The sequence below is a fragment of the Bacillus sp. TH19 genome (genome assembly GCF_016651075.1).
Taxonomy (GTDB): Bacteria; Bacillota; Bacilli; order Bacillales; family Bacillaceae_G; genus Bacillus_A; species Bacillus_A mycoides.
Window position 1 is genome coordinate 526,200 of sequence record NZ_JAEKEO010000007.1, and the last position, 229,749, is coordinate 755,948.

Consider the following 229,749-nt stretch of genomic DNA (forward strand, 5'->3'; position numbering starts at 1 on the left):
CGCGATTGTTCGTATTTTAGAGCGTGGAACGAAGGAACTAGTTGGTACATATACAGAGTCAAAGAACTTTGGATTTGTTATACCTGATAATAAACGCTGGACAAGTGACATTTTTATCTTGAAAAGTGCATCTATGGGCGCTGTAGAAGGCCATAAAGTAGTTGTGAAAATTACGGGCTACCCAGAGAACCGTTTAAGCGCAGAAGGTGAAGTTATTCAAATTCTAGGTCATAAAAATGACCCAGGAGTAGATATTTTATCTGTCATTCATAAACATCATTTACCTTTAGCATTCCCTGAAGAAGTGATGGAGCATGCAAACAGTGTACCAGAAACGATTTCAGAAGAAGATATAAAAGATCGTCGTGATTTACGTGATCAAATGATTGTTACAATTGATGGTGCGGATGCGAAAGACTTAGATGACGCTGTTACAGTAACGAAGCTTGAGAACGGTAACTATAAGCTTGGCGTTCATATTGCGGATGTAAGTCATTACGTTCAAGAAGGTTCTCCAATTGATGTTGAAGCAGCAGAGAGAGCAACGAGTGTATATCTTGTAGACCGTGTAATTCCGATGATTCCGCATCGTTTATCAAACGGTATTTGTTCATTAAATCCGAAAGTAGACCGTCTGACACTATCTTGTGAAATGGAAATCAACAATCTAGGTGATGTTGTAAAACACGAGATTTTCCAAAGTGTAATTAAAACGACAGAGCGTATGACGTATGCTGACGTAAGAAGCATTTTAGAAGATGAAGACGAAGCGCTAATTGAACGCTACGAGCCGCTAGTGCCAATGTTTAAAGAAATGGGGCAGTTAGCACAAATTTTACGTGAAAAACGTATGCGCCGTGGTGCGATTGACTTTGACTTTAAAGAAGCGAAAGTACTAGTAGATGAAGAAGGAAAACCGACTGATGTTGTAATGCGTGATCGTTCTGTATCAGAGAAGTTAATTGAAGAGTTTATGCTTGTTGCGAACGAAACAGTAGCGGAGCATTTCCACTGGATGAACGTACCGTTTATGTACCGTGTCCATGAAGATCCGAAAGAAGATAAGCTTGAGCGTTTCTTCGAGTTTGTAACAAACTTCGGATATGCAGTAAAGGGACGTGCGAATGAAATACACCCTCGTGCATTGCAGCAAATTCTTGAAATGGTTCAAGGTCAGCCGGAAGAAATAGTTATTTCAACAGTTATGCTTCGTTCTATGAAGCAAGCACGTTACGATTCGAACAGCTTAGGACATTTTGGTTTATCAACTGAGTTCTACACGCATTTCACATCGCCAATTCGTCGTTACCCAGATACGATTGTTCATAGATTGATTCGTGAATACATCATTAATGGTAAAGTAGACAACGAAACGCAAGCGAAATGGCGTGAAAACTTACCTGAGATTGCAGAGCACTCTTCTAATATGGAACGCCGCGCTGTTGAAGCAGAGCGTGAAACAGACGAAATGAAAAAAGCAGAGTATATGGTTGATAAGATCGGTGAAGAGTATGACGGTATGATTAGCTCTGTAACAAACTTCGGTTTATTCGTAGAGCTTCCAAATACAATTGAAGGTCTTGTACACGTTAGCTATTTAACAGATGATTACTACCGTTATGACGAAAAACATTTTGCGATGATTGGAGAACGTACAGGTAACGTATTCCGCATCGGTGACGAAATTACAATTCGTGTTATTAACGTAAATAAAGACGAGCGCGCAATCGACTTTGAAATCGTTGGCATGAAAGGCACACCTCGTCGTAAGTTCAAAGATCGTCCGGTTGTGATTGAACAGCCAAGAACAGGCAGAAAGAAACGCGGTGGACGTAGCGAACGTAGTAATGAGCGCGGTGGTGAACGCGGCACAGGAAGAAAGTTTGATCGTGGTGGACAAGGAAAAGGAAAAGCATCTGCATCCACATCCGCTAGTCAGCCAGGGAAAAAAGATGGTAATAGTAATAGTAATAGTAATAGTAATGGTAATGGTAAGAAGAAAAAAGGATTCTTTGAAAATGTACCAGGATTCAAGAAGAAAAAGAAAAAGCGCAAGTAAGAAAAGAGTGGCTTCGCCTTACATTCTGAGCGAGCCACTTTCGCTTTTTGTTGGAATCCAGCTACAGTGGCTAGAATCTATTGGCCATTTCGCGCCCTCGGACGAAGCAAAAAGCGCTTCTTTGTCGGGAGCTCCAATGTCCAAAGATTCTGAGCGAGCCACTTTCGCTTTTGGTTTACATTTGTTACAATGGTAAAAATAGAGGAGGGACGTTATATGCCAAAGGGTACAGGTAAGGTTATTGCGCAAAATAAAAAAGCATTTCATGATTATTTCATCGAAGAAACATACGAAGCAGGGCTTGTCCTTCAAGGAACGGAAATTAAGTCGATTCGCGCTGGACGCGTGAACTTGAAAGACGCGTTTGCACGTATACATAACGGTGAAGTATGGGTTCATAATATGCATATTAATACATATGAACAAGGGAATCGTTTTAATCACGATCCGCTTCGTACAAGAAAGTTACTTCTTCATAAGAAAGAAATTGATAAGCTAGCAGGTTATGCAAAAGAAACAGGTTATGCATTAATTCCAGTTAGAATCTATTTGAAAAATGGATTTGCGAAAATGGCACTTGGTTTAGCAAAAGGTAAGAAGCAATATGATAAGCGTCACGATTTAAAAGAGAAAGAAGCTAAACGTGAAATTGCACGCGTGTTCCGTGATCGTCAAAAGATGTAATACAGATATTTACATTTGTAAAACGGCGCGCGTATGATATAATAACTTATGTAAGATTGTTGCACATTGAAAAACAGCTCTTAGTAGCTATCACGATATTTCTTCGTATGCTCCATTTTTATCATGGGGACGTTACGGATTCGACAGGGATAGTTCGAGCTTAGGTTGCGAGTCGAGGGGATCGGCCTCGTTAAAACGTCAAAGCCTATAATTGGCAAACAAAACAATCTTTCTTTAGCTGCTTAATTGCACTAAAGGTTCCTCCCTCCATCGTCCATGTGGTAGGGTAAGGGACTCAAACTAAGTGGACTACGCCGGAGTTCGCCGTCTGAGGGCGAAGGAAGAGAACAATCAGACTAGCAACTTGGAAGCCTGTCGATAGGCCGAAGAGTTCGCGAAATGCTAATATATCGACTACACTCGTAGAAGCTTAAGTGCCGATATTTTTGGACGTGGGTTCGACTCCCACCGTCTCCACCAATACATAACTGTTTGGTGGTTTTTTATTTTGTATGATATGAACCATAACTTTGCCAGAGTGGCGGGGGGATGGTTCTTTTTGTTTATGGAAAAGTTACGGTTCTAAAAATAGAATGTATCCAATTCTTCGTTTTCTTCAATTCCATTCTCAATGCATTTTGTGTGTGTCATCCCCTAACGATTACAATTTTCTCTAAATAAACAACAACAAAATGAATTCTACACAAGTATTTATAAGTAGAAAAATAGAAAGAATACAGTTTTTTTGTTTTGTGGTTTTATAAAATGCTTAAGGTGATGGGGATGGAGCGATCCCTCTGAAACAAAAAATGAAGAAATGGTTATTGATGATAAGCAGGTAGATACTATAGCTGCCCCTTAATGATTAAAAAATATTTATTTAAATCTTCATATATTTTGTGTTTTTCTCCATATCTATTGTAAGATTATATAGAGTTCTCCTAATAAGCTGTTATAATGACTTTTTTTAGGAATTTAATACTTATAAATCTTAAATTATTTTTTGGGGATAATTTTTTATCCAACTAAGTTATATTGAAGTAGAGGTGAACCATCGGTGAAGCAGGTGTTAGTAATTAAGAATGAACGGTCTTTTGCAAAGAAAATCGTAAGCGGTCTAACGCAAGAGGGCTATTTCATTTTAAAACTTCACAATGAAAACCAAGGTTTAAATATAGTATATGAACAAGATTGGGATATTATCATATTGGATTGGGATTCATTAAGTATATCGGGGCCAGAAATTTGTAGACAAATACGACTTGTTAAAACGACACCGATAATTATTGTGACCGACAATATTTCTAGCAAGGATTGCATAGCAGGGCTACAAGCAGGAGCAGATGATTATATTAGAAAACCATTTGTGAAAGAAGAATTAGTAGCAAGGGTTCAAGCTATTTTAAGGAGAACTGACTGTATCCAGCAAAATGAGATAAATTTTTTTCAGTTTAAAGATCTCTTTGTTGATGCATCTAGCCATATTGTGAAAAAAGGTGGTAAAAATCTCTCGCTTACGAAGCGCGAGTACGATTTACTTGTATTTTTAATCAAGAATAAAAATACAATATTGAGCCGTGAAATGCTTTTGAATCAGGTTTGGGGATATAACGTAGTAGTAAATCCAAATGTAGTAGACTTATATATTGGGTATGTAAGAAAAAAGTTAAAGTGCGAGAAGAAAGACAGATATATTCAAACGATACATGGCAGAGGCTATTCAATGGTTGAATGATAAAAATAAGATAATAGGTAAAGTACAGTTTGTCATAATAGAAAAAACGAGTAAAACTATTTCATACAGTTTTACTCGTTTTTTCTATTAAACCTGATAATCAAATAGTTTCTGTGAAATATTAAAAGACGGAAACTATAAAAAGAAGATTGCTATCAGGCAATGGATTATGAAAAAACAAGCTATTAATGGGCATTTTTTTGCAGTAGAAATCATGGTTTATAAGGTGCCCAATCTATTGATTAGTACGTGTGGGGGATGACTCTGGTGCGCATTAGATGAGACTGTATCTAATTTATGTTTAATTTTATTAACTCACACCATTCACAAGATTTTCACATAATTAATGACTATACTTATTAACAGGATGTTCAAATGAAAATGATTATCAATAGCGATTTAAATGCAGAAAAGTTACTATCTAATTTAATCTATGGACGTTATCATTTTCGAACTAAATTACATTATAAGGAGTATACGTATGAAAAAAACTATGCTTTTAAAATTAGTAAGTATTCTAGCAATTTTCACTTTAATGTTAGTAGCTTGCTCAGATTCAAGTAAGGAAACTTCGAAAGCTAATAAAGGTGATAGTAGTGATAAGCCAAAAACGGTTGAAATCACTGATGCTCATGGAACTGTTAAAGTCCCTGTAAACCCAAAGAATGTAGTTGCTTTGGATAACAGAACTTTTGAAACTTTATCTGATTGGGGAATTAAATTAGCGGCTGCTCCAAAGGATATAATGCCTGCAGATTCAGCATATAAAAAGGATGATTCAGTTAAAAATATTGGGAATCACCGCGAACCAAATCTTGAAATTATTGCAGCGGCAAACCCTGAACTTGTAATCGTTGGTCAAAGATTTGCTGATCATTACGAAGAAATCAAAAAGTTAGTGCCAAAAGCAGCTGTTATTGATCTTAATTTTGATGTTTCTGAGAAATCTACTACGCCTGGAAAAAATTTAGTAGATGGACTTAAAAATTCTACAACTACTCTAGGAAAAATCTTTGATAAAGATAAAGAAGCTAAACAATTAGTAGCTGATTTTGATAAATCTATTGAAAAAGCAAAATCTGCTTATAACGGAAAAGATAAAGTTATGAGTGTTATCGTTACTGGTGGGAATATTGGTTTTGCTGCTCCACATTCTGGTCGTGTTTGGGGACCAATGTATGAAATTTTCGGTTGGACTCCAGCATTAGAAGTGTCTAATTCTACTGCAGGTCATAAAGGTGATGACGTTTCTGTTGAAGCTATTGCACAAACAAATCCTGATTGGCTTTTCGTATTAGATCGTGATGCTGCAACATCTGATGCAGCTAAGTCAACACCTGCTAAGGATGTTATTTCTAAATCACCAGCTCTTCAAAACACAACTGCTGTTTCTAAAAAACAAGTTGTTTATGCACCAGAAGATACTTACACAAATGAATCAATTCAGACTTATGTAGAGTTATTTGGAAATCTTGCAAAAACTTTAGCTAAGTAGTGTAAAGGGGTACGAAACAGTGTCAAAAAATATGATTTCTAGGGTTGAGAATATTTCTCAACCCCAGTTTTATAATCACAATAAAATATGGACAAAACCTTTTATAATAGCGGTTATAGTTGTTATGATTTTAGGGATTATATCACTGTTTACTGGAGTTTATGATATACGTGGACAAGAGGATGGAATGGAAATGTTTTTCATCACTCGTGTTCCGAGAACAGTTGCATTAATGCTTACTGGAGCTGCAATGGCGATGGCAGGACTCGTAATGCAACTCATTACACAGAATCGCTTTGTTGAACCTACTACAACGGGTACTATTGAATGGTCAGGCTTAGGCCTGCTTTTTGTGTATTTATTATTTCCTGCCCCGACTTTAGTTCAAAGAATGACTGGTGCAATCATTTTTTCTTTTATAGGAACTATGATTTTCTTTTTATTTTTAAGAAGAGTTAAGCTTCGTTCGTCTTTAATTGTCCCGATTATTGGATTGATGCTTGGAGCAGTTATTTCTGCAGTTTCTACTTTTATGGGACTTCTTTTTCAAATGACGCAAAGTATTGAAACTTGGTTCGTAGGTTCATTTGCTAACATTCAGGTGGGAAGATATGAATATTTATGGCTGATTGTTATCATTACTTTGCTTATTTTTATGTATGCTAATAGATTGACTTTAGCTGGACTAGGAGAAGATGTCGCAACAAGCCTTGGCGTTAATTACAATAGAATTGTTCTTTTTGGGACTGGCCTTATCTCTGTTGCAGTTGGAATTGTTGCAGCTGTTATTGGACACTTACCTTTCTTGGGATTAATTGTGCCAAATATTGTTTCCATGTTTAGAGGTGATGATCTTAGAAGTAATTTACCTTGGGTTTGTGTGATTGGAATGGGGACAATAACTGCCTGTGACATCATTTCTCGAACAATTATAAAGCCTTTTGAAGTCCCTGTTTCTTTAATACTTGCAACAGTGGGAGCGGTCGTGTTTATTACTATTCTATTGAGACAAAGAAAACCAAGGAGGCTGCGATGATCACATTAGAATATAAAAATAAAGAAAATGTCGAAATCGATTCTAGCCTTCATAATGAAAGTAGATCAGCTAGTGCTTTTCGTTCTAAGAAGGAAGCAAGACGTTATTGGATTTTACTCATAACATTGATTGCTTTAGGTCTCCTTTCTTCATATGGACTTTTAGTTTATAATAACCCAGTTCCGATAGATTCACCTTCTTTTATCCCAGTTGTTAAGAGAAGGATAGTGGCTATTGTTGCAATGATTATTGCTGCAGTTTGCCATAGCTTATCGACAGTTGCTTTCCAATCTATTACGAATAATAAGATTATTACTCCTTCACTTTTAGGTTTCGAATCACTTTATTCAGCAATTCAAACGAGTACAATATTCTTCTTTGGTGCTAGTGCATTAATAAACTTTAATGGAATTGGATCATTTTTATTTCAAGTTGTTGTGATGGTCTTCATGAGTTTGATACTTTATGGATGGTTACTTTCCGGTAAATACGGGAATTTACAACTTATGCTTTTAGTTGGAATTATTATTGGTACCGGGCTAAATTCTGTGTCAACTTTCATGAGAAAACTACTTGCGCCTTCAGAATTTGATATTTTACAAGCGAGATTATTTGGTTCTGTTAATCATGCAGACCCTGCATATTTTCCTATTGTAATTCCTATGATCATAATTGTAGCAGTATTAATTTTTGCTCATTCTAAGAAGTTGAATGTTTTGTCATTAGGAAAGGATGTTGCTACTTCTTTTGGGGTTAAATATCAACCTAGTGTAATTTATACGCTTGTGTTAGTTGCTATTTTGATGTCTATCTCAACAGCTCTAATTGGACCACTTACGTTCTACGGCTTTTTAGTAGCAACTTTGAGTTATCAGGCGGCGTCAACTTATGATCATAGATATATTTTTCCAATGGCTTTTGCAATAGGATTTTTGATAATGACGAGTGCATACTTTTTAATGTATCATGTATTCCATGCTCAAGGTGTAGTTTCAGTTATTATTGAATTATTTGGTGGAATCATATTCTTAACTATAGTTTTAAGGAAGAGGGCTTTATGATAAAAATTGATAATGTTAAAAAGTTCTATACTGATAAGGTGAAAATAGGACCTTTGGATATTGAAATACCAAAAGCGGGCTTTACTTCTTTAATTGGACCAAATGGCGCTGGAAAGTCAACGACACTATTGATGATTGGAAGACTTTTAGATATGGATGAAGGCCAAATTCAGGTAGCAAATATGGATGTTTCTGAATCCAAATCAAAAGACTTAGCAAAAGTTTTGACCATATTGCGACAAGAGAATCATTTTGTAACTAGGCTTACTGTTAGACAATTAGTTGGATTTGGGCGCTTTCCTTATTCAAAGGGAAGATTAACTAAAGAGGATGAAGCTATTATTTCTAAATATATCGATTTCCTAGATTTAACTAATTTAGAGAATAGATATTTAGATGAGCTTTCTGGTGGCCAAAGACAAAGGGCATATGTAGCGATGGTATTGTGCCAAGAGACTGAATATGTACTTTTGGACGAGCCTCTGAACAACCTTGATGTTGCTCGTTCTGTTCAAATGATGGAGCATTTGAGACGTGCAGCTAATGAATTTGGAAGAACAATTTTGACTGTTATGCATGACATAAATTTTGCAGCCAAATATTCGGATAAAATTTGTGCTATGAAGGATGGACAAATTGCTGCTTTTGGAACAGTAGAAGAGGTTATGGACCCAACAATTTTAACAGATATTTTTGAAACGAAAATTGAAATTATCAAAGGTCCTTATGGGCCAATCGCTGTTTATTAGTTACAAAATGTGAAAAATGAGTATGTCAAAAAAATACTGTAGCTTGTGTAAATCATGCCAGCTACTCTAGTTGAAGTTGCTGTCTGTATTTTATAGGCAGCAGCTTTTTTTATGCGGTTGCCCATGATAACTCTTAATATTTCTGGCTGCTCGTAACAGTCCTGCATGTATTTCATTACTTCCGGTCCTGCGATGCTTCCAACAATAAACTTGTAAATTACTTATGAAATGCAAAGGAATGCTTTGTGTTTTCAAGTATTTACCAAACGAAAAATTTATCTCTGTATAACTTTTTATAAGAATTCAGCTTGTTTTTTTGTATGTAATATTGCATATAAGAGTGTATTGATAAAAGTGTAAGGGGTCACTATAATGAGGGCATAAAGATAAATCACATTTTCGTAGCAATAAAAAAGGAGGAAATAATATGGAAATCGCAATGGCAGTTTTGAAATTTGTAGGTGGCGTAATCCCGTTAATTCAAGAACTTTTGAAAGCATTTATGTAGGTTTATTAGTTAGCTATCATTTATCAATCATTTATCAATCATTATCATATCTTACTAAAAAAAGAATGGGGTGATTTTTCTGAATATTAAGAAAAACACTAAAAGAAGAAAGTTCCTTGCGTGTTTATTAGTTAGTCTATGCACTATTAATTATTCATCTATTTCCTTCGCAGAAACACAAGTAGGTAATGCAACTGATGTAACCAAAAATGCTAGTGGCATTGATACTGGTATAGCAAATCTTAAATATAATAATCAAGAGGTTTTAGCTGTAAATGGTGATAAAGTAGAGAGCTTTGTTCCAAAAGAAAGTATCAATTCAAATGGTAAATTTGTAGTAGTGGAACGCGAGAAAAAATCACTTACAACTTCACCAGTCGATATTTCGATTATTGATTCTGTGGTGAATCGTACGTATCCAGGAGCGGTACAACTTGCAAATAAAGCTTTTGCAGACAATCAACCGAGTTTATTAGTGGCTAAGAGAAAGCCTTTGAATATTAGTATAGACTTACCTGGCATGAGAAAAGAAAATACAATTACTGTCCAAAATCCGACATATGGTAATGTGGCTGGAGCAGTAGATGATTTAGTATCTACTTGGAATGAAAAGTATTCTAAAACACATACGTTACCCGCAAGAATGCAGTATACAGAATCTATGGTTTATAGTAAATCACAAATCGCAAGTGCCCTTAACGTTAACGCCAAATATCTTGATAACAGTCTAAACATTGATTTTAATGCGGTTGCAAATGGAGAGAAAAAAGTGATGGTAGCGGCATATAAGCAAATATTTTATACCGTAAGTGCTGAACTACCTAACAATCCATCCGATCTTTTTGATAATAGTGTTACTTTTGGTGAGTTAACTCGTAAAGGTGTAAGTAATTCGGCTCCACCTGTTATGGTCTCAAATGTAGCTTATGGTAGAACTGTTTATGTAAAATTAGAAACAACATCTAAGAGCAAAGATGTACAAGCTGCTTTTAAAGCCTTACTTAAGAATAACAGCGTCGAAACGAGTGGACAGTACAAAGATATTTTTGAAGAAAGTACTTTTACTGCTGTAGTATTAGGCGGAGATGCGAAAGAGCATAACAAGGTTGTTACTAAAGATTTCAATGAAATCCGAAATATCATTAAAGATAATGCTGAATTAAGTCTTAAAAATCCAGCATACCCAATTTCATATACAAGTACTTTTTTAAAAGATAATGCAACTGCTGCTGTTCATAACAATACAGATTATATCGAGACGACAACTACAGAATATTCAAGTGCTAAAATGACACTGGATCATTACGGTGCTTACGTTGCTCAATTTGATGTATCTTGGGATGAATTCACATTTGATCAAAATGGGAAAGAAGTACTAACACATAAAACATGGGATGGTAGCGGCAGAGACAAAACAGCTCATTACTCTACAGTTATCCCTCTTCCACCAAATTCAAAAAATATAAAAATCGTAGCTAGAGAATGTACTGGTCTTGCATGGGAATGGTGGAGAACAATTATTAATGAACAAAATGTTCCATTAACAAATGAAATAAAAGTTTCAATTGGAGGAACAACATTATACCCAACTGCTAGTATTAGTCATTAGGTATAAAAAGGCGCCCTGTAAGCAGGGCGCTTTTTTACTTAGTCACAAATTTTACTCTTTCCAAAACTGTTCCAATAGAATGACAAGCATGGTACCCACAAGTAATCCATTACTTAAAACATATTGTAAGGAAGAAGGAATTCCGCTAAATGCACTTTCTGGAAGAAACATTATTCCCAAACTGATTAATAATGAAATTCCTAATATAGTTAATCGGCGTTGATTTAATTCTTCACGTAAAATGGATTGGAATGAAATGCCTATTACTTGGACAAATGTTGCTAAAAGTGCGGCATTAGCAATAGGACCTGGTAGCAAGGATATAAAGTTTACAATTGAAGGAATAAAAGAAATTCCTGCTAATATAAGACTTGCTATAAGGAACGACTTCACTTTTCTTTGTCCTGTTAGTTGAATAAATCCTGCTGATGCAGGTAATGGTACAATTCCAATTGTAGAAAACACCGACGAGATAATATGCGATATACCTCCGGCCCACACGCCGCGGTTCAGTATTTGCTTTTCATTTTCTTTAGATAACGGAGCCACTTGTTTTACAGCCGAAATAGCAGCGATTGTATTTGCAACTAAAAGAAATGTAAATAAAGTTGCAGTTAGAGCCATTCCGATATCTAATCTAGGTGTGCCCCAAGAAAATAGCTCTGGTAACTTAACTAACGGTGTGTGTGAAGGTATATGAGATGATTTTCCTAATACAGCATACAAAAGCCAACCACATGAAATTCCAAGTAACACAGCGTAACTTTTCATCCATCCGTTCCCTTTAATTGATAAGAAAGTAATAAGGGCAAAAACAAAGAGCGCAATAGCAGCCGTTGTATAATCAGGATGAGTTACAGCTCCTTGTAATCCCATCATTCCTTTTAGTAACACACCACTAAGCTGAAGAGATAATATTAAAAGAAAAGTTCCTGTAACCAAGGGTGTAAATAAACGTAGAATTCGATGAACAAGCCCTGTTATACCAAGGACGAAGAGTAATATACCTGCAATAATTAATCCACCTTCTAAAAGTTGTAATACATCCTTTGCACTTTGTCCCTGATGCATAGCGACTTGTCCCAATATGACAAATATACTTACCCATGAGCCGGCTGGCCCATCCGCTATGGGATAGCGATGCCCAAACCATGCTTGTATAAATGAACTTACTCCTACAACTAAAAAAGTTCGTTGCATTAATGTTGAGATATCTTCTATTGATAAATGGAATATGCCACCAATAATGATAGGCAATGCAATTGCATTTGCTAATAAAAACACAAACCACTGTAGAATACTAAAGCTCGTATCGACGTATTTTTTATTCATATTATTCTCCCTCGTATAAAAAGAATCTCATAGTAAAAATCCATCCTTTCTACACAGCTAGATTAAAAAGGATGGATTTTGTAAATCTATAAAATCACTTTAATTATATAAATAGATTTTTAATTAATTACCATGTACGGAACGGTAAGAATTTCCCGTTAAGTGTAATCACGATACGAGGATCGCCACCTTTTGGATCTTCTTGTGTGTCCACACCTAGATTGAAGTTAATTGCACTCATTACACCTTCGCCAGCTTTTTCTAGGATTAATTCTCTAAGAGTTGGTGCGTATTGTAACATCATTTCATATAATCGATATAAGATTGGGTCAGTAGGAGGCATTTGCATTACTTGACCTCTAAGTGGAACTACTGTTAATGCTTGAACTACTTCTTCATCTAATTCTAATAGTTTACCGATTTTTTCTGCTTCTGGACGTGTCATTGTAGCTTGTCCTAATAACGCTGTTACAACCCAAGTCTCAGAGTTTTCACTTACTTTTGAAATTTCTTCCCATGTTAAACCTTTTGCAATTTTTGCTTCCATAATTTTTTGCGTAGCTTCTTGTCTATTCATATCTAATAACTTCCCTTCATTTAAGTAATAATTAATTTTTCATACCATTTAATGCTTTATATCCATCAACTATTAAATCTAATTTACCTGTGTGAGGATCAATAACTAAACCATGTACAGGAACATCTTTTGGAATAAGTGGATGATTTCTTACTAAATCAACATTAGCTTGAGTTGAACCGTTGACATCATCGAATCCAAATAACCATTTTTCAAGGTCAACACCAGCATATTCAATCGCTGATAAAATTTCTGGTGAAGCTACTCCACGATCTAATATTTTTTGAAGTGTTCCTTTTGGATTAGTTTGGCTCGCACCACATCTTTGGTGTCCGATAAGGAAGATTTCATCTGCATTTAAATCATATACTGATGCGACAACACTTTGCATAACACTATCGAAAGCAGAAGCAATTTTACCACCTGCATTTCTGATAACTTTTGCATCACCATCGTGTATATCTAAAGCTTTTGGAAGTAGCTCAATTAAACGAGCGTCCATGCAAGAAACAACAACCATACGTTTTTTAGGCATTTTTGTCGCTTCATGAGGAGCGTATTCTTTATTTTCTACAAATTGTTCATTGAACGATAAAATCTCTTGTAATAACATATTTGTAACCTCCTTTAAATCTAGATGTATTCTTTTGTTGCGTCCTCTGTGTTATAAGTAAATATAACTGATAAACAATGTGATGTAAGAGGATAAACTAAGTATAGTGAATTGTATCGACAAGCAGAATAAGTTGGCGAAACACTTTCTGGCTTTCTACTTTCACGATGAAAGGATTGGTTTATATCATTGATCAAACAGATTTTGAGATACTGAAATTATTAGGAGAAAACTCAAGAATACAATGGAAAGAACTTGGTCAAAAAATACATATGACGGGGCAGGCTGTAGGAAATCGAATTCGAAGATTAGAGGATTTAGGGATTATTGAACAATATACAATTGCAATAAACCGAATCAAATTAGGACAAGTAGTGACTGCATTTGTTACTTTGTTCGTAACAACAGCTAATCACCAAGAGTTTATGAATTTCTTTCAAGGAGAAGAAGGGATTTCTGAAGTACACCGTATAAGCGGTGAGGGATGTTATTTATTAAAAACACATTTTGCTTCTAATGAAGAATTGGATAACTTTCTGGGGCGACTATTAAAGTATGGGAATTATCGTGTTAATCTATCAATAGGGAAGTTAAAATAAACTTTCTGCAAGTTTATGGTTCTTTTTGCTGGTGGGAAAGATATGGTTCCAAAAATAAAAGGATTATCTCTTATTAAATAAGAGATAATCCTTTTATTTGTTTTTAATAATTATTGATTATTTTACATCTGATTTTTCTTTTTTCATTATTTGCTTTTGACTAGTGAAGGGAACTTTTTTAACATCAAAACCCCTGCGCTGTATGCAACAGGGATTCTATTATTACTTATCTGACGGTATGATCCTATTTCATTTTATAGCTTATTTAGAAGAATCATGTACAGGTTTTGATTTAGTGTCCTCAGGCATTTCAAAGGTTTGATTATGGTTAGATTTCACATCTTCGTTAGGAATTGCTGGCACTGCGTCTTCAGGTGAATTATGGATTGGCGAAGAGGTTGTTGTTCCATCTAAACTTGTTGTAACTGACATTGGTTGATTTTGATCAATTTTTGTACCTTTGTCCATCTTTTTTGCGGATTCTTTTTCACTTTTATTTGTTTGTCTCCATTCTATTTTTTTATTCGATTCTAGTTTGTTCGTTTTCATATCTTCTGTATCTACTGCACCACCCGCTAATAATCCTGTACTTAAAAGTGTTCCTGCTAATAATGTTTTAAACATTTTCCATTACCTCCTTGTTTAAGATTCCATTTAGCATAAAACAGGTATCTGGAGTTTATTTGGAGTTCATCTAGATTTTATGTAAGTTTTGCATGTAGGGGCACCATACGAAAAAAGAAAATTGTGCGTTTGGACGAAAAGTAGCCGATTCCCTGTATGTTAAGGAACCGGCTACTTTCTATACTACCTTTTTATGTTTATGAAATTAAAAATGATAGAGTAGAAATCATGTATGAAATAAATGTAAGTAACACAAGGAAGAATATAAGCATGGTATTGGATATACATCGTTCTATTCTTTTTTTCATTTAAATTCACTTTATTTTTTCAATTTGGTAGGATCAATTTGAAGTTGACCTTTCCAAGAACCAGATAATTTTCCAATCCTGCTTATATTTACATCTAATGTAAGTGGTTGTTTGAAAGAATCTTTCCCTTCAGGACCTTCGATAAATGTAATGACACCTTCTGGTCTATCCTTAAAACGAATACCTATATGCTTTAATTCTTCACCGGAGGCTTTTAGTTCTAATGGTCCACCATTTGCTCCTTGAATAAATGCTAATTGTCCGAAGTACCCATTTTTCTTATACTCTGGGTTTTTTTCTTGTTGACCATTTACTTTGCCATCATCTTTAAGTTGTAACCCCGTTGTATCAAATTCAAACGGTACTACATTTCCATTTTCTTTTTCAATTTTATAATGAACGGATATACGTGCATCCGCTACATATAATTCTTTCAGATGTACTGTAACCCCTTGATCTGTAATCTTTTCATCAAGAGGAATAAATTGCCCTTTTGTAACGTCTCTTCCTTCATCAATAATCGTATCATTTGAAATTGCATTGGAAAAATAAGAGGCAACATCTGTAGCCGCCACTCGAACTTGTGGAATCATGGCTGTTGAAAAAAGCCCTGCTACCGCTACTGCTATATACATGAAACGTTTTGATTTTTTATTCATATTTGTAAATAATCCCTTCTTCTGTTCAGGTTTTTTATTGATATAAGAAACATCTTCTAATTTTGCGCGACTTTCAAATGCCTTCCACGCTTGGTCTACATCAATTTTGATTTCCTTTGATGAATGTACTATTTCTTCCTCTAACATGACATTTTCCCATTGATTTAATTTACTAATTTCTAGTAATAGGTCTTGGCATGCGTTACACGTATCTAAATGTTTTGTGAATTCTTTTCTTGTCTCATAAGGTAATTCCCCATCCATATATGCTTGAATAAATCCCACATCATAACAATTCATTTATTACGCCTCCTCTAACTGTTTATAAATCTTACGAAACTTTTGTTTGGCTCGGACTAATAATGTTCCAATAGAAGATATGTCAATTTGAAGCACTTCTGCAATTTCCTTATATTGAAAGTCAGAAAACCTCATTAATAAAATGGTTCGATCCCGTTCATCCATGTTACTGAGTACCATTTGTACCTTTGTAATTTCTTCTTGTCTAATCCAGTCATCATCTAATGATGAAATATGTTGTACTTCATGATATTGTATGGTTTTATCTACTCTCGCCTGATGTCGTTTTTCAGATCGTAGACATTTATACGCTACATAAGTAGAAGATTTTATTAGCCATCCAGGTAAGTGTTCAATTCTCTTCCAATCGTTGCGATATAGCTGTAAAAAGACTTCTTGGGCTAATTCTTCAGCGATAGTCTGATTTTTGACAATCCATACGATCTGTTTCACAACGTAAACATAGTTTTGTTTAAACAAATCTTCAAATGTCACATCCGAAAAAGGCCTGTCTTCCTTTTTTATTTTTAACATGTCAGTTAAAACCTCACTCTCATTTGATGCCTGTATTATAGAGAACCCGGAATAACGGGTTTTGTGACAAAATTTTTTATTTTTTTATTATGTACGAAAAAAATATTCATCTGTTAAGGTGAAAAAAGGATGGCAGTGTTCGAATTGTAATAGTGTTTCTAACTATGCACATAAGTGTATTTTACAAGATTAAACACGTCTTATTGAAAAGGCGATTAATAATAGTGAGTTGGAAGAGCTTCTGAATGTGCAATCAAGCTCAATCGTGAAAAGGTTACTTCAAGTATTGGAAGTTCTATATACCGGTGAGAGTAAAGGGAGGAAGTATGATTTAACTTCTTTCCAATGATAATTTTGCTATAATAAATACGTACGTATACGAAGGGGAGCTAAAAGAGAAAATGAAGTCATTTAATATCGATCATTATATAGCTAGCGTTTTACAGTGGATATTAAATATAGCGTTAATCATATTATCCATTGTTTTATCAATCTTTTTAATTAACGAGACGATTACTTTTGTTCAATACATATTTTCAGCGAAGAAGTATACATCTTATAAATTAGTTGAGAGTATCATCGTCTATTTCCTATACTTCGAGTTCATCGCATTAATTATTAAGTATTTTAAGTCGAATTATCATTTTCCGTTACGTTATTTTATTTATATCGGAATTACGGCGTTAATTCGTTTAATTATCGTGTCTCATGAGGAACCAATGGAGACGTTATTATACGCGGGAGCAATTCTTGTTTTAGTTATTTCTTTATACATATCAAATAAGAGAGATTTGAGAAAAGAGTAGTGCAGACATAAGTTTGCACTACTTTTTGTACCTTGACCTTCAAGTTACTTGAAGGTTTACAATGTAATTAGGGCGTTTGAAATCGAAAAAAATTGAGAAATTAAGTGAAGAGGTTATTTTACTTGGAGGTTATAGAAATGAGTCAGGAATTAAAGTTACGTCCTTTAGAACGGGAAGATTTAAAGTTCGTGCACGAACTTAATAATAACGCACATATTATGTCTTATTGGTTTGAAGAGCCGTATGAGGCTTTTGTAGAACTACAGGATTTATATGATAAACATATCCACGATCAAAGTGAACGCCGTTTTATCCTGGAGAAAGATAATGAGATGGTTGGATTAGTTGAGTTAGTGGAAATTGATTATATTCATCGAAGAACTGAATTCCAGATTATTATTGATCCGAATTATCAAGGACATGGTTATGCAGCGGAAGCGACGCGTTTAGCGATGGATTACGCTTTTTCTGTATTAAATATGCATAAACTCTATTTAGTTGTTGATAAAGAGAATGAAAAGGCTGTACATGTTTATAAAAAGGTTGGATTTATGGTGGAAGGTGAGTTACAAGACGAATTTTTCGTTGATGGTAACTACCATAATGCGATAAGAATGTGTATGTTTCAGAAGCAATATTTTGAAAATAAGTAGTTGAATGATTTGGAAGTGATGTTGACGCTTCATAAAAACGTATGCTAAAATCTCTTTTAAGTATTAAGGAAGGTGCAGAACATGCTTTATATAAAATTTGTAAAACTCATTAGAAAACTTTGCTCCGCACAAATGTATACGATGAAGCGTTGTACGGAGCTTAATCATGGGGCATAAAGTCCCTATATTCATCGGCTGAATAACTTTTCTGAAAAGTATAGTGTATCTATGCTTATTTGGTTATGGTTTTTAGCTGATGTATAAAATAGATTAAGGGGCCATAGACAATGCTTTGTCTATGGCCCTTTGTGTATGCTATTCCAATGAGATTTACAAAAATTGGAGTAGTATAGGAAAAAACCACGAAGCAGAGGGCTAGTGTCGAATGACGCTATCTCTCTGCTTTTTTTAATTTCAGGAAAAGAGGAATACGGATGAGTTTACTTAAAGTTGAAAGTTTATCACATAGTTTTATAGATAAAGCCTTATATGAAAATGCTTCTTTTGATTTGCATAAAGGAGAACATATGGGGATTGTTGGACAGAATGGTGCGGGGAAAAGTACGTTAATGAAAATATTGATTGAAGAAATAATTCCTGATAAGGGAGACATAAAGTGGCAGCCTAATATTCAAATTGGGCATCTTGATCAATATGCAGAAATTGATGGAATTTATACCATTTCACAATATTTAAAGAGAGCTTTTTATGATTTGTTTGAAATGGAAGATAGAATGAACAAATTGTATGAAGAAAGTGCTATGACAGGTGATCCTGACAAATTGTTAAAAGCGGCCGCATATCAAGAACAACTTGAGGCTCGTGATTTTTATTCGGTAGATAGCACAATTAGTAAAATTGCAGCTGGCTTAGGTATTGATGCTATTGGCATGAATCGTATAATCGCTGAACTAAGCGGAGGACAACGTGCAAAAGTAATTTTAGCGAAGCTTTTATTAGAAGAGCCTAATATTTTATTACTAGATGAACCGACGAACTTCCTTGATAAAGAGCATGTTGAGTGGCTTGCTAATTATTTAATGAGTTTTGAAGGAGCGTTTATTGTAGTGTCACATAATTTTGATTTTCTAGAAAAAGTGACTTCTTGCATATGTGATGTAGAGTTTGGAACGGTGAAGAAGTATTACGGAAAATACTCAGATTTTGTAAGACAAAAGGAGCATTTGCGAAAAGATTATATTCGCCAATATGATGCACAGCAAAAGAAAATTGAAAAAACGGAAGAGTATATTCGTAGCAATATTGCTGGAGTGAATTCAAAAATAGCGCAAGGACGCAGAAAGCAGCTACAGCGTATGGAAAGAATTGCACCTCCAAATTTTACTCATAAACCATCTATTCATTTTCGTGAGCTTTCAATTTCAGCACAGACGGTTTTGACAGTAAATGACCTTGAGGTTGGATATGAGTTTGCTTTATTACCAAAGTTGAATTTCTCGGTAGTAGGAGGACAAAAATTTGTTATTACAGGATTTAATGGAGTAGGGAAATCCACCTTATTAAAAACAATCGTTGGAAATATTTCTAGTATTTCTGGAGAATTTCAATTTTCAGAGCAAATAAAGATTGGTTATTATGAGCAAGATTTGAATTGGGAGAATGATTCTTTGACACCACTTCAAGTTATTTCGGAGCAGTTTTCTAAGTTGAATATGAAAGAAATACGCCATCATTTAGCTGCGTGTGGTGTGAAAGATACACATGTTTCACAAGAACTTCGTACGTTAAGTGGTGGTGAACAATCGAAGGTGAAACTGTGTGGATTGTTATTATCACCTTGTAATTTTTTAATTTTAGATGAACCGACGAATCATTTAGATGCAGAAGCGAAGGAAGCTTTGCAAAAGGCGCTAATGCAGTTTAAGGGCAGCATTATACTCGTATCTCACGAAGCAAGTTTTTATCATGGTTGGGCAGATAGTATTTTCAACATAGAGAGCGGTTTAATTGAGGAGAGTAAAAAAGATGATAAATGATAATGATTGGAAAGTGAAAATAATAATGTTTTTGACCGCTCAAACGATTTCGTTGTTCGGTTCATCTCTCGTACAGTACGCGATCATATGGCATATCACCCTTACAACATCATCAGGAGTGATGTTGACCATTTCAACTGTTTGCGGTTTCCTACCACAAATTGCGATATCTTTGTTTGCAGGTGTGTGGATTGATCGTTATGACCGTAAAAAGATGATTATGTTATCGGATGGGATTATAGCAATTGCTACGTTAGTTTTGGCAATTTTATTTTTAACAGGATATAAAAGTATTTGGTTACTTTTTATAGTACTACTCATTCGCTCAGCTGGTACAGGGGTGCAAACGCCAGCTGTGAATGCGTTAATTCCACAAATCGTTCCGAAAGATTATCTTATGAAAGTAAATGGGATAAATAGCAGTATTACATCTTTAATTATGTTTCTTTCACCAGCGGCAAGTGCCGCAATTCTTTCTATTGCTAGCATTGAAACAACATTTTTTATTGATGTTATTACGGCTATGATCGGAATTATTATGATGTTTATTATTCAAGTGGAAGGACATGTGAATGCAGAGAGTAAGCAAAAATCTAATCTACAAGGGATAAAAGAGGGATTTGCTTATTTAAAAGAAAATGTATTTATTAAAAGGCTACTCGTTTTATTAATCATTGTCATGATTTTAATAAGTCCAGCTGCCTTTTTAACACCGTTAATGGTAACTCGTTCTTACGGGGCGGAGATGTGGAGACTTACTGCTAGTGAGATGACATTTAGTGCCGGCGCAGCGGCTGGTGGAGTATTAATTGCATCGTGGGGTGGCTTCCGTAATCGTATGCATACAACAGCGCTAGCCTGTGCTTTATATGGTCTGCTTATGATAGGACTAGGAATTGCAACGATATTTATTATGTATTTAATCTTTAATTTTTTAATTGGTATAACAATGCCATGCTTTAATACGCCAGTTACTGTGTTATTGCAGGAGAAAGTAGAACCTTCTATGCACGGGCGGATGTTTAGCCTTGTGCAAATTGCTAACTCATGCGCGCTTCCTTTAGGGATGATAATATTTGGTCCTTTGGCTGATGCGTTTAGTGTAGAGATTTTGTTAATTTATGCTGGGATATTCGTATTATTGTGTTCAATTTATGTTGTATTAAGCAAGAGGTTTGAAGTGTAAATAATTATTGTCTATAAAAGGTTTGTGAGGCAATTTAAGATGCTTCATAAACCTTTTATTTTCATTCTAGTCAATAATAATTTATTGTAAAACAATAAATTATTATTGACTAATGATTTTGTTTTGGATAATATGATGTTAATTAAGAAGAATTATATGAATAGAGGAGAATGTAAAATGAAAAATAAATACGTAGTAGCTATTTCTTTCATGATCTTAGCGATTATTTCTTTAACTATACATGCTTCAAACAGTAAAGTAGGAGCGGATGGATTTCTTGAAGAACCTTTCTTTTTCCTAGTACCGATAAGTTATGTATTGTTCTTTAGTGGTATTGGTGTATTACTATTTGGATTTATTACTTCAAAGCTGAGAAAAAGTAATAGATAAAGTGAAGTTTAATTAGTGAGGGATTCATCAATCGGGACAAAATACGCACTATGAAATAGAAACATACCATATGGAAGAAAAATAATAAGTGAGCTGAATAATGATGAATCATTATTTTTATAATGGTAGACAAGTAGGGGCAGCTATAACGCTAGCCGGGGCACAGATGACAATTCAGGCAGTGCATCAGGCCATTCAAATGCAACAACAAGCACAAGTAGCACGAATGATGCAGAGCCAGTATATGTCGTATTCACAGCTTCCTGTGCAAAGTATACATTATGATGTGTATCCAGCTGGTTTATCCCGCTATTTGCCGGGCAGTAAAACTCCCACCTCAAAATTCGGCAGGAGCAAAGAAGTTAGGTGGGAGATCAACTGCCCGTAAACGCCCGATTGGTGAAGGCTAATAATCAGTGGGTAAGAACAAAACCCCCACTGATTAAAGTTTCACTTTATTTTCCATTCCATATGGCGGGACATACTTCTTATGAAAGAAAGCGACTCAATAGAGTCGCTTTTTTATATTCCACCGAGCTTCATTCCAAGGAATGCGAATAGGATACCAATTATGTAAGTAGTACTTAAATATAAAAGGAATGTGTAAATTTTTTTGCGATTGAGAAGCTGAATGGACTCTAATTTAAGTGTCGAAAATGTCGTGAATGCGCCCATAAATCCAGTTCCTAATAATAATTGCCATCCTGTAGAGACTCCGTTGCCAATTATATACCCGAGTAAAAATGCTCCTGTTATATTAATAAGGAATGTAGCAATTGGAAAGGGTGTTTTATTTCTTTTTTTAAACCAATTGCTAATTGCAAATCGTGTAATCGCACCGAAAAATCCTCCAGTTGCTACTAATAAAGCTTCCATCATAAGTGATCACCTTCCGTAAGTGATTTCTTAATTAAGAAATCACCTAGTGTATAGCCAAGTCCAGACATAATGAGACCGCCAAGTATACTGCATGATACATATAAGAAAGCCGTGCTCCATTCAGAATGATTGATTAATTGCACAGTTTCTACACTAAATGTTGAAAACGTCGTAAAGGAACCGATGAATCCAGTCCCGATGCCTGTGATAACCTCTGAAGGTAAGATGTTTAGCCGGGCGATATACGTAGTTAGCCATGCTAATAAGAAGCAGCCGGCTAAGTTAATGAGTAATGTAGCTAATGGAAAAGAATGATGCCAAAATGTATGAATAGTAAGACCTAAATAATAACGAGAAAGGGCTCCTAATATACCGGCTATACCGACGATAATATAAATCAAATTCCTCACCTCTTTAAATAGCTTGCTCAAAAAAATAGACTCCTACCAGTAGTTATACTGGTAGGAGTCATTAGCTAAGCAGCGGTTATGGCGAACTCCATCACCTATGATTATTACATATAGTGTACTAAACATTGTGTTTAATTTCCAGTGGAGAAGTTGGTGCATTTTGTATTTATATAATAGTTTAAGATAGGGAATCCTTACTTATAAACTAAATATAGTGATATAAGGTTTTCAGTGTGATAAAATATTTCGTATGTCTGTCATTTTTTTATTTAACTGAAAATAAAGAAAAGTAAAATCGTATGTTTTAGAAAAGGAGTCGTTTGTTTGAAAAAGTTATTAAAAATAGTACTTATATGTATTTTAGTAGGTGTGGGAGTTGTAGGTGGGTTTTTAGCTTATATGACACTTACAAAAGAACAGCCGGCTGATGTTATAAGCTTGAAGGTGGAAAACAATAAGGAGCGCGTAATTGCGCATGGAAATGAATTTAAAGTTACAACATTTAATATTGGATATGCTGGACTAGATAAGGATCAAGACTTCTTTATGGATGGGGGAAAAGGATCTGGTTCAAGTAGTAAAGAACAAACGGAAACTAACTTAAAGAATATGCTTTCGTTTTTACAAAATGAGAATAGTGATTTTGCACTATTACAAGAAATAGATATAAAATCAATGCGATCATTTGATATAAATGGGCATGAATTTTTGAAAAAAGGACTACCTGATTATGCTTCGTCATTCGGAAAGAACTACGATACGAAATGGGTTCCGGTGCCAATAACAAATCCGATGGGATATGCTGAAGCTGGATTAAGTACATTTTCTAAATATACGGTTCAAACAGCGAAGAGATTTCAGCTTCCTGGAATGGAGCCGTGGCCAAAGCGTTTATTTGATTTAGACCGAGCGATTGTTGAACATAAAATACCTGTTAATAATGGGAAATTTGTTAGACTCGTAAATTTACATTTGTCTGCTTATGATGAAGGCGGGAAAATTAGAAAACAGCAAGTAGAATATTTAAAAAAATATATGAACAAGCATTATGAAAATGGTGATTATGTCATAATGGGCGGAGACTGGAATCAATTACTTTCTAACGTTCAGTTAAGTGATCCGAAGTTTGTGAAAGAGCGTCCTGAGTGGTTAGTAGAGTTACCAAAGGACTTTACTGATGGTGGCTTTAAGTGGGCTGTAGATCCGTCTGTTATGACTGTGAGAGATGATGTGAAGAAATATGTGGAAGGTGAAAATTTCGTCACGATTATTGATGGCTTTATCGTTTCACCGAATGTTGAAATTGTAAATGTACAAGGGAAAGATTTGAAGTTTGAAAATAGCGATCATAACCCAGTGAGTGCGGTATTCAAGCTGAAGTAATCGATACGTATGAGTAGAAGGTGGGGCTTCATATATGGAGTGGTTAAAGAGAACTTGTTTTTCTAACCTTGAGAAAGAATCACAGAAAAATCATTTATTGCTATTTATCACGATGTGTAGTTTCTTCCTTGGGATAATCGCGATTGGGTATTACGGATATATTTTTACAGAGAGAGCAATAGCATTTTGGATGTGTGGTATTTCTATCGTAGTATTTGGAACGCTGCTTACTTTTATAGAAAGTATGGAAGCAATGTATAAATACATCATGACATGTATGCTACTTATTATGTCTTTCATTATGGTACAAGCATTTAATGAAAGCCCAGCTGTATTTCAAATGGTCTATTTTACATTAGCGGTTTCACTTATTTATTTGAGTGAACGTCTTATTTTAATTCTTGGCGGGGTAGCAGTTGTTGTTACATTTATACTTTGTAGTTATTGGCCAAATCAATTTTTTGCGTATACAGCGTCATCTGAAGCTGCAAATTTCGCAAGCTTGTTAGCGATTGTAACGATTGCAATGTGGGGTGTAACGAAGATTGGTTCTAATCTGTTGGCTCGTTTAAGTGATGAGAAGCAAGCGGTGATGAAGAAAGCTCAGGAGTTAGAAGAAACGCAAAGGCTTATTGAGAGAACAGTTGTGAAACTAGATAGTAATTTCAATCATTTAAGACAAAATATGAATACATCGATGGAGTCAATGAGTGAAATTAACTTTGCTTTTGAAGAAGTAGCAGTGGGAACCCAATCGCAATCAGAGATGATGTCTCGTTCAGTAGAAGTATTGAATGATATGGAGGGGAATATTGAACAAATCATCTCTCAAGTAAGAAATGCTTCGATTCGTGTTGATGAAAGTTTAGAAATTTCAAAGGGTAGTGTAAGTACTTTAAGAAATTTTGAAGCTAACATGAGAAGTTTAAATGATGTTGTTTCACAATCAGGAACTATATTTAGAGAATTGATGACACAATCGAAACAAATTAATGAAATTGTAGATGTAATCACGAATATTTCAAGTCAGACGAGTTTGTTAGCTTTAAATGCAAATATTGAGGCTGCAAGGGCAGGCGAGCATGGAAAAGGTTTTGCTATTGTAGCGAATGAAGTATTAAAGCTTGCTGAAGAATCGAATCGTTCTGCGGGGAGAATTCAAGGGATTTTGAAGGAGTTTAGTAATCAAGCAAGTAAAGTAGAAGTGCAGGTAGAGAAGTCAGAAAGAGTACAAGAAGAATGTAACGAAATGTTAGCAAGTGTTTTGACGAATGTAACGGATTTAGGGAAGTTTATTGATGCGATTAATGATGTAATGAGGGAGATTGTTGGTCATCAAGAAAGTTTCCAAGCTAAAACGACGAATATCGTAAAGGACGTTACACATGCTTCTAACGTAATTCAACAAACTTCTGCAGCTACGGAAGAAGTGTTAGCGAGTGTTGAAGAAGAAAAGCATCGAAATGATACATCGGTGAAGACGTTACATACTGTTAGCGAGCAAGTGAAGTTGCTAGAAGATATTTTAGAAAAGTAATATCTCTTAAAAAGGGTACACCATGTGTGCTCTTTTTTCATTTAAATGAATACTTGATAGTAATTTAATTGCTTTTCTGCGCGTTTTCTGCCAAGCTTAAGGAGATAAACTGAGACTTTAATTAGTGGGGCTATACGCTACTGATTATTAGTTGAACCCCGCAAATAGCGGAATAAAATACTTCAAAGAAAGAATTATATAGGTGACGCATATGATCGAAGTTAAGACTTCTGAACTTAGTGATGGAGAATTTAATAGAGGGGTATTTGCAACTCGTGATATTAAAAAGGGTGAGTTGATTCACTCAGCACCAGTTATCTCTTATCCGAATGAACAGCATGAACACATTGAGAAAACGTTACTTGCTGACTACGCATTTGAGTATGGGGTAAATCATACGGCATTCCTGTTAGGATACGGCATGTTATTTAATCATGCATATAATCCGAATGCAACGTATGATATTGTCTTCGAGAATCATACGTTTAACTTCTTTGCTTACAAAGATATAAAAGCGGGAGAAGAGATTCTAATCAATTATAATGGTGAAGTTGATGACGATGAGCTATTATGGTTTGATAAGGAAAAAGAAGAGAACGAAAAATAAGTTAAAAAGTATAGAAAGGGCACATTCTGTGGGATGTGCTCTTTTTTATTGATGAAAATAAAGTAAAGATTACAAAAAAATACCACTTTTCTTTCGTATGGTATAGTAAGATATTGAAGGGTATTACTTTGAAAAACCTATATATTTTACAAATTGTTGTCTATATGGTTACATGTCAAGTTTAGTAGCCCATTTGGGTTGCTTTATTATGCGATATATATTTTAATATGAGTGGAACCTCTTATAATTTAAGAGGTTTATAGGTGTGCTTTATGTACACTGTATTCACCACGTTAGCTGTTGTTTTGTAATGCATTTTTATGTGGGGATATTATGGACCCGTATATAGCGGGATAAAAAGATTATAGAAATAGAGGAATCGTAAAATGAATATGCACGAGGTTTATAAATATTTAAGTACAGTATTGCCTGAAGGTCATGTGAAGCAAGATGAAATGTTAAAGAATCATACGCATATTAAAGTGGGCGGGAAAGCGGATGTGTTCGTTTCTCCTACGAATTATGATGAAATTCAAGAAGTTATAAAGTATGCGAATCAATACAATATTCCAGTTACGTTTTTAGGAAACGGCTCTAATGTTATTATTAAAGACGGTGGTCTGCGCGGGATTACAGTAAGTTTAATTCATATTACCAATGTTACTGTAACAGGGACAGCGATTGTTGCGGGGTGTGGTGCAGCAATTATTGATGTGTCACGAATTGCATTAGATCACTGTTTAACAGGACTTGAGTTTGCTTGTGGTATACCAGGTTCAGTTGGCGGAGCGTTATATATGAATGCTGGTGCATATGGCGGTGAGGTTGCATATGTGCTAACAGAAGCTGTCGTAATGACAGGTGATGGAGAGCTACGTACTTTAACGAAAGATGCATTTGAATTTGGATATCGTAAGAGTGTATTTGCGAACAATCATTACATTATTCTTGAAGCGAGGTTTGAACTTGAAGAAGGTGTGCGTGAAGAGATTAAGGAAAAGATGGATGATTTAACGTATAAGCGTGAATCAAAACAACCTTTAGAGTATCCTTCATGTGGCAGTGTATTTAAGCGTCCACCAAATAATTTTGCGGGTAAGCTTATTCAAGAATCAGGACTGCAAGGTAAGCGAATTGGCGGAGTTGAAGTTTCTTTAAAACACGCTGGATTTATGGTGAATGTTGATAACGGAACTGCACAAGATTATATCGATTTAATTCATTTCGTACAAACAACTGTTGAAGAAAAATTCGGTGTGAAATTAGAGAGAGAAGTAAGGATTATTGGAGAAGATCTACAGTAATCTTTGAATAAAAAACGTATAAAAGTATGAATTATTTCGAAATAACATTTGGGTATTGTTGACAATTTGATTTGGATTCAATATAATGGCTAATAATTTAACAAATAAAATATACGTTGAAAGAGCCCAGTAGCAGTTTGTCACTGTTATTAAAGAGAGCTAGGGATTGCTGGAACCTAGCACAAACAAACTTGTGAATTACACTCTGGAGTATCTTAGGTAACGCTAAGCGGACTAGCAATCGATATTATTGCTAAGAGTGGTATGAATAGCTATGCTATTTATGCAAACTGGGTGGTAACACGGTGAATGATCGTCCCTATGTCTATTGTAGACATAGGGGCTTTTTTGTTTTCAAAAAAATAAAGGGGATGACAAAAGATGAATATTATTGATGAATTAGAATGGCGCGGTGCTGTGAATCAGCAGACAGATGAAGAAGGTTTACGTAAGTTAGTAGAAGAGAAAAAGATTTCACTATACTGCGGAGTTGATCCGACTGGTGATAGTATGCATATCGGACATTTGATTCCGTTTATGATGATGAAGAGATTCCAATTAGCTGGTCATCATCCGGTTATTTTAATTGGCGGGGCAACAGGAACAATTGGTGATCCAAGTGGACGTCAATCAGAGCGTCAACTGCAAACTTTAGAAGTGGTGCAGCATAATGTAGATGCGTTAACAGCGCAAATGAAAAAGCTATTTGACTTTGGCGGGAATAGCGAAGTGAAGATGGTAAATAACTATGACTGGACACATAAAATAAACATTATCGAGTTTTTACGTGATTACGGAAAAAACTTTAGCATAAATAGCATGTTAGCGAAAGATATTGTCGCAAGTCGTTTAGATACAGGGATTTCTTTCACAGAATTCACGTACCAAATCTTGCAAGCGATGGATTTTCATCATTTATACACAAAAGAAGATGTTCAATTGCAAATTGGTGGTAGTGATCAATGGGGAAATATTACGAGTGGTTTAGATTTAATTCGTAAGTTAGAAGGTCATGAAGCGAAAGTATTCGGATTAACGATTCCATTATTATTAAAATCAGATGGTACGAAGTTTGGTAAATCAGCAGGTGGTGCTATTTGGCTTGATCCGGAAAAGACAACACCGTTTGAATTTTACCAGTTCTGGGTGAATACAGATGACCGTGATGTAATTAAATACTTGAAATACTTTACGTTCTTAACGAAAGAGCGAATTGATGAATTAGCAGCGAAGGTAGAAACAGAGCCTCATAAACGTGAAGCACAAAAAGTATTAGCAGAAGAAATGACGAAATTCGTTCATGGAGAAGAAGCATTTTTACAGGCAGTGAAAATTACAGCAGCGTTATTTAGCGGAGATATTAAGTCGTTAACAGCTGATGAAATTGAACAAGGCTTTAAAGAGATGCCGACATTCCAATCTTCAAAAGAGACGAAAAATATCGTAGAGTGGCTAGTTGATTTAAGAATTGAACCTTCTAGACGTCAAGCGCGTGAAGATATTAATAATGGGGCTATATCTATGAATGGTGAAAAAGTAACGGATGTGGGTACAGATGTTACTGTAGAAAATTCATTTGATGGACGATTCATCATTATTCGTAAAGGGAAGAAGAACTACAGCTTAGTGGAATTAGGAGAATAGTTCTTGTGAAAGAGCGGAAGTAGGGAAGATATCTACTTCCGCTCTTTTCATATACACAATTTCGATGTAAAAAAGTCAGTATATTTCGATAATTAAAGAGGTTATATTATTCTTTTGTCGAATAAATAAGTTAGAGAAAATTACGGATAAAGTGAAACTTTAATCAGTGGGGGGTTTTGTTCATCCCCACTGATTATCAGCCCGCAAATAGCGGGATAAAAATAGCCCGAACCATGCAGGGCATGATTCGGGCTTATATTCAGATTAGTATGCTAAGCTGAATAGACCTTTAATGTGTGATAAGTAACGAACGTTACTTGCTTCTTTCATTAATGATGCTGGTAAACCTTTAAGCGGAGTATTGCTTGCTCCGATTGTAGCAACAGCATCTTTACGTCCTAGACTAGCAAGTGTTCCAGAGTTGATAGGTGCGAACTCTTCGAATGCTTTGCCTTCTAGTGCTGCGTATAAGTTGTATCCAATTAACTCACCCATTTGCCAAGCGATTTGTGCAGTTGGTGGGTATGGACGACCGTCTGGAGAGAAGACAACAGCGCTGTCTCCAGCAACGAATACGTCTTTGTGAGAAGTAGATTGTAGATGTGCATTAACAGTTGCACGACCGCGGTTTACTTCAAGACCTGATTCACCAATTAATGGGTTACCTTGTACGCCGCCTGTCCAAACGAATGTGTTAGCAACGATTTTTTGACCGTCTTTTAAGTCGATTTCATTACCAGCAACGTTTGTTACAGGAAGACCTGTTAAGAATGTAACACCGCGTGCTTCTAAGCTAGCAGTTGCACGTTCGATTAAGTGGTCTGGTAATACTGGAAGGATTTTTGGACCTGCTTCAACAAGAAGAAGTTTAACTTCTTTTGGATTTACGCCGTGGCTTTTTGCAAGTTTAGGCATAATGTCAGCAAGCTCACCAACTAGCTCAACACCAGTTAATCCGCCACCACCGATTACGATTGTAGCATCAGCTTCGTTTTTCGTTTTAGCGTATTCACGAATACGGTCTTCAACGTGTTTGTAGATTTTGTTTGCATCAGCAGCAGATTTTAATACCATGCTGTTTTCTTCTAGTCCTGGAATACCGAAGTAAGCAGTTTTACTTCCTAAAGCAACTACAAGTGCATCGTAAGATAAAGTAGTGCCACCAGCTAGTTTGATTTCTTTGCTATCAACTGAGAATGACTCAACTGTTGCAATTTTAAGATCGATGTCTTTACCTTTGAAAAGCTTTGTAAGTGGCATTGCAATTGCTTGCTCAGCAACGTTACCAGCTGCAAGGCGGTGTAGTTCAGTGATGATTTGGTGCGTTGGGTATTGGTTAATCACTGTAACTTGTGCTTCTGATTTGCTGTAGTATTTACGTACGTTTAAAGCGGCAAGAAGACCGCCATAACCAGCGCCTAAGATGACAATTTGTTTTGACATAGTATGTTATCCCCCGTCTTTACTAATTGTTGTTATAAGTTAAATTATTTATTATTACGTTCTGCACTAATTTGAAGGTATGCGTTCACAAAACGGAACATTTTTTGTGCTTGTGGGTCTTTTAGTAATTTTAATAGACCGAACAGGCCGATAACTTCGTTGCTTTCATCAGCACGATCTTTCGCTTCGATAGCAGTTGCAGCCATGCTTTTCACTGTATCTTTTACAGGTTCTACAAGCTCTGTGATTGCACTAACAGTGTCGCTTTTTAATACTTCATCAGTAGCAACAGTTTGAGCGAAGTCATAAGACTTAGTTAAAATGTTAACAAGCTCAGTTAATTTTGGAAGCTGTTCCACTAGTGTTGTTAATGATTCTTGTACCTCAGGTTTTAACAACTGATCAAGTACATCAAGTTGTCCTTGGCTAGCAGAAATTTGTACAGTTTCTTGTTCTGGCTTTGTTTGAGTCATAGTTTCTGGCATCTCCAATTCTCCTTTACGATAGCAATACTCTTATTTTTGATAGATAAGATAGTAAACACTTGCGAAACTTTATACAAAGTTTCACAAAGCACAATAAAATGCCTTTAAATTTATGACAGCAAGTAAGCTGAAATCATAAATCCAAAACCATAATGTCCTACCTATTATTTATGAACTGTCCGATACATGGCTTGTCCGCATAATGGAAAGTTCCCTTATCGGAAAGTGTATATAATATATATCCTATATTATATACTATATACACGTATGTTAACATAAAAATGATTCCTAATTATTTGATATTGATTCTGTAACCTAGTACTGACAAGGCATGAAAGCGCATAAATTATTTTATCTATCTTAAAAATGTACATATATATAAAGAAAAAAAGGAGGAAATGGACAAATTTATGTTCATTTTTTCCTTTTTTTATTGTTCACCTTCTGTAATTAGCATTGATGTGTTACCGCTTTTTTCAAGGTGGCATTCGCCCCAAGTACAAAGAGAATCAAGAATGGATTCTAAAGACCAACCGTAGTCTGTAAGAGAATATTCTACTTTCGGTGGTACTTGATTGTATACCTTTCTTTGAATAACTCCGTCTTCTTCTAATTCGCGTAATTGCTGTGTTAACATCTTTTGTGTAATACCAGGCATGAGACGTTTTAATTCACTCGTTCTCTTTGTACCTTTCGTTAAGTGGCAAAGAATAACGACTTTCCATTTTCCGCCGATAACCTCTAAAGTCGCTTCAACGGGAATATTATATTTCTTCATATAAAAATCTCCTTTGATGAATGTAGATTTCAGTTCTCCAACAAAAGAAGCCAAATAATTTAAATGTTACTAAAAAGTACCTATAGCACTTTAAAGTACGTACTTTTTATCATGTTGAATATGTTCCATAATAGCATACGTAAGAGGGAAATGAGTAGTACGGTACTAAAAAGTGCCTATGTTACTTTTTGGTACCTATCGTACTTTAAAGTGCGTTCTTCAAAAAAAGAGTGAAGCCATTCATAATAGCATATATCAGCAGTAACATTATTTTTGTAGAAGATAAAAAGGCCTTTTTATCACACTATTATGATTGGATTTCTCGCATTAAGGAGGAGTTCAATTGAATTCATATACAGTATCTTCTTCAGCGGTACAGACGAATCGAAGAAGTATGTTTGCTTTATTAGCACTAGCAATTAGTGCGTTTGGAATTGGTACAACCGAATTTATTAGTGTCGGTTTATTACCATCTATTTCAGAGGATTTACATGTTTCTGTTACAACAGCGGGTTTAACCGTTTCTTTATATGCATTAGGGGTAGCGTTTGGTGCCCCAGTATTAACGTCATTAACAGCTAGTATGTCGCGAAAGACGTTATTAATGTGGATTATGATTATTTTCATTATTGGTAATGGAATTGCGGCAGTGGCAACAAGTTTTACTGTGTTGCTTATGGCGAGGGTTGTATCTGCGTTTGCACACGGCGTTTTTATGTCGATAGGATCCACAATTGCGGCTGCGCTTGTACCAGAGAATAAACGTGCTAGTGCAATAGCATTTATGTTTACTGGTTTAACCGTTGCGACGATTACAGGTGTACCAATTGGAACGTTTATTGGTCAACAATTTGGCTGGAGAGCATCTTTTATGGTGATTGTGGTCATTGGAATTGTTGCCTTAGTTGCAAACAGCATGTTAATTCCGTCTAACTTAAAAAAGGGTACACGAGTATCATTTCGTGATCAATTCAAACTTATCACGAACGGAAGACTCTTACTTGTTTTCGTCATTACTGCATTAGGATACGGAGGAACATTCGTAACATTTACGTATTTATCTCCGCTATTACAAGAAGTAACAGGATTTAAATCGAGTACCGTTACAATCATTTTGTTAGTGTACGGGATTGCAATTGCGATTGGGAATATGGTCGGCGGAAAATTATCGAATCATAATCCAATTCGTGCACTATTTTACATGTTCTTTATTCAAGCAATTGTATTATTCGTACTAACATTTACAGCGCCGTTTCAAGTAGCGGGGCTTATCACAATTATTTTTATGGGGCTATTCGCGTTTATGAATGTTCCAGGACTACAAGTGTATGTCGTTATATTGGCTGAGCGTTTCGTGCCGAGTGCCGTTGATATCGCATCAGCAATGAATATTGCAGCATTTAACGCAGGAATTGCTCTTGGGGCTTATTTGGGCGGTATTGTAACGAACTCGTTAGGATTAATTCATACAGCTTGGGTAGGCGGCATTATGGTAGTAGGCGCTGTTATTTTAACAGCTTGGAGTATGAACTTAGAAAAAAGAGATCAAGCAAAATAAAGGAGAGAAAAATATAATGAAAAATTTACAAAGTAAAACAACATTGCATAACGGTGTGGAAATGCCTTGGTTCGGTTTAGGGGTATTTAAAGTAGAAGATGGACCGGAACTTGTAGAGGCTGTGAAAGTAGCCATTAAAGAAGGATACCGTAGCATTGATACAGCTGCGATTTATGGAAATGAAAAAGCAGTTGGAGAAGGCATTCGCGCTGGTATAAAAGAAGCAGGAATTTCTCGAGAAGATTTATTCATTACTTCAAAAGTGTGGAACGCAGATCAAGGATATGAAACGACACTTGCTGCATACGAAGAGAGCTTAAAAAAATTAGAACTAGATTATTTAGATTTATATCTTGTCCATTGGCCTGTTGAAGGGAAATATAAAGATTCGTGGAGAGCGTTAGAAACACTTTATAAAGAAGAACGCGTGCGTGCAATTGGCGTAAGTAACTTCCAAATCCATCATCTGAAAGACGTACTGGAAGGTGCGGAAATTAAGCCGATGATTAACCAAGTAGAGTATCACCCGCGTTTAACGCAGAAAGAACTACAAGCTTTCTGTAAAGAACAAGGAATCCAAATGGAAGCATGGTCACCACTTATGCAAGGGCAATTATTAGATAATGAAACTTTACAAGAAGTTGCTGATAAGTACGGTAAAACAACAGCGCAAATCATTTTACGTTGGGATCTTCAAAATGAAGTTGTAACGATTCCGAAATCAACGAAAGAACAGCGTATTATTGCGAATGCTAATATATTCGACTTCGAATTAACAAAAGAAGATATGGAAAAGATTGATGCTTTAAATCAGAACCACCGCGTTGGTCCAGATCCTGATAACTTTGATTTCTAATAGAGGTAAGTTCAAAGGGTGCAAAAAAGTTTGCACTCTTTTTTGCTTTGTCTATGCATAAAAAACTTTTCTAACTAAATAATACATAGTAGTAAATTTGTTATTTTATAAGGGGTTGTAGACATGAATATAAAACGATCGTTCAAGCTAATGGCCGCTTTTTTGAGTGTTTTATTTGTATTTGCGAACTTATTATTCCCACTTCAAAAGGCATCCGCAGAGGTTATGGATCACACGAAGTATCAAATGGATTGGAGTTATAGTAAGTCAAAGAAAAAACCAATTCGAACAGAGCTTATTAAAACAGCAGATGGCAAAATTGCTTTTTGCTTAAATGTAGATTTGAAATCTCCGAGCGGCCAAGATTTACCTGAAATGGGTAAAGTAGATATTAACGTATATCGTGTACTATTAAACGGGTATCCACAGAAGAGCCCACAAGAATTAGGTGTTTCCGATTGGAGAGAGGCACATTACGCAACGCAGCTTGCGGTGTGGAATGCGTTAAAACAAATTGATATTAACGATTTAGATTTCCGTAATAAAAATGTAGAAAAAGTAACGAAAGATATAGTTGCAAAAGCAAGCGCTAGTGAGGAACTACAAGAAATTACGATGAGTGTAGTACCATCAGAAGAACAAGAGGCAGTATTAAAAAATGAGTTTTTTGAAACAGGTTTATACACAGTGCAAACAAATGCAAAAAGTGGAACGTATAAAGTGCAAGCAACAGGTGCACCAGAAGGCGCGAAGTTCGTAAATGAAAAAGGCGAGGGAAAAACAGAATTTAATGTAGGAGAAAAGTTCCGCATTTTAATTCCGAAACAAACACCATCGGGTGGATTTAGCTTTAAAGTATCAGGGAATTTAACGAAACTACAAGGAATCGCGCATAAAGGAACACCGACAATTCAAAATGCAGTTGTGTTACTTGAGCGTAGTGAAGAGAAAACAAGTCCAGAGTTGGCGGTAAGTTGGAAGAAAGCAAATGGTCATGATAATAAACCAAATAAACCCTATACACCAAATGAACCACATAAACCGAATCAAATTAAAAGATAGTGGAAAAAGCATTGGCGCTTGCCAGTGCTTTTTTCTTATCTGAGTAGAAGTTAAATTATATGTTAAAAATAATAAACGGGTATAGATAACATGAAAACAATATTGGGACAGTTTAAACTATATTTTAGAATAATATAAAATATGTTGAAATCCGAATGTTACGATTAATGGATTATATTCACGGAATTGTAACATTATTCTGATTGAAAAGGCTATCCAACAAAATAGAAAGCGTGTAAAATTCAGTTGGAAAAACTACCTATAGATGGTCATATATGAAGAAAATGTAAGTTTCTATTGTTTTTCACATTTTTAGATGTATAGATGACAAGACTGAAGTACATCTTTTGCTATTCTCTTTTTATGTAGGAAGAGAACTCATCACAAGTAGAAAGAAGTGAGGAGGATACAATACATAAAAATTTTATAATGTAGGAAATTGAATACATTGAGAGGAATGCGGTAGTAATGGATACAGGTGCGCGAGGTGTTAGTCTATTCATTAAATGGTTTTATAAAAATAATAGGATTTTCAATTAAATGAATGTATAGGGTAGTTTGTCTAAAAAAAGGAATAGGGGACACAGATTATGTCAAAGAAGAAAAAGAGTAGGGTATTAGTAGCTGGAGTTTTTTTAGCTACGTTATTAACTCCGTATGGTCTTGAAGTGCCTAAGGTATATGCAGAGATGATGATTGAAGATAAGGAGAAACAGCAAGAAGAACGAGTGTATCAATTGCTGCCAAAAGGTGATGTAGAAGAGATACGTGAGTTGCATCAGCGTCGAATGAGTTTTTCTCCCTATGAACCAACTGGTATTTATGTAAAGCCAGGTGAAGAAGTAGTTATTCAAGTAGATGGGAATCAAAAGATTAAAGCTTATATTGGCACATATTCTTATGAAAAAGAAGAACCTAAACAATTCAATTTAAATCCTGGTGAAAATAAAATTTCTTCTCCGAATGGAGGGCTATTATACTTTTATAATTATCACAACACGGGAGAAGTAGTTGCTAAAGTAAAAAAAGGTGGTATACCAAATCCTTTATTTATTTTAGGTAAACATACGACAGAAGATTGGAAACGTATGTTGAAGGAATCACCGAATTCATATGCAATCGAGATGAAAGGGGAAAATAGTTTACTAACTATGCATCCTGAGACTGTGGCGGAACATTTGAAGCAAGAAGATCCAGCTGCGTTATTAAAGAAACATGATGAAATAATTAATATAGAACATAAGATATCTGGTTTATCAAAAGATGGTGTGGGTGTTGCGAATCAAGGCAAACATTCCATTCATTATGTTGAAGACTGGTATACGGACAATTATATGTATGCGACTTATTATCGAACAGCTTATAGTAAAGGGAATTTAGAGTCAGTACTAAATCTAGAAGAGTTAACTGCGGATGGATGGGGACCTTGGCATGAAGTGGGGCATCAACATCAACAGGACACTTGGTTATGGGAGGGGCTTGGAGAAGTAACCGTTAACATTTATTCTTTAGCAGTTCAAACTGCATTTGGACATAAAACAAGGTTAGAGCAAGAAAATCGTTATGAAGCCGCATTTGCTTATCTAGGTAAACCGAATGCGCAAGAGAAGATGAATGAATTCGAAAAATTAGTTATGTTTTGGCAGTTGCATTTAGCTTATGGAGACCAGTTCTATCCGAAATTACATCAAATGTATCGTGTGTTACATGATACAGAAATGCCTAAATCTGATGAAGAGAAAAAGCAGATGTTTATTTACATGACGTCAAAAGTAGCTGGGCAAAATTTAATTCCTTTCTTTTATAAATGGGGAATAATTCCAAATGATGATACTAGAGAGAAGATTGAAAAATTAAATTTACCAAAATTAGAAAAGGAAGTTTGGTTATCTACAGATAGCAATCCAATTCGTGAAAAACAAACTGAGTTATATGAAATTCCATATGGCGAGCCAAATAATGAAAAAATACAAAATGTAGTAATTGGTACTACATATGATGAGAAAAAAGCAAAAGAACTTGTACAGAATTTAGGAGAAGGTGTAAAAACAACAGGTGTGATTATGCAAGATAAGCCTGAAGTTGGAGAAAAAACTGTAAAAGTAGAAATTATAGATGAAAAAGGGAATAAAAATTTAATTCCTGTTGTAGTAAATGTTGGTTATGGTGATAGCTTAGTATTCAAAGGGCTCAATTATAGTACTGATATTAAATCGATTGTAACACTGCAACACGATCAGAAAAAGTTGAGTGCGACAGCTGATTCTAATCAAGTGCATTATTATTTTAAAGAAGATGCGTATTTTGAATTCACATTACTAGATCCAAATGGAAATGAGAAAAAGAAAGCAACTGTAAAAGGTGTTGAAAATGCGGAAGAATTCGCAAAATCGATTAATGGGTTAGAGTTCGAGTATGGTGACGTTGTAAAAGTGTATCACGCAGAATCAGATCGCTTTAATTGGTATCAAAATAATAACTTTATCGGCCAAGGTAGGGCGAAGGTAGAGGAAGAATTATTATTTAAAGTAACAGAAAAGGGCTTTGAGAGAATGGAAGCTCAACAAGAAGTAACAGTAGTACCGCAAAAAGTAGTAATCGGAACAGATGCTGAAAGATTAGAAGCAAAAGATTTTGTTCAAGTGAAAGATGGAGAAGTAATCGGATTTGTAGAAAAACCGAATACAACAAAAATCGGTGAACAAAAAGTAAAGGTAGAAACGAAAGATCGTTTTGGAAATAAGAAAGTGACAGAAGTGCCATTGGAAGTAATGTATGGCGATAGTTTAGTCTTCCAAGGTGATGGTAATAAAACGCGTTCTGTCGTAACTGCGGATCATAATACGAAAAAGCTACAGGCAACATTTACGGATTCTAAAGTTCATTATCGTTTTGAGAATGAAAAATATATGGGAATCACGCTATATGATCAAAATGGAAATGAAAAGAAAGTTATTTCGGTAGAAGGGCAAGAGACTTCTGAAAGTTTTGCAGAACAGTTGAATGGTGTAGACTTCGCATATGGTGATGTTATTAAGGTATATCATGCAGAATCAAATCGATTAAAGTGGTATCAAAAGAATGAGTTTGTAGGTAACGGTAAAGGGAACGTGGAACAAGAGTTGTACTTTAAAATAACGGAAAAAGGTTTTGAAAAACTGGAAAGCTTACAAGAAGTAACAGCAGTACCACAAAAAGTGACAATCGGAACAGAAGCTGAAAAATTAGATGCAAAAAACTTTGTTCAAGTAAAAGGTGGAGAAGTAGTTGGTTTTGTGGAAAAACCTAGTACAACAAAAATCGGTGAGCAAAAAGTAAAAGTAGAGACGAAAGATCGTTTTGGGAATAAGACAATAACAGAAGTACCGATTGAAGTGACGTATGGAGATAGCCTGGTGTATCAAGGTGTGTCCAATGTTACACGTTCTATTGTTACGTTAAATCATGACGAAAAGAAATTACATGCAACATTTACGAATGATGTGATTCATTATCGTTTTGTGAACGAACAGTATTTAGGTTTTACGATTTATGATCAAAATGGAAATGAGAAAAAGCATATATCAGCAGACGGTCAAGAAACCTCAAAGAATTTTGCAGAACAAGTAAATGGTACTCCATTTGAGTATGGGGATGTTGTAAAAGTGTATCATGCAGAACCAAGTCGTCTGAAATGGTATAAAAAGAATGAGTTAGCAGAACAAGTAGCCTCAGCAGAAGTTGCATTTAAAATCACTCAAAGTGGATTAGAACTAGTAAAGGGAATATTGTAATAAAAAATGCGCGTAGATGTTGGATCTACGCGCATTTTTTTCTATTACTCAGCTTCAGAAACTACTGTGAAGCGTTCGTTTACGTGTTTTGGATTTTCGATTTCATCAAGTGCTGCAACTGCGAAGTCTTCGTAACTTACGTAGCTATCACCTTTTGAGTTAACAAGAAGGTTGTCTTTTCCAGCTGTATAAGAACCAGTACGTTTTCCTAATGCGAATAGTGCAGAAGGGCTGATGAATGTCCAAGTAATATCTTTAGTTTGTTGCAAGATTTCTAAGTTTTTACCTTGGTTTTGAGCTGTTGCAAGGTATTCATTTGGGAAACCTGGCGTATCAAATACGCGTGTTGTTTTCTCTGCGTCTACAAATAAGCTTCCAGCGCCGCCAACTACAAGTAATTTTGTATTTGGTGCACCTTTCATAGCTTCAATTAGTACATTTCCTGCATCTACGTGAAGGTGTTCTTCGCCTCCTGGAGCGCCGAATGCATTTACAACTACGTCAAATGCTTGTAGGTCATTAGATGTAAGAGCGAATACATCTTTCTCTAAAACTTTTATATTTTCTTCTGTAATTTTTGCAGCGCTTCTTACGATTGCAGTTACTTCATGTCCGCGATCTAATGCTTCTTTTAAAATACGACTTCCTGCTTTACCAGTTGCTCCGATGATTCCGATTTTCATAATAAATCCCTCCAAAGTGTTTTGTTAAAGTGTATATCTGAAAGTAAATGAATTTGTTGTAATAAGGTTTGTTACAACCCGATGTAATCATTATAGTTACAGGTTGGTGTTTTTGTCAATGGGGTAGTTTGTAGATTTACTTTTTGTTTTAGTATGCACAGTTAGAGGGAGGAGAGTCATAAAAAGATTGTTACGTTATAAATCACTAACATTTGGAAAAGCGTAAATTGTCGAAAAATGTTGATTTTTAAATGTTTTTTAAATATAATTCGTTTTATGGAGAAAAGGAGGGGTTAATTGTATGGATATTTTAGAGCAATTTGTTTCGTCAACGAATACAATTCTTTGGTCATATATTCTTATTGCAATGTTAATTGGTTTAGGTCTTTATTTTTCTATTAAATTGAAATTCGTACAAATTACTCATTTAGGGGAAATGGTTCGATTAATGAGTGATGGATTAACTGGAAAGACACGTAAAAAGGGAAGTGTATCGTCATTCCAAGCATTTTGTATGAGTTCAGCAGCTCGTATTGGTATCGGGAACTTAGCTGGTGTAGCGCTAGCTATTTCTATGGGAGGACCTGGAGCTGTATTTTGGATGTGGGTTATTGCGATTATTGGGGCGTCTTCAAGTTTCGTAGAAAGTACGCTTGCGCAAATTTATAAAATAAAAGATGGCAGTGGCTTCCGTGGTGGTCCTGCTTATTATATGGAAAAAGGTTTAAATAAACGTTGGATGGGAATTTGGTTCTCTATTCTAATTACAATTACTTACGGATTAATTTTCAACTCCGTACAAGCAAATACAGTTACATTAGCATTTAAAAATGCTTTTGGTATTGAGCGTTACGTTGTTGGGATTGTGTTAGCGGTATTAGTTGCGGTTATTATTTTTGGTGGTGTAAAAAGTATTGCGCGTATGTCTGAAATGATCGTTCCGCCAATGGCGCTTATTTATATTGCAGTAGCAATTTTCGTCGTTATTAAAAATTATTATTTAATACCGGATATGTTTACAGAAATCTTTAAAGGGGCATTTGGTTTAGATTCAGCTGTAGGTGGCGGTATCGGTGCTGCAATGAAGTTTGGTATTCAGCGCGGATTATTTGCGAATGAAGCAGGTATGGGTAGTGCGCCAAACGCGGCTGCAACAGCTGATGTAACGCATCCAGCGAAACAAGGATTTATTCAAACAATCGGTGTTTTAGTAGATACGTTCTTAGTATGTACATCAACAGCGTTTATCGTACTATGTTCTGGTGCATATAAAGCAACAAATTTAGAAGGTATTGAATTAACGCAAAATGCATTAAGTTCACAAATTGGCCCATGGGCAAGTAGCTTCTTAGCGATTATCATTTTCTTATTTGCTTTCAGTTCACTTCTAGGAAACTACTATTATGGTGAAACGAATATTGAGTTTATTAAGCAAAGTAAAACTTGGTTAACGATTTACCGTATTGCGGTAGTGGGAATGGTATTATTCGGTTCTATTGCGACGCTTCAAGTTGTATGGAATATGGCAGACTTATTTATGGGTCTAATGGTAATCACAAACTTAATTGCGATTACACTTCTTGGCCGATTTGCGTATGCTGCGTTGGCGGACTATGTGAAACAAAAGAAACAAGGAAAAGATCCGGTATTCAGTGCAGATTCTATTCCTGGTTTAACGAACACAGAGTGTTGGGATAAGCCGGCGGTAACAGATAAAGAAAAAGCAGTATAATAAAAAGGCGAGCATCGAGATGAATTCGATGCTCGTTTTTTTGTTGTAATTAATGATATTAAGGCTAAAAGATGATTAATATAATTTTTATAAAAAATACGGATGTTATAATTGTTAACATTTTCATGTTATAAAACCTTACATTTCTTGTCGAAAATTCTTGATTGTTAAAAGTTTTTAGAATATAATCTTCTTAGTGTTATGAAGAGGGGGAACGCAATGATGGATTTTTTAACTAGTGTTATTGGGGATATAAATAATGTTCTATGGTCATATATTATTATTGCAATGCTAATTGGACTTGGGCTTTATTTTTCTTTCCGAGTAAAGTTTGTTCAAATACGTTACTTTGGAGAAATGATTCGTTTACTTGGGGATGGAGCGAGTTCAAAAACAAGAAAAGCGCAAAAAGAAAAAAGTGGTGTATCATCATTCCAGGCTTTTTGTATGAGTACAGCTTCTCGTGTAGGTACTGGTAACTTAGCTGGTGTAGCTATCGCAATCTCAGCAGGTGGACCAGGAGCGGTATTTTGGATGTGGTTAATCGCGGTAATTGGGGGTGCTTCTGCATTTGTAGAGAGCACATTAGCGCAAATTTATAAAGTGAAAGATGGGAACGCATTCCGCGGTGGTCCAGCGTATTATATGGAAAAGGGTTTAAAGAAACGCTGGCTAGGAGTTGTCTTCTCTGTTCTAATAACAGTTAGTTTCGGATTAATTTTCAACGCCGTGCAGTCAAACACAGTAGCCGCGGCTTTTGATGGAGCATTTAACACAGATGGTAAGTTTGTAGGTCTGTTTATGGCTGGTTTACTTGCAATCATTATCTTCGGCGGAGTAAAACGTATTGCACGTGCGGTTGAAATGATTGTTCCAGTAATGGCAATTATATATGTAGCAGTGGCATTATTCGTTGTTGTAACAAACATTACGGCAATTCCATATGTATTTAAAGAAATTTTCTTACATGCTTTCGGAATTAAAGAAGTAGTGGGCGGGGGATTAGGAGCTGCGATTTTACTAGGGGTAAAACGTGGATTATTCTCAAATGAAGCAGGTATGGGTAGTGCGCCAAACGCAGCTGCGACTGCAAACGTAACGCACCCAGTTAAACAAGGTTTCATTCAAACTTTAGGGGTATTTACAGATACATTATTAATTTGTAGTTGTACAGCATTTATCATTTTATTATCAGATGTGCCTGGAGCGGCTGATTTAAACGGAATTCAATTAACGCAACAAGCATTAAGTCAACATATCGGACCGTGGGCTTCTATATTTGTAGCAGTTGCAATCTTCTTGTTTGCATTTAGTTCATTAGTAGGTAACTACTACTATGGTGAAACAAATATTGAGTTTTTAAATGGAAGTAAAGTTTTACTAAATGTTTATCGAATCGCGGTACTTGGTATGGTTATGTTAGGTTCTGTAGCAACAATTCAAATTGTTTGGGACTTAGCAGATTTATTCATGGGTATCATGGCTATTATTAACTTAGTGGCGATTGTATTCCTTTCTAAGTATGCTTTTGCGGCATTATCAGATTACGTAAAACAAAAGAAACAAGGAAAAGATCCTGTCTTTTATGCGGAGTCTATTCCGGGTTTAAACAATACAGAGTGCTGGGACAAGCCAGCAGTAGCAGATAAAGAAAAAGCTGTATAATAAAAAGGAACGAGCATCAGAGAAATTTGATGCTCGTTTTTTTTTATGGTGATAAACTAAAGGAAGAGGGAAAATACGAACATTAATGAGTGTTTTATAATAAAATGTATTTTTTTAAGAAAAATGCGGATGTGAGTTATAATTTGTGTTAGAATGGAAAATGGCTTTGAGACAAGAGAATTTATGGTTTTTCATATCCAATTGAAGGTTTTGGAGGAGAAATGGAAAGTTCGGATTATTCCTTGTTTTGAGTAGTCAGACGTTCAACGTTAATGAAGAGTTAAATGGAGGATTTTATTAATGAAGTTTGTTATGTTTCTTGTAGGACTACTAGTTGTATTCGTACTCGGCTTTCTTATAAGTTCTGATCGTAAGAAGATCAAGTATAAACCAATCGCAATTATGCTTGTTATTCAGCTAGCGTTAACGTATTTCTTATTAAATACGCCAATTGGTTATATTTTAGTAAAAGGAATTTCAGATGGATTTGGAGCGCTTCTTGGATACGCGGAATCTGGAATCGTTTTCGTATTTGGTGGTCTTGTTAATAAAGGAGAGGTTTCATTCTTCTTAACAGCTTTATTACCAATCGTATTCTTTGCAGTGTTAATCGGAATTCTGCAACACTTTAAAATTTTACCGATATTTATTCGTGCTATTGGTACTATGCTAAGTAAAGTAAATGGTTTAGGAAAATTAGAATCATATAATGCAGTAGCGGCCGCAATTGTTGGGCAAGCAGAAGTATTTATTACAGTAAAAGATCAATTAAGTAAAATCCCAAAACATCGTTTATATACACTATGTGCATCTTCCATGTCGACAGTATCGATGTCGATCGTTGGTTCTTATATGAAAATGATTGAACCAAAATATGTAGTAACAGCACTTGTATTAAATTTATTTAGTGGTTTCATTATCATTCATATTATTAACCCGTACGATATTACAGAAGAAGAAGATACACTGAAGTTAGAAAATAAGAAAAAACAGTCATTCTTTGAAATGTTAAGCGAATATATTATGCTTGGTTTCACGATTGCGATTACGGTAGCAGCAATGTTACTTGGTTTCGTAGCATTAATTACAGCAATCAATAGCTTGTTTGATTCAGTGTTCGGTATTACATTCCAAGCTATTTTAGGATATATTTTCTCTCCATTAGCATTCGTAATGGGTATCCCGCAAGCAGAAATGGTAACAGCGGGACAAATTATGGCAACAAAATTAGTATCAAACGAGTTTGTTGCGATGCTTGATCTAGGAAAAGTAGCTGGTGATTTATCAGCTCGTACAGTTGGTATTCTTTCTGTATTCCTTGTATCATTCGCGAACTTCTCATCTATCGGAATTATTGCAGGTGCAACGAAAGGGATCGATGAAAACCAATCAAACGTTGTTTCATCATTCGGATTACGACTTGTATACGGTGCGACATTAGTAAGTCTTTTATCCGCGATTATCGTTGGTGTTATGTTATAAACAAAGATGGCCCTAGCTTATAGCTAGGGCTATTTTTTATGGTAAATTTGCATGAAAAAACCAATTAGTTAGGAATATATTAACATATAAAAATCTTTTAAAATTTATATTGCATTTCGATTAGATAACGCTTACAATTTGATTTGTAGGTGGTATCAATTTCAGACTTTCAAGTATGGTAGGAGAGAAGAAGCTACCTTTTATAAATTGCAATTTATGTAAACGCTTACTGATTTTAGAAAACAGTTGAATAATATTTAGGGGTTTTAAATTTTTTTAACATCAATGGTCAGACGTCATTCGTTATACGACCGATAACTCGTGGGAGAAGTGGAGGATTCACATATGAAAATCGTAATGTTTCTAGTCGGTTTACTTGTAGTATTTGTACTAGGGTTCCTTATCAGTTCAGATCGTAAGAAAATTAAATATAAACCAATTGCACTTATGCTTGTCATTCAATTGGTACTTGCGTATTTCTTACTAAATACAAAGGTCGGATTTGTATTAGTAAAAGGGATTGCAGATGGATTTGGCGCTATTTTAAAATTTGCGGAAGCAGGGGTTAATTTCGTATTTGGTGGTCTAGCAAATGATGGACAAGCACCATTCTTCTTAACAGTATTATTACCAATTATTTTCTTAGCAGTACTAATTGGAATCTTACAACATATTAAAGTTTTACCGATTATCATTCGTGCAGTCGGTTTCGTATTAAGTAAAATTAACGGTTTAGGAAAACTTGAATCATATAACGCAGTAGCAGCTGCAATCGTTGGTCAAGGTGAAGTATTCATTACAGTAAAAGATCAACTAAGCAAATTACCGAAAAATCGTTTATACACACTTTGTGCATCTTCCATGTCAACAGTATCGATGTCAATCGTCGGTTCTTACATGAAAATGATTGATCCAAAATATGTAGTAACAGCACTTGTATTAAACTTATTTAGTGGATTCATTATCGTTCATATTATTAATCCATATGACGTAAAAGAAGAAGACGACATTTTAGAATTACAAGAAGATAAAAAACAAACATTCTTTGAAATGTTAGGCGAATATATTATGCTTGGTTTCTCTATCGCTGTAACAGTAGCGGCAATGTTAATCGGTTTCGTAGCATTAATTACAGCAATTAACGGTGTATTCGATTCAATTTTCGGAATCACATTCCAAAGCATTTTAGGATATGTTTTCTCACCATTAGCATTCGTAATGGGTATTCCAACATCAGAGATGCTAGCAGCGGGACAAATTATGGCAACGAAATTAGTAACGAACGAATTTGTTGCGATGCTTGATCTAGGAAAAGTAGCTGGTGAGTTATCAGCCCGTACAGTAGGTATTTTATCAATCTTCCTTGTATCATTTGCGAACTTCTCATCTATCGGAATTATCGCAGGTGCAACGAAGAGTATCGATGGCAAACAAGCAAATGTTGTATCATCATTCGGACTAAAACTTGTATATGGTGCAACGTTAGTAAGTATATTATCAGCGATTATCGTTGGGGTTATGCTTTAATAAATAACAAAGAAGTCGTTTATCTCTCGCCTAGAGGATGAACGGCTTTTTTGTTTGGGTATGATAAATATAATAAGGCAGTGGGCGGAATTATGATGAAAGAGCGAGACAACTTAAAAGAGCTTGATGAGGTTATTGAGAATATTGATAAGTTAACCGGAGAAGATGCTAGAGCATTTTTGAAATTGATACACGGATATTTGAGCATAGTAGAGGATGGAGATGGAACCTTTACTAACAGTGAATTTGTCGAAAAAATTTCAAGTCTTTATAAGAAGGATTTGCCCAAGCTCATTAAGCTTCGAGAAAAAATAAACAAGCAATGAGTCTAAGCTCATTGCTTGTTTAACTTACTTTATCCAAGTCTTTTTTAAATCGTGGTCTTTTTAAATAAGTTCCCAGTCTCCACACATATTCTACAGGCCCCATTCGGTATTGCTGTAGCCAATAGGTACTAACGAATAATTGAATCGTATAAATTCCAATGGTTAAAAGAATACCGAAGAAATAGCCGATTTTACCGTATAAGCCAAACCCATATGCGTAAAAAATGGTTGTTGCAATAATAGATTGTGCTAAGTAATTACTAACTGACATTTTTCCCATGTTCGCCATGTATGTTAGTAAGCGCGATGCTTTTTTGTAATGGAACAATAAAGTAATTGTGCTTCCGTAAAGGAAGGTCATGGTTACGGGTGTAAGGCCATCTTGTAACATAATTAAAATCGGATGTTTTACGAACATGGTTAAAATTTTGATTGTAAAAGAAAAAATACCAGTAATAAGCCAGATCTTTTTGACAGCAGGTATATGTTTATCAATCTCAAATAGCCATCCCTTTTTTCCTACGTACATGCCGAGTAAGAAGAGTGGAGACATAAAAATTAATGCGAAAATTGACAGGATAACTAATCCGAAGACACCGTTAATTCCCATGTAATCAAAAGGATTTTCAGTTAATCTAAAGTTGATATGATCCATATAGTTTCCAGTTTCATGAACTTTATGCTCTTTTTCAATATAAGGTGCGACATCATTGAATGTGTTTGATGTTGGTTCAGATTGATAAGATGCGAACATAATGAGTGCTAATAAAATGGATGCCCAAATGAGTAACGTTTTTGGTTTTCGATTGATGAACATCATTAAGAAAATCCCGACAATCCCGTAGGCAAATAAAATATCTCCCTCCCAAACAAAAGTGCCGTGAATGTAGCCTAGTAGTAAAAGAATGCTAATACGCCTTATATATGTAGGGAAAAACTTTTTTCCTTTTGCGATAATACTTTTTTGTAACAAAATAATGCTAAGCCCAAATAAAAAAGAGAATAGGGAAATAAAATTCTGTGTGCCGAAAAATTGAATAAACCAATTAGCACTTTCATCGAGTTTTCCGAAAATATAAGCGGGTTTTTCATTAGCGAATAACCCGAATTGAATTAATGTTATATTAACAAGTAAAATGCCAAATAAAGCGAAACCACGAATGGCGTCAACAAATTCTACACGTTGGTTCATTTTTTCTCTCCTCGTATATTGTTTTATATTGAAAATAATACTATTTATTTACTGTTGTTATGTCAAATACGAGGAAATTTAAGGTGATTTTAAGCTAGAGAGAAAAGAAAAAATCACCTTAATACATTCATTAAGGTGATTGGAATACTACTCAGCTGGAGGCGTAAATGTACGTTTCTCTAATTCAGCATCTAGCATAAATAATGCGTTTGAATCGCTTGTAATACGTTTTAATTTTTGGATGATGCTATCAAATGAAGCTTCTTCTTCTACTTGCTCGTCAACGAACCATTTTAAGAAGGTAATTGTTGCGTGTTCACGCTCATCCCAAGCGATATCAGATAAGTGATAAATGCGCTTCGTTACTTCACGCTCGTGCTCAAGTGCTACTTCAAAAGCATTCAATACAGACTCATATTCGTTATTAGGATGATCAAATCCAGTAATAATAGCGCGCTCGCCGCGGTCATTAATGTAGTTGTAAAGCTTCATTGCGTGGAAACGCTCTTCTTCAGCTTGTACAAGGAAAAAGTTAGCGAATCCATCGTAGCTTTCCGCTGTACAGTAAGCAGCCATTGCCATATAAGCGTGGGCAGAGTAAAATTCAAAATTCATTTGTTCATTTAGTGCGTCGTGCAATTTTTTAGATAACATAAAATCCCCCTTATTATTTTGACAAGAACATTATATCACAATTGATAATGTTCTCATTTAGATGTTTCGAATCTTTTTGAAAGCTTTGTGATGTGTGTTTCCATAATGTCTTGTAAATCCAAATCATATTTTTGTGAAAGAACAATAAGATTAGATAGTACATCACCAAGTTCTTCTTTTAGTTCTTGTTTTAGCTCTTCTTGTGTTTTCGTTTGTTCATCAGGGCGATCACGACCGATTTCAATTGCGCGAACAACGCGTGAAACTTCCCCAACTTCCTCAGTTAAGAAATTTAAGCGAATAAAGGAGTTGTACTGTGACCAGCTTCGTTTTTCGTAAAATTCCTCCACCCATCTTTGAAATGCGACGATATCCATTTCTTCCTCATCCCTTCAATATGTTGTACAATACTCATTGTATCATAACAATATATAGTTTCGGGGTGTAGGAATGAGAAAGATTTGTGTGTTTGCAGGTTCAAATTTAGGGGGAAGACCAGAATTTAAAGAGCAGGCAATAGAGTTAGGGAAAATGTTTGTTGAGAACGATTATGAGCTTGTATACGGCGGTTCATGCGTTGGATTAATGGGAGAAGTAGCGAATGAAGTTCTTCGTTTAGGTGGACGTGTAACAGGTGTTATGCCGCGTGGTTTATTCCGTGGTGAAATCGTTCATACAGGATTAACAGAATTAATTGAAGTAGAAACGATGCACGAACGTAAAGCAAAAATGGCAGAGCTTGCGGATGCTTTCATTGCATTACCAGGTGGATACGGAACATTTGAAGAATTATTTGAAGTTGTATGTTGGTCACAAATTGGTATACATGATAAGCCAGTTGGTTTATTAAACATTAAAGACTTTTACGGACCAATTCTGCAAATGGTTGATCGCGCAGCGGAAGAAGGCTTTATGAACCCATCGAATAAAGAGTTAATCGTTTCAGCTGAGACGGCTGCTAAATTAATTCATGAAATACAAAATTATGAGCGTCCTGTTTTGGGGACGAAGTGGAAGCAGTTATCATAGTGCATTTTTATAGTGGATTTTGGAAACACATGTCTTTTTATCGCAAAAAGACATGTGTTTTTAATTTGGTTAAATATATTGATAGTGAGATGTGAAATCGTTGGAAGAGGGGAAGGAGATGGAGGTATGTTTTGCTGACTTAAAAAAAGAACATCTGAATAAAAGGTGAGTAAGGAATTATTGAGTGACATAGAACTGTTCCGTTAAAGGGGAAGATTGTGGAAGATAGGGAATGTTTTTTATGAAGTTAATAGAGGTTTTTTTAATCGAAATCAGAATAAATTTTATAGATGTAATCCTTATGAATTTTTAATCAGCTATGTATCATAATCTAATCATTAAAATGAAAATTGGAGGAGAAATGAGCATGGGGCGTTCTGTATTAAAAATGTATAGCTACCACTTATGGGCAAATGAAGTTATTTTAAATCGCTTAAAAGAACTACCGCAAGACATTTTCCATAAGGAAGTTAAGAGTGGTTTTTCTTCGGTGGCAAAAGTAATGTCTCACATATACCTCACAGATTTAGCCTGGCTCGAGATCATTTCTGGAAAAAGTATGAGTGATGCAATGGTACACACAGACCAATTGAAAGAACAGCTAGAAACAAAAAATATTGAGGAAATGGAAACTAGTTTTTATGAATTATCTAAACGATATAAAGAACTTTTAAGTAGTCAACAAGATTATGAAAAAGTGTTTGAGGTTGATAATCCGTATGCTGGGCTCCTGGATACGACGGTTTCTGAAACAATACTACACGTCGTCACCCACGGAGCATATCACCGTGGGAATATAGCCACAATGTTGCGGCAAATGGGGCATACCTCTGTTATGCAAGATTTTGGACTATTTCTATATTCAAAATGAATTCTTTTTATTTACGATAGAATATGGGTTGTATGATGTTTTTGGGGACTGCTTTTATTAGTGGTTTAAGCTTAATTATGTATTAAAGAAAAAAGGCATTCCATATTATTTTGGAATGCCTTTATCATTTTGATTACTTTGTTTTTTATACAGGTACCAGCCACCCCAACCGCCACCAATAGCTACAACAACGAGGAAAGCATAGTCTTTAACCTCGACACGTATGTTGAAAATATTAGCTATGAGTAAGAGAATCCCAACTGTTATTAACGCAAAAAATGCTCTAATTAAGTAGTCTTTCAACTGAACCACTCCCGCCATTTAAGTAGTAAATGATGAATATGGAAAAGCTTTTTTGGATCTATTTTACTAAAGGGTGTTACCTATATTTTAACATAAAAGAGATTGTAATATATTGATAAAAGTAGAGGAGGGGAGTGCTATTATTGTCGTGATTTGTTGGTAAAGCGATATACTTTGTCGAAACGTTGATATATCGTGAGTTGCGATCGATATAATTTTATGTATTATCAAGTGCGACCAATCAATAGAAAAAAGCGGCTCTGAACGAGCCGCTTCTGCTTTAAGTGGTATCCAGCTCCGGTGACTAGAACAGTCGGTCATTTCGCGCCTTCCTGTGAGGCAAAAAGCGCCTCTTCGTCAGGAGCTCCAATGCCCTCTTGTTCTGAGCAAGTCACCTCCGCTTTAAAATCTATTATTGATTCAAGAATGCACGTAGCATCCAAGCGTGTTTTTCTAGTTCTGTGTAGATGCCTAGTAGTAGGTCAGATGTCATTTCGTCGTCAGATTCTTGAGCGATTACCATGCCTTTTTTTAGTTCAGTTAGCATCATTTCGTAGTCTTTCATGATTGCTTCGACCATCCCTTCTGCAGTTTCTCCGTATGCTGCTTCTTGAATAGAAGATAGTTCTAAGTATTCTTTCATTGTTGCTACTGGTTTGCCGCCAATTGCTAAAATGCGTTCTGCGATTTCATCGATGTGAGTAGCTGATTCTGTGTAAAGCTCTTCAAATTTTTCATGTAGTGTGAAGAATTGAGGTCCTTTTACGTACCAATGGAAGTTGTGTAGTTTTGTAAATAAAACGCTCCAGTTTGCTACTTGTTTGTTTAATGCTTCGATTACTTGTGTATTCATTATGATCAATCTCCTCTTGAGTTATTATTTTATATGAATTACTAATTTATAATTATTATAATCTAGTAATTTATATAAATCAACCCTTTTGCTGGAATTAATTTGAACAAATTATGAACGGTTGTAAATAAAAAATCCCTATTACTATGAAGTAATAGGGATTTTTTATTATATAGCTCCAGCGGCTAGAATATTCGGTGGCTTCGCTTTTTCCTGCGAGCCTCTTCCGCTTTTAGTTGTTATCCAACTTGCTTCTTCTCTTCTAAATTTTGCCCATCCCAACACTCTGTATTTTTTAAGCCAGGGATAGAACTTGCAACGAAGACAGGATCTTTTCCTTGTTTCTTTTGTTTAATATAGTCTACTAATGCTGCGTAGGCGAACTTGCTAAGGAATGAGATGGCAATTAAGTTTGTGAATACCATTAGTCCCATAAAGAAATCAGCTAAACTCCAAACTGTTTGAAGGGCAGCGATAGATCCGAAGAATACCATTCCGACAACTGCAACACGATAAATCAGTAACCATGTTTTGCTTTCTTTAATGAATGCGATATTTGTTTCACCATAATAGTAGTTTCCTAGTAAAGAACTGAAAGCGAATAGGAAAATAATAATCGCTAAGAAAGTGCTTGCCCACGGTCCAATTTGTGAGCTTAATGCTTGTTGTGTTAATTCAATACCTTCTAAATTCGATCCTTTGTAAAGTCCAGAACATAATACGATAAACGCTGTTGATGTACATACTAAGAATGTATCTACGAAAACACCTAATGCTTGAACAAGTCCTTGTTTTACAGGGTGAGATACATCTGATGTTGCTGCTGCATTAGGAGAGCTACCCATACCTGCTTCTGTCGCGAATAAACCGCGCTGAATTCCGAATTTGATTGCTGCTCCAATACCACCAGCGATAGCTTGGTCTAAACCAAATGCGCTGTTAAATATTTCTGTAAAAATGCTTGGTAACATAGTGAAGTTGTTAATTACGACAAAAACAGCTACGCCGATATAAATGATTGCCATTGGAGGAACAATCATTTCTGTAATACGTGAAATGCTCTTGATACCACCAAAAATAATAACTGCAACTAATAAAGCTAATAGAGCTCCTACGATCGTTCGCTCTAGTCCAAAAGCATTTTCAAATGCTATTGTTACCGTGTTTGCTTGTACAGAATTGAAAATTAATCCGTACGCAACTGTAATAAGAAGTGAAAACCAAACACCCATCCAGCGTTTGTTTAACCCTTTTTCCATGTAATACGCTGGTCCACCACGGAATCTGCTTCCATCTTTTACTTTATAGATTTGCGCGAGCGTACATTCTACAAAACTAGTAGCTGCTCCAAGGATAGCGATAAACCACATCCAAAATATTGCGCCAGGTCCACCCATTGAAATGGCTAATGCTACACCAGCTAAGTTCCCGATACCAATACGTGCTGCTGCACTTAAGCAAAATGCTTGGAATGGAGAGATGCTATCTTTCTTTTTTTCTTTTCGATTAAATCCTTTACTAATTAAACTGACCATCTCACGGAAATGAGTAATTTGGACAAATTTTAATTTGAAAGAGAAATAAAGACCGAAGCCGATTAACATTGCAATAAGAATATATGACCATAAAATATTATTCGTTACCTCAAGGAATCTGCTAAAGATATCAACCATATAATACACTTCCTTTTTTTCATAATAAGAAAATTATATGCAAAAAATATACCAGAATCAATTTTTCTAAAAAATCATGTTACTTAAATGTGTTTTGTGTTATGATTATGTTACATCGTAATATTTTTAGAATTATTTACATTTTAAAAAACTAAATTTAAAGCGAAAAAGAGGGGATAATTTGAAAGAAGAATCTTTATTGAAAGTAAGTCTTAAGAGTTTGAAAATAAGAAGTAATTTATTTTTTATCATTACATCTTTAAGTATCTTTTTAGGAGCCACTTATTATTACAATAAAAGATTTCCAAGTCATAGGTATCCTGAATGGTTAGAATTTCTAAAATTGATTGGATGAACAAAAGACAGAAAAACAGAAAATTAAAATAAAGAAGTTATGGAGGAGCTAAATATGAATATTAGAGAAAGTGAACTTCCGGGTATTGGTTATAAATTTCAAATCGTTACGAAAGGTAACGAAAAGATGGTGATCGTCATTCATGATGATGGGCGTAGAGAAATGTATCATTTTGATTCAGATCATGAAGAAAGTCTATCAAGTATTTCATTACGTGACTCAGAGGCGAGACAAATTGCAGCAATATTAGGCGGGATGGTATACAAACCTAGAGCATTAGAAAATGTTGAGATGGTCTTTGAAGGTTTAGCAATTGAGTGGTTTAAAGTGGAGAATGCAGCTCCGGCAATCGGAAAAACAATTGGCGACCTTGAAATAAGAAAAACATATAGCGTAACGATAATTGCAGTTATGAAAAAGAATATGAAAAAGCTATTTAATCCAGGTCCAGACACGGTGATTGAAGAAGGAGATATGCTTGTAGTTTCTGGTGAGAGAGAAGAAATTAAAAAGATTATTAATGAATTACTTTCGAATAGGGGGACTGACTAGATGGATACTTTAATTTTTGAAGTTGGTACAGCTTTAGTTTTAGTAGCAATTGCGGCGGTAATTGCTGGAAAGTTTAAATTCTCAGTAATTCCTTTTCTAATTGTTCTTGGGATGTTAGTAGGACCGCATGCACCGACAATCGGTGTTATCGATCTCAAATTTATTGAAAGTGCGAGTGTAATTTCCTTCCTTGGACGGATTGGCGTTCTGTTCCTTCTGTTCTATCTAGGACTAGAGTTCTCGATGAAAAAACTAATTAAATCTGGACGTTCTATTGCGATTGGCGGAACAATCTATATTTTAATTAACTTTTCACTTGGATTATTATACGGATTTATAATGGGATTCCCTTTACTAGAAATTTTAATTATTGCGGGTATTATTACGATTTCTTCTAGTGCTATCGTTGCTAAAGTGTTAGTGGATTTAAGAAGAACTGGTAATAATGAAACCGAATTAATTTTAGGAATTATTATGTTTGAAGATATATTCCTTGCTGTATATTTATCAGTCGTTTCAGGCTTAGTTCTTGGGGATCATGCTTCCTTCTTAGGTGCTCTCACTTCAATTGGAATTGCTTTAGGATACATGCTTCTCTTCTTTATTGTAGCTAGAAAGGCGACGCCGTTATTAAATAAATTGCTCAATATTAGTTCAGATGAAATTTTCATTATTGTAGTATTTGCTTCGTTATTCTTTATTGCAGGTTTCTCGGAAACAATTCACGTTGCCGAAGCAATCGGGGCACTTCTTTTAGGGTTAGTTTTCTCTGAGACAGAGCATAGTGATCGAATTGAACATCTTGTTGTTCCATTTAGAGACTTCTTCGGAGCTATTTTCTTCTTCAGTTTCGGATTAAGTATCGATCCGTTTTCATTGGGCGGAGCAATATGGTTAACGTTAGGTGCTGTACTTCTGACGATAATCGGAAACTTTGTAGCAGGGATGATTGCGGGACGACAAGCTGGATTATCTCATAAAGCATCAACAAATATTGGATTAACAATCGTTTCAAGGGGAGAATTCTCAATCATTATGGCTAATATCGGTATCGCGGGTGGGTTAATGTCGGTATTGAAACCATTCTCAGCACTATATGTGCTTATACTATCCATTTTAGGTCCGCTTCTAACGAAAGAGTCAAAGAATGTATATAAATTTTTAAATAAAATCTTTAAGTGGGATACGAAGACTAGATAAATTTTGAAAAAATAAAAGTACAAGATATTTACTGCTTGTACTTTTATTTTTTGCAATGAAAACAGTAAAGAGAGGTAAATGATGTTAGGAGAGTTGATTCATTCAGTTTTAGTTTTTCTAGAAGGACTTGGTTATTGGGGAATTATGCTGGGATTAATGATAGAGGTTATCCCAAGTGAAATCGTATTATCTTATGCAGGTTATTTAGTATCAACAGGAAGCATTACATTTTGGGGGGCTGTCGCGTTCGGTACAATTGGTGGTGTAATCGCACAACTATTCATTTATTGGATCGGTCGATACGGAGGAAGACCTGTTCTTGAGCGATATGGAAAATATATTTTGATTCAGAAGAAACATATTGATTATGCTGAAGCGTGGTTTAATCGTTACGGAACTGGTGTTATTTTTACAGCGCGTTTTATTCCTGTTGTGCGTCATGCTATTTCGATACCAGCGGGTATTGCGAAAATGTCACATGCTAAGTTTATTACGCTAACTACACTAGCTGTTATTCCATGGTCAATTGTATTTATATATTTAGGTTTTAAATTAGGAACAGAGTGGGAAAGTATTAATAAAGTAGCTGGGCCATATGTGAAATACTTTGCACTTGCTGCTATTGTTTGTGCAATTGGTTATTTTATATTAAAAAAAATGATGAAAAAAAAGTGATTACGGAAAAAGAATCTATGCTGACATAGATTCTTTTTTATCGTCATTTTTTAAAGGATGAAAGTGCATGTTTAATATTTACCATATTGTGGCATATATATAGGAAAAGGGAGTTTAGGAAGGGGATTATTGAGAAATGGAACTCCAGTTTCAAAATGTATATCAACAAGTTGAGAATTGGTATGTGTTGGATTCGGAGCTTCCTTGGGATGTCAAAAAGTTAAGAAATGATTTGTTTTCTCTTATTGAAGTAAGTGCAACGCCAGTTATTTTTTGTGATACGTGTGATGCGAATCATGTACTTTTATCATTAGGAGAAGAAGAAGAGGAGTTTTTATTCCCAGTAGGTGGTTTTTATCATAAAGAAAAACAATTAATTTTCGTTTGTATGTGGGAAGAATATGAGCAAGTGCTCAAAACGCTATTGCATGAATTCAGGCATGCGATGCAGCATAAGGACGATGTACTATATGTTGGAAATGAACTATACGAAGAAAGATGGATTGAGAAAGATGCGAGGCATTTCGCGGAGAGGAAGCTAGATGAATATAAAAATAGAAATTTAATCTGAAGCATAGTGGAGGAAAATCACTGTGCTTTTATTTGTTGCTAATTTAAAATGAGTAGTTGACCTTTGGTAAGTTTAGTTCTAAACTAATAGTATCAAATGAGCGAGGTGATGTAATGAAAGCAGAGGAAAGACTTGGATTACTATTATGGTTTCGTTTATCACGCTTTTATAATAGAAGTATTCGTGAGACGAATCAGCATTTGAAAAAGTGGAATGTATCTGCCGCTCAGTTTGATGTATTAGTTCAAATTGGAGGAAACGATCGTTTAACGCAGCAAGAACTTGGAAATAAGTTGTTTGTTACGAAAGGAAATGTTACTCAACTTTTAAATAAGATGGAGCAACTCGATTGGATTCAGCGTGAACAAGAAGGTACCACGAAATATATTTCATTAACAGAAGAGGGAAAGGTTCTATATGAAGAAATAGTCCCGCCGCAAGAAACATTTCAAGCAGAACAATTTGATAAGTTAAATAGAGAAGAACAAAAACAATTATTAGAATTACTGAAGAAGTTGCAGTGATAAAATTAAAAATAAATATCTCGATTTCGAGATAATATGAGGTGAAGGATATGTTTAGAAAAGTTGATCATAAAAATATGGGAAGAGCAAATCACGGTTGGTTAAATACACATTTTCATTTTTCCTTTGCAAATTATTATAATCCAAACAACATGAATTTTGGAGCAGTACGTGTTATGAATGATGATTTAATAGCGCCACAAACTGGTTTTGATATGCATCCGCACCGTGATATGGAGATTATCTCTTACGTTATAGATGGTGAATTAACACATGAAGATAGTATGGGGAACCGCGGGACAATTGAGCGTGGGCATGTTCAATATATGAGTGCAGGTACTGGTGTATTTCACAGTGAGCATAACTTAGGAAGTGAAACATTACGTTTATTGCAAATTTGGATTTTACCGGACCGTGATGGTCATAAACCGAACTATGGTGAGTTTAAATTTGATTGGAGTAAACGTGAAAATGAGTGGTTCCATATGGTATCTCCTTCTGATGGAGATGCACCAATTCATATTCACCAAGATGCAAATTTATATTCTTTATCATTAGAAGCTGGTAAAGAAATTCATTTTCCTGTTAAAGAAGGACGTCAATTGTACCTTGTACAAATTGACGGTAGCAGCGTTGTAAACGGTGAAACACTTGTAATGTGTGATACAGCGGAGGCTGTAGAAGAAGATATTCACATTCAAGCGAAAGAGAAGTCTCACTATTTAGCAATTGAAATGAAAATGCAATAAAGTGAGGCTTTAATCAGTGGTGGCTTTCCAGCATATAAATAGCGGAATGAAAAGTTATAGGAAAGAGGACATCGTTTTTCGATGTCCTCTTTTTGGTGAGTTTAATTATCAGAAAAAACTTTCTCAATTTTTGAGAGCAGGTATTGGGGAGAATATTCAGAATATTTATAAAGGTGTTAAAAACTTTTAGGGAAATGGGGAGTGTTAGATTGAAAAAGCAAGTAATTTCATCAGCATTAGCATTAACTGTTATCGCAAGTGGGTTTGGGGCATTTGGAGCAACTACGACGAAAGCAGAAGAGCAAAAAATCCAGTATCACCAAGAGTTTAAAACACCAGCTTACATAGGTGAAGAATGGAAAGCGCCGGAAGGATTAGATAAAAAAGAGACGGTCTTTCAATATTTAGAGAGTAAAAAGGATATGTTTAAACTAGCGGGAAATATTGACAAACATTTCAATATCGTTGGTGAAGAAAAAGATGCTGAGTCTGGTACAACACATGTGAAGTTAGTTGAGAAGCATAATAACATTCCTGTGTATGGTTCAGATCAAACGGTTACGCTTGATAAAGAGAACAATGTAAAAGCATTTTTCGGACAAGTTATTCCGAGTTTAGATGATAAAAATATTCCTACATCTGCAAGTATTAGTGCGGAACAAGCAGAAACGATTGCAAAAGCTAATATTGAGAAAGAAATTGGTAAAGTAAAGAATTATGATGGTGTGAAAAAAGATTTATATGTGTATGAAAAAGATGGTCAATACTATCTTGCATATCTTGTAAAAGCGTCGGTTTCGAAACCAGCTCCAGGATATTGGCATTACTTTGTTGATGCAACAAATGGAAATGTTATTGAGAAATATAATGCTGTAGATAACATTACTGGATTTGGTTACGGAGTATTAGGTGCTAGACAATCATTTGAAATTGCTCAAGATACGAAAACAGGAGCGTTCAACTTATTTGATGGTACACGAGGACAAGGTGTCCATACATTTGATGCAGAGAATATGAACGAAGACTGGTTTAATTTATTCTCACAAATTCTTGGATATACAGGAGAAGAAATTGGAAGTAAATCTAAGTTCTTCGAAGATAAAGCGGCAGTTGATGCGCATGTGAATGCAGGAAAAGTATATGATTATTATAAAAAGACATTTAACCGTAACTCTTTCGATGATAAAGGTGCAAAACTTATTTCTGCTGTTCACGTAGGTGAATCTTGGAATAACGCAGCGTGGAACGGTGTACAAATGATGTATGGTGATGGAGATGGTAAGACATTTATTCCATTATCAGCTGGCCTAGACGTTATTGGCCACGAATTAACGCATGCTGTAACTGAACATACAGCAAACCTTGTATATAAAAATGAATCAGGAGCGTTAAATGAATCGTTATCTGATATTATGGGCGTCATGGTTGAGAAGAAGAGCTGGGATTTAGGTGCTGATATTTATACACCTGGTAAACCTGGAGATGCACTTCGTTCTCTGAAGGATCCAGCATCTATTCCAAACCCATTAAAACCAGGTGAAGGTTACCCAGATCACTACAATAAACGTTATACTGGAACAGCTGATAATGGCGGCGTTCATATTAACAGTAGTATTAACAATAAGGCGGCGTATTTAGTTTCTGAGGGCGGCACGCATTACAATGTGAAAGTAACTGGAGTGGGCCGTGAAGCAACAGAAAAAATTTACTATCGTGCTCTTACAAAATATTTAACTGCAAACTCTGATTTCAAAATGATGCGTCAAGCTGCACTTCAATCAGCAGAAGATTTATTCGGTAAAAACTCTAAAGAGGTACAAGCTGTAACGAAAGCTTATGACGCTGTAGGAGTAAAATAATAAGAGAAAAAAGACCTGACTGGATTGTCAGGTCTTTTCCTTATTTAATCACGAATACCTAGTGCGATTTTCGCCATACGCGACATACGTTCTTTCGTCCATGGCGGATTCCATACAACGTTTACTTCTATTTCATTTACTTCAGGTACGTTCGTTGATAATACTTTTTTAACGTCTGATACGATTTGGCCAGCCATTGGACAACCGATAGAAGTCATCGTCATTGTAACGACAGCATTATTATTTTCATCTGCTGTAACGTCATAAACTAATCCGAGATTGATAATATCAACACCTAGCTCAGGGTCAATAACAGCTTCTAAGTTTGCATATAACTTTTCTTCAAATGCTTGTTGTGACATGTGTAGCACCCCCTAAATATTAATGATATCGGTTCTCATTATAACGGATATGCGGGATAAGTGCAGGAAATGAGCTCAAAAAAATATTCCTCTCTGAGAGAGGAATATTTTTTTGAAAAGCTATTCAGTTTTAAAATGAGATACAAGCTGATCTAATTCTTCAACTGTTTGTTTCATTTGTTTTGCAGTGAGAGTCATTTCATTCATCACGATGACTTTCTGTTCAGCAGATTGTGCCGTTGCGGCTGTTTCACTAGATACTTCATTTGAAATAGAAGCGATGTTATTAAGTGAAGCGTTCATTTCTTCAGCGCTTGCAGCCATTTCTTCAGCAGTTGCTGATATGTCTTGCATTTGAGTTGATACTTTATTTACTTGTTCAACAATTGTTGTGAAAGAAGTACCAGCCTCACGAACGACAGTAATGCCTTCAAATGCTTCAGAACGACCTTTAGACATCATAGAGCTAGCAGTTTCCGTATCATTTTGAATTTGATGAAGCAATTGGTTAATATCTTTTGCCGCTGTTTTTGATTGTTCCGCAAGTTTACGAACTTCATCAGCTACGACAGCAAATCCTTTTCCTTGTTCACCAGCACGAGCCGCTTCAATAGAAGCATTTAAAGCAAGTAGATTTGTTTGTTCAGCGATATTAGAAATAGATTGTACAGCGGTATCAATATATTTTGTATGAGTGATTAGACGTTCGACTACTTCTGATGTAGCATTTACAGCTTCATGTATCGTTGTCATTTGTGAAACAGATTTTTGGATAACAGTACTTCCGTCGTTAGCGTGTTCAGATGTAGCTACAGCAAGTTCGGCTACAGATGAAGCAGATTCAGCGATACGCTGAACACTTATTGCCATATCATCCATCGCAGTCGAGCTTTCTTCCATACTAGAAGTTTGCGATTGAATACTTGAATTTAAGTTGGACATCGAGCTTTGAACTCTTATTGTTGCCTCGCGTGATGTATTAGTCTTTTCTAGCATATTTTCAGAAGCTGTTTGTACTTCTACAGATGTTTTTTGAACACGATTAATGATATGTTGCAGGTTTTCTAACATTTTATTAAACGATGATGCAATTGCACCGATTTCATCATTGCTATTTACTTGTAGACGGGCTGTTAAGTCGCCTTCTTGAGAGGCTAATTCTTTTAGTTTAGTATCAATTTGTTGAATTGGTTTTACAAGCTTACCAGAGAACCACCATGCAAGAATAATTGCAGTTACAATACAAATAACAAGTGATAAGAAGACAACATATTCAATTCGTAGTGAAGATTGATCAATTTTTTCAATAGATTGTTCACGTAATTTAGCTTGTTCATTACTGTAATTTGTGAAATCACCGATTACTTTATAAACAGTGCCATTCTCTGTAGAAGCTACTTGTAAAGCTTCTTCCCATTTTTGTTCTTTTGCAAGAGTGAATACTTTCTCTTCAATGAACTTTCTCCAAGTGGATCCTAATTCCATTGTGCTTTTCACGGACTGAGAAGTGTTAGGGTTAGAAAGAAGTTGCCCTTTTGTATCTTCAAGACGTTTGCTCATCTCATTAAACTTGTCTAATTCGACTTGATCATGTTGTAGTAAATAACCTCTTAAAGCAGAAAGTTGTACTTGATAAGCGTCTCCGCGCTCTTTCAATTCTGTTGCAAGAGGAGAAATTTCTTTTTGTAATGTTTCAGCTTTATGAGACTGATCCATGGTAAAGAATAAAATAAAAGCTAAGGCGATGCCGAATAAAGCGCAAATCATTCCCATCATGAACATTAGTTTTTTTCGAATGCTAATAAAATTCATATGATAAAAATCCTCCTTGTAAAATCTTAGTATTAGAATTAATTAATTAATTAATGTAAAAAATTGAAAGAAAGCTTTACTCCATCTGGAATAAAGCTTTCTTCTTTCCTTTAGGAATTATAGCAGACAGAATGGGAGATAGAAAGAGATATTTTAGCGTGAAAAAAGAGAGACTCTAAATCGCTCTTTCTAACAATTTAGAGTTCGTAGAAGTATAAATGAAATTTTCATTTTAACTATTTGTTTTGAAATGAGAAACGAGCACTTCAAGTTCTTGCACAATTGTTTTCATTTCTGATGATTTTTTAGCAACGACACTCATTTTGTTTACTTGGTCACCAGCTGAAGTTGCTGTTTTCGATGTTTCGGCAGCAACTTCATTTGAAATAGAAGCGATATTATTTAAAGCTGCATTCATTTCTTCAGAACTTGCGGCCATTTCTTTAGCAGTTGCAGACATTTCTTGTATTTGTGTAGAGAAATTGTTAATGTGATTAACAATTTCTGAGAATGAAGATCCAGCGGTACGAATGACTGTAATTCCTTCAGAAGCTTCTGACTGACCTTGTGTCATCATGTCATTTGCTATTTTTGTGTCCGCTTGAATTTGATGAAGTAAATGGTTAATGTCATTTGCTGCTAGCTGAGATTGTTCAGCAAGTTTTCGTACTTCATCGGCAACAACAGCGAATCCTTTTCCGTGTTCACCAGCACGGGCCGCTTCAATAGAAGCATTTAAAGCGAGCAAATTCGTCTGCTCGGCAATATTAGAAATAGATTGAAGTGCAGTATCAATATGATTCGTATGTGTAATGAGTCGCTCTACCACTTGTGATGTAGCGTTAACAGCTTCGTTAATTGTATGCATTTGTGTAATAGATTTTTCAATGACTTTATTTCCATCATCTGCTTTTTCAGAAGTTGTAACAGCTAGGCTAGCGGCAGAAGAGGCAGCTTGTGCAATGCGCTGAACACTCGTTGCCATATCATCCATTGCGGTTGAACTTTCTTCAATGCTAGAAACTTGTGAACGAATATTGTGCTCAAGAGCATTCATAGTCTCTTTAGTTTTTGCGGTATTTTCCATAGAAGCAGTTGTTTCGATAAACACATTTTCAGAAGCTTCTTTTACACTTGTTGATGTTTGTTGAACTTGCTTTATTATACGCTGTAAGTTAGCAAGCATTTGATTAAAGGAATTTGCGATGTCACCAATTTCATCTTTACTCGTTACGTGTAATCTAGCGGTTAAATCGCCATCTTGAGAAGCTAATTCTTTTAACTTCGCATCAATTTGTCGAATCGGTTTAACGAGTTTACCAGAGAACCACCATGCCAATAGAATAGACGTTAATGTACATGTAATGAGTGAGAAGAAAATAATATATTGAATAAGGGATGAAGAAGACTCTACGTCAGCAATTAATACGTCCCGTTTGTCATTTTCTTCATTTGCATATTTAGTAAAACGACTTAAAAGATCATTTACATAATCTGTTTGAGCAAGAGCAATTTTGGATGCTTCATCCCATTTTCCTTCCCGTGCAAGAGGGAGGACTTCATTATCTACGACGCTGCGCCATTTTGCTCCCATTAAAATGGCCTCTTTCATTCCTTCTGGGAGTTTTTTATCACTTGTTACTTTCTCCCTAGTATCAGCTAGTTTTTTTCCTTCCCGGTTGAATTTATCCAATCCTTTTTGATCATGTGATAGTAAATATTCTTGTAAACCAGCGACCTGCGCTTGGAACCAATCGCCACGTTCTTTTAAAATCGTTGCTCTTTTCGATACATCATTCTTTAATGTTTCGATTTCACTTGCTTGATTCATCGCGAATGAAAGAATAACAATAAGAGCAATGCTAAATAAGGAAGAAATGCTTAAGAGTGTGAACAGTAGTTTTTTTCGAATGCTAACATATTTCATTGTTACCCCTACCTTTTTCGGAAAAACTATTTATTGTAATTTATAAATATTGAGAACGAAACTAATAAAAACATAATTAAGAAGTTATTAATCTGTTCAATGAAAATTATAGCAGATAATGGAATATGGCAGATTAATGTGAGTAAATGTTCTTAAAATGTATACATTTGTATATCAAAAAATTCATAAATAAAAATCAGAAATGGTATTGTAATTTGAAATAACATCCTGTATACTTCTAATTAGTTGATAACGATTATCACTATCAACTAAACATTACTCTTCGTTATGTTGGTCATACCCCTTTTTGACGACGTAAGTCAGAGACGAATGTTGAAATATCTTGTGTCCTATTCTACAGAATTATGGTAATCTCCAACCTCAACTTATATGCGTAAGCATGCAAAAAAAGGATCCTATCCGTGAAGGGATCCTTTTTTGCATGTTGTCGCAATTAATGTATATAGACCAGGTATACGCTCTTCAATGCCCTCTGGTGCAGTAGAAGGGAAAACCCACTTTTGATGAGATCCGTGTTCTTCAATCAATTTTTCAACCTTGAAATTTGTTTCTGCCATTGATGTAATGATTTCTCCTAGTATCCAGCGCCTAATTTTTGTTTTCGGTAAAGCGTATTTCTGTGATCCCGTAAGGAGAGTACTATAAGCTACGTCATCTTCAATAAGTTCCTCGTCGAAATAATTTCCATTTGCTCGAAATGATGGATGATCTACTCCTAATAATTTTGTATAAACGGGATGATAGTCACGTAGTATAAAGGTCCCATCTTGTTTTAGTAAGTGAGAGATTATATGAAAGAGTGGCTTTAAGTCTAAAAAGTAATGGAGCACGCCAAGTTCCAGTAACACGATATCAAATGATTGGGATAGATTTAAATCTAGTACATCGGAAATGATATATTGAATAGAGACACCAGCAGCTTCGGCTAGTTCGGTTGCATATTTTTCATTACTTGCTGAAATGTCTACAACTGTTACATCGGCTCCTAAAAGAGCAAGAGCAACTGCTTTATTTCCTTTTGATCCGAGTAAATTAATAATACGCTTTCCTTTTGGAGATTGTATGTAAGGTAAATAATGATTTACCTCGCGCACGGGATCTTCCATGAGCTTTTTCGCATAATCCTTTGGCGCCCCGTGGCGATTTGTCCAAGCTTCATAAGCAGCTGCGTTCCAGCTTTTTTCATTAATAGTACTTAGTTGTTTTTGATTCAATTTTTTCACTCCTTTTGTGAACGTATAGTTATTCGGTGAATGAGTAGGATTTCCTGTTTTTTTGAATAAAAGTTTGATTTTTCTGTTGTTAAGTCGTAAAATACGTTTTATACATAAAAGCGTTGAAAAGGAAAAGTAGAATGGAACCATTCTTTCCAGAGAGCTTCGGTAGCTGAGAAGAAGCAAGAATATTCATTTGAACAATGGCCTTTGAGCTTCGTCCTGAACTTATCAAATGATAATAGTAGGCGGCGACGAGAGTTGGTACTCGTTATCAAAACCACAGTATAAGAGCATATAGCTCCGTACTTGTTAAGGTTAGTTATGCGAATGACTGACGAAATAAGGTGGTACCGCGACTGTTTATACAGCCCCGCCCTTATCTTTTTTAAGATAAGGGCGGGGCTTTTTATATTTTAAAGGAGGAATATAAGATGAGTATTTTTATTGGAGGCGCTTGGCCGTATGCAAATGGTTCGTTACACCTTGGACACATTGCTAGTTTGTTACCAGGAGATATTTTAGCACGTTATTACAGGGCAAAAGGTGAGCATGTGTTGTATGTTTCAGGAAGTGATTGTAATGGAACACCGATTACAATTAGAGCAAAGCAAGACGGTGTGATGGTGAAAGAAATTGCTGATAAGTATCACGAAGAGTTTGAGCGATGTTTTCGTGGCCTTGGTTTTACTTATGATTGCTATACACGTACAGATAGTGAGCATCATCATGAAACTGTTCAAAAAGTCTTTTTGCGTTTATTAGAAGAAGGCTATATTTATAAAAAAGTAGTTGAACAAGCTTATTGCGAAACGTGTACGCAATTTTTACCAGATCGTTATGTAGAAGGCCTTTGTCCACATTGTCATGAGGCAGCAAGAGGAGATCAATGCGATGCTTGTTCTGCCATCTTAGATCCACTCGATTTGTTAGAAAAGAAGTGTAAGTTATGTGGTAGTACGCCATCAGTACAGGAAACAGAGCATTTCTATTTTGCATTGCATAAATTTCAGCAGCAAATTAAAGAGGTCGTAGAAATTGCAAAGCAGAAAGGAACATGGCGCGACAATGCAATTCAATTAACAGAGAGATATTTAAAGGAAGGATTACAAGATAGGGCAGTGTCACGTGATTTACCAATTGGGGTACCAATTCCGGTGGCAGGATATGAAGATAAGAAAATTTACGTATGGATTGAAGCAGTGACAGGATATTATTCGGCGAGTAAAAATTGGGCTGAAGAAACAGGGAAAGATGATCAAGAGTTTTGGGATAAAGAAGCGAAAACATATTATGTACATGGTAAGGATAATATTCCGTTTCATTCAATCATTTGGCCAGCGGTATTACTTGGAATAGGAGAAGAAGCGATCCCGCGTCATATCGTTTCGAATGAGTATTTAACAGTAGAAAAAAGAAAATTATCGACAAGTAAAAACTGGGCAGTATGGGTACCTGATATATTGGAACGCTACAATCCCGATTCTATTCGTTACTTTTTAACAGTTAACGCACCAGAAAATCGTGATACTGATTTTTCATGGCGTGAATTCATTTACAGTCATAATAGTGAATTGTTAGGTGCATACGGGAACTTTGTGAACCGGACATTAAAGTTTATTGAAAAATATTATGGTGGTGCTGTACCGAAGGGAAGTATTGATTTAGAGCTGAAAGATAAAGTAGAAGGATTATATAAAAGTGTAGGAGAGGCGATTGAACAAACTAAATTTAAGGTGGCACTAGAAACAATATTTGATGCAGTACGCTTTGCAAATAAATACTTTGATGAAAAGCAGCCTTGGAAACAAAGAGAAGACGACCCAGTTTCATGTGAGGAAACAATTTATAATTGTGTTTACCTAATAGCAAACTTTGCACAACTGCTTGAACCGTTTTTACCGTTTTCAAGTGAAAGAGTTAGAAATACATTATCGAGTGTTAAAGTAAATTGGGAACCTCAAAATACGTTGCCAAACCGAATTGATAATGTACAGCCATTATTTGAGCGAATCGATGTAAAACAAATTGAACATGAGGTAGAGAAGTTATATGGAGCGGTAAAGTGAAATATAAGGAAAAGACCTTTCAAATAAAGTGAAACTTTAATCAGTGGGGGTTTTGTTCATCCCCCACTGATTATTAGTTGAACCAATCGGGCTTTTACGGGCAGTTGATCCCCCACCTAAATTCTTTGCTTTCTCTGAATTTTGAGGTGGGGGTCTTAATGCCCGTTAATGCGGGATAAATGAAAGGTCTTTTGTTATGCTGTATAACCCTCTTTCTTATCTTTCAAAAAGAAAAGCACAGCAAGGATTACGAGAATAATAGCCGCAATATCATATGTTATTTTGAGTAATAAAGTTTAACATATCGTAACTTTATTCACATTTATATACAAGTTGATGTTGTCACGCACTATGCACACGATTATGTTTTTTTTCTTTCCTAGCAGTAAGTAGTTGTGGTGTGAAAATACCGAGTAATATAACCACAATACCAATCCACTGCATTGGCGATACAACTTCATGAACAAGTGTAATAGAAGCGATAATTGCTGTTGGTAATTCAGCTGCACCTAATATTGTACCAAGTCCCGTTCCGACTTTTGGTACACCAATTGAAAAACAAATGACAGGTATAATAACCCCGAACAGTCCAAGGAAGAAAGCATATTTCCATAGGCCTGCTTGTAAAGCGCCGTCCGTTAAAAAGGTAGGCGGGAAAAATAAGCATACAATAAGAGTAGCACTCGTTGTCATAAGAAAGCTTTTCGTATAAGGCGGAACATCTGTAGCAACGCGCCCGCTTACAAATACATAGAATGAGAAAGAGACGGCAGCTAATAGTCCGAAAATAATACCTTTCGTAGAAAAGTTTTGTCCAAGACCTTCAAATACTCCACCAGCAAACAATGTACCAGTAAATAAAATAATAATAGATATAACTTTCTCACGGCTTGGGAATGTCCGGTTGGCAATTGCTTCGATGACTACACCAATCCAAGTGAACTGAAAGAGTAAAACGACAGCGATAGAGGCTGGCAATTCTTCTACGGAAATAGCATAGAAAATACCTGTCATACTCATTGTTGTGCCGACTGTTAGTAACGAAAAGAATTGTTTTTTTGATACTTTATGACGTGAAAAGAACAGAACGAGTAAAAGGAGCCCAATCCATCCGAAGACATATTGCCCTCCTAGTAGTTGGTGTGCGGAAAATCCGTCAATGAATCCGAGTTTAAAAATAGTTGAAAGTACGCCGTAGCTACAAGCGCCGAATAAAACTAGTAATGAATACTTAAATTTCTCCATAAAAATCCTCCTTTTAAATAATAAAAAACGCCCGCTATCCAAATAAGGATAACGGGCGAACGAAACAGAGTAAGATACTCTACAAAATTCCGCCATTCATACGAAGTATGAATTTGGGGTATGAAATTAGAGTAGGTTTTACATTGCTTTTGGGAATACAATGGAGCATTTTACACCTTGAGGTGTGTTCTGTATTCCATAAGGAAACTGATGTTTATCTAATATTTGTTTTACAATATATAACCCAAGACCACTACCTTGTACTAAGCCATGTTTGTCAGGATTTGCGCGATAGAATGGTTCAAATAAATGGGCAAGTTTATCTTCATCAATTTGAGAACCTGTATTTAATACTTCTAATGCGTAACCGTTTGGCTTTTCATAAAGTTTTATATATACATGCTGATGGTCAATTGTATAATGAATTGCATTTGAAATAATGTTAAAAATAGCAGTTTGCATAAATTTAGGATCAGCTAAAATTTGTGCATCTTGTTTAATGTTAGATTGAACATTTAATTGTTTTACAGATACAAAATAATCTACTTTCTTTATAACGTCCTCAATAATATTAGTTAATGAGATAACTTTTAAATTTGGTTTAAATTGAGGGTTTTGTATTTTGGATAATTCTGACACTTTTTCCGTTAATATGTTAATATCTTGCATCATCTCATATGAACGTTTTAAATATTTATCTCTATCTTTATAAGCGCCAATTCCGTGAATCATGCCATCGAGTTGTCCCATAACGGCTGCGATTGGTGTTTTTAATTCATGGGATATCATAGACATAAATTCTTTACGAGATTGTTCTAACTGTTGTTCCTTCTTGAGTTCATTTCTTAAATCTTGATTGCTTTCATGTAAATTTTTCACAATAGTAGGTACTTGTGAGGCAGCTACTTGCAAATTAAAATCTGTTTGATCTGTATTTTTGTTAAGTAGCTTTTTATCTGAGAAATCAAGATTCATAATATCTTTTAAAGCATCGCTCATATATCGGAAAGGTTTGGCGATTATTTTTGCGTAGATTAAAGATCCAAGCAGAGATAATGCTAGCATTGTCGCCCCAATATGTGGAGCTAACTGCTGCAACACATCTGTTAACTTTGGATTATCATGTGTATCATTTGCTTTACTTGCTGCATTTTGTGTATGTAAGGCATCATTGTTAGTAACTTGCTTTTCCGCTTCTGTAAGTGAAGACGTTGTGTTACTTTTCCCCGGAATATTTTGTGCATGTTCTTTTGCTTTTGCAGTTTGGCTAGGCTGCAAAAGATGATTGATGGCTGTAGAGAGTGCTTTCATGTCTATTTGAGAAGATTGAAAATTAGAGATGCTACTCTCTGACACAGCTTTATTTTGCTTTGTTTTACTTTGGTCGTTTTGTTTGTCTGATTCCGCTTGTTCCGCAGTTTGCGTTCCAGAAGCTTTCAAACGATCTTTATCGTAATTCGAGGCTAGAAAATAAATAATTTGATAAAGACAAAGTGATAACAGAATACAAAATAATAAGGTTTTGATGAATATATTTTTGGTGATGTTGTCTTTGCTACGATTCGATTTTGTAGCCAATGCCTTTCACCGTTTTAATATAAGGAATTTCTAATTTTTTTCGTAAGTTTTTAATATGTGTATCTATAACCCTCACATCACCATAATGTTCATAGCCCCATACCTTATTCAACAAATCACTTCTTGATAGTACTTTTCCCCGATTTTGCAGTAAAGTATATATAATTTCAAATTCTTTTGTAGTCAATTCAATTTGATTACCATGAACATAAGCGGCATATGCTGTAGAATTTAACATCAATTCATGGAATTGTAGTATAGTTGCAGCTTCTGCTTCCTTTGTTGCTGCCCTTCTTAATACAGCTTCTACACGTTTTATAAATACGGTGTAATGGAACGGTTTTGTAATATAGTCATCAATACCTAACTCAAATCCTTTAATTTCACTTTCTTCATTATGTAAGCCTGTTAACATAATGATTGGTACATCAGATTGTCCTCTCATAATTTTACAAATACTATAGCCATCTATATCTGGTAACATTACATCGAGGAGGACAAGATCGTATGAATTTTTTTGGAAAAGAAGAATGCCTTCTGTTCCAGCACCAACTACATCAACAGTAAAGTTTTGTGCCATTAGAAATTCACGAATAAGTTCTTGTATATCTGGGTTGTCTTCAATCACCAGTATATGCGTCATAGTAACACCTCCTAAATAACGCTTTTTACTGCAATATTCGAATTCATCATTTTTTGGATGACTCAGATTGTTTATACATATAATAAGCCCCCGCTATAAAATAGTAATGAAAGTAGCAAGGGGGATTGTTTAGTGTCACTGAATAGTTCAGAATTACAGTAGTTCTATTATAGTATGTATTGTAAAATTTATAAAATATTATAACTGTATAATTTTAATATCTATGTTTATCAATGTTACGATGATGTTGAATGCAATCTATTTTTATTATATATGTAAATACAGTTGTTTTGCTACTGTAAATGAATAAATAAAATAAGCCAAGACATAAAATTCTTGGCTACACATAAATCTTGTTCTTAGGCTAATTTACAGTGACAGTAGCTTGTTGCTGAACGCGCTCAAATAACCAGTGAATATCATTGTTAAACATACGAATACAACCAAGTGTTGTTGCTTTCCCGATTGCTTGATTATTGTTAGTTCCATGAATCGCATACGTTGTTCCGTAAGTTCCTGCCATATTTAATCCGAGCCAGCGGTCCCCAAGTGGATTACGTGGATCGCCGCCTTTAATTTTTCCTGTATAGTAAGGACGGTTTTTAATTTTATTTACGATTTGAAAAGTACCCTTAGGTGTTGGTGTTGCTGCTTTTCCAGTAGCGACAGTGAAACTTTTTATGAATTTTCCATCTTGATAATAATCCATTTTATTTATTTGTGTGTTTACGATAAGCTGATCTTTCGTCGTAGCTGCTTCTGCAGTAGTGAATGGAAGAGTTAAAAATCCTAATGATAATAGCGCACTTAATAATAGTTTTTTCATTATATTCTCCTTTTACTTATTGTAGTAGTCTTACATACAATGAATTTGTAATCCTCGTAATGCTTGATTGACATTTTCATCTAATGTTTCAAAGAAGGTAGTAATCTTTGTATTACATTTGTTGTTTTTATCAATAAGTAATCTTTCATTTAATAAAAGCTCACCATGTAGTCCAAAACTTTGAACTCGAATATTTAGTTCATCTTCAGTTTCAGAAATAATCGGTAAGAAATAGTGAAAAGCTTTCGTTGGAATGATGTAGCTTTTGCCAATCATACTTTCTTGATTTGAATTAACCCATTTTCTCGTGACGATCTTAATGTTCTTTTTTGAAACGATAAAAGACAGCGTTGTAGATTTTGTTAAACTTACGTCAAATTCATTTGTTTCACATATTTGTAAATTAAAAACGGTTTCATTTTGATGAGATTCAATATTCGTATTAATAAAATCGTGCATTTTATAAGCTTCCATTTCTTATTCACCCTTTTTTCAATTTCGAAAAGCGACTTATATTTATTCAGTTTAATGTTTAGTCATATATTAGCTAAATTTTTCAACAAATTCCGATATAATCTTACAATACGTATATGAAGCTAATATGAAGTTCATATGAGTTTGTGGTGGTTTTTTATAGAGAACAAAATAAGGTGGTTTTCGAGAGTTAAAAACTGGATGAAAAATGTATATTAATGGATTTCCTTCGCGTGATATATAGTTGTTAGCTTGTTTTTTAATGCTAATAGATATAAGTAAATAGAGAACAAAAAACTTTAGAATGAGCCTTACAAAAATGTAATAAAAATGTAAGCTATTGTGATAGTTATTTCGACAATTTTTTTATACAATAATAGTAACAAGTTGTACGTGAATGAAAGGGGAGATGACATGGAATGGGTTCATGAATTATTTCAGCAATATGGGTATTATGTAGTACTTGTAGGCCTGCTGTTAGAATATATTGCACTTCCGTTTCCGGGAGAGCCAACATTAGCATATGCGGGGTTTTTAGCACAGAAGGGTGATCTAAGTTTACCTATTTTAATTATCCTATCCTTTATTGGGACAAGTGTAGGAATGACGATTCAATACTTTTTAGGGAATAAGCTTGGTATGCCTTTTGTTCAAAAATACGGGAAGTACGTATTTTTAACACAAAGAAAAATTGATTTAACGAGAATGTGGTTCGATAAATACGGATATTTCCTTATCTTTATTGGCTTCTTCATTCCTGGTGTACGTCATTTTACAGGATACTTTGCAGGTATCATTAACTTACCGTTTCGCCGCTTTGCAATTACAATTTATTCAGGTGCTTTATTCTGGGTATCGTTCTTCTTAATTGGCGGCTACTGGTTAGGTGGTAACTTACATGATATTTTCGGATTACTGGGAGATCATATCGGCAAAATCATTTTCGGAGCGATTGTCATTGTAGCAATTACGTTAAGCGTTCGTTTCCGCAAGCAACTAAAACGAGTATTTTTACAAAACGCAAGTTAATATGGAATCCATTCTATGTCAGATTTTAGGAAGGCAGTGCTTTAGAGCACTGCCTTTTTTATTTTATGTTCCAATCTATTTTCAACTTTCCTTTTAATTGATCTCCGCTAACTATAATGTAATAAGTTCCTGTCTTAATTGCTGCGAAATGGTATGTATTAGGGCTGGATGAAGCTAAATAATTTTCTTCTTCTTGAAATTCACTAGCCATTTTTATGTCACCCATGTAGCCATTGGGATTTTTAGATGGTGATTCAATGGTGAATTCTAATATGTCACCTCGTTTTAGTTCAATCGGAATTTTATGTTCACCACTAAAATGTTGAAAAGATGCTTCGAAAGAGTTTTGGGTCCTTTTCTCTGTCCATTGCTCTTTCTGCGTGACATCAATGAAGTTAATCATGATGAGTGCAATAAATATAGCACTAGGGATGATATATCCAATCCATATAAACTTTTTTGTTATAAGTGAGCATAAATAGAAGAAAACAGAAAAAAGTGCTCCGATAGATCCTGCAAAAAGTAAAAAAAGAAAACCTGTTTCTTGAAAGAATAGGAATGGAAGAAAGAATATATAACCGCAAAGAATGTAAAGACCTAATGTTTTTAAGGTGCGGTAATTTTTAAACTTTACTTTATCTATGCAAACGGAACAAAGGATTGCATAAGAAATAAGGACAAGTGCAGGTAAAGAAAAGAGTAGTTCAGGTAACCCGGTCAATAACTTATATTTTGTTAGCCCACTATTTCCGGAAAGTGTGAGAATAGCAAGTAATAAAGAGAATAAACAAGCTGCTGTAAGTTTAGTGAGAATATAAGAAAGAATAGATGTTTTATTCATATGTAACCTCGCATGTTTAGTATTTTATATTCATTATATAAGTTATGTAGGTGATAATATAGAAGGTGTTTTGTCAATTATTAACGTCAAAATGACAATTATAATTGACAAAAATAAGGATGTTATTTACAATTTTAATTAAATAAATGAAAAAGAGGGAAGACATGAAGCTTCAAAATCGAGTGAGGGAATTGCGAGCAAAGCATCGTTTATCACAAGGGGATTTAGGGAAAGTGATTGGATCATCGCGGCAAACGATTAGTTTAATTGAGCGCGGGGATTATGCGCCGTCTATTGTGTTATCGCTAAAAATTGCACAAATTTTTGGAGTGCCAGTGGAGGAGATATTTATGTTAGTGGAGGGGGAAGATGGAGATGAAGAGTAAGGGAAATGGGAAAATGACGGCTATATTGAAGTTGTTAGTAGGAGCAGTATGCGGCGGGTTTATAGGGTATGTAGTAGGTGATATTGCAACAGTGGGTACTAGCAAAATACCTCCTGTTATTAGCATTGCTATGATGAGTGTATTTGGCGTAGCGATTATATATTATATTTGGAAGCGTACAAGAGCGCTCGCACAAACGAAAGATGAAGAAGAAAATGTTAAGGGACGAAGATTAGGGATAGCGCTTATTTATTTTCGAGTAATGGAAATTATTATTCCATCATGGTTTGTTTGTTCAGTTATCACTTTTTATAGAACGTATACAAGTGAGGGGAACTTGCTCTTTGTTAGTGTAAGTATTGTCGTATCTACAGTGTGCTTTATTGCTATAACTTGGTTAGGATCTGTAATGAGGAAAAGATATAACGCTCTATATCCAGAACAGAGTGTTACGTATTCTCAGTCAATGGAAATGTGGGCAAAGAATGCAGATGAAGGGCAAAAGCAAATTGTTCATGAAGCGGGATATAAGGCATATCAATATACAAACATGACACTTGCTTGTGCGTGGTTGGCGGCGATTGCGTATGCAATTTTAGATGGAAAAGACTTCTTTATGGTCATTATGATTTCGTTCGTTTGGGTATTACATGTTGGAACATATATGTACGAAATGCATAAAAAAATGATTTATTAAGGGGAGAAAAACGGTGGACGTTTTAAGAAGACCTGCTTTTTTAATGTTCGTTGCTTTCGTTTGCTCCGCTTTATACGGATTTATTCGAATAGAAAAAGTACAGCAAATTATAGAAATATGGACCTTTTTCGGGATTGCATTGCTTGTGTTGGCTATTCATGAATTAGGGCATGTAATATTTGGTTTAATAGGCGGTTTAAAGTTTAAATTTATGGCAGTAGGACCTATTACTGTGCAAAATGAGAAAGGAAAAATACGAATTCGAGAAAATAAATTATGGGAGTACTTTGGAGGCGTGGCGATGCTAGTGCCGCCTTCTATAGTGACACCGAACCTTTCAAAAAAATGGGCGTGGATGACTTTAGGTGGACCGATTACAAGTGTACTATTCGGTATTACTTCAGGTTACATATACATGGTTAGTTATTATCAATATCTTTTATATTTTTCCGTTTTACACTTTACGATTTTTGCCGTTACAATAGTGCCGATAAAAGGAACATTCCTGAGTGATGGCATGCAATTTCTCATTTTAATTAAAGATGATGAAAGGGCGAGAGGGCATTTATATAATATTCAAGTATCGGGTGAATTATTAAGCTACAAACGGCCGAAAGATTGGGATGAGAGATTAGTAGAAATTAGTGAAGAAAAAATAAAAGAGGATAAAAGTATAAGAGAAATAATGAGCGGACTTATGCTCGTATTTTATGCCCGAGCTGATCAAGAGGGAATGGAAAAAGCGATAGTGCATTTAGAGAAAATTGTGCAGTTACCTGTGACAAAAGAAAATAAATATTTTGTTGGTAGTTTTCATAGTTGGTATCTTTTATATAGAGTACTTTATCAGCAGGAAAATCTTTACTTGCAAGAAGCGAAGAATCATGCGAAGGCAATTACAAGGCTGGACTTACATGGGTATTACCGTACGCAAGGAATTATCAAATATTTAGAGCAAGATATGGAAGCATGCCATATTTATATGAAGAAAGCAGATAAAGAATTGAAGAGCGCTGAGAAGAGTGAAATAGGATATTTACAATTGGATAGAGAGTGGTTCGAGCAGTTGAAGGAGAGGGTATCTTACGATGGGTGAGGTATCCTCTTTTCTATATGTAATCTTATGCCGTTCCATAAAAAGATCGGGGCGAGTAAAATGAGGTAAGAAGAGCAAAGTTTGGAGGAGTTATATATGGAAATTTTAGCGATTATTTTGCTAGTCTTACTCATTTATGTAATTTTTAAAGTGGCATATGTAGCAGTAAAAATACTCGCAGTCCTATTAATTATCTTTTTAATTGTAGAGTTCGGCAGTAAGCTGCTTGGGGGATAGGCATGTTGTGCGTTTTGAGTGTCGAACCGTCGATATAATGAAAAAATCGCTGATATAAGTGGAGAAACGATCGATATATTTTAAAAATCGTTGATATATTTAATTGAATACTAAGTGGGGTATATGGGAAAGAAGTTGCCGTGGAGGTAACTTCTTTTTATTTTGGTGATGGGGTATGAACAGGAAAGAACAGTAAACAAAAAAGCTGGAAGAATTTCTTCCAGCTTACGAGTTACTTTCAATTTGACGACCATTTTCTTCTTCAGTGTCCTGTAATAGATTGAATACGTCTGCTAGGCAGAATGCGATAAACCAAGTCCATAGACCATGGAAGAAAGCTGAGCTTAATTGAAGTGGTAATGTATAGTTTGTCATTGAGTAGGAAATACATCCACCAACGATTCCGATCATTGTTAATAACATTGTTTTTTGAGCATTTTCTTCTGGATTGAAGAGGAAGAAAATGTATCCGCCTAAAATTGAAGCGCTTACAAGGGTTTCGATTCCATTAAAAATGATATTCTCTCCAAGCTCTGTGTTTGTCCAGAAACAGATCACGCCGCCGACGATCGCAAATAGGACAGCTAGTGTGTATCGTATATATTGATTCATATGTTCATCTCCTTATGTAATAAGATGATTTGGAAGTCAAAAAGGTAGGTATAGTATATTGAAGTGAATTTTAGTTGTACGTATCTTTTATAAAAAGATCAGTGAAGAATAACTAAGATGATCGGTTTTTTAAACCGTTACGTGTATGGTGTCTGAAATATACCCGACTGCTCGTTTCTTTTTGCTTATAAAAATAAGAGAAACTTCCAAGTCTATATACTCTTTTTTGTAAGTCTAGTTTTATTATAACATATTTAGTGATACAATAATAGAATTATCTGATTTTGTAATAAGTGTAAAAAATAAAAAACGCAAGGAATTGTAGTTCCTTGCGCCTTTTTATATACGTTTGAAACGGCCGACAATTTCAACTGTTTCAGTAATGTTCATAAATGCTTTATTATCCACTTGGCGGATAATACGTTTCATTTCGCCCAACTCGTAGCGAGTTACGACAGTGTAAATCATTTTTTTCTTATGGTTTGTATAGCCGCCGACAGCATCTACCATTGTTACGCCACGTATGCCGTGATGTAATAGTGAGCTTTTTATTTCCTCACCTTTTTCTGTAATTGTCATTATCGTTAATTTAATATGTTTTGTATGCACGGCATCAATTACTTTGCTGACTACAAACCGACTAATTAACGTATAAAGCGTAATATCCCATCCGAAAATAAATCCTGCTGCAACAAGTAAGATTAAGTTGAATCCAAAGATGATTGCTCCAATTGAAACATCGCGATGTTTCGCTACAATCAATCCAACAACATCAAAACCACCTGTTGAAGAAGCAAATCGGAATATGATTCCTGAGGCAGCACCGCAGATGACACCACCGAATACAGAAGACAGCAAAATATCATCTGAAACTTGGTGTACTGGGATAATGTTCATCGCTAAAGATGATACAGCCACAAAGTATGCCGTTAAAAAGGTTGTCTTCTTTCCTAAGTAAAAGTGACTTAAAATAAGAAGCGGAATGTTTAGTAAAAAGATAAGTGCTCCGATATTGTAGTGCATTAAATAACCGATAATCATCCCTACACCAGCGAACCCACCGCTAATCATATTATGCGGGATAAAAAACATATTCATAGAAATTGCATACAAAATAGAAGCTATAAAAATAACAACTAACTGTATGATGAATTCTAAATGAAATGTTTTAGCTGCTGGGAAGGATAAAAAGGCGGTGTCGGGAACGTAATCGGCGTCTCCTAGTTGACCCATAGTATGTTTCATCTCCATATTCATTTTTGATTACAAGAAGAGAATAAAGCTTTTTTCAAAAACTGGCAATAGTTTTATTATAATGCAAAAATTTTATAAATTTCTAACAAATTAAACCTATTCAAAGATACGTGTGAATATACTAAAGAAAGCGAATACATTGGTTTTCTAGCATAATTTTTTGAGAAAATATGCAAAAAAACTTTTGAGAACAAAAGGAAATAGAGAATGTTTGCTGAATATGCTAAAATGACTTTATTAAGGATGTGAAGCGATGGAATTTTTATTGCAGGATGCAATTCTATATATATCGTTTGTAACGACAGCGCTTTGTGTATTAGAAGTCTTTTTTCTTGCTAACGTTTCTCGCTTTGTGCGTCAGCAAGCATCGAGCGGTAGACAGAGAGCTTTTAAACTAGTAGATACGTGTGAAGAGGGTACAAGAAATGTACCGCTATTTTCTATTTTTTATAAATATGGAATGATTCGTTCTGTCCGCAGACAAGAATCGAGTGGAGAGAGTGACGAGGTAGGTCCGTATACACCAATGTTTCGCTAATTAATTACGAAACATTGGAGGAATGAACATGTTAAAATCATACCGAGCTAGGCTCATTAGTTTATCATTATTACTTGTTTTTGTTTTATCTGGCTGCAGTAATGCAGGTACAATTGATTCACATAGTACGGGAATTTGGAACCATTATTTCGTATATCCAATCTCATTTATGATTCAATTTGTTGCTCATCATATACCTGGAGCTAGCTTCGGGATTGCCATCATTATCATGACGCTCGTTATTCGTTCAGCAATGATTCCATTAGCTGTTTCGCAATATCGTAGCCAAGCGAAAATGAAAAAAATGCAACCTGAATTACAGAAGCTGAAACAGAAATACGGTGATGTGGGTAAAGATCTTGAAAAACAAAAGCAGTATCAAAAAGAAATGTCAGAACTAATGAAATCAGGCGGTTGGAATCCGTTAGCTGGGTGCTGGCCAATCTTTATACAAATGCCGATTTTCTCTGCTTTGTATTATGCGATTAGCCGAACTGAAGAGATTCGTACATCTTCATTTTTATGGGTGAACCTAGGACATGCAGATCCATATCATATATTACCGATTATCGCAGCGTTAACAACATTTATTCAAATGAAGGTGTTCCAATCAAATGTAACGCCTGGAGAACAAGTTCAAATGCTGAAAATACAGCAAATTATGATGCCTGCAATGATTCTATTTATGGGATTTGCGGCGCCATCAGGACTGGTGCTGTATTGGATTACAGGTAACTTATTTACAATGACACAAACAATTGTATTAAGAAAAGTAATGGAACGTGAAGAATTACAATTACAAAAAGCTTAGAAAAACACCGCTCGTGATGAGCGGTGTTTTTTATTTAAATCGTTAAGGAAATTTTAAGAAACCAACATTACTATTGGCATTGTATACGAAAGTGTACATGCTTTAGAAATATGAAGGAGGAAATTTCCTATGAAGAAGAAAACAGTTGGATATTTAGCAATTGCAGGTGCTTTATCATTTGGAATTATAGGAGGAGCTGGTATACCAGCGTTTGCGGCAACGAATACTCCAGCGGCCGAGCAAGTTACAAAAGGAACTGCGAAGAAGAATTTAGATGAAGCGACAAAACAAAAAGTAAAAACAATTATGGACGATACAAAGAAACAATTAGAGGAACTAGGTGTGAAACTTCCAGAGAAGGAGAAACGCAAAGACATGCTTGCGGACTTAGATGAGGCGACAAAAGAAAAAGCGAAGTCGATTCTAGAGCAAGAAAAATCCGGGAAATTAACTCGCGAACAAGCAAATGAGGAATTAACAAAGCTAGGCGTGAAATTCCTAGATAAAGGTAAGCGCAAAGATATATTCGCGAATTTAGATGAGGCGACAAAAGAAAAAGCGAAGTCCATTTTTGAGCAAGAAAAGTCTGGAGCATTAACGCATGAGCAAGTGAAAGAGAAATTAAAAGAATTAGGCGTAACGCTTCCAGAGAAAGGGAAGCACGGTGACATGTTCGCGGATTTAGATGAGGCGACAAAAGAAAAAGCGGAAGCAATTTTGAAGCAAGAAAAGTCTGGAACACTAACTCGTGAGCAAGCGAAAGCGAAGTTGAAAGAACTAGGTGTGAAATTCCCAGAGAAAGGGAAGCACGGTGATATGTTCGCGAATCTAGATGAGGCGACAAAGGAAAAAGCGAAGTCTATTTTTGAGCAAGAAAAGTCCGGGAAATTAACTCGCGAGCAAGCGAAAGAAGAATTGACAAAATTAGGTGTGAATCTTCCAGAGAAAGGGAAGCATGAAGACATCTTTGCAAACTTAGATGAGGTGACAAAAGAAAAAGCGAAAGCGATTCTAGAAAAGGAAAAGAAACAATTAGCAGATTTAAATGTGGATCTTCCAAATCATAAATTTTTTATGAAAAAAGATGATAAATAATTGAACTATGTAGTATCTTTCGTGTGGGCAACCGAAAGGTACATACGACAAATGCGAGGACCGATTTCTGTAAGCAGAAATCGGTCCCTTTTAATGATTCATCCCGCATTAACGGGCAGTAAGACACCCACCTCAAAATTGGATTAGAGCAAAGAAGTTAGGTGGGAGATCAACTGCCCGTAAACGCCCGATTGGTGAAGGCTAATAATCAGTGGGAGATGGATAAAACCCCCATTGATTAAAGTTTCACTTTATCGAAATTCTTTTCATTGTTAGTATGTATCCAAAGATGCAGTAGAAGATTGCAAAACCGATAAACACTTCAGTATATTGGTATTTACCTAATACGTAGAAGGAAGAAGCTGGTATAATAGCTACCGCTAAAATGCTATAACCAGGATACTTGTGCCTGTACATGATAGCGAATAGAACAGAAAGAAACGTAGCGATAATACAAAAAACAGCAATCATTATTGGTGCACCTCCTATATAGATTGTACCATTTTTAGGGAATTAGAGAAGTGTCGTAACTTCTGTTATAATATAAGAAGAGAAACATTTCTTATGTTATATAAAAAAATATATTGATTTTTTCTAACAATTCAATATAATGAACAATAACTAAAAAATTCGACATCAAGAAGTGATGATGAGGATATGATCAGTTTTTTACGATTATCAGAGAGGGAGGCCTTTGGCTGTGAGCTTCCTAATACGGGAAAATCGATTACCACCTCTGAACTGCAGCAGTGAACGGATATCTAGTAATTGCATGCCGGCAAAAACCGTTATTTAGACTTGAGAAATTGGTGAAGTGTGTCACTTTACTAATTGAAACAAGGGTGGAACCACGAATACAACACTCGTCCCTTTTTTAGGGAGGAGTGTTTTTTTATTTCATTTTTGCATCACACTAGAATTGGAAGGAGGATACGCAGCATGCATCATGATGAGAAAAACAAAATTGGTTTAACAGTAGCACTTTCTATCGTAGTAGGAACTATTATTGGGTCTGGTGTGTTTATGAAACCAGGGAGCGTATTAGATTACTCAGGGAGTTCTAATATGGCTATTCTTGCTTGGGTAATTGGTGGTCTGTTGACGTTAGCAAGTGGTTTAACAGTAGCCGAAATTGGAGCGCAAATTCCGAAAAATGGTGGGTTGTATACGTATTTAGAGGAGATTTACGGAAGTTTTTGGGGGTATTTATCTGGCTGGATGCAAACAATTGTTTATGGACCAGCTATTATTGGAACGTTAGGTTTGTATTTTAGTTCTTTAATGATCAATTTTTTCTATTTAGATAAAGTCTGGAATTTACCAATCGCAATTGGAACAGTTGTGTTCCTAGGCGTTATAAATAGTTTGGGGACAAAATATGGGGGCATCGTCCAAACGGTTACGACAGTTGGGAAGATGATTCCAATTATATTAATTGTTGTGCTAGGGTTTTGGAAAGGGAATAGTGATATCTTCAACGTAGTTGTACCGATATCAGAAAATCAAAGTATCGGGATGGCAATTTTAGCAACTTTATTTGCCTATGATGGCTGGATTTTACTCGCTTCTATTGGCGGAGAAATGAAGAACCCAACAAAGTTATTACCGAAGGCAATGACAGTTGGGATTTTAATTGTAACAGCTGCTTACGTGTTAATTAACTTAGCGTTATTAAATGTATTACCAGCAGCGAAAATTGTAGATCTTGGAGAAAATGCAACAGCGACAGCTGCGGGTATGTTACTTGGAGAATATGGCGGGAAAATTATTAGTATCGGTATTATCATTTCTATTTTCGGTTGTTTAAATGGAAAGATTTTAACGTTCCCACGTATTCCGATGTCGATGGCAGAGCGTGGACACCTTCCGTTTTCTAAGTTTATTGCAAAAGAAAATTCGAGATTTAAAACACCAGCAAATGCGATTACTGTTGAAATCATTTTAGGAATTATTTTAATGCTTATTAGTGATCCGAATAAGCTATCTGAGATTTCCGTATTCATTATTTATATTTTCTACGTAATGACGTTTATTGGTGTCTTCATTTTACGAAGACGTAACAAGGATAAAGAGCGTGCATATAGTGTACCGTTATTCCCGATTGTACCAATCGTTGCGATTTTAGGGTCATTGTTTGTACTTGGAAGTGCGATTATTAACGATCCGGTAAGTTGTTTCTTATCAATTGGAATGGTATTTACTGGACTTCCGGTGTATTGGTACTTAAATAAGAAGAAAGAAACTGGAGTTTAATGATTGAAGGGCAGGCGTATAATACGCCTGCTTTTTTCGCTGTAAAAAAATTTGTACTTGCGTCCACTTTCTCTTTTGGTTACTATAACGGTAGTAACCAAAAGAGAAAGTGTGGGGAAAGGTTTGAATTTTCGTGTATATATTTTAGCTATTGCGGCTTTCGTAGTCGGAACGGTTGAGCTAATTATAGGAGGAACGCTTGATTTAGTTGCTAATGATTTAGGTGTGTCGATTAGTGCAGCTGGTCAGCTTATTACAATATTTTCAGTAGTATTTGCTCTATCAGGGCCGGTTTTATTAGCAGTAACAGGCAAGTTTGAAAGAAAGAAATTGTATGTTGTGGCATTATCAATTTTCTTAATTGGAAATATCATTTCGGCATTTAGTGTGAATTACGAGATGCTAATGTTCTCGAGAGTAATTTGTGCAGCGAGTGGATCGCTTATTATTGCACTATCGGTAACACTTGCTTCTAGTGTAGTAGAGCCGCATTTCCGTGCGCGTGCAATTGGAATCATTTTCATGGGTATTAGTGGATCACTCGTACTTGGAGTACCGCTCGGTCTTGTGCTCGGAAATGCATATGGATGGCGTGCACCATTTGTATTAATTTCAATATTAACGGTTATGGCGATTGCTTGTATTTCATTGTTCTTAACGAAAGTACCAGCGACATCGGTATTATCAATAAGAGAACAAATTGCTACGTTAAAGGATAAAAAAATTGTAAGCGCACAGTTAACATCATTTTTATTTTTAACAGGTCATTTAACGCTATACGCATATTTAACACCGTTTTTAAAAGATGTGATGCATGTTGAAGCAAATTGGATTAGTGTGTTTTACTTCATTTTCGGAATTGCAGCGGTACTTGGAGGTGGCCTTGGCGGCTGGCTTGCTGATAAATGGGGATCGAAGAAAAGTATTATTTCCATCATTATCGTATTTGCATGTGCAATCTTTATGTTGCCGATGATGACATTCTCATTCCCGCTTTTCATTATTATGATGGGGCTTTGGAGTATGCTGAGCTGGGCAATTTCGCCAGCACAGCAAAACTATTTAATTGAAATTGCGCCAGAATCAGCTGGTATTCAGCAAGGTTTAAATAACTCTGCACTTCATTTAGGAATTGCACTTGGCTCAACAGTGGGCGGAGTTGTTATTGAGAAATCATCTGTTATATATAACGCTTGGGTAGGCGGCGTTTTCATTATATTGGCACTGCTTTGTGCGATTTTCTCTATTACGAGAGGACGCTCGAATCAGCTTACGAAAGAAGAATCTATCATTTGATAGGTTCTTTTTTGTGTGAAAAATTGCAGGGGTTAGTAGAGAAATGGAGAAGGGAGTATATAGCGAGGTGATAGTATATGGAGTCTAATTTTTCAATTATTGGTTTTCTAATTTCTTTAGTCCCATTATTTCTTATTATTTTTGTATTTAGATGGATTCGTTTCATCTATCAAAACTCTGAGAAACAAGTAGAGCAAAATGAGAAGATTATTGAGCTTTTGATGGAGATAAAGGAGCAAAAGAAGTCGTGAAATGAACGTTCTGTATTTACAAATCAAAACCATCCGAAAAACCAACTACATAAAATTAAATTAGCGAAAGCGTAAAAAAGAGCTGTACCAAATGAGTATGTAAAACTCCGTTTGATACAGCTTTTTTTGTATGAAAAATTATATTATCTATTCAAATGGTAGAATCGATTTTGGGATTTGTTAATATCTCAACTTCATCAACAATTCCTTAATTTCCTCATCCTGCATAAAGAGATCATGGTGCTTCTCTGTAATTTTCGCAAGTGCAACGTCATGATAGAAGAACTCCGTAAAGAACTTCACGAAAGGTTGTGACATTGTTTTCATCGCTTGCCATGATTCTTGCTCTACACCAGCAAATAAAATTTCACTATCGTCAACGATGAGTAGTAAATAACGCTCTAATGCGTTAGGTTCTTGAGCTGGGATTAAAAAATGCATGTTTTCTAAGTCAGTTTCCACTTTTCCAACTATGAGGGACTCGACTTGGACGCCTTGTTTTTCTTTTTGTTCTAGTAAAGGAAGATATTCTAAAAGGGTATCGTTCCATGCGGAGATGCGTATGGATTCTTTCGCATCTTCTATAAGTTGCCTACTTTGTACTTTAATAGAAGACTGCATTTTTAAACTCCAAACGCGGTCATCTGTAAATGATTTTTTAGAAATATTATTTTCAAGTTCTTTAATATTAGATTGGAATTCTGTCGTTAACTTTTCAATTGCTAGCTTGAGTGGTAATGCTGTATACAATTTTTTCTTTTCAGAAACAGAATCCATTACCATCCCTTTATCAATGAGTCGTGCTAACACTTCGTATATTTTTGCTTTTGGAACACCTGAATGTTTAACGATAGTTGTTGCATCTAATGGGTCATTGCTTGATACGACAACTTCATAAGCTTGGCTTTCATATTGTGAGAAACCGAATTTTTGTAGCATAGTTCCCTCCGAACGAATGAGATTATATGTTAAGGATAATGAACTATTTGTTTTTACACAAGTGTTGAGATAACAAGTAAGTTGATTGAAATGAGAATAAATTTCAATTTTTTAAACTATATGGATTGAGCTTTCTAATTTATCTATTATACTTAATATGGTGATTAATACGATTGAATTTTACCGAGAAGGGGATGCTTGAGGGAATATGTTGAGAAGTTTACGTTTAAAAATTGCAGTAGTATTTTCGGTACTTATTTCTATGATGTTCGTAATATTAGGTACAGCTATGTATCAATTACAGAAAGAAAAGGAAGTGCGTTCCTTAGACCAGTATTCTCAAAATACGATGGACCTTGTGACAGAGCAACTTACGACATTTGTTCAAAGAACTGATGAAGATATGGGGTATTACGCGAACAGTGAGATGATTCGTAATATGATTCAAGATGGGGTTACTCCAGAAGAGGAAGCGTTTTTAACGAAAGAGTTTGCAGAGTATAAAAAGAATCATCCCGGTATTTTAGATTTATATATTGGTACGAAAGATAAAAAAACATTAAGTGCCAATCTTGCTGAAGGTGGGCAAGTGCCAGAAGGATATGATCCAACGACAAGAACGTGGTATAAAGATTCAGAGGCTGATGTGAAAAGGGTTCATTGGGGACAACCTTCTTATGAAATTGCGACAGGAAAGTTAAGTGTAGGGGTTTCTAAAGCAATTACAGCTCAAGATGGATCTGTATTAGGCGTTGTTGCGATGGATGTATCGCTCGGAACAATTCAGAAATTGCTTCACAATATTCAATACAATAATGACGGAGAAATGTTTATTATAAATGATAAAAATATGGCTCTTGTTTATCCAGAAAAAGTAGGGAAAGATGTTTCTAAAGAGCCACTTATGAAGAGTTTAAATAAAGAGGTAACAAAATATGCTGTCACTACATTAAAAGGTGAAGATGTAGTTGTTTATAGTCAGTCATTTGATGCGATGAAATGGAAGATAGGAATCTTTTATCCGAAACAAACGATTGATGGATTGTTAAGTAGTACGAGAAATACAGTTATTATAATGGCGTGTATTAGTTTATTGGTTGGAATAGTAGCATCATATTTATTCTCAAGAAGATTAGCAAGACCATTACAACTATTAACAAATCACGTTCAAAAAGTAGCGGAAGGTGATTTAACACTACAAATGAAGGTGACAAGTAAAGATGAGGTTGGTATGCTTACGACTCACTTTAATGATATGGTTGAGCAAATGAATGAAATGGTAAGTAAAATTAAAAATAGTGTATCGACAGTACAGAAATCGACTCACAATCTGCATTATTTAACGAATGAAACTGTAGCAGCTAGTAGAGAAGTTTCAGGTGCAATGGATGATGTGAGCGGAGGCGCGTCTACTCTTGCTAATAGTGTAGATGAAGTTTCAGAACAGCTCGAGAATATGGCGCAGTCAGTGGAACAAATGAATAACTCCGTTGGTGAAATAAAAGGAGTGGCTGGCAAAGCTGAAGAGGCATCTAAGCAGGGACTCAATACGATGCGTAATTTAGTTCGTACAAGAGAACAATCATCTTCTATCGTTGTTCATACGGAAGAAGCGTCCGGTAAGTTAGAGCAAAGGGTTGGATCGATTCAAAATGTGGTAGAACTTATAAAAGGTCTTTCGGATCAAACGAATTTACTGGCTTTAAACGCTTCAATTGAAGCAGCACGTGCAGGTGAGCAAGGTAAGGGCTTTGCTGTTGTTGCTGAAGAGGTTCGGAAATTAGCTGAACAATCAAAAGAGGCAACGGGTGAGATTACAATAATGATTAGCGATGTGCAGTTAGAAGTAAAGCGAGTTGTAGAAGTTGTAAGTAAATTGAAAGACATTGCGAATATACAAAATAAAGTTACGACAGAGGCGGAGACAGAATTCCGCACAATTATGTCAGTTGTAAATACTATTAGTGCCTCAGTTGAAAAAATTGTAGAAGAGGTAAATAACATAGGTCACGAGCAAGAAGAAATCACAGAAGTTATGCAAACAATTGCTAGCACGAGTCAAGAGAGTGCGGCTGTTTCTGAAGAGGTAAATGCAGCAACTGAGTCACAAGTGAATCATTTAGAAAAAGTAGCTCATACGATGGAAAGTTTGACAGAGAATATGCAGGACTTAGAAAGATTGGTTGAGCAGTTTAAAGTAGAAGAGTAACGTATTAGTAAAATGATGAGAATTTCGGTAAAATAGACAATGGATATATAAGAAGCAGTAATAGGAGGAAGATTATTATGGCAATTGTTGATGTATCGATTATTCCAGTAGGAACAGGTAATGCAAGTGTTAGTGAATATGTAGCAGAAGCACAAAAGGTACTAGAGAAAAATGCTGATCGCGTGAAGTATCAATTAACACCGATGAATACAGTAATTGAAGGAGATCTTCCTGTCATTTTAGAAGTCATTCAACAAATGCATGAAGTTCCATACACGAAAGGTGCACAGCGCGTTGCGACAACAATTCGTATCGATGATCGCCGTGATAAAGTAAGTACGATGGAGAAGAAATTAAACTCTGTTCGATCAAAATTATAAGAAAAAGCAGCGATCTTCGCTGCTTTTTTCATATAGGAGGAAAATAAGATGAGTGAAAAGTTTAATGAGCAGTTTGATGGCTTGCTAGAGAAATACACGGAACTATTACTTGGAGAGAGCAACGAAGAGCGAAAAGAGCAGGTACAGAAATGGGCACTTTATTCTTATATGGCTAAGACGATGCCAGCTTTAGTGAAACATTGGAATGAGACGTATCCAGATGCAAAAGAAGAGATGGTACAGTTAATTACGAATATTAAAAAGCTGAATGATGAGAAGCGAAATGAGAAGTAAGAAGGCTTGAGATAATGTTACCTCAAGTTTTTGTTATTAATATCCTTATATAATTTACAGGAAATATAAATGGTTTTGTGAGCATGTCGAATATTTTCGGCATGCTCATTTTTTCCCTAGTAAACCCGTTTTTTCTGAATGTCGAAAAATAGTTTCTTCATATTTACAAACGAGAATATAGAGTTTTAAATGTTTTGATAGTATTTTATAAATTATCTAAATAATTATTTGTATCAAATAATTTTAAACAGTGATATAATTTCGAAGAGGGGTAAAAAACAGATAAATTATAGTCGTAGGGGTGAATTACATGGAACAATTAATGCGAAATTCGTTTCTTTTCTTATCTAAAAATAAAGCGCTAACAAAACTGGCTAAAAAGTACGGTTTACGCTTTGGTGCAGGTCGCTTCGTCGCAGGGGAAACGATTGAATTAGCGACAGCTGCAATTAAAGCATTAAATAAGCAAGGTCTTTGTGTAACGATCGATTATTTAGGTGAATTCGTTGATAACGAAGCGGAAGCAAATGAAATGGCTAGCGAATCGATTGAAGCGATTCGTGCAATTGGAAGAGAAGGTCTTAATTCGCAGCTTTCTTTAAAGATGACTTCTATGGGATTAGATATCTCTGATGAAATCGTAATGAACAATATGCGCCGTATTTTAGAAGCTGGAAAAGAAAACGGTGTGTTTATTACAATTGATATGGAAGACTATACGCGCTGCGGAAAAACAATTGATATCTTTAAACAATTAAAATCTGAATACGATAATATTGGTACAGTTATTCAAGCTTACTTATATCGTACAGAAAAAGATATGGAAGAATTAAATGCTTATAGTCCTAATTTACGTCTTGTAAAAGGAGCTTATAAAGAACCTGAAGAGGTAGCGTTCCCGGATAAGAAAGATGTAGATGACAATTATAAAAAAATTATTAAAATGCACTTATTAAATGGAAATTACACTGCAATTGCTTCACATGACGAAGCGATTATTGAATATACGAAAAAACTTGCGGAAGAACACAACATTCCAAGGGATCAATTTGAATTCCAAATGTTATTTGGTATTCGTACAGAGCGTCAACTTGAGCTAGTAAAAGAAGGTTACAAAATGCGCGTTTACGTGCCTTATGGAAACGACTGGTATGGCTATTTCATGCGCCGTCTAGCAGAACGTCCAGCAAACGTTGCGTTCGTATTAAAAGGTATGATCAAAAAATAACCAAGGAGAAAATACTCCTTGGTTATTTTAATTGCTGAAATGCGTAGTGCGCCATTTTCTTCGTATCAGGATATAGCTGCGTACGAGTAGAAGATAACACGACGTTAATGACGCGTTTACCGTCTTTTTCATCAACTGTTACGACTGTGTATTTTCCGAGTGCTGATAAACCGCTTTTACTTCCAATCGCATATGGATCATCATATAGTTCTTCCCGTCCATAGTTTGCGATTTTCGGAGAACGCTCTGAAGTATGTAGTGTTGTATGTATTGAATTCATATATTCTAAAACGATCGGATACTTCAAGGATTCTTTCGTAATAATAGCAATGTCATATGGTGATACTTTATTTCCAAGTGCATCAGCACCGCTTGCGTTTTTGAAAGTCGCATGTTTTGTCCCAAGTTCCTTCGCCCTAGCGTTCATCATTTTCACAAACTCATTTTTTGATCCTGCGATATGTTCTGCAATTGACTCAGCGATTGGGTCTGCACTAATAATAAGCATAAGTTTTAATGCCTCATCACGTTTTAATTTTTCACCCGCGCGAAGCTTAATCTTCTTACTTTGACTTTCCGTTTTAATCGCATTCTCTGTAACCGTAATTTCTTCATCTTCTTTCACATTTTCTAGTAAGAGTAAGGTAGTCATCATTTTCCCTATACTAGCCGGATAAGAGCGTTCATCTTCCCGTTTTCCATACAAAATTTCACCTGTGTCTGCATCGATTGTAATCCCGTATTGCCCAGTAATGTTAGGCTGATCTGCTCTTACAACTTGTTGCCTTTGTGCATAAGAGAAGAAAATCATCCCTGTAAATAGTGTGGCAATCATTACAATCATAATTATTGTTCGTTTCATCGTCGTTCCCTCTTTTGTTTTCCATATGTACAAATAAATTGGGCAGAAAAAGCAGCCATTAATCATTATGCCACGTTCTCTGCCCAAAAATATACCGTTATTTTTCGCCCATATTATGCTTCTTATATTGTTGGTTATTACTTTGACGCCCTTTTTCAACACCGTGATTATGCGGACCTGCATTTCCAGTTACACTTGCTGCGCTAATTCCAGCTTTTGAAGGGTTCTTCTTAAGTTTTGCCATATATATTCCTCCAGTTTCGTCAGATTATAAAAAGGAAAAGTGCATTTTGATGAAGAAAATACACATGTATAGCATAGCCAAATGAAAGAAATATATTTATTTCAGAAAATTTTATCAATAAATATATTGCGAAAATTCAAACTGTATCATATATTTATTAGTAGAGGCTCACTCATTGATTGCGACTTATGTCGAAAAATTGAATGAGCATTCATTCAAGAATAGGGGGAGAAATGGATGTTCCAAATTAAAAAGGCTGCTGTTCTAGGTTCAGGCGTAATGGGTTCAGGGATTGCGGCACACTTAGCTAATATTGGTATTCCGACATTATTGCTTGATATTGTACCACCTGCGCTTACGAAAGAAGAAGAGGCGAAGGGACTTACATTAGAACATAAAAGTGTGAGAAATCGTTTTAGTAATACGGCTGTGCAAAAACTATTAAAGCAAAAACCAGCTCCTCTGACAGTGAAAGGAAATTTAGCACTGATTGAAGCAGGTAACTTAGAAGATGATCTTGAGCGTCTAGGTGATGTAGATTGGATTATTGAAGTAGTAGTTGAAAACTTAGATATAAAGAAGAAACTATTTGAAAAAGTAGATGCTGTTCGTAAACCAGGCTCAATTGTGAGCTCAAATACATCAGGCATTTCCGTTGAAAAAATGGCAGAGGGTCGTTCAGACGACTTCCAGAAACACTTCTTAGGAACACACTTTTTTAACCCACCACGATATTTAAAACTTCTAGAGGTAATACCGACGAAAGAAACTGATCCACAAGTATTAAGCTTCATGAAACTATTTGGCGAAGACGTTCTTGGAAAAGGCGTTGTTATCGCAAAAGACACACCAAACTTTATTGGAAACCGCATCGGTACGTATGGCTTGCTTGTAACGCTTCAAGAAATGATTAAGCGTGGCTATAGCATTGGAGAAGTTGACTCTGTAACAGGTCCATTAATTGGTCGTCCGAAGAGCGCAACGTTCCGTACATTAGATGTTGTTGGTTTAGATACATTTGTACACGTTGCAAATAACGTATATGAAAATGTACAAGAAGAAGAGCGTGATGTATTTAAAGTACCTGCTTTCATGCATGACATGCTTGATAAAAAATGGCTTGGAAGCAAAACAGGTCAAGGCTTCTTCTTAAAACAAGGAAAAGAAATTTTAGAACTAAATCCTGAAACGATGGAATACGAAGCTCGCAAGAAATTAAAAGCTGCATCTATCGAGTTAAGTAAACAAGAAAAAGGTTTATCGAATAAATTGAAAGCGCTTGTATACGCGAAAGACCGCGCAGGAGAGTTGTTATGGAACATCATCACACCAACTCTTTTATACTCTGCAAAACTTCATAAAGAAATTGCTGACGATATCGTTGCAATTGACCAAGCGATGAAGTGGGGCTTCGGCTGGGAGCAAGGGCCATTTGAAGTTTGGGATGCAATCGGCGTTGAAAAGTCCGTTCAAAAGATGGAAGAAAACGGCGTAGTTGTTCCGACTTGGGTGAAAGAAATGGTAGAGAAAGGTTTCACTACTTTCTACAAACACGATAACGGAGATAGCTACTATTACGATAATGGCGAATATAAGCTAATCGAACGTAATAAAAAGGCAATTTCTCTTAAACAATTAAAAGCGAAAAATGGCGTATTAAAGAAAAATAGCGGAGCGAGCTTAATCGATTTAGGCGATGGTATCCTTTGCTTAGAATTCCATTCGAAGAGCAATGCAATCGGTATGGATATTACGCAAATGATTAACTACGCTGTTGATGAAGTAGAGAAAAATTATAAAGGTCTTGTTATCGGAAACCAATCGAAGAACTTCTGCGTTGGTGCGAACCTTGCAATGATCTTAATGGAAGCACAAGACGACAACTACTTTGAAATTGAGTGGGTTGTGAAAAACTTCCAAGATGCAATGACGAAAATTAAGTACTCTTCTAAGCCAGTTGTAGCGGCGCCATATGGTATGACGCTTGGCGGCGGTACAGAAGTTTGTTTACCAGCAGCGAGCATTCAAGCTTCTAGCGAAACATATATGGGCTTAGTAGAAGTAGGTGTTGGCTTAATCCCTGGCGGAGGCGGTAACAAAGAGTTATACATTAAACACTTAAACAAAATGGCAAACGGTGTAGAATTTGACTTACAAAAAGTTGCGAATAAAGTATTCGAATCTGTAGCGATGGCGAAAGTTTCTACATCAGCACAAGAAGCTGTATCGAACAACTTCTTAGGCGATAAAGACGGTATTAGTGTGAATGGTGATCACTTACTATATGATGCGAAACAAAAAGCACTTTCTTTATATGAAGCAGGTTATAAAGCACCTATCCGCAAAAAGATACCAGTTGTTGGTGAGACAGGATATGCAGCGCTTGTACTTGGTGCAGAGGCAATGCATTTATCAGGTTACATTTCTGAACATGATCTGCACATTGCGAAGAAACTGGCATATGTCATTGCGGGCGGAAAAGTACCGTACGGAACAGAAGTTGATGAGCAGTATTTATTAGATGTAGAACGTGAAGCATTTATTAGCTTAGTAAGTGAGATGAAATCACAAGCAAGAATGCAGCACATGCTTGTAAAAGGAAAACCATTACGTAACTAATAACGAGGGGAGATATCGTTCATGAGAGAAGCTGTCATTGTTGCGGGAGCAAGAACACCAATTGGAAAAGCAAAGAGGGGTTCATTAAAAACAGTTCGTCCTGACGATCTAGGGGCGTTAGTAGTAAAAGAAACGTTAAAGCGTGCGAATTATGAAGGACCAATTGATGATTTAATTTTCGGTTGTGCGATGCCAGAAGCAGAGCAAGGTTTAAATATGGCTCGTAATATCGGCGGGCTAGCAGGACTTTCTTACGATGTTCCAGCTATTACAATTAACCGTTACTGTTCTTCAGGTTTACAAAGTATCGCTTACGGAGCAGAGCGCATTATGCTTGGTCACTCTGAAGCTGTATTATCAGGCGGAGCGGAATCAATGAGTTTAGTTCCAATGATGGGGCACGTTGTTCGTCCGAACAGTCGCCTTGTAGAAGCTGCTCCAGAATATTATATGGGTATGGGACATACAGCAGAGCAAGTTGCTGTGAAATATGGAATTTCTCGTGAAGAACAAGATGCATTTGCAGTAAGAAGTCATCAACGTGCTGCGAAAGCATTAGCTGCAGGGAACTTTGCGGATGAAACAGTATCTGTAGATGTGACGTTACGCTCGGTTGGATCAAACAACAAACTGCAAGAAGAAACAATCATTTTCGCACAAGACGAAGGTGTAAGAGCAGAGACGACGCTAGACATTTTAGGTAAATTACGCCCAGCATTTAACGTTCGCGGTTCTGTAACGGCTGGTAACTCTTCACAAATGAGTGACGGTGCAGCATCTGTACTATTAATGGATCGTGAAAAAGCAGTGAGCGATGGCATGAAGCCACTTGCAAAATTCCGTTCATTCGCAGTAGCTGGAGTACCACCAGAAGTAATGGGAATCGGCCCAATTGCTGCAATTCCGAAAGCGTTAAAATTAGCTGGTTTAGAGCTATCTGATATCGGTCTATTTGAACTAAATGAAGCATTCGCTTCTCAATCTATCCAAGTTATTCGTGAACTTGGTCTAGATGAAGAAAAAGTAAACGTAAACGGCGGTGCAATCGCACTTGGACATCCACTTGGCTGTACAGGAGCAAAACTAACACTATCTCTTATTCACGAAATGAAACGTCGCAACCAACAATTCGGTATCGTAACAATGTGTATCGGCGGCGGAATGGGAGCAGCGGGAGTGTTTGAATTACTATAAAAAAGTGTAAGCGGCTCGTTCAGAATGTGAGGGGGATGGAGCTTCAGACGAAGAGGCGCTGTTTGCCTCGTAGGAAGAAGCGAAGCCACCGAACATTCTAGCCGCTGGAACTGGATTATATAAAAAGTGGAAGTGGCTTGCTCAGAACAGGAGGGCGTCGGAAGCCCTGACGAAGAGGCGCTGTTTGCCTCACAGGAAGGGGTGAAACGACCGACTGTTCTAGCCACTGGAACTGGATTATGAAAAAAGTGTAAGCGGCTCGCTCAGAATGTGAGGGCGCTAAAGAAAAGAATGGAAGCAACAAAGGTTTATAAAAAATAAAATTGAGAGCCAGCTTCTTTCAAAATGAGAGAAGCGGCTTATGAAAATATGAAGGAGGAAATTTTCATGGAAAAAACAGTAGGAAATGCGGTTAAGGGCGGTAGCTTTTTAGTAGAGGAAATTACAATTGATCAAGTGTTTACGCCAGAAGATTTTTCATCTGAGCATAAAATGATTGCAAAAACGACAGAGGACTTTATCGTAAATGAAGTTCTTCCGGAGCTTGAATATTTAGAGCAACACGAGTTTGATCGTTCTGTTCGTCTTTTAAAAGAAGCTGGTGAACTTGGTTTACTAGGCGCTGACGTACCAGAAGAGTACGGCGGAATTGGTCTTGATAAAGTAAGCTCAGCGTTAATCGCAGAGAAATTCTCGCGCGCTGGTGGTTTTGCAATCACTCACGGTGCTCACGTTGGTATCGGATCTTTACCAATCGTATTATTCGGTAACGAAGAGCAAAAGAAAAAGTATTTACCATTACTTGCAACTGGTGAAAAATTAGCTGCATACGCATTAACAGAGCCAGGTTCAGGATCTGACGCATTAGGTGCAAAAACAACGGCACGTTTAAATGCAGAAGGTACACATTACGTATTAAATGGTGAAAAGCAATGGATTACAAACTCTGCATTCGCTGACGTATTTATCGTATATGCAAAAATTGATGGAGAGCACTTCTCAGCATTTATCGTAGAGAAAGAATATGCTGGTGTATCTACAAGCCCAGAAGAAAAGAAAATGGGTATTAAATGTTCTTCAACTCGTACGTTAATTTTAGAAGATGCATTAGTACCGAAAGAAAACTTACTTGGTGAAATCGGTAAAGGTCATATTATCGCGTTCAACATTTTAAATATCGGCCGTTATAAATTAGGTGTTGGTACAGTTGGATCTGCGAAACGTGCAGTAGAAATTTCAGCACAATATGCAAATCAACGTCAACAGTTCAAACAACCAATCGCTCGCTTCCCATTAATTCAAGAGAAACTTGCGAATATGGCAGCGAAAACATATGCAGCTGAAAGCTCTGTATACCGTACAGTAGGTTTATTCGAAAGCCGCATGAGCACATTATCTGAAGAGGAAGTAAAGGACGGTAAAGCAGTAGCAGCTTCTATCGCTGAATATGCAATCGAGTGCTCTTTAAATAAAGTATTCGGTTCTGAAGTACTAGATTATACAGTAGATGAAGGTGTTCAAATTCACGGTGGTTACGGATTTATGGCAGAATACGAGATTGAAAGAATGTACCGCGATTCTCGTATTAACCGTATTTTCGAAGGAACGAACGAAATTAACCGCCTAATCGTACCAGGTACGTTCTTACGTAAAGCGATGAAAGGTGAATTACCACTTCTTCAAAAAGCACAAAAATTACAAGAAGAGTTAATGATGATGATGCCAGAAGAAGTAGGCGATGAGCCATTAGCACTTCAAAAATATTTAGTAACTAACGCGAAGAAAATAGGCTTAATGGTAGCTGGATTAGCTGCTCAAAAATACGGTAAAGCATTAGATAAAGAGCAAGAAATTCTTGTGAATATCGCTGACATCGTAAGCAACCTATACGCAATGGAGTCAGCTGTTCTTCGTACAGAGAAAGCAATTAAAACAACTGGTCTTGAAAAGAATAAACAAAAAGTGTTATACACTGAAGTATTCTGCCAAGAAGCATTCAACGAAATCGAAGCAGATGCGAAAGAAACACTTATCGCAGTTGAAAATGGCGACATGCTGCGCATGATGTTATCATCATTACGTAAATTAACTCGCCACACACCACTTAATGTAATTCCGAAGAAACGTGAAATTGCTGCGAAAATTTTAGAAGATGAGCGTTACACAGTTTAATAGCTGTAAAGAAAAGTAGTCGTATAAACGGCTACTTTTCTTTTTTTTTGTAAAAATGAAATTTTTAGTGACACAAAACTAATACCATTAGTATAATAAAACTAATGATATTAGTTTTCGTGAAAAGGGAGATGGAAATATGAGAATGATGCATGAAAAAACGGTATATCAATTGTCATTTTTGCCAAGAGTGTTTCCTGTGAATTGTTACTTTGTGGAGGAAGAAGATGGTTTAACTTTAATTGATGCGGCTTTGCCATATAGCACAAAAGGTATTTTACAGGCGGCTGAGAAAATAGGGAAGCCAATTACTAAGATTGTATTAACACATGCGCATGATGATCACATCGGTGCATTAGACGCGTTAAAGGAAGTACTTCCTAATGTTCCAGTCTATATTTCTAAGCGGGACGCAAAGCTGTTAGAAGGAGATACGACGTTACAAAAGGATGAACCGAATATACCGATAAAAGGCGGTGTACCTAAAAAGGTAAAAACGGTACCTGATGTTTTATTGGAAGATGGCGACCGAGTTGGATCGCTTCTTGCGATTATGACACCGGGACATACGCCAGGATCCATGTCGCTTCTTGATGTACGAAATAAAGCTCTTATTGTCGGGGATGCCTTCCAAACAAGAGGGGGTATGGCTGTTTCGGGGCAAATGAAATTTTGGTTTCCGTTTCCTGCAATGGCAACGTGGAGCAAAGAAATATCATTACAAAGTGCAGAGAAGCTAAGCGAATATGAGCCTTCCTTACTTGCGGCAGGACATGGGAAAATGATAAAGGATCCAGGCACTGTCATAAAACTTGCTATTAAGGAAGCTAAGCGGAATATAGAAAGTAGGAAAGAAGGTTAATTTATGTCACCGAGAATCGGACTTACATTACAGAAAATTGTAGAAACAGCGGCAGAGATTGCAGATACAAATGGAATACAAGAAGTAACGTTAGCTTCATTAGCGCAAACATTAGGGGTACGTTCACCCTCGCTATATAATCATGTGAAAGGTTTACAAGATGTACGGAAAAATCTCGGTATGTACGGAATAAAACAGCTGCATAACAGACTGGAAGAAGCGGCTGAGGGTAAACGTATGGATGAAGCAGTTCATGCTTTAGGAGAAGCGTATGTCGCATTCGTACGCAAACATCCTGGATTATATGAAGCAACTTTTTTACGAGAGGAAGAAGTAAGAAAAGCAGGTGACGGAATTGTAAAGCTTTGTCTTCAGGTTTTACAACAATACGGCTTAGAGGGAGAGAATGCACTTCATGCGACACGTGGATTCAGAAGTATTTGTCATGGATTTGCGTCGATTGAACAGCAAGGTGGATTTGGTTTGCCACTAGATTTAGATAAAAGTTTACATGTATTATTGGAAACGTTTATTCAAGGATTACATGTAATGAGGGATTGAATAGGAAGCAAAAAAACGTGAATTTGTTACTGATCATGCTTTTTGTATAGTAGGCTGCGGTTTGCTGGAGGCAAAATTACAAGTGGTAGTTGTGTTCTTAATTCTTTCGTTAATTATAGGTGTTGCAGCTTGAGTATGAATAAGAGGAAACCTTAGAAGCGATTCTAAGGTTTTTTTAGTGCATATAATCCTAAAAGAAATAAATACTAAATCGTGAATGAACAAAGAAAGGTAGGAGTATTCTATGCAAAACTTAACAGAGCTTGAAGTAGAAAATTTACGTCATTTAATTGGTGGACATGCGACGATTATTAACAAATTGGACCAGTATGCACAGGCTTGTACAGATCCAGAGTTGAAACAAATGCTACAAAAGGATGCGCAAGATGCACGAAATACGAAACAACAATTAATGACTTTTCTAGGATAGGAGGAAGAGAGAAATGAATGAAAAAGATATGGTAAATGATTATTTAGCAGGGTTAAACTCAAGTTTAACAAGTTATGCAAATTATATTTCTCAGTCTGATAATGAACAGTTACATCAAACGTTAATTCAAATTCGTAATCAAGATGAATCCCGTCAACGTAATATGTATGAATACGCAAAGCAAAAAAGTTATTATAAGCCGGCAGCGCCTGCTAATCCAATGATTGTACAGCAATTGAAAAGTCAATTAAGTGCGGAATAGTGTGATGAAAAAAACGAGCGAATGGATTCGCTCGTTTTTTTGTTTGGTATATGTCAATAAATACATAAAAAATATTTTTCCGGTTGTAACAAATATGACGAAAATGTAATATGACAATTCACAAAAAGGACAAAAACTTTGCTCAACATTTCACAAAGTATCCATGGTTTCTATCGTGAGAACCTCTATAATTAGGGGTGTAAAGAACGAAAGAAATAGACTACATGATCAATTAGGAGAGATTGCTATGAATAGAAACACAAGAAAAATTGCAATTATCGGTACTGGATTAGTTGGATCAAGCTGTGCGTATTCCATTGTAAACCAAGGGATTTGCGAAGAGTTATTGTTAATTGATATAAATCATGAACGTGCAGTTGGAGAAGCGATGGATTTATCCCACTGCATTAACTTTACAAATACAAGAACAAAAGTATATGCAGGAAGTTATGAAGACTGCAAAGATATGGACATTGTCATTATTACAGCAGGACCAGCGCCGAAGCCTGGACAAAGTCGTTTAGACACTTTAGGAGCAAGCGCTAAGATTATGGAGGGTGTTGTTGGCGGCGTAATGGAAAGTGGATTTGATGGCATTTTCTTACTCGCATCGAACCCAGTTGACATTATTACATATCAAGTGTGGAAGCTATCTGGATTACCTAGAAATCGTGTGATTGGTACAGGTACATCACTAGATTCTTCTCGCTTAAGAACAATTTTATCTGAAATGTTACATGTAGACCCTCGTAGTATTCATGGGTATTCATTAGGAGAACATGGTGATTCTCAAATGGTTGCTTGGTCTCACGTAACTGTTGGTGGAAAACCGATTTTACAAATTTTAGAAGAGAAAAAAGACCAATTTGGTGAAATAGATTTAGATGAAATTGTTGAGAAGACTGCAAAAGCTGGATGGGAAATTTATAAGCGCAAAGGAACTACTTATTACGGAATCGGAAATTCTTTAGCTTATATTGCGCGCTCAATTTTCAATGATGATCACCGTGTTATCGCTGTTTCAGCTATTTTAGATGGTGAATATGGCGAATACGATATTTGTACAGGAGTACCAGCAATTATTACTAGAGACGGTGTAAGAGAAGTGGTAGAACTAAACTTATCAGAAGATGAAGAAAGTCGCTTTGCAAAATCAACCGATGTTTTACGCGATTATATGAAAACAGTTGGTTACTAAATTATAGGAGAAGGTGAAACAAATGAAGGAATATATAATGTCTCGTGTGTTTAAAGCTTCAGCCGGAATCGCACAGGGTATTTTCGTATCCCTTGGAATTGGTTTACTGATCGAAAATATAGGAAGAATTGTTGATATCCCATTACTTATTACAATCGGAGTTGTTGCAAAATCACTTATGGCACCAGCAATTGGAGCCGGGATTGCCTTTATGCTCGGTGCAAACGGACTCGTAATTTTCTCAGCAATGGTAGCTGGAGCAATTGGAGCAGGTTCCATTTCAATTACTGAAGCTGGTCTCATCATTAAAACAGGTGAACCAATCGGTGCATTATTAACAGCGACTTTAGCAGTTTATATTGGTAAACGATTAAGTGGAAAAACTGCTTTAGATATGATGCTCGTTCCATTTGCAGCAATATTAGGTTCTGGTTTAGTCGGTATTTGGTTAGCTCAAAATATTAGCCCAGTTTTAAATACAGTTGGAGCATTCATTAAAGATAGTTCAGCTGGTAGCCCGTTTATCGCCTCTATCGTGATTGCTGTAGTTTGGGGATTGTTACTTATCTCTCCAGCTTCATCAGCTGCGTTAGCGATAGCGCTTAGCTTAGATGGTGTTGCAGGCGGTGCAGCACTTGCAGGATGTGTTGCTCAGTTTATCGGATTCTCTGTTATTTCAGCGAAAGAGAATAATTTAGGTGGCATATTAGCTCAGGCACTTTGTACTCCAAAAGTACAGTTGCCGAACATTACTAAAAATCCAATGATTCTCATCCCAACTGTCGTCGCCAGTGCTATAGTGGGCCCAGTATCAGCATTAATTTTCCAACTGGAAGCAGGAAAAGAAATTGCAGGTCTTGGATTAAGCTCTCTTATCGCACCAATTAATTTAATTTCCAGCCAAGGGTGGGAAGTTGTCCCAGCGATGGTAATCACTTATATCATCATTCCAGTAGCTGTTTCTTATATACTGTACATTGCTCTTAAAAAAGCAGGTCGTATTCATTCTGGTGACATGACTGTACCACAATCTTAATTTGAAAATCTCCTTAATATAGAGAAAAGCAGACTGAAGCCACAGTCTGCTTTTTACATTTTTTGATTTTGTTTTACTGGAACACGTACGGTTTCTTTTGCTAATAACAACTGAACGCCGAAGTAAAGTACGCTTGCAAGCGTCATTCCAGAAATGGCGTCTACAAATGCATGCTGCTTCGTAAATAATGTTGATAAAATAATAAGCGTACCGAAGAAAGTAAGGATGTAATATTCCAAAGTATGCTGTTCCTTGCGCTTAAAGGCAGCTAACATAATTACAAATGTCGTAAGGACATGAATGCTTGGGAAGCAGTTTACTGGATGATCAATACTATAAATATAGCGGACTAGTTCGGAAAATACATCTGTTCCAACGACGGTTGGGCGTGGTACAGTTGTCTGCCAAAAAAAATAAATCGAAAAACAAGCAAGTTTTCCAAGAATTACACTACTTAAAGTGACATAATATTGCTTTCGATCAGCAAAACAGTAATAAATAAGTGCACCGTATAAGTATGGAAACCAAAGTAAGTAAGGAATAATAAATGCTTTCACAAATGGAATCCAATCATCTACTACAGTTGTGACATCTACTGCGTGAACAGTAGATTTATTTAATACGTCGTAAAGGGGACTTACGAGTACGAGTAGAAGTATATAACTTAACGGAAGAAGAGATGAAAGTTTAAATTTCTTCATGATAATCTCCTATGTTTTAGTAATGTAAATAAATTCAATTGATTATAATATAGAAAATCCAATTGGGCTATCGATTTTACTTACATTTTCTTGAATTCACCTTACATTTTTGTCACTTGACTTAAAAGAGGGGAAGGGTGCTATATGAAGTGTTCATTTTATTTCTTAGTTTTTATATTGTTATGCCTAGTGAGTACTGGGTGTGCAAAGGATAAAGAAGGAGAGAAATTAGAATACAACGGGAGAGCACTCGTAATTGGAGTTGTTGGTGAAAAGCCGAAAGATACGTTTAGAAATATAAAGTTTGAAAATGTGAAGTTAGAGGAATTGGAAAAGAAATCTAAGGAAGTGGATGGTTTTCTAATAATGAAAGATCACTTTCAAGAAGCCTCAACAGAGCAGTATAAAGATGTATTTTCATCGCTAAAGAAACCAGTGTTTTTTATTGGTTTACAAGATAAATCATATTCAACTTTTATTACAAAAGAGATAGAGTATAACAGTGCACGAAAAGATGTAAATGCTATGTATACGCAAGGTTTTGCAAATATCGGAAGTGGTGAAGGACAACAATGGGCAGTTGGTTTATCGAATGGTGGAAATACAGAAGAAAGTATTCATAATATGTATATCGTAGTATTTCAAACAATTGCAGATTATTTGAATAGATGATGAAGGAGCCTGTAAACGAGGCTTCTTATTTTTTTATGTAGAAGCATATAACAATGTGATTGAGAAGCTCACGCAAGCTTTACAACGTATGCCAGATGCATTCGCGGCTGTAATGATACCGATTTATAATTTTATATCAGCTATTGCAGATTTAATTATAAAATTTAATAAAGCGCATCGAGTATTAGCTCGTTTTATCAAGGGATGATAATGTTAGTTCCACATCTCCCCCCTTGCGATTGGTATTGGTTTGTGGGCAAGTATGCAAGCTGCTTTAGCTTTATTATGGTAGGTAGAGCCAGGAACGAGGATTCTCCTTTATTTTGCATGCAGGAATCGGTTATATAGTGGTTCAAATGGTTCCATTGTTTATAAAATTGCTAAAGATATATAGATTACTTTTTTATTTGGAGGAATTCCCTAACTATCATGGAATACAATCATCAAAAATTCTAAATAATATAATTTTTACCTTGATTTTTTTGGGAAAAACAGTAATTATATGAATGTGTAATTCTAATGTTAAATTAGGAACCATAGAAATAAGGGGGGGTATAAATGGGAGAGATCAAGGTTACTCCAGAGGAATTAAGAAATAGGGCAAAAAATTTTAAATACGCTAGTGCTGAAGCAACTGATCGTCATAATAGGATTCTTTCAGAATTGTTGAATCTTCAAATGAGATGGATAGGAGCTTCGAGTTTATCTTTTTATAATGATTTGCCTACTTTAACCAAAGCTTATGAATCTTTTAATAGTCATTTGAAAAATATTGAAGAAGAATTAGTCCGTATTGCCCTTAAGTTTGAAACAACGGATAATAATGGAGTTAATATGACTAGTGGTGCTACTGGATTAAGTACTGCCGGATTAAGTACTGCCGGATTAAGTGCTGCTGGATTAGGTGCTGGATTAGGGATTAATAATAAAGTTAATTTACAATCAATAACTGATTTGTTAAGTACCAAGTCTAAAGAAGGCTATTTATATAATGAAAGAAGTGGCCCGTTATATGCTAAAGCTATAGGTGGTGAATTGAAAGCTGGAGCAATTATTGGAGGCAGTGCCTCATATAACACTGTAAAAGTAGGTATTGAAGGTTCAGTAAATATTGATGGAAGAGATTTAAAAGGAGAAGCAAGTTTAAGCATGGCAAACGCGGAAGTTGCTGCTAAAATAGATAAAAATGGCTTTGAACTTGGGGCGGAGGCCTCTTTAGCAAAATATGAAGCGGGGATAGATATACCTATACCATTTACAGATCATGATTTACATCTTGGTGGTTCAGCCTCACTTGGACAAGCCGGTGGTTCACTAAAGGTAAGTTCAAGTGGATTTAAAGTGAATTTCCCTTGGGGACCTGGAGCTAGTCCTGTGGGTACAGGTGTTGAAGTAGAGATAAAGTAAAAAGGAGTATCTTTTATGACTTTAGAAAGTTTGAAAAAAATTTTAACAATTCTTTTTGTTATTTGTTTTTTTGGTACTATTATTCTTACAATGTTTGATGCTACATATAATTTAAAAGAAAAAATAATCTTTTCATTGATATATTTAATTACAGTTCCTATTAGTTTTTTAATTTTATATAAAATAGGTAAATTTTTCATTAAATAAAGAGGTGAATTAAAATGGAGAAGGTAGAGAAAGACACATTACTTCCGATTGGTTCAGTTGTGAAATTTAAAACATGGGAACAGCCATTAATGATATATGGTAGAAAACAAGAAGATTCAAAAACTAAGAAAACTTGGGATTATGTAGCTTGTTATTATCCTATCGGAAATATTTCAACCGAATATAATATGTTTTTTAATCATGAACATATATCAGAGGTGATTTTTACTGGATATGTAAATGAAGATGAAATGAAGTTGCGTGAAGATTTAAAATAGCATTATTGATTTTACAACTATAATAATTATAATATATTCACTAGGGTATATTATAGTTATTATAGTTTTTTTGAATGTAAATAGGAGGATATTTATTGTGAGGATAAGGGGGAATGATGTTGAAAACTATTAAAAATACATTATTATTTATTCTATGTTTGGTAGTTCTTAGTGGTTGTTTTACAAGAGAGGGAACGATTGTTGGTGGTAAGGTTCATGGAGGTTCAAATAGTATAGATGGAAAGTATAAAAGTTTCACAGGTTTTGCCACTCAAGATATGGATGTAAAAAAAGGTGAAAGCTGGATATTTTCCTTTGATGATAAAACTAAGCAAGGAACCATAAAGGCTTATGTTTTAGATTCAAATGATAATACAATACTGGAAGTTAATAGTGGAAACAGTAAAAATAATATTAAAGTGTCTAAAGATGATACATATAAAGTTAAAATTATAACAGAAGAACATGGTGGAGAATTTGAAATATCATGGAAAAAAGAAAAGTAGTTAAGTTAATGAGTATCGGGCTATTATTATGTTCTTAGGATTCGGATATCTTCCAAAGAGATGGGGAAAAAGGAAAGTTTCAGAAAAGTTTCTGCAAGCAAAATTTGCTGATGAAGGAAAAGGGATTTTGATTATTACTTATGCTATAGATTTATATGTAATATCTATTCCTTTAAAAGTAAAGAAATATAATTCACTTTAATTTCTATTGAATATAGAAGTGATTATGCTATGAAAGTCATGTTTATGCATGGCTTTTTCTTTGCAGTAATTTCTTACCTGTCGGTTCTATCGCATCCGTTGTAGCGTTATGTGGCGGGATATTCATTATGGGTGGTAGCCAGGAAAAGGGATTTCCCCTTATTTCAAGGACTGGGATTGGCTATATAGTGGTTCAAATGATTCCGTTATTTATGCGATTAATTGTCGGGATTGCTAAAGCTATTTTGTCCTACACTTGTAGGGCTTTTTTATTAACAGTAATTCCTCAATATTCACGAAATATGCAAATGTGCATATTGTATTTATTTGGATTTTATTCATGTTAAAATTACATATAAAGATTTTTATATGTAATGAACTGAAAGCAGAAATATCCAATGAATTTTGAGAGGTGTTACATGTTTAAAAATAAGAAATTGATTCAATTTGGTCTAACATTACTTGTATGTTTATGTGTAATTGATTTTACAATCAGTTATTTTCAAGCGTATCTTGAATCAGCCGCAGGTATTAAATGGGTAATATCAGAAACTTGGAGAACTATTTTGTTAGATGCCCCTGAAAGTATATTGGTTATTTTAGGCGCAGTTGCTTTATATGATTTCACAAAAGAAACATTGCCAAAAGACGCATCACTTTAAATGCGTCTTTTTTTATTTCATTCAATTAGCAATTTCATGGATAGTAGTCTTGCTGTAAAAGCGGAATAAGAAGCCCTAATTAGGGCTTTTTTCATTGCAGTAATTTCTTCAACATCATGGAATACTCTCACTATTACGGCCAAAATCGTTAGTTCCTTTTATCTGTACGCCTTTGTCATTTAAAGTGTTTCCGGGTTCTGTGATTATAGGCTGAAATGGTTAAATAAACGTTTGTTTAAGATGTATGTTCGGTAGGAAGAAACCGATGCAACTCAAAGGTTAACAAAGAAAAGTAGGAAATTAATCAAACGTTTGTTTAAGATGTATGTTCGGTAAGAAGAAACCGATACAGCTCAAGGGCTAACAAAGAAAAATAGGTAGTTAATCAAACGTTTGTTTAAGATATATGTTCGGCGTGGGATGAGAAAAAAATTTTAAAAAATTATATATTTATTTTTTCTTAATAAATGGCGGAAAAATAAGAAAAATTAGCAGGATTATTAAAAATTATCACGAAATAAGTAAAAGTTTAGCGAATAATCGTTTGAAATAATAAAATGTTTTCTATATGATAAAGGTAAAGGTTAGTAAAAAAGTAGGTGAATTTATGACAGTAACATTTTATTCATATCCAAAATGTGGCACATGTCAAAAAGCAAAGAAATGGTTTGAGGCAAACGATGTAGCATATGAGATGATTCATATTGTTGAAAATCCACCGTCAAAAGAAGATTTACGTAATTTACATGAGAAAAGTGAATTACCATTAAAAAAATTCTTTAATACAAGTGGAATGCGTTACCGCGAACTTGGTTTAAAAGATAAGTTAAAGGATGCAAGCGAAGACGAAATGTATGAGCTTTTAGCATCTGATGGCATGTTAATTAAACGTCCAATTGTAACAGATGGAACGAGTGTAACACTTGGTTTTAACGAAGAGCAGTTTGAAAGTGTGTGGAAAAAGTACCAATAAGGTATTTTTACATAATTAATACATTCACTGGAGGTACAGTCATGAGCATTCCAAATAATTTACGTTACTCTGAAGAACACGAATGGGTAAAAACAGAAGGTAATGCGGTTGTTATCGGTATTACTCATTTTGCGCAAGGTGAGTTAGGCGATATCGTATTCGTTGAACTTCCTGAAGTAGGTGCAACAATCCAAGCTGACGAGCCATTCGGAAGCGTAGAATCTGTTAAAACAGTTTCTGAATTATACGCACCTGTAAGTGGTAAAGTTGTAGCAGTAAACGAAGAATTAAGTGACCAACCAGAACTAGTTAACGAATCTCCATACGAGGGTGCATGGATGGTTAAAGTTGAACTTTCTGATGCAAGCCAAGTTGAGAAGTTATTAACTGCAGAAAAATATGCAGAAATGACAAACCAAGACTAATTATAGTCGAAGAAAAAGGACAGCCTTTGTGCTGTCCTTTTTTATGTTGTGTACATAATGAATTTAAAAACATATATATATTAATTATTATGTAGGAGAACGTTTTTGAAAAACTTTTTTCATGGAGGCTTCATGCTGATCGAGCGGCTTGCGCCTTTCGTTGTCTAGCTCCACCTCCTAGCCCTTCATGTCTAAGAACCTTCCGTACGAGAAGACAAAAAGCGTCTTCTGTACGAAAGAACCTTAGCCAACAGGGCTAAACAGTCGGTTCCGCTTTTCGTTATTGTCCAGCTCCAGCGGCTAGATTGTTCGGTGGCTTCGCTTCTTCCTACAAGGCAAAAAGCGCCTTTACGTCAGAAGCTCCATCCCCCTCACAATCTGAGCGAGCCGCTTGCACTTTTCTTTGTGATCCAGCTCCAGCGGCTAGAACAGTCGGTCATTTCACTCCTTCACTTGAGGCAAAGAGCGCCTCTAGTTCAGGGGTGCGGGTGCCCTCCTGTTCTGAACGAGCTGCTTCCGCTTTTCTTTTGCAAAAATAAACAGGAAACAACATGAAAATAACGAATATACTATATACTAAGTTAAAGGTTGTATAGTATATGGTGATCGGGTGATGACATATGATTTATGTGGAAAAAGTCATTATTGTAGAAGGTAAATCGGATAGAAGAAAGATTGAATCTATTATTCGTGAACCAGTGGAAATTGTTTGTACAAATGGTACAATTGGTTTGTCGAAAATGGATGAGCTCATTGATCAATTTTTTGATAAGGACGTATATGTGCTAGTGGATGCTGATGATGCAGGAGAAAAGTTAAGGAAACAATTCCGAAAAGAATTTCCGCAAGCAGAGCATATTTATATTGATCGCTCGTATCGCGAGGTGGCGACTGCACCTTCTTCACATTTAGCAAATGTATTATGGGGAGCAGACATTGACGTTTATACAGAATATTTACGGTAAGGAATGATAGAAGTGATTGATTGGACAGGTGCCGAAGCTACAGCCCTAATAGGAAATGAAGAAAAAACAGTGTTATATGTGTATACACCAATGTGTGGAACATGCCAATTGGCAAAGAAGATGTTAACGGTCGTTGAGATGACGATTGAAGATTTGAAAATTGGAATGTTAGATTTAAATTATGCCCCGCATTTAGCGAAAGAGTATGGGATAGAAAGTGTACCGTGTTTACTTATTTTTGAAAATGGGACACTGATGAAGAAAATATATGCATTTCATTCGGTGGAATATTTATATACGGAATTAAAGTAGGCGGCAAAGTTTTTGCCGCCTCGACATATTTCTTGGGAAATATGTCGACATGCGTGATAGATACAGTATTTGTCGAGCGAAAATAACAGGATTGCCCTTTAATAAGAGGGAATGGTATGTAATAGAAAGTGATATGAGGGATGTGGTTTAGGATGAAATTATATTCTTTGCTTCAATCATTTGTAAATTACGCTAATGGTCAATATCATTTAGAACCGCTTTTAAGGCAAGGAGAAAGAACTGTTAATTTTCGTTTTGGAGATGAATGCTGTTCGTTACAAATTTCAAGAGATTATATAGAACTTTTGAAAGAGGCGAGAGGAACGGAACAAATCGTTTGTTTAGAGGAAGAGGATGTACAAAAATTAGTGACTGGAAATATGAGGTTGCAAAAGTTAATGAGTGATGGACGGGTACAATATTCTGGAACGTATCGAACGATGTTATTAGTTGAATCGATGTTTCATATATGTAAACCGATGTCAGTCGGAGCTTAAAATTCTGAAGTTTCTTTTTTTACGAAAATTTCTGTTGACAGAGCGTGTGGATATTGATACAATTCAATTCATAAAATATAGACAATTTCATAAATTTTAAATCAGACGAAAATTTAATCTGATTTCTCTTATTAAGAGAGGTGGAGGGACTGTGCCCTGTGAAGCCCGGCAACCGTCAACTTATGTTGAAATGGTGCCAATTCCTGCAAAGCAAATGCTTTGAGAGATGAGAGAGAGGGATAATGTTGTTATATACGCATATAAACCTTTCTGCTTCTCTAGAAGCGGAAAGGTTTTTTGTTGTTTGAATGCGGAGGACATTCAAATAATAAGAGGAGCTATAACGATGGACTACACGCATGAAAAATAAAAAAATGCGGAGTCTATCCAAAGTTTTATGAAATCCAGCTCCAGCGGCTAGAACAGTCGGTCGTTTCATCCCTTCCTATGAGGCAAAAAGCGCCTCTACGTCTGGGATTCCAACGCCCTCTTGTTCTAAATGAGCCGCTTACGCTTTTTAAACAAAAAAGGGGTGAACATCATGATTTTATTAGAAAATGTAAAGAAAATATATAAGGCAAAAAGCGGTGATGTCACTGCTGTAGATAACGCCAACTTACAAATAGAGAAAGGCGAAATATTTGGTGTTATTGGATATAGTGGCGCTGGGAAAAGTTCGTTAATCAGATTGTTTAATCAGTTAGAGAAACCAACTTCTGGCCAAATTACAATTGCGAATCGTGTGATTTCAGCGATTACTGGAAATGAACTTCGTAAGGCAAGACAAGAAATCGGAATGATTTTTCAGCATTTCAACTTACTTTGGTCACGAACTGTGCGTGAAAATATCGCATTCCCACTTGAAATTGCAGGTGTCGATAAGGCGGAGAGAAGAAAACGTGTCGATGAGTTAATTCATCTTGTTGGATTAGAAGGAAGAGGAGACGCGTACCCATCTCAGCTAAGTGGTGGACAAAAGCAGCGCGTCGGGATTGCAAGAGCGTTAGCAAATAATCCACAAGTACTTTTATGTGATGAAGCAACGTCAGCTCTTGATCCGGAAACGACAGATCAAATTTTAGATTTATTGTTAGATATTAATAAGCGTCTCGGCTTAACAATTGTATTGATTACGCATGAGATGCACGTTATTCGCAAAATTTGTAATCGAGTTGCTGTAATGGAGAAAGGGAAGATCGTAGAAACGGGTCCAGTACTTGACGTATTCCGTAATCCACAGCAAGACATTACAAAACGATTTGTACAGCAGTTAACTGATTCTGAAGATACGAATGAAACGATTGAAAGTTTAATAGAAAAGTATCCAGATGGAAAAGTAATTCGTTTGCAGTTTGTCGGTGAAGCGGTAGAAAGACCGGTACTTCAAAGGTTAATGCAGCGCGGTGATATAGAAGTTAGCATTTTGCAAGGAAATATCGCGCAAACGAATAACGGCTCTTACGGAAGTTTAGTCGTTCATTTAAATGGTGAAGAAACAGCGATCCAGCAAGCAATAGAAGGGATTCATCAAGATCAAGTAGAGCTGGAGGTGATTGCACATGGATAAGTTAATCGCAAATATTGATTGGAATCAAATGTTAGAAGCAACTGGTGAAACGTTATATATGACGGCAATCGCAGCGCTTGCCACATTTGTTTTAGGACTTATTTTAGGACTATTACTCTTTATGACAGCGAAAGATAATTTATGGGAAAATAAAGCGATTAATACGGTGATTGGAGCGTTCGTAAACATTTTCCGTTCTATACCGTTCATCATTTTAATTATTTTATTAATCCCGTTCACAAAGATTCTTCTTGGAACAATACTCGGAGCGAGTGCAGCGCTGCCAGCTTTAATTATTGGAGCGGCACCGTTTTACGCGAGAATGGTTGAAATCGCACTTCGTGAAATTGATAAAGGTGTAATTGAAGCTTCAAAAGCGATGGGAGCAAAAACAAGCACAATTATTTTGAAGGTGTTAATTCCAGAATCGTTACCAGCGTTAGTATCTGGTATTACGGTTACGACTATTGCTTTAGTCGGCTATACAGCAATGGCAGGTGTTGTTGGTGCTGGTGGTCTTGGAACACTTGCTTACTTAGAGGGATTCCAGCGTGGAAATAACGATGTAACAATCGTTGCGACAATTTGTGTATTACTCGTTGTATTTTTAATTCAGTGGATTGGTGATAGTTTAACGACTCGAATAGATAAAAGATAATGAAAACAGGGGGATATTTCAAATGAAAAAATTATTACTTACAGCACTTATTTCAACTTCAATTTTTGGGTTAGCTGCTTGTGGCGGGAAAGATAAAGATGAAAAGAAACTTGTTGTTGGTGCTTCTAACGTACCGCACGCTGAAATTTTAGAAAAGGCAAAACCGTTACTTGAGAAAAAAGGAATTGAGTTAGAAATTAAAAAATTCCAAGACTACGTGTTACCGAATAAATCGTTAGCAGATAAAGAATTAGATGCAAACTACTTTCAGCACATTCCGTATTTAGAAAAAGAGATCAAAGATAAGAAATATGATTTTGAAATAGCAGGAAAAATTCATTTAGAACCGATTGGTGTGTATTCTCAAAAATATAAGAGCTTAAAAGAACTTCCAAACGGGGCGACAATTATTATGAGTAATTCTGTTACTGATCATGGTCGTGGTTTAGCAATTTTACAAAAAGAAGGCATTTTAAAAATTAAAGACGGAGTAGAGCCAGTTAAAGCAACTCCAAAAGATATTGCGGATAATCCGAAAAACTTAAAGTTCAAAACAGATATCGAGCCTGGTTTATTGCCACAAGTGTATAACAATAAAGAAGGCGATGCGGTTCTAATTAATTCTAACTATGCAATTGATGCGAAATTAAACCCAGAAAAAGACGCGATTGCAATTGAAGGAAATGATTCTCCATACGCAAACGTAGTAGCTGTTCGTAAAGGCGATAAAGATAAAAAAGAGATTAAAGCTCTTATAGAAGTACTGCATTCTAAAGAAATTGAAGACTTTATTACTAAAGAATATAAAGGGGCAGTTGTTCCTGTAAAAGAATAATTGCGGAAAAAGGGCTGGTGTATGCCGGTCCTTTTTTTACTACATAACTATAGGGGAGAAGGGGACATCATATGAAAAAGATTCTATTGTCAGTTGTTACAGCACTGTCTGTATTTACATTAGCTGCTTGCGGGGGGAAAGATGAGAATAAGCTTGTCGTTGGCGCTTCTAATATACCGCACGCTGTTATTTTAGAAAAGGCACAGCCAATATTAGAGAAAAAGGGCATTAAGTTAGAGATAAAAAAATTCCAGGATTATGTTTTACCAAATAAGGCATTAGCTGATAAAGAAATCGATGCAAATTATTTTCAACATATCCCTTATTTAGATAAAGAGATTCAAGAAAAAGGATACAAAATTGTAAATGCAGGAAAAATTCATTTAGAGCCAATGGGCATTTATTCTAAGAAATATAAAAGCTTAAAAGAACTTCCAGATGGCGGAACAGTTATTATGAGTAATAACGTAGCGGAGCGTGGCCGTATGCTCGCATTGTTACAAAAAGGCGGCGTTATTAAATTAAAAGACGGTGTAGATGTTGTTAAAGCAACAGTAAAAGATGTTGTAGAAAATCCGAAAAATTTAAAGTTTAAAACAGATGTAGAACCTGGACTTTCACCGAAGCTGTACGAAAACAATGAAGGTGATGCTTTATTTATTAATTCAAACTACGCAATTGATGCGAAATTAAATCCAACAAAGGATGCAATCGCAATTGAAGGATCAGACTCTCCTTACGCAAATATTATCGCAGTTCGTAAAGGTGACGAGAAGAAAAAAGAAATTAAAGAGCTAGTAGAAGTGCTACATTCAAAAGAAATTCAAGATTTTATTAACAAAGAATATAAAGGTGCTGTACTTCCTGTGAACGAATAGGTGCTGGAAAGGGCTGGGGATAATCCAGTCCTTTTTTCTTTATATATATAAGAAGAAAGGTGTATCATAAGAGGATGTAAAGGAAATACTTATATACATTTGTGAAAAAATTGTTACATTTTCTTAGTGTTTGCGATATCATTTTATTTGCTATAAGATTAGAATGAGAATAAAATGAGAATATGAACGTTTTAGTAATTTTTAAAATGTATATAGAGGATTAATGGAGGTATTGAGATGGCTGGTTCTACATTAACGGTTAAAGACTTACACGTATCAATCGACGGTAAAGAAATTTTAAAAGGTGTAAACCTTGAAGTAAAAGGTGGAGAAATCCACGCAATTATGGGACCTAACGGAACAGGTAAATCAACTTTATCTTCTGCGATTATGGGTCACCCAAAGTATGAAGTAACAGAAGGTAGCATCATCATCGACGGTGAAGATGTATTAGAAATGGAAGTAGACGAGCGCGCACTAGCAGGTCTATTCTTAGCAATGCAATATCCAAGTGAAATTAGCGGAGTAACAAACGCTGACTTCTTACGTTCTGCAATTAATGCACGTCGTGAAGAAGGCGAAGAAATTTCTCTTATGAAATTTATCCGTACATTAGATAAAAACATGGAATTCCTAGAAATGGATCCAGAAATGGCACAACGTTACTTAAACGAAGGTTTCTCTGGCGGTGAGAAAAAACGTAATGAGATTCTTCAATTAATGATGATCGAGCCAAAAATTGCAATCTTAGATGAAATCGACTCAGGTCTTGATATCGATGCATTAAAAGTTGTATCTAAAGGTATTAACCAAATGCGCGGCGAAGAGTTCGGCTGCCTAATGATTACGCATTACCAACGTTTATTAAACTACATCACTCCAGACTTCGTTCACGTTATGATGAACGGTCGTATCGTTAAATCTGGTGGCCCTGAGCTTGCACAACGTCTAGAAGCTGAAGGTTACGACTGGATTAAAAAAGAATTAGGTATTGAAGACGAAACAGCAGAGCAAGAAGCGTAAGAGAGGAGCATAAACATGACAATCGGTACATTACCTTTCGATCAAGAAACAATCCGTCAGCGCGCAAGCGAAGTAAACGAAGCTGCTTGGTTGACTGAGTTCCGCTTACAAGCTCTTGCACAAGCAACTGAACTTCCAATGCCAACGCCTGATAAAACGAAAATTGAAAAATGGGACTTTATCGGAAAAGGCGACGCTGCTAAGCAAGAGCCTGTAAGTTCTTTAACAGAGCTTCCAGAAGCAGTGAAAAACTTAATCGATGAAAATAACAGCGTATTAGTACAACGTGCTGGTACAACTGCGTTCGTTTCTTTAGCAGACGAAGCAAAAGAAAAAGGTGTTATTTTTACAGACATCGTAACAGCTGCAACAGAGCATGCTGAACTAGTACAAAAGTACTTAATGAAAGACGGCGTGAAAGTAGACGAGCATCGTCTAACTGCACTTCATGCTGCATTAATCAACGGCGGTGCATTCGTATATGTTCCGAAAAACGTTGTTCTTGAAACTCCACTTCAAGCTGTATTCTTAGTAGACGGCGAAGAAGCTAACGTATATAACCACGTATTATTCGTAGCTGATGCGAACAGTACTGCAACATATGTAGAAAACTACGTTGCAAATGAAAATGCTAAAGGTATTGCAAATATCGTAGCAGAAGTAATCGTGGAACAAGGCGCACAAGTGAAATTCGGTGCGGTTGATCTATTAGCAAAAGACGTAACAACTTACGTTAACCGCCGCGGTATTGTTGGACGCGACGGCCGTATTGATTGGGCTCTAGGCCTTATGAATGACGGAAATACAATCTCAGAGAACGTTACGAACTTAATGGGCGACGGATCATTTGCTGATACAAAAACAGTAACAATTGGCCGTGGTAACCAAACACAAAACTTTACAACTAAAGTTGTTCACTTCGGTAAACACTCTGAAGGTTGGATTTTAAAACACGGAGTACAAAAAGATAGTGCAACATCTATCTTTAATGGAATTGGTAAGATTGAACATGGTGCATCTAAATCAAATGCACAACAATCTTCTCGCGTTCTTATGTTAGATGAGAAAGCTCGCGGTGATGCAAACCCAATTCTTTTAATCGATGAAGATGATGTAATGGCAGGTCACGCAGCTTCAGTAGGCCGCGTAGATCCATACCAATTATACTACTTGATGAGCCGTGGGATTCCAAAACGCGAAGCAGAACGTTTAGTCATCCATGGATTCTTAGCACCTGTAGTAAATGAGCTTCCAATTGAAGGAGTAAAAGCACAGCTTGTTGAGGTAATTGAAAGGAAAGTTCGCTAATGAATATTCATGAAATACGCAAACAGTTTCCAATTCTTGATCAAAAAGTGAACGGCAAACAACTTGTTTATTTCGATAGTGCAGCAACTTCTCAAAAACCAATTCAAGTCATTGAAACGTTAGAACGTTACTATAAAGAATATAATTCTAACGTGCATCGCGGTGTTCATACGCTCGGTACGAAAGCTACCGACGCGTATGAAGGTGCACGTGAGAAAGTTCGCAAGTTTATTAATGCGAAATCAATGGAAGAGATTATTTTCACGCGCGGAACGACAACTGCATTAAATACAGTAGCAGCTAGCTATGGTCTTGATAATGTAAAAGAAGGCGATGAAATCGTCATCTCTTACATGGAGCACCATAGTAACATCATTCCGTGGCAACAAGTTGCGAAGAAAACTGGTGCAACTTTAAAATATCTTCCGCTTCAACTAGACGGTACAATTTCTTTAGAAGATGTTCGCCAAACAGTTACACCGAATACAAAAATCGTTTCTATCATGCACGTTTCTAACGTACTTGGAACGATTAACCCTGTAAAAGAAATCGGAGCAATCGCACATGAAAACGGTGCAATCATGATCGTTGATGGAGCACAAAGTGCACCTCATATGAAAGTGGATGTACAAGATTTAAACTGTGATTTCTACGCATTATCTGCTCATAAGATGTGCGGACCAACAGGTGTCGGCGTATTATATGGTAAGAAAGAATTGCTAAACAATATGGAACCAATTGAATTTGGTGGTGAAATGATTGATTTCGTAGACTTACAAGAGTCTACTTGGAAAGAGCTTCCGTGGAAGTTCGAAGCAGGTACACCGATTATCGGTAATGCAATCGGACTTGGTGCGGCAATTGATTTCCTAGAAGAAATCGGTCTTCATAATATTGAAAAGCATGAACATGAATTAGCGCAATACGCTTTAGAGAGACTATCAGAAGTAGATGGCGTTACAATTTATGGTCCAAAGCATCGCGCTGGTCTAGTTACATTTAATATTGAAGACGTACATCCTCACGATGTAGCAACTGTATTAGATGTAGAAGGCATTGCGGTTCGCGCAGGACATCACTGTGCACAACCACTTATGAAGTGGCTAAAAGCTTCTTCTACAGCACGTGCGAGCTTCTATTTATATAATACAAAAGAAGAAATTGATACATTTGTTGAATCGCTAATCAAGACAAAGGAGTATTTCACAAATGTCATTTAATAATTTAGATACGTTATATCGTCAAGTTATTATGGATCATTACAAAAATCCTCGTAACCATGGCGTGTTAGAAGATAGTGTTACCGTTAACTTGAACAATCCAACTTGCGGCGATCGTATTCAACTTACGATGAAAGTAGAAGAGGGTATTGTACAAGAAGCGAAGTTTGAAGGCGAAGGATGTTCAATTTCAATGTCTTCAGCTTCAATGATGACACAAGCAGTAAAAGGAAAGAAAATTGAAGAGGCTCTTAAGCTTTCTAAAATTTTCTCTGACATGATGCTAGGAAAAGAGTATGATGACAGCATTGATTTAGGAGATATTGAAGCATTACAAGGCGTATGCAAGTTCCCGGCACGTATTAAATGTGCAACATTAGCGTGGAAAGCGTTAGAAAAGGGCTTAAACGAAGATAAGTAATGTTAAAGGTTCCTAAAAACGAGGTTATATAAGGAGGGACACACCAACATGGCGAAGCAACTGCCAGATATCGGCGATTATAAATATGGTTTCAAGGATAAAGACGTTTCGATTTTCCGTGCTGGACGCGGTTTAACAAAAGAGATCGTTGAAGAGATTTCACGTATGAAAGAAGAACCACAGTGGATGTTAGACTTCCGTTTAAAATCACTGGATAAGTTCTATGAAATGCCAATGCCACAATGGGGCGGCGACTTAAACGACTTAGATTTCGATGAAATTACGTACTACGTAAAACCATCTGAGAAATCTGAGAAGTCTTGGGATGAAGTACCTGAGGAAATTAAAGCGACATTTGATAAATTAGGTATTCCTGAAGCTGAGCAAAAATATTTAGCTGGTGTATCTGCACAGTACGAATCTGAAGTTGTATACCACAACATGAAAGAAGACCTAGAAGATCTAGGAGTCGTCTTCAAAGATACAGATAGCGCATTAAAAGAGAACGAAGATATTTTCCGTGAGCATTTCGGAAAAGTAATCCCACCAACAGACAACAAATTCTCTGCATTAAACTCTGCAGTTTGGTCTGGTGGATCATTCATCTACGTTCCAAAAGGTATTAAAGTTGATACACCACTTCAAGCGTATTTCCGTATTAACTCTGAAAATATGGGACAATTCGAGCGTACGCTTATCATCGTAGACGAAGGCGCACACGTACACTACGTAGAAGGTTGTACAGCACCTGTTTACACGACTAACTCACTTCATAGTGCGGTAGTAGAAATCATCATTAAGAAAGATGCATATTGCCGTTATACAACAATCCAAAACTGGGCGAACAACGTATACAACCTAGTTACAAAACGTGCGGTTTGTGAAGAAAACGCAACGATGGAATGGATTGACGGTAACATCGGATCTAAATTAACGATGAAATACCCAGCAGTTATCTTAAAAGGCGAAGGCGCTCGTGGTTTAACATTATCTATCGCGATTGCTGGTAAAGGCCAACACCAAGATGCTGGTGCGAAAATGATTCACTTAGCACCAAACACGTCTTCAACAATCGTTTCTAAATCGATTGCGAAGCATGGTGGTAAAGTAACTTACCGTGGTATCGTACAATTCGGACCAAAAGCGAAAAACTCTCGCTCTAACATCGAGTGTGACACGTTAATCATGGATAACCAATCTACATCTGATACAATTCCTTACAACGAAATCAAAAACGATTACGTTTCACTTGAGCACGAAGCGAAAGTATCTAAAGTATCAGAAGAACAATTATTCTACCTAATGAGCCGCGGTATTTCTGAGCAAGAAGCTACAGAAATGATCGTAATGGGCTTCATCGAGCCATTCACTCGCGAACTTCCAATGGAATACGCAGTTGAAATGAACCGTCTAATCAAGTTTGAGATGGAAGGTTCTATTGGTTAATATTTAAAAGTGGAAGCGGCTCGTTCAGAATGTGAGGGGGATGGAGCTTCTGACGTAGAGGCGCTTTTTGCCTCATAGGAAGAAGTGAAGCCACCGAACATTCTATCCGCTGGAACTGGATAATATATGTATGAAGAAAGCGCCCTGCATAGCAGGGCGCTTTTTTATGTTGTATATTCGGGTTCGACTGTAAGATACCCGGGTGGGTGTTTAATGAAATATATCGACCACAACTCGGAATATATCGGCGATAATTTCAATATATCAGCGGTTCGACAAGGAATATCGATTTGTCGACAAAGTAATACAAAAGAAATCCCTCATATCCCCCTCAACATTTAAATACGAGAGGAGCACCTATATGGAAGTAAGACAAAGATACTGACAAATCTCCTCCCCCCACCAACTAGAATCATTTCACAAAAATTCCCCCCTCAAACTAATCAACAGACTAGAAAAAGTAATATAAAGTTTTCCATATTAAAAGGGCAATCTTTGGCTTTTTCTTATAATGCGAGTACAATGTAGAATAGCAAGAAAAGACGAAAAGTATTTACAGGATTATTGCGTACGTATAGCGTAAATGGCAGTAAGGAACTGAGAGGAGGTTTTTTCTCTGAATATAAATAAAGAAACAATCATCCACCTTTATCATACAAACGATATACATAGTCATTTTGAAAATTGGCCGCAAATTTCTCGGTTTGTACAAGGGGAGAAAAGGCGAAGACAGGAAGCGGGGGAGACTGTTTTAACTGTGGATATTGGCGATCATGTGGATCGTTTTCATAGTATTTCGGAAGCGACAAATGGACTTGGGAATACAAAATTATTAAATGAGGCGTTATATGATTATGTAACGATCGGAAATAATGAAGGAATTACATTGGCGAAAGAGCATTTGAATCGTCTATATGATGATGCTGGTTTTGAGGTGCTTGTAGCGAACTTATTTGAAAAAGAGGGTGTACGTCCAGCGTGGGCGAAGCCTTATAAATTACATACAACGACAGATGGGATTACGATTGCCTTTATTGGATTAACGGTAGCTTATCCAGAGTTTTATCATATGTTAGATTGGCATATTGAAGATCCAATCATCCATTTAGAGTCTATTTTAGAAGAAGTTAAGGATACAGCTCATATTACTGTTGTGCTTTCTCATCTTGGAAAAAGTATGGATGAGTATATGGCGGAGCATTATGATATAGATGTTATTTTAGGGGCACATACGCATCATTTATTTGAGCGCGGTGTTCTTGTGGATAATACTTTGCTTTGCTGTTGTGAAAAGTGGGGACATTACGTTGGTCACGTTCAGCTTACTGTGGATAAAGAGACGAAGAGACTGTTGAAAAAAGACGGTAGAGCAATTAAGACTGAACGGTTAGGTGCTTATAGCGAGCCGTTATCCACAATTGAAATGCTAAAGGAAGAAAGTAAACAGATAATGGCCGAGCCTGTCGTTCATTTAAAAGAATCATTGCCGGTTGATTGGTTTAAGGAGACGACGTTTTCTCATATGTTGGCAAGTGCACTTAAAGAGTGGTGTAATGCGGATGTTGGGATGGTGAATGCTGGTGTACTTCTTGAGGGATTAAATGAAGGTGTTGTGACGCGCGGAGATATTCATCGGATTTGTCCACATCCAATTAATCCATGTCTGTTAAAAGTACCAGGGAAAACGTTAAGAGAAGTTATTTTGAAAGCGCGCCGCCCGAATATGGAGAATCTTGAGGTGAAAGGATTCGGATTTCGTGGAAAAGTAATGGGGAAAATGATTTACGATGGTTTGGAAGTGATTCCAGATACGATTCCAGGGAATAAAATTTTACTAGAAGATGTATTGATTAACGGCGAATCGCTGGAATTAGACCGGATATATACGGTAGGAACGATTGATATGTTTACATTCGGATACTTATACCCAGAGCTATCCACACTTTCTGACAAACAATATTATATGCCGGAATTGCTTAGAGATGTACTAACAGACATGTTGATAACTTATACATCTTCAATCAAACTATAGGCTAGTTAACTTGTAACACTCATTTTTCTCTTGTCATAAAGATAAGAAAGAGAGGAGTGTGAACTATGGTTAATGTAGAGCCAATTATAATTGATAACTATACGTTCATTGCTGTTAGCGTAAAACTTCCAAAGACAAATTTGCTAGCTGTAATGAGCGATAAAGGATATATTATGTGCGGTGCTTTAGATGTAGGTCTTCTAAATGAGAAGTTAGGTGATCGAGGAATTATTGCTGGCCGTGCGGTTGGTGTAAGAACGATTGAACAACTTCTTGAAGCACCGCTGGAATCAGTAACGACTGGAGCCGAAGCTTTAGGTATTCCGGTAGGCACAATCGGAAAAGATGCACTATTAAAAATGAGATAAGCATATATCGTCCCTCTTTCTTGCATAGAAATAATATAAGAAGGAGGGTTTTCTTATGGGCATATTTCGTTCGAAAAATTCGCGGTTTCGAAGGGGACCGATTTCCTTTCGGTATATACTGCTTATTTCATTTATTATTTTTATCGTAATGGTAGTTCAAGGTTTATGGATTGTAAATAAAAGTATTCAGCCAACGTTAATTAAGTATGGGGAAACAGAGACTCATAAAATGGCAACCGCAGTTATGACGAAAGCGGTAAAAGACCGAATTAATGAAGGGTTTGATGTAGATTCATTAATGAAAGTACAAACGGATAGGAACGGGAAAGTATCTACAATTGATTTAAATACAAAACAAGTAAATGAAATATTAACATCGACTACTGCATACATAGAAAAATATTTACAACAAGTAGAAAAAGGGGATACGAAAGCACTTGGTATTTTTGAAGAGAATGGGGTATCTATGTCAGTTCCTTTTGGGCGCATAACTGATAATGCGCTTCTTGGTAATATAGGACCGGATATTCCGATTAATTTTACGCCAATTGGTCATGTGAATACGGATATTAAACAATTAGTTGAGCCGCAAGGAATTAATAATACAGCAATCAAAATTATTATGGAAGTGGAAGTGACGTTACAAGTTATGATTCCGTTACGCACGAAAGAAATTAAAGTGAAGCAAAACATTCCGATTGCGACGCGCATCGTTCAAGGTGAAGTGCCTACTTATTACGGAAGCGGGGGAGTTGTTGTACCAGATAAAAAGAAAATGGATAATTAGTCAGTAGTGTTCTATTGATTTATATTTATAAAAAATAACCGTAGCAATTTGCTACGGTTATCGTTTTGTATTTGCTCGTTCTTTTCGTTCCCAAAGGCTTAAATGCATGTATGGATCGAAAGCCCATTCTGTATAGCCATTGTCTTTATACATGCCGAAATGTAAGTGGGGCGGGAATTTTCCAGCTGTACCAGGAGGACCGTAGCCGGTACTACCGACAAATCCGATTACTTTTCCTGGTTCGACAATTTGTCCGAGCTGTATTTCTTTAGAGAACCCGCCTAAATGAGCGTAATAGTGGTAATTATTATGAAGGTCACGAATACCAATGCGCCATCCACCAAGACGATTCCATCCTTTTGTTTCAATAACGCCAAAGCAAGTTGATCGTACTGGTACGCCATATCCAGCAAAAATATCGGTTCCTTCATGAATCCTCCTGCCGCCAAAGCTTCTACCAGCACCGAAAGTACTACGATAGCTATGGTCACTGCGAATCGGGAGAGGGAAAGCATTGCCTTCTAAATTAATGCGTCCATAATGTTTATAAATTCGGGCGTATTCTGTAATTAATTCAACTGTTTTTGCACGTCTATAATATTCCCAAAGCATAATGTTAACACGGTCTTCCGACGTTCCTTGTTTCTTTAAAATAGTTGCTGCTGTATGCAGAAGATCACGGTCGTTATTTGCATTTGCAAATCCATCTTTGTCACCATCTAAACCCATTCCGCCAAATAGAGAAATTGTATGGGGGAGAGTATCATTACTATTCACAGGTCCAGCCCATATTTCAGGTTTGAAATAAAGGGAAATGATGGCATCTGGTTTTTTCGGAATATCTTTTCTTACGCTCCGTATGTTTCTTTCGTATTGATCCATTGCGGCTAAGTAATACCACGGAATACCGGAAGATTGCTCAGTTTCTTTATATAGTGCCATGCGCTTTTCATATATGCTTTGCTGATTATCTTCACCGTAAGCGATGTTTTGGTGGAGAAGAAAGCAAATCGAAAGCAAAAGAGAAATTTTTCGAAGCATGAAATAGACTCCTTTCACAACATCACTCTTTTTAGTGTGGGATATACGGAGTATTTCATTATAGGGAACGATTGGAAAAAATCTTAGAATCTTCATTTGAGCAAATCGCTTTCATACGTTAGAATAGATATGTTACATTGAAAGAAGCGAACACGGTAAACTATTTCATATTGTGCGGAGTTGATAACCATGACAAAACAAACAGAGTATAAGCGCAAGCCCGAATGGTTGAAAATTAAGTTAAACACGAATGAAAACTATACAGGCTTAAAGAAAATGATGCGTTCTAAGAATCTTCATACAGTTTGTGAAGAGGCGAAATGTCCGAATATTCATGAATGCTGGGCTGTAAGGAAAACAGCAACATTTATGATCTTAGGTGCGGTTTGTACACGTGCTTGTCGTTTTTGTGCGGTTAAAACAGGCTTACCAACTGAGCTTGATTTACAAGAACCAGAACGCGTAGCAGATTCTGTAGTACAAATGGGCTTAAAGCACGTTGTTATAACAGCGGTTGCACGTGATGATTTAAAGGACGGCGGAGCAGCTGTTTTTGCTGAAACAGTACGCGCTGTACGTCGTGAAAATCCATTCACGTCTATCGAAGTATTACCATCTGATATGGGTGGGGTAGAAGAAAACTTAAAAATGTTAATGGATGCAAAACCAGATATTTTGAACCATAACATTGAAACAGTACGTCGATTATCTAACCGAGTTCGCGCTAGAGCAAAATATGACCGTTCATTAGAGTTTTTACGTCGAGCAAAAGAAATGCAGCCTGATATTCCAACTAAATCGAGCATTATGCTGGGCTTAGGTGAAACGAGAGAAGATTTAATTGAAGCAATGGATGACTTACGTGCAAACAATGTGGATATTTTAACTCTTGGACAATACCTACAACCATCTAAGAAGCATTTACCAGTTATTAAATATTATCCACCAGCAGAATTTGCAGAGCTAAAAGAAATTGCACTTAGCAAAGGATTTAGCCACTGTGAAGCTGGTCCACTTGTACGTTCTTCTTATCATGCGGACGAGCAAGTACGTTCTGCAAAAGAAAAAGTAGCAGAAGCGAAATAATGAAAAAAGAGAGCTAATCATTAGCTCTCTTTTTTCTTATACTCTAAAACTTTATTTTGACATGTGGATAAAATCTTTTTTAATTCCTCTGTGGATAATTCAATTGTAAATTCAGGTACACCAGGTGTAATTAAAATTTTATCGTAAGTATAAATTGAACTGTCCACAATAATCGTTACATCTTGTGAATAACCGAAAGGAGCTACACATCCAGGAGTGCAACCAGTTTCTTCTCTTAGCTCATTAGGAGAACAGAGAGATAAGCTCTCTCCTGTTATGTCCTTCATCTCTCCTCGGTTGAGGCGAGTGCCTTCTAACGTAAAGAATACGTAATGCTCCCCGGATTTTGATTTTAAAAATAAGCTTTTACTTGGAGTGCCTTGCAAACCAAGTCTTTCACGAACGATACGATCTGTTTCATAGTCAAGTACTGGTTCGTGTTCAAACTTTTCATAAGAAGCATTTGTTTTATGTAGTAAAGAAAGTACGTCTTCGTACATATGGAATGATACCCCTCTCTATTGTTAATACAGTCTCTTCTCGTGGCGTCAACTGAGTGTTTTGGAAAGGGATACTATTTGGACGATGCTTCCCATAATCGTTTTATGAAACTTTGTTCATCGATTGTAATTTCGTAAACATCAGGATTCGTTAAAGTTCTCCATTCACTAAAGCCGATCGTACGATCAAAGTGCTTTAAAATGAGCGTAAGTAAGTTTCCATGTGTAACGAGTAGTGTTGTAGTATGGTTTAACTTTAAAACGTCTTGGATAAGCGATATAGCACGGTCCGTTGCTTGTTTTGTTGACTCTCCGCCTGAAAAGGCAATATCTATGTTTGTAAAAGTAGATTCTAGTTTTTGCATCCAATCATCCATCGGAACGTTGCTTAATATACGTTCAGCTAATCGTTCATTCTCTTCGATAGATAGGTTAGCTTTGAGCGCATAGGGCCGAATGGAATCGATAGCTCGGACAAATGGGCTCGAAATAATATGATCTATTTGTAGCTGATTTTCTAAGAGGAATGCAGCAAGGGTGTTAGCTTGATCTTTTCCGGCAAACGTTAATTCGGCATCACGTTTTTGTCCAGTTGCGGAACAATGTCGTATTACAATAATTTTCTTCATAATTCATCCCCATCTTTCAAGTTGACGCTATATACTTCGACAAATGTGGAAATAATTCCTTTTTATTGGAAACGGAATAGTGATCTAAGTATGTGGAAAAGTAATGTGGATAATGAAAATTTGAGGTGCAATTATGAAAATAATGATATGCATTGTATTCAGTATTTGTTTTCTCGCGCAATTGTCCACAACATATGCACAATCAAATCAAAAATTAGACTATCCAAGCAATCGAAATAAATCGTTTGTGAATGAAAATCTATTTTATGAACAGTTAGATAAGAAGGTCTATAAGGAATACAAAAATGCTTCGTATAGTGTTCGAAAGAAAATTTTATGGAAAGAAGTACAAGATGCAGAATTTACCTTCCGACAAAAAACAGCTGTCGGCTGTCGTAGTAGAGTGGTGATTCAGGATTCGTTTGTTCATCCAGATCGCCAAGTTTATTTTTTTGGTTCCTTTTCTCAAGATGAAGTAGATGAGTTTCATAAGTACATCGTTATAGATGCGGAAACAAAGAGGGAACTACAAGGGGGAAAAGTTATCATCACTACGAAAATCCATATAAAAAATAACCCACCAACTGGTGGGTTATTTTTTATTCTGGCACACTTACTAATTTCTCTTTCATTTTACGAATAAGAATGAAACCACCAATCGCGAAGAGAAGAGTAATTCCTTCTGCAACAAAGATGTTAATTGTTTTTGTTTGGTAAAGTGCTGCGAAAAAGTCTACAAGTGCGTGGAATAGTATAGCGTATACGAGGAAAATGTATTTCTTCTGTTTTACTGCGTATACGACAAGCATTGTGAAGGCAATTTGCAATACAAGAGCCATAATTCTTTCCAAGCTGCCAAGGAAGTATAAATAAGCAGGTTGTTCTATTAACATATCCTTTACAAGATTTAATTGTGGTAGTTTTTCTGCCATTTGAGTGAAGCTACCATTGTTAATAGCATTAGCGAATATAAGTGTCTGCAATGCAGAGAATCCGCCAACTAAAATGGATTCAATCCCGCCATGACCAATTCCATAAGCGAAGCCATCTTTATATTCTAGATATTTTTTTAGTAGGAAGAAGAAGGCAACGAAGCGTCCTAATTCTTCAAAAATACCAGCAGTTAGTCCGCCATAAATTGCAAAGACATACGGATTTTCTAAAAATGGAGCGATTGCTGGATTACCACGCATAAATAGGTGGAACGGTGTTTCGAGAATTTGGGTAAATCCAATAAAGATAAGAACACCAACGCCGACCACTTTCCAATTAATATTATATTTTTTACGGAAATAAACGAGTACAATAATTGGGACCAGAACCGAAACAACGAGTTGAAATATGATGCTGGCAATTACAGTATTTGAAACCATACTTTCACCGCTTTCTAATATATGTACATATCTATTATGCATGAAATATGGGAGAGATGAAACTTTTAGAGATAAATGAATTTACTTATTGACTCTAACGTTGCGTCATACTTTATCGTATGTATTAAGGGGGAGATACGCATGACAATGAGGGTAAAAGAAGTAGCTAATTTAGTTGGGATTAGTGTGCGCACACTGCATCATTACGATGAAATTGGGTTGTTAACCCCAGATGAGACGACAGAGTCTGGATATCGTCTGTATTCCAATGGAAATTTAGAGACACTGCAGCAAATTTTATTTTTTAAAGAGCTAGGCTTCCCTTTGAAGAAGATTAAAGAAATTATCATGAGTCCATCATTTGATCATGAAGAAGCGCTACAGCTTCATAAGAAAATGCTTCTTGAAAAGCGTGCCAGGTTAGATAAGGTGATAGCGACGATTAATAAAACAATTCAGCATACAAAAGGAGAGATTGAAATGACGAATAAAGAGAAATTTGAAGGCTTCGATTTCAGCCATAATCCGTACGAAGAAGAAGCACGTGAACGATGGGGAGATGAGGCTGTAGATAAAGCGAATAAAACAGCGAAGGGGATGTCTAAAGAGAAACAGGAGGAGTTTAATAATATTTACAGAAATCTAGCAACACTTCGAAATGGAGCACCTGATTCTAAAGAGGCGCAATCCGCAATCGGGGTATGGTACGATTACTTGCAAAACTTTGGTGAATATTCATTAGAGGCCTTTAAGGGACTCGGTCAAATGTATGTTGCTGATGAGCGTTTTACGAAAAATATTGATAAGTTTGGTGAAGGTTTAGCGCAGTTTATGTGTGATGCGATGGAGGTTTATGCGGATCGTAAGAAATAGTAAAAAGGTGGAGGTTTTCTCCACCTTTTTATTTTTTAATCATGTCATTTAAAGTTTGATCCCCCGTATTGTTCAAATGAGGATTATCGCTCATTTCACGTTTTAACATATCAAGACTTTGTTCATATTCTTTATCGTTTAAGCTACCAGATTGAAGACCTTGAATTTGAGAAATCAACTTTTGGTTTGTTGATACATATGCTTTATAATAGCGAGGAACGATGGACAAAGCAGTTTTATATACTTGATCTGTTACGAGTTTTGGATCCGTTGTGTTTGCACGGTATACAACGAACACTTCGTCGTCGGTAACGAGTGTAGCGGCATTGGTGACGTCAGGAAGTTTGACTGTCATGCTTGTAATCATTTCAGCGACTTTCTCACGGTTAATGGCGCCTACTTGTTTGTTAGATACTTCATGTTTTTGTTTAGATGAATAGCCCACCCTTGTGAGCCGTGTATTTGTATTTTCCGTATGATACATGTCGTTTTTGTTGGAAACAAGAACACGACTTCCTTCTTCACGCTCCATTTCGGCTTTATTAGTTGATTGGCAACCCACAAATAAGGAAAGAGTGAGAAGAGAGAGTATAATTTGTTTTTTCACGATGTAGCACCTCCTTCTCCATAGCATGCACTAATTTTCAATTTTTTGTATTTGAAATTGTTGGTTGTTATGCTTTGTGATACGATAAAAAGAAGAATGCTTAGAGAGGAAGTTCATAATGGAGCAAAAGCAAGAGATTCATACTACGGTGAGCGTTAATAATGTTCAGTACGAAGTGATTAAAAACTTTCGTGACGGTTTTAGTGAAGAAGCACTTAAAGAGCGCTATGCAGAAATTTTAAATAAATATGATTATATCGTTGGAGACTGGGGTTATGAGCAACTTAGATTGCGCGGATTCTTTGATGATAGTAATCAACGTTCGACATATGATACGAAAATTAGTACTTTATCAGAGTATTTATACGAGTACTGTAACTTCGGTTGTGCACACTTTGTATTGCGAAAAGTGAAGAAATGAAAAAATCCTCTTACGATTGTAAGAGGATTTTTTCATAGTAATTATGAGGAGACTGTTTACATTACATCTAAGTCATTCAATAAATCAATCGTACCTTTTCTCACCTTTAACATGAGAGTCCACCTTACAAACAAATTGAAATGTAATCACCTTCAGAAAGAGTTTTGTTTGGTTTCATTTGTTGTCCGTTCAATTGGATATGCCCATTTTTAATTTTATCCACAATGAGTGCACGGCTCCAATCTGAAATATATGTGGATAACACTTTATCAATCCGGTGGGAACCGAAAACTATGTCTAATACGATCGTTATTTCGGCTATACCACTTTCTTTGTATTGTGTAATGGAAATGGTAGTACTTGTTTCCGTTTGTTCTTGCTGAGTCATCTCGACAGTTTCGACGTGATCAGTAAATGATTTATAAATATGAAGTTTTTGATTCCACGTATGATCTTTCGGACATTTATAAATTGCAAATCGGTATATGTTCTTTCCGTTTGCGTTATGCCTGCGAATGTTCGTGTCGGTAAAAAGGGTAGTACGCCTGCAATTTTTACAATATTTTTCGATTGTTGCTAGTTCGTTTTCATATAAACTCCAAGAAAGTTGTACTTTCTGCATTTTCCTTCACCTCTTATATTAGTGGTAAAGGAACGTAATACAGCTATTTGGATGTCTTCTAGTATGAAGACATAAGAAGTAGACAAAAATAAAAAGAGGTTCCCCCAAGAGGAACCTCCGTAAACATCATACTACAGATGCGTTACGTTCCTTCGTAATGGGAATGGGCAGACTACTCCCTTGAAAAAGCACGGTGCTTTTTTGAGAGTAATGCTATCCAATTGCTGATCCATTACAAAGTAAATGTTGGCATACGCAGATAACGTCCTTTCTATCCAAATAGATTTGTTCATAAGTATAACACATAAGATTGAAAATTCAAAATATTAATTGTAAAAAAACACCAGCTAACATAGCTGGTGCTCCAGATAAATTATATAAGTTCAAATAAAAATGAGCGTAATTCTTCTGCATTTTCTTCAGACATCGAAAATGCATGCTCTAAGTAGCCTTGTTCGTTTAAATCGTCAGGACCGATGATAGCAAATTTGTTGCTTTGCATATCAAGGACTATCGTTTTACCGTAATGACGATCGGAGTATAAAAGCGCTAAATCATGACGCTCATTTTCCCCCAAAAAGCTAACGAAACGAGTTTTTGTAGCGACTGTATCGTCGTACAGAAAGAAACGTTCTTCCATACACATGGCTCCTTTATTAAATATCTAAGTTTAAGTGTGGTTTATGATCTAAATGGTGATGCGTTTTAATGAAACGTACTGTTCTTGTTTTGTAACGCATTACGATAGAATATGTTTCAGCTAAATCTCCGCCAAGGAATTTCACGCCGTCTAATAATTCACCAGCAGATACACCTGTTGCTGAGAAGATTGCATCATCACCAGATACTAAGTCATCTAACATAAGAAGTTGACGAGGATCTTCTAATCCCATTTCACGACAACGAGCTTCTTCTTCTTCGTTCATTGGAACTAAGCGAGCTTGCATTTCACCTTCAAGGCATTTTAATGCTGCTGCAGAAATAACGCCTTCTGGAGCTCCGCCAACACCTACGAATAAGTCGATACCTGTTCCAGGTAAAGCTGTTGCGATTGATGCACCAACATCTCCATCACCAAATAGTTTTACGCGTGCACCTTTTGCACGAACACGGTCAATAATATCTTGATGACGTTCACGTTCTTGGATGATAACCGTTAGGTCACGAATTTTTTTATTGTTTGCTTCTGCTACAATATCAATTGTTTTTTCAATTGGATCATCTAAGCTAATTTTACCAGCTGCTTTTGGACCAACCGCGATTTTTTCCATGTACATATCCGGAGCATGAAGAAGGTTTCCTTTATCTGCGATTGCGATAACTGCCATTGCATTTGCAAGGCCTTTCGCAACGATGTTTGTACCTTCTAACGGGTCAACGGCGATATCTACTTCTGGACCGTTACCTGTTCCTAGTTCTTCACCAATATACAACATCGGTGCTTCATCAAGTTCTCCTTCACCGATTACAACTGTACCTGCCATGTTTACTGAATCGAACATATCACGCATAGCTGTAGTTGCTGCATCATCTGCTTCGTTTTTCTTTCCGCGGCCCATCCACTGTGCGGATGCTAAGGCTGCTGCTTCTGTTACACGGACAATTTCTAGTGCGAGTTCACGTTCCAAGGTTGCATTCCTCCAATTTCAAAAATCATACAAATATAACTATAACAAATAACGAGGAAAAGGTGAATTCGAAAAATTGTCGATTTTTTCAGAAGAAAGCGTTACAATTAAAATGTAAATGCTTTAATTTCCAGGTAGGTGACATTCATGTACTTCGTAGACAGAAAGAAAATAGAACAAATGCTAGTATGTTTAGAACGAGCAACAAATACATTTCAAGAGAAAAAGACATATGAAACAGAGTTTGAATTTTATGCATTAGAGCGCATAGCCCATCTTATTATCGATTGTATATTAGATGTAGGGAATGCGATGATTGATGGATTTATTATGCGCGATCCAGGAAGTTACGAAGATATTATTGATATTTTAATGGACGAGAGAGTTATAAGTGGAGAAGAGGGAGCGCATATTAAAGAAATTATTCTTCTTCGAAAAATGCTTACGCAAGATTATATTCAAATGAATCATGATGAATTATATAAGACGATTCAAAAAAATATCGCAGTGGTAGAGAAATACCCAGCAAATATTCGTAGTTATTTAGAAAAGGAATTAGGACCTGTATCTGCATTTGTACCAGAATAATTATGCTTATAAGATCCCCGGGGATTCCTTTGGGGATCTTATATTGTATATGAGAGAGAAAAGGGAGAAGGGTGAAATATGGGGGAAGCACGTACTACGAAAGAAGAGATTGTACAATTATTGAAGGTAAAGGGTGAGCATACTGTAGCAGAATTAGCCGAAGCTTTAGAAATTACAGAGATGGCGATTCGTCGACATTTAAGTAAACTAGAAAATGATGAGCTAATTTATTCAAAGATGGTAAGGCAGCATGTTGGACGCCCAACATATTTGTATGGACTAAGTCAAAAGGGAGAAGATACATTCCCGAAAGAATATAAGCAGTTTGCTATTGATATGCTAGAAGATTTAGCTCGAATGGGCGATGAAAAAATGCTGCGTCACGTCTTGCAAGCGAGAACGAAACGAATGGAAGAACAGTTGCAAAAGAGGATAAGTAATCAAAGCAATTTAGCGTATAAAGTTCAAGAAGTAGCTGCTATGCAAGAGAGAAACGGTTATATGGTTCAAATAAAGCGAGATGGGGAGCATTCTTTCATATTTGAAAAGCAAAACTGTCCGTTAAAGGAAATTGCAGAGAGATTCCCGCAAGTGTGTGAAGATGAAAAAGATATGTATAAGCGGTTATTTGCAGATGCAAATGTGAAGACGTTAGCAAACATGTGTGAGGGAGATTGTAATTGTTCGTACCAAATAAAAGAGAAAAAATGAACGTTATGGGACGCTTTAGGGTAAAGCGTTTTTTTCTTTTGAAAAAGGGGTTAATATAAGAGTGGTATGATAGATATGAACGTTAGCATAGAAGGAGAGGCATAATAATGTATAAAGGTTATTTAATTGATTTAGACGGTACGATGTATCGCGGTGAAGAACAAATTGAAGAAGCAAGCGACTTCGTAAAAGCGTTAGGAGAGCGCGGTATTCCATATTTATTCGTTACAAATAACTCAACTCGTAAACCAGAACAAGTTGCAGAAAAGCTTGTTCGTTTCGATATTCCAGCGAAAGCGGAGCAAGTATTCACAACGAGTATGGCTACAGCGAACTTTATTTATGAGCGCAAACAAGATGCAACTGTATATATGATTGGTGAAGAGGGATTACACGCTGCACTTGTGGAAAAAGGCTTTGAACTTGTGGATGAAAATCCTGATTTCGTTGTTGTTGGTTTAGATCGTGATATCACATATGAAAAATTAGCAAAAGCATGTCTTGCTGTGCGTAACGGTGCAACGTTTATTTCAACAAATGGGGATATTGCAATTCCAACTGAGCGCGGATTATTACCAGGTAACGGTTCATTAACATCAGTTGTTGCAGTATCAACAGGTGTGGACCCAATCTTTATTGGTAAACCAGAATCAATCATTATGGAACAAGCGTTAAAAGTGCTTGGCATAGGAAAAGAAGAAGCTTTAATGGTTGGGGATAACTACGATACAGATATTTTAGCGGGGATAAATGCTAGTATGCATACCCTTCTTGTCCACACTGGAGTAACAACTGTGGACAAGTTAACAGAATATGAAGTACAACCGACGCAAGTTGTGCACAACTTGACGGAGTGGATTGAGAAGATGTAATGAAAGGCAGGTAACCGGAAGAGGTTGCCTGTTTTTTTATGCACAATTGCATATGTACTATAGGGATTTAAAATGTAAAATTTATATGTAATGATGTGAAGGGGGAAAATAAGAGTGTACTGGATGTCATGTATTATGTTTATTTTTACATTATGTGTTTTATTCTTTGTTCTATGGAAGATATATAAAATAAATGAAATGAAAAAAAGCGCGGGAAAGCTTATTGCAGCATATCCTCGGGTGAAACGACGTTGGATTGCCTTACTTGGACCAGCGTACTTTATCGGACAATGTATGTATATATATGCTCAATACGTAAGTGGTGATATTGGTACATTTGAACAGTTTCTCATTCAGTCAGGTAGTTATGCTGTAGCAAGTTGTTTTATGACTTTAATAGCTATCCATCTTATTAAAAGTGTACAAATATATGAAAAAGGTGTAATAGACGGATTGAACTTTTATTCATACGAAGAATTAAAAGGCTATAAAACATCAACATGGGAAAATCCAAAAGAAAATATATTTTTATATCGTGGGCGAGAAAAAATGAATGACAATGTAAATTTACTTATTAGACAGGAAGATATGAATGAATTAGAAAGCATTCTTCAAAGATATATTCCGAAATTGATGATGAAATAAAAAACTCCGGTTGTTATAACCGGAGTTTTTTATTAAAATACGCGATTCACTACTTCTTTAACTTCTTCAAGATATTGTTTACGCACAGCATTATCCACAGAAGGAACACTTGTATAGAATGTATGCTCAAGTGTTTCAATGCCCGTAAATTCAAAAATACCAGCATCAGTTGTTTTTTTCATTGCATCAAACATCCCGCCTGCTGTGTATACTTCTTTCGAATTTCCCATCGTAGATAATAACAATCCTTTTTTACTGCTTAATAACTTTTCAATGCCATTCTCACCGTAAGCATAAGCGAAGCCGTGACTAAATACACGATCAACGTATCCTTTTAAAATAGCAGGAAGACCCGCCCACCAAACTGGATAAATGAATGTAATATTATCAGCCCAAGAGATATGCTCTTGTTCTTCTTTAATATCTTCTGGTGTGTTTCCTTGGGAAAATGAGATGAAATCGGAAGCACCTAATACTGGATTGAAGTTTAATTCGTATAAATCACGAACGCGTACTTCATGACCTTTTCCTTCTAATTCACTTTTTACAGTTTCTAAAATTGCATGGTTGAAGCTTTCTGTATTCGGGTGTGCATAAACGATCACATGTTTCATTGTTCTTCCTCCTAATTGTGGATATGTGAATAGTTTTTATATATCCGTGTAACTATTATGGTTACTTCCGTTGCGAGAGTCAACTTTTCTGACGTGAGAAATAAAGTGAAATTTTAATCGGTGGGGGGTGTCCATCCCGCACTGATTATTTGCTCACACTAATCGGGCACTTACTGCCGGTTAATATAAATGTTAGTATGTGACAAAAAAATACAAAATAGTAGGGATTTTGCATTTTTGAATAGAATATATAGATTGGTATATAGAGAGAAAAGGGGATATCGGGATGAATATTATTGAAATTGAAGGGTTAGAAAAATCGTTTGATATTGGGGATAGTAAAGTAAAGATCTTAAAAGATATTAATCTTCAAATTCAAAAAGGTGACTTTGTTTGTATTATGGGGGCAAGTGGATCGGGTAAAACGACTTTACTTCAGCTGTTAGGTGGATTAGATATTCCATCGGTAGGTAGTATTCGAGTTGATGGTACGGAGATTTCAACATTAAAAGAAAAAGAGCTCGCTTTATTTAGAAGGCATAAAATCGGTTTTATTTTTCAGCAGTTTAATTTAATTCCAGTGTTTAATGCGGAGGAAAATGTAGGGTTGCCTTTACTATTAGATAATGTTTCGCAAAAGAAGGCAACGGTGACAGCAAATCGTTTATTAGAGCTCGTTGGATTGAAAGGAAAAGAAAAGCATTTACCAGCACAGTTATCAGGTGGGCAACAGCAAAGGGTTGCGATAGCAAGAGCTTTTGCAAATGAGCCGGCTATTATATTAGCAGATGAGCCAACAGGGGCGTTAGATTCAGAAAACAGCAAAAATATTATCGCGGCACTTCGCAATGCATGTGATGAATTAGGGCAAACAGCTGTCATTGTAACGCACGATCCGTTCGTAGCGGCCCATGCTGATAAAGTCGTTTTCTTATTAGATGGTGAGGTGATTCATGAGCATACTGAAAGTAAAGGGTGGAAATTTCGAAATATCCCGCAACAAGTTACTCAAATTCAAGAGATTATGAATCGTCACTTTAAAGTAGGAGGTAAAGGTGATGCGATGGGTAATTAAGTATGCGGTAAAATCGATGAAACAAAATTGGTTGCGAAATATGTTGATTGCCCTCGGTGCAGCTTTAGGTGTTATGTTAGCGACGATGTTATTACTAGGTAATCAATCAGTAGAGCAAAGTGTGAAGGAACAAGTAGTAAGTCGGTATGGAGATTATAATTTACAATTTGGCTATATAAAAAATGACATGTATTTAAATAATGAAAGTTTAAAAGGAATATATGGCTTAGAAAATGCTGAAAAAATATCAAAAGCACTTATACCGTATCCTTTTCCACATTATAAAGAACTATCGGGAAAGCCATCTTATTGGGGTGTTGAGCAAGATTCTCCAGAAATGCATTCTTATAAAATATTAGAAGGACGATATCCGAAAGAAGGTGCTGAAGTAGCACTGACAAAAGGGTATACAGATCGTGAAAATATACGTGCAGGAGATACGATTAAACTGCCATTCCCGCAGCATGGTGAAAAGGCTGTGAAAGTTGTCGGCATTTTAAATCCACCGTTAATGGCGTCAATGGGGCATAGTGCTTATTTTCCAATCCATTGGCTTCAAAAAGAATTAAATTTACCAAATCAATTCAATCTTGTTCAAGTGAAAGTACAAGATGTAAATGTGAAAAAAGCAATTGCTTTTGATGTACATAAAAAGATTGAAAATATAAAGGTGGACCAACGTACTTATGTAGATAAGGCATTTGAACGACTAAATGTAATGAAGCCATTAATTTTTAGTTTAGGTGGTATTGCCTTATTTGTTGTAGCCCTTTTAATAATGGGAAGTTTCTTCTTATCTGTCAGAAGTCGATTTAAGCAATGGGCATTATTACGTGCACTTGGTAGTAATCCAAATCAAATTATATTAGTCGTTTTATTAGAGGCTTTATGTATTGGGGCAATCGGATCGCTAGCAGGAGTTATTCTTGGAGCGGGTACGCAAACAATCGCCGCATCATTCATTAATAAATGGGTGAATATTGAGGGGGCAGGGAAAGCATCATTCTCGATTTCAGGTGAGATTTTACTCATTACTTTTTTATTAGGGATTGTTATGTCTATCATAGGGGCCATTATACCAGCTTTTATGGTTAGAAAGATTCCACCAGTTCAAGCACTTCGCCCAGGTCTTCCTAGTAATGAGAAAAAAGAAAAGAGATGGAGTGCTTTTAGCCTTAGCATTTTAATCATTGGTACTGTTATTGGACTAGCAGGTAACGTATTAGAGCAGTATATCGGTTTTAATCCAAGTGCGATAGGAGCGCTGTTATTTGCAGTTGGTTTGTTATTTGCGATTCCGTTATTTATTCGGATGATAGCACCAGTGATTGCAAAACCACTTCAAATGATATTACGAATTGAAACGACGATTAGCAGCCGGAATGTAATCCGTTATCGGAATAAGGCAGCTGTATCGGTTGCTATACTAGCATTTGGTTTTATGTTAGCACTTGTTGGCACGATGTATGTAAATTCTATGTATGAAGGTATGAAAAAAGGATTACAAAAACATTTACCAGCAGATTTAGTAATAAGAATTCCAGTAGAGTCACAAGGAATAGAAACATTACCGTTTAGTTGGATGGAGAAGGTAAAAAAAATTGATGGTGTGGAATCAAGTGTTGGGAATGCTACTGACTTTACAGCAAAGCTTGTGAATTATGACTTTAAACAAGCGAATCAAGAATGGTATGAATTTGCGAAAAAAAACAATTTGAACTACGATTCAATGGAAGTTGTCGGTAACGATATTGTAGCGTACCAGAAAGTAACAAAGGCGAAAGTGATTGCAGGGCAAACTTTAAGTAAGCCGTTACAAGATGGTGAGGGAGTCATTACGAAGGAAGTGGCTGAAAATTTAGGACTTCAGTTGCATGATACGATTGAAGTACAAGGAAAAGGGAAAGAAAAACAAACGATTAAAGTCGTTTCGATTATTGAGCAAGGATTAAGGTTAAGAGGGTTAGATATTTTTGTAAATGAACAATGGGCTCGCGATAAGTTTCACGTACAAGGATATGAAGCGATTCAAATTATGACAAATTCTAAACAATCATTTGAAGCGATTAAGAAGCAAGTAAAAGAAATTACAAATAATAAAGAGAATGTAGAAGTTATAAACAGTTATGATTTATTGAAAGAACAAGAACAGTTATTATCGCAAATGATGATGTTAATTCGCTTGTTAGTTGTAATTGTTTTCATTATTTCTGGTATAGGTTTAATGAATGCGATTGTCTCAAGTTTACATGAAAGACGTGCTGAAATTAGTATGATTCGTGCGGTAGGAGCTATTCCGAAGCAAATGAGACGGATTGTTTTATTAGAGGGCACTTTACTTGGAGCGATAGCTGGTTGTATTGGGGTTTTAGGTGGGATTGTATTTAGTTATATTGTGTTATCAAGCTTAGAGTTAACGGTTATTATCATTCCGTATAATCAAGTTTTAATATTGGCACTAGCTAGCATTATACTCGGAGCAGGAGCAGCAATGATTGCTTCATTACAATTAAGAAAGTTTAAATTGAGTGATACTTTAAAGGAGTTATCAGCATAAAAGATTACTATATCCCGCTCATACAAAGTACAAAGAAGACGAATAAAATGATAACAATACCAATGCCAAAGTTAAATACAAGAGTACTATCCATATATGTAACCTCCTTGTTTGAAAGTAAAAAGCACTCTGGCTGGAGTGCTTTTTATTATCCGAATCTGTCGCAACGAACGCTGCAACGTATAGAAAGGGAATAATGGGTTTAAGAGTTATATTAATTTATGCATTAATTTTGTAAATGAGCAGGTCCTGCTCAGGTATAGAAAAAAGACACTCTTTCGAGTGTCTTTCATGATGACAAAACGTGCCAATTGCTTGGGTTTGATAAGACGTTAATTTTCCGGTTAACAGTCTTTCTTAATCAAGAAGTGTAACAACAGCGATTCAAATAAATTTTAGCATTTTTTAAAGGGGTGTGCGTATGTAACTATGCATATTACGATTAGAGGAGAATCAAGTTTGGAAAATGAATGAGTAAATACATATAGATTAGTAGAGTATTTGATAAGGAGCGAGATGAATGGATATACATAAGTTAACAGAAGAAGAAGCGAAAGAAATAAATACGTGGAAGTATGAAAATCCCTATACGTTATATAGCTTTTCGGGAGATGCTGAAGTAATAGAAGAGTTGCTAGATGGGACGTATTACGGTTGTTGCGGAGAGAATGGAGAATTCATCGGCTATTTTTGTTTTGGAGAAAATGCACAAGTGCCAGGGGGAAGAGATGCTAATTTATATAGGGGAGAAGATGTAGTAGATATTGGGCTTGGAATGAAGCCGGAGTTAACAGGAAAAGGGATGGGGGAAATATTTTTTCAAGCGGGAATAGCATTTGCTACTGAGGAATTGAATTCGAAAATGTTTCGACTGAGTGTAGCGACATTCAATAAGAGAGCGATTAGGCTGTATAAAAACATTGGATTTCAAGTAGGACCTCTTTTTTTGAGCCGTGGAAGAGAGTTCATGCTTATGGAATATGAAAGGCCGTCAGTGTGAAACTGACGGCCTAGATACGTTATTCCGAATGCTCAGCACGGTGCGCTAAACGACTTGAAGCAGCGGCAGCGATTCCGCCAACGATATCATCAAGGAATGTGTGAACTTTTCCAGTTGATTTATCATTTAAGTATTCTAAAATACCTGGCTTTAATTTATCGATATATCCAAAGTTCGTGAAACCGATAGAACCGTACACGTTAACGATTGAAAGTGCGATGACTTCATCGATTCCATATAGTCCTTCATCGCGTTTTACGATATCTTGTAACGGTTGACTTAATAGTCCTTTTTCAGCGAGGACATCAAGTTCAATGCCTGTAATAAGTGCGTTTTGTACTTCTCGTTTGGATAGTACACGCTCAACGTTATAGCGACATTCTGACATCTCTAAATTTGCATGGTATTTCTTTTGAAGAAAATGAACAAGATCAGCAATATCGTCAATTGTTACACCGCGTTCTTGTAATAGTTGTAATGCTCTTTCTTGTAGTTGATTTGAGTCTTTCATGTTTATCACCTTTTTTTCTTTTTAGTATTTGTATACGTTTCGTTGCTTTATCATGTGCATAGGAATGAAAGGCGAGCACAAGCTCATATATATAAAGAAAAACCATAGGTGGCGACTGCGATGATTCAGCATATTTATGAGCATTATCACATGCATGTTAAAGAATTAATCCCCCTTGGCCCCTATAAAAGCTTTTGGATTCGCAACAAAATTTATGTACTTGTTCCAATTGGAGAAATGGAGGAAGAAGTACTTGTAGAGATGAAAAAGCTCAGTGATTATATGAACCAGCAAGGGGATATAACTGTTTCGACTTTCGTTCCGACTATACACGGCTACTATGTAAGTGAGATAGAAGAAAAAAATTACTGCTTATTAAAAGGTATGCGTATGTTAGAGCGACATGCTACATCATTAGGAAGTGAGCTTTCTATATTCCATAAACGTGGCGCATTCTTTCCAGAAGAAGTTGAGCAATTAAGCCGCATTGGTGAATGGAAAGCATTATGGGAAAAAAGGCTCGACCAATTAGAAAGGTTTTGGCAATCGCAAGTGATGAACCATCCTTCAGACGTATTCGATCAATTGTTTATTGAATCCTTCCCGTATTACTTAGGAGTTGCAGAAAATGCAATTCAATATGTTGTCGATACAGAAATGGACGATACACCACAAATAACTGACGCAGCAACAATTTGCCAAGAACGATTTACACCTTTATTATGGCAGCAAACGAAGCGTTTAAAACTTCCTTTTGATTGGGTATATGATCACCCAAGTAGAGATATAGCAGAATGTATTCGCTATATGATGATAGAAAAAAAGAAAGATTGGGAGCAAACGGTAGTTCAATTCATTACAGATTATGAACGTAATTATTCGCTCTCTTCATTTGGTTGGCGCTTATTATTCGCAAGGCTTCTGTTCCCGCTTCACTACTTTGAAACGATTGAACGATATTATCAAACAGGAAACGAAGAACAAAAAGGCATATATAGAGCCCGTTTAGAAATCATTTTACATGATGTGAAGCGCACTGAGCAATTTATGAATCATTTTTACGAGTCATTTCGTTTACCTGTTGATAAGTTAGGCATTAGGAAATTAGATTGGCTGTCTTAAAATGAAAAAAGAGACCGGGTGAGGTCTCTTTTTTATATCACAATTGTATGTAATACATTATGCCCCTACCTGTTGATCTGCACATATATTTAAAATGAATTGATGTCTTTCGATTTTTTCATTTACTTTACTCAATAATTCTTGCTGGATTTCTTTAAATAAAAATTGATAACTTGCATTCCATGTTGGTATAACGGATGAAAGGTCTAATAAATACTCTTTTTTCTTTTCTAGTTCTTGAATTGTTAAGAAAGTGTTCCCCATTCTTGGCATGTGTCGTCCCCCTATGTTTTTTTCTGTATATGTGTGAACGATTCTATAGTATTAATTATCGCACTTTTTGAGAAGGATTTCCAATTTTGTTTTATGATGTTAAAGGGGAAGTGTTATTTGAATAAAAAAAGAGACCCATTTGGGTCTCTTTCTAGGAAGCGATTCTGAACGAGCCGCTTCTGCTTTTAGATAATGTCTAGCTCCAGCGGCTAGAACAGTCGGCCATTTCGCGCCTTCCTGTGAGGCAAAAAGCGCCTCTATGTCAGAAGCTCCATCCTCCTCACATTTTGAACGAGCCGCTTCCGCTTTTAGATGTTATCTAGCTCTGGTGGCTAGCTCTTCGTGTCTAAGAACCTTCCGCATAAGAAGGCAAAAAGCGCCTTCTATGCGAAAGAACCTTAGCCAGTCAGAGCTGAACGAGCCACCGCCGCTTTTAAATTAAAATACTTGTTCTACTTCAATAACGCCTGGTACTTCTTCAAGTAATGCGCGTTCGATACCAGCTTTTAGTGTGATTGTAGAACTTGGGCAGCTTCCGCATGCACCCATAAGGCGTAATTTTACGATACCTTCTTCAATGTCTACTAATTCAACGTCTCCGCCATCGCGAAGTAAGAATGGACGTAATTTATCTAATACCTCTAGTACTTGTTCTTGCATATGTGGGTTTTCCATTTTTATCGACTCCTTTCATCAGTTTTATTATAATCAAGATAGAGGGGAAAATCTATTTTTTCTCTTCTTGTTTTATTGTCAAAATATTATATCGTGTGTACAACGTGTTTTTTCAGTATAGGGGTATGGAATAAGTTTGTAAAATGATGTGCTTATGTACTAAGACATCTGAATATACTGTTAGGGCAAGAAGTGGGGGAGAAGAAATGGTTAATGTGCAAGTGTATGGGACGAAAGTGATTTGTGCGAGTTGCGTCGGAATGCCATCTTCAACAGAAACGTTTGAGTGGTTACAAGCGGCGATTGGTCGTAAATATGAAGGACAAGAAAATAAATTTAATTTCGAGTATATTGATTTTCAAGAAGAACAAGAAGATGAAGATAAAAAAGCATTCGCAGAGCGCGTAGTAGAAGAAGATTTATTTTATCCAGTCGTTCTTGTGAATGGAGAGATTGTTGGAGAAGGAAATCCTCGTTTGAAGGATGTTTACGAAGAAATCGAGAAATATTTATAAAGCAGGGAGTCTTTGCGAATTTGCAAAGGCTTTTTTTAATGGAGGGGTAGATGTGGAGAATGGAATAAAACAAGTTTTACCAGAAGAAGTAAAGCAATTAATGGAGCAGTACATAGTAGAATTAAAAGAAATTTTTTCGGATGAAAAAATAGTCGGGGTATATATTTACGGATCAATCGCGCTAGGAGCATTTCATATAGAAACGAGCGATGTTGACTTTGTTACGGTAATAAGTGATTCCGTGAATGAAGCTGAAAAACAACAAATTATAGAACTGCATAAAAAAATTAGTAAAAGTACGTTAGGTAAAAGAATGGATGGTATGTATATTCCGCTTGCTGACTTAGGGAAATACAATCATGAAATGAATGAGTACGTATATTGTGCAGATGGTAAGGCTGATATTGGTCATTGGGATATTAACGCGGTAACATGGTGGACATTGAAAAATCAAGGTATTACAGTTACCGGGAAAGAAGCAGAAGACCTTCCTCTCCAAATACAATGGGACCATGTAGTAAATACAATGAAATACAACGTAGAACAGTACTGGAGTGAAAAAGCGAAGAGACCCTATTTATTTTTTATAGAAGAATGGGTGGAATCAGCAGTCGTTACGATGGGACGCATTTTATATACGTTAGATCATAAAACAATCGTTTCAAAAGATAGAGGATTGCAATATTTATTAGAACGTTCAGCGAAAGAATGGGAGCCTTTATTGAAAGAGGTAGAGCGAATGCGGCATAATCCAGAAGAAAAGAAAAAGTTCTCTCGTTGGAGACGGGCTGATATGACGAAAAGGTATTTGCTGTGTTTGATTGAGGAGTGCAGGGAGAAGTGGTAGGTGAATAGTAAAAGCATCCTTCATATAAAGGATGCTTTTACTATTTTTATATAATGAAAAAGTACTTTGCAAGGAATGAGAAGTCGAAAGATAATCTAAAATATGGATAGTTTCATGTGAAACATTATGCAATAGACTGTTCTTTTTGATGTTTATCCCGCATTAACGGGCAGTAAGACTCTCACTTCAAAATTCGGCTGGAGCAAAGAAGTTAGATGGGAGATCAACTGCCCGTAAAAGCCCGATTGGTGAAGGCTAATAATCAGTGGTGGATGAACAAAACCCCCACTGATTAAAGTTTCACTTTATAATGAAATCTTGCACTATTGCGCACTCCTTTAGAGATAGGTTTACTCTTCATCTTCATCTTCATCATAATCGTACGTAGTTAAGTTTTGTAAGAAACTTTCAAAGTTGGGTGCTAATTCAATAATTTCCTCAAACGCATTATCGATAAATATAACTGGAGGGTTTTCGGCTACGTTTCGATAGTCTAGTGCAATCCACGTATGTCCGTCACCAGATAAAAGCACGATATTCTCAGGCATGTCCCATTCCTGAATTAAATAATGGCTCTCTAAAATACTAGACTCATTTTCATCAAAAGAAATGCCATATAATCCAGAAACATTAACGTGATCGTCTGCCCAAGAATTTGGCTCTGAAGTAGGGTGAGCATCTAATCGAAGAGTTCCTCCGTTTTGTTCTTTTAGAAGATTTATGTACGATTCTGGGAGCTTTACGTTTAGTACTTCTTCTGCTTTTTTTATTAGTTCGTCGTTAATAGGTGCTAATTTTAAATAGTCATCTTCTGCCCAAAGTGTAGTCTTCATATTTGGTCACCTCAAATAATAGTTTTATAAACTTTATTTTGTATATTATAGTTAATTAAAAAATTGCGCAATAGAGGGGGAAGATATTATGATTAACCACAATAAAATTAAACAACTGTTAGCATATATAGATCGCGCTGAGGATAATGAAATTGAGTTAGAGTGTGAATTTGAACCTATGACAATCGAATTATTTAATAGTGAAGAAATAGAAGAAGGACAACTTGGTTATAGCTTTGATGAGGGAGGGCAAAGCTTAGTCGGAAATGAAGAGGGAGATTGGAAAGACGGGTGGATTGTAATTGGGATAGATTCGTATCTCGGAGACCCGATCTTTGTAGATAGTAATGATGAGAATTGTCCGGTTTATACAGCTATGCATGGTGAGGGAGATTGGGAGCCAGAATGTATAGCTAAGCGTATAGAAGATGTTATTGAGAAAGTGAAGGGTAATGTGGGATAGTTGTGTAAGTGGAAATATGTTTGAAATAGTAGAGAGCTAATTTGTGAAGTCTCTTAAGTCGAGATTTTAGGCTAGGTCATATTACAATAGTAGTTTAATAGGAGAAGGGTGTGTCAAAATGATTTTGATACATCCTTTTTTGCGAATATACAAGATGTTTAACATAGTGTATTAAATGTCTTATATATGAGTATTCTAATATATTTAATAGTAAAATGGAATATAGAATGGATAATTGTCGGAATGTATTCGATTTTTGTTCATTTTTATGAAATATAACTATTTTTTGTTAGATTCCTTCTTTTTATAGATATACAATAAAGTTATATAGAAATAAGAGAAGGATGATGTACGTGAAGGACACTGTTTTACAAGAAACAATTTCTCCGCAAGAATTACATAAAGTTGTTCAAAAGAATACAGCTTATTATGACTTTAAATGGGGCAAAGTAGAAAACCCAGCGCAAGGGAATACGTGGAATTGGGTAGCCTTTTTCGTTCCAACTTTTTGGTTAGCTTATCGTAAAATGTATAAGTTGTTTATTATACTTACATTATTATCGGTACCTAGTGTACTTGTAGCCCCTTTTATAGACATTCCGGATGGGATTTTTTTATCAATTAGTTTAGCTTTTCAATTAGTAATGATGATATTTACTGGATGGCAAGGAAACCGTTTATATTATAAGCACGCTGTTCGTATTTTACATAAAGCAGAAGATACGCTTGATCATGAGAAGGCGTATTACTTACAATCAAAGGGCGGCGCTAGTTTTGCTGGTATGATTGGTTTACAAGTTATAGTAGGGATAGTATTTGGTGTAGCCACGTTCGGACTCTCCTTGTTACCAACTGAGCCGAATATAAAAAATGTTGTTCGTTCAAGTGATGAAGGATTTACTTTAGAGGTTATGAATGATAATCCAACTTGGAAGTTTGTAAAGAAAGAAAAGGATTATGACGTAGTAGAGTTTACTGGTTATGATTATGAAGAGAAGAAAAATATAAAAATTAAATTTGCTGTTTATTTTAGTGAAGACTATTTTGAATGGCAAGAAGTATATGAGAATAATAAGAAGTTAAGTGAAGAAGAGTTAGAAGAATATCAATTTTACATTGAAGAGAATAGTTGGAGTTTCTAGAGAGAGCTCGTTCATTTTGAAAAGAAGAATCTTGTGAGGGTTCTTCTTTTTATATATTAGAAAAGTAAATAATATTAGGAGGAAAAGAGAGTATGATGGATGTACATTTTTATGATTGGGCTAAGAAACGTCCTAAAAAACATTATAATCGATTACATGAAATGAGAATTTTTGAATTGATTTTTTCAAAGGAATTAAGTAAGTGGGATCTTGGATTAGAAAATGTAGAAAATATTGATATCTACTGTCTAGCAAATCCTAATAAAGATATTTCTTATGAACTACATGAGGTCCTAGGGGAGATTTGTATATCCGTGCCTTATGATTATATGCAATTTTTAAATTTGGAATCAGTTGAGGAGAAGTATAAGCATTTTTGTGAGTTGGTTTACCTCTATGTCGTGCCAGCTATTGAAAAGTATTCAAAAATATCATTAGAAATGATTAAAGAGTATGTGAATGAAGCGCTTCAAGAAATAGAGAAAGAGAATTACGAGATTGTGTTTTTAGTGGATAAAACACCGAAGAAGAGCCCAAGTCGAAAGAAAACGGCTATATTAAAAGGAATTCATCGTTCGGAAGGATTTCAGCTAATGTGTGAAGTGTATAACGATAAAGGGCTAAGAGTAGTAAATAAATTACTCGTAGAAGAAGTAGGGAATGCAGTAGTCTATTCTAGATTTTTAGGCAAACTAAAATGGGAAAATGAGCACTTAATAGTAGTGAAATCCAAGACAAGCAGCTGGATGGAAGAAGTACATGTCGAATAAGCTAATTAACGAAAAATGTGAACACAAAACACCATACGAATTGAAATTTTGTAAAATACAATAAAAAATGAGAATTCCAGGTAGACTTGTCAATAACGTAAGACTATGGCACTATAAAGAAATGCTATACAAATTTTATTTATCGAGATGTAAAAATTCGATTTGATTTTTACGTATAAATAATGAACGGAGGAAATGAATTTATGGCTACTTTACCAAATTGTCCAAAATGTAATTCAGAATATACGTATGAGGATGGCGCTCTTTTCGTATGTCCAGAATGTGCCCATGAGTGGGGTCAAGAAGCGGAAGCTGAAAGTAATGATGGTGCAAAAGTTGTAAAAGATGCGAACGGAAACGTTCTTCAAGATGGCGATGCTGTTACTGTAATTAAAGATTTAAAAGTAAAAGGAACTTCTTCAGTTGTAAAGATTGGTACGAAAGTAAAGAGTATCCGTCTAGTTGAGGGAGATCACGATATTGATTGCAAAATCGACGGTTTCGGAGCTATGAAGTTAAAATCACAGTTCGTTAAGAAAGCGTAAGATTAGCAAAGAAAAAAGACGCTCTGTAAGTAACTTGCAGAGCGTCTTTTTTATGATTGTACTTCAACTTCTTTCAACTGGCACCGCTTATTAAAGAACGTTTTATACCCAAGCTGTAAGAAGATAATAACAGAGAAAGCTGTACTTCCAGAAATGCCAAGTATAATCGCAATTTGATATTGGATAGCTGTAAATGGTGATACACCGGATAAAATTTGTCCTGTCATCATGCCTGGAAGACTTATAATTCCCATTCCGACCATAGAATTGATCGTTGGTAAAATAGCAGAGTCAAAAGCGTCGCGTATGAGCGGCGCAGCGGCTTCTTTCGGTGTTGCGCCAAGCATAAGTGCGCCTTCAATATGGTCTCTTTGTGATTTCATACTGTTTAAAAAGGTGTTTGCCCCGAGGCAAATACCTGTCATAGCGTTACCGATTAGCATGCCGGCAATAGGAACGATATATTGCGGAGCATACCAAGGATCGTGTCCGATAATGACAAAGATAAATAGTAGAAGAGGGCCAAGTGATCCAGCAATCATGGAGAGGGCGGCTACTCGTTTTAATTCTTTTGACATTGGAATATTAACTCGTTTATAAATATTGAAAATCGCAAATGTAGTAATAGAAGTAATGAGAGCTATTGTATAAAACGGATTACTATTTTCAAATATGTATGTAAGAACATATGCAACTAGTACAAGCTGAATCGTCATACGTAATGTAGCAATTGTAATTTGTTTCTCACGCGGTATTCCTTTTAATTTCACAAGCCCGATTAAAATAAGGATGAAAATATATGCAGCTGCAAGTTGCCAAATTTGTAGTTCAATAACGCCCTTCAATTGATAGCACTTCCTTTCTAGTTGCACCGTTTGTTTTACTAATTTCAATAATATCGTCTGCGATTTCTTCTGGAAGTTGTTGCGAGTGCGTGATGAAGATAACTGTTTTTTTCTTTTCTCTTGCCAGTAGAGTGAATTGTTTCATAACGCGGCGTTCTGTGTCACCATCTAGTGCCGAAGTTGGTTCATCTAATAAATAGACGGGCGGATCCATTAGTATAATACGAGCGAAAGCAAGTCTTTGTTTTTCACCGCCTGATAAAGAAGAGGCGTTATCTTCTAATTTTTTATCTAGGCTAACAGTCGTTAATGCGCCTTGCAAGGCGTCGTCATTTGGAAATGGCTTTTCAGAAAATCTAAGTCCCATTAATAAATTATCTTTAATTGTTCCATCAAAAATAGGCGAAGTTTGTCCGAGCATGACAACTTCACGGCGTAATTGAATGGGAGGATAATCTAAAATAGATTTTCCGTTATATTCAATTGTGCCAGATGTTGGTGATTGTAAATCGTTTAACATGCGAAGTAATGTGCTTTTACCACTACCACTTTCACCGATAATACAAGTTGTTTTTTCTTTTTGAATCTGTAAATAAGGAATGTGTAGAATATCTTTATATGTGATGTCTTTTAATATAAACATAAATTGCTCCTTTCTGATTCTAGTTATATCGTATCAAAAAGAGAGAAAAATAGAAAAATAAAGTCTCTTTAGAAGGAACATCTTTTTTCTTTGTTTTAAAACTTTGCGCGTGGCAGGAAAAGTCACTGACCGATCCTATACATAGCCAGTCCCTCTCGACCATTTAAAAAAATGCTTTTTTGTCGGTTTTTCATAGAGTGACTGAGTAGTTACAAAAAATGAATAGAAAAAGGCTGTCTACTATGTAGGCAGCCTTTAAAGTATTAACCGTTATGATATTTGTACATCCAAAGAAGACCGGATTTTAATAATCTCGGTACACGTCCCATTAATGGTTGGTTTGCTAGTAAACCAAATCCGTGTTTTTTGCCGAGAGAACCGAGAACACCTTTTAATTTAATAACAGGCAGTTCATCAGGAAGGGGTTCATTATTCCAACGTTTTAATAATATTTGGACAATTTGTTCTCCTTGACCTTCAGCAAGTTGAGCAGATGGTGCGTGTGGAAGTGCTGCACAATCTCCTACGACATAAACGTGCTCATTATTTGGAATATTGTGATATTTAGTTAAAACAACCCGTCCACTACCATCTTGTTCTACTGGAAGGTTTCGAACAACTTCATTTGCTTGAATACCAGCTGTCCAGACGATTGCATCACATTCAAGTGGTTCATCATGGTTGTATACAATGTTTGGTTCCACTTTTGTAATGTTAGAGTTTCGTATAATGGTAACTTTATGTTTTACAAACCATTCTTCTACGTATCTACTTAATTTCTCTGGATATGGGAATAAAATTCTATCTTTTCGATCAAATAAATAGATTTTTAAATCTGAACGGCTTTCGCGAAGTTCACTTGCCACTTCAACGCCGCTTAAACCAGCCCCAACGACAGCTACTGTTGCATTTGGTTCTAAGCTATTTAATTGTCCATATGTCTTACGTGTTTGTTCAATTGATTGTAGGCTATGTGTATATTCCTTTGCCCCAGGAACGTTATGATATTTATCTTCACAGCCAAGCCCGATAATTAAATCATCATATTGAATCGTTTCACCGCCATCGAGATGAATGGCTTTCGTTTCGAGGTCAATATTTGTTACTGTTCCGTATTGAATATTGAGACGTGGGTGCTCAGGAAACGGTATGCGAATATGCGTTTCTGAAATTGTACCCGCAACTAATGCATAATATTCAGTTTTAAAGCAATGATATGGTACTTTGTCGATTAATGTCACTTGTACATCATCTGGAAGTTGGTTGCTTGGAAGTAGCCGCTGCAGAATTCTCATTCCACCGTAGCCACCACCTAGTAGTACGAGGTGTTTCATGATGGATTACCCCTTTTCTGTTGAAATATCCCCTAATCATACAATTTTATATTAATAAAATATTTTGACTTTACACAATCAAATTATATCGAATTTGTGAACAAATAACAATGCATGAATGAATACTCTGTTGTACAATAAGAAGAAAAGTAAAGTAAATGGTTTTCATTTTCTAGTTACTATTTATTATTTCATTATGAGTAGTATGTTATATAAAGAAGACTATCTATTATGAAGTGAAATAGTGAAGTAACCAAATAGTTCAGAATATATAACGAAAACAACAAGAAACAGCTTAGTTTCCTTCTTATAAATAAAGTGGAATGGTAACAAGTAGAGAGGGTTACTTATCCGTTTCGCAAATTAGGTATGCACATACCATATAAAGTAAATGGTAATTTGTTTAGAGATACAGGGGGGAGAGAGTTTTGATTAAACCATTAATCGAATTTTGTGTAGGTAACCTTGCAAGCGGTTCGCAAGCAGCTTTAGAAAAATTAGAAAAAGATCCTAATTTAGACGTAATGGAATATGGTTGTTTAGGATATTGTGGTATCTGTTTTGAAGGTCCATTTGCACTTGTAAATGGTGAAGTGGTACAAGGTGCAACAGTAGAAGAACTTGTAAATAATGTATATGATTATATGGATGAAAATCCAATGTTTTAAAGCGTTGCAAACAGGCGACGTTTTTCTTTTTTCATTTATCCCGCTATTTGTGGGCAGTAAGACTCCCACCTCAAAATTCAGCTGAAGCAAAGAAGTTAGGTTGAAGCCCTGTTGCCCGTCCCACACTGATTAAAGTTTCACTTTATTAGGAGTGTTTATTTCGAAAAAAAAGCCCTTTTAGAAGGGCTTTTTTCTTACACGATTTGTGTAAGAACGGCTTATTGCCAAAACACTGTCAAATATGAGAAACGGGGGACATTCATATTGTGTTCTAAAAGCATGCATTTTATACTTGAAATAATAAAATATTTTTGGAGTGAATAAAAATGAGCCAATTTTCTTTTACAAAAATGCATGGTCTTGGAAATAGTTATATATATGTAAATATGTTTGAGGAACAAATTAGAGAAGAAGATTTAGCAATTGTAGCGGAAAAGGTTTCAAATATTAATACCGGTATTGGTGCAGATGGAATGATTTTAATTTGTCCTTCTGACGTGGCACCAGTAAAAATGCGCATGTTTAATAACGATGGTTCAGAAGGAAAGAGCTGTGGAAATGGTTTACGCTGCGTAGCGAAATATGCGTATGAGCATAAACTAGTAGAAGGTAAAGTTTTCACAATTGAAACGTTAGCTGGTATTGTTACGGCAGAAGTAACGGTAGAAGATGACAAAGTTACATTAGCGAAAATCGACATGGGAGCACCTCGTTTAACACGTGAAGAGATACCGATGCTTGGTGAAGGAGAAACACCATTTATTCGTGAAAACTTCTTATACAATAATCACCGTTATGCATTTACAGCTGTTTCAATGGGGAATCCACATGCGGTTATTTTTGTTGATGATGTAGAAAAAGCGCCTCTTACAACGTTAGGACCGGTTCTTGAGACGCATGAAATGTTCCCAGAGCGAGTGAATGTTGAATTCATCGAGATTTTGAATGATGAAGAGATGAATTTCCGCGTTTGGGAACGAGGGTCTGGTGTAACACAAGCTTGCGGGACAGGAGCATGCGCAGCTGTCGTTGCGGCAATTTTAAATGGGAAAATGGAACACGGTAAAGAAATTACGGTTCACTTAGCAGGCGGCGACTTAATGATCGCATGGACAGAAGAAGGAAATGTATTAATGAAAGGACCTGCGGAAATAATTTGCCGCGGAGTGTATGAGTACAAGATAGAAGCGTAAAGATGTATAATAGAATGAGAACAGAAAGGATGGTGTATTTCATGATTGAAGTAACAGAACAAGCAGCTTTTCAAATTAAAGATATGTTAAAAGATGCTGAAGATGGAGAGAAGTACGTGCGCCTTGCTGTACATGGCGGCGGATGTAGTGGTCTTTCTTACGGCTTAGGATTTGAAGTAGAACCAAAAGAAGACGACACAGTTCTTGAGTTTTTCGGTGTTGAATTTGTTATCGATAAAGAAAGTGCTCCGATTGTAAAGGGAGTGAAAGTTGACTATAAGCAATCTATGCTTGGCGGCGGATTCACAATCGACAATCCGAACGCGATCGCATCATGTGGATGCGGATCATCTTTCCGTACAGCGTCGAATGCTGGTAAGCCAGAAGATTGCTAAGTTTTTTCATCCCTTTATTCTAAGTGGAAATTGAATGGGTAGGTTGCATATAAAGACCTTCTTAGCGATGAAACCAAATCGTTAGGAAGGTCTTTTCTTTTGCGCTAAAAAGAAAAAGAGCATGACAAAGATAACGAATATATGCAAGAAGAAGGCTAAAGAGGATGCATGAAGGTGCAGGCTATATCGAATTGTATAGAACTGACTCGTTCCATATTAATTAAAATACGCTGATTACTAGAAATTAAAAACTACCGGAGGAATTACAATGAAGTCATTTAAGAAAGTACTGGTATTAGGGATGACGTTGGTTACAGCATCAATATTTGGAGCTTGTTCTAACGATACCGACGTGTTAACAAAAGCGGGAGCAAAGCAACAAGTGAAATCGGAAGCGGAAGTACTAAAAGAACAGAAGGAAACCCCTATGACTACGAGCGAACGTGACAGCATTAAATATGAGGACGCTACATCGTCACAGAAGCGTTATATTTCTCGTGACGAAGCCGAAAAGATTGAGGAAGGCATGACATATACGGATATCCTTAACGAGATTGACTACGGTGGTGAGAACATAAAAAATTATAATAACAAGGAAAAACGCGTGTTTTATACTGAAAAGGATACGGATGGTACATATGAAATTATGGTTGAATTAAATACATATGGTTACGTTGTTAATATTGAACGCACTGCTATAAAGGATGCGGATAAAGAGAGTCAGGTATCTACGAAAAGCAGTGAAGAGCCTGTAAAGGAATATGAAGAAAAAAACGACCGCGTACCGTGGTATAAAGATGTAAATAACGATTCGGCGGAAGTAGACTATAATCACTATTTGAAAATCAAAAAAGGTATGCCTGCGAATCAAGTAAAAGCTGCGATTGGACAGCCACATATGATTGAGAAATATAAATCGTATTCAGTATACGGCTATACCGGTTATGGCGGCGAAGGAACATTACGTGTAATATTCGAACCGAATGGAACTGTTACGCAGGTAGTAGAAGATGGATTACAACGATAATAAATTAATTACGGGAACAATTGCAGTAAAGTTGTCGGTGGCTTTATAAAGTCTTGGAGAGAGAACCGTGAGTAATCGGAGAGGACAATGATGAACGAAGATAAGATAACGATAATTATGCTAGCAGTATGAACGATAGCTTTAGTATTTGTTGGGGTTTCATCCAAATTCAATAGCCTCATTGTGGACGCTATCGCAGTACTATTTTTGTTGATAGCTACTGCAGTAGGCGCAGCGGTTGTAACAGAACGTAGATTGCGCAAAAAGAATGGGAAGTAGCAGTTTTTTGTACGAGCGGGAGGGGACGCAAGATTGACGATATTTTTGAATTCGTAAGGAGATATGTGATTAAACCTATAATTAGATTTGTAAGTTACCTTGTAATTGATATCATAATAGAGTGCGTAATAGAAGGTGTAATAAGCGGTATAAGGAAATTACGTGATAAGATTCGTGACAAGTGGGAAAACTGGCGTGGAAGACGTTATTGACGTTAATAGATTGTCATGACTAGGCTAGATGAGTGCCGGTAAATAAACACTGATCAAAGTTTTACTTTATTATCTTACAAAAGTGTAATGTTTATGTCATGTTTTTGAATTTCTTCTTTAAAGCTTAGGCTTTAAGATAACAATATAAGAAAAACACATGAGGTGAAGGAATTGAAAAGACATATTGCACTTTTTAGTATTTTAGTTGTATTTGCAAGTTTATTAGTTGGTTGTGATTTAAACCGTATGGGTAAAGATGAGTACTACGTTCAAATTACAACTGATGGAATTGAGAAGAATGAAAAAGCTGATGGCGGTCAGCCGCATAAATCATTCGAGTATAAGTTACCTGCCTTTGATAAAGAAGGTAAAGAAAAAGAATTAGAATTTACAGCTGTGAAAAATCTTCGCAAGGAAGCATTCTTACGTGTATTCCATTCAGATAAGAAAGGCGTAACAGCTTGGGAAGAAGTGAAAAAGGATGAACTTCCTGCGAAAGTGAAAGAAAAATTAGGTGTGAAATAAGACAGAAAAAAGGAATTGACGAACAGGGTCAATTCCTTTTTTTGTTTTCAAATTCTTCTTCAGAAATTACTGTAAATCCATGTCTCCGGAATAGCGCTGTTGTCACTCCATAACCAGTTTGCTTATTTCCATTAAATTCTCCAGTGTAAATAGTAGAACTACCACAAGATGGACTACGTTCTTTTAAAATAATACATTCTGGATGTAAATCTTTAATTTGTTCTAGAGCTTTATAAGCACCGCTCACGAAAGCCTCTGTAACATCTTCTCCAGCTTTTGTCATTACTTTCGCTTTTCCGTCCAAAACGTCATCGCCATTCCCACCAATAATTTCAGCTGAAGGACGAGGCGTTGGTAATCCTCCTAATACTTCAGGACAAACGAGGATGGTGTCTTCCCTTTGTAATAACTCTTCTATTTGTGAAACGAGATTATCGTTACCGTCATAACGACAAGCGATACCACCTAAACAAGCGCTAATTACAATCATATTTTCATCTCCAATAAAAAATATTAAATATCACGCCAATTTCTCTTCCTATTTCTTACCTATAAGTGAGGTGATAAAAATGGGAAGCTTATATAATTTAATGAAACCATATAGTCAATTTCGAAGTAAAGAAGAGTTTAATACATATCAAAAACAAGTTTTGAAGTGCTATCGATTTCAATTGAATAAAACGGATGCTATCATTATTCATTTTTTAGGAAAGTATGCAGTGAATGAGAAACAGAAAACAGTGGGAGTTGCTTGTCCGTTAATGGAGACGATTGCTACGAATATTGGAAAGAGTATTCGTACGGTACGTCGCTCGATTGCAAAGTTAGAGGAACTAGGAATTATAAAACGTGTTGCGACAAAAGAAAGATATAAGCGCGGGGGATATAGTGCAAACTTATATGTATTTCTTAAATCTGCAATTGACCGCATGGATGACCGTATGAAAATGTCCGCATGTGAAAGTGATGATCGTACAGATGGCTGTAGTGGAAACGAGCAAAAAAATGAGGGGGAAACAATTCTTTCTAAAAACATTCCACAAATAAAAGATAAAAGAAAAGTAACGTACGAGCTTGATGAAACGTATTGTCGTCACGATATACCGAAGCCTTTTATATATGCACTGGTGCCGATGACGAGTAATCCGAAGAAGATTAATATATTTTGGAGTAAGGTGGAACTTGCTTATAAAAAGAGCGGATTACTAGAGCAAGGTGCTTTATTAGAGGGGATATTAGCTGATGAAGAAGCGTATGGAAATTTAATTTGGCGGGTGAAAAGTGTTGTGAGAGCGTATAAGTACGGAGAAATTCTTAAAGATGTTGGAGCATTATTGTATAGTACGATGCGAGATTTATTTTTAGAAATTGGATTAGAGTGGGGAGCGGCATTAAGGAGAAGTAAGGGAATACCGTTATTCGATCCATTTAAAAAAGAGCCATGCGTATAATACATGACTCCAAGTAGCTAATCGAACTTTCTTACAACTGGAACACGAAGTGCTACAAATAGTACAAAGACGATAACAGCGATTGCACCGCTTTTCATAACCGTTACAATTGGAATGCCTATCCCAAGTGCAAGCGATGTAAATGCGTAAGAGAGCGGAATGAATCCCATCGATGAAAGCATGAGTAAACTCATAACGCGTCCCATCATCTCTTCTTTTACTGTTGATTGAATCATTGCCATAAGTGGAACGATAGCCATCGCAATTGTAATACCGTAAAACATTCCAGCTAATAACGCTTGCCAAAGTACGGTGCTAAAGTTGATGGCTAGGAAGAATACACCAGACAGTAGCATCATGATAATACAAAATAGACCACGTCTGCGGTTAATGTTTTTTAATCCGACAATGACAGCTCCTATCGCCATCCCGCCGCCAACAGACGCTTCTAAGTAACTAAACTGAAGTGAATCACCGTGCAGAACGTTTTTGACGAAGAGCGGGAAGCCTACTTGCATTGGGCCGATTAAAAATAAATTTAAAAAGGCGCTACATATAAGGAAAGTTGAAAGAAATGGTGATTCTTTTACATATGAAATTCCCTCTTTAATAGAAGTAAACATGCCTTTATCTGTTTCATTTTTTTCGGGTACTGTAAATTGTATTTTTTGAACGAGTATCGCTGCGATAATGAGTAGCAGGATTGTAATTGAAAAGATTGTTTCATAGTTCGTAAATTTAATGAGAATACCGCCAAGTACAGGGCCCAAGATGACCGATCCTTGGTTTGTCATTTGAGTAAGTGAATTTGCTTGTGTTAAACGGCTTTTTTCTACAAGTTCAGGCAGAATAGATCCATCTGCTGACCAGAAGAAAGCGTCAGCAAGTCCGAAGAACAAAGCGAACAAAGCAAATGTATATAGTGTTACATCACCGACGATGAACCAGGTGAGAATGGTTGCGACAAGAATAGCGCGAATAATATTAGAGTAAAACATAATATTTTTTTTCGGGAATTTATCAGCTAATGCTCCGCCGATAATCATAAAGATGAGCCTTGGAACACTAAGAGCCACGAAAACAATACCGAGTGAAGCCTCAAGGTTTAATGTTTTTGCTATGTACCATGTTTGTGAAAAAGTAAAAAAGGCTAAAGCAAAACTTGAAAAGAGAGTAGCTGCCCAAAGAAAAAGGAAATTCGTATTTTTTAATAACGGTTTTCCGCTTCCTTCTAAAGCAGATTTATTTTGTTGTAGTTCCTCCATATTGCTTCCTTTCTATGTACCAAATTTAGACTGAAAAACCTATTAACAATCGTTTTATACAGTTTCTAATATTTCTATACTGCACTTTCTCATTGTAGACAATAATAATGAATTTGCACAGTGGCTATTTAACGACAAAAAAGAAGATACCAAAGGGTATCTTCTTTTTTGTCATTCACGCTAAAGCAATATAAATATCCACTTGTACGTTATTTGGATCTACTGCATTTTCGTCATAAAGCTCAAAGTCTGTTGTAAAAGCACGTTTGTTTTCTTTCGACCATTGCCAAATATATTCCCAAGTTTCACAAATGACTTCAGACACAGGACCTTTTCTCGTTGTAAATACCGCATACGTTGCGGCAGGTATTGTTAAGGCTGCCATATTTTCAGGAACGTTTTCTAATGAAGAAACAGGCATGCCAATAGTAAATTGATATGTACCAGTTTCATCTGATTCGTAGTTTGAGTAGAAAGCGAATGTTTCTTTTGTTTGTTGATTTGGGATGTGATGCATGATTTGTTCTTGGAAGTATTGGTTCCAAAGCCCTGGGATTTTTCCTTCAGTAGATGCCTCTTTTTCATTTGTCGTCGTAATAGAAACGCCGATTGCTTGGAAAGCTTCTTTCTTAATGATAATAGGTTCTTTCATTATAAAATTCCCCTCCATTGAATGAAACGTACGTTCTGTTTTATTGTAACATATTTTAGGAGTATGTGGTATTTTTTTCTAAGGTACATAGCTGTGAAGAAAGAGAGGTAATTTGGATTAGGGATCTTTATAACAAAAGAACTCCTTTCATGTAAAAGGAGCTCTTTTCATTTCTATATTAAAACATGCTTGAGCTATGCATTGGTTGAAGTTTTGCGTTTGGATCGAAGTAAGCTTTGGCATTGTTTACTGCTGTCGGTGCTTCACCAAAGCCGCAAGCAATGAGTTTTACTTTTCCTTCATATGTACAAATGTCACCAGCAGCGTAAATGCCAGGAATATTTGTTTCCATTTTTGAGTTCACGAGGATGCTGTTCTTTTGAATATCTAAGCCCCAATTTTTAATTGGACCAAGTGAAGAAACGAAGCCGTAGTTTACGATTACGTCATCAACATCGATGATAATTTTTTCTTCTGTTTTTACGTGCTGAAGAACAACTTGTTCAATAGTATCATCACCGATAAGTTCAACTGGAACGTAAGGTGTGCTTACTTCTGCACGGGAATTCATTAAGCTTTCTACGCTATGTTCATGTGCACGGAATTTATCGCGGCGATGAGCAATTGTAACTTTGTCCGCAATCGGTTCTAACATCATTGTCCAATCTACTGCTGAGTCACCACCGCCGAATACAACGACGCGTCTTCCAGCAAATTTATTCATATCATCAACGAAATAATGTAAGTTTTTCTTTTCATATTTTGCTGTGCCTTCTAATTCTAAGCGGCGTGGCTGGAACGCACCATTACCAGCAGTAATAATGACAGATTTAGAGTAGTGAGTTTGTTTATTTGTAACAAGCTTAAATATACCGTCAGCTTGTTTTTCAAGAGTATCAACAGCTTCTTCTAAGCAAACGGTTGGATCGAACTTTTTCATTTGTTCTTTTAAGTTATCAACTAACTCTTGTGCGCGCACTTTTGGGAATCCAGCTACATCATAAATATATTTTTCGGGATATAGCGCGGATAATTGCCCTCCAAGTTGAGGTAAGCTTTCGATAATTTTTACACTTGCTTGTCTCATTCCGCCATAAAATGCGGTGAATAGTCCTGTTGGGCCACCACCAATAATCGTTATGTCGTAAACTTTTTGATTTTCTGTCATTTTCATTCCCCCTATAGATGATGGAATTTTAATATTGATTTCATATATTGTTCATATGTACATGAAAATCCTGCAAATGATGACACTTTCAAATAAATGATAGCATATTTCAGTTAATAATACTTCTGAAAACGACTGAATAATAAGTAAGTTTGCGCATAGATGTTTTAGAATTGTATAAAATATAGCGAAAGGAAAATACATGAAAAAAAGGCTGAAAAACCCTTGAAAACGCTATGTTATTTTAAAATATTGATAATTCTCTAGGTGCTTGAATTATGGAATGAAACCGACTAATATAGGGAAGTATTATGTTAAATTTCTATGACAAATTTCGTACGATTTTTTGACTGCGTTTTGTTATGATATAGAATGTGATAAATTCCACATTCTTGACAAATAGAGTTTTTAGTACTTGGTATTATTTTTTATTACTATTATATAAAGAAAAGGGTTGTGATTTAGTGAAGACTCCAAAAATCGTAGTTTTAGGTGCAGGTTATGGCGGGATGATTACGACTGTTCGTCTGCAAAAAACATTATCTGTAAGTGAAGCTGAAATTACGTTAGTAAACAACAACAGCTATCACTACCAAGCAACTTGGTTACATGAGAGTGCAGCTGGTACATTACAAGATGATAAAATCTGTCTAGATATTCAAGACGTTATCGATACAAATAAAGTGAACTTTGTACAAGATACAGTAGTAGAGATTAAAGCTGCTGAAAAACGTATTATCTTAAAAGATGGTGAATTAGAGTATGATTACTTAGTAATCGGTCTTGGTTTCGAATCAGAAACGTTCGGAATTAAAGGATTAAAAGAGCATGCATTCTCAATCACTAACATTAATGCAACTCGTCAAATTCGTGAGCATATGGAAGAAAAATTCGCTCAATATGCGACTGAAAAACGTGATGAGTTAGTAACAATCGTTGTTGGTGGCGCTGGATTTACGGGTATCGAGTACGTAGGTGAGCTTGCAAACCGTATTCCTGAACTTTGCAAAGAGTACGATGTTCCACGTGAAAAAGCACGTATCATCTGTGTAGAAGCTGCTCCAACAGCACTTCCTGGTTTCGATCCAGCATTAGTAGAGTACGCTGTAAAACAACTTGAGAAAAAAGGTGTAGAATTCCGCATCGGTACAGCAATTAAGGAAGCAACTGAAGAAGGTATTATCGTTGCCAACGGTGATGATGCTGAACTTCTTAAATCTGAAACTGTAGTTTGGGCTGCAGGTGTTCGTGGTAATGGTATTGTGGAAGAGTCTGGATTTGAAGCAATGCGCGGACGTATTAAAGTGGATGAGTACATGCACGCTCCAGGTCATGAAGATGTATTCATGGTTGGTGATGCAGCGTTAATCATCAACGAAGAGATTAACCGTCCATACCCACCAACAGCACAGATTGCAATTCAAGAAGGTTATAATATTGCACACAATTTAACTGTGTTAGTTCGCGGCAAAGGTGAAATGAAAAAGTTCGCATTTGATAATAAAGGATCTGTATGTTCATTAGGTCATGACGATGCAATGGGCGTTGTTATGGGTAAAAAGTTAACAGGTTGGAAAGCTTCATTCATGAAGAAAGTAATCGACAACCGTTACTTATTCTTACTAGGCGGACCTTTATTAGTTCTTAAAAAAGGTAAATTGAAGTTCTTTTAATATATAGTAGAAAAAGCAGAAACGGCTATGAGCTGTTTCTGCTTTTTTCGTATTGAAAATATAGTATAATATATAAAAAAAGAAAGAATATTCTGTTCGTTTTGATGGAGGAGGTTATATCATGGGGAAGCGAGGGAAAGTGTGGTTAGCTGTCAGTGGCTTAGTAGCTACAGAAGATGGGAGATGGCTATTCGTTAAGAAAAAATACGGTGGATTGAAAGGGCAATGGTCTTTACCTGCTGGTTTTGTTAATGAAGGCGAGACTGTTGATGAAGCTGTGAAACGTGAAATTTTGGAAGAGACAGGCATTGTTGCTCATGTAAAGGGGATTATTGGTATTCGCTCAGGTGTTATTCATAATGAAATTAGTGATAATATGATTATTTTTCTTCTAGAGCCAGAGGGAGAAGACGTTATCGTACAGGAGAAAGAATTGTCGGAAGTAGCTTTTTTACATCCAGAAAATATTGCAGATGATCAAAATACTTCTGTACTCATCAAATATTTATTAGAAGGAAGAGCAGAGTCGCATTTTGAAATGGACAAAACATTAAATCCAGGAGAGCAATTTGGTTATACGGCTTATCATGTGTTTACGGCGTATGCGAAGGAGAGGGAGAAGAAGTGAGTATACCGGTACTACTTATTTCAATGATGTTGTTCTTTATTTTATTTTTTGGAATTGGATTTTTACTCAACATGATTTTGCGAGCTACGTGGGTAATGGTTATTGTATATCCGATTATTTGTATGCTTATTATTAATAAAGCGAGTGTATGGGACTATTTTTCAAAGCCAAAAGAAACATTTTCTTCATTTGGGACAAGTGTATCGCATTTAGGACACGCAGATGTGTTTATTCTATCTACTGGATTAGTAGGTGCTGCTTTAGCAGGAATCATAATTAAAAAACTTCGGAAAAGTGGATATCAAATGTTTTAATCTCCAATCAATTTGGAGATTATTTTTTTGCATATTCCTTCATCGTATAGGGAATGATTAACGATGAAGGAGTGTGGAATATAAAAATGTTAAAACGATATTGTATTCGCATTATGATGACTTGTTTACTTGCATTCGCATTATGCGTAACATGGCAGGCTTTCACAGGAGTTTCTTTATTAGAGATTATAAAATCATATGAAGGAACAAGTGTAAAAGAAGTACATGCAGCAGAAATTGAGAAAAAAATTGCTCCGAGTAAAGAAGTGATAAATGCTTTAGAGCAGGCAAATGACTGGTCTAAATATCGTGTTATAGAAATGACTGCAACTGGTTATACATCAGGTATAGAGTCAACTGGAAAGAGGCCGGGGCATCCAGAGTATGGCATTACATATTCAGGTGTTAAAGCAAAAAGGGATTTATATTCCACAATCGCTGCCGATTTACGCGTATTCCCGCTTGGGACAATTCTATTCGTGCCAGGTTACGGATATGGTGTTGTAGCTGATAAGGGCGGTGCTATAAAAGGAAATCGTCTCGATTTATATTATGATACGGTGAAAGATGTTTATAGCCAATGGGGTAAGAAAAAAGTAAATGTGTATATAGTGAAAATAGGAAATGGCAAGTTTTCGGAAGAAGAGTTAACGATGTTAAATCAAGACGAAACGATGCAAGTGTTTCGTGGACAATATTTAAAACAAAGATAGTCTAGTGGTAATAACGCTAGACTTTTTTCTTGTCTTATTTCACCATAGAAGATATTGGAGATAGCATCTTTATCCTGCTATTTGCGGCCGGTAAAACCCCCACTGATTAAAGTTTCACTTTATATGAAATAACAGAATTTAGAATTGTCGCATTTTATCGAAAATAAAGTTATAATGGACGTAGAGAAATTTAGGGGGTCTGAACATGTTTCGAGTACAAAAAGAATTAGTAAGTCATGAAGTGGTAATTGTTGCCTTATTTGAAGAAGATAAAACGAGTAGCTTTGTACAAGAACTGGATAAAGCGTTTGAAGGACAATTACAAGTTTTATTAGAAGAAAAAGAACTTTCAACTAAGAAGAAAGCCATTTCAAAAGTACATAGCTTAGGAAAAACAAATGTTAAACGTTATTATTTTGTTGGTTTAGGTAAGAAAGAGTCATATACAACGGAAACGTTACGTGCTGCTCTTGGTAAGGCGTTTAAAGCGTTACAAGCAGCAAAAGTACAAGATGCAGCAATCTTGCTTGATTCTTTCGTAACAGAGAAATTAGATGCGATTGATGTAGCTCATATTGCAGCAGAAGTACAAGGTCTTGGTACATATGAGTTACAAACGTATAAATCAGATAAAAAGGATCGTGTGGAACTAGAGAAGTTCACGGCTATTACAGCGGAAGATGCACAAGAAATTGAAGCTGCATTAACAGTTGGCTACGTACATGGACGTGCAACAAATTCAGCTCGTACACTTGTAAATATGCCGCCAAACGTATTAACAGCGACAAAGCTTGCTGAGTATGCAGTTGAATTAGCAGAAAAATACGATATGGATTATAAGGTTCTTGAGAAAGAAGAGATGGAAGAGCTTGGTATGGGTGCATTACTTGCAGTAAACCAAGGATCTACTGAACCGCCAAAAATGATCGCTCTTATTTATAAAGGAAAAGAAGAGTGGAAAGATGTAATTGGATTTGTTGGAAAAGGGATTACATATGATACAGGCGGTTATTCTTTAAAACCACGTGAAGGCATGGTTGGTATGAAAGGTGATATGGGCGGAGCTGCAGCTGTTCTTGGCGCGATGGAGATCATCGGTGAACTTCGCCCAGAGCAAAATGTAATTGCTGTTATTCCATCAACTGACAACGTTGTAAGTGGTACAGCATTTAAGCCAGATGATGTTATTACATCTATGAGCGGAAAAACAATTGAAGTATTAAATACAGATGCAGAAGGTCGCCTAGCGTTAGCTGACGGTATTACGTATGCGAAGAAACTTGGCGCAAATTACTTAGTTGATGTTGCAACATTAACAGGCGGTGTAATTGTTGCACTTGGAAATCATACAACAGGCGCGATGACAAATAATGAAGAATTGTTTGAACAAGTGTTAGAGGCTTCTATGGAAACGGATGAGCCAATTTGGCAATTGCCGATTTTTGAACGTGATAAAGAACGTGTCAAAAACAGTAAATTTGCTGATTTAAATAACTCACCAGGCCGTGAAGGACATGCGGTTATGGCTGGGGCATTCCTTGGTGAATTTGCAGAAGAAACACCATGGGTACACTTAGACATCGCTGGAACATCTGAAACATCAGGAGCACATGATTTAGGACCATCTGGAGCAACAGGTGCAATGGTGCGTACACTTGCAACACTTGTTGAGCGTTTCGGAGAAGAATAATTTTTGAAGAAAAGGCTGTCTCAAATTTTTGGGATAGCCTTTTCTTATTGATATGGTATGACTATTGTCAGTTTTTGTCGGTAAGTCGATATATTTGGAGTTACGGTTAATATAATTTCATTTACTATTTTACCGTTCCAAAAAGTGCTACATAGTGAAAGATTCGTCCTATAAAGAAATCGTATATAACGTCCCACCTAAAGCGAATGAAGTACGCCCTGTTTCCTCAGAGACAACTAATATAAGTGCATCAATTTTCTCGGATAAGCCAATTGCAGCCCTATGACGTGTTCCTAGCTCAGGATTGATTTCCATGCTTTTTGTTAATGGAAGAATATTAGCTGCCGAGACAATATGATTATTTTTAATGAGAACGGCTCCGTCATGAAGAGGGTTCCCTGGATAAAAAATCGATTCAAGTAGTGGCGCGGTTAAGTGTGCGTTTAATGTCGTTCCAGTTTGAATGAAAGAATCAAGAGCGTCACTTCGTTCCACAATAATAAGAGCACCGTGTTTTCGAACGCTTAAATGTTGGACAGCTGTAGTGATGAAATGTGAACTTTCCGTATAAGGTGATAAATATGCTTGAATATAATATGTAGCTGCTAACGTCTGTACATTTGTTAACATATGATGAATATCTTCCATTTTACATAAAATACATTCATCTTCTTTATCGATTGCATGCTTCATGTTTGATAATTCTTTTTCAGCAATTTCAATCATCTGCTTTGTTTTTATTTTGAGCTCTTCTGACAAGCCCCATTCTTGCATAATCCTCATTCCCTTTGGTGGAGTATTTAACCATAGTGTATACAAATATTTATAGTAAAATCCTGCTAGATTTTAAAAAATATTGAGATTCAGGTTGTTTTTTTCATATAATGAAGGTACGACAGGCGAGAGGAGATGGAAGTATGAATTGGAAACAAGAATTTAGTCGCTGGCTTTCATATGCAGAATTAGACGCAGAATTAAAAGAAAAGCTAGAAAACATGAAGCAAGATGAGAAGAAAATCGAGGATAGCTTTTATAAAAATCTAGAGTTCGGCACAGGTGGTATGCGTGGTGAACTTGGTGCTGGTACGAACCGTTTAAATGTATATACAGTTCGTAAAGCAACAAAAGGATTAGCTATGTTTATTGAAAAATTAGGTGAAGAAGCGAAAAAACGCGGTGTTGTTGTCGCGTATGATTCTCGTCATAAATCACCTGAATTCGCAATGGAAGTAGCTGCTACTCTTGGTGCACACGGTATTACAACATATGTATTTGAAAGCTTACGTCCAACACCAGTGCTTTCTTTCGCAGTTCGTCATTTACATACAGCAAGTGGAATCGTTCTTACGGCAAGCCATAATCCGCCCGAATATAACGGTTATAAAGTATATGGTGAAGATGGTGGCCAGTTGCCTCCAAAGGAAGCTGATGAGTTAATTAGCTACGTAAATGCAGTAGAGAATGAATTAACAGTTGAAGTTGCTGATGTTGAGCAATTAAAAGCTGACGGTTTATTACATATAATTGGACAAGAAGTAGATGATGCGTATGCAGCAGAATTGAACAATGTCATTATTAATAAAGAGATGGTGAAAGAAGTAGGAAAAGATTTAAAAATCGTCTTTACACCATTGCATGGAACATCAAATATTTCGGTACGCCGTGGTTTAGAAGAAGTTGGATTTACAGATGTAACTGTTGTAAAAGAGCAAGAGTTACCAGATCCAAATTTCTCTACAGTAAAATCACCAAACCCAGAAGAGCATGCAGCGTTTGAGTATGCAATTCGCGACGGTGAAAAAGTAGGCGCAGACGTGTTAATCGCAACAGATCCTGATGCAGACCGTCTAGGTGTAGCAGTTCGCAATCACGATGGTGAGTTCCAAGTATTAACTGGTAACCAAACAGGTGCGTTAATGCTTGATTACTTATTATCACAAAAGAAGGAAAACGGAACGCTTCCAGAAAACGGTGTTGTTTTAAAAACAATCGTAACGTCTGAAATTGGCCGTACAATCGCAAAAGCATACGGTTTAGATACAGTTGATACGTTAACAGGATTTAAATTTATCGGTGAAAAAATTAAACAGTATGAAGAAAGCGGACAATATGAATTCCAATTCGGTTATGAGGAAAGCTACGGTTATTTAATCCGTCCATTCTGCCGTGATAAAGATGCGGTGCAATCAGTTCTATTTGCATGTGAAGTAGCTGCATACTACAAATCACAAGGTAAAACGTTATACGATGGTCTGCTAGAAGTATTTAAGAAGTATGGGTTCTTCCGTGAGGACCTTGTATCGTTAACGTTAAAAGGAAAAGATGGTGCCGAACAGATTCAAAAGATGATGGCAACATTCCGTGAGAATCCTCCGAAAGAAGTAGCTGGTTTAACAGTCGTTGCAGTTGAGGATTATAAAGAAAGCATCATTACAACGTTACAAGATGGAAATAAGGAAGAGATTCACTTACCGAAATCAAATGTGTTAAAATATCAATTAGAAGATGGTTCTTGGTTCTGCTTACGTCCATCTGGAACAGAGCCGAAAATTAAATTCTACTTTGGTGTACAAGATGATTCCTTACAAAATAGTGAACAAAAGTTACTTACTATTAAAGAAGATATTATGAATCGTTTATAATAGAATAGAATGCTACTGATAGGAAAAGAGGAGAACGGCCTCCTCTTTTCTTGTAGTTTTGTTTGATGTAGAGGATTATTACGAGCGAGTGTTATAAATTTGCACTTTACTAAGAGAATTAGAATGAAAAGCGAGGGTATTTGTCATGAAAAAAGTGAGAAAAGCAATTATCCCGGCAGCGGGATTAGGAACACGCTTTTTACCAGCAACGAAAGCAATGCCAAAAGAAATGCTTCCAATTGTAGATAAACCAACAATTCAATACATCGTAGAAGAAGCAGTAAAATCAGGCATCGAAGATATTATTATCGTTACTGGTAAAGGAAAGCGCTCTATCGAAGATCATTTTGATAACGCATTTGAATTAGAGCAAAACTTATTAGAGAAGAAAAAGTATGAGTTACTTGAAAAAGTACAAGCTTCTTCTAAAATGGTAGATATCCATTACATTCGACAAAAAGAACCAAAAGGATTAGGACATGCTGTTTGGTGCGCACGTAAATTCATTGGTGATGAGCCGTTTGCAGTATTATTAGGCGATGATATCGTTCAAGCTGAAAAACCATGTTTACGTCAATTAATGGACGAGTATGACAAAACACTTTCTTCTGTTATTGGTGTACAAACTGTTCCTGAAGCAGAAACACATCGCTACGGAATTATTGATCCGTTGGAGCAAGAGGGACGTCGTTATCAAGTTCGTAAATTCGTTGAAAAACCAGCGCAAGGTACTGCGCCTTCAAACTTAGCGATTATGGGACGTTACATTTTAACTCCTGAAATCTTTATGTTCTTGGAACAGCAACAAGTTGGAGCGGGTGGCGAAATTCAGTTAACGGATGCTATTCAAAGCTTAAATGAAATTCAACGTGTATTTGCATATGATTTTGAAGGAAAGCGTTATGACGTTGGTGAAAAATTAGGATTCGTTCAAACGACAATTGAAATGGCATTGCAGCACCCAGAATTACGTGATGATATGCTAGTAATGATGAAGAAAGTTTTAGACGAGCAAATGAAGCAAGAGTCTTAATATAATAAACAAGGAGCTGTTCCTATAGGAACAGCTCCTTGTTTATTATGAAATCGTCGAATGAGAATGCTGATAAGCGGAACGACGTACAGCATAGTATATGCGAGGTGCGATAATAGCGCCGATAATTGTAAACGCAATATCCTTTACTGCGAACCACATCATAATCATCCAGGCAGCTTTATAACTCATATTACCACCCATGAAAATATTGACTGCCCCGTACATATAAGTAGTACCGATAATATACGTTAAAATGATTCCGACGAAAGAAGAAATTGCAAAGGTGCTGAATGTTGGTCGTTTTTTTTGTTCTACTAGTTTTCCTGATACGTAAGCAACGATAATAAATGCGATAATAAAACCACCAGTAGGATCTAAAAGTGCTCCAAACCCAGCTTTGAAGTTAGCGAAGATTGGCGCACCTGCTACTCCAACAAGCATGTAAACAGTCATTGATAATGCCCCAAGTCTACTCCCGAGAAGAAGACCTGCTAAAATTGCGAAAAATGGTTGCATAGATAATGGAATGCCCGCTATTTGTAAGAATGGTGCCCACGATACAATATTTGCACCAATAGCCATAAGAGCGACGAACATGGCAGCTAATGCTAAATCTAAAACATGAAGCTTCTTCATAATGTTAACCTCCAGTTGTGTTTAGGTTAACATTATCGTAGCGAAAATATTTACTTGTTGTCAATCAAAATATTTTGATAAGAAGGCTTTAAATAGTCTCTAAGCAATGTGTATGGAATACGAAACTGCGGAATTCCGCTTGAATAAGGAGCAATTTCATATAAAGGGAAATAAATCACAAGATTATCCGGTTCTAAAAAGTAGTGAAACTTTTTAGTGCTCGTTACTTTTTCGACTGCATCAGGAAAATAAATGCTTTCATTTTGTTTAATTTGTCTTACAATCTCTGTGCGAATTATTTCTTTATATTTATCCTCTTGTTGAAATAAATCGTCTAAGTGTAATAATTTTTTTTCGTTTAAATCAAATGTATTTGCCTTCCACGTATACAGTCCGTGCGCTCCGCCTGTATATTGATAGTAATTCACATATAGACTTAGGAAAGGTGGTTTGTTTAAAGCTACTTTATAGTCAACATTTGCAACGTATGGATGAAAAGGTGTGCTAGATCCTTCTGTTTCTTCATAATATTTCTTCGCTTCTTTTTCTAATTTACTTTTAAATTTAGTAGTAGAGTTTTTGTAATAGGAATTCAGCTTATTTTGAAATTTCGAATCAGAAAAGTTGTGAAAGGAAGGCCTATTAATTTGATATTCTATATAAGGTTTCTTACCTTTTTGCGTTACAGTCTTAACATTGATTGTCAGGTTGGATGCTTTGGCTGCTATTGCACAATTTGGTACAATAGTCAGCAAGGAGAACATAAGCAATAGTATACAAAATTTCTGTTTCATTTAGGTGAAACCTCCTTATATAAGTGTTATAGGTAGTTTGAAATTAAACAGGTAAAATTATACATTTGATCTAAAGGGAGAGAGGTTGAAAACGATATGTCAAAAACTTTAATGGATTCGCTTGGAATTGAGTTGTTAGAAATGACAGAGGATAAAGTAGTTGCTACAATGCCTGTTGATGAACGCACGCATCAGCCGTTTGGATTTTTACACGGTGGTGCATCTGTTGCATTAGCAGAAACTGTGGCAAGTGTTGGCTCATACAATTTAATTGATCAAGAAAAATGTATTTGTTTCGGATTAGAAATTAATGCAAATCATATTCGCTCAAAGCAAGATGGAATTGTAACAGCAATTGGAACACCGATACATAGAGGACAATCGACAATGGTTTGGGATATTCGCATCATTGATGAAAATGATGAGTTACTATGTATATCAAGATGTACAGTAGCAATTAAAGAAAAACGTGAAAAGTAAAAAGAGGCGGCTCAATAGAGCGCCTCTTTTTTATAATTAGAACTGGATTTTTTTCTCTAAGAAACCTTTTAGTTCGCTAATTGGCATACGAACTTGTTCCATTGTGTCACGGTCACGTACTGTAACAGCTTTGTCTTCAACAGAGTCGAAGTCGTATGTGATACAGAATGGAGTACCGATTTCGTCTTGACGACGGTAACGTTTACCGATAGAACCAGTTTCATCAAAGTCTACCATGAAGTCTTTAGCTAGTTCTGCGAATACTTCAGTAGCACCTTCAGATAGCTTTTTAGATAATGGTAAGATAGCTGCTTTATATGGTGCTAAAGCAGGGTGGAAACGAAGAACTGTACGAGAATCGTTTTCTAATTGCTCTTCTTCATATGCATCACATAAGAATGCTAATGTTACACGGTCTGCACCTAGAGATGGCTCGATGCAGTAAGGCACATAACGCTCATTCGTTTGTGGATCGATATAGTTAAAGTCTTCGTTAGAGTGTTCCATATGACGTTTTAAATCGAAGTCTGTACGAGATGCAACGCCCCATAGTTCGCCCCAACCGAATGGGAATCTGAATTCAATATCAGTTGTTGCGTTACTGTAATGAGATAATTCGTCTTCACCGTGGTCACGAAGACGCATGCTTTCTTCAGTCATACCAAGTGAAAGTAACCAGTTTTTACAAGTTTCACGCCAGAATGCGAACCACTCTAAATCTTCACCAGGCTTACAGAAGAATTCAAGTTCCATTTGTTCGAATTCACGTGTACGGAATGTGAAGTTACCAGGTGTGATTTCGTTACGGAAACTTTTACCGATTTGGCCGATACCAAATGGAAGTTTTTTACGCATAGAGCGTTGTACGTTTTTAAAGTTTACGAAAATACCTTGTGCTGTTTCAGGACGAAGGAAGATTTCGTTTGTGCTAGACTCTGTAACACCTTGGAATGTTTTGAACATTAAGTTGAACTGACGGATTTCCGTGAATTCTTGGCTACCGCAATCTGGGCATTTTACTTCATGTTCTTTCATTAAGTCAGCCATTTGGTCGAAAGTAAGACCGTCAACGACCATTTCGATACCTTTTGCGTCTAATGCATCTTCAATTAATTTGTCAGCACGGTGACGAGCTTTACATTTTTTACAGTCGATCATTGGATCATTAAAGTTACCAACGTGACCAGAAGCGATCCAAGTTTTTGGGTTCATTAAAATAGCAGCGTCTAAACCAACGTTGTGTGGAGATTCTTGAATGAATTTTTTCCACCAAGCTTTTTTGACGTTATTTTTTAATTCGATTCCAAGTGGACCGTAATCCCATGTGTTTGCAAGACCACCGTAAATTTCAGAACCAGGGAAAACGAAACCGCGATGTTTCGCTAAGTTTACAACTTGTTCCATTGAATACATAATAAAATCCTCCTTTTGAAAGTTAACGTATTTGCGATGACGTGATGGGTACTTTGGAAACGAGCAATATATGCTTTAAAAAACATAAAAAAACGCTCATCCCAAGGCTTAATCGCCTAGGGACGAGCGTTTGCCCGCGGTTCCACCCTAGTTGATACACAAAATGTGCATCCACTTTATCACGTATTGCTCGAGACTGCCGTTTCCTCGCAGCTTCAGGCTTTCACTATCCCTGAATCGCTTTTTATGCAAGTACTTATAAGTCCGTCATCGCTACTTATATTAATAATAATGAACATATTTTAACACGTTCTTTTTTAAATCTCAATAGAGGAACGTGCCCATCTAGGATAGAGTCTCGCCTATTTTTTCGTTATTTATTCCGTAATTTTGCTTAATATGCTTAATTGCTTCGCGTTTACTAAGCGAGGCAAGTTCGTTATTTTGAACGTATTCCCATACTACATCTGGTTTTGTTTTTGCATATTCGCGAAGGACCCAGCCGATTGCTTTTTGAATGAAAAATTCTTTTGAGGAATGTAGTTGTCCGATAATCCAGAAAAGGAGTTCTTCATCCATTTTTTGTTTATATTTTAGCTGGAATAAAATAGCGGCACGTTGTAACCATATGTTTTCTGATGCAATCCACTTTGGAATATATGCGGAAATTAATTCTGGATGTTTTAAAAAGATAGCACCTAAAAATGTAGGGACGATGCTATCAACAGAATCCCACCAAGATTTTGTGACAATAAGTTCTTCTAGAAATGGGATATGAGTTTCGTTTATGTGTTTTTTATATTTTTGCATGATATCAAGTGCGGCAGCTTGAAATTCACGTTCTGGTAGGTCCCAAAGTTCACGCACGATAATCTGGAAGTCCTTTTTATCTGGGAGAGTATGTATTTGAATGACGTCTTTCAATAACTGTCTTCTCTCAGGAGTTTGAATACCAAGAAACGGGAAGTGATTTTTCATATAACGTGCCATCGGTTCTGCTTTTTCGGGATTTTGATGAGCTGTAAAATGCTCTTGTAATGCCTTTACAAATGGATGCATAGGTATGTACTCCTCTCTTATTATCTTTCTTCTCTTATTATACAAAGAGTTTGGGTGAACTACCCACCACTTAGTATCTCTTACGAGCTTACTTGAAGTGGGGGCTTCTCGGTTCATCGCTACTTTTGATAGCTAACGAATTTGTCTTAGGACAGCCGAGCTAACTCCCTTGTTCCAAAGGTTATTTTGTTACTATTTATGCCAACGCTAATAACCGTATGGCTTCCTTTTTGATATTGATAGCTGCGTTATAGTCACGACTGATTGTTAGTCCACACGAACACTTATACGTGCGTTCAGATAGTGACATTTCTTTTTTGTTTCCACAACGACTACACATCTTTGTAGAAGGAAACCACTTATCTATTTTCACAAGCTGTTTTCCTTGTTCTTGTAGCTTATATGCTAAAAATGTCGTGAACATCCTCCAACCGTTATCCGCTACACTCTTACCAAAGCGAAGTGCTCGTGACATTCCTTTCATATGTAAGTCTTCGATTGCTACAACGTCAAAATGAGTAGCCAATTCTTTAGACTTGTGATGAAGGAAATTTTTACGTTGATTTGCGACCTTTTCATGCAACTTCGCTACACAGATCCGTTGTTTATTCCAACGCGCTGAATCTTTCATACGTCTTGCTAATACTCGTTGCGCTTTTGCTAATCGATCCAGCATCTGACGATAAAAGCGAGGATAATTGGCTTTCTCATCTTCGCTACTCACGTACAATTCAGCCATTGCGAAGTCTAATCCAACTACACTTTCTACTTCTTTTTGCACAATCTCTTTTTCATATTCAGTCAAGATCGATACAAAGTATTTACCAGTAGGTGTCATCGAAATCGTGCATGACTTGATGGTGTGGTTTTGCGGTATCTCTCTATGTTGCTTTAATCGCACTACTTTCAGTTTCGGTAATTTGATATAACCATGAAATAACATAATATTCCCGTTTACTCGATTCGTTGTATAGGATTTTCTACTCTTTCTACTTTTGAATGTAGGAAAATCACTTTGACCACTAAAAAAATTCTTATAAGCAGTTTGCAAGTTTAATTGAGCGTTGGCCAGTGCTAATGAATCAACTTCTTTCAACCATTCATACTCTACTTTGTATTTCGCAGGAGTAGGGAATTTTTGTTTCTTCAGTTCTTCCTTATTCTCTTTGTATGTTTCGTATACTTCTTTCCGCTCAGCCAGCATTTTATTATACACAAAGCGTACACATCCGAACGTTTTACGTATCAGATGTGCTTGTTCTTCTGTTGGATACAGACGAAATTTGTACGCCTTATTATGCTTTGTCATATCAGTTCATCTCACTTTCCCATAAAGATTTCTACTTTATCTATGGTGGTGATAACACAACATGAACACTACATGATTATCTCATTTCATTGTCATACCAAACGTTACCTCTTATAAGGCTGATTATAGCAGAGGCGAAATAAATTCTAAACCGAAATTCATCTCCCACCCACCGTTGGACTATTGTCCTTCACACACTTGAGGAAGGAGACTTCTTTCGGATAACGCGTTAAATTTTAAAACATAACTTGCACTGTAATGAAATATGTTGAGAAGAGAGAGGAGAGGATAAGATGGAAGATCAAGGCGTACTAGCAGGTTTCTTTGCTCTTAGTTTTGCGTTTATGCTTGTTATAATAATTTGGGCAATTATTTCGTATTTGTTAACGGCTTTTGCACTTTATACGATGGCGAAAAATGATGGTGCAACTGATGGTGTTCTTGCTTTTATTCCGTTTATAAATAGTAAGATATGGGGTGATTTAGCGAAAGATAAATTACCAGATTTCTTGAAAGAAGAAGCAGGGTGGAAAGTATTTGGCATATATGTTGGATGCTTCATCTTTAATTTCGTACCAATTCTATATATATTAGCAACAGCTGTATCACTTGTACTGTCTATTTATCTTATCTATGCTATTTTGGATAGATACGGAACGAATTCCATACTATTTACGATCATTCATACAATCACATTTTCGGTTTTCTTGCCGATTCATTTGTTCATTATTCGGAATGAGCCGGTGAGGTATAACGAGTAGGCGTATCAAAGTTGCCCTGCGGTCGATATATTTGGTTCTATAATAATTCGGATATGCTGAAAAAAGAACGAAAGCGCCCTGCTGAGCAGGGCGCTTTTTTCTACTACATAAGATAGCGTAAGTAAATGTAAATATGAGAAATGATTAATGAAACGATCATAATTGGGAAGCCGACTTTAAGGAATTCCATGTAGCTGAATTTATGTCCTTCACGACTTGCGATACCAGCTACGATTACGTTAGCAGAAGCCCCGATTAATGTTCCGTTTCCACCTAAGCAAGCACCTAATGCTAATGCCCACCATAGTACGTCGACTTGTGCGTCAGAAGGTGATAAACCTAGCCCAACTGCCATATCGTTAATAAGTGGAATCATTGTTGCAACGAATGGAATGTTATCGATTGTTGCAGAGGCGATACCAGATACCCATAGAATAAGGATAGATGCCTGAGAAATATCTCCGCCTGTTATTCCAATTACTTTTTGAGCTAACATTTTGATAAGCCCGATATCAATAAGTCCTCCAACGAGTACGAATAGTCCCGCGAAGAAGAAGATTGTTACCCACTCTACACTTGCGAATACCTCTTCAATTTCATGCTCTTTCACACCGATTAGCATAAGTACAGTAGCGCCAGTTAAGGCGATGATAGCTGCATCAATATGGAAAATGGAATGAGTCATGAAACCTAAAATAGTAAGGCCAAGTACTGTTAAAGATTTCTTCATTAATACTGGGTCTTTAATGTATTGTTTTTCATCTAAGCTCATTAATTTTTTAATTTGTACAGGATCAGCAATTAATTGCTTACGGTACATGAAGTAAAGAATTGTTGCCGTAACAGCAATAATGATGATCACGATAGGTGCTAAGTTGAATAAGAAAGCATTGAAATCTAAATGCTTATTTGCAGAACCAATCATAATGTTTGGCGGATCACCAATTAATGTTGCTGTTCCTCCGATATTTGAAAAAATAATTTCAGAAAGTAAATATGGAACAGGATTTACTTGCAAGATGCGCGTAATAGATAAAGTAACTGGAACAACAAGAAGTACTGTTGTAACGTTATCTAAAAATGCGGAGCCGAGCGCGGTAAGTAAGGAAAGTGAAATTAAAATTTTAATTGGATTTCCTTGTGCTCCTTTTGCGGCTTTAATGGCAACGTATTGGAAGACACCTGACTTACTTGTAATGTTTACGAGTATCATCATACCGATGAGTAATGTAATTGTTCCCCATTCAATATGTTTCGTAAAGGCATTGTGTAAGTCAACGACCCCTGCAATTACCATGAATGCTGCACCAAGAAGTGCGATGACAGCACGGTTAATTTTTTCAGAAATAATAATGGCATATGTAATTAAAAAGACTGCGATAGCGAAATAATACTGCCAGTTTGCGAGTTCTTGCGTTGTTTCGTGCAAAACTCTCATCTCCTTTCATTCACTTTTCTTAGTGTGTCAAAAAATTAACTAGATGAAACACACATAACGTCATTATAAAGTAGAAAAATGGCGGATGTAAATGAAAGGGTTTATTTTGTCATATTTTCTGCATAGGTCATTTTTTCTTATTTTTAAAAATATTTGTGGGCATCTGACATATATATAAGATACATCCAATCTGAATATTTAAAATCGAATCAGCATTCGAGCTTGTTCGTGTAGGAGTGTCAAATAGAAAGGAATGACAAATATGATAAGGAAGGGATCGTATGGATGAACAACGATTTTTATTTTTAGACTTTGAGTTTACGATGCCCCAGCATAGAAAAAAGCCAAAAGGTTTTTTCCCAGAAATTATTGAGGTCGGACTCGTTTCAGTTGTTGGTTGTAAGGTGGAAGATACGTATTCATCGCATATTAGACCGAAAACATTTCCGTCTTTAACGGATCGATGTAAAAAATTTTTAGGAATTAAACAGGAAGTAGTGGACAAAGGAATTTCTTTTCATGAACTTGTTGAGAAACTTGCAGAATATGAAAAGAGTGGTAAACCGACAATTGTAACGTGGGGAAATATGGATATGAAAGTCTTAAAGCATAACTGTGAAATGGCGGGAGTAGAATTTCCATTCTTTGGACAGTGTCGTGATTTATCGCTTGAGTATAAGAAGTTTTTTGGAGAGAGAAATCAAACAGGGCTGTGGAAAGCGATTGAGGCGTATGGAAAAGCAGGAACAGGAAAGCATCATTGTGCGCTTGATGATGCGATGACGACATATAATATTTTTAAGTTAGTAGAAAAAGATAAAGAGTATTTAGTCAAACCAGCACCTCCGACATTAGGGGAACTTGTTGATTTTTCGAAAGTGTTAAAGAAAGTGAGTACACAGTAACGACCAAATTGCAAAATATGTAATTTGGTCGTTTTGTTTTTTAAAGTTTGTAATCTTGCTTCAATTGCTGAAGTGTTTCTAGACTACGCCCCGCAAAAGGTGAATCATCTTCAGAAAATGAATTCATTTGAGTTTCTAATGCTAATTTTAGTGACTCTGTATAATCCGGAATTTCCCCTTCATATTTCTTCACCATTTGCTCTGGAATGTTCGTCTGTTCACGAAAAGCTAAAGCACGTCTTTCATGGAAGAATGGTACGTCAGCTTGTTTTACATTATGTAAGTCACCTTGCACTGGATGTTTTAAAACAGCTAGTACTTTTACGACGTAACTGCCAGGACGGCTATTTGTAATTTCGCCGATGTATTTTCCAGTTTTATAAATACCAGTAACGATTTCACCAATTTCAAATGTTTCTCTCATATTTTTCACCTCAAGTTTATAGTAAGGAAAGTGCGCGAAGGAGTCAAAGAAATCATTCGCTTTCGGAACGCCCCCTTGAGAATATGAACTGGTTCAACTATAATTTAAAGATATATAACAGAAAATTCTGATGTTTTTTTGAATCCTATAATAAGGAGTGTTCGTTATGATGCCTTTATATTTCCCTGAAGATAAAACGGAGTATATTATTCCAGGTATTGTTTGCGTTCTATTTATCATCGGTGCGGTTGCTACGTGGCGTATGTTTATTCGTGTATCAAAACGAGAAGCAGAGCGATTACAGAAAGTAGAAGAAAAGCTTTTAGCTGAAAAGAAACGGTAATTCATTTTTGTATGTTTCCCTCTATGCTCGGACAATCTAAGGGCAGAAAGCATTTTGGAGGGAATTGAATGAAAAGACGGCTTTTTTTCAGTTGTTGTTTATTATTTCTAATGGCGGGTTGTGACCAAGGGAAGCCGAAAGAAATTGATGTGAAATTACATAATGCTTCAGGTGATGAAGTTGGGACTGCAAAAGTAGCTCAGCAAACAAGTGGAGTGAAAATTACGATTAAAGCGGAAGGTTTTACACCAGGACCACACGGTATACATGTACACGAAATCGGAGAATGTAAAGCGCCTAGTTTCGAATCATCTGGGAATCATTTTAATCCAGATAATAAAAAACATGGGCTCTTGAATCCGAAAGGTGCGGAAAATGGTGATTTACCGAATGTAGTGGCGGATGGTTCTGGAAAGATTAAAGCAGAAATCGATGCTCCGCATATAACGCTTGAAGAAGGAAAAACGACGATTCATAGAAAAGATGGAGCGTCTATTATTATTACAGAAAACGCTGATGATGGTATGACGCAACCAACTGGTAAATCTGGTGGCCGAATTGCTTGCGGTGTTATCGTGAAAAAAGCGTCGGATCTGAAGAAAAAATAGAAGCTACCGTGAATGATAGCTTTTGTTGTAAAACCGCATGATAGTAAGTGGAATTATATCGATTTACCGAAAAAAGGAGGCTATCCCAAAATCATTTTGGGATAGCCTCCTTTTTTGTTATGAGAATGTATGGTGTAGTCTGTTTAAAATTTCTTCTAAAACAGATCTAGGACAGCCAATGTTAATTCGGATATGGGCTTCTCCACCTGTTCCGTATTTCTCACCGGGCTCAATGATGATTTTACCTTTCTCTTCAAGCAATGCTGTTCGTTCATCTTGAGAAAAATCCAAGTGGGAACAATCAATCCACAGTAAAAAACTACCTTCTGGTTTAATTACAGAAAGAGCTGGTATGTGATTTTGAATATACTCACAAGCAAATTGAGCGTTATCTTCAACATACAATCGAATTTCATTTAGCCAATCATTACATTCTGTATAGGCACTTTGCATTGCTGTATAAGCAAATGTATTTAATCCGTGGAATCCTTGTCTATATTGGATAGACATAAAGGCATTACGGAGATTTTCATTCGGAATAATAATGATCGATGCTTGTAATCCAGCGATATTAAATGTTTTGCTCGGAGCCATACAAGTAATAGTGCGTGCTGCTAATTCTTCAGATAAAGAAGCAAACGGTGTATGAGTATGGCCTCTATAAATAATATCGGCGTGAATTTCATCCGCGACAACGGTTACATTATATTGCGTACATAACGTACCGAGTTTTGTTAGCTCCTCTTTCGTCCAAACGCGCCCGATAGGATTGTGAGGGCTGCAAAGAAGCATTAGTTTTACACCTTGTTTAAATTGAGTTTCTAGATGCTCGAAGTCTATCTTATATATGCCATTTTGTTTAAATAAGGGACTCTCACATAATTGTCTATTATTTGTTTTGACCATTTCAAAAAATGGTGGATAAATAGGAGGTTGTACGAGTACGGCTTCTCCTTCTTTCGTTATAGCTTGTATGCTCGTACTAAGAGCTGGAACGATACCTGCGCTAAATACAATCCATTCTTTTTGTATTTCCCAATTGTATTGGCTTTTCGTCCAATTACAAATGATATCCCCAATATTTTCAGGAGGAAGTGTATAGCCGAAAATAGGATGTTCTGTGCGTTTTTGTAATGCAGTTTGAATTGGTTTTGGTACTTCAAAATCCATATCGGCAATCCAAGCGTGGATGAGCTCTTCATTTTTATATGTATCCCATTTTGTACTATGCGTTCCGCGACGATTTACCGTTTTATGAAATAGTTGCATATGTTTGCTCCTTTCTTCTGTCAAACTGTTAAGTTATGAAAATTCTCACTCTTCTTATAGAATAGCTGATGTGATACGATAAAGAAAAGCATTAAAAAGTGAAAAGGCGGGAAGCAGATGGGTGCATATGACAAAATGATTGAGGTTGTGAAAAATTGGGATCCGTTTCAAATGGGACCGGAGTTTTATGAAACAGAAGCGAGCGATGTTGTAAACGTCGTAAGTGTGTTTGATGATCCGAAATACATCGCAAAGAAGATTCAACATATATACTTTATGTCTTTTGAAGAAGTACCTGCACTTGAAAAATGCGAAAAATTAGCAGTAGAGTTACTCGTACTAAAAGAAGGCGGAAGTTGTTCGTTATAGGCTGTCGGAATTTACGACAGCCTTTTTGTTTATTTTCATTTGTGCTGATTGATTAAAGCTTCACTTTATCCCGTTTTAACGGGCAGTAAGACTCCCACCTCAAAATTCGGTTGAAGCAAAGAGGTTAGGCGAGAAATCAAACTGTCCGTAAAAACCCCCACGGATTAAAGCTTCACTTTATTGCGTCGCAAACGTAATAATTTCTTCATAAACATGGTCGGGCTTTTCTTCAGGTAGTAAGTGCCCTGTATTTTCGTAAGAAATGAAAGTTGAATTAGGTAGGTCCTTATGGAGACGGTGTCCTACATGTACAGGGACGACGCGATCTTTTTCACCCCAAATGAGTAATACTGGGGTTTCGATTTTTTGTAATTCAGTTGAAGATAAGTCACCTTCACGGTCTCTTATCATTCGAGTTAAAGCAGGGAATATACGATCATCATAAAAAGGAGCAGCATAGCCTTCCATCATTTCATTGTCAATTAATGAATGGTCATGAACGACATTCATTAAGTTATGGACGATGCCCCTTCGAATAATCCAGTTCTTCACGTATAAGTGGAAGAACGGTAAATAAGAGGAGTACAGTAAAGGTAAGTTTGCGCGTGCTAAATAACTAGAGCTACATAGTAAAATCGTCTTTGAAATTAATTCAGGGCGTAGTCGGTTTACAAAGAGTGAAATTTGTCCGCCCATAGAATGGCCAACTAGTACAATATTCGAGAGAGATAAATGTTCGATTAAATCGATAATAATAGCTGCTAAATTGTGATAAGAATATTTAAAGAGATGAGATTTATCACTTTTTCCGAATGGTGGTAAATCAAGGGCAATTACTGTACCTTCCTTTGTTAGTAAAGGAATGAGTCGTCGATAGCTAAATGAGGAAGAGAGGAAGCCGTGAACGAGTACGAAAGTAGGTCGTTCTTTTTTTGTATTATGTTCATACAATTCGTAATGAATAGTAGTCCCGCGAGTGGAAAAAGTGAAGTAAGGGCATTTGCATTCATGGTTCATTTTTTGTCACTCCATTGATTTTTGTTCATATCATCTCCCGGCAAGAAACAAAATATGTTAACAAAAAAAGGCAAGATGACATCGTCATCTTGCCTTTCGCTTATTTATAATTACCCACGCACAATATTAGGTGGTGTTTTTCCTTGTAATCCTGCTACTAAATTTTCAGCAGCTGTCATTGCCATTTGCTGCCGAGTTTTTAATGTTGCAGATCCGATGTGCGGTAAAGTTACAACGTTTTGTAATGATAAGAGCGGATTCTCTTTTTGAATCGGCTCTTGTGTAAATGTGTCGATGCCGGCTGCAAATATTTTCTTTTCTGTTAACGCATGAATTAATGCAGTTTCATCTACTGTTTTCCCGCGAGAAGCATTAATGAAAATTGCTGTTTCTTTCATTAGTGAAAATTCCTTTTCACCGATAAGATGATACGTTTCATCTGTTAATGGAGTAAGAAGAATAATAAAATCAGATTGTTTGATTAAAGTTTGTAAATCACAATATGTAGCATCAAATTTTTGCTCAGCTTCTTCTTTACGGCGACGGTTATAGTAAAGGACATTCATATCAAAGCCGAATTTCGCTCGTTTTGCGACAGCTTCTCCAATTCGTCCCATTCCGATAATACCAATCGTACTATGATGTACATCTAGTCCGAAGTGTTCTTTTCCAATTTCAGCGTTCCATTCACCATTTTTTACATAGGAATTGAGTTCGCAAACACGGCGACCAGCAGATAACATAAGAGCGAAAACGAGATCGGCTACTGTATCATCTAACACATATGGAGTATTCGTTCCGATAACATTTTGTTTCTCCATCGCTTTTAAATCAAAGTTATCATGGCCAACAGAAATGTTACTTACTACTTTTAAATTAGGAGCAACCTGCAATAACTCTTCATTTATAGTAGATCCGAAATTTAATAACCCATCTTTATCTTTTATTTTTTCTAATAGAACATCACGAGGTACTTTCTCGTTTTGATCCCATTTTTCAAAATCACAGTGTTCTGATAAATAGTTTTCTACAAATGTTGGAACTGGTTCGGCAATATATACTTTTGGTTTCACGGTTCCATCCCCTTTCACTTTATCCTGCGTTTTTTCACTGATTAAAGTTTCACTTTACCCCGATTTAACGGACAGTAAGCCTCCCGCCTCAAAAAGCAGCTTAAGCAAAGAGGTTAGGTGGGAAAGCAACGGTCCGTAAAAGCTCGATTGGTTCAAATAATAATCAGCGGGGTGAGTCTTTCCACTGATTAAAGTTTCACTTTATTTTGACATAATTCACTAAAAAAATCTTCTTTTCAAATTGGAAAGAGTATTTGTATAATTTAGACAGAAACTAAAAGGAAGGATGATTTATATGGTGACAGAGAAAGAATTGGAATTATTAGCTTGTCTTGAAAAGAATAGTCGTTTATCTGTAGATACATTAGCGAAGTTGTTAAATATAGAAGTAGAAGAAGTGAAAAAAATGGTTACGAAATTAGAAAGTGAAAAGATTATCGTGGACTATGTAACACATATCGATTGGACAAAAGTGAAAGAACATACTGGTTTAACGGCGATGATTGATGTGAAAGTTACACCGAAGCGTGGTGTCGGTTTTGATGCAGTAGCTGAACAAATTTATCGCTATTCAGAAGTGAAATCCGTTTATTTAATGTCTGGGACATATGACCTTTCTATTACATTAGAAGGAAAGACGATGGGAGAAGTAGCGATGTTTGTTTCTGAGAAATTAGCAACAATTGAATCTGTCGTTTCAACGACAACTCATTTTATTTTGAAGAAGTATAAACATGAGGGGATTATTTATGAAAAGACAGATGATGATAAGAGAATTGTGGTGACACCGTGAAGCAATTTGACCTATCTAGAGTAGCAGAATCTTTACAACCGTCCGGTATACGAAAGTTTTTTGATTTAGCGGCAAGTATGAAAGGTGTTATTTCACTTGGAGTGGGGGAGCCGGACTTTGTTACACCTTGGAATGTAAGGCAAGCATGTATTCGTTCTTTAGAACAAGGATATACGTCATATACAGCAAATGCAGGATTATTGGAGCTCCGTCAAGAAATAGCAAAGTATCTAAAAAAACAATTTGCAGTATCTTATGATCCGAATGATGAAATCATTGTTACAGTTGGAGCGAGTCAAGCGCTAGATGTAGCGATGCGTGCTATTGTAAACCCTGATGATGAAATACTTATTATTGAACCAAGTTTCGTTTCGTATGCACCGCTTGTTACGTTAGCGGGCGGGGTCCCAGTTCCAGTGGCGACTTCATTAGAAGATGAATTTAAAGTACAGCCAGATCAAATTGAAGCAGCTATTACAACGAAAACAAAGGCAATATTACTTTGTTCTCCCAATAACCCAACAGGCGCAATGTTAAATAAATCCGAATTAGAAAAGCTAGCTGTTATTGTTGAGAAGTATAATTTAATCGTGTTATCGGATGAAATTTATGCAGAGCTCGTATACGACGAAGCATATACGAGTTTCGCGAGTATTAAAAATATGCGTGACCATACGATTTTAATTTCAGGATTTTCAAAAGGGTTTGCCATGACGGGATGGCGTCTTGGGATGATTGCAGCCCCTGTTCAATTTTCAGAATTAATGCTCAAAATCCACCAGTATTCAATGATGTGTGCACCGACGATGTCTCAATTTGCAGCACTTGAAGCATTACGCGGGGGAAATGATGAAGTAATTCGAATGAGAGATAGCTATAAAAAACGTCGTAACTTTATGACGACATCTTTCAATGAAATGGGCTTAACATGTCATGTGCCAGGCGGGGCATTTTATGTCTTCCCTTCTATAGCTTCAACCGGACTATCTTCAGCAGAATTTGCAGAACAATTATTATTAGAAGAAAAAGTGGCTGTTGTTCCTGGAAATGTGTTTGGCGGGAGTGGTGAAGGATTTATTCGTTGTTCGTATGCAACATCGCTTGAGCAACTTATGGAAGCAATGAAGAGAATGGAACGGTTCATAGAGAATAAAAAAAGGACAAAACACAATACGTTTTGTCCATAAAAGGGGGGGAATACTAGAAAGCCATGTGTTAGTATTCTATCCTAATATTGGAGAATTATACGTATTACAGGAAATTTTTTCGTGAATTTTGAATGAGTTCTATCAAAGTGGTATAATTTACTAATATAAGGTAGGAGTATCCTCGGTGTTTTACTTAGGATACTTACTCACTAATCGGATATTTAACAATAAATACATCTGCTTTGCTATTTACAATTGTAGAGAAAATGGTAAACGTATGGGAGTGTTTCACATGTCAGAACAATATACAACGGGAGTGGTTGTAACAGGGAAAGTAACTGGAATTCAAGATTACGGTGCATTTGTAGCTTTGGATGCAGAAACACAAGGACTTGTGCATATATCTGAAATCACAAATGGGTATGTAAAAGACATTCATGACTTTTTAAAGGTCGGAGATACAGTAGAAGTAAAAGTACTTTCAATTGATGAAGAACACAGAAAAATGAGTTTATCGTTAAAAGCGGCGAAAAGAAAGCAAGGACGAATTCTTATACCGAATCCATCAGAGAACGGATTTAATACACTGCGAGAAAAGCTAGCAGAATGGATTGAAGAGTCGGAGGTAATAAAGTAAAAGAGGAACGCATATGAGCGTTCCTCTTTTACTGTGACTTATGATATATATATTTGCAAATATGATTGCATGCAATCATATTCGTATGTCGGAGGCGAAAAAGACATACTGACTATTGAATTTCATGTGTTTCTGGGTGAGTACCAAGATTCTCGGATGGTTTAAATAGTAAGCCGAGATTGATAAGCCCAGAAATACCAACGATGCCGTAAATAATACGTGCAAGAGCTGAGTTCTGTCCCCCGAAAATAGCCGCTACTAAGTCAAACTGGAAGAACCCGATCAGTCCCCAGTTAACAGCGCCGATTACAGTGAAGACTAATGCGATACGTTGCAAGGTACTCATGAAAAGCCCCCCTTTAATGTGAAGCGTGAGCAAGCAAGGAGTTAATAAGAAAATTTAACTCCTTTATAGAATGGTATAGTTTTGTTGTTTTTATACATGAAAAATGTACGAAAAACGATGTATATACATCTATACCGAAAAATTCGAATTTTTATGCAAAAAATGAACTTTTTCTAAAAAATAAATAATGGTTACGTTTACAATTGTTGAATCGCTTGATTTACAACTTTAGTTTCGCTAAAGTGAATACAGAAATACATATACATAATTGGAGGGAAAAAGATGAGTACACATGTAACGTTCGACTATTCTAAAGCGTTATCCTTCATCGGTGAAAATGAACTAACTTATTTACGTGATGCAGTAAAAGTAACACATCATGCAATCCACGAAAAAACTGGAGCTGGGAACGATTTCCTTGGGTGGGTAGAGCTTCCGCTTCAATATGACAAAGAAGAATTCGCTCGCATTCAAAAATGCGCAGAAAAAATTAAAAATGACTCTGACATTTTACTTGTTGTAGGTATTGGTGGTTCTTACCTAGGAGCACGCGCAGCAATTGAAATGTTAAACCATTCTTTCTATAACACGCTTTCTAAAGAACAACGTAAAACTCCACAAGTGCTATTTGTTGGACAAAACATTAGCTCCACTTACATGAAAGATTTAATGGACGTACTAGAAGGTAAAGACTTTTCTATTAACGTTATTTCCAAATCAGGTACAACAACAGAGCCTGCAATCGCATTCCGTATTTTCCGTAAATTATTAGAAGAAAAGTATGGAAAAGAAGAAGCACGCAAACGTATTTATGCGACTACAGATAAAGCGCGCGGTGCTTTAAAAACATTATCTGATAATGAAGGCTACGAAACGTTCGTTATTCCAGATGATGTTGGCGGTCGTTTCTCTGTATTAACACCAGTAGGTTTATTGCCAATCGCTGTAAGTGGCCTAAACATTGAAGAGATGATGAAAGGTGCAGCTGCTGGTCATAATGATTTCGCGAAATCAGAACTTGAAGAAAACCCAGCTTACCAATACGCAGTAGTTCGTAATGCTCTATATAATAAAGGGAAAACAATTGAAATGCTTGTTAACTATGAGCCAGCACTTCACTACTTCTCTGAGTGGTGGAAACAGTTATTTGGTGAAAGTGAAGGAAAAGATCAAAAAGGTATTTTCCCATCTTCAGCAAACTTCTCAACTGACTTACACTCATTAGGTCAATACATTCAAGAAGGTCGTCGTGACCTATTCGAAACAGTTCTTAAAGTAGGTAAATCTACACACGAACTAAAAATCGAATTAGACGACAACGATTTAGATGGATTAAACTACCTTGCTGGTGAAACGATAGACTTCGTAAACACAAAAGCATACGAAGGTACATTACTTGCACATAGCGATGGCGGAGTACCAAACTTAATCGTAAACATCCCTGAATTAAATGAGTACACATTCGGTTACCTTGTATACTTCTTCGAAAAAGCATGTGCGATGAGCGGCTACCTATTAGGCGTAAATCCATTTGACCAACCAGGAGTAGAAGCATACAAGAAAAACATGTTTGCTTTACTTGGTAAACCAGGATTTGAAGAATTAAAAGCAGAATTAGAAGAGCGTTTAAAATAATAAAAAGCGATCGGGTCTCCGGTCGCTTTTTATTATTTTATTGAAAGGTACATCGGTATATTCAAACTAGAATGGGTATGCTAAAGGAAAAGTCTAGGAGGGATGGGCTTGATTCCGATTCAATCAAAATTAGAAGGATGTACATATGCGTTATATAAGTTAGAAGAGGTTATGAAACCACTTGGATATAGTATTGGCGGCAATTGGGATTATGATAAAGGATGCTTTGATTATAAAATAGACGAAGAAGAAGGGTATCAATTTTTACGCGTACCATTTACAGCGGTGGATGGGGAACTAGATGTGCCTGGTGTAATAGTCCGTCTTGAAACACCGTATATTCTTTCGCACGTATATCAAGACGAACTAGATGATAATGTTAATGCTTTAACAGCTGGAACGAGTGGATTGGATCAATTTGCGGAGCCGCAAGATCCAGATGGAGATGTGAAAAGAAAGTATGTCAATATTGGTAAAGTATTGGTACAAGAACTAGAAAATCATTTTTTTAATGGTGAATAACGATGAGTATGTCGCTTTCGATGAGAATGAAAGAATGAACTGGATTGATCATATATTGTTCGTCGCGCTTTACACCTAGTAAGAGAATGTTTTGCTTTAAAAGAGTATAGCTACAATTTGCAAAGGGTTGTCCGGTGCAGGACGGGGGAATCTCCATCAGTTGTAATTTATTATCAGAGATTTCATCGTAAAGTGAGAATAGTACACCTGAAATGGAAGGGAATAAAAGAGAAGCGGTAAATACATAGCTCGTTAATTTATTTCCTTCTATAATTTCTGATACGCCAGCTCTCGTTGCATTTTGGATTTGTTCAGAAGTAAGAAGTTCAGCGATGCAGTGAATGTTTGGATTAAGTCCTTTTGCAGTTAAAATATTTAAAATGGACTGTGTATCTGCTAAGCTTTCGTTCTTCTCTTTATCCGCTGTTATTAATATAGTGTGAGCTGTTGTAATGTTAGCTTTTAATAAAGTTTGATCGTGATGCGGACAACCTTTTATAAACTCTAAATGATGAAATGGCTTTGGAAGTAAAGAAAGTGTTTCATCAATTAAAACGATATCAAGGTTCGGTTGTAATATGTGCATTTGTTTTACAACATGTTTTGCACGCTCATTCCAGCCAACGATAATCATATGACCATTAGAGGTAGCAGCTGTTTCACCTTTAATTCTCATATATTGTTTATTAATCATGTCGGTAGCGAATAGAACCATATAATAAGAACAAAATCCCGTTCCTAATAAAATAATACATATACCAATAAGTTTTCCTATCGTTGTATGGGGGGCGAAATCGCCGTATCCAACGGTGAAAATGGTAACGATTGACCACCAAACCCCGTCGAACCATGTGGTGAAGTGAGATGGCTCTAATATATGTATAAGAAAGCCGGAGAGGGCAGTAAGTACAATAATAAAGCAAATTAAACGAAAAATAATGGAATCACGAAATGTATCTACTAAATTCGGACGGGATTTCAAGTTCCTATTCCTCCTTACTTTTCAGGACTACATTCATTGTTACCATTATAGAAAAAAGAAAAACTCTCTAATTAAAAAGAGAGTTCATTTCATAATTAATACATACTTTCAACTTCAGTTTGTTGAACACTTTCAAGATGCTGAAGAGCATAATAAACATCAGCAGTATGTCTTTTTTGATCGATAGACAATTTTAAATGTAAATAGTGCGAACCATTTTCCAATGTTTTGAGCTTCATGTTCTTAACTTTTATATCCATTTCTTTTATTTCTTCAATTACGGTCGGGATATTGTCCATATTTCGTACAACGAGTCTCACTGCGATATCACGTTGGCGAAATGATCTAGGACCGACGTATTTCATCGCTAATGGTATAAGTTCTACACTAATCATAAGGAAACACATTCCGAAAATAGCCTCGATATAGAAACCAGCTCCAACGGCAATACCGATGCCAGAAGCACCCCAAATCATAGCGGCGGTCGTTAACCCCGCAATACTATCGTTTCCTCTGCGTAAAATTACACCGGCACCTAAAAAACCAATTCCTGATACAATTTGAGCGGCAAGTCGAAGTGGATCCATATTCATATGATCGGTATGTGGTAAGTTGTAAGCTGCTTTAATAGAAACAATAGTTAGGAGGCAACTAATAATAGAAATAACTAAACACGTTTTTAAGCCGAGTGGTTTACGTTTTAATTCGCGCTCTAAACCGATAGCGAATCCTAAAATAGCCGAGAGACCTAGTTTTATTAATAAGTCGGTGTAGTCCATGTATATTCCTCCTTGTATGATATGGTATATGAATAAAACGTTTATCCCACTATTTGCGGGCAGTCAGCCCCGCCTCAAAATTCGCCGAATGCGAGAAAGTTAGGTGGGAGACGACTGCCCGTTAATGCCCGATTGGTGAAGGCTAATAATCAGTGGGGGATTAACACCCCACACTGATTAAAGTTTCACTTTATATAGAAAGAAACGTTTTTTGACAGAGTGACTTTCTATAGAATATATGTAGGAATTACTTAGAAATGAAAGAGATGTTTCGTTTAAGTATATGATATTAAAAAAGAAATGTAGTTGGTTTCAAAAAAGTTTTCAAAAGGTGTTGCATTTCATTTTTTCACATGATATATTAATAAACGTCGCTGATGCAGAAACGCAGAAAACGACAAAAAAGAAATTAAAAAACATAGTTGACATCGAAAAATGAAGATGTTAATATGATGAAGTCGCTTCTGAAGCGGCAGACAAGTTCTTTGAAAACTGAACGAAACAAACAACGTGAACGTCAATTTTTATTTTTAGATGCTAGACAAACTAACTTTATTGGAGAGTTTGATCCTGGCTCAGGATGAACGCTGGCGGCGTGCCTAATACATGCAAGTCGAGCGAATGGATTAAGAGCTTGCTCTTATGAAGTTAGCGGCGGACGGGTGAGTAACACGTGGGTAACCTACCCATAAGACTGGGATAACTCCGGGAAACCGGGGCTAATACCGGATAATATTTTGAACTGCATAGTTCGAAATTGAAAGGCGGCTTCGGCTGTCACTTATGGATGGACCCGCGTCGCATTAGCTAGTTGGTGAGGTAACGGCTCACCAAGGCGACGATGCGTAGCCGACCTGAGAGGGTGATCGGCCACACTGGGACTGAGACACGGCCCAGACTCCTACGGGAGGCAGCAGTAGGGAATCTTCCGCAATGGACGAAAGTCTGACGGAGCAACGCCGCGTGAGTGATGAAGGCTTTCGGGTCGTAAAACTCTGTTGTTAGGGAAGAACAAGTGCTAGTTGAATAAGCTGGCACCTTGACGGTACCTAACCAGAAAGCCACGGCTAACTACGTGCCAGCAGCCGCGGTAATACGTAGGTGGCAAGCGTTATCCGGAATTATTGGGCGTAAAGCGCGCGCAGGTGGTTTCTTAAGTCTGATGTGAAAGCCCACGGCTCAACCGTGGAGGGTCATTGGAAACTGGGAGACTTGAGTGCAGAAGAGGAAAGTGGAATTCCATGTGTAGCGGTGAAATGCGTAGAGATATGGAGGAACACCAGTGGCGAAGGCGACTTTCTGGTCTGTAACTGACACTGAGGCGCGAAAGCGTGGGGAGCAAACAGGATTAGATACCCTGGTAGTCCACGCCGTAAACGATGAGTGCTAAGTGTTAGAGGGTTTCCGCCCTTTAGTGCTGAAGTTAACGCATTAAGCACTCCGCCTGGGGAGTACGGCCGCAAGGCTGAAACTCAAAGGAATTGACGGGGGCCCGCACAAGCGGTGGAGCATGTGGTTTAATTCGAAGCAACGCGAAGAACCTTACCAGGTCTTGACATCCTCTGAAAACTCTAGAGATAGAGCTTCTCCTTCGGGAGCAGAGTGACAGGTGGTGCATGGTTGTCGTCAGCTCGTGTCGTGAGATGTTGGGTTAAGTCCCGCAACGAGCGCAACCCTTGATCTTAGTTGCCATCATTAAGTTGGGCACTCTAAGGTGACTGCCGGTGACAAACCGGAGGAAGGTGGGGATGACGTCAAATCATCATGCCCCTTATGACCTGGGCTACACACGTGCTACAATGGACGGTACAAAGAGCTGCAAGACCGCGAGGTGGAGCTAATCTCATAAAACCGTTCTCAGTTCGGATTGTAGGCTGCAACTCGCCTACATGAAGCTGGAATCGCTAGTAATCGCGGATCAGCATGCCGCGGTGAATACGTTCCCGGGCCTTGTACACACCGCCCGTCACACCACGAGAGTTTGTAACACCCGAAGTCGGTGGGGTAACCTTTATGGAGCCAGCCGCCTAAGGTGGGACAGATGATTGGGGTGAAGTCGTAACAAGGTAGCCGTATCGGAAGGTGCGGCTGGATCACCTCCTTTCTATGGAGAATTGATGAACGCAGTTCATCAATAAACGTTGACTTGTTTTGTTTCGTTCAGTTTTGAGAGAACTATCTCTCAAGTTTAAATGTATGTTCTTTGAAAACTAGATAACAGTGTAGCTCATATTTTTTTAATTTTAGTTTGGTTAAGTTAGAAAGGGCGCACGGTGGATGCCTTGACACTAGGAGTCGATGAAGGACGGGACTAACGCCGATATGCTTCGGGGAGCTGTAAGTAAGCTTTGATCCGAAGATTTCCGAATGGGGAAACCCACTATACGTAATGGTATGGTATCCTTACCTGAATACATAGGGTATGGAAGACAGACCCAGGGAACTGAAACATCTAAGTACCTGGAGGAAGAGAAAGCAAATGCGATTTCCTGAGTAGCGGCGAGCGAAACGGAATCTAGCCCAAACCAAGAGGCTTGCCTCTTGGGGTTGTAGGACATTCTATACGGAGTTACAAAGGAACGAGGTAGACGAAGCGACCTGGAAAGGTCCGTCACAGAGGGTAATAACCCCGTAGTCGAAACTTCGTTCTCTCTTGAATGTATCCTGAGTACGGCGGAACACGTGAAATTCCGTCGGAATCTGGGAGGACCATCTCCCAAGGCTAAATACTCCCTAGTGATCGATAGTGAACCAGTACCGTGAGGGAAAGGTGAAAAGCACCCCGGAAGGGGAGTGAAAGAGATCCTGAAACCGTGTGCCTACAAATAGTCAGAGCCCGTTAATGGGTGATGGCGTGCCTTTTGTAGAATGAACCGGCGAGTTACGATCCCGTGCGAGGTTAAGCTGAAGAGGCGGAGCCGCAGCGAAAGCGAGTCTGAATAGGGCGTTTAGTACGTGGTCGTAGACCCGAAACCAGGTGATCTACCCATGTCCAGGGTGAAGTTCAGGTAACACTGAATGGAGGCCCGAACCCACGCACGTTGAAAAGTGCGGGGATGAGGTGTGGGTAGCGGAGAAATTCCAATCGAACCTGGAGATAGCTGGTTCTCCCCGAAATAGCTTTAGGGCTAGCCTTAAGTGTAAGAGTCTTGGAGGTAGAGCACTGATTGAACTAGGGGTCCTCATCGGATTACCGAATTCAGTCAAACTCCGAATGCCAATGACTTATCCTTAGGAGTCAGACTGCGAGTGATAAGATCCGTAGTCAAGAGGGAAACAGCCCAGATCGCCAGCTAAGGTCCCAAAGTGTGTATTAAGTGGAAAAGGATGTGGAGTTGCTTAGACAACTAGGATGTTGGCTCAGAAGCAGCCACCATTTAAAGAGTGCGTAATAGCTCACTAGTCGAGTGACTCTGCGCCGAAAATGTACCGGGGCTAAATACACCACCGAAGCTGCGAATTGATACCAATGGTATCAGTGGTAGGGGAGCGTTCTAAGTGCAGTGAAGTCAGACCGGAAGGACTGGTGGAGCGCTTAGAAGTGAGAATGCCGGTATGAGTAGCGAAAGACGGGTGAGAATCCCGTCCACCGAATGCCTAAGGTTTCCTGAGGAAGGCTCGTCCGCTCAGGGTTAGTCAGGACCTAAGCCGAGGCCGACAGGCGTAGGCGATGGACAACAGGTTGATATTCCTGTACCACCTCTTTATCGTTTGAGCAATGGAGGGACGCAGAAGGATAGAAGAAGCGTGCGATTGGTTGTGCACGTCCAAGCAGTTAGGCTGATAAGTAGGCAAATCCGCTTATCGTGAAGGCTGAGCTGTGATGGGGAAGCTCCTTATGGAGCGAAGTCTTTGATTCCCCGCTGCCAAGAAAAGCTTCTAGCGAGATAAAAGGTGCCTGTACCGCAAACCGACACAGGTAGGCGAGGAGAGAATCCTAAGGTGTGCGAGAGAACTCTGGTTAAGGAACTCGGCAAAATGACCCCGTAACTTCGGGAGAAGGGGTGCTTTCTTAACGGAAAGCCGCAGTGAATAGGCCCAAGCGACTGTTTAGCAAAAACACAGGTCTCTGCGAAGCCGTAAGGCGAAGTATAGGGGCTGACACCTGCCCGGTGCTGGAAGGTTAAGGAGAGGGGTTAGCGTAAGCGAAGCTCTGAACTGAAGCCCCAGTAAACGGCGGCCGTAACTATAACGGTCCTAAGGTAGCGAAATTCCTTGTCGGGTAAGTTCCGACCCGCACGAAAGGTGTAACGATTTGGGCACTGTCTCAACCAGAGACTCGGTGAAATTATAGTACCTGTGAAGATGCAGGTTACCCGCGACAGGACGGAAAGACCCCGTGGAGCTTTACTGTAGCCTGATATTGAATTTTGGTACAGTTTGTACAGGATAGGCGGGAGCCATTGAAACCGGAGCGCTAGCTTCGGTGGAGGCGCTGGTGGGATACCGCCCTGACTGTATTGAAATTCTAACCTACGGGTCTTATCGACCCGGGAGACAGTGTCAGGTGGGCAGTTTGACTGGGGCGGTCGCCTCCTAAAGTGTAACGGAGGCGCCCAAAGGTTCCCTCAGAATGGTTGGAAATCATTCGTAGAGTGCAAAGGCATAAGGGAGCTTGACTGCGAGACCTACAAGTCGAGCAGGGACGAAAAGTCGGGCTTAGTGATCCGGTGGTTCCGCATGGAAGGGCCATCGCTCAACGGATAAAAGCTACCCCGGGGATAACAGGCTTATCTCCCCCAAGAGTCCACATCGACGGGGAGGTTTGGCACCTCGATGTCGGCTCATCGCATCCTGGGGCTGTAGTCGGTCCCAAGGGTTGGGCTGTTCGCCCATTAAAGCGGTACGCGAGCTGGGTTCAGAACGTCGTGAGACAGTTCGGTCCCTATCCGTCGTGGGCGCAGGAAATTTGAGAGGAGCTGTCCTTAGTACGAGAGGACCGGGATGGACGCACCGCTGGTGTACCAGTTGTTCTGCCAAGGGCATAGCTGGGTAGCTATGTGCGGAAGGGATAAGTGCTGAAAGCATCTAAGCATGAAGCCCCCCTCAAGATGAGATTTCCCATAGCGTAAGCTAGTAAGATCCCTGAAAGATGATCAGGTTGATAGGTTCGAGGTGGAAGCATGGTGACATGTGGAGCTGACGAATACTAATAGATCGAGGACTTAACCATATAATATGAAGCAATGTTATCTAGTTTTGAAAGAATATAAAAAACTTGTTGACTTTAAATGTCGAATAAGTTATGATAATTCTTGTCTTAAATGAATACAGTCTGGTAATGATGGCAGAGAGGTCACACCCGTTCCCATACCGAACACGGAAGTTAAGCTCTCTAGCGCCGATGGTAGTTGGGACCTTGTCCCTGTGAGAGTAGGACGTTGCCAGGCAATTCGGAGGATTAGCTCAGCTGGGAGAGCACCTGCCTTACAAGCAGGGGGTCGGCGGTTCGATCCCGTCATCCTCCACCATTTAGCCGACTTAGCTCAATTGGTAGAGCAACTGACTTGTAATCAGTAGGTTGGGGGTTCAAGTCCTCTAGTCGGCACCAGAAAATCATGGCGGTTGTGGCGAAGTGGTTAACGCACCGGATTGTGGCTCCGGCACTCGTGGGTTCAATTCCCATCAGTCGCCCCATTTTTCTTTTTAAATTATAATATGCGGGTGTGGCGGAATTGGCAGACGCACTAGACTTAGGATCTAGCGCCTTTGGCGTGGGGGTTCGACTCCCTTCACCCGCACTTTAATAAAATAACTCAAACATGTCTTGCGGAAGTAGTTCAGTGGTAGAATACAACCTTGCCAAGGTTGGGGTCGCGGGTTCGAATCCCGTCTTCCGCTCCAATTTTCAGTATGACATGCCGGGGTGGCGGAACAGGCAGACGCACAGGACTTAAAATCCTGCGGTGGGTGACCACCGTGCGGGTTCGACCCCCGCCCTCGGCACCATATGCGCCCGTAGCTCAATTGGATAGAGCGTTTGACTACGGATCAAGAGGTTAGGGGTTCGACTCCTCTCGGGCGCGTTTTTTATTAACGGGAAGTGGCTCAGCTTGGTAGAGCACCTGGTTTGGGACCAGGGGGTCGCAGGTTCAAATCCTGTCTTCCCGATATTTTCAAAATATGGGGCCTTAGCTCAGCTGGGAGAGCGCCTGCCTTGCACGCAGGAGGTCAGCGGTTCGATCCCGCTAGGCTCCACTTATTTGAATATAACTTATGGCGGTGTAGCTCAGCTGGCTAGAGCGTACGGTTCATACCCGTGAGGTCGGGGGTTCGATCCCCTCCGCCGCTACCATAAAGGACCTTTAGCTCAGCTGGTTAGAGCAGACGGCTCATAACCGTCCGGTCGTAGGTTCGAGTCCTACAAGGTCCACCACTCAAAGTTCATATCTCGGAGGTATACCCAAGTTCGGCTGAAGGGATCGGTCTTGAAAACCGACAGGCGGCGAGAGTCGCGCGGGGGTTCGAATCCCTCTACCTCCTCCATTTTTTCTAAATTAAATATTATATCATCGCGGGGTGGAGCAGTACGGTAGCTCGTCGGGCTCATAACCCGAAGGTCGCAGGTTCAAATCCTGTCCCCGCAACCAAATGGTCCCGTGGTGTAGTGGTTAACATGCCTGCCTGTCACGCAGGAGATCGCCGGTTCGACCCCGGTCGGGACCGCCATTTTTTTACATAAAGGCTCGGTAGCTCAGTCGGTAGAGCAGAGGACTGAAAATCCTCGTGTCGGCGGTTCGATTCCGTCCCGAGCCACCATTTTGAAATCGCAAGCCGGCTTAGCTCAATTGGTAGAGCAACTGACTTGTAATCAGTAGGTTGGGGGTTCAAGTCCTCTAGCCGGCACCACTTTCAAAATGAGCCATTAGCTCAGTTGGTAGAGCATCTGACTTTTAATCAGAGGGTCGAAGGTTCGAATCCTTCATGGCTCACCATTTTTAATTTAATGCGGGTGTAGTTTAGTGGTAAAACAAGAGCCTTCCAAGCTCTGGTCGAGAGTTCGATTCTCTTCACCCGCTTTTTATGGGCCTATAGCTCAGCTGGTTAGAGCGCACGCCTGATAAGCGTGAGGTCGATGGTTCGAGTCCATTTAGGCCCACCATAATTATTCCGCAGTAGCTCAGTGGTAGAGCTATCGGCTGTTAACCGATCGGTCGTAGGTTCGAGTCCTACCTGCGGAGCCATATTATAGAGAAGTACCCAAGTGGCTCAAGGGGCTCCCCTGCTAAGGGAGTAGATCGCGAACGCGGTGCGAGGGTTCGAATCCCTTCTTCTCTGCCAGATTTTGGCCCGTTGGTCAAGTGGTTAAGACACCGCCCTTTCACGGCGGTAACACGGGTTCGAATCCCGTACGGGTCATACTAAAAGAGATAGCATAATCTGCTATCTCTTTTTTGTTGTATAAAAGTGGACGTTGAATCGTCTGCTTTTTTTTGAGGAATTGTATACTTTTTTCTATTTGAATCGTCTAATTAATAGAAAGGAGAGAGCGATGGAGTATGAAAAGGTCATTATAGCGGGGAATTTTGTTCAACTGGAAAAGATACCCGAAATATTAAAGCATCTTTCGCTAGATAACCACCTTTACACTGATTTCGCCATCGCTCTACTGAATAACAAGTTCACTGCAATCACGATGACTGCACCGATAAGGGTTGCAAATACACGGTCGAACAGAATGATAAACTGGAACGGCTTGCCGGCTTCCATGATCAAAATAATGAGCGGGATCATGGTTGCAGAGTATACAAGATAATTTCGAACCTTTAGAAGAGGTCGAACACCTGCGAATAGCCCGATACTTATAACCAACCCCCAAATTGGTAGACTAGTTGCGAGAAGCAAGCTCGCAACAATCACGCCGATTACTGTACCAAGCACTCGTTGTGTTGTTTTGATTGGAAAGAGTTCTATTTTCCGCTGAGTAAGGATCACTACGGTAATTGCAATCCAATAGAAGTGGTGCTCGGGCCAAAGTATTCGCAATCCCTCAGCTATACCTAGACATAATGCGAGCCTGATGGGGAATTGCCAACCGGATAGGTGTGCAAGAGAATTCCGCCATAGAATGATTTTTTTCGATGTTGGCCCTTTCACAGCTCCATCCAGCGATGATTTAAAACAACGGTGTACCCAGATGCTTAGCACCAAGCTGATACTGACGGTCCAAATCGCCCCTGCTAAGATTGAAAAAATTAGTTCCAGCCGGTACTCCGTCTGGTCGACCATGTTGAGGATGATAATCAGGAATACGATAAAGCGTGTTGTTGCCACCGCCAAGGCACGACTACACCCGCCAATTAACGCAGCAAGGCTTACTAGCAGGATCAAGACTCCAAATGTCAGATAGCCATGTCCGAAAGAGAGAACAGCAGCAATCGCAGCGAGCACTACTGATATCAGCGCTGATGCCAGCTTTTTTCCGTGATTTATAAAACTCGAACCGACTTTCACGCTACTGACTGCCAAACTGCCGACCGATGCAGCAAAACCAAGAGCGGGATAGCCTAGAACTGTGGCGAACAGAACAGGTCCGGCCATACCTATGCCGGCGGAAATGAGTTCTACTATTTCTACCTTGGCCTCCTTAGACCAAGAAAACACTTGAGCCCTATATGTCTTTACATTCATCTATAGCACCTCTTCCGACCCAAAGAGTAGGGTACAGTTTAATAATAGGCTCTTTCTTTAATCCATGGACATGTGGTGATACCTATGTCCATCAGGCTAATATTTTGAAGTATCCCCAAAATGAAAATTTTATCTTTCCAGAGTTATTTATAATAATTTCGCTCATTTTTTTCGATATGGGGAAATGCCAATTTCTTAAGTTGATGGCAATGTATAGTGACCCCGTATAGAAACCTCTAAAAGTATTACTGCGGATTTACAAAAGTTAAATGATAAGAATTATGTGAAGGCCGCTGTATTAGGGGCTACTGCGGAAAATAAAGTGAAACTTTAATCAGTGGTTTTGTTCATCCCCACTGATTATTAGCCTTCACTAATCGGGCGTTTACGGGCAGCACGACTCCCACCTAACTTCTTCGCTCCAGCCAAATTTTGAGGTGGGAGTCTTACTGCCCACAAATAGCAGGATAAATAATATAGATAGAAGAAAAGCTGTCTCTAAATGGGTAATCTATTGGAGACAGCTTCTTTGTCGGCAAGTCGATATTCCTTGTCGGATCGCCGATATAAGTTCACTTATCACCAGAACTCTTTTCACAATCTAAATAAAACGCATAAGTTGGTATTGATTCCACACCTACCACGATAACTTTACACTCTATGTGAAAAAGTTCACAAATAGGTCATAATTTGTGAAGGAATTCACAATGATCCGTGATACAATATGTATGTAAAGAAGTTAAACAACATTAAATTAGTATTTTAATTAATTACTTAAACAATAATAAAAAATAGATGTAAACAATTGAAAGGGGAAATTAACATGAAAAAAGGTATCAATCGCGTAGTATTAGTAGGAACAGGAGCTGTAGGTTGCAGTTACGCTTACTCAATGATCAACCAAGGTGTAGCTGAAGAATTCGTACTAGTAGATGTTAATGAAGCAAAAGCAGAAGGAGAAGCAATGGACTTAAGCCATGCGGTACCATTCTCTCCAGCACCAACAAAAGTTTGGAGCGGTAGCTATGCAGATTGTAAAGATGCAGATTTAGTAGTTATCACTGCTGGATTACCACAAAAGCCAGGCGAAACTCGTTTAGACTTAGTTGAGAAAAATACAAAGATCTTTAAACAAATTGTTCGTGGTATTATGGATAGCGGATTCGATGGAATCTTCTTAATCGCAACTAACCCAGTTGATATTTTAACTTACGTAACTTGGAAAGAATCTGGTTTACCGAAAGAGCGCGTAATCGGTTCTGGTACTACTTTAGACTCTGCTCGTTTCCGTTACATGTTAGGTGACTACTTAGATGTAGATCCACGTAACGTTCATGCTTACATCGTTGGTGAGCATGGTGACACTGAACTTCCAGTATGGAGCCACGCTACTGTAGGTGTACAAAAACTAGAAACAATCTTAGCGAACAACGAACAGTATAACCAAGAAGATTTAGATAAAATCTTTGAAAATGTACGCGATGCAGCTTACCACATTATTGAGCGTAAAGGCGCAACTTACTACGGAATCGGTATGTCACTACTTCGTGTAACTAAAGCGATCTTAAGCAACGAGAACAGCGTATTAACTGTATCTGCATACCTTGAAGGTCAATATGGTGAGAAAGATGCTTACGTAGGTGTTCCAGCTGTTATTAACCGCGAAGGTGTACGTGAAATCGTAGAACTTGAATTAAACGAAGAAGAAAAAGTGAAGTTCGCTCATTCTGTAAAAGTATTAAAAGAAACAATGGCACCAGTACTATAATAATTGCTAAATAATTCAGAGGCGGGAAACTGCTTCCTACCTCTGAGTTTTTATATAATTTAATATAAATTCCTTTTCCGGTTTCCCTTGTATATCCCCAATATACCCCTTTTGCTGGAGAAGGGTCGTTTATAGAAAAAGCACTCTATTTTTGAATAGAGTGCTTTTGTGCGTTATCCCACTATTTGCGAGCAGAGTTTCACCTTATTCTTTAGGAGTTAACCTTGTGGCGATTTTTCCAAAACGGCATTCATCTCCCGCATACTCATTAGATATTCCTTGAGGTGGGAGTTTTCCGTCGGGAAGTGATAAAATTTGGGACAAAAAATGTTGAGAAATATTTTTAAACAATAGATTATTTCGCATGTATTTTACGTGGAAAGAGCGTGAAATACAGAGAGAAACCAATAAAATAAATATTGAGCAACAATGAAAGGCGAGAAATAGTAAGGGAAATGAAGCGCTTGCAATGAATATTCGTCAAAATTCGATAATTTACACGAAAAATGTGAACATTTTAAGTGAAATTTAAGAAAAAAACGAATATTTTTTAAAAAAATAACAAGGATATTTCAGTTTTTCGCAGAAATGATAAAGAGTAAAAAATTTCTGTCATCTTAGTGAGGTGAACATATTGGATGTAATAAATTGTGAAGAAGTGAAACGAGATGAGTTTCATACAGAAAAGTACTATGACAGTTATAACATCTTTGGGGCACATATTGTGACGGAAGATGGGATGCGAGGTGTACGATTCACAGTATGGGCTCCTCATGCGAAAGCAATGAGTGTTGTTGGGGATTTTAATGAATGGGATTATGAGCAACATAAGATGCTACAAGTGACAGAAGAGGGGATTTGGTCCTTGTTTGTACCGCATATTGAAGAGAATGAGATATATAAGTATGCGATTGAAACGATGGATGGTGACGTTATTTTAAAAGCAGATCCTTACGCAGTATATGCAGAAGTAAGACCAAATACGGCATCTGTAGTTTTTGATATAGAGGGATATGAATGGAATGATAAAAACTGGATTCGTAAGAGAAAGAAAAAATCGATTTATAAAGAAGCGATGACAGTTTATGAATTACATTTCGGTTCTTGGAAAAAGAAAGAGGATGGCGCTCTGTATTCTTACAGAGAAATGGCCGAGGAGCTCATTCCGTATGTGGTGGAACATCAATTTACACATATTGAAATTATGCCGCTTGTTGAGCATCCCTATGACCGTTCTTGGGGATATCAAGGAACAGGATATTATGCAGCGACAAGTAGATTCGGCACGCCACATGATTTGATGTATTTTGTCGATGAATGTCATAAATATGGAATCGGTGTCATTTTAGATTGGGTACCGGGGCATTTTTGTAAAGATGCTCACGGTTTATATTTGTTTGATGGGACACCGACTTATGAATATAAAGATAGAGACGTACAAGAAAACCTTGTATGGGGAACTGTTAATTTTGATTTAGGGAAGAGAGAAGTACGTAATTTCTTAATTTCAAATGCGTTATTTTGGATGAGGCATTTCCATATTGATGGTTTCAGGGTAGATGCAGTTGCGAATATGCTGTACTGGAATAAAGAAGGAAAAGAGCAAAGCAATGAACATGCTGTTTCTTTTTTACGAGAGTTAAATGAAGCCGTGTTTGCAGAAGATGAAGAGTTTCTTATGACAGCGGAAGATTCAACAGCTTGGCCACTTGTAACAGCTCCAACATACGAGGGTGGACTTGGATTCAATTATAAATGGAATATGGGTTGGATGAATGATGTGCTGAAATATATGGAATGTGCGCCAGAGTACCGGAAATACATTCATGAGAAAATGACATTCTCTTTAATATATGCTCACTCTGAAAACTTCATATTGCCGCTTTCTCATGATGAAGTCGTTCATGGGAAAAAGTCGTTATTAAATAAAATGCCAGGAGATTACTGGGATAAGTTTGCTCAGCTTCGTTTATTATATGGATATTTCTTTACTCATCCAGGTAAGAAATTACTCTTTATGGGTGGAGAATTCGGGCAATTTGATGAGTGGAAAGACCTTGAAGATTTAGATTGGAATTTACATGATTTTGAAATGCATCGTAATATGCATGATTACTTTAAAGAGCTCATAGCATTGTATAAGCGCTCAAAACCACTTTGGCAGTTAGATCACTCGCCTGAAGGATTTCAGTGGATTGATGCTAATAATAATGAGCAAAGTATTTTCTCGTTTATCCGCCAAGGGGATAAGCAGGAAGATGCGTTAGTTATCGTATGTAATTTTACGAAAGCTACATATGAAAACTATAAAGTAGGTGTACCAGACTTCGAGTACTATAACGAAATTTTAAACAGTGACTCGGCGCAATATGGCGGATCGGGGCAAGTTAATAAGAAACGTCTCAAGACGATTCTGGAGCCATATCATAATCAAGCGGCACATGTAGAAATTACAATTCCACCATTTGGCGTATCCATATTACGACCAGTGAAGACGAGAAAGGGGAGCAAAAAACAAGATGGCTCAAAAACAAAAGTGCGTAGCAATGTTACTAGCAGGGGGAAAAGGTAGTCGTTTAAGTGCATTAACAAAAAATTTAGCCAAGCCAGCTGTTCCATTTGGTGGTAAATATCGCATTATTGATTTTACGTTAAGTAACTGTGCAAACTCCGGTATTGAAACAGTGGGGATTTTAACACAATATCAACCGTTAGAACTTCATAATTATATTGGAATCGGAAATGCTTGGGATCTTGATCGTGTAAACGGTGGAGTCACTGTGTTACCTCCTTATGCGGAGTCTTCAGGTGTGAAGTGGTATACAGGTACGGCAAGTGCTATTTATCAAAATTTAAACTATTTAAGTCAGTATGAACCAGAATATGTCCTTATTTTATCAGGCGATCATATTTATAAAATGGATTACAGCAAAATGCTAGATTACCATATTGAGAAAGAAGCGGACGTTTCGATTTCTGTTATTGAAGTGCCGTGGGATGAAGCAAGTCGCTTTGGCATCATGAATACAAATGAAGAGATGGAAGTTGTTGAATTTGAGGAGAAACCGCAATTTCCAAGAAGTAATCTTGCATCAATGGGAATTTATATTTTTAACTGGGCTATTTTAAAAGAATATTTAGAGATGGATGCAAGAAACCCTGAATCTAGTAATGACTTCGGAAAAGATGTACTTCCGCTCTTGTTAGATGAAGGGAAGAAGTTGATGGCGTATCCATTTGAAGGATATTGGAAAGATGTTGGAACGGTGAAAAGCTTATGGGAAGCGAATATGGATTTACTTCGCGATGAAACATCGTTGAACTTGAACGATCGTAATTGGCGCATTTATTCTGTAAATCCAAACGAGCCGCCTCAATATATTGCAGAAAAGGCAAAAGTAGAAGAGTCACTTATTAATGAAGGGTGCGTCATTGAAGGGGACGTGAAGCATTCTGTTTTATTCCAAGGAGTGACGGTGGAAGAAGGTAGTATGGTAATCGATTCTGTCGTTATGCCGGGGGCAAAGATTGGTAAAAACGTTGTGATTGAAAGAGCGATCGTTGGATCGGAAATGGTTATTGAAGATGGGACAATAATTCGTCCAGAAAAAAATGTTGATGATGTAGTACTAATTGCTGAAGGAAAATAGAAAAGGGGGATGAAATGAATGGGAGAAAAAATGTTAGGAATTATTAATGCAACGGGAAGTTTTCCTTCCTTAAAGAAAGTAACAGGGCATCGTTCATTAGCGGCGTTACCGTTTGGAGGCCGTTATCGCCTCATTGATTTCATGCTTTCAAATATGGTGAATTCTAATATTCATAGCGTGGCGGTTTTTACAAGTCATAAAAATCGTTCTTTAATGGATCATGTCGGTTCAGGAAAACAGTGGGATTTAGATAGAAAGCGTGATGGGCTGTTTTTATTCCCACCGAACTGCCAATGTGATCATGACGAATTTGGATCTTTTGCACATTTTAGAAGACATATTGATTATTTTCTAAGAAGCAGAGAAGAATATGTTGTTATTACGAATAGCCATCTTGTAACAGCGTTAAACTTTCAAGCGGTGTTAGAGCGACATATACATACGTCTGCAGATATTACTGAAGTTTGTCATGAAGGGGTTTCGCTTCAAACATATGTGTTAAAGAAACAATTATTGCTAGACTTATTTGAGACATATAAAGATGTGGAGCAATACAGTTTATTTGATGTAGTGAGAGAAAAGAGCGGGAAATCACTGCATATTACTACGTACGAACATACAGGATATGTAGCTATTATTGATTCTATTGAAAGTTACTATAAACATAGCCTAGAAATTTTGCAGCCTTCTATTTGGAAGCAATTATTTAAGAAAGAAGCACCAATCTTTACGAAAGTAAAAGATGAGCCACCAACTCGTTATGTGAAGGGTGCAGTAGTGAAAAATACGATGATTGCAAACGGCAGTATTATTGAGGGTGAAGTAGAAAATAGTGTTGTCTCCCGTTCTGTTAAAATTGGAAAAGGTTCAATTGTTCGTAATAGTATTATTATGCAAAAGAGCCAAATTGGAGATAATTGCATAATAGACGGTGTTATTATTGATAAAGACGTGAAAATTGGTGACGGCGTAGTGTTAAAAGGAAATACCGATGAGCCATATGTTGTAGAAAAAGGTAGTGTACAAAATAGTACAATCAACAGTTATTCGTAAATAGCAGGTGCATAATTAGTGGGGGATTTAGAAAACCCCCACTAATTAAGGTTTTACTCTATATGAAAACTTGAAGGGAGGAAGCTGTAAGAAGAGCGATTTATGATGTATACGCTTTTCGTGCAGTGGAACAACAGGTGAATATTTTATTTGCAGTATCAGAATGTGTACCGTTTATTAAATCCGGAGGTCTAGCTGATGTAGCAGGAGCGCTTCCAAAAGAATTAAAAAAATTAGGAGTGAATGTTCGCATTATACTTCCAAACTACAGTCTTATCCCGAAAGAGTTAAGAGAAGGATGTACGCTTCATAAAGTAATTAGCGTTCCCCTTGGATGGAGAAATCAATATTGCGGGATTTTAAAAGGTGAGCAGGACGGGATTACGTATTACTTAATAGACAATGAATATTATTTTAAGAGAGATTCTCTATATGGCCATTATGATGATGGGGAGCGTTTTTCTTATTTTTCAAAAGCAGTTTTAGAGTGTATTCCGCATCTTGATTTCGAAGTAGATGTTCTTCATAGCCATGATTGGCATACAGCTATGGTTAATTTCTTACTTCGTGAAAAGTATCAAGATAACCCGTTATATGAGCATATTAAAACGGTATATACGATTCATAACTTGCAGTTCCAAGGTGTATTTCCTCCTGAAGTGATGTACGACTTACTGGAGCTTGGTCATGAATATTTTCATAGTGAACAGCTTGAGTTTTATGGAAACGTGAACTTTATGAAAGGCGGTATTATCGCATCTGACCAAATTACAGCGGTTAGCCCGACATATAAAGAAGAGATTCAATATGAGTTTTTCGGTGAGAAGTTAGATGGATTGCTACGAAAATATAATGATAAGCTTAGTGGCATTGTAAATGGAATTGATACGAGCGTATATAATCCAGAAACAGATCCATATATTACGGCTCAGTATAGTGCAGAATCGCTAGATGAAAAGAATGAAAATAAACGCGCATTGCAGCGTTATTTTGGTTTACCAGAAAAAGAAGATACACCAGTTATTTCGATGGTAACACGATTGACGAAGCAAAAGGGGCTTGATCTAGTACGTACTGTATTCCGTGAAATAATGGAAGAAGATGTACAATGTATTATTTTGGGATCAGGCGATTCTGAATACGAGCAGTTCTTTGAATGGATGGCATACGAATATCCAGAAAAGGTAAAAGTATATATTGGATTTAATGAAGCGTTAGCGCACCAAGTGTACGCGGGAAGCGATTTGTTTTTAATGCCATCGCTGTTTGAACCGTGTGGACTTGGACAACTTATTGCGCTAGCATATGGCACGATTCCAATTGTAAGAGAAACAGGCGGATTAAATGATACTGTACATTCTTACGATGAGGAAACTGGAATTGGGAATGGCTTTAGCTTTACGAATTTTAATGCGCATGACATGTTACATACGATTCTTCGTGCAATTGAGTTTTATCAAGATAAACCGGTATGGGATAAGCTTGTAAAGCAAGCGATGACTGAAGATTATAGCTGGGGGAAATCTGCTCTTGCATACAAGAAATTGTATAAAAGTCTCATGGAATAACATTGAGGTGGTGAAAAAATGTTTACTCATGTTGAAAGCTTCAAATCCGCTTTTCTAGAAAAATTAGAAACGATGTATGGGAAAAGTTTCAAAGATTCTACAACTCGTGATCAGTATAATACGCTCGGTCATATGGTACGTGAGTATATGAATAGTCAATGGATTGCAACGAATGAAAGTTATCGTTCTGGAGATCAAAAACAAATGTATTATTTATCCATTGAATTTTTACTTGGGCGTTTACTAGGCAGTAACATATTAAATTTAGGCATTCGAGATGTATGTGAAAAAGGACTTTTTGAACTTGGAATTTCTTTGCACGAGTTAGAAGAGATTGAAGCAGATGCTGGCCTTGGTAACGGCGGACTTGGACGTTTAGCAGCCTGTTTCCTCGATTCACTCGCTTCTTTAAACTTACCAGGACATGGCTGTGGTATTCGTTATAAGCATGGTCTGTTTGATCAAAAAATTGTTGATGGCTATCAAGTAGAATTTCCAGAACAGTGGCTTCTTCATGAAAACGTTTGGGAAGTAAGAAGGTATGACCAAGCCGTAGAAGTAAGTTATTTTGGAAACGTTGAACCACTAGAAATTGATGGACGTTTAGAGTTCAGGCATACAAATGCAGAAGTTATTATGGCAGTACCATATGACGTTCCAGTTGTAGGGTATGAAACGAGTACTGTAAATACGCTTCGGCTTTGGAATGCGGAGCCAGTTCCTTTCCCGCAAAATTGTAAAGATATTTTGAAATATAAGCGTGAAACAGAGGCCGTATCGGAGTTTTTATATCCAGATGATACGCATGATGAGGGGAAAATACTTCGTTTAAAACAACAGTATTTCCTCGTATCAGCAAGTTTGCAAAATATCGTTCGTATGCATAGGGAGAGACACGGTAGTCTTCGTCAGTTACATGAAAAAATCGCGATTCATATAAACGATACACATCCGGTTCTAGCAATTCCAGAACTTATGCGTATTTTATTAGACGAAGAAAAATTGACATGGGAAGAAGCTTGGCACATAACAACGCAGACGATTTCCTATACGAATCATACGACGTTATCGGAAGCGCTTGAGAAATGGCCAATTCGCATTTTTAAACCGTTATTACCGAGAATTTATATGATTATTGAAGAAATTAATGAACGTTTCTGTCATGAGCTTTGGGACCGTTATTCGTACGATTGGAAGCGTATTGAGGACATGGCCATTATTGCGCATGACCTTGTGAAAATGGCTCATTTAGCGATTGTTGGTAGCCATAGCGTTAACGGTGTGGCGAAAATTCATACAGAAATTTTAAAGCAGCGTGAAATGCGATTGTTCTATGAATTTTATCCAGATAAGTTTAATAATAAAACGAATGGAATTGCTCATAGGCGCTGGCTAATGAAGGCGAATCCACAGCTGACGAATCTTATTTCGGAAGCGATTGGAGAAGAATGGAAGAAAGAGCCAATTAAGCTGCAAGCACTGCAAAACTTCATACATGATACTAGTTTTCAAGAAAAGCTTGCAGGGGTAAAACAAGAGCGTAAGATTATTTTAGCGGAGAGCATTCATAATAAAATGGGGATCACTATTGATCCAAATTCTATTTTTGATGTGCAAGTGAAAAGGTTACATGCCTATAAACGACAGTTATTAAATGTTCTTCATATTTTGTACTTGTATAACCGTTTAAAAGAGGATACTAGTTTTTCATTTTACCCGCGTACTTTTATTTTTGGAGCGAAAGCATCACCTGGCTATTATTATGCGAAGAAAATTATTAAATTAATAAATGAGCTTGCAAGAAAAGTGAATACCGATCCGTACGTAAGTCAATTTATGAAAGTTATCTTTCTAGAAAACTACCGAGTTTCTTTAGCTGAAGATATATTCCCGGCGGCAGATGTAAGTGAACAAATTTCAACTGCGAGTAAAGAAGCATCGGGAACAGGTAACATGAAATTCATGATGAATGGTGCAATTACACTCGGAACATTAGATGGAGCTAATATTGAAATAAAAGACCGGGTCGGTGATGATGCCTGCTTCATTTTCGGCTTAACAGCGGAGGAGGTTCTTCATTACTACCAAAACGGTGGATATCGTGCAAGTGACTATTATCACCACAATATGCACATTAAAAAAGTAGTAGATCAGTTAACGAATGGTTTCTTTGCACAGTCGGGAGCTGAATTTGAAGCGATTTATGATTCTCTCGTTATTCAAAATGATGAATACTTCGTTCTTCGAGATTTTAGCCCATATGCTGAAAGACAAGAAGCTGTCGGAAGGGCCTACGAAAATAGGGAGAAATGGCTGGAAATGTCGATTTTGAACATTGCACAATCGGGGCATTTTGCGAGTGATCGAACAATTTTGCAGTACAGTAATGAAATTTGGGGTATTGGTAATACTGTTAAACTATTTTAGATGAAAGCCCCTGTTGAAGGGGCTTTTATTTATTTTTAAAACAGGGATACGTTTGCTTAGAAAAATAAAACGAGCTTAATGAGATTAAGCTCGTTTTACTTATGTTGCTTAAGAAAGAAATGGGATAGCGGTATATATTATAGCTGTTCCGTCATATTCCCCTGTCGCAAAGTATGAAAATGTAAAGAAACCTGTAAACGAAAAAATTATTATAAGAAAAAGTGCAAAGAAAAATTTTAGCATGTAAGGTCCCCTCATCCGAAAGTAATTTCATAGATTATTATAGTATATAAATATTGAATTTCCAATTGTTTACTGGTTAAAAATGAGAGGTCAGACATGTTTTGTATGTTGTAATGGAATGATTATTCGTAATGGATTTTGTATTTTTCGTAAATGTCATGTTGTGATGGACGTGTGCATATTCCCAGTCTTTATCATTAAAATGGACATTTCTTGGAGGGAGAAGAGGAACGACATCGAATAAATTGACAAAACGAAAGCTACTAGCTACTTGCAGTTTATAATAATTTCGAAAGGCGATATCTCCAACTTTTGGAGAGGCAAAGGTATAAAGACCGTACTGTGCGAAGGCAGTATTTATACGTGCATCTAGTATGTGTAGTGTAGCGAGTGCACCGCCTAAGCTATGGCCTGTTGCAAGAAGTTTCTTATGGGCTGGTAATGACACGAGCATATCCATAATGGAATCCCGGCAAGATTCATAAATTGAAAGAAAGCCATTATGGACATTTCCACTATTTAAAGCATATGGGTATGGCTTTTGGTTAACGAGTGAATCGATAATCCAATCTGTATCTGTTTGTGTGCCCCTAAAAGCTACAATAATCGTATCCTCAGATTCTAATATGAATCCGAACCATTCTGTCTTTTGAATGGCCTTTCCTTGAAACCCTTGTACATATTGGAACCCATCGGGTATTTCGAAAATGCCATTTTGTTTATATTGTTCATACGTTAGATCGCAGCAAGATGCTAACAATATGGCAGTATCTTTATCAAAGGATAAAGGAGTACGCATCAAGAAAGCCCTCCTTAAGAAAAGGTATAGTTCAATATATGCAGTGAGGGACTTGATTCATTCTTTTTGAAAAAAGGCTTGAACCTACAGTTACGTGAGGGAGTATGATTTTTGTAAACATATTGTTAGGAGGAGTGTAGGATGAGCAAAAAGGAAGGCTATTCAATTGGTGAGTTTTCAACGAGAAAAGGTATCTCAATACGGAAACTACAGTATTACGATGGAATATTACATGATTAAAAATGGTTTATACAGTCAAAAATAAACAGATAGTTCCCTATGAAGGGCACTATCTGTTTTTAGTGTTTTACTCTTTCCCATCTAAAAGGCGACCAAGTCCGCCTAAAACGCTACCTTCACCGCTGTTTTGAGCTGCTGGGCTTGTAAGACGTGCTGCTAAGCGGCTAAGTGTTAAGGACTGAATCCAAACCGTTCCAGGACCTTCTAGCGTTGCGAAGAATAAACCTTCGCCGCCAAATAGAGCTGTTTTTACTTTTCCAACGAATTGAACATCGTAGTTAACATCTTTCGTCATTGCAACGAGACAACCTGTATCAATGCGAAGTTTCTCGCCAGGTTTTAATTCGCGCTTATATACAGTTCCGCCTGCATGCATGAAAGCTAGACCATCACCTTCAAGTTTCTGCATGATGAAACCTTCACCACCGAAGAAACCAGTTCCTATTTTTTTAGTAAACTCAATTCCGATAGAAACACCTTTTGCGGCACAAAGAAATGCATCTTTTTGGCAGACTACTTTTCCTTGATATTCTGTTAAATCAACAGGAATAATTTTTCCAGGATAAGGAGCGGCGAATGATACGTGTCGTTTGCCATGACCTGTATTTGTAAATACAGTCATAAACATACTTTCACCTGTAACGAGACGTTTACCTGCGCCCATTAATTTACCGAATAGACCATTAGATGGTCCAGAACCATCACCGAAAATCGTTTCCATTTCGATATGATCTTCCATCATCATCATTGCGCCAGCCTCTGCGACAACGCTTTCTTCTGGATCCAATTCAATTTCAACAAACTGCATATCATCGCCATATAATTTATACTCGATTTCATGTGCTTGCATTTTTTCACCTCATCATATGTAGTAATTATATTGTACAGAAATCAAAGGAATTAGAATACTGTAGTTTTATTAATTTTTGAATAAAAATAGAATGAAAATTTAAGGTTATACTAGAATTATAAAAAACGATGGGACGAAAGTGTTCTCATTTGACGTTTTTGATATAGCATGATATAGTGAAAACACTATTGAGCTACATAATGTGGTACGGAAATAAAGCACGTTGTATTAAAGGCTGTAAGCTTGTTATACATTCATGTCCTTTATATCCACCTTTTCATGTGGATTCATAGTTTCATTTTTATTTAGGAGGTACATGACATGCAAACAGGTAAAGTTAAATGGTTTAACGGCGAAAAAGGTTTTGGCTTCATCGAAGTTGAAGGCGGAGAAGACGTATTCGTACATTTCTCAGCTATTCAAGGCGACGGCTTCAAAACTTTAGAAGAAGGTCAAGAAGTTTCTTTCGAAATCGTTGATGGAAACCGCGGACCACAAGCAGCTAACGTTACAAAAAACTAATTAGCTAGCGAAAAAAAGCATTCCGAATTTCGGAATGCTTTTTTTATGCTTTAGAACCAGACTCATCTGAAGATAATTCACCTTTAAAGGTGCGTTCTTCAGAGTCATCAAGCAATTGTTCATATTCTTCATGTTCTTCTGTTGCGAAAACTTGTGGGTTTTTTCCATACATATCTGTTCCAATAAAGTTTTCGAAATCCTCTACATACCCAACATTTTCTTCACTATTTACGTACATGCCATTATAGTTTTTTGAATCCTGTCTTTCTAAATCGGATGGTGTTTCTGATGTTCCGTAATTTGCGACGTCTTGCCAAGCATCTTCAGCATCGTACTCTACAGAATGATCTTCGTCGTGCTTATGAAACGAAGAATTTAGCACCTCTTCTTCAACTGGGCGTGTCTGCATATCTAATTTATTTGTAGTGTGCTGAATACACGTTGTAGCAGTTGGCATTGCTTTTAATCTTTCAAATGGAATTTCCTCACCAGACACTTCGCAAATTCCGTACGTACCAGCTTCAATTTTTTGCAGAGCATGTTTCGTATCTTCTAACTGTTTATGCCAAAATTCGATGAGTCCGAAATCTTTCTCACGTTCGTACAATTCTGTAGCCATATCACCTGGATGGTTGTCATAGCTAGACAATTCTCCTACTGAATCACGTTCAGATGCACGGTTTTCATCTTCATGAGTTTGTATCGTTTGTTCAACTTCTTGCTGTTGTTTTTCTAGAATAGATTTAAATTGATTTATTTGTTGTGGAGTTAACATAGTCGTCCACCTTCCTACAATTCAGTTTCTTTACATAGTATGAGCGTTGAGAGTAGGAATTATGAGATGAATTTCAGCCGGGAAGTCGGTATATGAAAAAAGGAGCCGCATAAGCAGCTCCTTTCTATCCCGCTATTTGCCGGGCAGTAAAACTCCCACCTTAGAATTTTGCTGGAGCAAAGAAGTTAGGTGGGAGTCGGGCTACCCGTAAACGCCCGATTGGTGAGGGCTAATAATCAGTGGGTGATGAACAAAACCCCCACTGATTAAAGTTTCACTTTATAGGAAGTATCCAAGCAATAATCCGATTCCCATTAGGAGACCGAAAATTGTATTTGTTTTTGCTGTTGAAATCATCGCAGGTACCATTTCCATTGGAATGCTTTTGCCGATAAAGCCTTTCGTCGCTTTAAATGCTTTCGGTACACTTAAGAATACGATAAGCATCCATGGTGATACGATGTTAACGATGATTAAAGCGATTGTCCAAATGTAGGCAACGATAAACATAGAAGCAAGTACACCAACGGCTCTTTCGCGTCCGACGAGAATTGCTAACGTTTTACGACCATTTTCTTTATCACCATCTAAATCACGAATATTGTTAGATAGTAAAATTGCACCAATTAAAATGGAGCTTGGAATAGATAATAAAATCACTTCTGATGTTACTGCCCCTGTTTGGATAAAGAATGAAATACCAATAATAATGACACCCATAAATAATCCTGCTGTTAGTTCTCCAAATGGTGTGTACGCAATTGGAATGGGGCCACCAGTGTAAAGGTAAGCAACGGCCATACAAACAAGACCGATTGCAGCAAGCCACCAGCTAGAGTTCATACAAATATAAACACCTAATAGCGTTGCGATGCCTAAAAATCCGAATGCTAAGTTAAGAACGGTTTTTGGTTTAATGCCATCGCGGACGATAGCACCGCCTATTCCAACTGAACCTTCATGATCGAGTCCTCTTTTATAATCAAAGTATTCATTAAACATGTTCGTTGCTGCTTGAATGAGAAGGCAAGCAAGAAGCATCATAAAGAAAAGAGGAAGATGTATTTGATTTATACCTCCGACCTGCATTGCAAAAGCTGTTCCGATGAAAACAGGAACGAAAGCTGCTGTTAATGTATGGGGACGTAATAAACTCCACCAAATTCGCCAGCCTGTTTGTTTACTTGGCTTTGGCGCCGTAGGAGAGGAATTCGTTTCGACGTTCATTTCCATGTTGAATCCTCCTTGGTCACATATTGTACACAATTAAGTGTAGAAAAAGCATCATTTAGTGTCAACGTTTATTTTCTAGGAAGAGAAGGTGAATTTCTCAGAAATGCTAAACGTTGACAGGCCTTTCCTTTGAGGTGTATCTTAAAATCAAGCGTAATTATGACTATTTTTCGCCCATAGGGGGGAGACAATTGTGATTCAAACGAAACGAAAAGGCTTACAAGAAGTTCTTGTTACAGCTATTAAGCGTGCGACTGATGAAAAAACATTAGTTAGTTTTGTAAAACAAATAGATTGGGTGGATCCACTTCTGTTTTATGCAGCAGGAAAAAGGATCGCATTCGAAAATAGATGTTATTTTGCAGACCCAGCTCAGCATGTAATATTTGCTGGAATTGGCTCTGTTTTCACTATAGCAAATTCCTCTCACAAACGCTTTCAAACTGCTCGTGACGAGTGGGATAAAGTAAAAGAGAAAGCATTCGTACAAAGAGAAGGATACGAATTTGGAACAGGTCCTCTTTTATTTGGTGGATTTTCATTTGACCAAGAAAAAGAAAAAACGAATCTTTGGAAAGAATTTGATGATACCACATTTTCACTACCAGCATTTTTATTAACTGTAAAAAATGAAAAGGCGTGGTTAACGATTAATCAGTTCGTTTCAGCTGAAGATTGTGCAGAAACTCTTTATAACGAAATTATTTCTGTAGAAGAGAGAATTTTACAAGAGAGTAAATGTGCACTAGTAGGATCAAAATTAACAGTTACTTCTAAAGTAGAAGTTGATCCGATTGGCTGGATGAACGCGATTGGAAAAGTGCAAGATGAAATGAAGCAAGGGAACGTGCAGAAGGTTGTATTAGCAAGGGAGCTAAAATTAACGATGGATCAGCATATTGATTCCGTTCTTGTTTTAGAAGCGCTTCGCATTGGGCAACCGGATTGTTACGTATTTTCTTTTGATTATAAAGGAGCATGCTTCTTAGGGGCGACACCTGAGCGATTGATTCGAAAAGAAGGCGAGAAGTTCACATCGATGTGCCTTGCTGGTTCAATTGGTCATGGCAATTCTATAGAAGAAAGTAAACAAAATGGTGAGACGCTTCTTCATGATGAAAAGAATTTGGCTGAACACGGTTATGTAGTTAACATGATTCGAGGTGTGCTAAGTGAGCATTGCGAATCTGTTAATATTCCGGAGAGCCCAGGCTTATTAACGACGAAAAATTTAATCCATTTATATACGCCAGTAGAAGCAAAAGGTGATGCAAGTCTTTTAACGATGGTAGAAGAATTACATCCAACACCAGCTCTTGGTGGTACACCTCGTCATGAGGCGTTGAAATTAATTCGTGATGTAGAGCTTTTAGATAGAGGATTATATGGTGCACCAATTGGCTTTATAGATGATGAAGGAAATGGTGAATTTGCGGTTGCACTTCGCTGCGGATTATTAAATGGCGAGAAGGCATCCTTGTTTGCCGGCTGTGGTATCGTAATTGATTCAGTAGCGCAGCTTGAATATGAAGAAACAAGTTTGAAGTTTAGACCGATGCTGGGTGCTTTGGAGGAATTAATGAAATGAACAATCATATAGAAGCATTATCATATTATTTAGGCGCGTTCGTGGACGAACTGACGCGTCTAAATGTATGTGATGTTGTCATTAGTCCTGGCTCACGGTCAACGCCGATTGCCTTACTAATGGAACAACATGAAGGAATGAAAACATATTTACATGTAGACGAAAGATCAGCAGGATTTTTTGCGCTCGGTATTGCGAAAGCAAAAAAACGTCCTGTTGCGCTATTATGTACGTCAGGGACGGCAGCAGCGAACTATTATCCAGCTGTATGTGAAGCGTTTCATTCACGAGTGCCGCTTATCGTATTAACAGCGGATAGACCGCATGAATTAAGAGATGTGGGTGCACCACAGGCGATGAATCAATTTAATTTATACGGTACTTTTGTGAAGCAATTTACAGAGATGGCACTTCCTGAAGCGAGTGAAGCAATGTATCATTACGCTCGAATGACAACGCAGCGTACGATAGCAAGCGCACTTCTAGCGCCGCAAGGACCTGTTCATCTTAATTTTCCAGTTCGCGAGCCGCTTATACCGGATTTCTCATTAGAAAGTTTATGGGATAAAGGGCGTGGTGAATATACAGGAGTAGTTCAGCAAGGGAACGTGACGATGCCGAGTGAATATGTAGATTCTCTTGTAGGGCGCCTTTCACATATGGAAAAGGGGCTTATTATTTGTGGAGACGGCAGTCATCCAGAAATAACAGAAGTTGTTATGAAAGTAGCTGAGAAAACAGGGTATCCAATTTTAGCAGATCCACTTTCTAACCTTCGTAGTGGTAATCATGATAAAACGATGGTTATAGATTGTTACGATACATTTTTACGAAATGAATTGTTAAAAGAAACGTGGAAGCCGAATGTTTTAATTCGTTTCGGCGGAATGCCTGTTTCTAAAGCATTAACGCAGTTCATCAAAAAACAAACGAAAGCTGTTCATATCGTTGTCGATGAATCTGGACAATGGAGAGATCCAGCTCTAGTTGCGACAGAAGTTGTACAAGCTAGTGACAGTGAATTTTGCAGAGCATTACTAGAGAAAATGCCAGTTATGAAAAAGAATGATTGGTTCGGAATGTGGAAACATATAAACGAGAAAACGAGAGAAACACTTTGTGAGATGGAAACATATGAAACGGCATTTGAAGGAAAAGTAATTACGGATATTGTACGTGTATTACCAGAAGGGGCAACGTTATTTGCGAGTAATAGTATGCCAATTCGCGATACCGATTCATTTTTCTTCACATCGGATAAAAACATTCAAGTAATGGCGAACCGCGGTGTAAATGGTATTGATGGAATCATTTCAACAGCTTTAGGAGCGAGTATTATTTGTGATCCGCTCGTATTAGTAATCGGTGATTTATCATTTTATCACGATTTAAACGGGTTATTAGCCGCAAAGTTACATGAGTTAAATATAACGATTGTTGTTGTAAATAATGATGGTGGAGGTATTTTCTCATTCTTACCACAATACGAGAAAAAGGAACATTTCGAATCATTATTTGGAACACCAATTGGGCTTGATTATGAACATGTTGTCAAAATGTATGGTGGTTCATTTAGCCGTATAAATGGTTGGGAAAACTTCCGAGAAGAAGTGCAGAATGGAACGAAAACGAATGGATTACACGTTGTGGAAATTTGTACGAATCGCGAAGAAAACTTGAAATTACATCGTGAACTATGGGCAAAAACAATGGACGTTATTACTATATCTTTGCAAGGTGAATCAAAATGAAAGTAACATTGCAAGGTGTATCGTATGAATATGAAGTAGCCGGAAGCGGGGAACCACTTCTACTTCTTCATGGTTTTACGGGAAGCATGGAAACGTGGGGTTCCTTTATTCCTTCTTGGAGCGAACAGTTTCAAGTCATTCTAGTAGACATTGTTGGACACGGGAAAACGGAAAGTCCTGAAGATGTGACGCATTATGATATTCAAAATGTGGCGCTGCAAATGAAAGAACTACTGGATCATCTTCATATTGAAAATGCGCACATACTTGGCTATTCAATGGGTGGTAGACTTGCGATTACGATGGCATGCTTATATCCAGAATATGTGCGTTCGCTTCTTTTAGAAAACTGTACAGCTGGACTTGAGAGTGCAAAAGAGCGAAAAGAACGCAAGGAAAAAGATGAACGACTTGCCGATAAAATTGAGCAAGAAGGCATCCGAAGTTTTGTATCGATGTGGGGAAATATTCCGCTATTTGAAACGCAAAAACGTTTAGCGCAAAACGTAAAAGAAGCGGTGCGAAAAGAACGACTTGCTAATAATCCAAAAGGACTTGCAAATAGTCTTCGCGGCATGGGAACAGGGGCTCAGCCTTCATGGTGGAACGAATTGCAAAACCTAAAAATGCCTGTCCTTTTACTGAATGGAGAAAGCGATGAAAAGTTCTTTCGCCTATTAAAAAACATCGAAAAATGCATCCCTCATGCGAAATTTGTCAAAATTGATGGGGCTGGCCATGCAATTCATGTGGAACAACCGGAAAAGTTTGATACAATAGTAAAGGGATTTCTAAAAACTATGCAGTGATACTTTTTTCAGCAAGAAGGAAGTTGCACTTATAGCGGAGATCAGAAATATAAAAGGAGGTAATAGTAATGACTATTGAATGGGTAAAAGAAGGCAATTACGAAGATATTATTTATTCAACATACAATGGCATCGCAAAGATTTCGATTAACCGCCCTGAAGTACATAATGCATTCCGTCCTAAAACGGTAATGGAGTTAATCAATGCTTTTGCACACGCTCGTGATGATGCAAATGTTGGCGTTATCATTTTAACAGGTGAAGGTGGACGTGCATTCTGTTCTGGCGGCGACCAAAAAGTTCGCGGTCATGGTGGCTATGTAGGTGACGACCAAATCCCACGTTTAAACGTATTAGACTTACAACGTCTAATTCGCGCAATCCCTAAACCGGTTATCGCAATGGTAGCAGGTTATGCAATCGGTGGTGGACACGTACTTCATATCGTATGTGACTTAACAATTGCTGCAGACAACGCTGTATTCGGACAAACAGGTCCTAAAGTAGGAAGCTTTGACGGTGGATACGGAGCTGGTTATTTAGCTCGTATGGTAGGCCATAAGAAAGCTCGTGAAATTTGGTACCTATGCCGTCAATATAGTGCACAAGAAGCGGTTGATATGGGCTTAGTAAACACAGTAGTACCATTAGAAGAACTTGAAGCAGAGACAGTACAATGGGCACAAGAAATTTTAGCAAACAGCCCAATGGCACTTCGTTTCCTAAAAGCTGCATTCAACGCAGACACAGACGGTTTAGCTGGTATTCAACAACTAGCTGGAGATGCAACGTTATTGTATTACACAACTGACGAAGCAAAAGAAGGCCGCGACGCGTTCAAAGAAAAACGCACTCCGGACTTCGGTCAATTTCCTCGTTTCCCGTGATCAAACCAAAAGCGGAAGCGGCTCGCACACAATGTGAGACGCTCCCAAAAGATCACACCGGAAACAAAACAACTAAGAGACTTGATGTCATATCAGGTCTCTTTCTTTCATGAAAGGAGAATGAGTGATGGAGACGATGCCGAATTGGTTAATGCAACGTGCATTTTTAACACCTGATCGCACTGCAATTGAAATTGAAGAGGAGAAGGTTACTTTCGTGCAACTGCATGAAAAAGTAGTATCTGTTTGTGAACACCTCACGCATGTAGGAGTGAAGCGGGCGCAAAAGGTGGCTGTTCTGATGAAAAATGGTATGGAGATGATTACAGTTATTCACGCCCTATCTTACATAGGTGCAGTAGCTGTGCTTTTAAATACGCGTCTTTCAAGAGAAGAGCTACTTTGGCAAATGGGTGATGCGGAAGTTGTTTGTTTAGTGACGGATCAAGAGTTTGAGACGGAAAATGTTCCAGTACGTTTATTTGCTGAAGTGATGCAAGGACCGAAGGCGGAAGCATTTATACAAGAAGAATTCTCTTTAGAAGAAGCGATGACAATTATTTATACGTCAGGGACGACAGGGAAACCGAAAGGCGTTGTTTTAACGTACGGTAACCACTGGGCAAGTGCAGTCGGTTCTTCGCTTAATTTAGGGCTTCGTGATGATGATTGTTGGTTAGCTTGTATGCCAATGTTCCACGTTGGCGGGTTATCTCTTTTAATGAAAAATATTATGTACGGTATGCGCATTTTACTCGTTCCAAAATATGATGCTAATTTTATTCATAAAGCACTTCAAACGAGAGGCGTTACGATTATTTCTGTCGTTTCTAAAATGCTAACAGATTTATTAGAACGACTTGGCGAAGGTACATATCCATCTTCTTTACGATGCATGTTACTTGGGGGAGGACCAGCACCGAAGCCGTTATTAGAAACATGTGTGGAAAAAGGAATTCCTGTGTATCAAACGTACGGTATGACAGAAACATCATCGCAAATTTGTACGTTAACAGCAGATTACATGTTAACGAAAGTAGGATCGGCCGGAAAACCACTATTTCAGTGTCAGCTTCGTATTGAAAAAGACGGCGTAGTTGTGCCGCCCCGTGCTGAAGGAGAAATTGTAGTAAAAGGACCGAACGTAACAGGTGGCTACTTTAACCGTGAAGATGCGACGCATGAGGCGATCAGAAATGGATGGCTTCATACTGGTGACCTCGGTTATTTAGATGAAGAAGGATTTTTATACGTATTAGATCGACGCAGTGATTTAATTATTTCTGGCGGAGAAAATATATATCCAGCTCAAATTGAAGAAGTATTGCTCTCTCATCCGGCGGTAGTAGAAGCGGGTGTTGTCGGTATGGCTGACGAAAGTTGGGGACAAGTACCAGCTGCTTTTGTTGTAAAAAGTGGAGACGTAACAGAAGAAGAAATTCTTCGTTTTTGCGAAGAGAAATTAGCGAAATATAAAGTGCCGAAGAAAGCATGTTTCTTAGAGGAATTACCACGAAATGCTTCGAAGAAATTGTTAAGACGAGAGTTAAGACAATTAGTGGAGGAGATGTAGGTGGAAATAAAAAAAGCGACACTTTATATAACGGAAATGCCGCTCATTATCCCGTTTGCGGCAAGTTACGGGACTTATGAAAAGCGTGAAAGTATCGTCATTGAATTAGAAGATACAGATGGATACATTGGTTTTGGTGAAGTCGTTGCATTTTCTGAACCGTGGTATACGGAAGAAACGGTGAAGACAGCGCTGCATGTACTTCAGGATTTTTTATTACTAGATTTATTGAAAGCTGAAATTTCTCATCCGAATGAAGTACCGTCTTTGTTCAAACATATAAAGAGAAACCGAATGGCAAAGGCCGGAATTGAAGGTGCTGTTTGGGATTTATATGCGAAGCGTCAAAAGCAGTCGTTAGCGACATTGCTTGGCGGAAATAGGTCTGAAATTGAAGTCGGCGTTGTGATTGGGATCAATACAATTCCCGTTATGTTAAAACAAATCGAGAAGTACGCGGAAGAAGGATACGAGCGCTTTAAAGTGAAAATAAAGCCAGAACATGATTACGAATTACTGAAAGAAATTCGCAAAGAGTTTCCGAACATCCCGTTAATGGCTGATGCAAATTCAGCTTATACATTAGCGGATACGGAGAAGTTGAAACGACTAGATGAATTTAGGCTTATGATGATTGAACAACCGTTAGCGGATTACGATTTTCTGGATCATGCACAACTGCAAAAGAAAATTGAAACACCGATTTGTTTAGATGAAAGCATCCATAGTTTAGAAGACGCACGTGTTGCGATTACGCTTGGCAGTTGCCGCGTCGTTAATATTAAACCAGGGCGAGTGGGCGGATTAACAGAGTCCGTTCAAATCCATAATTATTGTATGGAGCATAACATACCAGTTTGGTGTGGTGGCATGGTAGAAATGGGGATTTCACGAGCTCAAAATGTTGCACTCGCCTCTTTGCCAAACTTTACGATTCCTGGAGATATATCTGCTTCTAGTAGACATTGGGAGAGGGATATTATTTCACCGGAAGTGATGCTTGAAGGCGGAAAAGTAAGGGTACCGCAAAGTATTGAACGTGAGTATGAAGTAGATCGAGGCAGGTTGGAAGAAATAACAAAGCAGCGGATTATTTTTGAGCGATGAATGGGAGCTTTTATTAGTACTGACTACCTGCAAATAGCGGGATGATTTTCTCGTTAATTTTCGGTAAGTCGATATATTTAAAAAATCGCCGATATAATTTCATTTATCAAGGTTACTCTTACGGGTAGCCTTTTCTTAGTGTACAAATTGGATAGACTAGTTTAAAATCGAGCGTATGAAAACAGAATAAAGTAGGGGGACTAAAATGAAGCGCATTTCAATTTTAATAGCTGATGATGAAGCGGAAATTGCTGATTTAATTGAGATACATTTAGAAAAAGAGGGTTACCACGTCGTTAAAGCAGCTGATGGAGAAGAAGCCATGCATATTATTCAAACGCAGCCAATTGACTTAGTGGTTTTAGATATTATGATGCCGAAAATGGATGGATATGAAGTGACGAGGCAGATTCGCGGCAAGCACCACATGCCAATCATTTTCTTAAGTGCGAAAACATCTGATTTTGATAAAGTGACAGGTCTTGTATTAGGCGCAGATGATTATATGACAAAGCCTTTCACACCGATTGAATTAGTTGCACGTGTAAATGCACAACTGCGTAGATTTCTTACGTTAAATCAGCCGAAAGTAGCGGAGAATAAATCTGCTTTAGAAATAGGCGGAGTCGCTATTGATCCTGAGCGAAGAACAGTAAATGTGTACGGAGAGCCAATTGAATTAACACCAAAAGAATTTGATATTTTATATGTATTAGCAAGTCATCCGAAGAAAGTGTACAGTGTGGAAAATATTTTTCAGCAAGTATGGGCTGAAGGGTATTACGAAAGTGGAAATACAGTTATGGTACATATCCGTACTTTGCGAAAAAAGCTTGGGGAAGATAAAAGAAAGGATAAGTTAATAAAAACAGTGTGGGGGGTAGGTTATACTTTCAATGGCTAAAACGATGAGAAGCTTTCGCTCGAAGATGATTATGCTATTTGCGTTAAGTATGATATTAGCTGCTGGTGTAACGTATTTAATTTATGAGGGGCTACGTCTCTATTATAAATTAGTAGTTCGTTATGAGGATCCTTTAGCCCAATTTCGTTCAATGGTAAGACAAATTGGGGACATTAATTTCTTTTTAATTGTATTTATTCCTCTGTCCATTATGTTTTTCTTCTTCCTTACTAGACCGTATTTAAAATATTTTGATGAGATTTCGAACGGGATTCATCATCTTGCGAACGGAGATTTTTCAAATCAAGTTCGTGTTTCATCAAATGATGAGTTTGGATATATCGCACGCGAAATTAATGTAGCGAGTGAAAAATTAAAAGAAGCGGTTGAACGAGGAGACTTTGCGGAAAGTAGTAAAGATCAGCTCATTGTCAACTTAGCTCATGATTTAAGAACGCCGCTAACATCTGTTTTAGGGTATTTAGATTTAATTCTTAAAGATGAGAATTTGACGAAGGAACAAATTAAACATTTTTCCACAATTGCTTTTACGAAATCCGAAAGGCTTGAAATCTTAATTGATGAATTATTTGAAATAACGAGAATGAATTATGGCATGTTGCAAATTGAAAAAAGACCAATTGATATAAGTGAATTACTTATACAGTTAGATGAAGAATTATATCCGTTATTAGAAAAAAAAGGTTTAGAAGCGAGATTGAATATGGATTCGCATTTACCTATTAACGGTGACGGGAAATTGTTAGCTCGAGTATTTGAAAATCTTTTAACGAATGCGATTCGCTATGGATACGATGGAAAGTTTGTTGATGTGAACGGATATATTGATCATGAAGAGGTAGTTGTACAAATTATTAATTACGGCGATAGCATTCCAGAAGAAGATTTACCATATTTATTTGATATGTTTTATACAGGTGATAAGGCGAGGTCAGAACAACAGGGCGGAACAGGCCTTGGGCTATTTATCGCAAAAAATATTATCGAACAGCATGATGGGACAATCTCTGCTGAAAGTAACGTAATTAGAACGATATTTGAAGTGAGATTACCAAAAGAAGAGAGCAAAGCAATTTAATAAAAATTTAAACTTTACCCCACTTTTTATTTTAATAGTTTTTTCTATTCTATACGTAAGTTACGTTAAGGAGGAACTAGAAATGAAAAAGTGGGTATTTATTTCTCTTTTTATAGTATGTACAGCATGTGTAGGCTTTTATATATCACCAGTATTTCAAAAGGAGATCGATGTTAAAATTGCAGAAAAAGATTACAAAGTAAAAGCCGCGAACACTGAAAAGATAGAGGTTACAGAGGAACAAATTTATAAAGGTGATCTATTATTAGTTAATAGAGATTATCCGGTTAAAAAAGATAGTGTTAGGTCCGATATTGTCAATGTAAATCACAATAGTGAATTAGTAAGAGGCTATGTAATATTTGATAGAAATCTTCGCTTATCAGAGGGTGTTGTAAAAAAGTTTTTGAACGTTGTCGATGCAGCTGGGAAAGATGGAGTACAGCATTTCTTAATGAGTAGCGGTTACCGAGATTTTCAAGAACAAAGTAAATTATATAAAGAAATGGGATCGGATTATGCACTTCCAGCAGGATATAGTGAACATAATTTAGGGTTATCACTCGACGTTGGGTCTACTCAAAAGAAAATGGAGAAAGCTCCTGAAGGAAAATGGATTGAAGAGAACGTATGGAAGCACGGATTTGTTTTACGTTATCCGAAAAATAAAAGTGATATTACGGGCATTCAATATGAGCCGTGGCACATACGTTATGTCGGCTTACCACATAGCGCAATTATGCAAAAAAAGAAGATTACGTTAGAGGAATATTTGGACTTCTTAAAAGAGGAAAAAGAAGTTTCAACGGAGGTTGAAGGTAAGAAATATACGGTTTCTTATTATAAAGTTTCAGATCGTATGAACGTGAATGTTCCGGTGAATAAGCAGTATGAAATTTCGGGGAACAATATGGACGGGGTTATTGTGACGGTTCAAGAATAGAGAAAAAGGCTGGTCCGTTTTGGGTCAGTCTTTTGGCATATAAGAAATAGATTGCCGTTTTTTGTCGGTAAATCGATATTCCTTGTCGAATCATTGATATAATTTCCTGTACTATCAACATTTTGTGGATTGTTTTTTTATTTACCATTAAACATTATAACGTTATATTTACTTTTCTTTTTTTTCATGATACTCTAAATATGTGAAAGAGATATAAAATGAAACTTTAATGTAAGCGTATTCTTATGGCTTCTTATAGAAAAGGGTGGAAATACAATGACAGAACGATTCGTGCTACGTAATGTGAAACGTGTGAACGGGGAAGAGATTGACATTGTAATTGAAAATAATAAAATCGCACAGGTGACGAAAGCTGGTGCTGGCGAGGGTGAAAAGGTTCTTGATTACTCAGGTACTTACGTATCGAGTGGCTGGATTGATTTGCACGTTCATGCTTTTCCAGAGTTTGATCCGTATGGCGATGAGGTAGATGAAATTGGCGTTAAGCAAGGGGTAACGACAATTGTTGATGCGGGTAGCTGCGGAGCTGATCGTATTGCAGATTTAGTACAAAGTAGAGAACAGGCAAAAACGAATTTATTTGCCTTTTTAAATATTTCTCGCATCGGTTTGAAACGAATTGATGAATTATCCAATATGGAATGGATAGATAAAGAGAAAGTAATAGATGCAGTAGAAAAGTATAAAGATGTAATCGTTGGATTAAAAGCGAGAATGAGTAAAAGTGTCGTTTGTGATAGCGGAATTGAACCGCTGCACGTAGCGCGCTCTTTATCTCGTGAAACATCATTGCCGATTATGGTACATATCGGTTCAGCTCCTCCGCGTATTGAGGAAGTTGTACCTCTTTTAGAAAAAGATGATGTCATTACACATTACTTAAACGGGAAAGAAAATAATTTATTTGATGAAGAAGGCAAACCGCTACCTGTGTTGTTAGATGCAGTGAAACGTGGTGTTCATTTAGATGTTGGTCACGGTAATGCTAGTTTTTCTTTTAAAGTAGCAGAAGCCGCGAAGTGTCACGGTATTGCCTTTAATACAATTAGTACAGACATTTACCGGAAGAATCGTATACACGGTCCAGTTTACAGTATGGCTCACGTTCTTTCGAAATTCCTTTACTTGGGGTATCCGCTAGAAGAAGTAATTGATGCGGTTACGAAAAATGCGGCAGAGTGGCTGAAAAAACCAGAGCTTGGCCGTATTCAAGAAGGCGATATTGCAAACTTAACTTTATTTACGGTGAAAGATGAACCGATTACGTTAATTGATTCAGAAGGGGATCAGCGCATTGCTGAAAGAAGAATTGATACGAAAGGGGTTGTAATTAATGGGTCATTCATTGAATGCTAAGTACGGATTAAAAAGAGTGATTAATGCGAGCGGTAGAATGAGTATTTTAGGTGTATCTGCTCCGACAAATACAGTTATGGATGCGATGAAACATGGTGGACAAAATTATGTGGAAATTGCAGATTTAGTAGATAAAGCAGGAGACCATATTGCGAGAATTCTAGATTCAGAGGCAGCGGTCGTTGTGAATTCAGCATCGAGCGGAATTGCGCTTTCTATCGCTGGTATCGTTACAGAAGGAAATCGCCGCAAAAGTGAACGACTTCATCAAGAGGTCATCGCGAAAAACGAAGTGATTATGTTAAAAGGTCATAACGTTCAATACGGTGCTCCTGTTGAAACGATGATTTATTTAGGCGGCGGTAAACTTGTAGAAGTTGGCTACGCAAATGAAGGGAAAGCAGAACATATTGAAGATGCGATTGGTGAAAATACAGCAGCGATTCTATATGTGAAATCACATCATGCCGTGCAAAAAAATATGATTTCTGTTGAAGAAGCATGGGAAGTTGCGCAGCGAAATAATGTACCACTTATCGTTGATGCGGCAGCTGAAGAAGATATTCAAAAATACGTGAAGTATTCAGACCTAGCCATTTATAGCGGTTCAAAGGCGATTGAAGGACCTACTTCCGGTATTGTCGGCGGTAAACGAAAATATATTGAATGGCTAAAAGTGCAATTACATTGCATCGGAAGAAGTATGAAAGTTGGGAAAGAGACGACTTTCGGTTTACTTCAAGCGCTTGATGAGTATGGAGTAAAAGAAGATAAGAGTGAGCAAGAAAAAGAGTTGTTACAAGTGCTTATGCCGCTGAAAGAATTAAACGGTGTAAATGTAACAATCGTTCAAGATGAAGCAGGAAGAGCGATCTTTAGAGCGCGTATTCATATTAACGAGAACGAATTAAATAAAACTGCAAAAGATGTTGTGACGGCATTACGCGAAGGGGAAATCGCAATTTACACACGTGATTACGGAGTAAGACAAGGATTCTTTGATATTGATCCACGCCCACTTCAAGGTGATGACATACATGTAATTGAAGAAAAAATGAGAGAAATTGTAGGGGGAAACTAAGATGACAAACATTCAAAAACGTTTTTATAAAGGCCGCGTAGCATTAAATGTATTAGCGAACAATATCCGAAATGCGAAAGACATTTTTGAAGCAGCAGAAGGTTATGTAGTAGTCGGTGTGTTATCAAAAGACTATCCGACAGTAGAAGAAGCAGTAACTGCGATGAAAGCATATGGAAAAGAAATTGATGACGCTGTATCAATTGGACTTGGAGCAGGAGATAATCGCCAAGCGGCAGTTGTAGCTGAAATTGCGAAGCATTATCCTGGTAGTCATATTAACCAAGTGTTCCCTTCAGTTGGAGCGACGCGCGCAAATCTTGGCGGAAAAGATAGCTGGATTAATAGTTTAGTATCACCAACAGGAAAAGTAGGTTACGTAAATATTTCTACTGGTCCAATTAGTGCAGCTGGAGAAGAAAAAGCAATCGTTCCAATTAAAACAGCAATCGCACTTGTACGTGATATGGGCGGGAATTCATTGAAATACTTCCCAATGAAAGGCTTGGCTCATGAAGAAGAATATCGCGCTGTTGCGAAAGCATGTGCGGAAGAAGGATTTGCATTAGAGCCAACAGGCGGAATTGATAAAGAGAACTTTGAAACAATTGTACGTATTGCATTAGAGGCAAATGTAGAGCAAGTTATCCCGCACGTGTACTCTTCTATTATTGATAAAGAAACTGGCAATACGAAAACAGAAGATGTTCGTGAATTACTAGCGGTCGTGAAGAAGTTAGTTGATCAATATGCGTAAGAAAATTGCAGCATTCGGTGAAGTAATGATGCGCCTGCAAGTGCCAGGATATGAATTGCTGTCGCAAGCAAACACATTAAATTACTTATTTTCAGGTACAGGTGTGAACGTTGCAGCAGCACTTTCTCATCTAGGACATGAAGGTTTTCTTATTTCAACTTTACCGGAAAACTCTGTTGGGGATGCTGCGGTATCACATATTCAAAAGTTAGGCATTCAGGCACCGTTTGTTTCAAGAGGCGGTAAATATGTTGGTATGTACTTTTTAGAAAATGGATTTGGAGCACGTGCAAGCCGCGTTACATATTCGAACCGATTAGAAAGTAGTTTCAATACGGCATGTGAAGAGATGTACCAATTTGAAGAAATCGCAAAAGAAATTGATATCGTTCATTTTTGCGGGATTACCCTTGCGATGAATGATACTGTGCGCCATCATATGAAATCTTTGGCGAAGGCAGTTAAAGAAAATGGAGGCACTGTCGTTTTCGATTGCAACTATCGTCCATCGCTTTGGGGAGAAGATGGGTATGAACAGGCGAAACCTCATTATGAAAAAATGCTAGGCTTTGCCGATATTGTAATGATGAATGAAAAAGATGCGATGTTTGTTCTCGGAATGAAAACGGAAGAGACGGAGCGAGAAGCACAGCTTGTTGATCTTATTCCAAAAGTCGCTGAAATATATAATATCGCTACAATTGCTGGGACACATCGTTCTATTAATAGCGATAATACACACTCACTTCGCGGATTCATATGTAAAGATGGGACGTTCACTTTTGCCAAAACACTTACGTTTTCTGTATATGATAGAATAGGTGCTGGAGATGCTTATACGAGCGGGATTATTCATGGCGAGATAGAAGAGTTTGCACCAGAGAAAGCTGTTTCATTTGCGTCAGCAGCTGGAATGCTTGCACATACAATCGTCGGTGATACGCCAATGTCATCAGAGAAAGATATACTTCGGGCAATGACGGCATCAGTAGGTGATGTAGAAAGGTAGTGGGTGTAACGGTGAACGTAACGAGAAAAAGAGGTCCATTATATTTACAAATTAAAAATATTATTCGTGATCGAATATTACATGGTGTTTATGCCATTCATACAAATATTCCTTCTGAACCACAATTAGAAGAAGAGTTCAAAGTGAGTAAAATTACAGTGCGAAACGCAATTAAAGAACTCGTTCAAGAAGGATATTTAGAAAAGAAAAGTGGTAAAGGAACGAAAGTCATTCGAAATACTTCTGCGACAAAGCTTTCAAAGGGAAAGAAATTTACAGAAGTGTTAGTGGAAGAAGGCTATAAAGTACAAAAGAAATTGCTAAAGGCAGAAGTGGTTCATAATGAAGAAGGAACAGTACCATTTCGTTTGTTTGGTAAAGAGAGTTTTCGTATTGAGCGCCTATATGCTTTAAATGATACTCCGTACATTCATTATACGCACTATTTCTCAGCACAAATGGCAAGTACAGACTTAGCGGACTTTGACTTACAATCGCTTTATGATCTAGTCGAGGACCGTGGTATACATTTAGAAAACTTCAGAGATGAATTCGCTGTTGGATTTGCGCCTAATTTCGTTGCAGAAGCGTTAGGAGAAAAAGAGGGAACAGCGTTATTAAAACGTATGCGCTATTCTTACGATGAAGTTGGCGAAGTAATTGAATATAGTGAAGGCTACTACAATACGGAAATGCAGCATTACGTTGTAAATTATGATGTGTAAAAAATGAAGAGGGACCAATTCCCTCTTTTTCTGTAAAAAATTTTCATATCGAAGGGGGAATGGGATATGGATATATACTTATTAATCGTCACGTTAATTGCGATCGCAATTATTATTTTAGGGGTATCGTGGTGGAAGTGGCATGCATTTATTAGTTTAACAGTTGCTAGTCTATTTTTAGCTATTATGTCTGGGTTGAACTTGACCAAAATTGTTACTGCCTATGAAACTGGTGTTGGTAGTGTACTAGGGCATTTAGTTGGTATTTTGGCTCTCGGAACAATTTTAGGGAAAATGATGTCTGATTCAGGGGCTGGCATGCAAGTAGCAGATTTCTTCATTCGATTCTTCGGGGTGAAAAAATTACCTTGGGCAATGTTATTCGCCGGATTTGTTATAGGTATTCCATTATTTTTTGAAGTGGGAATCGTCATTTTATTACCACTTGTTATTTCAATTCGAAAAACAACGAAACAAAATATATTGTTAATTGCGTTACCTGTTATTGCTGGATTATCGATTGTACATGGGCTAGTGCCGCCGCATCCAGGTGCGATGACAGCAATCGGTATTTATAATGCGAATTTAGGAAAGGTACTATTGTATTCATTAATTATCGCGTTACCAACAGCAATTATCGCAGGACCGGTATTTGCAAAGTGGGTACATAAGAGGGTTATACCTGAAAATGAACCGGAGCTTGTTCGAGTTACGACAGTATCTACTGATTTGCCAAGTCGTAAAGCTTCATTCTTTATCATTTTATTACCAGTAGTTTTAATGATTTTATCAGTAGTCGCACCATATATTTCATTATCGAAAAAAATAACTGAATTTTTAGTATTTGTAGGAAGTCCGGTAATCGCTTTACTTATTTCATGTTTCGCAGCGTTTTATTTGCTTGGTATAAAACAAGGAATTAATAAAAAGATGATTAAAAAATTAACAGATGAAAGTTTACTACCTGTCGGTTCCATTATTTTAATAATTGGTGCAGGCGGTGGATTTAAACAAATATTAATTGAAAGCGGCGTTGGAACAGCCATCGCTCAAATGGCAGAACACATTTCATTATCACCAATCGTCTTAGCGTTCATGGTAGCGGGATTAATCCGAATTGCAACAGGTTCAGCTACTGTAGCATTAACGACAGCAGCTGGAATTGTTTCACCGGTTATTCAGCACATGTCTGGTGTAAATTTAGAATTACTCGTTATTGCAACCGGTGCAGGTTCATTAATGTTTTCTCACGTAAATGATGCAGGATTCTGGCTTGTAAAAGAGTATTTAGGTTTGACAGTAAAAGAAACGTTTAAAACGTGGACGGTGCTGGAGACATTGTTATCATTTATTGCATTCGGCTTTGCGCTTTTACTTAATATGTTTGTTTAGAAGAAGGGGGTGCCTATTTAAAGGTATCCTCTTTTTGTGTTGGGGCTCTTTTCATGAAACAAGCCCGTTTTTAGGAGTGCCAAGCTTCCTATTTGCCCTGAAAACATAATATAAATGGAATCCCCTCATTTAGAGCAAGACGATCTTGTTATGAATGATACTAAAGGAGGAATAGAGTAATGAGCGAAAAGTGTGAACACAGACATGATGATTGCGACCGCAGACGTGGGTGCGGAGGCGGTTTTGCGCTTCTAATCGTATTGTTTATTTTATTAATTATCATCGGTGCTAGCTGCTTCGGCGGAGGCGGTGGTTGTGGTTACGGCGGTTATGGTGGCTATGGCGGCGGCTATGGTGGATACTGCTAATTATTAAAAACTATTGAAAATAGCCTTGTGCATATTGCACAAGGCTATTTTATTCATATTTTTATATGCTGTGATAATTTATTAATGTACAGAGAGCGGATTAAGAAAAAGAAAATAATCTCGATAATCCCGAAAAAGGTGAGTACAATCAGTAACTCTTTTAGTAACGAGAAAGAAAACATGCTTTGTAAAAACTTAACCGCAAATAACGTGTGAACACCAGCAACGATGTAAGGAACGAAAAATAAAATTCCTAATTGAATCGTTGCGGAGCGAAACATTTCTGATTCAGTTAAGCCCAGTTTTGTAATCGTAATGTACTTTTGTTTTTCATTCGTTAAGTCGTTATACATACGGAAGTATAAAACGCTAGCCGCACCGATAAAGAAGATAAAGCCAAGAAATGCCCAAATAAAGAATTGAGCAACTGCATTTTCTTTATTATGGAGTAACTCATCAGTAGCTGTATAAATATTAAAAGGGACGGGAGATGCATGCTTATCGTCTTTATGTGCCTCATAATATTTTTCGGTGTCATTACTAATACTTTTTAATATATTTTTCGTTGGAATAATTGCATTTTCCCAATTATCCACGAAGTAGTTATAAACTGTAATGGTTTCAATATGAGGAATCATAGTATCGATTGCATAATCTTGCATAATAACTAAATTTGCTAATGCAAATGGTGGTGCTATTCCTTTGTTAATAAATCCCTTTATATAAAACTCCTTTTTATTGGATTCAAGCGTAATTGTATTTTGTTTTACAAATGGATTTGATACAAGGTTTAATAGCTCTGGTGAATAGCCAGAAATAATGTAAACTTCTTTTGAATCAAGGGTGATTGTAGGTCTCTTTAACTGCTTAGCAATTTCGTTATAATCACTCATTTTCATAATTGCAATCTCTTCTTTTGAAGCATTATCTTTTAAAAGCGTAAATTTATATTTTTTATATTGAAAATGAGCATTGGAAAGTTCGGATTCAATAGTATTAACGTGCTTTCGTTCAAGGGAATGATCCCCTTCTAATTTGTATGTGAAGGGAATAGGATATCGCTCTAGTATCGACGCTTTTGTATTATTATTCGCAGCAAATAGTCCGATAATAATCGTAAATGCAAGCGCAGATAGCATAGAAACGATAAAGAGTACATTAATATTACTACGGGTACGAGCAACTAAGTCTGAAATCCATAACATGTTTATTTGTTTCAAATAAAACTTTCTACGCTTCTTTAAAATATAGATAAAAAGAAGAAATGTTTGTGAAAAGAAAAAATATGTTCCGACTACTACGAGTGGCAAAATAGATAATATAATAAAGAAGACAGATCCGTTTTGCACATTTTTTTCGGTTACGTAGCCTTGTGGATAACCAGCAATATAATAACATAACCCTAAACAAGTTAAAGCAAATATCGAAATGAGTATAGACGGCCTTTTTTCGGCTGTCACTTTCTTGTTCCCTTTAATAAGATGGACTGTTTTACGAGTCCGAATAAACATAGGTGTAAATGTAGAAACGATTAAAAATAAAATGATAAACGTTACGGTTGTCACGATAATCGCTTCTGTTGGCCAATATAAATAGAGACCTTTCGCACTTGTTAATTTTGAAGTGACTAATAAGAAAAAATTAGAGAACACTAGGCCACCTTGTATACCGATAAAGATGGACAATATCCCGATTATCATGTTTTCAGTAAATAACAGTCTTTTTAATTGTTTCTGTGAGATACCGAGAATCGTGAGTATCCCGAATTGCTGCTTCCGTACATTTAAAAATGTTCCAATTGAATATAAGAGAAAGAAGAACGAGAACATAACAATCACAAGCTGTGCTGTACTCGCTAAGTTCATTAGAGGATCC

General features: G+C 36.9%; 228 protein-coding genes, 22 tRNA genes, 3 rRNA genes, 1 other RNA gene, 2 pseudogenes, 2 riboswitches and 3 other annotated features (2 of these 261 running past the window's edge). Of the genes and pseudogenes, 181 read left to right on the forward strand and 75 right to left on the reverse strand.

The window, feature by feature from the left end; translation table 11 throughout:
• The 9 genes from rnr to alo form a co-directional block, all read left to right on the forward strand.
• Positions 1 to 2,059, forward strand: the 3' portion of a protein-coding gene (rnr, locus tag JFU54_RS06320; RefSeq protein WP_374100959.1) for a ribonuclease R. Its footprint begins 380 nt before the window's first position; only the last 2,059 of its 2,439 coding nucleotides appear in the window; its start codon lies beyond the left edge, outside the window; the stop codon is at positions 2,057 to 2,059.
• 216 nt (positions 2,060 to 2,275) lie between these two features.
• A complete protein-coding gene (gene smpB / locus JFU54_RS06325; RefSeq protein WP_002089531.1) occupies positions 2,276 to 2,743 on the forward strand; it encodes an SsrA-binding protein in 468 nt (155 codons plus the stop codon).
• Positions 2,744 to 2,868: 125 nt separating this feature from the next.
• Positions 2,869 to 3,223: a transfer-messenger RNA gene (gene ssrA, locus JFU54_RS06330) on the forward strand.
• A 577-nt stretch (positions 3,224 to 3,800) separates the two neighbouring features.
• Positions 3,801 to 4,478 (forward strand): response regulator transcription factor, encoded by a 678-nt coding sequence (locus JFU54_RS06335; protein WP_201064000.1) that lies wholly within the window; start codon positions 3,801 to 3,803, stop codon positions 4,476 to 4,478.
• A gap of 481 nt (positions 4,479 to 4,959) precedes the next feature.
• Entirely contained in the window at positions 4,960 to 5,973 is a 1,014-nt protein-coding gene (locus tag JFU54_RS06340) for a siderophore ABC transporter substrate-binding protein (protein WP_201064001.1), read from the forward strand.
• A gap of 19 nt (positions 5,974 to 5,992) precedes the next feature.
• Positions 5,993 to 7,009 (forward strand): ABC transporter permease, encoded by a 1,017-nt coding sequence (locus tag JFU54_RS06345; RefSeq protein ID WP_000042070.1) that lies wholly within the window; start codon positions 5,993 to 5,995, stop codon positions 7,007 to 7,009.
• A complete protein-coding gene (locus JFU54_RS06350; RefSeq protein ID WP_000631234.1) occupies positions 7,006 to 8,070 on the forward strand; it encodes an iron chelate uptake ABC transporter family permease subunit in 1,065 nt (354 codons plus the stop codon). The genes JFU54_RS06345 and JFU54_RS06350 overlap by 4 nt, the downstream gene beginning before the upstream one ends.
• Positions 8,067 to 8,819 carry an iron ABC transporter ATP-binding protein gene (locus JFU54_RS06355; RefSeq protein ID WP_002089518.1) on the forward strand — a complete coding sequence of 251 codons (753 nt, stop codon included), beginning with the start codon at positions 8,067 to 8,069 and terminating at the stop codon, positions 8,817 to 8,819. The genes JFU54_RS06350 and JFU54_RS06355 overlap by 4 nt, the downstream gene beginning before the upstream one ends.
• Positions 8,820 to 9,397: 578 nt before the next feature.
• Positions 9,398 to 10,936 carry an anthrolysin O/cereolysin O family cholesterol-dependent cytolysin Alo gene (gene alo / locus JFU54_RS06360; RefSeq protein WP_201064002.1) on the forward strand — a complete coding sequence of 513 codons (1,539 nt, stop codon included), beginning with the start codon at positions 9,398 to 9,400 and terminating at the stop codon, positions 10,934 to 10,936.
• Between the two features lie 51 nt (positions 10,937 to 10,987).
• On the opposite strand, the gene JFU54_RS06365 is transcribed toward alo, so the two are convergent.
• The 3 genes from JFU54_RS06365 to JFU54_RS06375 form a co-directional block, all read right to left on the reverse strand.
• The gene (locus JFU54_RS06365; RefSeq protein WP_201064003.1) at positions 10,988 to 12,268 is read right to left on the reverse strand and encodes a purine/pyrimidine permease; all 1,281 of its coding nucleotides are present in this window, start codon (positions 12,266 to 12,268) and stop codon (positions 10,988 to 10,990) included.
• A gap of 127 nt (positions 12,269 to 12,395) precedes the next feature.
• Positions 12,396 to 12,845: a cyanase gene (gene cynS / locus JFU54_RS06370; RefSeq protein WP_001081567.1), complete on the reverse strand. Its 450-nt coding sequence runs from the start codon at positions 12,843 to 12,845 to the stop codon at positions 12,396 to 12,398.
• Positions 12,846 to 12,876: 31 nt separating this feature from the next.
• The gene (locus tag JFU54_RS06375; protein WP_016102247.1) at positions 12,877 to 13,458 is read right to left on the reverse strand and encodes a beta-class carbonic anhydrase; all 582 of its coding nucleotides are present in this window, start codon (positions 13,456 to 13,458) and stop codon (positions 12,877 to 12,879) included.
• 167 nt (positions 13,459 to 13,625) lie between these two features.
• Between JFU54_RS06375 and JFU54_RS06380 the strand changes: the two genes are divergently transcribed.
• The gene (locus tag JFU54_RS06380) at positions 13,626 to 14,057 is read left to right on the forward strand and encodes an Lrp/AsnC family transcriptional regulator (protein ID WP_002096214.1); all 432 of its coding nucleotides are present in this window, start codon (positions 13,626 to 13,628) and stop codon (positions 14,055 to 14,057) included.
• 261 nt (positions 14,058 to 14,318) lie between these two features.
• On the opposite strand, the gene JFU54_RS06385 is transcribed toward JFU54_RS06380, so the two are convergent.
• The 3 genes from JFU54_RS06385 to JFU54_RS06395 all read right to left on the reverse strand — a co-directional run bounded on the left by JFU54_RS06385 (position 14,319) and on the right by JFU54_RS06395 (position 16,482).
• The gene (locus JFU54_RS06385) at positions 14,319 to 14,681 is read right to left on the reverse strand and encodes a hypothetical protein (protein ID WP_016096561.1); all 363 of its coding nucleotides are present in this window, start codon (positions 14,679 to 14,681) and stop codon (positions 14,319 to 14,321) included.
• A 319-nt stretch (positions 14,682 to 15,000) separates the two neighbouring features.
• Positions 15,001 to 15,948, reverse strand: coding sequence for a DUF4179 domain-containing protein (locus JFU54_RS06390; RefSeq protein WP_201064004.1), 948 nt, complete (start codon positions 15,946 to 15,948; stop codon positions 15,001 to 15,003).
• A gap of 3 nt (positions 15,949 to 15,951) precedes the next feature.
• On the reverse strand, positions 15,952 to 16,482 hold the full coding sequence (locus tag JFU54_RS06395; protein WP_201064006.1) for an RNA polymerase sigma factor SigX: 531 nt from the start codon (positions 16,480 to 16,482) through the stop codon (positions 15,952 to 15,954).
• Positions 16,483 to 16,883: 401 nt separating this feature from the next.
• On the opposite strand from JFU54_RS06395, the gene psiE reads away from it, so the two are divergent.
• The 6 genes from psiE to JFU54_RS06425 all read left to right on the forward strand — a co-directional run bounded on the left by psiE (position 16,884) and on the right by JFU54_RS06425 (position 21,902).
• Complete coding sequence (psiE, locus tag JFU54_RS06400) at positions 16,884 to 17,288, forward strand: phosphate-starvation-inducible protein PsiE (protein WP_201064008.1); 405 nt, start codon at positions 16,884 to 16,886, stop codon at positions 17,286 to 17,288.
• A 137-nt stretch (positions 17,289 to 17,425) separates the two neighbouring features.
• Positions 17,426 to 17,941: a spermidine N1-acetyltransferase gene (speG, locus tag JFU54_RS06405; RefSeq protein WP_002144946.1), complete on the forward strand. Its 516-nt coding sequence runs from the start codon at positions 17,426 to 17,428 to the stop codon at positions 17,939 to 17,941.
• A 434-nt stretch (positions 17,942 to 18,375) separates the two neighbouring features.
• Positions 18,376 to 19,938 (forward strand): ABC-F family ATP-binding cassette domain-containing protein, encoded by a 1,563-nt coding sequence (locus JFU54_RS06410; RefSeq protein ID WP_201064010.1) that lies wholly within the window; start codon positions 18,376 to 18,378, stop codon positions 19,936 to 19,938.
• Positions 19,931 to 21,124, forward strand: coding sequence for an MFS transporter (locus JFU54_RS06415; RefSeq protein WP_201065556.1), 1,194 nt, complete (start codon positions 19,931 to 19,933; stop codon positions 21,122 to 21,124). The genes JFU54_RS06410 and JFU54_RS06415 overlap by 8 nt, the downstream gene beginning before the upstream one ends.
• Positions 21,125 to 21,280: 156 nt before the next feature.
• Complete coding sequence (locus JFU54_RS06420; RefSeq protein WP_078204922.1) at positions 21,281 to 21,514, forward strand: DUF3955 domain-containing protein; 234 nt, start codon at positions 21,281 to 21,283, stop codon at positions 21,512 to 21,514.
• A 100-nt stretch (positions 21,515 to 21,614) separates the two neighbouring features.
• Entirely contained in the window at positions 21,615 to 21,902 is a 288-nt protein-coding gene (locus tag JFU54_RS06425) for a DUF3947 family protein (RefSeq protein ID WP_201064012.1), read from the forward strand.
• Positions 21,903 to 22,036: 134 nt separating this feature from the next.
• Here the strand turns inward: JFU54_RS06425 and crcB (JFU54_RS06430) are convergent, their stop codons facing one another.
• On the reverse strand, positions 22,037 to 22,393 hold the full coding sequence (crcB, locus tag JFU54_RS06430) for a fluoride efflux transporter CrcB (protein WP_002167412.1): 357 nt from the start codon (positions 22,391 to 22,393) through the stop codon (positions 22,037 to 22,039).
• Positions 22,390 to 22,794, reverse strand: a complete 405-nt coding sequence (crcB, locus tag JFU54_RS06435; RefSeq protein WP_002143706.1) for a fluoride efflux transporter CrcB — start codon at positions 22,792 to 22,794, stop codon at positions 22,390 to 22,392. Before crcB (JFU54_RS06435) ends, crcB (JFU54_RS06430) begins: the two co-directional genes overlap by 4 nt.
• Before the next feature lie 54 nt (positions 22,795 to 22,848).
• Positions 22,849 to 22,908, reverse strand: a riboswitch (Fluoride riboswitch).
• Positions 22,909 to 23,127: 219 nt separating this feature from the next.
• Between crcB (JFU54_RS06435) and JFU54_RS06440 the strand changes: the two genes are divergently transcribed.
• From JFU54_RS06440 to tyrS, 5 genes are all read left to right on the forward strand, one after another.
• Positions 23,128 to 24,186, forward strand: a complete 1,059-nt coding sequence (locus JFU54_RS06440) for an endonuclease/exonuclease/phosphatase family protein (protein WP_201064014.1) — start codon at positions 23,128 to 23,130, stop codon at positions 24,184 to 24,186.
• Between the two features lie 34 nt (positions 24,187 to 24,220).
• Entirely contained in the window at positions 24,221 to 25,723 is a 1,503-nt protein-coding gene (locus tag JFU54_RS06445) for a DUF4077 domain-containing protein (protein ID WP_002143703.1), read from the forward strand.
• Positions 25,724 to 25,934: 211 nt separating this feature from the next.
• A complete protein-coding gene (locus JFU54_RS06450; protein WP_000573650.1) occupies positions 25,935 to 26,330 on the forward strand; it encodes an SET domain-containing protein in 396 nt (131 codons plus the stop codon).
• 386 nt (positions 26,331 to 26,716) lie between these two features.
• The gene (murB, locus tag JFU54_RS06455; protein ID WP_002016019.1) at positions 26,717 to 27,634 is read left to right on the forward strand and encodes a UDP-N-acetylmuramate dehydrogenase; all 918 of its coding nucleotides are present in this window, start codon (positions 26,717 to 26,719) and stop codon (positions 27,632 to 27,634) included.
• Between the two features lie 107 nt (positions 27,635 to 27,741).
• Positions 27,742 to 27,958: a binding site (T-box leader), on the forward strand.
• A gap of 57 nt (positions 27,959 to 28,015) precedes the next feature.
• A complete protein-coding gene (tyrS, locus tag JFU54_RS06460) occupies positions 28,016 to 29,278 on the forward strand; it encodes a tyrosine--tRNA ligase (protein WP_201064016.1) in 1,263 nt (420 codons plus the stop codon).
• A gap of 264 nt (positions 29,279 to 29,542) precedes the next feature.
• On the opposite strand, the gene JFU54_RS06465 is transcribed toward tyrS, so the two are convergent.
• The 3 genes from JFU54_RS06465 to JFU54_RS06475 form a co-directional block, all read right to left on the reverse strand.
• Positions 29,543 to 30,721 carry an NAD(P)/FAD-dependent oxidoreductase gene (locus JFU54_RS06465; protein WP_201064018.1) on the reverse strand — a complete coding sequence of 393 codons (1,179 nt, stop codon included), beginning with the start codon at positions 30,719 to 30,721 and terminating at the stop codon, positions 29,543 to 29,545.
• A 44-nt stretch (positions 30,722 to 30,765) separates the two neighbouring features.
• Complete coding sequence (locus JFU54_RS06470) at positions 30,766 to 31,206, reverse strand: DUF1641 domain-containing protein (RefSeq protein ID WP_002016003.1); 441 nt, start codon at positions 31,204 to 31,206, stop codon at positions 30,766 to 30,768.
• Between the two features lie 430 nt (positions 31,207 to 31,636).
• Positions 31,637 to 31,984, reverse strand: coding sequence for a winged helix-turn-helix transcriptional regulator (locus JFU54_RS06475; protein ID WP_000760478.1), 348 nt, complete (start codon positions 31,982 to 31,984; stop codon positions 31,637 to 31,639).
• A 394-nt stretch (positions 31,985 to 32,378) separates the two neighbouring features.
• On the opposite strand from JFU54_RS06475, the gene JFU54_RS06480 reads away from it, so the two are divergent.
• The 4 genes from JFU54_RS06480 to JFU54_RS06495 all read left to right on the forward strand — a co-directional run bounded on the left by JFU54_RS06480 (position 32,379) and on the right by JFU54_RS06495 (position 39,233).
• Positions 32,379 to 33,542, forward strand: a complete 1,164-nt coding sequence (locus tag JFU54_RS06480; RefSeq protein ID WP_161939635.1) for an MFS transporter — start codon at positions 32,379 to 32,381, stop codon at positions 33,540 to 33,542.
• A gap of 16 nt (positions 33,543 to 33,558) precedes the next feature.
• A complete protein-coding gene (locus tag JFU54_RS06485; protein WP_002068247.1) occupies positions 33,559 to 34,398 on the forward strand; it encodes an aldo/keto reductase in 840 nt (279 codons plus the stop codon).
• Between the two features lie 123 nt (positions 34,399 to 34,521).
• Positions 34,522 to 35,460: a thioester domain-containing protein gene (locus JFU54_RS06490; RefSeq protein ID WP_002129843.1), complete on the forward strand. Its 939-nt coding sequence runs from the start codon at positions 34,522 to 34,524 to the stop codon at positions 35,458 to 35,460.
• 590 nt (positions 35,461 to 36,050) lie between these two features.
• Positions 36,051 to 39,233, forward strand: coding sequence for a putative mucin/carbohydrate-binding domain-containing protein (locus JFU54_RS06495; protein ID WP_201064019.1), 3,183 nt, complete (start codon positions 36,051 to 36,053; stop codon positions 39,231 to 39,233).
• Between the two features lie 44 nt (positions 39,234 to 39,277).
• On the opposite strand, the gene JFU54_RS06500 is transcribed toward JFU54_RS06495, so the two are convergent.
• Positions 39,278 to 39,916 carry an NAD(P)-dependent oxidoreductase gene (locus tag JFU54_RS06500; protein WP_159147230.1) on the reverse strand — a complete coding sequence of 213 codons (639 nt, stop codon included), beginning with the start codon at positions 39,914 to 39,916 and terminating at the stop codon, positions 39,278 to 39,280.
• 301 nt (positions 39,917 to 40,217) lie between these two features.
• Here JFU54_RS06500 and JFU54_RS06505 point away from each other — a divergent pair, with 301 nt between their 5' ends.
• The 5 genes from JFU54_RS06505 to JFU54_RS06525 all read left to right on the forward strand — a co-directional run bounded on the left by JFU54_RS06505 (position 40,218) and on the right by JFU54_RS06525 (position 46,648).
• Positions 40,218 to 41,648, forward strand: a complete 1,431-nt coding sequence (locus JFU54_RS06505) for an alanine/glycine:cation symporter family protein (RefSeq protein WP_012261958.1) — start codon at positions 40,218 to 40,220, stop codon at positions 41,646 to 41,648.
• Between the two features lie 222 nt (positions 41,649 to 41,870).
• Positions 41,871 to 43,313 carry an alanine/glycine:cation symporter family protein gene (locus tag JFU54_RS06510; RefSeq protein WP_033708503.1) on the forward strand — a complete coding sequence of 481 codons (1,443 nt, stop codon included), beginning with the start codon at positions 41,871 to 41,873 and terminating at the stop codon, positions 43,311 to 43,313.
• 300 nt (positions 43,314 to 43,613) lie between these two features.
• Entirely contained in the window at positions 43,614 to 44,795 is a 1,182-nt protein-coding gene (locus JFU54_RS06515; RefSeq protein ID WP_002089478.1) for a NupC/NupG family nucleoside CNT transporter, read from the forward strand.
• 345 nt (positions 44,796 to 45,140) lie between these two features.
• Positions 45,141 to 46,322 carry a NupC/NupG family nucleoside CNT transporter gene (locus JFU54_RS06520; protein ID WP_201064020.1) on the forward strand — a complete coding sequence of 394 codons (1,182 nt, stop codon included), beginning with the start codon at positions 45,141 to 45,143 and terminating at the stop codon, positions 46,320 to 46,322.
• A 95-nt stretch (positions 46,323 to 46,417) separates the two neighbouring features.
• A complete protein-coding gene (locus JFU54_RS06525; RefSeq protein ID WP_078175914.1) occupies positions 46,418 to 46,648 on the forward strand; it encodes a hypothetical protein in 231 nt (76 codons plus the stop codon).
• A gap of 19 nt (positions 46,649 to 46,667) precedes the next feature.
• Here the strand turns inward: JFU54_RS06525 and JFU54_RS06530 are convergent, their stop codons facing one another.
• The 3 genes from JFU54_RS06530 to JFU54_RS06540 all read right to left on the reverse strand — a co-directional run bounded on the left by JFU54_RS06530 (position 46,668) and on the right by JFU54_RS06540 (position 48,871).
• Positions 46,668 to 47,840 carry a DUF418 domain-containing protein gene (locus tag JFU54_RS06530; protein WP_201064021.1) on the reverse strand — a complete coding sequence of 391 codons (1,173 nt, stop codon included), beginning with the start codon at positions 47,838 to 47,840 and terminating at the stop codon, positions 46,668 to 46,670.
• A 147-nt stretch (positions 47,841 to 47,987) separates the two neighbouring features.
• Complete coding sequence (locus JFU54_RS06535; protein ID WP_002015996.1) at positions 47,988 to 48,494, reverse strand: ferritin; 507 nt, start codon at positions 48,492 to 48,494, stop codon at positions 47,988 to 47,990.
• Between the two features lie 53 nt (positions 48,495 to 48,547).
• Positions 48,548 to 48,871 (reverse strand): MazG nucleotide pyrophosphohydrolase domain-containing protein, encoded by a 324-nt coding sequence (locus JFU54_RS06540; protein WP_201064022.1) that lies wholly within the window; start codon positions 48,869 to 48,871, stop codon positions 48,548 to 48,550.
• 73 nt (positions 48,872 to 48,944) lie between these two features.
• On the opposite strand from JFU54_RS06540, the gene JFU54_RS06545 reads away from it, so the two are divergent.
• Together JFU54_RS06545 and JFU54_RS06550 are read left to right on the forward strand one after the other, a co-directional pair.
• Positions 48,945 to 49,523, forward strand: a complete 579-nt coding sequence (locus JFU54_RS06545; RefSeq protein WP_033707925.1) for an LOG family protein — start codon at positions 48,945 to 48,947, stop codon at positions 49,521 to 49,523.
• 367 nt (positions 49,524 to 49,890) lie between these two features.
• Complete coding sequence (locus JFU54_RS06550; protein WP_201064023.1) at positions 49,891 to 50,394, forward strand: DinB family protein; 504 nt, start codon at positions 49,891 to 49,893, stop codon at positions 50,392 to 50,394.
• A 105-nt stretch (positions 50,395 to 50,499) separates the two neighbouring features.
• On the opposite strand, the gene JFU54_RS06555 is transcribed toward JFU54_RS06550, so the two are convergent.
• From JFU54_RS06555 to JFU54_RS06565, 3 genes are all read right to left on the reverse strand, one after another.
• Positions 50,500 to 50,697, reverse strand: coding sequence for a hypothetical protein (locus JFU54_RS06555; RefSeq protein ID WP_000656312.1), 198 nt, complete (start codon positions 50,695 to 50,697; stop codon positions 50,500 to 50,502).
• Positions 50,698 to 51,109: 412 nt separating this feature from the next.
• A complete protein-coding gene (locus tag JFU54_RS06560) occupies positions 51,110 to 51,550 on the reverse strand; it encodes a Dps family protein (RefSeq protein WP_002034654.1) in 441 nt (146 codons plus the stop codon).
• Positions 51,551 to 51,789: 239 nt separating this feature from the next.
• Positions 51,790 to 53,223 (reverse strand): alanine/glycine:cation symporter family protein, encoded by a 1,434-nt coding sequence (locus tag JFU54_RS06565; protein WP_201064024.1) that lies wholly within the window; start codon positions 53,221 to 53,223, stop codon positions 51,790 to 51,792.
• A gap of 409 nt (positions 53,224 to 53,632) precedes the next feature.
• Between JFU54_RS06565 and JFU54_RS06570 the strand changes: the two genes are divergently transcribed.
• From JFU54_RS06570 to JFU54_RS06600, 7 genes are all read left to right on the forward strand, one after another.
• Positions 53,633 to 54,130, forward strand: coding sequence for a cation:proton antiporter regulatory subunit (locus JFU54_RS06570; RefSeq protein WP_002015988.1), 498 nt, complete (start codon positions 53,633 to 53,635; stop codon positions 54,128 to 54,130).
• Positions 54,131 to 55,330, forward strand: coding sequence for a cation:proton antiporter (locus tag JFU54_RS06575; protein WP_016135973.1), 1,200 nt, complete (start codon positions 54,131 to 54,133; stop codon positions 55,328 to 55,330). It begins immediately after the preceding gene.
• An 81-nt stretch (positions 55,331 to 55,411) separates the two neighbouring features.
• Complete coding sequence (uptA, locus tag JFU54_RS06580) at positions 55,412 to 56,005, forward strand: undecaprenyl phosphate transporter UptA (RefSeq protein ID WP_003192241.1); 594 nt, start codon at positions 55,412 to 55,414, stop codon at positions 56,003 to 56,005.
• A gap of 136 nt (positions 56,006 to 56,141) precedes the next feature.
• A complete protein-coding gene (locus JFU54_RS06585; protein WP_002015986.1) occupies positions 56,142 to 56,576 on the forward strand; it encodes a DUF3920 family protein in 435 nt (144 codons plus the stop codon).
• 113 nt (positions 56,577 to 56,689) lie between these two features.
• Complete coding sequence (locus tag JFU54_RS06590; protein WP_060749374.1) at positions 56,690 to 57,100, forward strand: MarR family winged helix-turn-helix transcriptional regulator; 411 nt, start codon at positions 56,690 to 56,692, stop codon at positions 57,098 to 57,100.
• Between the two features lie 50 nt (positions 57,101 to 57,150).
• Positions 57,151 to 57,849, forward strand: a complete 699-nt coding sequence (locus JFU54_RS06595; protein ID WP_201064025.1) for a pirin family protein — start codon at positions 57,151 to 57,153, stop codon at positions 57,847 to 57,849.
• A gap of 209 nt (positions 57,850 to 58,058) precedes the next feature.
• Entirely contained in the window at positions 58,059 to 59,708 is a 1,650-nt protein-coding gene (locus JFU54_RS06600) for a M4 family metallopeptidase (protein ID WP_002129824.1), read from the forward strand.
• Between the two features lie 44 nt (positions 59,709 to 59,752).
• Here JFU54_RS06600 and JFU54_RS06605 read toward each other — a convergent pair whose 3' ends face one another.
• The 4 genes from JFU54_RS06605 to JFU54_RS06620 all read right to left on the reverse strand — a co-directional run bounded on the left by JFU54_RS06605 (position 59,753) and on the right by JFU54_RS06620 (position 65,044).
• Positions 59,753 to 60,070 carry a metal-sulfur cluster assembly factor gene (locus JFU54_RS06605; protein ID WP_002015982.1) on the reverse strand — a complete coding sequence of 106 codons (318 nt, stop codon included), beginning with the start codon at positions 60,068 to 60,070 and terminating at the stop codon, positions 59,753 to 59,755.
• A gap of 120 nt (positions 60,071 to 60,190) precedes the next feature.
• Positions 60,191 to 61,882 carry a methyl-accepting chemotaxis protein gene (locus JFU54_RS06610; protein WP_201064027.1) on the reverse strand — a complete coding sequence of 564 codons (1,692 nt, stop codon included), beginning with the start codon at positions 61,880 to 61,882 and terminating at the stop codon, positions 60,191 to 60,193.
• Between the two features lie 232 nt (positions 61,883 to 62,114).
• Positions 62,115 to 63,809, reverse strand: a complete 1,695-nt coding sequence (locus tag JFU54_RS06615; RefSeq protein ID WP_201064035.1) for a methyl-accepting chemotaxis protein — start codon at positions 63,807 to 63,809, stop codon at positions 62,115 to 62,117.
• Positions 63,810 to 64,225: 416 nt separating this feature from the next.
• Complete coding sequence (locus tag JFU54_RS06620; RefSeq protein WP_201064037.1) at positions 64,226 to 65,044, reverse strand: class I SAM-dependent methyltransferase; 819 nt, start codon at positions 65,042 to 65,044, stop codon at positions 64,226 to 64,228.
• Between the two features lie 113 nt (positions 65,045 to 65,157).
• Positions 65,158 to 65,428: a binding site (T-box leader), on the forward strand.
• A 50-nt stretch (positions 65,429 to 65,478) separates the two neighbouring features.
• On the opposite strand from JFU54_RS06620, the gene metG reads away from it, so the two are divergent.
• The gene (gene metG, locus JFU54_RS06625; protein ID WP_201064039.1) at positions 65,479 to 67,113 is read left to right on the forward strand and encodes a methionine--tRNA ligase; all 1,635 of its coding nucleotides are present in this window, start codon (positions 65,479 to 65,481) and stop codon (positions 67,111 to 67,113) included.
• Between the two features lie 342 nt (positions 67,114 to 67,455).
• Here the strand turns inward: metG and JFU54_RS06630 are convergent, their stop codons facing one another.
• The 5 genes from JFU54_RS06630 to JFU54_RS06650 all read right to left on the reverse strand — a co-directional run bounded on the left by JFU54_RS06630 (position 67,456) and on the right by JFU54_RS06650 (position 71,879).
• Positions 67,456 to 68,358 carry an EamA family transporter gene (locus JFU54_RS06630; protein ID WP_002015976.1) on the reverse strand — a complete coding sequence of 301 codons (903 nt, stop codon included), beginning with the start codon at positions 68,356 to 68,358 and terminating at the stop codon, positions 67,456 to 67,458.
• 138 nt (positions 68,359 to 68,496) lie between these two features.
• The gene (locus JFU54_RS06635; RefSeq protein ID WP_012261947.1) at positions 68,497 to 69,936 is read right to left on the reverse strand and encodes a sensor histidine kinase; all 1,440 of its coding nucleotides are present in this window, start codon (positions 69,934 to 69,936) and stop codon (positions 68,497 to 68,499) included.
• A complete protein-coding gene (locus tag JFU54_RS06640; protein ID WP_000148832.1) occupies positions 69,914 to 70,579 on the reverse strand; it encodes a response regulator transcription factor in 666 nt (221 codons plus the stop codon). Before JFU54_RS06640 ends, JFU54_RS06635 begins: the two co-directional genes overlap by 23 nt.
• Before the next feature lie 364 nt (positions 70,580 to 70,943).
• Entirely contained in the window at positions 70,944 to 71,405 is a 462-nt protein-coding gene (locus JFU54_RS06645) for a L,D-transpeptidase (RefSeq protein WP_012261946.1), read from the reverse strand.
• Between the two features lie 30 nt (positions 71,406 to 71,435).
• Complete coding sequence (locus JFU54_RS06650; RefSeq protein WP_012261945.1) at positions 71,436 to 71,879, reverse strand: DUF3978 family protein; 444 nt, start codon at positions 71,877 to 71,879, stop codon at positions 71,436 to 71,438.
• A 414-nt stretch (positions 71,880 to 72,293) separates the two neighbouring features.
• Between JFU54_RS06650 and JFU54_RS06655 the strand changes: the two genes are divergently transcribed.
• On the forward strand, positions 72,294 to 72,908 hold the full coding sequence (locus JFU54_RS06655) for a DedA family protein (RefSeq protein WP_002129815.1): 615 nt from the start codon (positions 72,294 to 72,296) through the stop codon (positions 72,906 to 72,908).
• Between the two features lie 58 nt (positions 72,909 to 72,966).
• On the opposite strand, the gene JFU54_RS06660 is transcribed toward JFU54_RS06655, so the two are convergent.
• Positions 72,967 to 73,749 (reverse strand): hypothetical protein, encoded by a 783-nt coding sequence (locus JFU54_RS06660; protein ID WP_201064040.1) that lies wholly within the window; start codon positions 73,747 to 73,749, stop codon positions 72,967 to 72,969.
• Positions 73,750 to 73,895: 146 nt separating this feature from the next.
• Between JFU54_RS06660 and JFU54_RS06665 the strand changes: the two genes are divergently transcribed.
• From JFU54_RS06665 to JFU54_RS06680, 4 genes are all read left to right on the forward strand, one after another.
• Entirely contained in the window at positions 73,896 to 74,135 is a 240-nt protein-coding gene (locus JFU54_RS06665; protein ID WP_201064042.1) for a helix-turn-helix transcriptional regulator, read from the forward strand.
• Positions 74,119 to 74,832 carry a DUF3169 family protein gene (locus JFU54_RS06670; RefSeq protein WP_201064044.1) on the forward strand — a complete coding sequence of 238 codons (714 nt, stop codon included), beginning with the start codon at positions 74,119 to 74,121 and terminating at the stop codon, positions 74,830 to 74,832. Before JFU54_RS06665 ends, JFU54_RS06670 begins: the two co-directional genes overlap by 17 nt.
• Before the next feature lie 43 nt (positions 74,833 to 74,875).
• Entirely contained in the window at positions 74,876 to 75,928 is a 1,053-nt protein-coding gene (locus tag JFU54_RS06675; RefSeq protein WP_201065559.1) for a zinc metalloprotease, read from the forward strand.
• A 96-nt stretch (positions 75,929 to 76,024) separates the two neighbouring features.
• Complete coding sequence (locus tag JFU54_RS06680) at positions 76,025 to 76,165, forward strand: DUF3985 family protein (RefSeq protein WP_002034639.1); 141 nt, start codon at positions 76,025 to 76,027, stop codon at positions 76,163 to 76,165.
• A gap of 225 nt (positions 76,166 to 76,390) precedes the next feature.
• Here the strand turns inward: JFU54_RS06680 and JFU54_RS06685 are convergent, their stop codons facing one another.
• Both JFU54_RS06685 and JFU54_RS06690 read right to left on the reverse strand, forming a co-directional pair.
• Complete coding sequence (locus JFU54_RS06685; protein ID WP_002034640.1) at positions 76,391 to 76,777, reverse strand: DUF3938 domain-containing protein; 387 nt, start codon at positions 76,775 to 76,777, stop codon at positions 76,391 to 76,393.
• 339 nt (positions 76,778 to 77,116) lie between these two features.
• Positions 77,117 to 78,010: a YitT family protein gene (locus tag JFU54_RS06690; RefSeq protein ID WP_000530031.1), complete on the reverse strand. Its 894-nt coding sequence runs from the start codon at positions 78,008 to 78,010 to the stop codon at positions 77,117 to 77,119.
• A 274-nt stretch (positions 78,011 to 78,284) separates the two neighbouring features.
• Here JFU54_RS06690 and JFU54_RS06695 point away from each other — a divergent pair, with 274 nt between their 5' ends.
• The 3 genes from JFU54_RS06695 (at position 78,285) to JFU54_RS06705 (ending at position 80,475) form a co-directional block, all read left to right on the forward strand.
• Entirely contained in the window at positions 78,285 to 78,569 is a 285-nt protein-coding gene (locus tag JFU54_RS06695) for a hypothetical protein (protein WP_002015967.1), read from the forward strand.
• A gap of 28 nt (positions 78,570 to 78,597) precedes the next feature.
• On the forward strand, positions 78,598 to 79,380 hold the full coding sequence (gene yidC / locus JFU54_RS06700; protein WP_002015966.1) for a membrane protein insertase YidC: 783 nt from the start codon (positions 78,598 to 78,600) through the stop codon (positions 79,378 to 79,380).
• A gap of 129 nt (positions 79,381 to 79,509) precedes the next feature.
• Positions 79,510 to 80,475, forward strand: a complete 966-nt coding sequence (locus JFU54_RS06705; RefSeq protein WP_201064046.1) for a hypothetical protein — start codon at positions 79,510 to 79,512, stop codon at positions 80,473 to 80,475.
• Between the two features lie 246 nt (positions 80,476 to 80,721).
• Here JFU54_RS06705 and JFU54_RS06710 read toward each other — a convergent pair whose 3' ends face one another.
• Positions 80,722 to 80,946 carry a hypothetical protein gene (locus tag JFU54_RS06710; protein ID WP_063218088.1) on the reverse strand — a complete coding sequence of 75 codons (225 nt, stop codon included), beginning with the start codon at positions 80,944 to 80,946 and terminating at the stop codon, positions 80,722 to 80,724.
• 166 nt (positions 80,947 to 81,112) lie between these two features.
• Positions 81,113 to 81,349 (forward strand) — a binding site (T-box leader).
• A 65-nt stretch (positions 81,350 to 81,414) separates the two neighbouring features.
• Here JFU54_RS06710 and JFU54_RS06715 point away from each other — a divergent pair.
• The 3 genes from JFU54_RS06715 to JFU54_RS06725 all read left to right on the forward strand — a co-directional run bounded on the left by JFU54_RS06715 (position 81,415) and on the right by JFU54_RS06725 (position 84,275).
• Positions 81,415 to 82,728, forward strand: a complete 1,314-nt coding sequence (locus tag JFU54_RS06715; protein ID WP_002143658.1) for an APC family permease — start codon at positions 81,415 to 81,417, stop codon at positions 82,726 to 82,728.
• Between the two features lie 111 nt (positions 82,729 to 82,839).
• Entirely contained in the window at positions 82,840 to 84,024 is a 1,185-nt protein-coding gene (locus JFU54_RS06720; protein ID WP_201064048.1) for an MFS transporter, read from the forward strand.
• 77 nt (positions 84,025 to 84,101) lie between these two features.
• A complete protein-coding gene (locus JFU54_RS06725; RefSeq protein ID WP_002034605.1) occupies positions 84,102 to 84,275 on the forward strand; it encodes a hypothetical protein in 174 nt (57 codons plus the stop codon).
• Between the two features lie 180 nt (positions 84,276 to 84,455).
• Here JFU54_RS06725 and JFU54_RS06730 read toward each other — a convergent pair whose 3' ends face one another.
• Positions 84,456 to 85,214, reverse strand: coding sequence for a TrmB family transcriptional regulator (locus JFU54_RS06730; RefSeq protein WP_002034606.1), 759 nt, complete (start codon positions 85,212 to 85,214; stop codon positions 84,456 to 84,458).
• A 208-nt stretch (positions 85,215 to 85,422) separates the two neighbouring features.
• On the opposite strand from JFU54_RS06730, the gene JFU54_RS30470 reads away from it, so the two are divergent.
• The 4 genes from JFU54_RS30470 to JFU54_RS06750 all read left to right on the forward strand — a co-directional run bounded on the left by JFU54_RS30470 (position 85,423) and on the right by JFU54_RS06750 (position 89,325).
• Positions 85,423 to 87,423, forward strand: coding sequence for a methyl-accepting chemotaxis protein (locus JFU54_RS30470; RefSeq protein ID WP_201064050.1), 2,001 nt, complete (start codon positions 85,423 to 85,425; stop codon positions 87,421 to 87,423).
• 77 nt (positions 87,424 to 87,500) lie between these two features.
• Positions 87,501 to 87,803, forward strand: a complete 303-nt coding sequence (locus tag JFU54_RS06740) for an MTH1187 family thiamine-binding protein (protein ID WP_201064052.1) — start codon at positions 87,501 to 87,503, stop codon at positions 87,801 to 87,803.
• Positions 87,804 to 87,851: 48 nt separating this feature from the next.
• The gene (locus tag JFU54_RS06745; protein WP_001290599.1) at positions 87,852 to 88,097 is read left to right on the forward strand and encodes a YusU family protein; all 246 of its coding nucleotides are present in this window, start codon (positions 87,852 to 87,854) and stop codon (positions 88,095 to 88,097) included.
• Positions 88,098 to 88,407: 310 nt separating this feature from the next.
• Entirely contained in the window at positions 88,408 to 89,325 is a 918-nt protein-coding gene (locus JFU54_RS06750) for a proline dehydrogenase family protein (RefSeq protein ID WP_002034609.1), read from the forward strand.
• A gap of 22 nt (positions 89,326 to 89,347) precedes the next feature.
• Here the strand turns inward: JFU54_RS06750 and JFU54_RS06755 are convergent, their stop codons facing one another.
• A complete protein-coding gene (locus JFU54_RS06755; RefSeq protein ID WP_033707936.1) occupies positions 89,348 to 90,187 on the reverse strand; it encodes a D-alanyl-D-alanine carboxypeptidase family protein in 840 nt (279 codons plus the stop codon).
• A gap of 97 nt (positions 90,188 to 90,284) precedes the next feature.
• Complete coding sequence (locus JFU54_RS06760; RefSeq protein WP_002034611.1) at positions 90,285 to 90,431, reverse strand: YuzL family protein; 147 nt, start codon at positions 90,429 to 90,431, stop codon at positions 90,285 to 90,287.
• Positions 90,432 to 90,668: 237 nt separating this feature from the next.
• Between JFU54_RS06760 and JFU54_RS06765 the strand changes: the two genes are divergently transcribed.
• The 9 genes from JFU54_RS06765 to JFU54_RS06805 all read left to right on the forward strand — a co-directional run bounded on the left by JFU54_RS06765 (position 90,669) and on the right by JFU54_RS06805 (position 100,765).
• Complete coding sequence (locus JFU54_RS06765) at positions 90,669 to 93,050, forward strand: 3-hydroxyacyl-CoA dehydrogenase/enoyl-CoA hydratase family protein (RefSeq protein ID WP_063218092.1); 2,382 nt, start codon at positions 90,669 to 90,671, stop codon at positions 93,048 to 93,050.
• A gap of 21 nt (positions 93,051 to 93,071) precedes the next feature.
• Positions 93,072 to 94,244 (forward strand): acetyl-CoA C-acetyltransferase, encoded by a 1,173-nt coding sequence (locus tag JFU54_RS06770; protein ID WP_001206332.1) that lies wholly within the window; start codon positions 93,072 to 93,074, stop codon positions 94,242 to 94,244.
• 387 nt (positions 94,245 to 94,631) lie between these two features.
• Positions 94,632 to 96,416: an acyl-CoA dehydrogenase family protein gene (locus JFU54_RS06775; protein WP_016102228.1), complete on the forward strand. Its 1,785-nt coding sequence runs from the start codon at positions 94,632 to 94,634 to the stop codon at positions 96,414 to 96,416.
• A 139-nt stretch (positions 96,417 to 96,555) separates the two neighbouring features.
• A complete protein-coding gene (locus tag JFU54_RS06780; protein ID WP_002143649.1) occupies positions 96,556 to 97,278 on the forward strand; it encodes an MBL fold metallo-hydrolase in 723 nt (240 codons plus the stop codon).
• Positions 97,279 to 97,281: 3 nt separating this feature from the next.
• A complete protein-coding gene (locus JFU54_RS06785; RefSeq protein WP_201064054.1) occupies positions 97,282 to 97,839 on the forward strand; it encodes a TetR/AcrR family transcriptional regulator in 558 nt (185 codons plus the stop codon).
• 244 nt (positions 97,840 to 98,083) lie between these two features.
• Entirely contained in the window at positions 98,084 to 98,269 is a 186-nt protein-coding gene (locus tag JFU54_RS06790) for a hypothetical protein (RefSeq protein ID WP_002112687.1), read from the forward strand.
• A 13-nt stretch (positions 98,270 to 98,282) separates the two neighbouring features.
• Positions 98,283 to 98,531, forward strand: a complete 249-nt coding sequence (locus JFU54_RS06795; RefSeq protein ID WP_002034620.1) for a spore coat protein — start codon at positions 98,283 to 98,285, stop codon at positions 98,529 to 98,531.
• 247 nt (positions 98,532 to 98,778) lie between these two features.
• Positions 98,779 to 99,729 (forward strand): L-lactate dehydrogenase, encoded by a 951-nt coding sequence (locus JFU54_RS06800; protein WP_483862125.1) that lies wholly within the window; start codon positions 98,779 to 98,781, stop codon positions 99,727 to 99,729.
• A gap of 22 nt (positions 99,730 to 99,751) precedes the next feature.
• Positions 99,752 to 100,765: a PTS sugar transporter subunit IIC gene (locus JFU54_RS06805; RefSeq protein WP_002143642.1), complete on the forward strand. Its 1,014-nt coding sequence runs from the start codon at positions 99,752 to 99,754 to the stop codon at positions 100,763 to 100,765.
• Positions 100,766 to 100,818: 53 nt separating this feature from the next.
• Here the strand turns inward: JFU54_RS06805 and JFU54_RS06810 are convergent, their stop codons facing one another.
• Positions 100,819 to 101,466, reverse strand: coding sequence for a phosphatase PAP2 family protein (locus JFU54_RS06810; RefSeq protein WP_002143641.1), 648 nt, complete (start codon positions 101,464 to 101,466; stop codon positions 100,819 to 100,821).
• 144 nt (positions 101,467 to 101,610) lie between these two features.
• Between JFU54_RS06810 and JFU54_RS06815 the strand changes: the two genes are divergently transcribed.
• The 25 genes from JFU54_RS06815 (at position 101,611) to yunB (ending at position 121,114) form a co-directional block, all read left to right on the forward strand.
• On the forward strand, positions 101,611 to 102,138 hold the full coding sequence (locus tag JFU54_RS06815; protein WP_078185104.1) for a hypothetical protein: 528 nt from the start codon (positions 101,611 to 101,613) through the stop codon (positions 102,136 to 102,138).
• Positions 102,139 to 102,193: 55 nt separating this feature from the next.
• Positions 102,194 to 102,346, forward strand: coding sequence for a hypothetical protein (locus tag JFU54_RS06820; protein ID WP_002034624.1), 153 nt, complete (start codon positions 102,194 to 102,196; stop codon positions 102,344 to 102,346).
• A gap of 350 nt (positions 102,347 to 102,696) precedes the next feature.
• Complete coding sequence (locus JFU54_RS06825; RefSeq protein ID WP_201064056.1) at positions 102,697 to 103,545, forward strand: WXG100 family type VII secretion target; 849 nt, start codon at positions 102,697 to 102,699, stop codon at positions 103,543 to 103,545.
• 15 nt (positions 103,546 to 103,560) lie between these two features.
• Positions 103,561 to 103,752 (forward strand): hypothetical protein, encoded by a 192-nt coding sequence (locus JFU54_RS06830; protein WP_002143637.1) that lies wholly within the window; start codon positions 103,561 to 103,563, stop codon positions 103,750 to 103,752.
• Positions 103,753 to 103,766: 14 nt separating this feature from the next.
• Entirely contained in the window at positions 103,767 to 104,030 is a 264-nt protein-coding gene (locus JFU54_RS06835; protein WP_002143636.1) for a DUF4176 domain-containing protein, read from the forward strand.
• A gap of 116 nt (positions 104,031 to 104,146) precedes the next feature.
• Positions 104,147 to 104,536, forward strand: a complete 390-nt coding sequence (locus tag JFU54_RS06840; RefSeq protein ID WP_012261937.1) for a hypothetical protein — start codon at positions 104,147 to 104,149, stop codon at positions 104,534 to 104,536.
• Between the two features lie 28 nt (positions 104,537 to 104,564).
• Complete coding sequence (locus tag JFU54_RS29415; protein ID WP_000478362.1) at positions 104,565 to 104,738, forward strand: hypothetical protein; 174 nt, start codon at positions 104,565 to 104,567, stop codon at positions 104,736 to 104,738.
• 418 nt (positions 104,739 to 105,156) lie between these two features.
• Positions 105,157 to 105,399, forward strand: a complete 243-nt coding sequence (locus JFU54_RS06845; protein WP_002143630.1) for a DUF3937 family protein — start codon at positions 105,157 to 105,159, stop codon at positions 105,397 to 105,399.
• 607 nt (positions 105,400 to 106,006) lie between these two features.
• Positions 106,007 to 106,372 carry an arsenate reductase family protein gene (locus JFU54_RS06850; protein ID WP_002129756.1) on the forward strand — a complete coding sequence of 122 codons (366 nt, stop codon included), beginning with the start codon at positions 106,007 to 106,009 and terminating at the stop codon, positions 106,370 to 106,372.
• Positions 106,373 to 106,413: 41 nt separating this feature from the next.
• Positions 106,414 to 106,797 carry a glycine cleavage system protein GcvH gene (gcvH, locus tag JFU54_RS06855; RefSeq protein WP_000026895.1) on the forward strand — a complete coding sequence of 128 codons (384 nt, stop codon included), beginning with the start codon at positions 106,414 to 106,416 and terminating at the stop codon, positions 106,795 to 106,797.
• Between the two features lie 620 nt (positions 106,798 to 107,417).
• Complete coding sequence (locus JFU54_RS06860) at positions 107,418 to 107,762, forward strand: toprim domain-containing protein (protein WP_000640865.1); 345 nt, start codon at positions 107,418 to 107,420, stop codon at positions 107,760 to 107,762.
• Positions 107,763 to 107,765: 3 nt separating this feature from the next.
• The gene (locus JFU54_RS06865; protein WP_002015940.1) at positions 107,766 to 108,074 is read left to right on the forward strand and encodes a thioredoxin family protein; all 309 of its coding nucleotides are present in this window, start codon (positions 107,766 to 107,768) and stop codon (positions 108,072 to 108,074) included.
• A gap of 152 nt (positions 108,075 to 108,226) precedes the next feature.
• Positions 108,227 to 108,571 carry a hypothetical protein gene (locus JFU54_RS06870; RefSeq protein WP_002015939.1) on the forward strand — a complete coding sequence of 115 codons (345 nt, stop codon included), beginning with the start codon at positions 108,227 to 108,229 and terminating at the stop codon, positions 108,569 to 108,571.
• 125 nt (positions 108,572 to 108,696) lie between these two features.
• Positions 108,697 to 108,804, forward strand: a riboswitch (SAM riboswitch).
• A 308-nt stretch (positions 108,805 to 109,112) separates the two neighbouring features.
• Positions 109,113 to 110,138: a methionine ABC transporter ATP-binding protein gene (locus tag JFU54_RS06875; RefSeq protein ID WP_061673671.1), complete on the forward strand. Its 1,026-nt coding sequence runs from the start codon at positions 109,113 to 109,115 to the stop codon at positions 110,136 to 110,138.
• Complete coding sequence (locus JFU54_RS06880) at positions 110,131 to 110,796, forward strand: methionine ABC transporter permease (protein ID WP_002129754.1); 666 nt, start codon at positions 110,131 to 110,133, stop codon at positions 110,794 to 110,796. The genes JFU54_RS06875 and JFU54_RS06880 overlap by 8 nt, the downstream gene beginning before the upstream one ends.
• 22 nt (positions 110,797 to 110,818) lie before the next feature.
• Complete coding sequence (gene metQ, locus JFU54_RS06885; RefSeq protein ID WP_002015935.1) at positions 110,819 to 111,631, forward strand: methionine ABC transporter substrate-binding lipoprotein MetQ; 813 nt, start codon at positions 110,819 to 110,821, stop codon at positions 111,629 to 111,631.
• Between the two features lie 71 nt (positions 111,632 to 111,702).
• Positions 111,703 to 112,509, forward strand: coding sequence for a methionine ABC transporter substrate-binding lipoprotein MetQ (metQ, locus tag JFU54_RS06890; RefSeq protein WP_002089377.1), 807 nt, complete (start codon positions 111,703 to 111,705; stop codon positions 112,507 to 112,509).
• Between the two features lie 237 nt (positions 112,510 to 112,746).
• A complete protein-coding gene (gene sufC / locus JFU54_RS06895; protein WP_002015933.1) occupies positions 112,747 to 113,532 on the forward strand; it encodes a Fe-S cluster assembly ATPase SufC in 786 nt (261 codons plus the stop codon).
• Positions 113,533 to 113,547: 15 nt separating this feature from the next.
• Positions 113,548 to 114,840: a Fe-S cluster assembly protein SufD gene (sufD, locus tag JFU54_RS06900; protein WP_002139278.1), complete on the forward strand. Its 1,293-nt coding sequence runs from the start codon at positions 113,548 to 113,550 to the stop codon at positions 114,838 to 114,840.
• Positions 114,840 to 116,060, forward strand: a complete 1,221-nt coding sequence (sufS, locus tag JFU54_RS06905; protein ID WP_002015930.1) for a cysteine desulfurase SufS — start codon at positions 114,840 to 114,842, stop codon at positions 116,058 to 116,060. The genes sufD and sufS overlap by 1 nt, the downstream gene beginning before the upstream one ends.
• On the forward strand, positions 116,050 to 116,481 hold the full coding sequence (gene sufU, locus JFU54_RS06910; protein ID WP_002089369.1) for a Fe-S cluster assembly sulfur transfer protein SufU: 432 nt from the start codon (positions 116,050 to 116,052) through the stop codon (positions 116,479 to 116,481). The genes sufS and sufU overlap by 11 nt, the downstream gene beginning before the upstream one ends.
• 48 nt (positions 116,482 to 116,529) lie before the next feature.
• A complete protein-coding gene (sufB, locus tag JFU54_RS06915; RefSeq protein ID WP_002015928.1) occupies positions 116,530 to 117,927 on the forward strand; it encodes a Fe-S cluster assembly protein SufB in 1,398 nt (465 codons plus the stop codon).
• 640 nt (positions 117,928 to 118,567) lie between these two features.
• On the forward strand, positions 118,568 to 119,959 hold the full coding sequence (locus JFU54_RS06920; RefSeq protein WP_201065561.1) for a bifunctional metallophosphatase/5'-nucleotidase: 1,392 nt from the start codon (positions 118,568 to 118,570) through the stop codon (positions 119,957 to 119,959).
• A 65-nt stretch (positions 119,960 to 120,024) separates the two neighbouring features.
• A complete protein-coding gene (locus JFU54_RS06925; protein WP_002015926.1) occupies positions 120,025 to 120,327 on the forward strand; it encodes a YunC family protein in 303 nt (100 codons plus the stop codon).
• A 55-nt stretch (positions 120,328 to 120,382) separates the two neighbouring features.
• A complete protein-coding gene (gene yunB, locus JFU54_RS06930) occupies positions 120,383 to 121,114 on the forward strand; it encodes a sporulation protein YunB (protein WP_063218098.1) in 732 nt (243 codons plus the stop codon).
• A gap of 57 nt (positions 121,115 to 121,171) precedes the next feature.
• On the opposite strand, the gene JFU54_RS06935 is transcribed toward yunB, so the two are convergent.
• Positions 121,172 to 122,155 (reverse strand): M23 family metallopeptidase, encoded by a 984-nt coding sequence (locus JFU54_RS06935; RefSeq protein ID WP_063218099.1) that lies wholly within the window; start codon positions 122,153 to 122,155, stop codon positions 121,172 to 121,174.
• Positions 122,156 to 122,344: 189 nt separating this feature from the next.
• Here JFU54_RS06935 and lipA point away from each other — a divergent pair, with 189 nt between their 5' ends.
• On the forward strand, positions 122,345 to 123,241 hold the full coding sequence (gene lipA / locus JFU54_RS06940) for a lipoyl synthase (RefSeq protein ID WP_002015922.1): 897 nt from the start codon (positions 122,345 to 122,347) through the stop codon (positions 123,239 to 123,241).
• 20 nt (positions 123,242 to 123,261) lie between these two features.
• Here lipA and JFU54_RS06945 read toward each other — a convergent pair whose 3' ends face one another.
• Complete coding sequence (locus tag JFU54_RS06945) at positions 123,262 to 123,741, reverse strand: YbaK/EbsC family protein (RefSeq protein ID WP_063218101.1); 480 nt, start codon at positions 123,739 to 123,741, stop codon at positions 123,262 to 123,264.
• A 74-nt stretch (positions 123,742 to 123,815) separates the two neighbouring features.
• Positions 123,816 to 124,370 (reverse strand): histidine phosphatase family protein, encoded by a 555-nt coding sequence (locus JFU54_RS06950; protein ID WP_201064058.1) that lies wholly within the window; start codon positions 124,368 to 124,370, stop codon positions 123,816 to 123,818.
• 133 nt (positions 124,371 to 124,503) lie between these two features.
• Here JFU54_RS06950 and JFU54_RS06955 point away from each other — a divergent pair.
• Positions 124,504 to 124,946: pseudogene (locus JFU54_RS06955) on the forward strand (hypothetical protein).
• Between the two features lie 23 nt (positions 124,947 to 124,969).
• Here the strand turns inward: JFU54_RS06955 and JFU54_RS06960 are convergent.
• Complete coding sequence (locus JFU54_RS06960; protein WP_201064060.1) at positions 124,970 to 125,785, reverse strand: YhfC family intramembrane metalloprotease; 816 nt, start codon at positions 125,783 to 125,785, stop codon at positions 124,970 to 124,972.
• A 99-nt stretch (positions 125,786 to 125,884) separates the two neighbouring features.
• Here JFU54_RS06960 and JFU54_RS06965 point away from each other — a divergent pair, with 99 nt between their 5' ends.
• Complete coding sequence (locus JFU54_RS06965; protein WP_201064062.1) at positions 125,885 to 126,616, forward strand: MerR family transcriptional regulator; 732 nt, start codon at positions 125,885 to 125,887, stop codon at positions 126,614 to 126,616.
• Positions 126,617 to 126,644: 28 nt separating this feature from the next.
• Here the strand turns inward: JFU54_RS06965 and JFU54_RS06970 are convergent, their stop codons facing one another.
• Positions 126,645 to 127,223 carry a YhcN/YlaJ family sporulation lipoprotein gene (locus JFU54_RS06970; protein ID WP_002129737.1) on the reverse strand — a complete coding sequence of 193 codons (579 nt, stop codon included), beginning with the start codon at positions 127,221 to 127,223 and terminating at the stop codon, positions 126,645 to 126,647.
• Positions 127,224 to 127,341: 118 nt separating this feature from the next.
• On the opposite strand from JFU54_RS06970, the gene JFU54_RS06975 reads away from it, so the two are divergent.
• The gene (locus JFU54_RS06975; RefSeq protein ID WP_002015914.1) at positions 127,342 to 127,644 is read left to right on the forward strand and encodes a YutD family protein; all 303 of its coding nucleotides are present in this window, start codon (positions 127,342 to 127,344) and stop codon (positions 127,642 to 127,644) included.
• A gap of 124 nt (positions 127,645 to 127,768) precedes the next feature.
• Here JFU54_RS06975 and JFU54_RS06980 read toward each other — a convergent pair whose 3' ends face one another.
• The 3 genes from JFU54_RS06980 to glpX form a co-directional block, all read right to left on the reverse strand.
• Positions 127,769 to 128,266: a hypothetical protein gene (locus tag JFU54_RS06980; RefSeq protein WP_002129735.1), complete on the reverse strand. Its 498-nt coding sequence runs from the start codon at positions 128,264 to 128,266 to the stop codon at positions 127,769 to 127,771.
• Positions 128,267 to 128,639: 373 nt separating this feature from the next.
• Positions 128,640 to 128,906 (reverse strand): DUF3055 domain-containing protein, encoded by a 267-nt coding sequence (locus JFU54_RS06985; RefSeq protein WP_002034592.1) that lies wholly within the window; start codon positions 128,904 to 128,906, stop codon positions 128,640 to 128,642.
• Between the two features lie 16 nt (positions 128,907 to 128,922).
• On the reverse strand, positions 128,923 to 129,894 hold the full coding sequence (gene glpX, locus JFU54_RS06990; protein ID WP_002015911.1) for a class II fructose-bisphosphatase: 972 nt from the start codon (positions 129,892 to 129,894) through the stop codon (positions 128,923 to 128,925).
• Between the two features lie 147 nt (positions 129,895 to 130,041).
• Between glpX and JFU54_RS06995 the strand changes: the two genes are divergently transcribed.
• The 4 genes from JFU54_RS06995 (at position 130,042) to JFU54_RS07010 (ending at position 132,710) form a co-directional block, all read left to right on the forward strand.
• A complete protein-coding gene (locus tag JFU54_RS06995) occupies positions 130,042 to 130,482 on the forward strand; it encodes a DUF86 domain-containing protein (protein ID WP_002145069.1) in 441 nt (146 codons plus the stop codon).
• Positions 130,483 to 130,560: 78 nt separating this feature from the next.
• Positions 130,561 to 131,193 (forward strand): helix-turn-helix transcriptional regulator, encoded by a 633-nt coding sequence (locus JFU54_RS07000; RefSeq protein ID WP_050001066.1) that lies wholly within the window; start codon positions 130,561 to 130,563, stop codon positions 131,191 to 131,193.
• A 107-nt stretch (positions 131,194 to 131,300) separates the two neighbouring features.
• Positions 131,301 to 132,065: a TIGR01457 family HAD-type hydrolase gene (locus JFU54_RS07005; protein ID WP_002015908.1), complete on the forward strand. Its 765-nt coding sequence runs from the start codon at positions 131,301 to 131,303 to the stop codon at positions 132,063 to 132,065.
• A gap of 114 nt (positions 132,066 to 132,179) precedes the next feature.
• Positions 132,180 to 132,710 (forward strand): hypothetical protein, encoded by a 531-nt coding sequence (locus JFU54_RS07010; RefSeq protein ID WP_016096610.1) that lies wholly within the window; start codon positions 132,180 to 132,182, stop codon positions 132,708 to 132,710.
• A gap of 32 nt (positions 132,711 to 132,742) precedes the next feature.
• Here the strand turns inward: JFU54_RS07010 and JFU54_RS07015 are convergent, their stop codons facing one another.
• On the reverse strand, positions 132,743 to 133,324 hold the full coding sequence (locus JFU54_RS07015) for an NAD(P)H-dependent oxidoreductase (protein WP_002167447.1): 582 nt from the start codon (positions 133,322 to 133,324) through the stop codon (positions 132,743 to 132,745).
• Between the two features lie 286 nt (positions 133,325 to 133,610).
• Between JFU54_RS07015 and JFU54_RS07020 the strand changes: the two genes are divergently transcribed.
• The 3 genes from JFU54_RS07020 to JFU54_RS07030 all read left to right on the forward strand — a co-directional run bounded on the left by JFU54_RS07020 (position 133,611) and on the right by JFU54_RS07030 (position 137,956).
• A complete protein-coding gene (locus JFU54_RS07020) occupies positions 133,611 to 134,399 on the forward strand; it encodes an ABC transporter ATP-binding protein (protein ID WP_002167448.1) in 789 nt (262 codons plus the stop codon).
• Positions 134,383 to 136,956: an FtsX-like permease family protein gene (locus JFU54_RS07025; protein ID WP_201064064.1), complete on the forward strand. Its 2,574-nt coding sequence runs from the start codon at positions 134,383 to 134,385 to the stop codon at positions 136,954 to 136,956. The genes JFU54_RS07020 and JFU54_RS07025 overlap by 17 nt, the downstream gene beginning before the upstream one ends.
• Positions 136,957 to 137,476: 520 nt before the next feature.
• Positions 137,477 to 137,956, forward strand: coding sequence for a GNAT family N-acetyltransferase (locus JFU54_RS07030; RefSeq protein WP_002015903.1), 480 nt, complete (start codon positions 137,477 to 137,479; stop codon positions 137,954 to 137,956).
• A 19-nt stretch (positions 137,957 to 137,975) separates the two neighbouring features.
• Here the strand turns inward: JFU54_RS07030 and JFU54_RS07035 are convergent, their stop codons facing one another.
• Positions 137,976 to 138,467, reverse strand: a complete 492-nt coding sequence (locus JFU54_RS07035) for a phosphatidylglycerophosphatase A family protein (protein WP_078179370.1) — start codon at positions 138,465 to 138,467, stop codon at positions 137,976 to 137,978.
• Between the two features lie 120 nt (positions 138,468 to 138,587).
• Between JFU54_RS07035 and yutH the strand changes: the two genes are divergently transcribed.
• Positions 138,588 to 139,589 (forward strand): spore coat putative kinase YutH, encoded by a 1,002-nt coding sequence (yutH, locus tag JFU54_RS07040; RefSeq protein WP_002089339.1) that lies wholly within the window; start codon positions 138,588 to 138,590, stop codon positions 139,587 to 139,589.
• A 57-nt stretch (positions 139,590 to 139,646) separates the two neighbouring features.
• On the opposite strand, the gene JFU54_RS07045 is transcribed toward yutH, so the two are convergent.
• Complete coding sequence (locus JFU54_RS07045) at positions 139,647 to 139,862, reverse strand: hypothetical protein (RefSeq protein ID WP_001137788.1); 216 nt, start codon at positions 139,860 to 139,862, stop codon at positions 139,647 to 139,649.
• Positions 139,863 to 140,300: 438 nt separating this feature from the next.
• The gene (locus JFU54_RS07050) at positions 140,301 to 140,537 is read right to left on the reverse strand and encodes a NifU family protein (protein ID WP_000431159.1); all 237 of its coding nucleotides are present in this window, start codon (positions 140,535 to 140,537) and stop codon (positions 140,301 to 140,303) included.
• A 206-nt stretch (positions 140,538 to 140,743) separates the two neighbouring features.
• Between JFU54_RS07050 and JFU54_RS07055 the strand changes: the two genes are divergently transcribed.
• Together JFU54_RS07055 and JFU54_RS07060 are read left to right on the forward strand one after the other, a co-directional pair.
• Positions 140,744 to 141,052, forward strand: a complete 309-nt coding sequence (locus JFU54_RS07055) for a YuzD family protein (RefSeq protein ID WP_000248590.1) — start codon at positions 140,744 to 140,746, stop codon at positions 141,050 to 141,052.
• A 52-nt stretch (positions 141,053 to 141,104) separates the two neighbouring features.
• Positions 141,105 to 141,899, forward strand: coding sequence for a nucleotidyltransferase domain-containing protein (locus JFU54_RS07060; RefSeq protein WP_201064065.1), 795 nt, complete (start codon positions 141,105 to 141,107; stop codon positions 141,897 to 141,899).
• 350 nt (positions 141,900 to 142,249) lie between these two features.
• Here JFU54_RS07060 and JFU54_RS07065 read toward each other — a convergent pair whose 3' ends face one another.
• Positions 142,250 to 142,732, reverse strand: a complete 483-nt coding sequence (locus tag JFU54_RS07065) for an SMI1/KNR4 family protein (RefSeq protein WP_201064066.1) — start codon at positions 142,730 to 142,732, stop codon at positions 142,250 to 142,252.
• An 88-nt stretch (positions 142,733 to 142,820) separates the two neighbouring features.
• Here JFU54_RS07065 and JFU54_RS07070 point away from each other — a divergent pair, with 88 nt between their 5' ends.
• From JFU54_RS07070 to phnA, 4 genes are all read left to right on the forward strand, one after another.
• Entirely contained in the window at positions 142,821 to 143,195 is a 375-nt protein-coding gene (locus JFU54_RS07070; protein ID WP_063218117.1) for a hypothetical protein, read from the forward strand.
• 347 nt (positions 143,196 to 143,542) lie between these two features.
• A complete protein-coding gene (locus JFU54_RS07075) occupies positions 143,543 to 144,337 on the forward strand; it encodes a DUF2628 domain-containing protein (protein ID WP_201064067.1) in 795 nt (264 codons plus the stop codon).
• Between the two features lie 92 nt (positions 144,338 to 144,429).
• Complete coding sequence (locus JFU54_RS07080; protein WP_063218119.1) at positions 144,430 to 145,107, forward strand: hypothetical protein; 678 nt, start codon at positions 144,430 to 144,432, stop codon at positions 145,105 to 145,107.
• Positions 145,108 to 145,310: 203 nt separating this feature from the next.
• The gene (phnA, locus tag JFU54_RS07085) at positions 145,311 to 145,652 is read left to right on the forward strand and encodes an alkylphosphonate utilization operon protein PhnA (protein ID WP_002089332.1); all 342 of its coding nucleotides are present in this window, start codon (positions 145,311 to 145,313) and stop codon (positions 145,650 to 145,652) included.
• Positions 145,653 to 145,702: 50 nt separating this feature from the next.
• On the opposite strand, the gene JFU54_RS07090 is transcribed toward phnA, so the two are convergent.
• The 3 genes from JFU54_RS07090 to JFU54_RS07100 form a co-directional block, all read right to left on the reverse strand.
• On the reverse strand, positions 145,703 to 146,497 hold the full coding sequence (locus JFU54_RS07090) for an ABC transporter permease (RefSeq protein WP_063218120.1): 795 nt from the start codon (positions 146,495 to 146,497) through the stop codon (positions 145,703 to 145,705).
• A complete protein-coding gene (locus JFU54_RS07095; protein WP_063218121.1) occupies positions 146,481 to 147,140 on the reverse strand; it encodes an ABC transporter ATP-binding protein in 660 nt (219 codons plus the stop codon). The genes JFU54_RS07090 and JFU54_RS07095 overlap by 17 nt, the downstream gene beginning before the upstream one ends.
• 263 nt (positions 147,141 to 147,403) lie before the next feature.
• Positions 147,404 to 148,474: an NAD(P)/FAD-dependent oxidoreductase gene (locus tag JFU54_RS07100; protein ID WP_201064068.1), complete on the reverse strand. Its 1,071-nt coding sequence runs from the start codon at positions 148,472 to 148,474 to the stop codon at positions 147,404 to 147,406.
• Between the two features lie 428 nt (positions 148,475 to 148,902).
• On the opposite strand from JFU54_RS07100, the gene JFU54_RS07105 reads away from it, so the two are divergent.
• From JFU54_RS07105 to JFU54_RS07125, 6 genes are all read left to right on the forward strand, one after another.
• Positions 148,903 to 149,142 (forward strand): YuzB family protein, encoded by a 240-nt coding sequence (locus tag JFU54_RS07105; RefSeq protein ID WP_002015892.1) that lies wholly within the window; start codon positions 148,903 to 148,905, stop codon positions 149,140 to 149,142.
• A gap of 326 nt (positions 149,143 to 149,468) precedes the next feature.
• Positions 149,469 to 150,335 (forward strand): diaminopimelate epimerase, encoded by an 867-nt coding sequence (gene dapF / locus JFU54_RS07110; protein WP_002015893.1) that lies wholly within the window; start codon positions 149,469 to 149,471, stop codon positions 150,333 to 150,335.
• A 41-nt stretch (positions 150,336 to 150,376) separates the two neighbouring features.
• On the forward strand, positions 150,377 to 150,730 hold the full coding sequence (locus tag JFU54_RS07115; protein ID WP_002034566.1) for a HesB/IscA family protein: 354 nt from the start codon (positions 150,377 to 150,379) through the stop codon (positions 150,728 to 150,730).
• A gap of 268 nt (positions 150,731 to 150,998) precedes the next feature.
• Complete coding sequence (locus JFU54_RS07120; protein WP_201064069.1) at positions 150,999 to 151,757, forward strand: hypothetical protein; 759 nt, start codon at positions 150,999 to 151,001, stop codon at positions 151,755 to 151,757.
• 311 nt (positions 151,758 to 152,068) lie between these two features.
• A complete protein-coding gene (locus JFU54_RS29695; RefSeq protein ID WP_307838307.1) occupies positions 152,069 to 152,248 on the forward strand; it encodes a hypothetical protein in 180 nt (59 codons plus the stop codon).
• Between the two features lie 162 nt (positions 152,249 to 152,410).
• Positions 152,411 to 152,773, forward strand: a complete 363-nt coding sequence (locus tag JFU54_RS07125; RefSeq protein WP_080017232.1) for a YxeA family protein — start codon at positions 152,411 to 152,413, stop codon at positions 152,771 to 152,773.
• Positions 152,774 to 152,801: 28 nt separating this feature from the next.
• On the opposite strand, the gene JFU54_RS07130 is transcribed toward JFU54_RS07125, so the two are convergent.
• Entirely contained in the window at positions 152,802 to 153,263 is a 462-nt protein-coding gene (locus tag JFU54_RS07130) for a 2-thiouracil desulfurase family protein (protein ID WP_201064071.1), read from the reverse strand.
• Positions 153,264 to 153,342: 79 nt separating this feature from the next.
• On the opposite strand from JFU54_RS07130, the gene JFU54_RS07135 reads away from it, so the two are divergent.
• Positions 153,343 to 154,224 (forward strand): helix-turn-helix domain-containing protein, encoded by an 882-nt coding sequence (locus JFU54_RS07135; protein WP_201064073.1) that lies wholly within the window; start codon positions 153,343 to 153,345, stop codon positions 154,222 to 154,224.
• A 17-nt stretch (positions 154,225 to 154,241) separates the two neighbouring features.
• Here the strand turns inward: JFU54_RS07135 and JFU54_RS07140 are convergent, their stop codons facing one another.
• The 3 genes from JFU54_RS07140 to JFU54_RS07150 form a co-directional block, all read right to left on the reverse strand.
• Positions 154,242 to 155,489 (reverse strand): MFS transporter, encoded by a 1,248-nt coding sequence (locus JFU54_RS07140; RefSeq protein ID WP_078185130.1) that lies wholly within the window; start codon positions 155,487 to 155,489, stop codon positions 154,242 to 154,244.
• A gap of 175 nt (positions 155,490 to 155,664) precedes the next feature.
• The gene (locus tag JFU54_RS07145; RefSeq protein ID WP_201064075.1) at positions 155,665 to 156,141 is read right to left on the reverse strand and encodes a GyrI-like domain-containing protein; all 477 of its coding nucleotides are present in this window, start codon (positions 156,139 to 156,141) and stop codon (positions 155,665 to 155,667) included.
• Between the two features lie 178 nt (positions 156,142 to 156,319).
• Entirely contained in the window at positions 156,320 to 157,309 is a 990-nt protein-coding gene (locus JFU54_RS07150; protein WP_012261913.1) for an NAD(P)/FAD-dependent oxidoreductase, read from the reverse strand.
• Positions 157,310 to 157,773: 464 nt separating this feature from the next.
• Here JFU54_RS07150 and JFU54_RS07155 point away from each other — a divergent pair, with 464 nt between their 5' ends.
• From JFU54_RS07155 to pepA, 5 genes are all read left to right on the forward strand, one after another.
• Complete coding sequence (locus JFU54_RS07155) at positions 157,774 to 158,982, forward strand: NAD(P)/FAD-dependent oxidoreductase (protein ID WP_002067919.1); 1,209 nt, start codon at positions 157,774 to 157,776, stop codon at positions 158,980 to 158,982.
• 121 nt (positions 158,983 to 159,103) lie between these two features.
• A complete protein-coding gene (locus JFU54_RS07160; protein WP_002015875.1) occupies positions 159,104 to 159,610 on the forward strand; it encodes an NUDIX hydrolase in 507 nt (168 codons plus the stop codon).
• Complete coding sequence (locus tag JFU54_RS07165; protein WP_002089308.1) at positions 159,607 to 159,924, forward strand: YuiB family protein; 318 nt, start codon at positions 159,607 to 159,609, stop codon at positions 159,922 to 159,924. The genes JFU54_RS07160 and JFU54_RS07165 overlap by 4 nt, the downstream gene beginning before the upstream one ends.
• Before the next feature lie 86 nt (positions 159,925 to 160,010).
• Positions 160,011 to 160,637 carry a 3D domain-containing protein gene (locus JFU54_RS07170; protein ID WP_061690119.1) on the forward strand — a complete coding sequence of 209 codons (627 nt, stop codon included), beginning with the start codon at positions 160,011 to 160,013 and terminating at the stop codon, positions 160,635 to 160,637.
• Between the two features lie 205 nt (positions 160,638 to 160,842).
• Positions 160,843 to 162,327, forward strand: coding sequence for a cytosol aminopeptidase (pepA, locus tag JFU54_RS07175; RefSeq protein WP_063218129.1), 1,485 nt, complete (start codon positions 160,843 to 160,845; stop codon positions 162,325 to 162,327).
• A gap of 168 nt (positions 162,328 to 162,495) precedes the next feature.
• On the opposite strand, the gene cdaS is transcribed toward pepA, so the two are convergent.
• Entirely contained in the window at positions 162,496 to 163,101 is a 606-nt protein-coding gene (gene cdaS / locus JFU54_RS07180; RefSeq protein WP_063218130.1) for a sporulation-specific diadenylate cyclase CdaS, read from the reverse strand.
• A gap of 143 nt (positions 163,102 to 163,244) precedes the next feature.
• Between cdaS and JFU54_RS07185 the strand changes: the two genes are divergently transcribed.
• Both JFU54_RS07185 and galU read left to right on the forward strand, forming a co-directional pair.
• On the forward strand, positions 163,245 to 164,969 hold the full coding sequence (locus JFU54_RS07185; RefSeq protein ID WP_063218131.1) for a phospho-sugar mutase: 1,725 nt from the start codon (positions 163,245 to 163,247) through the stop codon (positions 164,967 to 164,969).
• 145 nt (positions 164,970 to 165,114) lie between these two features.
• Complete coding sequence (gene galU, locus JFU54_RS07190) at positions 165,115 to 166,002, forward strand: UTP--glucose-1-phosphate uridylyltransferase GalU (RefSeq protein ID WP_002015869.1); 888 nt, start codon at positions 165,115 to 165,117, stop codon at positions 166,000 to 166,002.
• A 45-nt stretch (positions 166,003 to 166,047) separates the two neighbouring features.
• Here the strand turns inward: galU and JFU54_RS07195 are convergent, their stop codons facing one another.
• Together JFU54_RS07195 and JFU54_RS07200 are read right to left on the reverse strand one after the other, a co-directional pair.
• On the reverse strand, positions 166,048 to 166,641 hold the full coding sequence (locus JFU54_RS07195; protein ID WP_063218132.1) for a biotin transporter BioY: 594 nt from the start codon (positions 166,639 to 166,641) through the stop codon (positions 166,048 to 166,050).
• A gap of 50 nt (positions 166,642 to 166,691) precedes the next feature.
• Entirely contained in the window at positions 166,692 to 167,435 is a 744-nt protein-coding gene (locus tag JFU54_RS07200) for a DUF3298 and DUF4163 domain-containing protein (RefSeq protein WP_002089296.1), read from the reverse strand.
• Positions 167,436 to 167,531: 96 nt separating this feature from the next.
• On the opposite strand from JFU54_RS07200, the gene JFU54_RS07205 reads away from it, so the two are divergent.
• Positions 167,532 to 167,915 carry a hotdog fold thioesterase gene (locus JFU54_RS07205; protein WP_002034550.1) on the forward strand — a complete coding sequence of 128 codons (384 nt, stop codon included), beginning with the start codon at positions 167,532 to 167,534 and terminating at the stop codon, positions 167,913 to 167,915.
• 36 nt (positions 167,916 to 167,951) lie between these two features.
• On the opposite strand, the gene JFU54_RS07210 is transcribed toward JFU54_RS07205, so the two are convergent.
• The 3 genes from JFU54_RS07210 to JFU54_RS07220 form a co-directional block, all read right to left on the reverse strand.
• The gene (locus JFU54_RS07210; RefSeq protein ID WP_002015863.1) at positions 167,952 to 169,328 is read right to left on the reverse strand and encodes a glycine--tRNA ligase; all 1,377 of its coding nucleotides are present in this window, start codon (positions 169,326 to 169,328) and stop codon (positions 167,952 to 167,954) included.
• 345 nt (positions 169,329 to 169,673) lie between these two features.
• Complete coding sequence (locus JFU54_RS07215) at positions 169,674 to 170,387, reverse strand: DNA alkylation repair protein (protein WP_002034554.1); 714 nt, start codon at positions 170,385 to 170,387, stop codon at positions 169,674 to 169,676.
• Positions 170,388 to 170,583: 196 nt separating this feature from the next.
• A complete protein-coding gene (locus JFU54_RS07220; RefSeq protein WP_113770376.1) occupies positions 170,584 to 171,696 on the reverse strand; it encodes an RNA-guided endonuclease TnpB family protein in 1,113 nt (370 codons plus the stop codon).
• A gap of 293 nt (positions 171,697 to 171,989) precedes the next feature.
• Between JFU54_RS07220 and JFU54_RS07225 the strand changes: the two genes are divergently transcribed.
• Positions 171,990 to 172,457 carry a hypothetical protein gene (locus JFU54_RS07225; RefSeq protein ID WP_002034556.1) on the forward strand — a complete coding sequence of 156 codons (468 nt, stop codon included), beginning with the start codon at positions 171,990 to 171,992 and terminating at the stop codon, positions 172,455 to 172,457.
• Between the two features lie 103 nt (positions 172,458 to 172,560).
• Here the strand turns inward: JFU54_RS07225 and JFU54_RS07230 are convergent, their stop codons facing one another.
• Positions 172,561 to 173,886 (reverse strand): ArsB/NhaD family transporter, encoded by a 1,326-nt coding sequence (locus tag JFU54_RS07230; protein WP_002139350.1) that lies wholly within the window; start codon positions 173,884 to 173,886, stop codon positions 172,561 to 172,563.
• Positions 173,887 to 174,176: 290 nt separating this feature from the next.
• On the opposite strand from JFU54_RS07230, the gene kapD reads away from it, so the two are divergent.
• Positions 174,177 to 174,800 carry a 3'-5' exonuclease KapD gene (gene kapD, locus JFU54_RS07235; protein ID WP_002034559.1) on the forward strand — a complete coding sequence of 208 codons (624 nt, stop codon included), beginning with the start codon at positions 174,177 to 174,179 and terminating at the stop codon, positions 174,798 to 174,800.
• Positions 174,801 to 174,840: 40 nt separating this feature from the next.
• Here kapD and kapB read toward each other — a convergent pair whose 3' ends face one another.
• Positions 174,841 to 175,224 (reverse strand): kinase-associated lipoprotein KapB, encoded by a 384-nt coding sequence (kapB, locus tag JFU54_RS07240; protein WP_001209324.1) that lies wholly within the window; start codon positions 175,222 to 175,224, stop codon positions 174,841 to 174,843.
• A gap of 166 nt (positions 175,225 to 175,390) precedes the next feature.
• Here kapB and JFU54_RS07245 point away from each other — a divergent pair, with 166 nt between their 5' ends.
• Positions 175,391 to 175,567 carry a hypothetical protein gene (locus JFU54_RS07245; protein WP_000982764.1) on the forward strand — a complete coding sequence of 59 codons (177 nt, stop codon included), beginning with the start codon at positions 175,391 to 175,393 and terminating at the stop codon, positions 175,565 to 175,567.
• 68 nt (positions 175,568 to 175,635) lie between these two features.
• Positions 175,636 to 176,175 (forward strand): superoxide dismutase family protein, encoded by a 540-nt coding sequence (locus JFU54_RS07250; RefSeq protein ID WP_002089287.1) that lies wholly within the window; start codon positions 175,636 to 175,638, stop codon positions 176,173 to 176,175.
• Between the two features lie 117 nt (positions 176,176 to 176,292).
• Here JFU54_RS07250 and JFU54_RS07255 read toward each other — a convergent pair whose 3' ends face one another.
• Positions 176,293 to 177,444 carry a MalY/PatB family protein gene (locus JFU54_RS07255; RefSeq protein ID WP_201064078.1) on the reverse strand — a complete coding sequence of 384 codons (1,152 nt, stop codon included), beginning with the start codon at positions 177,442 to 177,444 and terminating at the stop codon, positions 176,293 to 176,295.
• 117 nt (positions 177,445 to 177,561) lie between these two features.
• Between JFU54_RS07255 and JFU54_RS07260 the strand changes: the two genes are divergently transcribed.
• Positions 177,562 to 177,813, forward strand: coding sequence for a YugE family protein (locus JFU54_RS07260; RefSeq protein WP_002015854.1), 252 nt, complete (start codon positions 177,562 to 177,564; stop codon positions 177,811 to 177,813).
• Between the two features lie 177 nt (positions 177,814 to 177,990).
• On the opposite strand, the gene JFU54_RS07265 is transcribed toward JFU54_RS07260, so the two are convergent.
• Together JFU54_RS07265 and JFU54_RS07270 are read right to left on the reverse strand one after the other, a co-directional pair.
• Complete coding sequence (locus tag JFU54_RS07265; RefSeq protein ID WP_002034539.1) at positions 177,991 to 178,830, reverse strand: alpha/beta fold hydrolase; 840 nt, start codon at positions 178,828 to 178,830, stop codon at positions 177,991 to 177,993.
• Between the two features lie 110 nt (positions 178,831 to 178,940).
• Positions 178,941 to 179,921 carry a 2-hydroxyacid dehydrogenase gene (locus JFU54_RS07270; RefSeq protein WP_002034537.1) on the reverse strand — a complete coding sequence of 327 codons (981 nt, stop codon included), beginning with the start codon at positions 179,919 to 179,921 and terminating at the stop codon, positions 178,941 to 178,943.
• A gap of 277 nt (positions 179,922 to 180,198) precedes the next feature.
• Here JFU54_RS07270 and JFU54_RS07275 point away from each other — a divergent pair, with 277 nt between their 5' ends.
• From JFU54_RS07275 to yugI, 3 genes are all read left to right on the forward strand, one after another.
• On the forward strand, positions 180,199 to 180,696 hold the full coding sequence (locus tag JFU54_RS07275; protein WP_002067952.1) for an Lrp/AsnC family transcriptional regulator: 498 nt from the start codon (positions 180,199 to 180,201) through the stop codon (positions 180,694 to 180,696).
• Positions 180,693 to 181,883, forward strand: a complete 1,191-nt coding sequence (locus tag JFU54_RS07280) for an aminotransferase (RefSeq protein ID WP_002129685.1) — start codon at positions 180,693 to 180,695, stop codon at positions 181,881 to 181,883. The genes JFU54_RS07275 and JFU54_RS07280 overlap by 4 nt, the downstream gene beginning before the upstream one ends.
• Positions 181,884 to 182,136: 253 nt before the next feature.
• Positions 182,137 to 182,481, forward strand: a complete 345-nt coding sequence (gene yugI, locus JFU54_RS07285; RefSeq protein WP_002015848.1) for a S1 domain-containing post-transcriptional regulator GSP13 — start codon at positions 182,137 to 182,139, stop codon at positions 182,479 to 182,481.
• 112 nt (positions 182,482 to 182,593) lie between these two features.
• Here the strand turns inward: yugI and JFU54_RS07290 are convergent, their stop codons facing one another.
• On the reverse strand, positions 182,594 to 182,827 hold the full coding sequence (locus JFU54_RS07290; protein WP_002034535.1) for a DUF378 domain-containing protein: 234 nt from the start codon (positions 182,825 to 182,827) through the stop codon (positions 182,594 to 182,596).
• A 282-nt stretch (positions 182,828 to 183,109) separates the two neighbouring features.
• Between JFU54_RS07290 and JFU54_RS07295 the strand changes: the two genes are divergently transcribed.
• Together JFU54_RS07295 and JFU54_RS07300 are read left to right on the forward strand one after the other, a co-directional pair.
• Entirely contained in the window at positions 183,110 to 184,462 is a 1,353-nt protein-coding gene (locus JFU54_RS07295) for a glucose-6-phosphate isomerase (protein WP_002015845.1), read from the forward strand.
• A 108-nt stretch (positions 184,463 to 184,570) separates the two neighbouring features.
• Positions 184,571 to 184,984, forward strand: coding sequence for a YugN-like family protein (locus JFU54_RS07300; protein ID WP_002131278.1), 414 nt, complete (start codon positions 184,571 to 184,573; stop codon positions 184,982 to 184,984).
• Here JFU54_RS07300 and JFU54_RS07305 read toward each other — a convergent pair.
• The gene (locus tag JFU54_RS07305) at positions 184,971 to 185,966 is read right to left on the reverse strand and encodes a potassium channel family protein (RefSeq protein ID WP_002143581.1); all 996 of its coding nucleotides are present in this window, start codon (positions 185,964 to 185,966) and stop codon (positions 184,971 to 184,973) included. The two genes, JFU54_RS07300 and JFU54_RS07305, sit on opposite strands and share 14 nt — an antisense overlap.
• A 95-nt stretch (positions 185,967 to 186,061) precedes the next feature.
• Positions 186,062 to 186,745, reverse strand: a complete 684-nt coding sequence (locus JFU54_RS07310; RefSeq protein WP_002143579.1) for an MgtC/SapB family protein — start codon at positions 186,743 to 186,745, stop codon at positions 186,062 to 186,064.
• Positions 186,746 to 187,297: 552 nt separating this feature from the next.
• On the opposite strand from JFU54_RS07310, the gene JFU54_RS07315 reads away from it, so the two are divergent.
• The 25 genes from JFU54_RS07315 (at position 187,298) to JFU54_RS07435 (ending at position 194,104) form a co-directional block, all read left to right on the forward strand.
• Positions 187,298 to 188,849 (forward strand): 16S ribosomal RNA (locus tag JFU54_RS07315).
• A 146-nt stretch (positions 188,850 to 188,995) separates the two neighbouring features.
• Positions 188,996 to 191,918 (forward strand): 23S ribosomal RNA (locus JFU54_RS07320).
• Positions 191,919 to 192,019: 101 nt separating this feature from the next.
• Positions 192,020 to 192,135: ribosomal RNA gene (gene rrf / locus JFU54_RS07325) — 5S ribosomal RNA — on the forward strand.
• Together the 16S, 23S and 5S rRNA genes with 22 tRNA genes alongside form the textbook arrangement of a ribosomal RNA operon.
• Before the next feature lie 5 nt (positions 192,136 to 192,140).
• A tRNA-Val gene (locus JFU54_RS07330) sits at positions 192,141 to 192,216 on the forward strand.
• Between the two features lie 4 nt (positions 192,217 to 192,220).
• A tRNA-Thr gene (locus tag JFU54_RS07335) sits at positions 192,221 to 192,296 on the forward strand.
• A 10-nt stretch (positions 192,297 to 192,306) separates the two neighbouring features.
• A tRNA-His gene (locus JFU54_RS07340) sits at positions 192,307 to 192,382 on the forward strand.
• Between the two features lie 23 nt (positions 192,383 to 192,405).
• A tRNA-Leu gene (locus JFU54_RS07345) sits at positions 192,406 to 192,486 on the forward strand.
• Positions 192,487 to 192,514: 28 nt separating this feature from the next.
• A tRNA-Gly gene (locus JFU54_RS07350) sits at positions 192,515 to 192,589 on the forward strand.
• A 16-nt stretch (positions 192,590 to 192,605) separates the two neighbouring features.
• Positions 192,606 to 192,694 (forward strand) — tRNA-Leu (locus JFU54_RS07355).
• 3 nt (positions 192,695 to 192,697) lie between these two features.
• Positions 192,698 to 192,771, forward strand: a tRNA-Arg gene (locus JFU54_RS07360).
• An 11-nt stretch (positions 192,772 to 192,782) separates the two neighbouring features.
• Positions 192,783 to 192,856: transfer RNA gene (locus JFU54_RS07365), tRNA-Pro, on the forward strand.
• Positions 192,857 to 192,870: 14 nt separating this feature from the next.
• Positions 192,871 to 192,943, forward strand: a tRNA-Ala gene (locus JFU54_RS07370).
• A gap of 20 nt (positions 192,944 to 192,963) precedes the next feature.
• Positions 192,964 to 193,040: transfer RNA gene (locus JFU54_RS07375), tRNA-Met, on the forward strand.
• Between the two features lie 4 nt (positions 193,041 to 193,044).
• Positions 193,045 to 193,121 (forward strand) — tRNA-Ile (locus JFU54_RS07380).
• A gap of 17 nt (positions 193,122 to 193,138) precedes the next feature.
• Positions 193,139 to 193,231 (forward strand) — tRNA-Ser (locus JFU54_RS07385).
• A 27-nt stretch (positions 193,232 to 193,258) separates the two neighbouring features.
• Positions 193,259 to 193,335 (forward strand) — tRNA-Met (locus tag JFU54_RS07390).
• 3 nt (positions 193,336 to 193,338) lie between these two features.
• Positions 193,339 to 193,414, forward strand: a tRNA-Asp gene (locus JFU54_RS07395).
• Between the two features lie 14 nt (positions 193,415 to 193,428).
• A tRNA-Phe gene (locus tag JFU54_RS07400) sits at positions 193,429 to 193,504 on the forward strand.
• Between the two features lie 14 nt (positions 193,505 to 193,518).
• Positions 193,519 to 193,594 (forward strand) — tRNA-Thr (locus JFU54_RS07405).
• Between the two features lie 10 nt (positions 193,595 to 193,604).
• Positions 193,605 to 193,680: transfer RNA gene (locus JFU54_RS07410), tRNA-Lys, on the forward strand.
• 13 nt (positions 193,681 to 193,693) lie between these two features.
• Positions 193,694 to 193,764 (forward strand) — tRNA-Gly (locus JFU54_RS07415).
• A gap of 6 nt (positions 193,765 to 193,770) precedes the next feature.
• Positions 193,771 to 193,847: transfer RNA gene (locus tag JFU54_RS07420), tRNA-Ile, on the forward strand.
• Between the two features lie 7 nt (positions 193,848 to 193,854).
• A tRNA-Asn gene (locus JFU54_RS07425) sits at positions 193,855 to 193,929 on the forward strand.
• A 6-nt stretch (positions 193,930 to 193,935) separates the two neighbouring features.
• Positions 193,936 to 194,026: transfer RNA gene (locus tag JFU54_RS07430), tRNA-Ser, on the forward strand.
• A 6-nt stretch (positions 194,027 to 194,032) separates the two neighbouring features.
• A tRNA-Glu gene (locus tag JFU54_RS07435) sits at positions 194,033 to 194,104 on the forward strand.
• A 225-nt stretch (positions 194,105 to 194,329) separates the two neighbouring features.
• Here the strand turns inward: JFU54_RS07435 and JFU54_RS07440 are convergent.
• On the reverse strand, positions 194,330 to 195,376 hold the full coding sequence (locus JFU54_RS07440) for an FUSC family protein (protein WP_201064080.1): 1,047 nt from the start codon (positions 195,374 to 195,376) through the stop codon (positions 194,330 to 194,332).
• 823 nt (positions 195,377 to 196,199) lie between these two features.
• Here JFU54_RS07440 and JFU54_RS07445 point away from each other — a divergent pair.
• The 6 genes from JFU54_RS07445 to glgP all read left to right on the forward strand — a co-directional run bounded on the left by JFU54_RS07445 (position 196,200) and on the right by glgP (position 205,842).
• Complete coding sequence (locus JFU54_RS07445; RefSeq protein ID WP_002089250.1) at positions 196,200 to 197,144, forward strand: L-lactate dehydrogenase; 945 nt, start codon at positions 196,200 to 196,202, stop codon at positions 197,142 to 197,144.
• Between the two features lie 634 nt (positions 197,145 to 197,778).
• The gene (gene glgB / locus JFU54_RS07450) at positions 197,779 to 199,716 is read left to right on the forward strand and encodes a 1,4-alpha-glucan branching protein GlgB (RefSeq protein ID WP_201064082.1); all 1,938 of its coding nucleotides are present in this window, start codon (positions 197,779 to 197,781) and stop codon (positions 199,714 to 199,716) included.
• Positions 199,664 to 200,794 carry a glucose-1-phosphate adenylyltransferase gene (gene glgC / locus JFU54_RS07455; RefSeq protein WP_002129671.1) on the forward strand — a complete coding sequence of 377 codons (1,131 nt, stop codon included), beginning with the start codon at positions 199,664 to 199,666 and terminating at the stop codon, positions 200,792 to 200,794. The genes glgB and glgC overlap by 53 nt, the downstream gene beginning before the upstream one ends.
• Before the next feature lie 18 nt (positions 200,795 to 200,812).
• Positions 200,813 to 201,847: a glucose-1-phosphate adenylyltransferase subunit GlgD gene (gene glgD / locus JFU54_RS07460; protein WP_201064083.1), complete on the forward strand. Its 1,035-nt coding sequence runs from the start codon at positions 200,813 to 200,815 to the stop codon at positions 201,845 to 201,847.
• Positions 201,848 to 201,984: 137 nt separating this feature from the next.
• Positions 201,985 to 203,415 (forward strand): glycogen synthase GlgA, encoded by a 1,431-nt coding sequence (gene glgA, locus JFU54_RS07465; RefSeq protein WP_201064084.1) that lies wholly within the window; start codon positions 201,985 to 201,987, stop codon positions 203,413 to 203,415.
• Between the two features lie 18 nt (positions 203,416 to 203,433).
• The gene (glgP, locus tag JFU54_RS07470; protein ID WP_201064085.1) at positions 203,434 to 205,842 is read left to right on the forward strand and encodes a glycogen phosphorylase; all 2,409 of its coding nucleotides are present in this window, start codon (positions 203,434 to 203,436) and stop codon (positions 205,840 to 205,842) included.
• Between the two features lie 319 nt (positions 205,843 to 206,161).
• Here glgP and JFU54_RS07475 read toward each other — a convergent pair whose 3' ends face one another.
• Positions 206,162 to 206,884 (reverse strand): lipase family protein, encoded by a 723-nt coding sequence (locus JFU54_RS07475; RefSeq protein ID WP_002089241.1) that lies wholly within the window; start codon positions 206,882 to 206,884, stop codon positions 206,162 to 206,164.
• 141 nt (positions 206,885 to 207,025) lie between these two features.
• Between JFU54_RS07475 and JFU54_RS07480 the strand changes: the two are divergent.
• Positions 207,026 to 207,112, forward strand: a pseudogene (locus tag JFU54_RS07480) (MerR family transcriptional regulator); the annotation flags it as partial.
• A gap of 79 nt (positions 207,113 to 207,191) precedes the next feature.
• Here JFU54_RS07480 and JFU54_RS07485 read toward each other — a convergent pair.
• Positions 207,192 to 207,974, reverse strand: a complete 783-nt coding sequence (locus JFU54_RS07485) for a TIGR00266 family protein (RefSeq protein ID WP_002015806.1) — start codon at positions 207,972 to 207,974, stop codon at positions 207,192 to 207,194.
• Positions 207,975 to 208,295: 321 nt separating this feature from the next.
• Here JFU54_RS07485 and cspD point away from each other — a divergent pair, with 321 nt between their 5' ends.
• Positions 208,296 to 208,496 (forward strand): cold-shock protein CspD, encoded by a 201-nt coding sequence (cspD, locus tag JFU54_RS07490; RefSeq protein ID WP_001193051.1) that lies wholly within the window; start codon positions 208,296 to 208,298, stop codon positions 208,494 to 208,496.
• A gap of 43 nt (positions 208,497 to 208,539) precedes the next feature.
• On the opposite strand, the gene JFU54_RS07495 is transcribed toward cspD, so the two are convergent.
• Together JFU54_RS07495 and JFU54_RS07500 are read right to left on the reverse strand one after the other, a co-directional pair.
• Positions 208,540 to 209,271 carry a yteA family sporulation protein gene (locus tag JFU54_RS07495; protein ID WP_201064086.1) on the reverse strand — a complete coding sequence of 244 codons (732 nt, stop codon included), beginning with the start codon at positions 209,269 to 209,271 and terminating at the stop codon, positions 208,540 to 208,542.
• Between the two features lie 279 nt (positions 209,272 to 209,550).
• A complete protein-coding gene (locus JFU54_RS07500; protein WP_002015811.1) occupies positions 209,551 to 210,504 on the reverse strand; it encodes a 1,4-dihydroxy-2-naphthoate polyprenyltransferase in 954 nt (317 codons plus the stop codon).
• 193 nt (positions 210,505 to 210,697) lie between these two features.
• Between JFU54_RS07500 and JFU54_RS07505 the strand changes: the two genes are divergently transcribed.
• From JFU54_RS07505 to JFU54_RS07580, 16 genes are all read left to right on the forward strand, one after another.
• Positions 210,698 to 212,092, forward strand: coding sequence for an isochorismate synthase (locus JFU54_RS07505; protein WP_201064087.1), 1,395 nt, complete (start codon positions 210,698 to 210,700; stop codon positions 212,090 to 212,092).
• The gene (gene menD / locus JFU54_RS07510) at positions 212,089 to 213,843 is read left to right on the forward strand and encodes a 2-succinyl-5-enolpyruvyl-6-hydroxy-3-cyclohexene-1-carboxylic-acid synthase (protein ID WP_201064088.1); all 1,755 of its coding nucleotides are present in this window, start codon (positions 212,089 to 212,091) and stop codon (positions 213,841 to 213,843) included. Before JFU54_RS07505 ends, menD begins: the two co-directional genes overlap by 4 nt.
• On the forward strand, positions 213,840 to 214,652 hold the full coding sequence (gene menH / locus JFU54_RS07515; RefSeq protein WP_016102877.1) for a 2-succinyl-6-hydroxy-2,4-cyclohexadiene-1-carboxylate synthase: 813 nt from the start codon (positions 213,840 to 213,842) through the stop codon (positions 214,650 to 214,652). Before menD ends, menH begins: the two co-directional genes overlap by 4 nt.
• A gap of 68 nt (positions 214,653 to 214,720) precedes the next feature.
• Positions 214,721 to 215,539, forward strand: coding sequence for a 1,4-dihydroxy-2-naphthoyl-CoA synthase (gene menB / locus JFU54_RS07520; protein WP_016102878.1), 819 nt, complete (start codon positions 214,721 to 214,723; stop codon positions 215,537 to 215,539).
• A 127-nt stretch (positions 215,540 to 215,666) separates the two neighbouring features.
• Positions 215,667 to 217,112 carry an o-succinylbenzoate--CoA ligase gene (locus JFU54_RS07525; protein WP_201064090.1) on the forward strand — a complete coding sequence of 482 codons (1,446 nt, stop codon included), beginning with the start codon at positions 215,667 to 215,669 and terminating at the stop codon, positions 217,110 to 217,112.
• The gene (gene menC, locus JFU54_RS07530) at positions 217,113 to 218,219 is read left to right on the forward strand and encodes an o-succinylbenzoate synthase (RefSeq protein ID WP_201064094.1); all 1,107 of its coding nucleotides are present in this window, start codon (positions 217,113 to 217,115) and stop codon (positions 218,217 to 218,219) included.
• Between the two features lie 205 nt (positions 218,220 to 218,424).
• Positions 218,425 to 219,123, forward strand: a complete 699-nt coding sequence (locus tag JFU54_RS07535; protein WP_002015820.1) for a response regulator transcription factor — start codon at positions 218,425 to 218,427, stop codon at positions 219,121 to 219,123.
• Positions 219,116 to 220,222 (forward strand): sensor histidine kinase, encoded by a 1,107-nt coding sequence (locus JFU54_RS07540; protein WP_193652266.1) that lies wholly within the window; start codon positions 219,116 to 219,118, stop codon positions 220,220 to 220,222. Before JFU54_RS07535 ends, JFU54_RS07540 begins: the two co-directional genes overlap by 8 nt.
• Before the next feature lie 82 nt (positions 220,223 to 220,304).
• A complete protein-coding gene (locus JFU54_RS07545; protein ID WP_201064095.1) occupies positions 220,305 to 221,165 on the forward strand; it encodes a M15 family metallopeptidase in 861 nt (286 codons plus the stop codon).
• 276 nt (positions 221,166 to 221,441) lie between these two features.
• Positions 221,442 to 222,542 carry an amidohydrolase/deacetylase family metallohydrolase gene (locus JFU54_RS07550; protein ID WP_193652268.1) on the forward strand — a complete coding sequence of 367 codons (1,101 nt, stop codon included), beginning with the start codon at positions 221,442 to 221,444 and terminating at the stop codon, positions 222,540 to 222,542.
• Complete coding sequence (locus tag JFU54_RS07555; protein ID WP_016095904.1) at positions 222,520 to 223,623, forward strand: DgaE family pyridoxal phosphate-dependent ammonia lyase; 1,104 nt, start codon at positions 222,520 to 222,522, stop codon at positions 223,621 to 223,623. The genes JFU54_RS07550 and JFU54_RS07555 overlap by 23 nt, the downstream gene beginning before the upstream one ends.
• A 1-nt stretch (position 223,624) precedes the next feature.
• On the forward strand, positions 223,625 to 224,380 hold the full coding sequence (dagF, locus tag JFU54_RS07560; protein ID WP_000181936.1) for a 2-dehydro-3-deoxy-phosphogluconate aldolase: 756 nt from the start codon (positions 223,625 to 223,627) through the stop codon (positions 224,378 to 224,380).
• Positions 224,373 to 225,389: a sugar kinase gene (locus JFU54_RS07565; protein WP_201064097.1), complete on the forward strand. Its 1,017-nt coding sequence runs from the start codon at positions 224,373 to 224,375 to the stop codon at positions 225,387 to 225,389. The genes dagF and JFU54_RS07565 overlap by 8 nt, the downstream gene beginning before the upstream one ends.
• The gene (locus tag JFU54_RS07570) at positions 225,389 to 226,114 is read left to right on the forward strand and encodes a GntR family transcriptional regulator (protein WP_002015828.1); all 726 of its coding nucleotides are present in this window, start codon (positions 225,389 to 225,391) and stop codon (positions 226,112 to 226,114) included. Before JFU54_RS07565 ends, JFU54_RS07570 begins: the two co-directional genes overlap by 1 nt.
• A 66-nt stretch (positions 226,115 to 226,180) precedes the next feature.
• Positions 226,181 to 227,506: a gluconate permease GntP gene (gntP, locus tag JFU54_RS07575; RefSeq protein WP_201064099.1), complete on the forward strand. Its 1,326-nt coding sequence runs from the start codon at positions 226,181 to 226,183 to the stop codon at positions 227,504 to 227,506.
• Positions 227,507 to 227,685: 179 nt separating this feature from the next.
• Positions 227,686 to 227,874 carry a YjcZ family sporulation protein gene (locus tag JFU54_RS07580; RefSeq protein WP_002199009.1) on the forward strand — a complete coding sequence of 63 codons (189 nt, stop codon included), beginning with the start codon at positions 227,686 to 227,688 and terminating at the stop codon, positions 227,872 to 227,874.
• A 53-nt stretch (positions 227,875 to 227,927) separates the two neighbouring features.
• Here the strand turns inward: JFU54_RS07580 and JFU54_RS07585 are convergent, their stop codons facing one another.
• Positions 227,928 to 229,749 carry the 3' portion of an FtsX-like permease family protein gene (locus tag JFU54_RS07585; RefSeq protein ID WP_002143552.1) on the reverse strand. 158 nt of this gene lie beyond the right edge of the window, so only the last 1,822 of its 1,980 coding nucleotides appear in the window; the start codon falls outside the window, past its right edge — the gene reads right to left on this strand; its stop codon occupies positions 227,928 to 227,930.

Excerpts from the sequence above, each read along its gene's own strand:
- JFU54_RS06595 (WP_201064025.1), top strand. The coding sequence starts at position 57,151 with ATGTTTAGAAAAGTTGATCATAAAAATATGGGAAGAGCAAATCACGGT.
- JFU54_RS06995 (WP_002145069.1), top strand. The coding sequence starts at position 130,042 with ATGTACTTCGTAGACAGAAAGAAAATAGAACAAATGCTAGTATGTTTA.
- tyrS (WP_201064016.1), top strand. The coding sequence starts at position 28,016 with ATGAATATTATTGATGAATTAGAATGGCGCGGTGCTGTGAATCAGCAG.
- JFU54_RS06480 (WP_161939635.1), top strand. The coding sequence starts at position 32,379 with ATGTTTGCTTTATTAGCACTAGCAATTAGTGCGTTTGGAATTGGTACA.
- JFU54_RS06830 (WP_002143637.1), top strand. The coding sequence starts at position 103,561 with ATGACTTTAGAAAGTTTGAAAAAAATTTTAACAATTCTTTTTGTTATT.
- lipA (WP_002015922.1), top strand. The coding sequence starts at position 122,345 with ATGACAAAACAAACAGAGTATAAGCGCAAGCCCGAATGGTTGAAAATT.
- JFU54_RS06800 (WP_483862125.1), top strand. The coding sequence starts at position 98,779 with ATGAATAGAAACACAAGAAAAATTGCAATTATCGGTACTGGATTAGTT.
- JFU54_RS07100 (WP_201064068.1), bottom strand. The coding sequence starts at position 148,474 with ATGAAACACCTCGTACTACTAGGTGGTGGCTACGGTGGAATGAGAATT.
- sufC (WP_002015933.1), top strand. The coding sequence starts at position 112,747 with ATGGCTGGTTCTACATTAACGGTTAAAGACTTACACGTATCAATCGAC.
- JFU54_RS06835 (WP_002143636.1), top strand. The coding sequence starts at position 103,767 with ATGGAGAAGGTAGAGAAAGACACATTACTTCCGATTGGTTCAGTTGTG.
- JFU54_RS06705 (WP_201064046.1), top strand. The coding sequence starts at position 79,510 with ATGAAGAAGAAAACAGTTGGATATTTAGCAATTGCAGGTGCTTTATCA.
- JFU54_RS07545 (WP_201064095.1), top strand. The coding sequence starts at position 220,305 with ATGAAAAAGTGGGTATTTATTTCTCTTTTTATAGTATGTACAGCATGT.
- JFU54_RS06540 (WP_201064022.1), bottom strand. The coding sequence starts at position 48,871 with ATGGATATCGTCGCATTTCAAAGATGGGTGGAGGAATTTTACGAAAAA.
- JFU54_RS07195 (WP_063218132.1), bottom strand. The coding sequence starts at position 166,641 with ATGAAGAAGCTTCATGTTTTAGATTTAGCATTAGCTGCCATGTTCGTC.
- dapF (WP_002015893.1), top strand. The coding sequence starts at position 149,469 with ATGAGCCAATTTTCTTTTACAAAAATGCATGGTCTTGGAAATAGTTAT.
- JFU54_RS06865 (WP_002015940.1), top strand. The coding sequence starts at position 107,766 with ATGATAGAAGTGATTGATTGGACAGGTGCCGAAGCTACAGCCCTAATA.
- JFU54_RS06790 (WP_002112687.1), top strand. The coding sequence starts at position 98,084 with ATGCAAAACTTAACAGAGCTTGAAGTAGAAAATTTACGTCATTTAATT.
- JFU54_RS06935 (WP_063218099.1), bottom strand. The coding sequence starts at position 122,155 with ATGCTTCGAAAAATTTCTCTTTTGCTTTCGATTTGCTTTCTTCTCCAC.
- JFU54_RS06390 (WP_201064004.1), bottom strand. The coding sequence starts at position 15,948 with ATGAATTGTTATGATGTGGGATTTATTCAAGCATATATGGATGGGGAA.
- gcvH (WP_000026895.1), top strand. The coding sequence starts at position 106,414 with ATGAGCATTCCAAATAATTTACGTTACTCTGAAGAACACGAATGGGTA.
- JFU54_RS06590 (WP_060749374.1), top strand. The coding sequence starts at position 56,690 with ATGAAAGCAGAGGAAAGACTTGGATTACTATTATGGTTTCGTTTATCA.
- JFU54_RS07025 (WP_201064064.1), top strand. The coding sequence starts at position 134,383 with ATGCGATGGGTAATTAAGTATGCGGTAAAATCGATGAAACAAAATTGG.
- JFU54_RS06615 (WP_201064035.1), bottom strand. The coding sequence starts at position 63,809 with ATGAAATATGTTAGCATTCGAAAAAAACTACTGTTCACACTCTTAAGC.
- JFU54_RS06925 (WP_002015926.1), top strand. The coding sequence starts at position 120,025 with ATGGTTAATGTAGAGCCAATTATAATTGATAACTATACGTTCATTGCT.
- JFU54_RS07205 (WP_002034550.1), top strand. The coding sequence starts at position 167,532 with ATGTCAAAAACTTTAATGGATTCGCTTGGAATTGAGTTGTTAGAAATG.
- JFU54_RS06775 (WP_016102228.1), top strand. The coding sequence starts at position 94,632 with ATGGAAAAAACAGTAGGAAATGCGGTTAAGGGCGGTAGCTTTTTAGTA.
- JFU54_RS06545 (WP_033707925.1), top strand. The coding sequence starts at position 48,945 with ATGAGAAAGATTTGTGTGTTTGCAGGTTCAAATTTAGGGGGAAGACCA.
- JFU54_RS07535 (WP_002015820.1), top strand. The coding sequence starts at position 218,425 with ATGAAGCGCATTTCAATTTTAATAGCTGATGATGAAGCGGAAATTGCT.
- JFU54_RS07055 (WP_000248590.1), top strand. The coding sequence starts at position 140,744 with ATGGTTAATGTGCAAGTGTATGGGACGAAAGTGATTTGTGCGAGTTGC.
- JFU54_RS07030 (WP_002015903.1), top strand. The coding sequence starts at position 137,477 with ATGGATATACATAAGTTAACAGAAGAAGAAGCGAAAGAAATAAATACG.
- JFU54_RS07185 (WP_063218131.1), top strand. The coding sequence starts at position 163,245 with ATGAATTGGAAACAAGAATTTAGTCGCTGGCTTTCATATGCAGAATTA.
- JFU54_RS06815 (WP_078185104.1), top strand. The coding sequence starts at position 101,611 with ATGAAGTGTTCATTTTATTTCTTAGTTTTTATATTGTTATGCCTAGTG.
- cspD (WP_001193051.1), top strand. The coding sequence starts at position 208,296 with ATGCAAACAGGTAAAGTTAAATGGTTTAACGGCGAAAAAGGTTTTGGC.
- JFU54_RS06465 (WP_201064018.1), bottom strand. The coding sequence starts at position 30,721 with ATGTCAAAACAAATTGTCATCTTAGGCGCTGGTTATGGCGGTCTTCTT.
- JFU54_RS07145 (WP_201064075.1), bottom strand. The coding sequence starts at position 156,141 with ATGAAAGAACCTATTATCATTAAGAAAGAAGCTTTCCAAGCAATCGGC.
- JFU54_RS06765 (WP_063218092.1), top strand. The coding sequence starts at position 90,669 with ATGTTCCAAATTAAAAAGGCTGCTGTTCTAGGTTCAGGCGTAATGGGT.
- JFU54_RS07555 (WP_016095904.1), top strand. The coding sequence starts at position 222,520 with ATGGGTCATTCATTGAATGCTAAGTACGGATTAAAAAGAGTGATTAAT.
- JFU54_RS06780 (WP_002143649.1), top strand. The coding sequence starts at position 96,556 with ATGAGAATGATGCATGAAAAAACGGTATATCAATTGTCATTTTTGCCA.
- JFU54_RS07015 (WP_002167447.1), bottom strand. The coding sequence starts at position 133,324 with ATGAAACATGTGATCGTTTATGCACACCCGAATACAGAAAGCTTCAAC.
- JFU54_RS06850 (WP_002129756.1), top strand. The coding sequence starts at position 106,007 with ATGACAGTAACATTTTATTCATATCCAAAATGTGGCACATGTCAAAAA.
- JFU54_RS07070 (WP_063218117.1), top strand. The coding sequence starts at position 142,821 with ATGATTAACCACAATAAAATTAAACAACTGTTAGCATATATAGATCGC.
- pepA (WP_063218129.1), top strand. The coding sequence starts at position 160,843 with ATGTTTCGAGTACAAAAAGAATTAGTAAGTCATGAAGTGGTAATTGTT.
- JFU54_RS06745 (WP_001290599.1), top strand. The coding sequence starts at position 87,852 with ATGAGTGAAAAGTTTAATGAGCAGTTTGATGGCTTGCTAGAGAAATAC.
- JFU54_RS07250 (WP_002089287.1), top strand. The coding sequence starts at position 175,636 with ATGAAAAGACGGCTTTTTTTCAGTTGTTGTTTATTATTTCTAATGGCG.
- JFU54_RS07170 (WP_061690119.1), top strand. The coding sequence starts at position 160,011 with ATGTTAAAACGATATTGTATTCGCATTATGATGACTTGTTTACTTGCA.
- sufB (WP_002015928.1), top strand. The coding sequence starts at position 116,530 with ATGGCGAAGCAACTGCCAGATATCGGCGATTATAAATATGGTTTCAAG.
- JFU54_RS29415 (WP_000478362.1), top strand. The coding sequence starts at position 104,565 with ATGTTCTTAGGATTCGGATATCTTCCAAAGAGATGGGGAAAAAGGAAA.
- JFU54_RS06880 (WP_002129754.1), top strand. The coding sequence starts at position 110,131 with ATGGATAAGTTAATCGCAAATATTGATTGGAATCAAATGTTAGAAGCA.
- JFU54_RS06630 (WP_002015976.1), bottom strand. The coding sequence starts at position 68,358 with ATGGAGAAATTTAAGTATTCATTACTAGTTTTATTCGGCGCTTGTAGC.
- JFU54_RS06505 (WP_012261958.1), top strand. The coding sequence starts at position 40,218 with ATGGATATTTTAGAGCAATTTGTTTCGTCAACGAATACAATTCTTTGG.
- JFU54_RS06795 (WP_002034620.1), top strand. The coding sequence starts at position 98,283 with ATGAATGAAAAAGATATGGTAAATGATTATTTAGCAGGGTTAAACTCA.
- JFU54_RS07275 (WP_002067952.1), top strand. The coding sequence starts at position 180,199 with ATGGTGACAGAGAAAGAATTGGAATTATTAGCTTGTCTTGAAAAGAAT.
- JFU54_RS06950 (WP_201064058.1), bottom strand. The coding sequence starts at position 124,370 with ATGAAGAAAATTATTGTAATACGACATTGTTCCGCAACTGGACAAAAA.
- JFU54_RS06450 (WP_000573650.1), top strand. The coding sequence starts at position 25,935 with ATGATCGAAGTTAAGACTTCTGAACTTAGTGATGGAGAATTTAATAGA.
- JFU54_RS06655 (WP_002129815.1), top strand. The coding sequence starts at position 72,294 with ATGGAATGGGTTCATGAATTATTTCAGCAATATGGGTATTATGTAGTA.
- sufU (WP_002089369.1), top strand. The coding sequence starts at position 116,050 with ATGTCATTTAATAATTTAGATACGTTATATCGTCAAGTTATTATGGAT.
- JFU54_RS06695 (WP_002015967.1), top strand. The coding sequence starts at position 78,285 with ATGGAATTTTTATTGCAGGATGCAATTCTATATATATCGTTTGTAACG.
- JFU54_RS06585 (WP_002015986.1), top strand. The coding sequence starts at position 56,142 with ATGGAACTCCAGTTTCAAAATGTATATCAACAAGTTGAGAATTGGTAT.
- dagF (WP_000181936.1), top strand. The coding sequence starts at position 223,625 with ATGACAAACATTCAAAAACGTTTTTATAAAGGCCGCGTAGCATTAAAT.
- menB (WP_016102878.1), top strand. The coding sequence starts at position 214,721 with ATGACTATTGAATGGGTAAAAGAAGGCAATTACGAAGATATTATTTAT.
- JFU54_RS30470 (WP_201064050.1), top strand. The coding sequence starts at position 85,423 with ATGTTGAGAAGTTTACGTTTAAAAATTGCAGTAGTATTTTCGGTACTT.
- metQ (WP_002015935.1), top strand. The coding sequence starts at position 110,819 with ATGAAAAAATTATTACTTACAGCACTTATTTCAACTTCAATTTTTGGG.
- JFU54_RS06510 (WP_033708503.1), top strand. The coding sequence starts at position 41,871 with ATGGATTTTTTAACTAGTGTTATTGGGGATATAAATAATGTTCTATGG.
- JFU54_RS07005 (WP_002015908.1), top strand. The coding sequence starts at position 131,301 with ATGTATAAAGGTTATTTAATTGATTTAGACGGTACGATGTATCGCGGT.
- metQ (WP_002089377.1), top strand. The coding sequence starts at position 111,703 with ATGAAAAAGATTCTATTGTCAGTTGTTACAGCACTGTCTGTATTTACA.
- JFU54_RS06445 (WP_002143703.1), top strand. The coding sequence starts at position 24,221 with ATGGAGTGGTTAAAGAGAACTTGTTTTTCTAACCTTGAGAAAGAATCA.
- JFU54_RS07260 (WP_002015854.1), top strand. The coding sequence starts at position 177,562 with ATGGGTGCATATGACAAAATGATTGAGGTTGTGAAAAATTGGGATCCG.
- JFU54_RS06565 (WP_201064024.1), bottom strand. The coding sequence starts at position 53,223 with ATGGTTGATATCTTTAGCAGATTCCTTGAGGTAACGAATAATATTTTA.
- JFU54_RS06605 (WP_002015982.1), bottom strand. The coding sequence starts at position 60,070 with ATGTCACAACAAGCATTTGAAGAAAAGTTATATGCAAACTTAGAAGCT.
- JFU54_RS07075 (WP_201064067.1), top strand. The coding sequence starts at position 143,543 with ATGTACGTGAAGGACACTGTTTTACAAGAAACAATTTCTCCGCAAGAA.
- JFU54_RS06740 (WP_201064052.1), top strand. The coding sequence starts at position 87,501 with ATGGCAATTGTTGATGTATCGATTATTCCAGTAGGAACAGGTAATGCA.
- JFU54_RS06965 (WP_201064062.1), top strand. The coding sequence starts at position 125,885 with ATGACAATGAGGGTAAAAGAAGTAGCTAATTTAGTTGGGATTAGTGTG.
- JFU54_RS06365 (WP_201064003.1), bottom strand. The coding sequence starts at position 12,268 with ATGAATAAAAAATACGTCGATACGAGCTTTAGTATTCTACAGTGGTTT.
- JFU54_RS07080 (WP_063218119.1), top strand. The coding sequence starts at position 144,430 with ATGATGGATGTACATTTTTATGATTGGGCTAAGAAACGTCCTAAAAAA.
- JFU54_RS06610 (WP_201064027.1), bottom strand. The coding sequence starts at position 61,882 with ATGAATTTTATTAGCATTCGAAAAAAACTAATGTTCATGATGGGAATG.
- JFU54_RS06680 (WP_002034639.1), top strand. The coding sequence starts at position 76,025 with ATGGAAATTTTAGCGATTATTTTGCTAGTCTTACTCATTTATGTAATT.
- JFU54_RS06840 (WP_012261937.1), top strand. The coding sequence starts at position 104,147 with ATGTTGAAAACTATTAAAAATACATTATTATTTATTCTATGTTTGGTA.
- JFU54_RS07210 (WP_002015863.1), bottom strand. The coding sequence starts at position 169,328 with ATGTATTCAATGGAACAAGTTGTAAACTTAGCGAAACATCGCGGTTTC.
- menH (WP_016102877.1), top strand. The coding sequence starts at position 213,840 with ATGAAAGTAACATTGCAAGGTGTATCGTATGAATATGAAGTAGCCGGA.
- glgC (WP_002129671.1), top strand. The coding sequence starts at position 199,664 with ATGGCTCAAAAACAAAAGTGCGTAGCAATGTTACTAGCAGGGGGAAAA.
- galU (WP_002015869.1), top strand. The coding sequence starts at position 165,115 with ATGAAAAAAGTGAGAAAAGCAATTATCCCGGCAGCGGGATTAGGAACA.
- JFU54_RS06530 (WP_201064021.1), bottom strand. The coding sequence starts at position 47,840 with ATGAACCAACGTGTAGAATTTGTTGACGCCATTCGTGGTTTCGCTTTA.
- JFU54_RS07000 (WP_050001066.1), top strand. The coding sequence starts at position 130,561 with ATGGGGGAAGCACGTACTACGAAAGAAGAGATTGTACAATTATTGAAG.
- JFU54_RS06975 (WP_002015914.1), top strand. The coding sequence starts at position 127,342 with ATGGAGCAAAAGCAAGAGATTCATACTACGGTGAGCGTTAATAATGTT.
- JFU54_RS06350 (WP_000631234.1), top strand. The coding sequence starts at position 7,006 with ATGATCACATTAGAATATAAAAATAAAGAAAATGTCGAAATCGATTCT.
- JFU54_RS07255 (WP_201064078.1), bottom strand. The coding sequence starts at position 177,444 with ATGCAACTATTTCATAAAACGGTAAATCGTCGCGGAACGCATAGTACA.
- JFU54_RS06490 (WP_002129843.1), top strand. The coding sequence starts at position 34,522 with ATGAATATAAAACGATCGTTCAAGCTAATGGCCGCTTTTTTGAGTGTT.
- JFU54_RS06870 (WP_002015939.1), top strand. The coding sequence starts at position 108,227 with ATGAAATTATATTCTTTGCTTCAATCATTTGTAAATTACGCTAATGGT.
- JFU54_RS06725 (WP_002034605.1), top strand. The coding sequence starts at position 84,102 with ATGGAGTCTAATTTTTCAATTATTGGTTTTCTAATTTCTTTAGTCCCA.
- glgD (WP_201064083.1), top strand. The coding sequence starts at position 200,813 with ATGGGAGAAAAAATGTTAGGAATTATTAATGCAACGGGAAGTTTTCCT.
- JFU54_RS06645 (WP_012261946.1), bottom strand. The coding sequence starts at position 71,405 with ATGAAAAAACTATTATTAAGTGCGCTATTATCATTAGGATTTTTAACT.
- JFU54_RS06650 (WP_012261945.1), bottom strand. The coding sequence starts at position 71,879 with ATGGAAGCTTATAAAATGCACGATTTTATTAATACGAATATTGAATCT.
- JFU54_RS06475 (WP_000760478.1), bottom strand. The coding sequence starts at position 31,984 with ATGAAGAAATATAATATTCCCGTTGAAGCGACTTTAGAGGTTATCGGC.
- JFU54_RS06670 (WP_201064044.1), top strand. The coding sequence starts at position 74,119 with ATGGAGATGAAGAGTAAGGGAAATGGGAAAATGACGGCTATATTGAAG.
- JFU54_RS06640 (WP_000148832.1), bottom strand. The coding sequence starts at position 70,579 with ATGACGCATATACTGGTGATTGAAGACAACCCAGATATACAAGAACTT.
- JFU54_RS07550 (WP_193652268.1), top strand. The coding sequence starts at position 221,442 with ATGACAGAACGATTCGTGCTACGTAATGTGAAACGTGTGAACGGGGAA.
- JFU54_RS07140 (WP_078185130.1), bottom strand. The coding sequence starts at position 155,489 with ATGGAGGAACTACAACAAAATAAATCTGCTTTAGAAGGAAGCGGAAAA.
- JFU54_RS06520 (WP_201064020.1), top strand. The coding sequence starts at position 45,141 with ATGAAAATCGTAATGTTTCTAGTCGGTTTACTTGTAGTATTTGTACTA.
- JFU54_RS07445 (WP_002089250.1), top strand. The coding sequence starts at position 196,200 with ATGAAAAAAGGTATCAATCGCGTAGTATTAGTAGGAACAGGAGCTGTA.
- JFU54_RS06375 (WP_016102247.1), bottom strand. The coding sequence starts at position 13,458 with ATGTTATTACAAGAGATTTTATCGTTCAATGAACAATTTGTAGAAAAT.
- JFU54_RS07095 (WP_063218121.1), bottom strand. The coding sequence starts at position 147,140 with ATGTTTATATTAAAAGACATCACATATAAAGATATTCTACACATTCCT.
- JFU54_RS06355 (WP_002089518.1), top strand. The coding sequence starts at position 8,067 with ATGATAAAAATTGATAATGTTAAAAAGTTCTATACTGATAAGGTGAAA.
- JFU54_RS06340 (WP_201064001.1), top strand. The coding sequence starts at position 4,960 with ATGAAAAAAACTATGCTTTTAAAATTAGTAAGTATTCTAGCAATTTTC.
- JFU54_RS06690 (WP_000530031.1), bottom strand. The coding sequence starts at position 78,010 with ATGGGTCAACTAGGAGACGCCGATTACGTTCCCGACACCGCCTTTTTA.
- murB (WP_002016019.1), top strand. The coding sequence starts at position 26,717 with ATGAATATGCACGAGGTTTATAAATATTTAAGTACAGTATTGCCTGAA.
- JFU54_RS06945 (WP_063218101.1), bottom strand. The coding sequence starts at position 123,741 with ATGTACGAAGACGTACTTTCTTTACTACATAAAACAAATGCTTCTTAT.
- uptA (WP_003192241.1), top strand. The coding sequence starts at position 55,412 with ATGTTAGGAGAGTTGATTCATTCAGTTTTAGTTTTTCTAGAAGGACTT.
- JFU54_RS06570 (WP_002015988.1), top strand. The coding sequence starts at position 53,633 with ATGAATATTAGAGAAAGTGAACTTCCGGGTATTGGTTATAAATTTCAA.
- JFU54_RS07135 (WP_201064073.1), top strand. The coding sequence starts at position 153,343 with ATGGGAAGCTTATATAATTTAATGAAACCATATAGTCAATTTCGAAGT.
- JFU54_RS07565 (WP_201064097.1), top strand. The coding sequence starts at position 224,373 with ATGCGTAAGAAAATTGCAGCATTCGGTGAAGTAATGATGCGCCTGCAA.
- JFU54_RS07265 (WP_002034539.1), bottom strand. The coding sequence starts at position 178,830 with ATGAACCATGAATGCAAATGCCCTTACTTCACTTTTTCCACTCGCGGG.
- JFU54_RS06785 (WP_201064054.1), top strand. The coding sequence starts at position 97,282 with ATGTCACCGAGAATCGGACTTACATTACAGAAAATTGTAGAAACAGCG.
- menD (WP_201064088.1), top strand. The coding sequence starts at position 212,089 with ATGAACAATCATATAGAAGCATTATCATATTATTTAGGCGCGTTCGTG.
- JFU54_RS06420 (WP_078204922.1), top strand. The coding sequence starts at position 21,281 with ATGAATAGAGGAGAATGTAAAATGAAAAATAAATACGTAGTAGCTATT.
- JFU54_RS07200 (WP_002089296.1), bottom strand. The coding sequence starts at position 167,435 with ATGAAACAGAAATTTTGTATACTATTGCTTATGTTCTCCTTGCTGACT.
- glgP (WP_201064085.1), top strand. The coding sequence starts at position 203,434 with ATGTTTACTCATGTTGAAAGCTTCAAATCCGCTTTTCTAGAAAAATTA.
- JFU54_RS06470 (WP_002016003.1), bottom strand. The coding sequence starts at position 31,206 with ATGCCAGAAACTATGACTCAAACAAAGCCAGAACAAGAAACTGTACAA.
- JFU54_RS07500 (WP_002015811.1), bottom strand. The coding sequence starts at position 210,504 with ATGGAAATGAACGTCGAAACGAATTCCTCTCCTACGGCGCCAAAGCCA.
- JFU54_RS06825 (WP_201064056.1), top strand. The coding sequence starts at position 102,697 with ATGGGAGAGATCAAGGTTACTCCAGAGGAATTAAGAAATAGGGCAAAA.
- JFU54_RS06675 (WP_201065559.1), top strand. The coding sequence starts at position 74,876 with ATGTTCGTTGCTTTCGTTTGCTCCGCTTTATACGGATTTATTCGAATA.
- JFU54_RS07475 (WP_002089241.1), bottom strand. The coding sequence starts at position 206,884 with ATGCGTACTCCTTTATCCTTTGATAAAGATACTGCCATATTGTTAGCA.
- JFU54_RS07485 (WP_002015806.1), bottom strand. The coding sequence starts at position 207,974 with ATGCAAGCACATGAAATCGAGTATAAATTATATGGCGATGATATGCAG.
- JFU54_RS06535 (WP_002015996.1), bottom strand. The coding sequence starts at position 48,494 with ATGTTATCTAAAAAATTGCACGACGCACTAAATGAACAAATGAATTTT.
- JFU54_RS07045 (WP_001137788.1), bottom strand. The coding sequence starts at position 139,862 with ATGCCAAGAATGGGGAACACTTTCTTAACAATTCAAGAACTAGAAAAG.
- cynS (WP_001081567.1), bottom strand. The coding sequence starts at position 12,845 with ATGAATAGACAAGAAGCTACGCAAAAAATTATGGAAGCAAAAATTGCA.
- gntP (WP_201064099.1), top strand. The coding sequence starts at position 226,181 with ATGGATATATACTTATTAATCGTCACGTTAATTGCGATCGCAATTATT.
- speG (WP_002144946.1), top strand. The coding sequence starts at position 17,426 with ATGAGTCAGGAATTAAAGTTACGTCCTTTAGAACGGGAAGATTTAAAG.
- sufS (WP_002015930.1), top strand. The coding sequence starts at position 114,840 with ATGAATATTCATGAAATACGCAAACAGTTTCCAATTCTTGATCAAAAA.
- JFU54_RS06810 (WP_002143641.1), bottom strand. The coding sequence starts at position 101,466 with ATGAAGAAATTTAAACTTTCATCTCTTCTTCCGTTAAGTTATATACTT.
- yutH (WP_002089339.1), top strand. The coding sequence starts at position 138,588 with ATGATTCAGCATATTTATGAGCATTATCACATGCATGTTAAAGAATTA.
- kapD (WP_002034559.1), top strand. The coding sequence starts at position 174,177 with ATGGATGAACAACGATTTTTATTTTTAGACTTTGAGTTTACGATGCCC.
- JFU54_RS07120 (WP_201064069.1), top strand. The coding sequence starts at position 150,999 with ATGAAGTCATTTAAGAAAGTACTGGTATTAGGGATGACGTTGGTTACA.
- JFU54_RS07580 (WP_002199009.1), top strand. The coding sequence starts at position 227,686 with ATGAGCGAAAAGTGTGAACACAGACATGATGATTGCGACCGCAGACGT.
- JFU54_RS06760 (WP_002034611.1), bottom strand. The coding sequence starts at position 90,431 with ATGGCAAAACTTAAGAAGAACCCTTCAAAAGCTGGAATTAGCGCAGCA.
- yugI (WP_002015848.1), top strand. The coding sequence starts at position 182,137 with ATGTCAGAACAATATACAACGGGAGTGGTTGTAACAGGGAAAGTAACT.
- JFU54_RS06960 (WP_201064060.1), bottom strand. The coding sequence starts at position 125,785 with ATGCATAATAGATATGTACATATATTAGAAAGCGGTGAAAGTATGGTT.
- kapB (WP_001209324.1), bottom strand. The coding sequence starts at position 175,224 with ATGAGAGAAACATTTGAAATTGGTGAAATCGTTACTGGTATTTATAAA.
- cdaS (WP_063218130.1), bottom strand. The coding sequence starts at position 163,101 with ATGCAAGAATGGGGCTTGTCAGAAGAGCTCAAAATAAAAACAAAGCAG.
- JFU54_RS07540 (WP_193652266.1), top strand. The coding sequence starts at position 219,116 with ATGGCTAAAACGATGAGAAGCTTTCGCTCGAAGATGATTATGCTATTT.
- JFU54_RS06715 (WP_002143658.1), top strand. The coding sequence starts at position 81,415 with ATGCATCATGATGAGAAAAACAAAATTGGTTTAACAGTAGCACTTTCT.
- yunB (WP_063218098.1), top strand. The coding sequence starts at position 120,383 with ATGGGCATATTTCGTTCGAAAAATTCGCGGTTTCGAAGGGGACCGATT.
- smpB (WP_002089531.1), top strand. The coding sequence starts at position 2,276 with ATGCCAAAGGGTACAGGTAAGGTTATTGCGCAAAATAAAAAAGCATTT.
- JFU54_RS06395 (WP_201064006.1), bottom strand. The coding sequence starts at position 16,482 with ATGTTAAAAATAAAAAAGGAAGACAGGCCTTTTTCGGATGTGACATTT.
- JFU54_RS07525 (WP_201064090.1), top strand. The coding sequence starts at position 215,667 with ATGGAGACGATGCCGAATTGGTTAATGCAACGTGCATTTTTAACACCT.
- JFU54_RS06875 (WP_061673671.1), top strand. The coding sequence starts at position 109,113 with ATGATTTTATTAGAAAATGTAAAGAAAATATATAAGGCAAAAAGCGGT.
- JFU54_RS07220 (WP_113770376.1), bottom strand. The coding sequence starts at position 171,696 with ATGACAAAGCATAATAAGGCGTACAAATTTCGTCTGTATCCAACAGAA.
- JFU54_RS07245 (WP_000982764.1), top strand. The coding sequence starts at position 175,391 with ATGATGCCTTTATATTTCCCTGAAGATAAAACGGAGTATATTATTCCA.
- JFU54_RS07160 (WP_002015875.1), top strand. The coding sequence starts at position 159,104 with ATGGGGAAGCGAGGGAAAGTGTGGTTAGCTGTCAGTGGCTTAGTAGCT.
- JFU54_RS06385 (WP_016096561.1), bottom strand. The coding sequence starts at position 14,681 with ATGTTTAAAACATTATTAGCAGGAACACTTTTAAGTACAGGATTATTA.
- JFU54_RS07495 (WP_201064086.1), bottom strand. The coding sequence starts at position 209,271 with ATGTTAACTCCACAACAAATAAATCAATTTAAATCTATTCTAGAAAAA.
- JFU54_RS07020 (WP_002167448.1), top strand. The coding sequence starts at position 133,611 with ATGAATATTATTGAAATTGAAGGGTTAGAAAAATCGTTTGATATTGGG.
- JFU54_RS06805 (WP_002143642.1), top strand. The coding sequence starts at position 99,752 with ATGAAGGAATATATAATGTCTCGTGTGTTTAAAGCTTCAGCCGGAATC.
- JFU54_RS07215 (WP_002034554.1), bottom strand. The coding sequence starts at position 170,387 with ATGCATCCATTTGTAAAGGCATTACAAGAGCATTTTACAGCTCATCAA.
- JFU54_RS06985 (WP_002034592.1), bottom strand. The coding sequence starts at position 128,906 with ATGGAAGAACGTTTCTTTCTGTACGACGATACAGTCGCTACAAAAACT.
- JFU54_RS06410 (WP_201064010.1), top strand. The coding sequence starts at position 18,376 with ATGAGTTTACTTAAAGTTGAAAGTTTATCACATAGTTTTATAGATAAA.
- JFU54_RS07115 (WP_002034566.1), top strand. The coding sequence starts at position 150,377 with ATGATTGAAGTAACAGAACAAGCAGCTTTTCAAATTAAAGATATGTTA.
- JFU54_RS06665 (WP_201064042.1), top strand. The coding sequence starts at position 73,896 with ATGAAAAAGAGGGAAGACATGAAGCTTCAAAATCGAGTGAGGGAATTG.
- sufD (WP_002139278.1), top strand. The coding sequence starts at position 113,548 with ATGACAATCGGTACATTACCTTTCGATCAAGAAACAATCCGTCAGCGC.
- JFU54_RS06515 (WP_002089478.1), top strand. The coding sequence starts at position 43,614 with ATGAAGTTTGTTATGTTTCTTGTAGGACTACTAGTTGTATTCGTACTC.
- JFU54_RS06770 (WP_001206332.1), top strand. The coding sequence starts at position 93,072 with ATGAGAGAAGCTGTCATTGTTGCGGGAGCAAGAACACCAATTGGAAAA.
- JFU54_RS06550 (WP_201064023.1), top strand. The coding sequence starts at position 49,891 with ATGGGGCGTTCTGTATTAAAAATGTATAGCTACCACTTATGGGCAAAT.
- JFU54_RS06575 (WP_016135973.1), top strand. The coding sequence starts at position 54,131 with ATGGATACTTTAATTTTTGAAGTTGGTACAGCTTTAGTTTTAGTAGCA.
- JFU54_RS06660 (WP_201064040.1), bottom strand. The coding sequence starts at position 73,749 with ATGAATAAAACATCTATTCTTTCTTATATTCTCACTAAACTTACAGCA.
- JFU54_RS07130 (WP_201064071.1), bottom strand. The coding sequence starts at position 153,263 with ATGATTGTAATTAGCGCTTGTTTAGGTGGTATCGCTTGTCGTTATGAC.
- JFU54_RS06560 (WP_002034654.1), bottom strand. The coding sequence starts at position 51,550 with ATGAATACACAAGTAATCGAAGCATTAAACAAACAAGTAGCAAACTGG.
- JFU54_RS07290 (WP_002034535.1), bottom strand. The coding sequence starts at position 182,827 with ATGAGTACCTTGCAACGTATCGCATTAGTCTTCACTGTAATCGGCGCT.
- JFU54_RS06755 (WP_033707936.1), bottom strand. The coding sequence starts at position 90,187 with ATGAAACGAACAATAATTATGATTGTAATGATTGCCACACTATTTACA.
- JFU54_RS06845 (WP_002143630.1), top strand. The coding sequence starts at position 105,157 with ATGTTTAAAAATAAGAAATTGATTCAATTTGGTCTAACATTACTTGTA.
- JFU54_RS07225 (WP_002034556.1), top strand. The coding sequence starts at position 171,990 with ATGGAAGATCAAGGCGTACTAGCAGGTTTCTTTGCTCTTAGTTTTGCG.
- JFU54_RS06380 (WP_002096214.1), top strand. The coding sequence starts at position 13,626 with ATGAAAGGATTGGTTTATATCATTGATCAAACAGATTTTGAGATACTG.
- yidC (WP_002015966.1), top strand. The coding sequence starts at position 78,598 with ATGTTAAAATCATACCGAGCTAGGCTCATTAGTTTATCATTATTACTT.
- JFU54_RS06425 (WP_201064012.1), top strand. The coding sequence starts at position 21,615 with ATGATGAATCATTATTTTTATAATGGTAGACAAGTAGGGGCAGCTATA.
- metG (WP_201064039.1), top strand. The coding sequence starts at position 65,479 with ATGAGTATTTTTATTGGAGGCGCTTGGCCGTATGCAAATGGTTCGTTA.
- JFU54_RS06980 (WP_002129735.1), bottom strand. The coding sequence starts at position 128,266 with ATGCAGAAAGTACAACTTTCTTGGAGTTTATATGAAAACGAACTAGCA.
- JFU54_RS06485 (WP_002068247.1), top strand. The coding sequence starts at position 33,559 with ATGAAAAATTTACAAAGTAAAACAACATTGCATAACGGTGTGGAAATG.
- JFU54_RS06500 (WP_159147230.1), bottom strand. The coding sequence starts at position 39,916 with ATGAAAATCGGAATCATCGGAGCAACTGGTAAAGCAGGAAGTCGTATT.
- JFU54_RS06495 (WP_201064019.1), top strand. The coding sequence starts at position 36,051 with ATGTCAAAGAAGAAAAAGAGTAGGGTATTAGTAGCTGGAGTTTTTTTA.
- JFU54_RS07065 (WP_201064066.1), bottom strand. The coding sequence starts at position 142,732 with ATGAAGACTACACTTTGGGCAGAAGATGACTATTTAAAATTAGCACCT.
- JFU54_RS06750 (WP_002034609.1), top strand. The coding sequence starts at position 88,408 with ATGGAACAATTAATGCGAAATTCGTTTCTTTTCTTATCTAAAAATAAA.
- JFU54_RS06685 (WP_002034640.1), bottom strand. The coding sequence starts at position 76,777 with ATGAATCAATATATACGATACACACTAGCTGTCCTATTTGCGATCGTC.
- JFU54_RS07295 (WP_002015845.1), top strand. The coding sequence starts at position 183,110 with ATGAGTACACATGTAACGTTCGACTATTCTAAAGCGTTATCCTTCATC.
- crcB (WP_002167412.1), bottom strand. The coding sequence starts at position 22,393 with ATGATGGAAGCTTTATTAGTAGCAACTGGAGGATTTTTCGGTGCGATT.
- JFU54_RS07440 (WP_201064080.1), bottom strand. The coding sequence starts at position 195,376 with ATGAATGTAAAGACATATAGGGCTCAAGTGTTTTCTTGGTCTAAGGAG.
- JFU54_RS06860 (WP_000640865.1), top strand. The coding sequence starts at position 107,418 with ATGATTTATGTGGAAAAAGTCATTATTGTAGAAGGTAAATCGGATAGA.
- JFU54_RS07035 (WP_078179370.1), bottom strand. The coding sequence starts at position 138,467 with ATGAAAGACTCAAATCAACTACAAGAAAGAGCATTACAACTATTACAA.
- JFU54_RS06525 (WP_078175914.1), top strand. The coding sequence starts at position 46,418 with ATGAAAGAGCGAGACAACTTAAAAGAGCTTGATGAGGTTATTGAGAAT.
- phnA (WP_002089332.1), top strand. The coding sequence starts at position 145,311 with ATGGCTACTTTACCAAATTGTCCAAAATGTAATTCAGAATATACGTAT.
- JFU54_RS07150 (WP_012261913.1), bottom strand. The coding sequence starts at position 157,309 with ATGACAGAAAATCAAAAAGTTTACGACATAACGATTATTGGTGGTGGC.
- psiE (WP_201064008.1), top strand. The coding sequence starts at position 16,884 with ATGAAGTCATTTAATATCGATCATTATATAGCTAGCGTTTTACAGTGG.
- JFU54_RS06730 (WP_002034606.1), bottom strand. The coding sequence starts at position 85,214 with ATGCTACAAAAATTCGGTTTCTCACAATATGAAAGCCAAGCTTATGAA.
- JFU54_RS07050 (WP_000431159.1), bottom strand. The coding sequence starts at position 140,537 with ATGGAAAACCCACATATGCAAGAACAAGTACTAGAGGTATTAGATAAA.
- JFU54_RS07310 (WP_002143579.1), bottom strand. The coding sequence starts at position 186,745 with ATGGACTACACCGACTTATTAATAAAACTAGGTCTCTCGGCTATTTTA.
- JFU54_RS06710 (WP_063218088.1), bottom strand. The coding sequence starts at position 80,946 with ATGATTGCTGTTTTTTGTATTATCGCTACGTTTCTTTCTGTTCTATTC.